The sequence below is a fragment of the Aggregatibacter segnis genome, assembly GCF_003130075.1.
GTDB lineage: Bacteria > Pseudomonadota > Gammaproteobacteria > Enterobacterales > Pasteurellaceae > Aggregatibacter > Aggregatibacter segnis_A.
In genome coordinates this window covers 115,343-302,973 of the sequence record NZ_NRCW01000004.1, presented here as the reverse complement: position 1 = coordinate 302,973, position 187,631 = coordinate 115,343, and the positions used below count along the sequence as shown (strand labels likewise).

The 187,631-nt window shown below is 42.6% G+C and carries 156 protein-coding genes, 6 tRNA genes, 1 other RNA gene and 3 pseudogenes (1 of these 166 cut by a window edge); 79 read left to right on the top strand and 87 right to left on the bottom strand.

The annotated features are described in order from the left end of the window. Positions 1-14: 14 nt before the first annotated feature. Positions 15-1,217 (top strand): annotated as a pseudogene (locus DK415_RS06745) (cytochrome c peroxidase); the annotation flags it as partial. A gap of 83 nt (positions 1,218-1,300) precedes the next feature. Here the strand turns inward: DK415_RS06745 and rnd are convergent. The 5 genes from rnd to DK415_RS06720 all read right to left on the bottom strand — a co-directional run bounded on the left by rnd (position 1,301) and on the right by DK415_RS06720 (position 7,537). Then, on the bottom strand, positions 1,301-2,458 hold the full coding sequence (rnd, locus tag DK415_RS06740) for a ribonuclease D (protein WP_109432977.1): 1,158 nt from the start codon (positions 2,456-2,458) through the stop codon (positions 1,301-1,303). 63 nt (positions 2,459-2,521) lie between these two features. Continuing rightward, positions 2,522-4,213, bottom strand: coding sequence for a long-chain-fatty-acid--CoA ligase FadD (gene fadD / locus DK415_RS06735; protein WP_109432976.1), 1,692 nt, complete (start codon positions 4,211-4,213; stop codon positions 2,522-2,524). A gap of 66 nt (positions 4,214-4,279) precedes the next feature. Then, entirely contained in the window at positions 4,280-4,834 is a 555-nt protein-coding gene (locus DK415_RS06730) for a Slp family lipoprotein (RefSeq protein ID WP_109432975.1), read from the bottom strand. Positions 4,835-4,865: 31 nt separating this feature from the next. Next, on the bottom strand, positions 4,866-5,588 hold the full coding sequence (gene tsaB, locus DK415_RS06725; protein ID WP_109432974.1) for a tRNA (adenosine(37)-N6)-threonylcarbamoyltransferase complex dimerization subunit type 1 TsaB: 723 nt from the start codon (positions 5,586-5,588) through the stop codon (positions 4,866-4,868). A gap of 2 nt (positions 5,589-5,590) precedes the next feature. Beyond that, positions 5,591-7,537 (bottom strand): DNA repair helicase YoaA, encoded by a 1,947-nt coding sequence (locus tag DK415_RS06720; protein WP_109432973.1) that lies wholly within the window; start codon positions 7,535-7,537, stop codon positions 5,591-5,593. Positions 7,538-7,608: 71 nt separating this feature from the next. Between DK415_RS06720 and DK415_RS06715 the strand changes: the two genes are divergently transcribed. Both DK415_RS06715 and DK415_RS06710 read left to right on the top strand, forming a co-directional pair. After that, on the top strand, positions 7,609-8,430 hold the full coding sequence (locus DK415_RS06715) for a D-hexose-6-phosphate mutarotase (RefSeq protein WP_109432972.1): 822 nt from the start codon (positions 7,609-7,611) through the stop codon (positions 8,428-8,430). Between the two features lie 208 nt (positions 8,431-8,638). Then, positions 8,639-9,007 carry a rhodanese-like domain-containing protein gene (locus DK415_RS06710; RefSeq protein ID WP_109432971.1) on the top strand — a complete coding sequence of 123 codons (369 nt, stop codon included), beginning with the start codon at positions 8,639-8,641 and terminating at the stop codon, positions 9,005-9,007. A 196-nt stretch (positions 9,008-9,203) separates the two neighbouring features. Here the strand turns inward: DK415_RS06710 and DK415_RS06705 are convergent, their stop codons facing one another. Beyond that, positions 9,204-10,730, bottom strand: a complete 1,527-nt coding sequence (locus tag DK415_RS06705) for a catalase (protein WP_109432970.1) — start codon at positions 10,728-10,730, stop codon at positions 9,204-9,206. A gap of 405 nt (positions 10,731-11,135) precedes the next feature. Here DK415_RS06705 and DK415_RS06700 point away from each other — a divergent pair, with 405 nt between their 5' ends. From DK415_RS06700 to cydC, 4 genes are all read left to right on the top strand, one after another. Then, complete coding sequence (locus DK415_RS06700; RefSeq protein ID WP_109432969.1) at positions 11,136-11,993, top strand: co-chaperone YbbN; 858 nt, start codon at positions 11,136-11,138, stop codon at positions 11,991-11,993. A 53-nt stretch (positions 11,994-12,046) separates the two neighbouring features. After that, complete coding sequence (gene trxB / locus DK415_RS06695) at positions 12,047-13,003, top strand: thioredoxin-disulfide reductase (RefSeq protein ID WP_109432968.1); 957 nt, start codon at positions 12,047-12,049, stop codon at positions 13,001-13,003. A gap of 95 nt (positions 13,004-13,098) precedes the next feature. Next, positions 13,099-14,862, top strand: a complete 1,764-nt coding sequence (gene cydD / locus DK415_RS06690) for a heme ABC transporter permease/ATP-binding protein CydD (protein WP_109432967.1) — start codon at positions 13,099-13,101, stop codon at positions 14,860-14,862. Next, positions 14,862-16,595: a heme ABC transporter ATP-binding protein/permease CydC gene (gene cydC, locus DK415_RS06685; RefSeq protein ID WP_109432966.1), complete on the top strand. Its 1,734-nt coding sequence runs from the start codon at positions 14,862-14,864 to the stop codon at positions 16,593-16,595. Before cydD ends, cydC begins: the two co-directional genes overlap by 1 nt. Before the next feature lie 23 nt (positions 16,596-16,618). Here cydC and ffs read toward each other — a convergent pair. Continuing rightward, positions 16,619-16,717: signal recognition particle sRNA small type (gene ffs / locus DK415_RS06680), an RNA gene on the bottom strand. Positions 16,718-16,852: 135 nt separating this feature from the next. Here ffs and tesB point away from each other — a divergent pair. Then, positions 16,853-17,719, top strand: a complete 867-nt coding sequence (gene tesB / locus DK415_RS06675) for an acyl-CoA thioesterase II (protein WP_032997833.1) — start codon at positions 16,853-16,855, stop codon at positions 17,717-17,719. A 15-nt stretch (positions 17,720-17,734) separates the two neighbouring features. After that, positions 17,735-18,607 (top strand): ferritin-like domain-containing protein, encoded by an 873-nt coding sequence (locus DK415_RS06670; RefSeq protein WP_109432965.1) that lies wholly within the window; start codon positions 17,735-17,737, stop codon positions 18,605-18,607. 35 nt (positions 18,608-18,642) lie between these two features. Here DK415_RS06670 and DK415_RS09465 read toward each other — a convergent pair whose 3' ends face one another. From DK415_RS09465 to DK415_RS06660, 3 genes are all read right to left on the bottom strand, one after another. Further along, positions 18,643-18,765, bottom strand: coding sequence for a lipoprotein (locus DK415_RS09465; RefSeq protein ID WP_162540478.1), 123 nt, complete (start codon positions 18,763-18,765; stop codon positions 18,643-18,645). After that, positions 18,766-19,503 (bottom strand): phosphotransferase, encoded by a 738-nt coding sequence (locus DK415_RS06665; RefSeq protein ID WP_239305586.1) that lies wholly within the window; start codon positions 19,501-19,503, stop codon positions 18,766-18,768. Positions 19,504-19,569: 66 nt separating this feature from the next. Continuing rightward, positions 19,570-20,214: a hypothetical protein gene (locus tag DK415_RS06660; RefSeq protein WP_109432963.1), complete on the bottom strand. Its 645-nt coding sequence runs from the start codon at positions 20,212-20,214 to the stop codon at positions 19,570-19,572. 83 nt (positions 20,215-20,297) lie between these two features. Here DK415_RS06660 and DK415_RS06655 point away from each other — a divergent pair, with 83 nt between their 5' ends. Continuing rightward, positions 20,298-20,882 (top strand): YceB family lipoprotein, encoded by a 585-nt coding sequence (locus DK415_RS06655; RefSeq protein ID WP_109432962.1) that lies wholly within the window; start codon positions 20,298-20,300, stop codon positions 20,880-20,882. 54 nt (positions 20,883-20,936) lie between these two features. On the opposite strand, the gene nagK is transcribed toward DK415_RS06655, so the two are convergent. After that, positions 20,937-21,851, bottom strand: coding sequence for an N-acetylglucosamine kinase (gene nagK / locus DK415_RS06650; protein WP_109432961.1), 915 nt, complete (start codon positions 21,849-21,851; stop codon positions 20,937-20,939). A gap of 60 nt (positions 21,852-21,911) precedes the next feature. After that, complete coding sequence (locus DK415_RS06645; protein WP_109432960.1) at positions 21,912-22,652, bottom strand: phosphatase PAP2 family protein; 741 nt, start codon at positions 22,650-22,652, stop codon at positions 21,912-21,914. Positions 22,653-22,727: 75 nt separating this feature from the next. Here DK415_RS06645 and ribA point away from each other — a divergent pair, with 75 nt between their 5' ends. Further along, positions 22,728-23,381 (top strand): GTP cyclohydrolase II, encoded by a 654-nt coding sequence (gene ribA, locus DK415_RS06640; RefSeq protein ID WP_109127816.1) that lies wholly within the window; start codon positions 22,728-22,730, stop codon positions 23,379-23,381. 134 nt (positions 23,382-23,515) lie between these two features. Here the strand turns inward: ribA and DK415_RS06635 are convergent, their stop codons facing one another. Then, a complete protein-coding gene (locus DK415_RS06635; RefSeq protein WP_109432959.1) occupies positions 23,516-25,054 on the bottom strand; it encodes a peptide ABC transporter substrate-binding protein in 1,539 nt (512 codons plus the stop codon). Between the two features lie 52 nt (positions 25,055-25,106). Next, positions 25,107-25,472, bottom strand: a complete 366-nt coding sequence (locus DK415_RS06630) for a YbaN family protein (RefSeq protein WP_109432958.1) — start codon at positions 25,470-25,472, stop codon at positions 25,107-25,109. 121 nt (positions 25,473-25,593) lie between these two features. On the opposite strand from DK415_RS06630, the gene prlC reads away from it, so the two are divergent. After that, on the top strand, positions 25,594-27,633 hold the full coding sequence (gene prlC / locus DK415_RS06625; protein ID WP_109432957.1) for an oligopeptidase A: 2,040 nt from the start codon (positions 25,594-25,596) through the stop codon (positions 27,631-27,633). A gap of 124 nt (positions 27,634-27,757) precedes the next feature. On the opposite strand, the gene crr is transcribed toward prlC, so the two are convergent. The 4 genes from crr to rsgA all read right to left on the bottom strand — a co-directional run bounded on the left by crr (position 27,758) and on the right by rsgA (position 31,691). Beyond that, positions 27,758-28,258: a PTS glucose transporter subunit IIA gene (crr, locus tag DK415_RS06620; RefSeq protein WP_048750187.1), complete on the bottom strand. Its 501-nt coding sequence runs from the start codon at positions 28,256-28,258 to the stop codon at positions 27,758-27,760. Between the two features lie 63 nt (positions 28,259-28,321). Beyond that, positions 28,322-30,049, bottom strand: coding sequence for a phosphoenolpyruvate-protein phosphotransferase PtsI (ptsI, locus tag DK415_RS06615; protein ID WP_006717735.1), 1,728 nt, complete (start codon positions 30,047-30,049; stop codon positions 28,322-28,324). A 137-nt stretch (positions 30,050-30,186) separates the two neighbouring features. After that, positions 30,187-30,444: a phosphocarrier protein Hpr gene (gene ptsH, locus DK415_RS06610; RefSeq protein WP_006717733.1), complete on the bottom strand. Its 258-nt coding sequence runs from the start codon at positions 30,442-30,444 to the stop codon at positions 30,187-30,189. A 206-nt stretch (positions 30,445-30,650) separates the two neighbouring features. Beyond that, the gene (gene rsgA, locus DK415_RS06605) at positions 30,651-31,691 is read right to left on the bottom strand and encodes a small ribosomal subunit biogenesis GTPase RsgA (protein ID WP_109432956.1); all 1,041 of its coding nucleotides are present in this window, start codon (positions 31,689-31,691) and stop codon (positions 30,651-30,653) included. A 72-nt stretch (positions 31,692-31,763) separates the two neighbouring features. Here rsgA and orn point away from each other — a divergent pair, with 72 nt between their 5' ends. The 8 genes from orn (at position 31,764) to hflX (ending at position 39,347) form a co-directional block, all read left to right on the top strand. After that, positions 31,764-32,312: an oligoribonuclease gene (orn, locus tag DK415_RS06600; protein ID WP_109432955.1), complete on the top strand. Its 549-nt coding sequence runs from the start codon at positions 31,764-31,766 to the stop codon at positions 32,310-32,312. 98 nt (positions 32,313-32,410) lie between these two features. After that, a tRNA-Gly gene (locus DK415_RS06595) sits at positions 32,411-32,486 on the top strand. Positions 32,487-32,650: 164 nt separating this feature from the next. Then, the gene (gene tsaE / locus DK415_RS06590; RefSeq protein ID WP_109432954.1) at positions 32,651-33,127 is read left to right on the top strand and encodes a tRNA (adenosine(37)-N6)-threonylcarbamoyltransferase complex ATPase subunit type 1 TsaE; all 477 of its coding nucleotides are present in this window, start codon (positions 32,651-32,653) and stop codon (positions 33,125-33,127) included. Positions 33,128-33,139: 12 nt separating this feature from the next. Further along, a complete protein-coding gene (locus DK415_RS06585) occupies positions 33,140-34,729 on the top strand; it encodes an N-acetylmuramoyl-L-alanine amidase (protein WP_109432953.1) in 1,590 nt (529 codons plus the stop codon). Next, positions 34,729-36,576, top strand: a complete 1,848-nt coding sequence (gene mutL / locus DK415_RS06580) for a DNA mismatch repair endonuclease MutL (protein ID WP_109432952.1) — start codon at positions 34,729-34,731, stop codon at positions 36,574-36,576. The genes DK415_RS06585 and mutL overlap by 1 nt, the downstream gene beginning before the upstream one ends. A 2-nt stretch (positions 36,577-36,578) precedes the next feature. Beyond that, the gene (gene miaA / locus DK415_RS06575) at positions 36,579-37,523 is read left to right on the top strand and encodes a tRNA (adenosine(37)-N6)-dimethylallyltransferase MiaA (RefSeq protein ID WP_109432951.1); all 945 of its coding nucleotides are present in this window, start codon (positions 36,579-36,581) and stop codon (positions 37,521-37,523) included. A gap of 115 nt (positions 37,524-37,638) precedes the next feature. Continuing rightward, positions 37,639-37,935, top strand: coding sequence for an RNA chaperone Hfq (hfq, locus tag DK415_RS06570; protein ID WP_006717716.1), 297 nt, complete (start codon positions 37,639-37,641; stop codon positions 37,933-37,935). Between the two features lie 14 nt (positions 37,936-37,949). Next, a complete protein-coding gene (gene hflX, locus DK415_RS06565; protein ID WP_109432950.1) occupies positions 37,950-39,347 on the top strand; it encodes a ribosome rescue GTPase HflX in 1,398 nt (465 codons plus the stop codon). Here the strand turns inward: hflX and DK415_RS06560 are convergent. From DK415_RS06560 to DK415_RS06550, 3 genes are all read right to left on the bottom strand, one after another. Then, a complete protein-coding gene (locus DK415_RS06560) occupies positions 39,344-40,303 on the bottom strand; it encodes a sigma 54-interacting transcriptional regulator (RefSeq protein ID WP_109432949.1) in 960 nt (319 codons plus the stop codon). The genes hflX and DK415_RS06560 overlap by 4 nt on opposite strands. 102 nt (positions 40,304-40,405) lie before the next feature. Next, entirely contained in the window at positions 40,406-41,485 is a 1,080-nt protein-coding gene (locus tag DK415_RS06555; protein ID WP_109432948.1) for a TIGR01620 family protein, read from the bottom strand. Positions 41,486-41,499: 14 nt separating this feature from the next. Beyond that, a complete protein-coding gene (locus tag DK415_RS06550; RefSeq protein WP_109432947.1) occupies positions 41,500-42,906 on the bottom strand; it encodes a YcjX family GTP-binding protein in 1,407 nt (468 codons plus the stop codon). A gap of 221 nt (positions 42,907-43,127) precedes the next feature. Here DK415_RS06550 and DK415_RS06545 point away from each other — a divergent pair, with 221 nt between their 5' ends. The 5 genes from DK415_RS06545 to DK415_RS06525 are packed head-to-tail and all read left to right on the top strand — an operon-like array spanning position 43,128 to position 48,531. After that, positions 43,128-44,819 (top strand): ABC transporter substrate-binding protein, encoded by a 1,692-nt coding sequence (locus DK415_RS06545; protein ID WP_109432990.1) that lies wholly within the window; start codon positions 43,128-43,130, stop codon positions 44,817-44,819. After that, positions 44,819-45,784, top strand: coding sequence for an ABC transporter permease (locus tag DK415_RS06540; protein ID WP_109432946.1), 966 nt, complete (start codon positions 44,819-44,821; stop codon positions 45,782-45,784). The genes DK415_RS06545 and DK415_RS06540 overlap by 1 nt, the downstream gene beginning before the upstream one ends. Continuing rightward, positions 45,774-46,661, top strand: a complete 888-nt coding sequence (locus DK415_RS06535) for an ABC transporter permease subunit (protein WP_109432945.1) — start codon at positions 45,774-45,776, stop codon at positions 46,659-46,661. Before DK415_RS06540 ends, DK415_RS06535 begins: the two co-directional genes overlap by 11 nt. A gap of 6 nt (positions 46,662-46,667) precedes the next feature. Beyond that, positions 46,668-47,717 carry a peptide ABC transporter ATP-binding protein gene (locus DK415_RS06530; RefSeq protein WP_048750579.1) on the top strand — a complete coding sequence of 350 codons (1,050 nt, stop codon included), beginning with the start codon at positions 46,668-46,670 and terminating at the stop codon, positions 47,715-47,717. A 10-nt stretch (positions 47,718-47,727) separates the two neighbouring features. Continuing rightward, complete coding sequence (locus tag DK415_RS06525) at positions 47,728-48,531, top strand: peptide ABC transporter ATP-binding protein (RefSeq protein ID WP_109432944.1); 804 nt, start codon at positions 47,728-47,730, stop codon at positions 48,529-48,531. 104 nt (positions 48,532-48,635) lie between these two features. Here the strand turns inward: DK415_RS06525 and DK415_RS06520 are convergent. From DK415_RS06520 to gloB, 7 genes are all read right to left on the bottom strand, one after another. Then, positions 48,636-48,710, bottom strand: a tRNA-Gln gene (locus DK415_RS06520). A 36-nt stretch (positions 48,711-48,746) separates the two neighbouring features. After that, positions 48,747-48,821: transfer RNA gene (locus DK415_RS06515), tRNA-Gln, on the bottom strand. Between the two features lie 28 nt (positions 48,822-48,849). After that, positions 48,850-48,934, bottom strand: a tRNA-Leu gene (locus tag DK415_RS06510). Between the two features lie 5 nt (positions 48,935-48,939). Further along, positions 48,940-49,016, bottom strand: a tRNA-Met gene (locus tag DK415_RS06505). A 234-nt stretch (positions 49,017-49,250) separates the two neighbouring features. Further along, positions 49,251-50,474, bottom strand: a complete 1,224-nt coding sequence (locus DK415_RS06500; RefSeq protein ID WP_109432943.1) for an ROK family protein — start codon at positions 50,472-50,474, stop codon at positions 49,251-49,253. Between the two features lie 62 nt (positions 50,475-50,536). Further along, positions 50,537-51,841 (bottom strand): glutamyl-tRNA reductase, encoded by a 1,305-nt coding sequence (gene hemA, locus DK415_RS06495; RefSeq protein WP_109432942.1) that lies wholly within the window; start codon positions 51,839-51,841, stop codon positions 50,537-50,539. 187 nt (positions 51,842-52,028) lie between these two features. After that, positions 52,029-52,730, bottom strand: coding sequence for a hydroxyacylglutathione hydrolase (gene gloB, locus DK415_RS06490; RefSeq protein ID WP_109432941.1), 702 nt, complete (start codon positions 52,728-52,730; stop codon positions 52,029-52,031). 20 nt (positions 52,731-52,750) lie between these two features. On the opposite strand from gloB, the gene DK415_RS06485 reads away from it, so the two are divergent. Further along, positions 52,751-53,446: a methyltransferase domain-containing protein gene (locus DK415_RS06485; RefSeq protein ID WP_109432989.1), complete on the top strand. Its 696-nt coding sequence runs from the start codon at positions 52,751-52,753 to the stop codon at positions 53,444-53,446. 71 nt (positions 53,447-53,517) lie between these two features. On the opposite strand, the gene DK415_RS06480 is transcribed toward DK415_RS06485, so the two are convergent. Next, positions 53,518-55,011 (bottom strand): PTS transporter subunit EIIC, encoded by a 1,494-nt coding sequence (locus DK415_RS06480; protein ID WP_109432940.1) that lies wholly within the window; start codon positions 55,009-55,011, stop codon positions 53,518-53,520. Positions 55,012-55,441: 430 nt separating this feature from the next. Here DK415_RS06480 and manA point away from each other — a divergent pair, with 430 nt between their 5' ends. From manA to DK415_RS06460, 4 genes are all read left to right on the top strand, one after another. Continuing rightward, a complete protein-coding gene (gene manA / locus DK415_RS06475) occupies positions 55,442-56,644 on the top strand; it encodes a mannose-6-phosphate isomerase, class I (protein WP_109432939.1) in 1,203 nt (400 codons plus the stop codon). Between the two features lie 98 nt (positions 56,645-56,742). Then, positions 56,743-58,506: a 30S ribosomal protein S12 methylthiotransferase accessory factor YcaO gene (gene ycaO / locus DK415_RS06470; RefSeq protein ID WP_109432938.1), complete on the top strand. Its 1,764-nt coding sequence runs from the start codon at positions 56,743-56,745 to the stop codon at positions 58,504-58,506. A gap of 156 nt (positions 58,507-58,662) precedes the next feature. Then, the gene (locus DK415_RS06465) at positions 58,663-59,070 is read left to right on the top strand and encodes a Z-ring associated ZapG family protein (RefSeq protein WP_109432937.1); all 408 of its coding nucleotides are present in this window, start codon (positions 58,663-58,665) and stop codon (positions 59,068-59,070) included. A gap of 190 nt (positions 59,071-59,260) precedes the next feature. Then, entirely contained in the window at positions 59,261-60,646 is a 1,386-nt protein-coding gene (locus tag DK415_RS06460) for a Do family serine endopeptidase (protein ID WP_109432936.1), read from the top strand. 76 nt (positions 60,647-60,722) lie between these two features. Here the strand turns inward: DK415_RS06460 and uvrB are convergent, their stop codons facing one another. Next, positions 60,723-62,765 (bottom strand): excinuclease ABC subunit UvrB, encoded by a 2,043-nt coding sequence (gene uvrB, locus DK415_RS06450; protein ID WP_109432988.1) that lies wholly within the window; start codon positions 62,763-62,765, stop codon positions 60,723-60,725. A 402-nt stretch (positions 62,766-63,167) separates the two neighbouring features. On the opposite strand from uvrB, the gene DK415_RS06445 reads away from it, so the two are divergent. Then, a tRNA-Asn gene (locus tag DK415_RS06445) sits at positions 63,168-63,243 on the top strand. Positions 63,244-63,373: 130 nt separating this feature from the next. Here DK415_RS06445 and zevB read toward each other — a convergent pair. Together zevB and zevA are read right to left on the bottom strand one after the other, a co-directional pair. Beyond that, entirely contained in the window at positions 63,374-64,408 is a 1,035-nt protein-coding gene (zevB, locus tag DK415_RS06440) for a zinc transporter permease subunit ZevB (protein WP_109432935.1), read from the bottom strand. Positions 64,409-64,422: 14 nt separating this feature from the next. After that, a complete protein-coding gene (zevA, locus tag DK415_RS06435; protein WP_162540477.1) occupies positions 64,423-65,055 on the bottom strand; it encodes a zinc transporter binding subunit ZevA in 633 nt (210 codons plus the stop codon). Between the two features lie 436 nt (positions 65,056-65,491). Here zevA and ettA point away from each other — a divergent pair, with 436 nt between their 5' ends. Both ettA and DK415_RS06425 read left to right on the top strand, forming a co-directional pair. After that, positions 65,492-67,162 carry an energy-dependent translational throttle protein EttA gene (ettA, locus tag DK415_RS06430; RefSeq protein WP_109432933.1) on the top strand — a complete coding sequence of 557 codons (1,671 nt, stop codon included), beginning with the start codon at positions 65,492-65,494 and terminating at the stop codon, positions 67,160-67,162. A 204-nt stretch (positions 67,163-67,366) separates the two neighbouring features. Further along, entirely contained in the window at positions 67,367-67,738 is a 372-nt protein-coding gene (locus DK415_RS06425; RefSeq protein WP_109432932.1) for a DsrE family protein, read from the top strand. An 85-nt stretch (positions 67,739-67,823) separates the two neighbouring features. Here the strand turns inward: DK415_RS06425 and ytfE are convergent, their stop codons facing one another. Then, entirely contained in the window at positions 67,824-68,501 is a 678-nt protein-coding gene (gene ytfE / locus DK415_RS06420) for an iron-sulfur cluster repair protein YtfE (RefSeq protein ID WP_109432931.1), read from the bottom strand. 194 nt (positions 68,502-68,695) lie between these two features. Here ytfE and DK415_RS06415 point away from each other — a divergent pair, with 194 nt between their 5' ends. The 3 genes from DK415_RS06415 to parC all read left to right on the top strand — a co-directional run bounded on the left by DK415_RS06415 (position 68,696) and on the right by parC (position 74,294). Then, positions 68,696-69,859, top strand: a complete 1,164-nt coding sequence (locus DK415_RS06415; protein ID WP_109432987.1) for a cytochrome-c peroxidase — start codon at positions 68,696-68,698, stop codon at positions 69,857-69,859. 124 nt (positions 69,860-69,983) lie between these two features. Next, positions 69,984-71,882 (top strand): DNA topoisomerase IV subunit B, encoded by a 1,899-nt coding sequence (gene parE, locus DK415_RS06410; RefSeq protein ID WP_109432930.1) that lies wholly within the window; start codon positions 69,984-69,986, stop codon positions 71,880-71,882. A 159-nt stretch (positions 71,883-72,041) separates the two neighbouring features. Beyond that, positions 72,042-74,294, top strand: coding sequence for a DNA topoisomerase IV subunit A (gene parC / locus DK415_RS06405; RefSeq protein ID WP_239305575.1), 2,253 nt, complete (start codon positions 72,042-72,044; stop codon positions 74,292-74,294). A gap of 143 nt (positions 74,295-74,437) precedes the next feature. Here the strand turns inward: parC and DK415_RS06400 are convergent, their stop codons facing one another. The 12 genes from DK415_RS06400 to seqA form a co-directional block, all read right to left on the bottom strand. Further along, positions 74,438-75,151, bottom strand: a complete 714-nt coding sequence (locus DK415_RS06400; protein WP_109432986.1) for a tetratricopeptide repeat protein — start codon at positions 75,149-75,151, stop codon at positions 74,438-74,440. Positions 75,152-75,155: 4 nt separating this feature from the next. Then, positions 75,156-75,872: a YwiC-like family protein gene (locus tag DK415_RS06395; protein WP_109432928.1), complete on the bottom strand. Its 717-nt coding sequence runs from the start codon at positions 75,870-75,872 to the stop codon at positions 75,156-75,158. 117 nt (positions 75,873-75,989) lie between these two features. Beyond that, positions 75,990-76,865, bottom strand: coding sequence for an endonuclease/exonuclease/phosphatase family protein (locus tag DK415_RS06390; protein ID WP_420884513.1), 876 nt, complete (start codon positions 76,863-76,865; stop codon positions 75,990-75,992). A gap of 2 nt (positions 76,866-76,867) precedes the next feature. After that, entirely contained in the window at positions 76,868-78,913 is a 2,046-nt protein-coding gene (gene dnaX / locus DK415_RS06385) for a DNA polymerase III subunit gamma/tau (RefSeq protein ID WP_109432926.1), read from the bottom strand. Positions 78,914-78,938: 25 nt separating this feature from the next. Continuing rightward, a complete protein-coding gene (apt, locus tag DK415_RS06380; protein WP_204098401.1) occupies positions 78,939-79,550 on the bottom strand; it encodes an adenine phosphoribosyltransferase in 612 nt (203 codons plus the stop codon). A 21-nt stretch (positions 79,551-79,571) separates the two neighbouring features. Next, on the bottom strand, positions 79,572-80,528 hold the full coding sequence (gene lpxM / locus DK415_RS06375) for a lauroyl-Kdo(2)-lipid IV(A) myristoyltransferase (RefSeq protein WP_109432924.1): 957 nt from the start codon (positions 80,526-80,528) through the stop codon (positions 79,572-79,574). Between the two features lie 37 nt (positions 80,529-80,565). Then, a complete protein-coding gene (locus DK415_RS06370; RefSeq protein WP_109432923.1) occupies positions 80,566-81,333 on the bottom strand; it encodes a TSUP family transporter in 768 nt (255 codons plus the stop codon). 3 nt (positions 81,334-81,336) lie between these two features. Further along, a complete protein-coding gene (gene mepA / locus DK415_RS06365) occupies positions 81,337-82,209 on the bottom strand; it encodes a penicillin-insensitive murein endopeptidase (RefSeq protein ID WP_109432922.1) in 873 nt (290 codons plus the stop codon). Positions 82,210-82,230: 21 nt separating this feature from the next. Then, positions 82,231-83,304: a chorismate synthase gene (aroC, locus tag DK415_RS06360; RefSeq protein ID WP_109432921.1), complete on the bottom strand. Its 1,074-nt coding sequence runs from the start codon at positions 83,302-83,304 to the stop codon at positions 82,231-82,233. Between the two features lie 22 nt (positions 83,305-83,326). Then, positions 83,327-86,653 carry a mechanosensitive channel MscK gene (gene mscK, locus DK415_RS06355; RefSeq protein ID WP_109432920.1) on the bottom strand — a complete coding sequence of 1,109 codons (3,327 nt, stop codon included), beginning with the start codon at positions 86,651-86,653 and terminating at the stop codon, positions 83,327-83,329. A 2-nt stretch (positions 86,654-86,655) separates the two neighbouring features. Continuing rightward, positions 86,656-88,077 (bottom strand): o-succinylbenzoate--CoA ligase, encoded by a 1,422-nt coding sequence (gene menE, locus DK415_RS06350; RefSeq protein WP_109432919.1) that lies wholly within the window; start codon positions 88,075-88,077, stop codon positions 86,656-86,658. Between the two features lie 5 nt (positions 88,078-88,082). After that, positions 88,083-88,700, bottom strand: a complete 618-nt coding sequence (gene seqA, locus DK415_RS06345; RefSeq protein ID WP_109432918.1) for a replication initiation negative regulator SeqA — start codon at positions 88,698-88,700, stop codon at positions 88,083-88,085. An 86-nt stretch (positions 88,701-88,786) separates the two neighbouring features. Here seqA and DK415_RS06340 point away from each other — a divergent pair, with 86 nt between their 5' ends. From DK415_RS06340 to DK415_RS06315, 6 genes are all read left to right on the top strand, one after another. Further along, entirely contained in the window at positions 88,787-89,587 is an 801-nt protein-coding gene (locus tag DK415_RS06340; protein WP_109432917.1) for an alpha/beta fold hydrolase, read from the top strand. 118 nt (positions 89,588-89,705) lie between these two features. Continuing rightward, positions 89,706-89,984: a LexA regulated protein gene (gene ybfE, locus DK415_RS06335; protein WP_109432985.1), complete on the top strand. Its 279-nt coding sequence runs from the start codon at positions 89,706-89,708 to the stop codon at positions 89,982-89,984. An 8-nt stretch (positions 89,985-89,992) separates the two neighbouring features. Beyond that, positions 89,993-90,517 carry a flavodoxin FldA gene (fldA, locus tag DK415_RS06330; protein ID WP_006717621.1) on the top strand — a complete coding sequence of 175 codons (525 nt, stop codon included), beginning with the start codon at positions 89,993-89,995 and terminating at the stop codon, positions 90,515-90,517. Between the two features lie 18 nt (positions 90,518-90,535). Further along, complete coding sequence (gene fur / locus DK415_RS06325) at positions 90,536-90,976, top strand: ferric iron uptake transcriptional regulator (protein ID WP_006717619.1); 441 nt, start codon at positions 90,536-90,538, stop codon at positions 90,974-90,976. A gap of 168 nt (positions 90,977-91,144) precedes the next feature. After that, on the top strand, positions 91,145-93,802 hold the full coding sequence (gene gyrA, locus DK415_RS06320) for a DNA topoisomerase (ATP-hydrolyzing) subunit A (RefSeq protein WP_109432916.1): 2,658 nt from the start codon (positions 91,145-91,147) through the stop codon (positions 93,800-93,802). A gap of 60 nt (positions 93,803-93,862) precedes the next feature. Beyond that, positions 93,863-94,213, top strand: a complete 351-nt coding sequence (locus DK415_RS06315) for a SirB2 family protein (RefSeq protein ID WP_109432915.1) — start codon at positions 93,863-93,865, stop codon at positions 94,211-94,213. A gap of 30 nt (positions 94,214-94,243) precedes the next feature. Here the strand turns inward: DK415_RS06315 and yciH are convergent, their stop codons facing one another. From yciH to DK415_RS06260, 11 genes are all read right to left on the bottom strand, one after another. Continuing rightward, positions 94,244-94,561, bottom strand: a complete 318-nt coding sequence (gene yciH, locus DK415_RS06310; protein ID WP_109432914.1) for a stress response translation initiation inhibitor YciH — start codon at positions 94,559-94,561, stop codon at positions 94,244-94,246. 6 nt (positions 94,562-94,567) lie between these two features. Further along, positions 94,568-95,260 (bottom strand): orotidine-5'-phosphate decarboxylase, encoded by a 693-nt coding sequence (gene pyrF / locus DK415_RS06305; protein WP_109432913.1) that lies wholly within the window; start codon positions 95,258-95,260, stop codon positions 94,568-94,570. 33 nt (positions 95,261-95,293) lie between these two features. After that, a complete protein-coding gene (gene lapB / locus DK415_RS06300; RefSeq protein ID WP_109432912.1) occupies positions 95,294-96,484 on the bottom strand; it encodes a lipopolysaccharide assembly protein LapB in 1,191 nt (396 codons plus the stop codon). After that, on the bottom strand, positions 96,484-96,780 hold the full coding sequence (locus tag DK415_RS06295) for a LapA family protein (protein WP_006717608.1): 297 nt from the start codon (positions 96,778-96,780) through the stop codon (positions 96,484-96,486). Before DK415_RS06295 ends, lapB begins: the two co-directional genes overlap by 1 nt. Positions 96,781-96,877: 97 nt before the next feature. After that, the gene (locus DK415_RS06290) at positions 96,878-97,162 is read right to left on the bottom strand and encodes an integration host factor subunit beta (RefSeq protein ID WP_109103673.1); all 285 of its coding nucleotides are present in this window, start codon (positions 97,160-97,162) and stop codon (positions 96,878-96,880) included. Positions 97,163-97,222: 60 nt separating this feature from the next. Continuing rightward, the gene (gene rpsA, locus DK415_RS06285) at positions 97,223-98,869 is read right to left on the bottom strand and encodes a 30S ribosomal protein S1 (protein WP_109432911.1); all 1,647 of its coding nucleotides are present in this window, start codon (positions 98,867-98,869) and stop codon (positions 97,223-97,225) included. Positions 98,870-98,966: 97 nt separating this feature from the next. Further along, positions 98,967-99,644: a (d)CMP kinase gene (gene cmk, locus DK415_RS06280; RefSeq protein ID WP_109432910.1), complete on the bottom strand. Its 678-nt coding sequence runs from the start codon at positions 99,642-99,644 to the stop codon at positions 98,967-98,969. Continuing rightward, positions 99,637-100,485: a VirK/YbjX family protein gene (locus DK415_RS06275; protein WP_420884512.1), complete on the bottom strand. Its 849-nt coding sequence runs from the start codon at positions 100,483-100,485 to the stop codon at positions 99,637-99,639. Before DK415_RS06275 ends, cmk begins: the two co-directional genes overlap by 8 nt. 198 nt (positions 100,486-100,683) lie before the next feature. After that, complete coding sequence (locus DK415_RS06270) at positions 100,684-101,016, bottom strand: branched-chain amino acid transporter permease (protein WP_109432908.1); 333 nt, start codon at positions 101,014-101,016, stop codon at positions 100,684-100,686. Beyond that, the gene (locus DK415_RS06265) at positions 101,013-101,744 is read right to left on the bottom strand and encodes an AzlC family ABC transporter permease (RefSeq protein ID WP_109432907.1); all 732 of its coding nucleotides are present in this window, start codon (positions 101,742-101,744) and stop codon (positions 101,013-101,015) included. The genes DK415_RS06270 and DK415_RS06265 overlap by 4 nt, the downstream gene beginning before the upstream one ends. 4 nt (positions 101,745-101,748) lie before the next feature. Continuing rightward, the gene (locus tag DK415_RS06260) at positions 101,749-102,681 is read right to left on the bottom strand and encodes a LysR family transcriptional regulator (RefSeq protein ID WP_109432906.1); all 933 of its coding nucleotides are present in this window, start codon (positions 102,679-102,681) and stop codon (positions 101,749-101,751) included. A 262-nt stretch (positions 102,682-102,943) separates the two neighbouring features. Between DK415_RS06260 and metE the strand changes: the two genes are divergently transcribed. Further along, a complete protein-coding gene (gene metE, locus DK415_RS06250) occupies positions 102,944-105,217 on the top strand; it encodes a 5-methyltetrahydropteroyltriglutamate--homocysteine S-methyltransferase (protein ID WP_109432904.1) in 2,274 nt (757 codons plus the stop codon). Positions 105,218-105,338: 121 nt separating this feature from the next. On the opposite strand, the gene DK415_RS06245 is transcribed toward metE, so the two are convergent. Beyond that, positions 105,339-106,052: a UTRA domain-containing protein gene (locus DK415_RS06245; protein ID WP_109432903.1), complete on the bottom strand. Its 714-nt coding sequence runs from the start codon at positions 106,050-106,052 to the stop codon at positions 105,339-105,341. Positions 106,053-106,249: 197 nt separating this feature from the next. Here DK415_RS06245 and malQ point away from each other — a divergent pair, with 197 nt between their 5' ends. The 9 genes from malQ (at position 106,250) to DK415_RS06200 (ending at position 117,537) form a co-directional block, all read left to right on the top strand. After that, on the top strand, positions 106,250-110,023 hold the full coding sequence (malQ, locus tag DK415_RS06240; protein WP_109432902.1) for a 4-alpha-glucanotransferase: 3,774 nt from the start codon (positions 106,250-106,252) through the stop codon (positions 110,021-110,023). A 9-nt stretch (positions 110,024-110,032) separates the two neighbouring features. Further along, positions 110,033-110,824, top strand: a complete 792-nt coding sequence (locus DK415_RS06235; protein ID WP_109432901.1) for an endonuclease/exonuclease/phosphatase family protein — start codon at positions 110,033-110,035, stop codon at positions 110,822-110,824. Positions 110,825-110,834: 10 nt separating this feature from the next. Next, on the top strand, positions 110,835-112,499 hold the full coding sequence (locus DK415_RS06230) for a PTS transporter subunit IIBC (protein WP_109432900.1): 1,665 nt from the start codon (positions 110,835-110,837) through the stop codon (positions 112,497-112,499). Positions 112,500-112,873: 374 nt separating this feature from the next. Continuing rightward, complete coding sequence (locus DK415_RS06225; RefSeq protein WP_006717583.1) at positions 112,874-113,536, top strand: Bax inhibitor-1 family protein; 663 nt, start codon at positions 112,874-112,876, stop codon at positions 113,534-113,536. A 98-nt stretch (positions 113,537-113,634) separates the two neighbouring features. Then, on the top strand, positions 113,635-113,964 hold the full coding sequence (locus tag DK415_RS06220) for a TusE/DsrC/DsvC family sulfur relay protein (RefSeq protein ID WP_109432899.1): 330 nt from the start codon (positions 113,635-113,637) through the stop codon (positions 113,962-113,964). A 99-nt stretch (positions 113,965-114,063) separates the two neighbouring features. Next, a complete protein-coding gene (gene afeA / locus DK415_RS06215; protein ID WP_109127750.1) occupies positions 114,064-114,945 on the top strand; it encodes an iron ABC transporter substrate-binding protein AfeA in 882 nt (293 codons plus the stop codon). Next, positions 114,945-115,835, top strand: coding sequence for an ironABC transporter ATP-binding protein AfeB (gene afeB / locus DK415_RS06210; protein ID WP_109432898.1), 891 nt, complete (start codon positions 114,945-114,947; stop codon positions 115,833-115,835). Before afeA ends, afeB begins: the two co-directional genes overlap by 1 nt. Then, positions 115,835-116,692 (top strand): iron ABC transporter permease subunit AfeC, encoded by an 858-nt coding sequence (afeC, locus tag DK415_RS06205; protein WP_109432897.1) that lies wholly within the window; start codon positions 115,835-115,837, stop codon positions 116,690-116,692. The genes afeB and afeC overlap by 1 nt, the downstream gene beginning before the upstream one ends. Then, positions 116,689-117,537, top strand: a complete 849-nt coding sequence (locus DK415_RS06200) for a metal ABC transporter permease (RefSeq protein WP_109432896.1) — start codon at positions 116,689-116,691, stop codon at positions 117,535-117,537. The genes afeC and DK415_RS06200 overlap by 4 nt, the downstream gene beginning before the upstream one ends. Here the strand turns inward: DK415_RS06200 and DK415_RS06195 are convergent. Beyond that, positions 117,512-117,784 (bottom strand): acylphosphatase, encoded by a 273-nt coding sequence (locus DK415_RS06195; protein WP_109432895.1) that lies wholly within the window; start codon positions 117,782-117,784, stop codon positions 117,512-117,514. The two genes, DK415_RS06200 and DK415_RS06195, sit on opposite strands and share 26 nt — an antisense overlap. 156 nt (positions 117,785-117,940) lie before the next feature. On the opposite strand from DK415_RS06195, the gene DK415_RS06190 reads away from it, so the two are divergent. The 4 genes from DK415_RS06190 (at position 117,941) to yccS (ending at position 121,775) form a co-directional block, all read left to right on the top strand. After that, entirely contained in the window at positions 117,941-118,615 is a 675-nt protein-coding gene (locus DK415_RS06190; protein ID WP_109432894.1) for a curli polymerization inhibitor CsgI-related protein, read from the top strand. A gap of 73 nt (positions 118,616-118,688) precedes the next feature. Then, the gene (gene mgsA / locus DK415_RS06185; protein WP_109432893.1) at positions 118,689-119,147 is read left to right on the top strand and encodes a methylglyoxal synthase; all 459 of its coding nucleotides are present in this window, start codon (positions 118,689-118,691) and stop codon (positions 119,145-119,147) included. Between the two features lie 8 nt (positions 119,148-119,155). Continuing rightward, positions 119,156-119,611, top strand: coding sequence for a YccF domain-containing protein (locus DK415_RS06180; protein ID WP_006717565.1), 456 nt, complete (start codon positions 119,156-119,158; stop codon positions 119,609-119,611). 22 nt (positions 119,612-119,633) lie between these two features. Next, positions 119,634-121,775: a YccS family putative transporter gene (gene yccS / locus DK415_RS06175; protein ID WP_109432892.1), complete on the top strand. Its 2,142-nt coding sequence runs from the start codon at positions 119,634-119,636 to the stop codon at positions 121,773-121,775. On the opposite strand, the gene smrB is transcribed toward yccS, so the two are convergent. After that, on the bottom strand, positions 121,772-122,278 hold the full coding sequence (smrB, locus tag DK415_RS06170; protein ID WP_006717559.1) for an endonuclease SmrB: 507 nt from the start codon (positions 122,276-122,278) through the stop codon (positions 121,772-121,774). The genes yccS and smrB overlap by 4 nt on opposite strands. Before the next feature lie 62 nt (positions 122,279-122,340). Between smrB and prmB the strand changes: the two genes are divergently transcribed. Then, positions 122,341-123,291 (top strand): 50S ribosomal protein L3 N(5)-glutamine methyltransferase, encoded by a 951-nt coding sequence (gene prmB / locus DK415_RS06165; RefSeq protein WP_109432891.1) that lies wholly within the window; start codon positions 122,341-122,343, stop codon positions 123,289-123,291. An 80-nt stretch (positions 123,292-123,371) separates the two neighbouring features. Here the strand turns inward: prmB and sucD are convergent, their stop codons facing one another. The 9 genes from sucD to proQ all read right to left on the bottom strand — a co-directional run bounded on the left by sucD (position 123,372) and on the right by proQ (position 135,475). Beyond that, positions 123,372-124,244: a succinate--CoA ligase subunit alpha gene (gene sucD, locus DK415_RS06160; RefSeq protein ID WP_109432890.1), complete on the bottom strand. Its 873-nt coding sequence runs from the start codon at positions 124,242-124,244 to the stop codon at positions 123,372-123,374. 11 nt (positions 124,245-124,255) lie between these two features. After that, entirely contained in the window at positions 124,256-125,425 is a 1,170-nt protein-coding gene (gene sucC, locus DK415_RS06155) for an ADP-forming succinate--CoA ligase subunit beta (RefSeq protein WP_109432889.1), read from the bottom strand. 86 nt (positions 125,426-125,511) lie between these two features. Next, on the bottom strand, positions 125,512-126,717 hold the full coding sequence (gene odhB / locus DK415_RS06150; protein WP_109432888.1) for a 2-oxoglutarate dehydrogenase complex dihydrolipoyllysine-residue succinyltransferase: 1,206 nt from the start codon (positions 126,715-126,717) through the stop codon (positions 125,512-125,514). A gap of 116 nt (positions 126,718-126,833) precedes the next feature. After that, positions 126,834-129,638 carry a 2-oxoglutarate dehydrogenase E1 component gene (sucA, locus tag DK415_RS06145; protein ID WP_109432887.1) on the bottom strand — a complete coding sequence of 935 codons (2,805 nt, stop codon included), beginning with the start codon at positions 129,636-129,638 and terminating at the stop codon, positions 126,834-126,836. 221 nt (positions 129,639-129,859) lie between these two features. After that, positions 129,860-130,501, bottom strand: a complete 642-nt coding sequence (locus DK415_RS06140; protein WP_109432886.1) for an MBL fold metallo-hydrolase — start codon at positions 130,499-130,501, stop codon at positions 129,860-129,862. 69 nt (positions 130,502-130,570) lie between these two features. After that, entirely contained in the window at positions 130,571-131,131 is a 561-nt protein-coding gene (gene mepK, locus DK415_RS06135; RefSeq protein WP_109432885.1) for a peptidoglycan L,D-endopeptidase MepK, read from the bottom strand. Between the two features lie 67 nt (positions 131,132-131,198). Beyond that, complete coding sequence (locus DK415_RS06130) at positions 131,199-132,662, bottom strand: L,D-transpeptidase family protein (RefSeq protein ID WP_109432884.1); 1,464 nt, start codon at positions 132,660-132,662, stop codon at positions 131,199-131,201. A 74-nt stretch (positions 132,663-132,736) separates the two neighbouring features. Next, the gene (prc, locus tag DK415_RS06125) at positions 132,737-134,794 is read right to left on the bottom strand and encodes a carboxy terminal-processing peptidase (protein ID WP_109432883.1); all 2,058 of its coding nucleotides are present in this window, start codon (positions 134,792-134,794) and stop codon (positions 132,737-132,739) included. A 72-nt stretch (positions 134,795-134,866) separates the two neighbouring features. Continuing rightward, on the bottom strand, positions 134,867-135,475 hold the full coding sequence (gene proQ / locus DK415_RS06120) for an RNA chaperone ProQ (protein ID WP_109432882.1): 609 nt from the start codon (positions 135,473-135,475) through the stop codon (positions 134,867-134,869). Between the two features lie 222 nt (positions 135,476-135,697). On the opposite strand from proQ, the gene DK415_RS06115 reads away from it, so the two are divergent. From DK415_RS06115 to DK415_RS06105, 3 genes are all read left to right on the top strand, one after another. Next, positions 135,698-136,978 (top strand): paraquat-inducible protein A, encoded by a 1,281-nt coding sequence (locus tag DK415_RS06115; RefSeq protein ID WP_109432881.1) that lies wholly within the window; start codon positions 135,698-135,700, stop codon positions 136,976-136,978. Beyond that, positions 136,944-139,586 (top strand): PqiB family protein, encoded by a 2,643-nt coding sequence (locus DK415_RS06110; protein ID WP_109432880.1) that lies wholly within the window; start codon positions 136,944-136,946, stop codon positions 139,584-139,586. The genes DK415_RS06115 and DK415_RS06110 overlap by 35 nt, the downstream gene beginning before the upstream one ends. A gap of 158 nt (positions 139,587-139,744) precedes the next feature. Beyond that, positions 139,745-140,089 (top strand): YgiW/YdeI family stress tolerance OB fold protein, encoded by a 345-nt coding sequence (locus tag DK415_RS06105; RefSeq protein ID WP_109432879.1) that lies wholly within the window; start codon positions 139,745-139,747, stop codon positions 140,087-140,089. Between the two features lie 130 nt (positions 140,090-140,219). Here DK415_RS06105 and DK415_RS06100 read toward each other — a convergent pair whose 3' ends face one another. The 3 genes from DK415_RS06100 to pepT all read right to left on the bottom strand — a co-directional run bounded on the left by DK415_RS06100 (position 140,220) and on the right by pepT (position 146,119). After that, positions 140,220-142,820 (bottom strand): restriction endonuclease, encoded by a 2,601-nt coding sequence (locus DK415_RS06100; protein ID WP_109432878.1) that lies wholly within the window; start codon positions 142,818-142,820, stop codon positions 140,220-140,222. 9 nt (positions 142,821-142,829) lie between these two features. Beyond that, positions 142,830-144,617 carry a site-specific DNA-methyltransferase gene (locus tag DK415_RS06095; RefSeq protein WP_109432984.1) on the bottom strand — a complete coding sequence of 596 codons (1,788 nt, stop codon included), beginning with the start codon at positions 144,615-144,617 and terminating at the stop codon, positions 142,830-142,832. 260 nt (positions 144,618-144,877) lie between these two features. Continuing rightward, positions 144,878-146,119 carry a peptidase T gene (gene pepT, locus DK415_RS06085; RefSeq protein ID WP_109432877.1) on the bottom strand — a complete coding sequence of 414 codons (1,242 nt, stop codon included), beginning with the start codon at positions 146,117-146,119 and terminating at the stop codon, positions 144,878-144,880. A 266-nt stretch (positions 146,120-146,385) separates the two neighbouring features. On the opposite strand from pepT, the gene potA reads away from it, so the two are divergent. From potA to cdd, 5 genes are all read left to right on the top strand, one after another. After that, a complete protein-coding gene (gene potA, locus DK415_RS06080; protein ID WP_006717532.1) occupies positions 146,386-147,504 on the top strand; it encodes a spermidine/putrescine ABC transporter ATP-binding protein PotA in 1,119 nt (372 codons plus the stop codon). Further along, positions 147,488-148,348, top strand: coding sequence for a spermidine/putrescine ABC transporter permease PotB (potB, locus tag DK415_RS06075; RefSeq protein WP_109127731.1), 861 nt, complete (start codon positions 147,488-147,490; stop codon positions 148,346-148,348). The genes potA and potB overlap by 17 nt, the downstream gene beginning before the upstream one ends. Beyond that, the gene (potC, locus tag DK415_RS06070) at positions 148,348-149,121 is read left to right on the top strand and encodes a spermidine/putrescine ABC transporter permease PotC (protein ID WP_048749516.1); all 774 of its coding nucleotides are present in this window, start codon (positions 148,348-148,350) and stop codon (positions 149,119-149,121) included. Before potB ends, potC begins: the two co-directional genes overlap by 1 nt. Positions 149,122-149,251: 130 nt before the next feature. After that, the gene (locus DK415_RS06065; protein ID WP_162540476.1) at positions 149,252-150,349 is read left to right on the top strand and encodes an extracellular solute-binding protein; all 1,098 of its coding nucleotides are present in this window, start codon (positions 149,252-149,254) and stop codon (positions 150,347-150,349) included. Between the two features lie 112 nt (positions 150,350-150,461). Further along, the gene (cdd, locus tag DK415_RS06060; RefSeq protein ID WP_109432876.1) at positions 150,462-151,358 is read left to right on the top strand and encodes a cytidine deaminase; all 897 of its coding nucleotides are present in this window, start codon (positions 150,462-150,464) and stop codon (positions 151,356-151,358) included. A gap of 81 nt (positions 151,359-151,439) precedes the next feature. Here the strand turns inward: cdd and serS are convergent, their stop codons facing one another. Continuing rightward, a complete protein-coding gene (serS, locus tag DK415_RS06055; protein WP_109432875.1) occupies positions 151,440-152,756 on the bottom strand; it encodes a serine--tRNA ligase in 1,317 nt (438 codons plus the stop codon). A gap of 305 nt (positions 152,757-153,061) precedes the next feature. On the opposite strand from serS, the gene DK415_RS06050 reads away from it, so the two are divergent. Beyond that, positions 153,062-154,729, top strand: coding sequence for an anaerobic C4-dicarboxylate transporter (locus tag DK415_RS06050; protein ID WP_109432874.1), 1,668 nt, complete (start codon positions 153,062-153,064; stop codon positions 154,727-154,729). A gap of 130 nt (positions 154,730-154,859) precedes the next feature. Here the strand turns inward: DK415_RS06050 and DK415_RS06045 are convergent, their stop codons facing one another. From DK415_RS06045 to lrp, 4 genes are all read right to left on the bottom strand, one after another. Next, the gene (locus DK415_RS06045) at positions 154,860-156,200 is read right to left on the bottom strand and encodes a replication-associated recombination protein A (protein WP_109432873.1); all 1,341 of its coding nucleotides are present in this window, start codon (positions 156,198-156,200) and stop codon (positions 154,860-154,862) included. Positions 156,201-156,212: 12 nt separating this feature from the next. Then, positions 156,213-156,830: an outer membrane lipoprotein periplasmic chaperone LolA gene (lolA, locus tag DK415_RS06040; protein WP_109432872.1), complete on the bottom strand. Its 618-nt coding sequence runs from the start codon at positions 156,828-156,830 to the stop codon at positions 156,213-156,215. A 104-nt stretch (positions 156,831-156,934) separates the two neighbouring features. After that, positions 156,935-159,646 (bottom strand): DNA translocase FtsK, encoded by a 2,712-nt coding sequence (locus DK415_RS06035; RefSeq protein WP_109432871.1) that lies wholly within the window; start codon positions 159,644-159,646, stop codon positions 156,935-156,937. Positions 159,647-159,663: 17 nt separating this feature from the next. Then, positions 159,664-160,143: a leucine-responsive transcriptional regulator Lrp gene (gene lrp / locus DK415_RS06030; protein ID WP_006717519.1), complete on the bottom strand. Its 480-nt coding sequence runs from the start codon at positions 160,141-160,143 to the stop codon at positions 159,664-159,666. Positions 160,144-160,516: 373 nt separating this feature from the next. Between lrp and cspE the strand changes: the two genes are divergently transcribed. After that, a complete protein-coding gene (gene cspE, locus DK415_RS06025; protein ID WP_006717517.1) occupies positions 160,517-160,726 on the top strand; it encodes a transcription antiterminator/RNA stability regulator CspE in 210 nt (69 codons plus the stop codon). 94 nt (positions 160,727-160,820) lie between these two features. On the opposite strand, the gene radA is transcribed toward cspE, so the two are convergent. Both radA and DK415_RS06015 read right to left on the bottom strand, forming a co-directional pair. Then, positions 160,821-162,194: a DNA repair protein RadA gene (gene radA, locus DK415_RS06020; RefSeq protein WP_109432870.1), complete on the bottom strand. Its 1,374-nt coding sequence runs from the start codon at positions 162,192-162,194 to the stop codon at positions 160,821-160,823. Between the two features lie 3 nt (positions 162,195-162,197). Next, entirely contained in the window at positions 162,198-163,271 is a 1,074-nt protein-coding gene (locus DK415_RS06015; protein WP_109432869.1) for a CYTH domain-containing protein, read from the bottom strand. 158 nt (positions 163,272-163,429) lie between these two features. Here DK415_RS06015 and DK415_RS06010 point away from each other — a divergent pair, with 158 nt between their 5' ends. The 8 genes from DK415_RS06010 to DK415_RS09510 all read left to right on the top strand — a co-directional run bounded on the left by DK415_RS06010 (position 163,430) and on the right by DK415_RS09510 (position 170,296). Next, a complete protein-coding gene (locus DK415_RS06010) occupies positions 163,430-164,110 on the top strand; it encodes a TIGR00153 family protein (RefSeq protein ID WP_006717512.1) in 681 nt (226 codons plus the stop codon). A gap of 25 nt (positions 164,111-164,135) precedes the next feature. Next, the gene (locus tag DK415_RS06005) at positions 164,136-165,401 is read left to right on the top strand and encodes an inorganic phosphate transporter (RefSeq protein ID WP_109432868.1); all 1,266 of its coding nucleotides are present in this window, start codon (positions 164,136-164,138) and stop codon (positions 165,399-165,401) included. Between the two features lie 77 nt (positions 165,402-165,478). Beyond that, a complete protein-coding gene (locus tag DK415_RS06000) occupies positions 165,479-166,090 on the top strand; it encodes a TIGR04211 family SH3 domain-containing protein (protein ID WP_109432867.1) in 612 nt (203 codons plus the stop codon). Beyond that, entirely contained in the window at positions 166,090-167,358 is a 1,269-nt protein-coding gene (locus tag DK415_RS05995; RefSeq protein ID WP_109432866.1) for a multifunctional CCA addition/repair protein, read from the top strand. The genes DK415_RS06000 and DK415_RS05995 overlap by 1 nt, the downstream gene beginning before the upstream one ends. A 73-nt stretch (positions 167,359-167,431) precedes the next feature. Then, positions 167,432-168,058, top strand: a complete 627-nt coding sequence (gene lolB, locus DK415_RS05990; protein ID WP_109432865.1) for a lipoprotein insertase outer membrane protein LolB — start codon at positions 167,432-167,434, stop codon at positions 168,056-168,058. Beyond that, positions 168,055-168,996: a 4-(cytidine 5'-diphospho)-2-C-methyl-D-erythritol kinase gene (gene ispE, locus DK415_RS05985; RefSeq protein ID WP_109432864.1), complete on the top strand. Its 942-nt coding sequence runs from the start codon at positions 168,055-168,057 to the stop codon at positions 168,994-168,996. Before lolB ends, ispE begins: the two co-directional genes overlap by 4 nt. A 20-nt stretch (positions 168,997-169,016) precedes the next feature. Beyond that, positions 169,017-169,967: a ribose-phosphate pyrophosphokinase gene (locus DK415_RS05980; RefSeq protein WP_006717500.1), complete on the top strand. Its 951-nt coding sequence runs from the start codon at positions 169,017-169,019 to the stop codon at positions 169,965-169,967. 182 nt (positions 169,968-170,149) lie between these two features. Continuing rightward, on the top strand, positions 170,150-170,296 hold the full coding sequence (locus DK415_RS09510; protein ID WP_006717498.1) for a putative periplasmic lipoprotein: 147 nt from the start codon (positions 170,150-170,152) through the stop codon (positions 170,294-170,296). A 65-nt stretch (positions 170,297-170,361) separates the two neighbouring features. Here DK415_RS09510 and pbpC read toward each other — a convergent pair whose 3' ends face one another. The 4 genes from pbpC to tldD form a co-directional block, all read right to left on the bottom strand. After that, positions 170,362-172,719, bottom strand: coding sequence for a penicillin-binding protein 1C (gene pbpC / locus DK415_RS05975; RefSeq protein WP_109432863.1), 2,358 nt, complete (start codon positions 172,717-172,719; stop codon positions 170,362-170,364). 111 nt (positions 172,720-172,830) lie between these two features. Continuing rightward, positions 172,831-173,844, bottom strand: coding sequence for a YeiH family putative sulfate export transporter (locus DK415_RS05970; RefSeq protein WP_109432982.1), 1,014 nt, complete (start codon positions 173,842-173,844; stop codon positions 172,831-172,833). A 150-nt stretch (positions 173,845-173,994) separates the two neighbouring features. Continuing rightward, positions 173,995-179,751: an alpha-2-macroglobulin family protein gene (locus DK415_RS05965; protein ID WP_109432862.1), complete on the bottom strand. Its 5,757-nt coding sequence runs from the start codon at positions 179,749-179,751 to the stop codon at positions 173,995-173,997. Positions 179,752-179,800: 49 nt separating this feature from the next. Then, entirely contained in the window at positions 179,801-181,249 is a 1,449-nt protein-coding gene (gene tldD / locus DK415_RS05960; protein ID WP_109432861.1) for a metalloprotease TldD, read from the bottom strand. Between the two features lie 210 nt (positions 181,250-181,459). Here tldD and DK415_RS05955 point away from each other — a divergent pair, with 210 nt between their 5' ends. Continuing rightward, positions 181,460-181,795 (top strand): hypothetical protein, encoded by a 336-nt coding sequence (locus DK415_RS05955; RefSeq protein ID WP_109432860.1) that lies wholly within the window; start codon positions 181,460-181,462, stop codon positions 181,793-181,795. A gap of 67 nt (positions 181,796-181,862) precedes the next feature. Here DK415_RS05955 and modD read toward each other — a convergent pair whose 3' ends face one another. Beyond that, positions 181,863-182,711, bottom strand: coding sequence for a ModD protein (modD, locus tag DK415_RS05950; RefSeq protein WP_109432859.1), 849 nt, complete (start codon positions 182,709-182,711; stop codon positions 181,863-181,865). A gap of 80 nt (positions 182,712-182,791) precedes the next feature. Here modD and DK415_RS05945 point away from each other — a divergent pair, with 80 nt between their 5' ends. Next, positions 182,792-183,784, top strand: coding sequence for a virulence RhuM family protein/type II toxin-antitoxin system death-on-curing family toxin (locus DK415_RS05945; protein WP_109432858.1), 993 nt, complete (start codon positions 182,792-182,794; stop codon positions 183,782-183,784). Between the two features lie 52 nt (positions 183,785-183,836). On the opposite strand, the pseudogene DK415_RS05940 reads toward DK415_RS05945, so the two are convergent. Continuing rightward, positions 183,837-184,013: pseudogene (locus DK415_RS05940) on the bottom strand (NAD-dependent deacylase); the annotation flags it as partial. 80 nt (positions 184,014-184,093) lie between these two features. Between DK415_RS05940 and DK415_RS05935 the strand changes: the two are divergent. Together DK415_RS05935 and glpE are read left to right on the top strand one after the other, a co-directional pair. After that, a pseudogene (locus tag DK415_RS05935) lies at positions 184,094-184,288 on the top strand (EamA family transporter RarD); the annotation flags it as partial. Continuing rightward, on the top strand, positions 184,278-184,595 hold the full coding sequence (glpE, locus tag DK415_RS05930; protein WP_109432857.1) for a thiosulfate sulfurtransferase GlpE: 318 nt from the start codon (positions 184,278-184,280) through the stop codon (positions 184,593-184,595). The pseudogene DK415_RS05935 and the gene glpE, both read left to right, overlap by 11 nt. 53 nt (positions 184,596-184,648) lie before the next feature. On the opposite strand, the gene DK415_RS05925 is transcribed toward glpE, so the two are convergent. The 3 genes from DK415_RS05925 to DK415_RS05915 form a co-directional block, all read right to left on the bottom strand. Then, complete coding sequence (locus DK415_RS05925) at positions 184,649-185,698, bottom strand: LLM class flavin-dependent oxidoreductase (RefSeq protein WP_109432856.1); 1,050 nt, start codon at positions 185,696-185,698, stop codon at positions 184,649-184,651. 325 nt (positions 185,699-186,023) lie between these two features. Beyond that, positions 186,024-186,734, bottom strand: a complete 711-nt coding sequence (locus DK415_RS05920; protein ID WP_109432855.1) for an SIR2 family NAD-dependent protein deacylase — start codon at positions 186,732-186,734, stop codon at positions 186,024-186,026. A 161-nt stretch (positions 186,735-186,895) separates the two neighbouring features. Beyond that, positions 186,896-187,631, bottom strand: partial view of a helix-turn-helix transcriptional regulator gene (locus DK415_RS05915; RefSeq protein ID WP_109432854.1) — the 3' portion only. 218 nt of this gene lie beyond the right edge of the window; 736 of the gene's 954 nt are visible here — the last part of the coding sequence; the start codon falls outside the window, past its right edge; it ends in the stop codon at positions 186,896-186,898.

Genomic DNA, 187,631 nt, shown 5'->3' with positions numbered 1-187,631 from the left:
GTGTAAAAAAATAGGCTAAAGCCTTATTCTATCGTTCTAAGTTTTGCCGATTATGCCACTTATTTGTAACTTTGACAATTGAATCAGGTAAACGCGTCTTTTTATTAAATAAATTACTGGATGGCTTAAAAGATCCAAGTAAATTATCTGAAGTTGATTTAGCAAAACTTGAACGCGTGATTGAAAATAACGAAATGCCGGTAGCGACATTCCGTCATGTTCACTGGGGAAGTCGTCCGGATGAAAACGAAAAAACCACATTATTAAATTGGATTCGCGAACAACGTAAAGCCTTTTTACCGGCAAATACGGAAGGAACAAATCCTCACAGCCTGATCCAACCAATTCCGGATTCCATCATGACGGATCCGGCCAAAGTAGAACTTGGTCGTAAACTCTTTATGGACGATCGTCTCTCTCAAGATGGTACCGTTCAATGCGAAACTTGCCACCAACTCGACAAAGGTGGGGTTGACCGCTTAGATGTCTCTATCGGTATTGAAGGCAAAAAAGGTGGCATCAACGCGCCAACTGTATTTAACTCCGCATTTAACTTCGTCCAATTCTGGGATGGTCGTGCAATCGATCTTGCTGACCAAGCAGGTGGACCACCGGTTAACCCTATCGAGATGGGCGCCCACACATGGGATGACATTGTAGCGAAATTTAAACAGGATGAAGAATTCAAAAAAGAATTCTTAAAAGTTTATCCTGAAGTGAGTCAAGCCACATTAACCCACGCTATCGGTGAATATGAAAAAACCTTAATCACGCCAAACAGCGATTTTGACCGTTACTTGAAAGGCGATAAAACCGCATTAAATGAGCAGCAATTAAAAGGCTACGAATTGTTTAAGAAACATAAATGCGATACCTGCCATACCGGCGTAAATATGGGTGGCCAATCTTACGAATACATGGGTATTTACGGCGATTACTTCAAAGATCGTGGCACACCAATTACCGAAGAGGACCACGGTCGTTTCAAACAAACCAAGGATTCGTATGATATGCATCGCTTTAAAGTGCCGTCATTGCGTAATATCGCATTAACTGCGCCTTATATGCATGATGCTACGGCAAAAGACTTGAAAGAAGCTGTTCGCATTATGTTGCAATATCAAAGCAACGTGAAACCGCAACAACAAGACATTGATGACATTACGTCTTTCTTAGAAAGTCTCACGGGTGAGTTTGAAGGTAAGAAATTACAATAATCACCATCAATAAAAAGTGCGGTCGATTTTTATAACGTTTAAAAACGTATTGAAAAACCACCGCACTTTTTTATTTGAAAGCATTATGCATCGAATGTTTTCAGAGATGCCAATAGGCTTTCACCAAAGGGTTTACGCCAACCACTTAATAATTCCGGCGGTTCATCCTCCGTTTCTTTTCCCCAGTGCCACTTCATCAGACTTTCTAAATGACGCTTACTGGCAATCACCTCTTTCGGTAAATTCGCCGGCGCAATCTGAATTAATTGTTGCTGCAATACCTTCAATACGGCTTTATAGCGCGAATCATCCGCTAGACGTTGAATTGGCTGCGGATAATCATTCTCTGGAATGCGTTTCACCTGATCAATAATTTGTAGCAATTTCTTACCGTGAATACGAACTTCTGCCGTACTCAAACCGAGTTCTAATAAAGCCGATGTGTTCTTCGGATTGTATTTAGCCACTTGCCATAAATTTTCTGCACGTACCACAAAATTTAACGCTAAATCCCGTTTCATGGCTTCTTCCATGCGCCATTTTGCGAGCAATTTTAAACGCATTAATTCTAAGCGATTTAACTTCCACGCATTCGGAATCGTAAAATAAGCCGTATCAGGATTTTTAACAGCATGAGCCCGTTTGTTCAGTAAAAATTCACATTCATTTTTCACCGCACTTTGCCATTCGGTTTGTGCCAGTTGTATCTGCATTTGTGCATATAAAGGCAATAAGTACCATACATCCGCAGCGGCATATCGTAACTGTATCTCTGATAATGGACGCGCTAGCCAATCGGTGCGTGAAGCACCTTTATCAATTTCAATGTGGAAATAATGTTGCACCAACGTAGCAAAACCGGCAGAACCGGTAAAACCAAGAAAATTCGCCATCACCTGTGTATCGCACATAGGCTGTGGTAATTGTTGGAAATAATGTTGAAAAACTTCCAAATCCTCACCACAGGCATGCAATACTTTCAATACGCTTTCATCGGCAAGTAAGGCAATAAAAGGGGAAAAATCCTGAATCGTTGTTGGGTCAATTAACGCCACCTCATCACCGGCATATAATTGAATTAGCCCTAATTTGGGGTGCAGGGTTCTGACTCGAATAAATTCCGTGTCTAATGCCACCGCACTTTGCGCTCTCGCCTGTTCACAAACCTCAAGCAAGGCATGGTCATCGGTAATTAATTTAAAGTTTGGTGGAGTGTTACATTCTTTTATTTGATATGTCATAGAAATAAAGGAGAGAATGTGCTGTAAAGCGACATTCTCTCTCGAATTGATTAATAAAATAACTTAGGCAGTTGTCGCACGTTTCGCAATTTCTTCATCACGTAAAACACGACGTAAAATTTTACCCACGTTGGTTTTCGGCAATTCCTCACGGAACTCAATGTCTTTTGGAATTTTATAGCCGGTTAAATATTTACGGCAATGTTGTCGTAATTCATCGCGGGTTAAACTGTCCTCTTTCTTCACAACGAAGAGTTTGATGGTTTCCCCGGACACGTCATTTGGCACACCGATTGCCGCGACTTCAGCCACTTTATTGTTTAACATCGCTACATCTTCGATTTCATTCGGATACACGTTAAAACCGGACACCAAAATCATGTCTTTTTTGCGATCCACAATGCGCAAACTGTAACTTTCATCCATGATCACAATATCACCGGTTGCCATCCAACCGTCTTTGATCACTTCTGCGGTGGCTTCCGGGCGTTGCCAATAACCTTGCATCACCTGTTCGCCTTTCACCCACAACTCCCCGGCTTCACCGAGAGTCGCTTCAGAACCGTCTTCTTTCACAATTCGAATATCCGTGTTCGGGACCGGCACACCAATACTGCCGTTATGCTTCACCACATTCACAGGGCATGCCGCAATTAGCGGAGAGCATTCTGTCATGCCGTAACCTTCAATAATGTTACAACCGGTCAATTCATGCCAACGAGTTGCAACGGACTGGTGAATCGCCATGCCGCCGCCCACGGAAAGTTTTAAGGCAGAGAAGTTTACGTTCTTCAACTCGTCATTGTTTAACAAGGCGTTAAACAAGGTATTCACACCGGTAATCGCCACAAACGGATATTTTTTCAGTTCTTTTACAAAACCCGGGATATCACGCGGGTTCGTAATTAATACGGCAGTCACCCCCAATTCAATAAACAGCAAGCAGTTCACGGTGAGGGCAAAAACGTGATACAACGGCAAAGCTAGAATAGCCAATCGTTCACGACTACGATCGCCCACAAAAGGATGGGCAATCCACTTGGCTTGGAACACATTCACGATAATATTACCGTGCGACAACATCGCGCCTTTCGCGACGCCCGTCGTACCGCCAGTGTATTGCAAAAAGGCCAAATCATCGCGTTCCATTTGCGGACGCACATATTGACGATATTTACCGACACTCAACACTTCACGGAACGTGACCGCATTTGGCAACTTATATTTTGGTACGAGTTTCTTCACGTATTTCACCACGAAGTTCACTAATGTGCGTTTGCCGAAAGACAACTGATCGCCCATACGGGTCAAAATCACATGTTTCACGGAAGTGTTAAAAACGATTTTTTCTAAGGTAGAAGCAAAGTTAGACACCACCACAATGGCTTTGGCGCCACTGTCTTGCAGCTGGTGTTCCAACTCGCGTGGTGTGTAAAGCGGATTCACATTCACCACCACAAGACCAGCACGTAAAATACCAAACAAGGCGATTGGATATTGCAATAAATTCGGCATCATTAATGCCACACGCTCACCACGCTCCAACTTCAATTCATTTTGCAAATAGGCAGCAAAAGCACGGCTGCGTTCTTCTAATTTACGAAACGTTAAAACTTGTCCCATATTAATATAAGCAGCTCGGTCGGGATGTTCGCGAATCGCTTTATCAAACATATCTAAAATCGAATCATATTCTGAGGTGTCCAACTCATGCTCAGAACCTTCCGGATAATTTTGAAACCAAGGTTTAGTCATGGTGATTCCTTATCTTTTTTCTTTATTTTTATAAAATGAGGCGGAATTCTAACATTCCGCCCAAACTTAATACAAATTATAGCGAAGGCGTGGTTCGGCCCACATAAATCTCGGCGCCCACCAGCCGTATGGATAAAACGGTCCGTAATCATACATATCATCCGGATCGTAATAATATTCTTGCACGAGCTTCCAAAGACGATATTGATGGGCTTGCACCACCGGATAGCTGTAATCCGCTTGATCAATTTTGCCCGGCTCTTTGCCGCTTAATACACCGGCAACAGTAATATATTGATCTTTTAAGTTTTCCGGATCCACAAAGCCGTTTAAGTAGGCAATAAATCGCCCATTGCTGTGGCTATCAATCATCGGTTTTGCAGAGAAATACGCGACCGTTTGATTTAATACTTCCACTTTTGTCTGATTTTTTAAGGCGGTGGCAGAAATCACTTTGCCGCCCAGACGCACTTTGACACAACGGCAGTCATAATCTTGCGGTTGAATGTTGTTTAAATTTAACGCATCAAATTGTTTTGGCTCTAACCCTTGCGGCGCCGGCACACAACCGGTTAAAACAAGAGAAAGTGCGGTCAATATTAACCCTATTTTTTTGCTCATTTTAATGCTCCTCTCAAAAGGTGATTAAAATCTATTCTCGCCCCGGCAATTTCTTCCACGTCACTTCATTACGTAAGTAAATCGGTTCAATCTCCAACGGGCTGATGGTCTCGCCGGCAAACCATTTTGGCAATGCCAAATCCAACATATATAAAGCGGAAGGCAAGGTGATCTCTGTCGCTTTACCAAGACTCGCTTCGTTTAATTCAGGATAAGCCGCCCAGCCGGTTCCTGCTAAAACGGCATTTTCACAATGTTGTTGAACCACCTGCTCAATGGCTTTTGACGGGCTACACACCTGCTCGGCAATCATCGGCTGCCAATCTAAAAACTCGCCGAAATCTGACCGCACTTTTTTCGCCTGCCATTGGGCGAAATACACTTCATTCATACGCGCATCAATCGCCGTCAACACATTTTCTGCCTGATATTGTACATAAGCGGCTTGTGCCATTGAGGCTAAATTGGACACCGGAATCACCGGCAACGCTGCCCCAAATGCTAGGCCTTGGGCAATGCCAGCGCCAATACGCACACCGGTAAAACTGCCTGGGCCTCGACCGAAAACCAGGGCATCCACTTGATGTAGCGTAATGCCTGCTTGAGCCAAAATTTCATCCACCATCGGCAAAATATGTTTGGTGTGTTCACGCTGTGCAAATTGCGCTAAATGTGTTTTTTCACCACCACGTAATAATGCAACAGAACAAGCCTCTGTTGCGGTATCTAAAGCTAATAATGTGACATTTTTCATATTTATATTGATTCGTTGTTATCGTCTGTCTTCAAGTTTGTCAGGAATTGTACCACTTTGTGCAAATCCCGCGTACGTTTAAAATTCGGCAAACTGCGTAAAAAGGTTTCCCCATAAGGTCGCATCACCAAGCGGTTATCGCAAATAATCACAGCACCGCGATCGGTCACATCACGAATTAACCGCCCAACACCTTGCTTCAACGTAATCACCGCTTCGGGAATTTGAATATCGTTAAACGGATCGCCCCCTTGCAAGCGACAATCTTCAATACGGGCTTTCAGTAAAGGCTCATCAGGCGCAGTAAACGGCAGTTTATCGATAATCACCAGTGACAACGCATCGCCCCGCACATCCACGCCTTCCCAAAAACTGGAGGTGGCCACCAGCACGCTGTGCGATTGGGAAATAAATTGTTCCAACAAGGTGGTTTTCGCCGTTTCGCCTTGCAATAAAATCGTCAATTCACTGTTTTCACGAAAATAGTCCGCCAGACTACGCATCATGGCGTAAGACGTGCAAAGCACAAAACAACGGCCTTGGTTGGCTTCGATAATCGGCAGTAACATCTTGCCTAATTGGGTGAACGTGCCGCTGTGATTGGTTGCCGGCAGATAACGCGGTACGCATAGCAAGGATTGCTCTGCATAATTAAAAGGGCTTGGCAGAATTTTCTGCGCAGCCTGTTGAATGCCTAAACGCTGGCAAAAATGGGCAAAAGTGCCTCCCACTTCCAAGGTGGCAGAAGTGAAAATCCAGGCGCATCTTTGTTTCGCCATTTGCTCACCAAATTTATCCGCCACAGTAAGTGGCGTAATGTGTAGCCCAAACTGGCGACCGATACACTCAAACCAATAGCAATAGCCGGTGATTTCCGTTTCCGTCAGGCGTTTAAGTAAATTTTGTAACTGCGCAATGCGCTCAAAAATACTGTCCAGCGTTTGCGAACGCCCCAAGCCCAATTTCACCACCTCAGCGGTGAAATTCAGTTTTTCCAATAAAAAATCAAAGGCTTTTTTGACCGCACTTTGTTGCAGCATTTGCCGCCAGTTACCGCGCAAATTGCCTTCACCCAACATTAAACGAAAATCCTGCACGATTTTTAACAGTTGATCCGCCGCCACACCAAGCTGTTTCATGTCTTTCACTTCAGTGCGGTAGGTAATTTGAATGTCTTTACATAAATCAAAAAGTTGGCGGGATGTCACCGATTGACCGAAATATTGGCTGGCGATATCAGGCAGTTGGTGCGCTTCATCAAACACAATCACTTCTGCATTCGGGATCAATTCGCCGAAGCCATTTTCTTTCACTGCCATGTCGGCAAAAAATAAGTGATGATTGACCACCACCAAATCCGCATTCAACGCTTTTTTACGTGCCAATGCCACAAAACAATCCGCATAATTAGGGCAATCACTCCCCAAACAACTTTCGGCCGTGCTGGTGAGTTGAGGCAAAATCGGGCTGTCTTCGGCAATCTCAATGCATTCGGACAAATCGCCGGTCTTCGTGGTATTGCGCCATTTGCGCACTTTGGATAAATCATGCAGCACACTACGATCACCCAGCACGCCTTGCGCAATCACCTGTTCCAAACGTTCTAAACATAAGTAATTGGCACGCCCTTTGAGCAAAGCAATTTTGCCGCTATACCTGAGGGCTTTTTGAATGGCGGGCAAGTCGCGATTAAACAGCTGATCTTGCAAATTTTTGGAACCGGTGGAAATGATGGTTTTCTTTTTCGCCAATAACGCCGGCGCCAAATACGCAAAGGTTTTGCCCGTCCCCGTACCGGCTTCCACCACTAACGCCCCTTGCTGTTCAATGGCATTGCCCACCGCCGTCGCCATGTCGACCTGTTCTGCGCGGGGACGAAAGCCCTTGATATGGGCGCTCAATGCACCGTCTGGGGAAAACGCCTTGCTAATTTGTTTTGAATACGCCATTATTTTTCACCTGTTAAAAAGTCGGCACAGTATAGCAGATTTCCCCTTCTTTCTGAATCAACAAGGACAAGATGATGAACATTCAATTACAACAACAAATCACGCCGGAATTGAGCTTATATGCTTACAACGACATTCCCGTTTTACATTTACGCCACGCCGTCGGCACCGCCAAAATCGCCTTACAAGGGGCGCATTTATTCAGTTGGCAACCGGCACACAGCAAACAAGACGTATTGTGGTTAAGTGACATTGAGCCGTTTAAAGCCGGTAACGCCATTCGTGGCGGCATTCCTATTTGCTACCCATGGTTTGGTAATGCCGGCATGCCGGCACACGGTTTCGCCCGTACCAGCCTATGGCAACTAAGCGACTACGAGATTAGCAGCGACAAAGTGCGGTTGTTTTTTTCGTTATTTTCCAAACACAACATCATCTTGGCTAAAATTGAAATGCTATTCACCGAACATTGCGATGTACGCTTTACTCACTACGGCGAAACCGGCATGGAAAACGTGCAACTAGCGCTACACAGTTATTTCAACATTGGCAACATCGCCAACACGACGATCGTCAACCTGCCAACAACCTGTTTTAACTCCCTGACCCAATCGCAGGAAACTGTGCCTTCACCACGTGCCATCAATGAAAACGTGGATTGCATTTATGCCGCGCCACAACAGCCAACGAAAATTCACGACCAAGCCAACCAACGCACCCTATTCGTGACACATCAAAATGCCAGCGATGTGGTGTTATGGAACCCATGGCACAAAGCCACAAGCAGCATGTCAGAAAACGGCTATCAAACCATGGTGTGCGTAGAAACCGCGCGAATCCATCGTTATCTTGAGGCTGGCGAAACCGTGGCGGTGAGATTGAGTGTGAAATAGTTCAAAGTGCGGTCAGATTTTTAGATGTTTTTCAAAACTCAACATCTGATCGCTTGAGCTCTGCCTAAATCCCCTAAAATTTCCTATCAAAACGATTCATAAAACATCTCATTTTTGGTCTAATTTGCCATTTATTACTGCCGTGTTTGTGAGTAACATAATGGGCGATTCAAAACACATAACCATCCATATAAAAGGAGATTAAATCATGAAAAAATTGATGACTGCGATCGTTTTCGCTGCTGCGATGACAGCACCCTTAGCTACCTCTGCAGCCTCTATGCCAGAAACAGAAAAAGCGATGGCGCAGCAAGCAAATACAAAAGGCGTTTGGATTGATGTACGTTCAGCTGAGGAATTTAACGCAGGTCATTTACAAGATGCGGTGAACATTCCACACGATCAAATCCTTGAACGCATCCAATCCGTTAGCCCGGATAAAGATGCCCCGGTTAACCTCTACTGCCGTAGCGGCCGCCGCGCAGAATCTGCACTGAATGAGCTGAAAAAAGCCGGCTATACCAACGTCACCAACCATGGTGGTTATGAAGATTTGGTTAAGAAAGGAATGAAATAATCACACCTTATTAAAAACAAAAATCCCCTAAATGCTTAATTTAGGGGATTTTTTATAAGTAATTTTTGACTGAGCTCTATCGAAAAATTGCATATCACGGCTATTAAGATTTCAGGTGATGTTTTTTTTATGATAAAGCCCAATCCGTTTTTCAGGTGTTTTTTGTCGCTCAACCTATATGCATTAAAACCTGAAATTACAACAATCCTGGTTGACCTAAAGCAGGATCTACTTCACGTGCTTTTAAAGCATCTTCAACAGTTAAGCCTAATGCTTTGGCAACACCTTCACCATACGCCGGATCACACCAATGACAGTTGCGAATGTGACGATATTTGATGAAATCAGGTGCATCCCCCATTGCGGCTGCCGTGTTATTGAATAAGGCTTGTTTTTGCTCCGAATTCATTAAATTAAATAATGCACGCGGTTGGCTGAAGTAATCGTTATCATCATTACGGAAATCCCAGTGCGCAGCATCACCATTAATACGAAGTGGTGGTTCGGCAAAATCCGGTTGTTGTTGCCATTGATTAAAACTATTCGGTTCATAGTGCGGTAAGCTACCGTAGTTACCGTCCACACGGCCAAAACCATCACGTTGGTTGCTGTGCACCGGACAACGTGGACGATTTACCGGAATTTGACGGTAGTTCACCCCTAAACGATAACGTTGTGCATCCGCATAGTTGAATAGACGCGCTTGCAACATTTTATCCGGGCTTGCACCGATCCCCGGCACTAAGTTACTCGGTGCAAAGGCAGATTGTTCCACATCAGCAAAGAAGTTTTCCGGATTGCGGTTAAGTTCAAACTCCCCTACTTCAATTAATGGATAGTCTTTTTTCGGCCATACTTTGGTTAAATCGAATGGGTGGTAAGGCACTTTTTCCGCATCGGCTTCAGGCATAATTTGTACGTACATCGTCCATTTCGGAAACTCACCGCGTTCGATGGCTTCGTACAGATCACGCTGGTGACTTTCGCGGTCTTTTCCGATAAGTTTTGCCGCCTCTGCATCAGTCAAGTTTTTAATGCCTTGCTGAGTACGGAAGTGGAATTTCACCCAAAAACGTTCGCCCGCTTCGTTCCAGAAACTGTAAGTATGTGAACCGAAACCGTGCATATGGCGATAGCTTGCCGGAATACCGCGATCACTCATAACAATGGTGACTTGGTGTAGTGCTTCGGGTAGCAGCGTCCAGAAGTCCCAGTTATTGGTGGCGGAGCGCATATTCGTGCGCGGATCGCGTTTGACGACTTTGTTTAAGTCCGGGAATTTGAGCGGGTCGCGCAGGAAGAACACCGGCGTATTGTTACCGACCATATCCCAGTTCCCTTCTTCGGTGTAGAATTTTAAAGCAAAACCACGAATATCACGTTCTGCATCCGCAGCACCACGTTCACCTGCAACGGCGGTGAAACGAGCAAACATTTCCGTTTTTTTGCCGACTTTGCTGAAAATTTTTGCGCGGGTATATTTAGTAATATCGTGTGTTACAGTAAAAGTACCAAACGCACCGGAACCTTTCGCGTGCATACGACGCTCCGGAATGACTTCACGCACGAAATCCGCTAATTTTTCGTTAAGCCATAAATCCTGCGCAAGTAACGGACCGCGTGGGCCCGCAGTTAAACTGTTCTGGTTATCTGCAACGGGCGCACCGTTACCCATCGTTAAAGGCGTACTGGTTAGATGAGAAAAAGGGCATTTAGCACTCATAGAAAACTCCTTATAAAATAAATGTTGGTTTGAAGTAAATATCACCAAACATAATATAAAAAGGTTTTACCAATTAAAATCTATTAAATTAATTCAAAAACCCTATTAAAGGTAATTTTTCATCTTCACGTTTTCATAACGTTTTAAAAAGCGTTTCTAACAAAAATTTTATTAATTCTTTTGGTAACACTTTATTTCCAAACAACATTTTTACGTTTCAAAGTGCGGTCAAATTTTCAGGTGTTTTCGCTTTTTCAAATAACATCCGTCTAACCTTTGAACTGTTTACATGCATCCCCTTTCTTCAAGAAACACGCGATTGCCCAATCCGGAAAAACACTAAAAAATCCTACCGCACTTTGCTATAATGTGCGCCATTCATTTCATTCAAAACAAGAGAAGAACATGACTGATTTTCCTGCAATTCGTGACCTCAACGAGCAAAATCTCAACGAAATTTTACAGCTTTCACAACATCATCCTTTGGTGATCACGTTTTATGCGCCAAGCCATGCGGATTCTGTGGCGTTTGTGAAAACCTTGGAAAATTATGCCAACCAATACCAAGGGCAATTTGTGTTAGCCAAAGTGGATTGTGAGAAAGAACAAATGGTGGCAGCGCAATTTCGCATTCAAGCATTGCCAACCACTTATTTGTTTAGAGATGGGCAAGCGTTGGATGCCTTTCAAGGAGCGTTGGACAACACCACATTGCAACAGCGTTTGAGTGTGATTTTGCCGAAAGAGGAAGAAATTAAATTTAATCAGGCATTGGATTTGCTTGCGGTGGAAAATTATGAGCAGGCATTGCCGTTGCTGAAAGAGGCGTGGGAGTTGTCTGATCAGAAAAATAGCGATATCGCACTGCTCTATGCTGAAACCTATATCGCCATGAAAAAAACTGAGCCTGCACAGCAGATTTTGAACAAAATCCCATTGCAAGATCGCGACAGTCGCTGGCAAGGATTACAAGCGCAAATTGACTTGTTGATTAAAGCCGCTGATACACCGGAAATTCAACAATTACAGGAAGAATTTGCAAAACAGCCAACCCATGATCTTGCGTTGAAATTGGCGTTGCAATTACACCAAGCTAACCGCAACGAAGAAGCCTTGGAGTTGTTATTTACCATTTTACGTCAAGATTTAGGCGCGGAAGACGGTAAAATCAAGCAGGAATTTTTATCCATTTTGGCCGCTATCGGCAACAACGATCCGGTAACCAATAAATACCGCCGATTGCTCTATTCGTTGTTGTACTGATGGGAAATCTTCTATAATAGCGCTCGCAAATATTAAGTTGATAAGGATTGATTATGTCAGATATTAAACACGCGCAATTACTCATTTTAGGTTCCGGCCCTGCCGGTTACACTGCGGCTATTTATGCGGCACGCGCCAATTTAAAACCGGTACTCGTCACCGGATTACAACAAGGCGGACAACTCACTACCACCAGTGAAATTGAAAACTGGCCGGGTGATTTCGGTGAAACGACCGGCCCTGAATTAATGCAAAGAATGTTGCAACACGCAGAAAAATTCGAGACCGAGATCGTCTTCGATCACATTAACAGTGTAGATTTATCTTCTCGCCCATTCAAATTATACGGCGATGCACAAACCTTTAGCTGCGATGCGTTAATCATCGCCACCGGTGCCTCTGCCCGTTATTTAGGCTTGCCTTCCGAAGAAAACTTCAAAGGCCGTGGTGTTTCCGCTTGTGCCACTTGTGATGGTTTCTTCTATCGCAACAAACCGGTTGCCGTCATCGGTGGTGGTAACACCGCTGTGGAAGAAGCACTCTATTTAGCCAACATTGCTTCTGAGGTGCATTTAATCCATCGCCGCGAAAGTTTCCGTGCAGAAAAAATTCTCATCGACCGCTTATACAAAAAAGTGGAAGAAGGCAAAATCGTACTGCATACCAACCGCACTTTAGATGAAGTGTTGGGCGACAACATGGGCGTGACCGGCGTACGTTTGAAAGACGTGCAATCCGCCGCAACGGAAGAGGTCGCATTAGACGGCGTCTTCGTGGCCATCGGTCATGCACCGAATACGGAAATTTTCCAAGACCAGCTGGAATTAAAGGACGGCTATATCGTGGTGAAATCCGGTTTAGACGGCAATGCGACTGCCACGTCTGTGGAAGGCGTTTTTGCCGCAGGCGATGTGATGGATCACAACTATCGTCAAGCCATTACCTCTGCCGGCACCGGCTGCATGGCGGCATTAGATGCTGAGCGTTATTTGGATGCGCAAAAAGCATAACTGTTCGGTCATTGCACCGAGACAACACATTGTGCAATACAGGGTGGGCAATAACGCCCACCTTCCGTTTTTCTGTTTCTGATACAACATAACTTATGGATAAATCTCGTCAAAAATATTTGCAACAATGGCTTCGCACACAGCAAAAGCCGATTAAAAAATATTTGAATCTCAACATTCTGCTCGCTACGTTCTCCTCAGTGATTTTAGTGGGGCAGACTTATCTCTTGGCCTCTTTGCTGCATAAGCTCATTATTCTGGGCGAACCGGCCACCGGTTTAGCGCCTTACTTTATCGGCTTAGTCGTCGGCTTTGCGCTACGTGCGCTGATTTTGTGGATCCGAGAAAAAATCGGCTTCAAGTGCGGTCAATTATTGCGGAATATTATTCGTCAGCAAATTTTGGATAAAATCCATCAAGTTGGCCCTGCAACGATTAACAATAAACCTGCCGGCAGCTGGGCAACCATCATGTTGGAACAGGTGGAAAACCTGCACAATTTCTACGCCCGCTATTTACCGCAACAAGCGCTTTCCGCCATTGTGCCGATGATTATTCTGATTGCCGTGTTCCCGTTAAACTGGGCAGCCGGTTTGATTTTAATGGGCACTGCACCGCTGATTCCTATCTTCATGATTTTGGTGGGCAAAGCGGCAGCAGACAGCAGCCAAAAGAACATGGATACCCTTGCGCGGTTAAGCGGTCAATTCCTCGATCGTCTGCGCGGTTTGGAAACCTTACGTTTATTCGACCGCACTTCCGAGCAAACCCGCCATATTGAAAACAGTACGGAAGATTTCCGTGAAACTACCATGGATGTGCTAAAAATGGCGTTCCTCTCCTCTGCCGTCCTCGAGTTTTTCACTTCGATTTCTATTGCATTAATGGCAGTGTATTTCGGTTTCAGTTATTTAGGACAAGTGGAATTCGGCAGTTACGGCACGCCGATTACACTCTTTATCGGTTTCTTCTGCCTTATTCTTGCACCGGAGTTTTACCAACCATTACGCGACCTCGGCACCTATTATCATGACCGTGCCGCCGGTATCGGTGCGGCAGATGCCATTGTAGATTTCTTGGAAGAAGATTATTTAATCGCCCAAGGCGACAGCAAAGCGGCATTTGAAAGCCAAAGTGCGGTGGAAATTTCAGGTGAAAATGTGGTTGTCTTGTCGCCACAAGGCAAACCGCTGACAGAGGCGCTGAATTTCCATATTCCGGCGCAGAGCCACATCGCGATTGTGGGACAAAGCGGCGCCGGAAAAACCTCGCTGATCAATGCCATTTTGGGCTTTTTACCTTATGAAGGCAGCCTGAAAATCAACGGGCAAGAATTGCGTGATGTCGATTTAGCTCAATGGCGCAAACACATTGCGTGGGTCGGACAAAACCCGTTGTTGTTGCAAGGCACGATTAAAGAGAATTTATTATTGGGTGACATTCAAGCTTCCGCGCAAGAAATTGATCACGCGTTAGCCTTAGCGCAAGCGAAAGAATTTACCGACCGTCTCGGCTTAGAGGCAGAAATTAAAGAAGGTGGCATTGGCGTGTCCGTCGGGCAAGCACAACGTTTGGCCGTTGCACGTGCGCTACTACGCAAAGGCAATTTGTTGTTATTAGATGAACCGACTGCCAGCCTTGATGCGCAATCGGAAAATCAAGTGTTACAAGCCTTACAACACATCAGTCGCCAACAAACAACCGTGATGATCACTCACCGCATTGAAGATCTGAAACAATGCGACACCATTTTAGTGATGCGCCACGGACAAATTATTCAGCTGGGGCATTTTGACCAACTGCAACATCAAGGTTTCTTCGCCGAATTATTGGCACAACGACAACAGGATATTAACTAATGCGTGCTTTATTGCCTTTTATTCGTTTATTTAAATTTGCCAAACTGCCGTTAATTTTCGGTGGTTTATTAATGATTTTAGGACTTGCCTCCAGCATCGGGTTGCTTACCCTTTCCGGCTGGTTCTTGGCGGCGACCGCCATTGCCGGCTTGGGTTCGCTGTTTAACTTTTTCTATCCGTCTGCCAGCGTACGCGGTTTAGCCATCGGGCGTACCGTGGCGCGTTATTTTGAAAAAGTCGTCACCCACGATGCCACTTTCCGCGTGTTAGCCAAATTACGCGTGCAAGTGTTTAGCAAAATTATTCCATTAAGCCCGGGCGTGCTCAATCGCTATCGTAACAGTGATTTATTAAACCGCTTGGTTGCCGATGTGGATACCTTGGACGGACTTTATCTTCGCCTGATTGCACCGTTTATCAGCGCCATTGTGGTGATTACATTTATTACCATTGGATTAAGTTTTGTTCATGTGCCACTTGCGCTGTTCCTTGGCCTCACGTTACTGACGTTATTACTGGTGATCCCAACAATCTTTTACCATCTGGGCAACAAATTCGGCGCTAAATTAACCCAATCCCGCGCCCTGTACCGCACGCAATTTGTGGAATTTATTCAGGCTCAAGCAGAATTATTGTTATTTAACGGGGAAGAAAAACTAAAAGGGAAATTGAGCCAAACCGAACAACAATGGCAAGACTATCAACAACAGGAAGCGAATTTATCGGGATTTTCCACCGCACTTTTGTTGTTCGCCAACGGCTTGGTGTTATGTATTGTGATGTGGTTTGCCGCACAAGTGGATTTGGGCAGCGATGAATACCGTGCTGCATTAATTGGCTTGTTTGCCTTTGCCGCCCTCGCCTCGTTTGAAATTTTAATGCCGATCGGCGCTGCATTTTTGCACATTGGGCAAATGGTGGCATCGGCTGAACGGGTGACGGATATTATCGAACAACAGCCATTGGTAGATTTTTCCGGCACACAACTTGTTAAAAGCCAAACTCAAGCGCCGTTATTGCAAATTAATCACGTTCATTTCACTTATCCGCAACGTGATAACCCGGCATTAGTGGACTTAAATCTCCATATTGAAGCCGGTGAAAAACTTGCCATTTTAGGGAAAACCGGCAGTGGCAAATCGACGCTACTTCAATTATTGGTACGCAATTATGATGCCAACCAAGGAGAAATCTTATTCGCCGGCAATCGCATTCAAGCCTATAGCGAAAGTAGTTTACGCCAACAATTTTGTTTCTTAACGCAACGCGTGCATGTGTTTAGCGATACTCTGCGTAACAACTTGCAACTGGCTACCCATGCGCCATTAAGCGATGAAAAAATGGTTGCCGTGCTACAACAAGTGGGCTTGGAAAAATTAGTGAATCAAGAACAAGGATTAGATTTATGGCTGGGAGACGGCGGCCGTCCGTTGTCGGGCGGTGAACAACGTCGTTTAGGCTTAGCCCGTGTGTTATTAAATGATGCGCCAATCCTACTCTTAGATGAACCGACAGAAGGCTTGGATCGAGAAACCGAACGCAATATTCTGCAAGCGATTTTGGCACACAGTGTCGGCAAGACTTTAATTATGGTGACGCACCGTTTAACCGCTATTGAGCAATTTGATCAACTTGTGGTGATCGATAACAGTCGATTAATTGAACAAGGTTCGTACAGCGAATTGATCAATAAAGAAAATGGCTTTTTCAAGCAACTGACACAACGTATTTAAAAGGAAGGGCTGGAAAGGTGGAAACCTTTCCGGCTTAGTCTCGGCACACGAAAATTCTGACTCTGGCTGCTTTCTTCCGAACCTGACCTGGTAAACCAGACTTCATTGCGAGGGACCGAAAAGGTTTCCATTGAATTAACCGCAAGATTTGATAGCGCGATTAAGGTTTCGCATTATGCAATAAGCCCTATTGAATTGCAAATGTTATCTCCGGATCACATCAGAACAGCCTGAACTTTAAACAAACGAGGAAAATCATGACCGCACTTAACCAACTTATCGAACTGTTAAAACTGGAAAAAATCGACGATTTACTTTTTCGCGGAGCAAGCCAAGATCTCGGGTTTCGCCAAGTGTTCGGTGGTCAAGTCGTGGCTCAGGCGCTTTCTGCTGCGATTCAAGTCGCCCCTCAAGATCGTTTTTTACATTCTTGCCACGCCTATTTTCTCTCGCCGGGCGACAGCCAATATCCGATTATTTATGATGTCGAAATTTTACGCGAGGGCAGAAATTTCACAGCGATGCGGGTAAAAGCCATTCAACATAAATCACCGATTTGCCACATTACCGCCTCTTTCCAAACCCTGGAACAAGGCTTTGAGCATCAAAGCGAGATGCCAAAAGTAGAAGCCCCTGATGCTTTAATGTCAGAAAGCTCGGTCATTCAGCAAATGGCACAAACCATTCCGGAAGCCGTGCGCGATAAATTTACGGCAGAGCGTCCATTTGATATTCGTACCAAATATTTAAATAACCCGTTCCGCGGACATAAACTGCCTCCACAACAATACTCTTGGGTACGCACCAATGGCGAAGCACCGACAGACTATCGCATTCAACAATGTCTGCTTGCCTATTTCTCCGATTTTCATTGCATTTTGACCGCACTTCATCCCCATGAAAAAGGCTTTTTACAAAAAGGCATGAAAGTCGCCACCATTGACCATTCTATTTGGTTCCATCGCCCGTTTGATATGAATGATTGGCTGTTATATGCCATTGAAAGCAACAACGCCTATGCCGCCCGCGGCCTTGCTCGCGGTCAATTCTTCGCAGCAGATGGCAGATTAATTGCGACCACCCAACAAGAAGGGTTAATTCGTTACGTTCCGGAAGAACAATAAAAAACGAGGGAAAAAATGACCGCACTTTATGCCGCTCAAGATTTTTGGCATGCCGTTACCACGGCACTGCAAACCACAGATCCGTTAGAAAAATGCCGCTTAGTAAATCATCTTTATGATGAGCTATTACCGCAGATTAAATTGGCGGAATTATCCGATTTTCCGGAAGTGATACCACAAATGGATCTTGCCGGTATTCCGGAGAAGCCGTTACTCGTTGCACCGAAAGATGTGCCGAAACGTTCTTTCGCCACAGAAGAAGGTTATGCCGCAACGTTGCACGCTATTGCCCATATTGAATTTAATGCCATTAATTTAGGCTTAGATGCTGCTTGGCGGTTTGGCCGAAATGCGCAACAAGAATTAGGCGAAGGCATGGCATTTGTAAAGGATTGGCTGCGTGTCGCACGTGAAGAAAGTACACACTTTTCCTTAGTCAACGCGCATTTGCAGACCCTTGGATATCAATATGGCGATTTTGAAGCCCATGCAGGTTTATGGGAAATGGCACAGGCAACCGCGCATGATATTTGGGAACGAATGGCATTAGTGCCGCGTGTACTGGAAGCGCGAGGGCTGGATGCCACACCTGTGTTACAAGAAAAAATTGCACAACGAAAAGATATGGCTGCCGTCAAGATTTTAGATGTGATTTTAACAGATGAGATCGGGCACGTTTATATCGGCAATCATTGGTATCATGCGCTTTCCGCCAAACGCGGATTAGATGCCATGAAATGCTTTACCGAATTGCTGCATAAATATCGAATTGTAATTTTTAAAGGGGTAATCAACACAGATGCCCGTTTACAGGCCGGGTTCACGCAACATGAATTAGATTGGATTTATGAAGTGGAACAGACATTAAAGTCGTACGTTAAACATTAAAAAATGCCCGATAAGAAATATTATCGGACATTTTTTTAGAATCGAACGCCAGTGCCAACACCAACGCCGACACCATTAGAACCGCCACCAACACCGACACCGACGGAACAGGCGCTGAGAGTCAAAACAATAAATAATGTCATGATGATTTTTTTCATTTAGTCCTCTTTTTTCACTTGTTCAATATTCTGGTATAGCCGATAAATCCCGATAAGATCCCGCTTGGCGATAGATTTAAAGGGCAACAATAAATAGTAAATACAACGATAATGCTCTACGGATGCCAACATATCCAGCCACTCCTGTGGCTCGCAACATTCACGGTATTTTCGCATAACATCGCAAATGATCTCATCGGACAATTCATCTTCACGACATAAATTATAGATAAACAGCAACAAATCACGCGCTTTTTGCTTACTTAAAGCCCGCTTGGTCGCATTCACTTCAAAATCAATAAACAACACTTGACCATCACGCCATAGGATATCGCGAATTGCCGGACGTCCGTGCACCAACCCTTGTTGATGCAAAGTCGCCAATGCCACCGCCGCATCCAATAAAATAGCGCGTTTTTGTTGTTCGGAAAGATGAAGCCCCATCCAATGGGCCACACTGTTCCCGCCGTCTTCCAACACCAAAAAATCCTCACCAAACATTTCAAGGCGCGGCACCGGCGCATCATGTTCCGCAAGATATTGCAAACTTTGAATTTCGTTTTTAAACGCTTGTTTCGGTTTCGGCTTCAAAAAATGCCACACACCGTGTAATTGTTCCGGTTGTTTTAACCAAAACTCTTTATCGTTATAAGTAAAATGATATACGCGCTCACCTTTATGCTCAGCAAGGATTTGCTGAACATATTCCTCAAAGGATAATGCGGATAATTGCGACATATTTTTGTTCTCCACAAACATAAAGTGCGGTCAAAATTAACCGCACTTTTAAGCCAATAGCCCGTGCTATTTTTTAATTAAACTTAATTTAGCCACACGATCACCGGCTAATTGACAATCCATTTTATAAAATTGGTTGCCGTTTAAACGAACATCCGCGGTAAGACGCGAATCACTGTTAGCATGATTCGCTGAACTGCGGAATACCCGTGAGGTTTGTGCAACCTGCTGAATTTTTGCAATGCAAAGGTAATTCAATTTAGCATCATTACCGGTTTTTATGTTGGACGCCCCTTTATCTGCGCTGTTTGTTCCCAACATTTTGTACAATTTAGCCCCTTCGGCAACTAACGCGTTATGCGATTCATTGGCATCATTTACGTTGTAAACTTTACCGTTTTCTTGCACAGCAGACACTTTCCTGGCTTTATAGAAAAATAATTTATTCTCGCCGTCGTGCGTAACTTTAATCAATTCCGGTTGTCCATTAAGATACGCGACATAATGGGTATTGTTATGCGTATATTCAAAGCGTGGCAATGTTTCCGCTTTTTGTACAAAAGCATTAACATCAAATTTTGCTGCGGATGTTGAGCCGGCCTCAATAACCGCGCCCGGTTTGTGAGTATTGCTCGACGGAAATAAAGATCCGCACGCAGAGAGCAATAGAATGGAAGAACATAATGTTGCTTTGACGATATATTGACGCATAAAAACTCCTGAAACCAATAAAAGTGCGGTCTAGTTTAACCGTTTTTTGATTTTTTTTAAACCTTACGCATTGGAGAACATCTATGTTTACATGGTTAAAACAAAAAGGCATGACTTTCATTTGTGCCTGTTTACTGACATTCACATGCTCAACTTCCGCTTTTGCCCTGGCTATCGGCGAAAGTGAAATTAACCAATTACTCAAACAACACAATCATTATAAAAACAGTTATGGCATTCCGGGACTCGCCGGCGTGGACTACAACCTGCATGATTTCAGCGCCAAAATTGGGCAAACGGCAGAAAAACGATTGGAATTAAACGGCATTATCGATGGCTTATTTCAACTCCCTAGCGATAAATTTTCTGCCAAATTGAATCTCACCTTCGACACCGTGCCATATTATGATGCAGAAAAAGGCGCCGTCTATTTGAAAGATATTCGTGTGCTTCGTTGGTCCGGCTCGCCACAACAGTATATGGGGCAAGTGCAAAATCTTATCCCTCTACTTGCTAACAATATTTCTGCTTATTTGAGCAGTACACCGATTTATACGCTGGATGAAAAGAATCCTCGGGATAAAATGATCAAGCAAATCGCCAAAGCCATTCGTGTAGAACAAGGCAGACTGGAAGTGGAAACCGTTGATAATTTGTTAAAACCATAATCTCAAAGAAAAAAGAAAGGCTGAAATATATTCAGCCTTTTTATTTTTTAATCATTAGCGGGATAAAAACAATGCAGCCGCACCACGTACGCCACCGGAATCACCGTATTTGGCTTTTTTAATCACCGGTACTTTAGCGCTACGCATTAAATGTGGCGGTAGCGCTTTTGGTAACGCTTCGTATAAATAATCGAAATTGGATAATCCCCCGCCAAGTACAACAAGATGCGGATCGAAAGCCGTAATAATGTTGCCGATAGAAATCGCAGCAAGCTCCACAAAAACGCCGACAAAATCCACCGCACTTTTATCGCCCGCATAGAAACGTTGAATGATGTCTTTTGCCGGTAACGCTTCGCCTTTCAAATCGCGGTATAACATTTCAAAACCACGACCGGACAAATAAGTATCCAAACACGCTTTGTTTCCGCAACCGCAATCATAAATCGGCGCCTTATCCCAACCGAGCAATTTCAAGGCGTGGTAGTTCAGTTGCAAATGCCCTAGTTCACCCGCCATGCCCGTTTGTCCTGAATGAATTTTGCCATTCAATACAAATCCGCCACCAAAACCGGTCCCTAAAATCAAGCCTAACACCGAAGGATATTGTGCATTTTCAGCATCCCAAGCTTCTGATAATGCAAAACAGTTTGCATCATTCTCGGCGCGAACTTCACGGTCTAACAGCGCAGATAAATCACGCAAAATGGGTTTATTATCTGCCACGCGAATATTGGTAATTTCAGCAATGCCGGTAGCTTGGTTCACAAAGCCAGGGATACCTAACCCCACAGACCCTTTGCAACCAAATTTTTCATCGGCTTTTTTCACTAAATTGACAATGGCATTCAACCAATCTTCATAGCTGTTTTTCGGTGTTTCCACCCGCTCGCTATATTGCTTCTCTAACTGAGAATTAAACACCGCCAATTCAATTTTGGTGCCCCCAATATCAAGCCCGTATAACATACGCTTCTCCTTTTACACGACTTAACAAATACCTGAAAAACCTACCGCACTTTTAGCCACTTATTCCGTTTTTTGGAAATACTGTTTTTTCGCTAAAAATGCAAAAATCACCCAATGTACTAACCACGCAATTAACACGGAAATCAATAAATCAATCGGATAATGCATGCCGAAACGTAAACGGCTGACCAACATCAACACCGACCAACAGCTCATAAATGCAATTAATAATTTTGCACGCCCTTTTCGATTACCGATTAATTGTACGAATCCTACCGTTAACATAAGCCAGCTGGCCGCAAAAATCGTATGTCCGGATGGAAAAGAATAGCCGACTTCGCTCGCGTAATGTCCTTTAATCCATTCCGGTACAGCGTCTTTCATTTGATAGAATTGCTCAACAAATTGCGCCCGTACTTTACGATCTTGCGCATAAAAAGCCTCAGTGCTTGTGCCGGTCTGCTCGACGACATACGTCACGAAAGGTCGTGGTTCGGTAAATGCATTTTTCAATCCGGATTTCAGCCCTTGCGTCACAACCATTGAAAAAGCCATTACAGCAACAGCTAAAATCCATTGTTTTCGCTGAGGAAATAATGGTAAAAAAAGCAACGCAAAAACGCCGCAAGTGATAATGGCGTAAGGCACACTCCCACTTTCTGTCAACCAATATAGAGGATGCTCGTAGTCTTCAAAAATGAGACTGCCACTCCACTGCCAAGAGAACAACCAGACAAAAAGAGGGACAAGACAAAGCAATAGTGTATATAATGACAACCTTTTTAACATATTCATAACCATAGATAAAATTGAGCCATCATTTTATCACCAGAACTCGGCAAAAGAAAAAGAATAAGGACAAAATAAGGACACGTTATGGCAAAAATTGAACTCGTTGCCCAAGCCAATTTACCGACAGAATTCGGGCTATTTAAAATTGTGGGATTTGAATTTCCCGACACGAAAAAAGAACATGTTGCTTTAGTCTTGGGCGACATTAGCCATTCAGAAGAACCCGTCTTAGCACGCATCCATTCCGAATGCCTCACCGGCGATGCCTTGCATAGTTTAAAATGTGACTGCGGTTTCCAGCTTGCCGCCGCATTACGCCAAATTCAACAAGAAGGTCGCGGCGTATTGATTTATCACCGTGAAGAAGGTCGCGGCATTGGCTTAATTAACAAAATCCGCGCTTATTCTTTGCAAGATAAAGGCATGGATACCATCGAGGCTAATTTGGCTTTGGGCTTTGCTGCCGATGAACGCAATTTTAGCGTGTGTGCAGACATTTTCGATTTATTGGGCGTGAAACAAATTCGCTTACTCACCAATAACCCTGAAAAAATTGAAACCATGAAACAATCCGGTATTAATGTGGTAGAACGTGTGCCCCTGAATGTTGGCGAAAACCGCTATAACACGGCTTATTTAGATACCAAAGCCAAAAAAATGGGCCATTTTATCGTGCATAACGGCGAACAACATTTAATGGAATGCCCGTATTGCCAAGAAGAAGTGCCGAAAAAATAACAGCCTCACATTAAATAAAAAAGCACAAACGTTCATTGCGTTTGTGCTTTTTGTTTTTCTAAGGCAGCTATCTCAAATAGCTATCCAAGCATACTTTTAACACTTAAATAAACGTTCCTATTTTCAACCGCACTTTACTCAATCCGTCGGAACAAATCCTTGCTGTAAATAACCTCTGTAGGATTGTCTGAATCATAACCGTTTAAGGTTGGATGAAGATAAACAGGAAGCCGGGACTGATATAGTGGCAACACCACATTTTCTTCCTGCAAAATTTGCTCAATTCGGCTATAAAGTGCGGTACGTTCTGCCGATGGAATTACCTTTAAGCTTTGCTCAAACAAACGATCCACTTCTTCGTTACGATAACCGCTTTTATTATCCGGACTATGGCTATAGAACAAACTTAAAAATGCGGAGGGTTCGTTATAATCAGCACACCAACCGGAACGGGCAATATGGAAATTGCCTTTGGCAATATTTTCTAATAACTGTGATTTCGACATGCCTTCGCCAATAATTCGGATCATATCTGACTGTGACCACATACGAATCACCCCTTGCACTAACTGGTTATGTAGTTCCGATTGATCGTAGCTTAACGTCAATTTTAACGGGGCTTTTTCGCTAATTTGACCTTGGCTCAATAATTGTTCTACCGGTGTTTGTTCCCAGTGACTTTCCGCCGTTTGCATAGACTGCGGTAAGAAATTATCCGTTAAATAGAACCGACTTGGGTTTTCAGGCAGTAAACGACGAGGAGATGTCAGCATCGCCAAAGCTTTACGCACGGAACTTTGTGCCAATTGCGGCATGTTGAAATTAAACGCATAGAAATAAGTACAGAGCTGCGGAAAATATTGTGTCTGTTCAACGTATTGCTGTGGTTGCCACACAATATCTAATGCGCCCACTTCCTGTTGTGAGGTGATTTTTTGATAATCCACGTTTTTGAAGGAAACTTTTTCTTTCGCCCAATAGTGTGGATTCTGTTCGAGATGAATAAGCTCACCTTGCTGACCGCTAACTTGATACGCCCCATTGGTCACGATGCCTTCATGAGGTTGTAAATATTGCGGCAACAAGCTGCTATGAGCCAGCATGTGTGGCAAATATGGCGTTGGTTTATCTAAGGTTAAACGTAAAGTGCGGTCGTTTTCCGCCACGATTCCCAGCGCCTCCGGTGGCAGTTCCTGCTTTAATACTTTCTCCGCATTGAGCAGATTCATGTACGCCAGATAATCTTTTAACGGGCTATTAGATTTCGCCAATGCCTGCCAGCTTGCCACGAATTGCTGAGCCTTCACGGGTTCACCATTGGACCATTTAGCAGTTTCGCGTAACGTAAATTGCCACGTTTTATTGTCTTGAGTTTGCCAATTTTCCGCCACCGCCGGCACGATATTGCCTTTGGTATCGTAAATCACCAATCCTTCAAAAAGATCACGCAGAAAAGCAACTTGATCAATGCTAGACGCTTGTTGTGGATTGAGAAATAAATCGGAATAAACACCGCGAACTAATCGTTGGCGACGGGATTGAGAGAATTCCGGTGTTGCAGATGCATCAACCGTTAGAGAGGTTTCGGCGGGCTTTTGAGCGTTTTCATCACATCCGTTGAGAAAAAAAACACCTAAAAAAAGTACCGCACTTTTAAAGTGGAAAATACGCATTGAAATACATTCATGAAATAAGTTGCGCACATTATACACGAATGTTTGAAGCTTACTCTGCTTCGAGGGTTTTAATCCAGAAAAAGAAAAACCAATATTTAATCAACAACACAGTCATGATGATGCTTTTGCCGATAATGCTTGGTGTGAAATAAAAACCCATTAACAACATCGTAGTGGAAAAGCTCAAAATGTAAATTTTGGCTTTTTTAGTTAAAGCGCGTTGTTCATGAAAATCTTTTAAATGTGCTTGATAAATCTTTGTGCCCACAAACCAGTTGTGTAAACGTTTTGAACCTTTTGCAAAGAAAAACAACGTTAAAAGCAAAAATGGCGTGGTCGGTAAAATAGGCACAACAATACCAATAAGACCTAACGCCAAAAAAACAAAACCTAATCCAATGTAAAAGTATTTCATTGCAAACCTCAAAATAAAAATTATTCGCAATCATAATTGAATTGGTAGATTTTTCAAGCTTGAAATCATAAAATCGAGCCCAATTTTACTCACTACATTTATTTATATTAAGGATAGCTTCATGACAAACCCATTACTGACGCCAACCGCACTTCCTGCATTTTCTAAAATTGAACCGCAATATATTGAATCCGCCATCAAACAACTTATTCAAGAAAACCGCGAAACGGTAGAACGCGTGGTAAATCAACCGCACTTTACTTGGGAAAATTTCATTCTACCGTTAACCGAAGCCGGTGATCGTTTAAGCAAAGTATGGTCGCCAATCTCTCATTTAAACTCGGTGAAAAATAGCCCAGAATTACGCGAAGCCTATCAAGCCTGTTTGCCATTATTAGCCGAATACAGCACGTGGGTCGGTCAACATCAAGGGTTATACGAAGCCTATTTACAATTAAAAAATAGCCCTGAATTTGTCGGTTATACTCAAGCGCAAAAGAAAGCTATTGAAAACAGCTTACGCGATTTCAAATTATCGGGTATTTCCTTGCCGGAAGAAAAACAAAAACGCTATGGCGAGATTGCGGCCCGCTTGTCCGAACTGAATTCACAATTTAGCAATAACGTATTAGACGCCACCATGGGCTGGGAAAAGATCGTTGAAGATGTCAACCTGCTCAAAGGCTTACCGGAATCCGCACTGGAAGCGGCCAAACAATCCGCAGAAAGCAAAGGTGTCACAGGTTATCGCTTCACCTTGGAATACCCAAGCTATATTCCCGTAATGACGTATTGTGAAAACCGTGAATTACGCGAGGAAATGTATCGCGCCTTTGCCACCCGCGCGTCCGATCAAGGGCCAAATGCCGGTAAATGGGATAACTCGGCGATTATGCAAGAGATCCTCACTCTACGCGTGGAATTAGCCAAATTATTAGATTTCAACACCTACACCGAATTATCTCTCGCCACCAAAATGGCAGAAAATCCGCAGCAGGTGTTGGATTTCTTAGAAAATCTCGCCACACGCTCTAAAGCCCAAGGCGAACGTGAATTACAAAAATTAAAAGACTTCTGCAAAACGCACTATAATTTGACCGCACTTGAGCTTTGGGATCTGTCTTTTTACAGCGAAAAACAAAAGCAACATTTATATGCCATCAACGATGAAGAATTGCGTCCGTATTTCCCGGAAGATCGCGTATTGAGCGGTTTATTTGAATTGATTAAACGCATTTTTAATATTCGCGCGGTGGAGCGCCATGGCGTTGAAACCTGGCATAAAGATGTGCGTTTCTTCGATTTACTTGATGAAAAAGATGACGTACGCGGTAGCTTCTATTTAGACTTATACGCTCGTGAACATAAACGCGGTGGCGCTTGGATGGACGATTGTATCGGTCGTCGTAAAACGATTGACGGCAGCCTACAAAAACCGGTGGCGTACTTAACCTGTAACTTCAATCGCCCACTTGGCGACCAACCGGCCTTATTCACGCATGATGAAGTCACGACGCTATTCCATGAATTCGGTCATGGATTGCATCATATGTTGACTCAAATTGATGTCGCCGATGTTGCGGGCATTAACGGTGTGCCTTGGGATGCCGTGGAATTGCCAAGCCAATTTATGGAAAACTGGTGCTGGGAGGAAGAGGCGCTACAGTTCATTTCCGGTCATTATCAAACCGGCGAACCGCTACCAAAAGAGAAACTCAGCCAATTACTTAAAGCCAAAAATTTCCAAGCTGCGATGTTTGTTTTGCGTCAGTTAGAATTTGCGCTGTTTGATTTCCGCTTGCACCACACATTTGATCCGAACAAGCAAAATCAAGTGTTAGCGATGTTACACGAAGTGAAAAGCCAAGTTGCCGTCATCCCTGGCGCAGAATGGGGAAGAATGCCACATAGCTTCAGTCATATTTTTGCCGGTGGCTATGCCGCAGGCTATTACAGCTATTTATGGGCGGAGGTTTTATCGGCAGATGCCTACTCGCGTTTTGAAGAAGAAGGGATTTTCAATGCCCAAACCGGCCAATCCTTCTTGGATGAAATTCTCACCAAAGGCGGCTCTGAAGAACCGATGACCTTGTTCAAAAACTTCCGTGGCCGCGAACCAGAGTTAGATGCGTTGCTGCGTCACAAAGGTATTGCAAACTAAAAATGCTGAAAAAAATGACCGCACTTTTGCGGCAATCAAAGTGCGGTCATTATTCAATGTGTTTTTGAACTTATAAAAAAGGCTTACTCATAACAAGTAAGCCTTTCGCTTCTTTAAAATCTATTTATTTTTTCAACACCAACACAACGGAATCCCCGGCAACTACTTCACCGGATTTTTTCTCCATATTGGTGATTTCATCCATGTTGGAAATCACCACTGGGGTTAACACAGATTTCGCTTTGGCTTCCAATAAGGCTAAATCCAATTCGATAATGGTGTCACCACGTTTAACGCTTTGACCCTCTTGCGCCACGCGAGTAAAACCTTCACCTTTTAATTCAACGGTATCAATACCAAAGTGAACGAATAACTCAACGCCTTCTTTGGATTCCATAGAAAACGCGTGATTGGTTTCAAAGATTTTACCGACAACGCCATCTACCGGTGCAACCAGTTTGTTACCGGTTGGACGAATTGCGATACCATCACCAACAATTTTTTCGGAGAAAACAACATCCGGAACATCTTCAATATTCACGATTTCACCGGAAAGCGGTGCATAGATTTCTACATCAACTGCTTTCTTATCTTTTGAGCCAAATAGTTTGTCAAATAAACCCATTTTTTATCATCTCCTGAAGTTTAAAATCTGGTCGTATTCTAGCCTAAAAAGCGAAAATTGTATCTAATTTAATGCTTTTTCTGCTAAAAAATCAGCAACTAAGCGCTCAATTTCGGCAGCCGTTGGTTGCTGTAACGCTTTTTCAGCCAAGAGTTTTGCATCTTGATAATTGACGTTACGAATTAATTTCTTAATGCGTGGCACAGAAATTGCACTCATACTAAACTCATCCAAGCCCATACCTAATAGTAAGATCGTGGCATTTTCATCACCGGCTAATTCACCGCACATGCCGGTCCATTTTCCTTCCGCATGAGAAGCATCAATGACTTGTTTGATCAAATTCAGCACAGACGGACTCATTGGGTTATACAAATGAGAAATGAGCTCATTGCCACGGTCCACGGCCAACGTATATTGGGTTAAATCGTTCGTACCAATACTGAAGAAATCGACCTCTTTTGCTAAGAATTTGGCATTCACCGCAGCGGATGGCGTTTCCACCATAACACCGATTTGAATATTTTCATCAAAATCTTTGCCTTCATTGCGTAATTCAACTTTTAATTCTTCAATCACAGATTTAAGCTCTCGAATTTCTTCCACAGAAATGATCATCGGGAACATAACGGCTAATCGACCGTAAGCGGATGCGCGTAACACCGCTCTTAATTGCGCATTTAAAATTTCACGACGATCCAAGGCAATACGAATAGCACGCCAACCGAGGAATGGGTTCATTTCTTTCGGCAAATTCAAATACGGCAATTCTTTATCGCCACCAATATCCATGGTACGTAATATCACCAAATTACCATTCATCGCCTCCACCACTTCTTTATAAGCAATAAATTGCTCTTCTTCTGTTGGTAGCTGATCGCGATCCATAAACAAGAATTCAGTACGATATAAACCCACGCCTTCTGCGCCGTTACGCTCGGCACCTTCAACATCGCGAATGGTACCAATATTGGCTACCACATCCACACGGTGTCCATCTAACGTCAATGCCGGCAAATCTTTTAATTTTGCCAATTCGGCTTTTTCTTCCGCTAACTTCGCTTGCAATGTTTTTAGACGTTGGATTTCGTCTTGGGAAGGGTTAACGTAAACCGCATTATTTAAGGCATCAAGAATTAAGAAATCACCGGTGTTCACCAACTCGGTAACATTGTTCGTCCCGACAATTGCCGGTAATTCAAGAGAACGTGCCATAATGGACGTATGTGATGTGCGACCGCCGATATCCGTCACAAAACCTAACACTTTATCTAAATTTAGCTGTGCTGTTTCAGAGGGCGTTAAATCATAGGCAACTAAAATCGCCTCTTCATTGATTTCACCTAAATCAACGATGTGCATACCTAAAATATTTTTAATCAATCGATTGCCGATATCACGAATATCACCGGCACGTTCTTTTAGGTATTCGTCATCAATTTCAGACAACATGGCGACTTGCTGATCAATAATTACATTGGCAGCTACGGCAGCATTCACCTTATTTGAACGAAGATAATCAAGAATTTCTTCCTCTAACTCCTCATCTTCCAGAATCATCAAATGGCCTTCAAAAATCGCCGCTTTTTCTTCCCCTAAAGAAGCATAAGCACGATCTTTTATTGAATTTAATTGTTCAACTGCCGCACTGCGCCCTTCATAAAAACGCGCGATTTCGGCATCAATTTGGCTCTCTTTAATTTTTTGCGTATCCAGAACAATTTTTTCTTCTTTAAGGACAAGCGCTTTACCAAAAACAATGCCGGGAGAGGCTGGAATTCCTGAAATCATAATGACCTTCTCTATTATCTAAATTCATTGATGTAAATTGAACAAAAATCAATCACCGAACAAATAAAACAAAGCCATAACTCACGGCTCTCCATGCTTTTATTAAAAACATAAGAACGCAAATTATGGCGAAAGAATTATTCTAACGTAGGAATTAATGCAACAAGATGTTCAACCGCTTTTTCCGCATCTTCACCTTCAGCAGAAATCGTAATCACCGTCCCTTGAGTTAATGCTAATGTTTGTAATTTAAATAAACTTTTTGCACTCGCACTTTTTCCTGCAGAAGTAACTGTAATATCTGCGGCAAATGCTTTTGCTTCTTTTACAAATTGTGCCGCCGGACGAGTATGCAAGCCGTTAGGTGCTGTGATTTCAACATCTTTTGAGTACATATGATTTTCCTCTGGAAAAAGTGGATGGGATTCGTTAAATATTTATTTAAATAGTTAAAATAAATATGATGCAGTGTCAGACGAACACAATGAATGCGCAAGACGATTTGGCTTAAAATTTGAATTAGATCACAAAAAAAAAGAAAAATCGGTCATTTCATTAACTAAAAGTTAACATATCATACCTAAAAAATGGTAAACCACTTTTATTCAGCAGAAAAATGGCGCTGCGATTTCATTTCCTTTTTGCTGGTTAACAAACGATGATAATTTTCATAGCGAACAGCACTGATTTTTCCCTCTTCTACCGCCTGACGTAAGGCACATCCGGGATCATTTAAATGCTTACAATCACGGAACTTACAGGTGCCTAGCACCGTTTGAAATTCACGATATCCTTTTGTAATCTGTTCATCTTCCAAATGCCACAAACCAAATTCACGGATGCCCGGCGAATCAATTAAACTGCCACCTTGCGGTAAATGATATAAACGAGAGGAAGTTGTGGTATGTTGTCCAAGACCCGAGGTTGAACTAATTTCTCCGACCAACGCGTCCACCTCCGGCAAGACAGCATTAATCAAACTGGATTTTCCCACACCGGATTGTCCTACAAAAATAGACACGCCATCCGATAAAAGTGCGGTCAGTTTTTCCAGATTTTTTTTATTTTGCGCTGAAACCATCAGCGTTTGATAGCCGATATCACGATAAATTTTCAGCTGTGAATCCACGTCTTGCCATTGTTGTTCCGTCAACATATCGGCTTTATTCAATACAATAATGGGTTCAATGTTGGCTTCTTCGCACACCACCAAATAACGATCAATAATATTCAGCGACAAACTCGGCAATACGGAAGAAATAATGATGATGCGATCAATGTTGGCAGCAATAACTTTAATGCCGTCATAATAATCCGGACGAGAAATTTCATTTTTGCGCCCATGAACCCCTTCGATTACCCCACTTACACCTTGCAACTGCTCATTACCTTGTCGCCAGATCACACGATCGCCTACGACAACACTCGCCAATGTGCGACGCAAGTTACAACGAAAAATCTCACCTTGCGCATTTTCCACATCCGCATGACGGGCATAGCGCGTGACAACCAAGCCATCCTGCGAATCGCCTAACATCTCATCCTGCCAATCAATGTCTTTCTTCTGATGGCGATGTAATACCTTATTATTATTGGATTGAATTCGGCGTTTTTGATTTTGCGTTAATTTGGGTTTACTCATACAAAGTGCGGTCGTTTTTTATAGCGTTTTTCGCTAGAATAAGGAAAATTTTCCCATAGGATACCTTATATAATGACATTAGATAAACAAAATCTGATCTGGATTGATCTTGAAATGACTGGCTTAGATCCGGAAAAAGAACGCATTATTGAAATCGCAACCATTGTGACCGATAAAAATTTAAATATTCTTGCCGAAGGGCCTGTTATAGCCGTCCACCAATCTGATGAATTACTCAATAAAATGAGCGACTGGTGCGTGAAAACCCACACCGCAAACGGTTTGGTTGAACGCGTTAAAAACAGCAAATTAACCGAACGCGCGGCAGAATTACAAACCTTAGATTTCCTCAAGAAATACGTGCCGAAAGGGGTATCACCGATTTGTGGCAACAGTGTGGCACAAGACAAACGCTTTCTCTTTAAATATATGCCGGAGCTTGCAGACTACTTCCACTATCGCCACCTTGATGTCAGTACATTAAAAGAATTAGCCGCCCGCTGGAAACCGGAAATTCTGGACGGCTTTAGTAAACAAAACACCCATTTGGCATTAGACGATATTCGTGAATCCATCAAAGAACTCGCTCACTATCGCGAACATTTTTTAAAGATGGACTAAATCGACGAATATATAAACAAGTGCATCATTTTCATGATTTTATACTTGCACTGCCTAAAAATATTCGTATAATGCCGTCTCATTCATTTGATGTGAATGCGGGAATAGCTCAGTTGGTAGAGCACGACCTTGCCAAGGTCGGGGTCGCGAGTTCGAGCCTCGTTTCCCGCTCCAAATTCACAATCCCTCGCGTTTGCGGGGGATTTTTTTATGCTTAACAAGTAACTTTCATGATGACATTTGTGCCATCACTCTTGGCAACGTTACGCAATCATAAAACTACATAATTCCCTCAAAGTGCGGTACAATCGAGCCTTATTTTTCAACCGATGAAGAAGATGACTGAAACATTAATTCAATATATTTCTGATGAAAATGCCATGTGTGATTTTGGCAAAAAACTCATTGATGCCATTTGCCAAGTGCCCAATCATAAAGGCATTACACTCTATCTGAATGGAGAACTCGGCGCAGGGAAAACCACATTAAGTCGTGGCATGATTCAAGCGTTGGGTTACCAAGGCAATGTAAAAAGCCCTACTTATACGCTCGTAGAAGAATATAAAATTTCAGGAAAAAATATTTATCATTTTGACTTATATCGCTTATCTGATCCGGAAGAACTTGAATTTATGGGCATTCGCGATTACTTCGCAGAAAACACAATTTGTTTAATTGAGTGGGCTGAAAAAGGTGCCGGTTTGCTTGCCTCACCGGATTTACTCGTCAATATTCATTACGCTGAACATGCCCGCAATATTGAATTAATTGCTAAATCGGAAACCGGTCGACACATTATTGAAAAACTGAATTAACCCTTTATCACAATGAAACCCAAAATGATGTTTAGATTTCTTTTGATTAACAGCCTTTTCTTTTTTGCGCTCTCAGCGTTTGCAAATAATACTTGGACGATAGCAATCGACCCGGGCCATGGTGGGAAAGACCCTGGCGCAATCGGACTCAATCTCAAAATTTATGAAAAAAATGTCACACTTTCCATCGCCAAAGAATTAAAAGCGTTACTGGATAAAGATCCTCACTTCCGTGCAGTACTCACCCGTAACGGCGATTATTTTATTTCCGTGCCACAGCGTTCAGAAATTGCTCGTAAATACAAAGCCAATTATTTAGTTTCCATCCATGCCGATTCCTCCGAAACCCCGAATTTACGCGGTGCTTCAGTGTGGGTTCTCTCCAATCGCCGCGCCAATGATGAAATGGGGCAATGGCTGGAAGATCATGAAAAACGTTCAGAATTACTCGGCGGCGCCGGCAACGTGCTTGCTTCACACAATGAAAAATATTTAGATCAAACCGTATTGGATTTGCAATTTGGTCATAGCCAACGCGTCGGATATGAATTAGGCAATATCGTTTTACGCCACTTTTCCCAAATTGCCTCTTTAAGCCGTCCAACGCCACGCCATGCCAGCCTTGGCGTGTTGCGCTCACCGGATATTCCCTCCATTTTGGTAGAAACCGGCTTTCTATCTAATCAAGAAGAAGAACTCAAATTAAGTACACCGGCATATCGTAAAAAAATCGCCCAAGTCATTTACAACGGCTTAGTGGAATACCGCCGTAAAAACTATAAAGACGAACCTAAAATTGCCACAGCAAAAACAGATGAAAAATCGACCGCACTTGAGACAAACGATAGCGCCTTACGCCACACCGTAAAAGCCGGTGAAAGTCTAACAAAACTTGCGGCCAAATACGGCGTAAAAGCAGCGGATATTCTTGCTTTGAATAAATTAAAACGCAAAGAATTGCGAATCGGCGAAACCATTAAAATTCCAAGTAACGGCAAAAATAACGTCAAGGAAAGCGTTGAAGAAAAAGAGAGTCAAACACAAGTTTCTCAGGAAAACCCCCAAGAGATTAAATCTGTCGACATTAAAGATAGTGGTATTCGTCATACCGTAAAACGAGGCGAATCCTTAGGTAAATTAGCCTTAAAATATAAAGTTTCCTCTGCTGACATCCTTACGTTCAATAAACTCAAGCGAAAAGAACTCTTGGTGGGTGAAACCCTGAAAATTCCGGGAGACGCCAAAATAGAAGAAGCAAAACCAACTCAGTCGGTAAAAACAGAAAAAACACCAAAAACAAACGCTCCAAACGCTAAGGAAACCAAATCGACAGAAACTAAGGCTACAGAAAAAAATAAAAAACAAGAGAAATCCAATAACAGCCCTACTAAGCCGAAAGAGCAAAGTAAAAATAAGGTGGAAGTCAAAGAAGCAATACCGAAATTCCATACGGTGCAAAAAAATGAAACGCTTTACTCCATAGCACGTGAATATAAAGTTTCACCGAATAAACTGTTGAAATTAAATCCTAAATTAAAAGATGGCAAAGTGTTAAGCGGACAAAAAATCCAACTGCTTGACGATAATCTAGGGAAAAAATAATGACTATACGTATTTTATCGCCACAATTAGCCAACCAAATTGCTGCCGGAGAAGTGGTAGAACGTCCTGCTTCGGTGGTAAAAGAATTGGTGGAAAACAGCCTGGATGCCGGTGCCGATAAAATTCAAATTGATATTGAAAACGGCGGCGCAAGCCTTATTCGGATTCGCGACAACGGCATTGGTATCGCCAAAGAAGAATTGGCTTTAGCGCTTGCTCGTCATGCCACCAGTAAAATTGCCGATCTTGCCGATTTGGAAGCCATTTTAAGTTTGGGATTCCGTGGCGAAGCCCTTGCCAGCATCAGTTCTGTTTCCCGTTTGACTCTCACCTCTCGTACCGCAGAACAAAATGAAGCTTGGCAGGTCTATGCCCAAGGTCGCGACATGGAAACCACCATTCAACCCGCATCCCATCCGGTGGGGACAACGGTTGAAGTGGCAAATTTATTTTTTAACACCCCTGCCCGCCGCAAATTTTTACGTTCCGAGAAAACCGAATTTTCTCATATTGATGAAGTCATTCGCCGTATTGCATTAGCCAAATTTAATATCAGTTTTACCCTTACACATAATGGCAAAGTATTACGCCAATACAAAAGTGCGGTCACGAATGAACAAAAATTAAAGCGTGTTGCGGCGATTTGTGGGGATGATTTTATTCAGAATGCGTTGCAAATTGATTGGAAACACGATGATCTGCATTTGTCCGGTTGGGTTGCATTACCCCACTTTCATCGCCCGCAGAATGACTTAAATTATTGTTATGTAAACGGTCGTATGGTGCGCGATAAAATCATTACCCACGCCATTCGACAAGCCTACGCTGACTATTTAACCAACGATCAATACCCTGCTTTTGTGCTGTTTATTGATCTCAATCCAAATGATGTTGATGTGAACGTACATCCTACCAAACATGAAGTGCGTTTCCAGCAATCTCGTTTGGTACATGATTTCATCACCCAAGGTATCACCAATGCGTTGGCCTCCGAGCCAATGCCGTTGAATACACCGCCAACAGAATGTGGCGTGGAAGAACCTGCCGGTGTGTGGGAAGTTTCAACGCATACGAAACCTAATCGTTCGGCTGCGGGACAAAATATATTTGCACAACCAGCGACTTATTCCGCCAATGTCCATCAAGAAAACCGATATCACGAATCACCAAAACAGCGGCAAAATCCACCGCACTTTTATGGCGAAACGTCTCCGCGTGAATCAATTACACCAAGCGTGTTAAAAGCCCATCAAGCATTGTGGGCAGATTCTTCCACAACCATGCAAACCAGCGTAACGGAAGTTAAAAAACCGCATACCAATTTCTTGCACGCCCTTGCATTAATTCAACATGAAGCCTTGTTGTTACAGCAAGAACAACGTTTTTATTTGCTCTCGCTTGCGCGTTTGCAACAACTCAAACAAACGCTGAATTTAACTTTGGTGCCAACCTCTCAACCATTGTTGATTCCGATTATTTTCCGTTTATCCGATGCACAATGGCAGGCATGGCTTCAACAAAAAGCCTTTTTCGAGCAAATCGGCTTTGTTTTTATGGAAGAGGCGGCGCAACATAAAATTACGTTACAAAAAGTATCGGCACATTTGCGCCAACAAAACTTACAACACATGATTGTTTCGTTATTAAATCAATCTTTCGAAAATTTACCTGAATTTTTGACCGCACTTTTGGCACCTTTAGCCTCAACGCCAATCACCGTGCTTGCCGATGCGGTAAATTTACTGACCGAAACCGAACAGTTACTCGCGAAGCAGCAGCAAATTCGCCTGTTAGATTTACTGGTAGAAATTGACTGGCAGCCTTATTTAACTCAATTAGCCCGCTAACTATGCAGCATTTAGAACACAAACCTTTAGCGATTTTTTTAATGGGGCCTACTGCCTCCGGCAAAACGGATTTGGCGATTCAGTTGCGCCAACAATTACCCGTCGAAGTCATCAGTGTGGATTCTGCCCTGATTTATCGCGGCATGGACATTGGCACGGCGAAACCCTCAAAAGCCGAACTGGCACTGGCACCTCATCGTTTAATTGATATTTGTGATCCGGCAGAAAGTTATTCTGCGGCAAATTTCCGCACAGATGCTTTACGCGAAATGCAAGAGATTAGCGCACAAGGCAAAATCCCCTTATTGGTGGGTGGCACAATGTTGTATTACAAAGCCTTATTGGAAGGTCTGTCGCCCCTTCCCTCCGCAGACGAAAAAGTGCGGTCGGAAATTGAGGCAAAAGCAGCACTTATCGGTTGGGGTGGATTACATCAAGAACTCAGTAAAATCGATCCGATTTCAGCACAACGCATTAACCCGAACGACTCGCAACGGATTAACCGCGCATTAGAAGTCTTTTATTTAACTGGTAAGACCTTAACGGAATTAACGGCACAAAAAGGCGAGGCCTTGCCGTATGACATTCTGCAATTTGCGATTGCACCGGAGCAACGAGAGGTCTTACATCTTCGAATTGAGCAACGTTTTCACAAAATGATTGAACTTGGTTTTCAGCAAGAGGTCGAAAAATTGTATCGTCGTTCTGACTTAAACGAGAACCTGCCGTCTATTCGCTGTGTGGGTTATCGACAAATGTGGGAATATTTACGCGGTGATTATGACCACGATGAGATGGTTTTTCGTGGTATCTGCGCAACCCGCCAATTAGCAAAACGCCAAATCACTTGGCTACGTGGTTGGACATCACCGATTCAATGGTTGGATAGTTTGCAACCAGCTCAAGCCCTTGAAAAAGTATTAACATCGGTTTCAACGAAAGCGTAAAACACAGATTGCGCCTAGTGACTTTCAATATAATTGTTGCTATATTGATTCGCGGAGGCATACAGCTTGCTGTATTGTTTTAATTCATCATTTTTACAAAAAGAAGGAAAGAAAAATGGCAAAAGGACAATCTCTACAAGATCCTTACTTGAATGCATTACGTCGTGAACGCATTCCCGTTTCAATCTATTTAGTAAACGGTATCAAATTACAAGGGCAAATCGAATCGTTTGACCAATTCGTGATTTTGTTGAAGAACACGGTAAATCAAATGGTTTATAAACACGCAATTTCAACTGTTGTTCCGGCACGTTCTGTCGCGCATCACAATGCGAACCAACAGCAACAACACCAAGTGCAACAACAGGAAACTCCTTCTGTAGAAAATAATATTGATGCTCAAGCAGAATAACAAAGCTGAAAATATTGGCTAATTTACTCGATAATTTAACTCAAGAAAGTTTAACTGAAAGTGCGGTGGATTCTGCGGAAATTTCCACCGCACTTTTTGCGTCTGAAAATCCCCAAAAAAATGAACATCACGCATTGAATAATGCCATTATCGTTCACTGTTTTTTTGAGGGGCAGAAAAATGTAGACGATTTAAACGAATTTCAACTCCTCGCCAAATCTGCTCAAGCACATATTCTCACCGTCATCACTGGTAGCCGCAGTTCGCCACAAGCTAAATATTTTGTTGGGCAAGGCAAAGCGGAAGAAATTGCCGATGCGGTCAAACAATACCAAGCCGATTTAATTTTAGTAAATCATACGTTAACGCCTGCACAAGCCCGTAATCTAGAAAGCTTGTGTGATTGTCGCGTAGTCGATCGCAACGGCTTAATTTTAGATATTTTCGCTCAACGCGCCCGCTCTCACGAAGGGAAATTACAAGTGGAACTGGCCCAGTTAAAACACCTCGCCACACGTTTGGTGCGCCGTAAAACCGGGTTAGATCAACAAAAAGGTGCGGTGGGGTTGCGTGGCCCCGGTGAAACTCAACTGGAAACCGACCGCCGTTTAATAAAAGTGCGTATCAACCAGTTACAAAATCGCTTGGAAAAAGTCGCCAAGCAACGTAATCAGAATCGTCAAACGCGCCAAAAAGCAGATATCCCGACTATTTCTTTAGTGGGTTACACTAATGCCGGAAAATCTACCCTATTTAATTTATTGACCTCTGCCAATGTGTATGCGGCGGATCAGTTATTTGCTACGCTCGATCCCACATTGCGTCGACTCAGTTTAAAAGATGTCGGCACAACGATTTTGGCGGACACGGTAGGCTTTCTACGGGATTTGCCCCACGATTTAATTTCCGCCTTCAAATCCACCTTACAGGAAACCACCGAAGCCGCATTATTGCTCCACGTGGTTGATTGCGCCGATCCCCGAAAATTAGAAAATATCGAGGCGGTGAATCACGTTCTTGAAGAAATCGGTGCACAAGATGTGCCACGATTATTGGTGTACAACAAAATCGATCAACTAGAAAACGTAACGCCGCACATCGAATACGATGAAAAACACCAGCCAAGTGCGGTCTATATTTCGGCTAATTCTGCAGATGGCCTTGAACTTTTATTGGAAGCTATTCGTGTTCGTTTAACAGACTATATTCTCCAATTTCCGCTTCAACTTTCACCATCGGAAGGAAAAATTCGTCATGCGCTGTATGAACTCAATTGCGTGGAAAAAGAAGAAATCAGTGAATATGGTGAATTTTTATTAAGTATTCGTCTTGAAAAAACAGAATGGCTGAAACTGGTTAAACGTTTTCCGACACTTGAGACATTCAACCCAATTCAGCCAGAAAAAGACTAGGATTTGCCAATCCCGTATTGGCGTAATTTATTCGCGATTGCCGTGTGGGAAACACCCAAGCGCGCGGCAAGTTTTCGGGAACTCGGGTATTGGGCATAAAATTTGGTCAGCACTGCCGCTTCAAATCGCCCCACTATTTCCTCTAAGGTTGCACCTTCCATCATCAAGCCATTCATCTCTTGCGATGCAGAGACCGATGTTTCCAAACCTAGATCCTCAATATGTAACTGATTGTCTTTTGTTAAGGAAACCGCGCGGTACAAGGCATTATAGAGTTCACGAATGTTGCCGAACCAAGGATATTGTTGAAGATAATATAAAAATTCAGCAGCAAAGTGCGGTGCGGAAATAGCGAGTTTTTCACTGATTTCACGAATAAATTGACGAGCTAGAGGTTCAATATCTTCCACGCGATCTCGCAACCGAGGCAAGTTTAACGTCAGCACATTTAATCGATGAAATAAATCACTGCGCATTTTGCCTTGTTCTACATAATGTTGTAGTGGCTGTTGTGTGGTGCAAATGACGCGAACATTGGCGTAATGTTCCTCTTCCTCGCCCACGCGACGAAAGGTGCCGTCACTCAAAAAACGCAGCAACTTTGCCTGTAAGGTTAAGGGCAACTCCTCCACCCCGTCCAACAACACCGTGCCGCCATCCGCATATTCAAAAAAACCGATAAATTCGCCATCTTTATTGCGTCGCCCGAACATTTCCGTTTCCGCATCTTCTCCCGGAATACCGGCGCAATTCACCGCAAGAAATTCCTTATTCCGACGCGCACTAAAATCATGGCAAGCTTTGGCAATCACATCTTTTCCCGTGCCGGTTTCCCCTTGAATCAATAATGGCGCATCTAATAAAGCAAATTTTTTCGCTTTGGCGATAATGTCCTGCATTTGCGGATTTCGCGTCACGATATGAGAAAAAGCATCAGTATTTTTAGACGTTGCCATAGGAAGCCTCGAGAAGTAAAAAGCACATTCAATAGAAAACGGTTGTCATGATACCGTTACAACAAAAAATCGCCAACCACTTTGGCAAGTTTTATTTACAGTTTACACCTTATCTTTTTGCTTCACGTTCAAGTTATCAAAAATACTCGTGCCAAGATGACTCAATAATTCTTTGTGAATGTGAGATAAACGCGGTTTTTCATTCGCCTCAAATGCCAACGGGCGACAAAATTCCATGGCTTTAATACCCAATCGCGCCGTCAACAATCCAACGCCAATGCCCTGTGCGGCACGGACAGAAAGTTTGGCAGTGAGATCTTGCGAAAGCCAATTCACGCCAAGATCTTGAATCAATTCTGTCGCCCCGGCAAAAGCCATATTTACCAATACCATGCGCAACAACCGAAGGCGGCTAACATAGCCCAATTCAATGCCATAAAGCCGTGCAATTTGGTTGACCAAACGGATGTTGCGCCAAGCAATAAAAAACATATCTGCCAACGCCAACGGACTAATCACCACCAATGCTGCCGACTCCGTCGTTGCTTTGTTAATCAATTTTTTGGCCTGTTTATCAAAAGGGAGCAATACATTTTGGCTGAACAAATGTAATACTTCCGGCACGGAATAAGATTCGTTTATTTGCTGACGCCACTTCGCCAAATCCCCTTGTTGCGCGTCCAGTTTCATTAATTTGCCCATTTGCTCACACAATTCAATCGCTTGTTGATGGGTTGCCGCAGGAAATTCACCGTGAAAAACGACCGCACTTTCCAGCCATTCGCGGCTTTGATGCTGCATTTCACCCCGCTTACGCAACTTCACCAAACGTCGCCATTCTCCGATGATGGCAGAAATACCAAGTAACACCGCCAAACATAACACCAAGGAAAAGGCAAAATAGATCCATTGATTTTGCTGCCAAGTATCCACCAGCCATTGCACGGACTGCGCTACTGTCGCAGTAAAAAATAAAAGTGCGGTTCCAATCAGAGCTCGTTTCCACCAACGTGGTGGCGGTTGAACACTTTGCTCAAATTGCGCTTCTAACAATTCACCTTCCAACGGCACATTGTCTGCATCTGTATCTGGCACAGCTTGGTTTTCATGAAATTCCTGCTTGGCGATGAAAGCATCCTGTTGTTCAACCAGCTCCTGTTGACTAAAAATCATTTTTTCCATTCTGCTTGCTCCTGTTATAACTTATTGCCCAGTAAAAATTGCAACACGGCATCCATTCGTAAGTGCGGTATGTTTTCGCCTTGTTCTAAACGGCGCGGTTCAAACTGATCAAATTCAAATTTTTGATCTTGCCAAAAATCAGCACTCGGCAATTTACTCGGCACACTGCCGGGATAAAGCGTGACTTTTTGCAAATCGCTACTCCGCACGCCTTGAATGGCTTTAAATTGACGACCATGTTGATTTACCACCATCTGTTGCGTTGCCCGAATAGACGCAATGGCGGTGTAATCGGTAGCAATATCGGCAAACTCCACGTAACGCCCGCCTTCCTGTACTAACTGGCGCATGAGGCTGACCAAATTCGGCAACTGATCGGTGGTGATATGATCTGCTTTGGTGGCGATAAACATCAATTTATCGATTTTCGGCAAAAAAAGACGGTTCAAAAAATTACGTTTGCCGTAATGAAAATTGCGAAACAATTGATGTAACGCTAATTGCATGTCCTCAAACGCTTCGCGACTGTGATTCAGCGGCGTTAAGCAATCCGCCAAAATCACTTGCCGATCAAAAGTGGAAAAATACTGTTGATAAAAATCTTTCACAATGTGCCGACGGTAATAATCGTAGCGTTTTTGCAACACTGCAAAATAGCTGTTTTCTTTCGCTTCATTCTTCAATTGTTGCCATTGTGATTCGGTTAGATGCAATAAGGGGAAAAATTGCAAAGCCGGTGCCCCTTCCAGCTCACCGGGCAATACAAATCGTCCCGGCTGAATAAAATGCAAGCCGTGCTGTTTACATTGCCATAAATAATCGGTGTAATCCTTGGCAAGCTGCGCCAAAATATCCTCATCCGCCGGCGCGGTTAAATTCACGTTTTGAGCTTTTTCCAACCAGTTTTGCGCTAATTTCAGATGCGTTGAATTAAGCTGTCGTTGCAATTCTAGCGACCATTGCTGAAAATCCAAATCCAACAACGGCAAATCCAACAACCACTCTCCTGGATAATCAAAAATATCCAGATACAACGTCCCCTTTTCTTTCACATGACGTAACAAACCGCCACTGCGCTGATAACGAATCGCCAGACGTGTTTCACTTACGCCTTTGGTGGACTGTGGCCACTTCGGTGGTTGCTGAGACAATGCGTTAAGATTGCCTTCATAATCAAAACGAGGAACGGACAAATCCAATTGCGGAATACGTTTTGCCGCAATAATGCCATGTCGGCGTGCCGCATCAAACAAGGGAAGATGGCTATTATCGACGCGATTAATGTGTAACAACTGATTAATTAAACTCGTAATAAAAGCGGTTTTCCCACTTCGACTCAACCCCGTCACGGCAATGCGTAATGTACGATCCAAACCGCGATTAACCAGTTCATTTAATTCTTTTTGCAGATGATTTAGCATAGTTTCCGTTCTTTATGATTAAGGCTATATGACATAGATAATGGACGATATTATACCGAAAAAATGAAGATGAGCTTAATTTGCTTGGGATTAAGGAAATAATGGAAGAAAAGTGCGGTCATTTTGGGCGACAAATTTCCAGAAGTGGCAGATTCGCTAGAATATCCACGGAATATATCTTACAATTTGGCATTCATTTTTAGCCTGTTGATCCGTTTATGATGTTGTATAAAAAAATCCTTGCGCCCGTTTGTTTGTTTGCTTTTGCGGTGGATTCTGCAACGGCGGCACCGCGCGTGCCTGAAGAACTCACCGATAACGGATTGATTTATTGCACGCATGCTTCCGGCTTTTCCTTTAATCCACAAACAGCGGATGCGGGAACCAGTATGAACGTGGTGACAGAGCAGATTTACAATAAACTGTTTGAAATTTCGAACATGGCTGCCGAGCCAATCCCTGTATTGGCACAATCTTACTCGCTTTCGCCCGATGGCAAGGTGATTACCATTCATTTGCGCCGCGGGATTAAATTCCATCAGACAGATTGGTTTAAACCGACCCGCGATTTTAATGCGGATGATGTCGTGTTTTCGCTCAATCGGGTGTTAGGTTATGAGACTTATTTACCGACGTTAGAACAAACCTCCGTCAGCTATAAAAATCCGCAATATCGTATTTTCCATGAACAGGCGAAAAAGGTGCGCTTTCCTTATTTTGAAAGCATTAAGCTAAACCAAAAAATTGAATCGGTGAAAGCCATCAATCCGCATACGGTAGAGATTACCTTATTCAAACCTGATGCTTCCATTTTGTCTCACTTAGCAAGTCAATACGCGATTATTTTCTCGCAAGAATATGCCGTACAGCTCAATGCCGATGATAATTTAGTGCAACTGGATACCTTGCCTGTCGGCACCGGCCCGTATAAAGTCAAAAACTATTTCCGCAATCAATATGTGCGTTTAGAAAAAAACGAAGACTATTGGAAAAAAGAAGCTAAAATTCATGACATTCTGATTGATTTATCTGCAGATCGTACTGGGCGTTTGGTGAAATTTTTTAACGGTGAATGCCAAATTTCGTCTTATCCGGAAGTTAGCCAACTAGGATTACTGAAAGAAAATGACGAACGCTATTATATGAAAAGTGTTGAGGGCATGAATTTGGCATATTTGGCGTTTAATTTCCAAAAAGCGGCAATACAAGATCCGGCATTGCGACACGCCATCTCTCAAGCCATTAATCGTAAAAGAATTATTAAAACGATTTATCACAATACGGCAACGGTGGCGAATAATATCATTCCGAATATTTCTTGGGCTTCAAGTGTGAATACGCCGGATTTTGAGCATGACTTCATGCCATTGAAAGCCAAACAAGTGTTACAAGATAAAAAATTAAGCCTGACGATGTGGGTGATTAACGAAGAACAGGTATATAACCCGGCTCCGCTTAAAATGGCGGAATTAATTAAATCAGATCTTGCGAATGCCGGCGTTGACGTGAATATTCGTCCAGTCACCCGGACATTTTTAATTGAGCAATTACATAATAAATCTGAAGACTACGACATGATTTTAACCGGTTGGCTCGGGGGAAATTTAGATCCCGACAGTTTTATGCGCCCGATTTTAAGTTGTAGCACCTCAAACGAAATCACCAATTTATCCAACTGGTGCAACGAACACTTCGATAACATCATGGATAGTGCATTAGATAGTTCCAATCAACAGATTCGCTCCGAAGCTTACAACCAAGCGCAAGAATTAATTTTGTCGGAATTGCCGATCATCCCTATTGCAAACGTCAAACGGGTTTTGGTTGCCAATGGGCGCGTACAAAATATTGAGATGACGCCTTTCGGTACCTTGAACTTCTCGACGCTATCACTACGAAAAGGACACAAGTAATGTTTAATTCTCTGATTCGACAATGTGTTTTTCTCGTTTTAACGTTCCTGATCTTAACATTAATCAGTTACCTGATTTTGATGCAGGATCCGCTTAATGCCGAATTAATGACACCGCACTTTTACAATGGGTATTTTCATTATTTGGTGCGCCTTATCCAAGGTGACTTAGGCATCAGCTATAACGGTGGTGAAGCCCTTAAATCGACAATTTTTACTGTATTACCGCCAACACTAGAACTCTGTTTTTGTGCCATTTTACTGGCAACATTATTTGGTATTCCCCTTGGGCTCATCGGTGCAATTTATCCCGCTAATTTTATCGGAAAAACCATCCGCACTTTGTCTGCTGTTGGCCTCTCCTTGCCGGTATTTTGGATTGCGCCGATTTTACTGTACTTTTCTGCAATTAATGCGTGGGAAATTTCTGCTATCGGGCAATACAATTTACTTTATGAAATCAAGCCGATTAGCGGTTTCCCAATTATTGACGTTTGGTTTGTTGAAGCCCCTTATCGAATTAAAATCATCCAAAACGTTTTGCAACACTTGGCATTACCGACTTTAGTTTTAACCATTTTACCCACCATGGAAATCGTACATTTAGTGCAACAACGAGCTGAATTTATCTTCCAGCAAAACTACGTTAAAGTTGCTTCCACGCGAGGTTGGTCGAAATTTAGCGTGTTACGTAAATACGTTTTACGCAACACCTTGCCTTTGTTAATTCCTCACACCACCCGTTTATTTACGTTGGTGATTACACAATGTATGTTGGTTGAAAACACCTTAGGTTGGCCGGGAATCGGGCGTTGGTTAATTGATGCCGTCACACAGCAAGACTACAACAGTATTTCAGCCGGCATCATTACTATCGGGCTTTGTATTATTGTCATTAAAGTGGCATCTGAAAGCTTAATCTTTATTTTGGATCCGTTAAATAAGAAGGGTTGGCATGCAAGATAGAGAACCTGAAGATTTTCGCGAAAGCGACACATTAAAGCATATTTGGGCACTCTTCCGAGAAGATCGCATTGCACTTTTCAGTTTTTATGCTCTTTTAGTGCTGATTTTGACCGCACTTTTTAGTCCATTCATTGCCCCCTACTCAGCAGAAATGCAATTTATCGGGCAAGAACTTATGCCGCCTTCTTGGGCAAATAACGGTCAAATCGCCTATTTTTTAGGAACGGATGATATTGGTCGGGATGTGCTCAGTCGTATCATTATTGGCACGACCTATACCGTTGGCGCAGCGATTATTGTGGTAATTCTGACCGCCCTTATCGGTGGTGGACTTGGCATTTGGGCAGGCATGTCGCAAGGCATTAAATCTCGTGTACTGGGGCATTTTTTAGATGCGTTCCTCACCATTCCGGTGTTATTAGTGGCAATCATTATTGCCACTTTAATGGAACCAAGTTTAATTAACGCCATGTTGGCAATCACCTTAGCATTGCTACCTTATTTCGTACATGAAATTTATCGCAGCATTCAAGCAGAGCTCAAAAAAGAATATGTATTGATGTTACGCTTAGACGGCATCTCTAACAGCGTGTTACTGAAAGAAACTATCTTACCCAACATTGCACCACAATATATTCAAGAAATCTCCCGTGCATTTACGATTGCTATTTTGGATATTAGTGCCCTCAGTTTTATTTCTCTTGGCGCACAACGCCCAGCACCGGAATGGGGGGCGATGATAAAAGATTCCTTAGAATTAATTTATTTAGCCCCTTGGACGGTTATTCTGCCGGGACTTGCAATTATCATCAGCGTACTAATCGGCTTGGTGTTTACCAATGGGCTATGCCGAGCGATTACCAAATATTATGAGTAGATAACTATGGCACTCTTAGATATTCGCAATCTTCGCATTGATATCCAAACCCCAAACGGGTTAATCCGCATTGTCGATAATGTGAGTTTTACAATCGATGAAGGGGAAATTTGTGGCTTGGTCGGTGAATCCGGTTCGGGCAAAAGCCTCATTGCTAAAGTTATCTGTAATGCCTTTAAAGATTCTTGGATTGTCACCGCTGATCGTTTCCGTTTTAACGATGTTGAATTATTAAAACTCACACCGGCACAACGTCGCAAACTGGTGGGTAAAGAAATTTCGATGGTGTTTCAAGATCCGTTAACCTGTCTTGATCCTAGCCAGAAAATTGGTAAACAACTCATCCAAAGTATCCCGGGATGGACATTTAAAGGTCGTTGGTGGCAGCGTTTATTTAATTGGAAAAAACGTCGCGCCATTGAGTTACTTCATCGCGTCGGAATCAAAGAACACAAAGATATCATGCGCAGTTACCCTCATGAATTAACGGAAGGAGAAGGGCAAAAAGTCATGATTGCCATTGCCGTGGCAAACCAACCTCGATTACTGATTGCCGATGAACCGGCAAATTCGGTGGAATCCATTACAAAAGTGCAAATATTCCGTCTGCTTTCAAGTATGAATCAAAATCAAGGCACATCCATTTTACTTGCCAGTAATGACATTAACACCATCAGCGAATGGTGTGATTCGTTTATTGTGCTGTATTGCGGACAAAATGCAGAATCCGGCCCTAAAGAGAATATTTTAGAAACCCCACATCACCCCTATACTCAAGCCTTGTTGCATTCCATTCCAGATTTCACTCAACCTTTGCCTTTTAAAAGTCAACTTGGCACACTCAAAGGTTCAGTTCCCCTACTGGAACAAATGCCGATTGGCTGTCGTCTTGGCCCGCGTTGTCCATTTGCGCAGAAAAAATGTATCGTAAAACCGACCGCACTTCGTATTAAACAGCATGAATTTTTCTGTCATTTCCCCATCAATTTAAGGGAAAAGAAAATCAAAGAAAAAGAATTGATTCAACCGCTCACTTTAAGTTCCGATCAAGAATAAAGGAAAGAAAATGCCATTATTACAAGTGGAAGATCTCACAAAATCATTTAAAAATACGCTCGGTCTGCTTAACCCCGGTTATTTTCGCGCAGTGGAAGAAATCAGTTTTTCCCTCGAAGCGGGCAAAACATTGGCGATTATCGGACGTAATGGCTCAGGAAAATCTACCTTGGCAAAAATGATCGTAGGCATCACCGAACCCACTTCAGGTAAAATCCTATTCAAAGATAAACCACTCACTTTCGGTGATTACAACTATCGCTCCAAACATATCCGCATGGTGTTTCAGGATCCGAATACGGCATTTAATCCACGCCTCAATGTGGGACAAATTCTTGATACGCCATTGCTATTGGCCACACATCTAAATGAGCAAGAACGCAATCAGAAAATTTTTAACATTTTGAAATTAGTGGGAATGCATCCTGATCATGCCAACATCAAAATTAATACGCTTTCCGTGAGCCAAAAACAGCGTATTGCCCTTGCGCGCGCGTTAATTTTAGATCCACAAATTATCATTATTGATGATGCGGTCGGGTCATTAGATACCACGGTGAAAACCCAACTGACTAATTTAATGCTAGAATTACAAAACAAACTGGGACTTGCCTATATTTATGTTGGTCAGCATCTGGGGATTATTAAGCATATTGCCGATGAAATTTTAGTGATGGAAGACGGCGTGATGATTGAATATGGTGAGACACGTTCAATTTTCACCGATCCACAAACGGATATTACTAAACGACTAATCGAAAGCCATTTTGGTAAAATTTTGGATGACTCTTCTTGGGAGAAATACCAAGACTAAAAAATCCAATTCCTTCAATAATAAAAAGTGCGGTAGATAATTACGATAAAAATTTTCATTAAATTAATTCAAGTCGAATTAGCTGGTAGGAAAGACAAAAAAGGTGGCTGGGGTACTAGGATTCGAACCTAGGGATGCCGAGATCAAAACCCGGTGCCTTACCGCTTGGCGATACCCCAATAGATGTTTATTAAAAGCAGAAATTAAGAATAGTATGGCTGGGGTACTAGGATTCGAACCTAGGGATGCCGAGATCAAAACCCGGTGCCTTACCGCTTGGCGATACCCCAACTACTATATTGATATCAATGAAATAAATGGTGCGGGACGAGGGACTTGAACCCACACACCTCGCGGCGCCGGAACCTAAATCCGGTGCGTCTACCAATTTCGCCAGTCCCGCAAATATGGTGGCTATGACGGGATTCGAACCTGTGACCCCAACATTATGAGTGTTGTGCTCTAACCAACTGAGCTACATAGCCATTTCTTTGCAATCATCTCATTGACTTTGCGGGGCGTATTATGCGGATATTGCCCCTACTCGTCAACCATTTTTTTGGGAAAATAAATAAAATTAGATCATTCGGATAGAGATTAAACAAATCGCGTTAATTTTATTCAACGCTTAGTTTACTCCTCTCTCAACCTAAATAACTTTTAGTCACTCCGGCTCTCAAAAATATTTTTTTTTAGGACCGCACTTTTCTCTTAAAGATTTATTCTTCAATTAAACGGCGCAATAAACTGCCGTCAAACAACGCTCTTTTTACTAAAGCAAAAGCACCTATCACATCTTCATTGCTAAGCTCCGATGCGACTAATGGCGTATTTTGGACAAACGCCGGTAATGCATGACTTTCCAAGGTGCGACGAATTGCGGCAAATAAGACATTTTTGGCTTGGGTTATTTCACCGGAAATCACAATTTTTTCCGGATTAAACATATTGACGCTCATCGCCAACACGCGCCCGATTTGTGTACCAACGTGTTCAATTAACTCTGTGGCTACCGCATCTTGCTTATTGCTGGCTTTGCAAATGGCTTCAATGTCATGAGCTTCCAAAGAAAGCCATTTACTTTGGTAACCGTCTTCCAATAACTCTGACATTTTATTTTCAATCGCTGAATTGCTGACCACCGTTTCCAAACAGCCCACATTGCCACACATACAACGTTTTCCTAACGGATCCACCTGAATATGCCCAATTTCGCCCACATTCTTTTTATAGCCGGAAAAGAGTTCGTGATTAATCACAATTCCCGCACCAACACCGCGATGAATACGCAATAGCAACGAATCGTAACAATCTTTGGTGACACCAAAATAGTGCTCCGCAAGAGCTAAACTACGCACATCATGCCCGATATAGGTAGGTAAATTGAAACGTTCGGCAACGTGATTTGCCAAGTCCCAAGGCGTGCTTAAGTCAAAGTGCGGAACCTGTTCAATCATGTTGCTTTTAACATCCACAAAGCCGGGAACAGTGATACCGATAGCAATAAACTCACTGCTGTGCTTTTGGTTTTCTTGAATAAATTCATCCAAGCGTTGAAATAAAAACTGTTCAAATGCTTGTGGTGTTGGGTAATTCTCAAGCGTAAAGACGGATTTATTCACTAATTTGGCGGACAAATCCATAATGGCTAACGTTAAATGCTCACGTCCAATGCCCACTAAAATAGAACGAAAATGTTTATGCTCTGCCATAATCGAGGTTGCACGACGCCCACCGGTCGATTCTTGTTGCTCTACTTCTTTAATTAAACCGCGAGCAAGTAAATGACGGGTGATTTTAGTCACACTTGCCGGAGCAAGTTGGCTTATTTCAGAGATTTGAATACGGGAAATAGGACCTTGCTGATCGATGAGCTTATACACCACCGCACTATTCATTTGTTTTACTAGATCAACATTCGCGATTTGAGGACTTTCTCGCATTTTTTTCTCCCGTAAAAGTAAATTGACTGATTTTAAACAGCATTTAAATTCATTCGGAACGACTATTCATCGTACATTCCCAAGGCTTTAGAAAAGGTTTGCAGACCCACCGCATTACCATTTTTCACCATGGTTTGCATGGCTTTTGTCGGCGAATGGATCAATTTATTCATTAATTTATAACTTAATTCTTGTAACACTTGTTCCGCCTCTTCGCCTTGTTGTAAGGAAACTATCGCTTTTTCTAGCAAATCCTGACGAGTAAGTTCCGCCTCTTCACGATAACGACGGATCAAATTAGAAAACTGATGGACTTTCAACCACGCAAAGAAATCCGCACATTCCGCCTGAATAATTTCCTTTGCCTGCGCAGAGGCTTGTTCCCGTTGGCTTAAATTATGTTGAATGATATTTTGTAAATCATCCACCGTATAGTGATAAACACTGTCTAATTCCGCCGCACTTTCTTCAATGTCACGCGGCACGGCAATATCCACCAACAACATCGGACGATAGCGGCGCATGATTTGCGCCTTTTCAACCATGTTGCGGTTTATCAAAATATGCTGGCTGCCGGTAGAGCTAATCACAATATCCGCTTGATTTAAGCCCTGCTGTAACTGTTCTAGCGGCAGGATTTGAATATCCACCGTTGTATCTAATTTCTCCACGAGGGCTTCTGCGCGGGCTAAAGTGCGGTTGGAAATCACCATGTTTTTTACACCGTGACGCAATAAATGACGGCAAACCAATTCAATGGTTTCTCCCGCGCCTACTAACAAAATGGTTAATTCGCTCAGCGATTCAAAAATTTGGCGCGCTAAACTGCAAGCAGCGTATGCCACAGATACCGCACTTTCACCTATATTGGTTTCTGTACGCACGCGTTTTGCCGTGGAAAATGTTTTTTGAAATAAACGGGATAATTCGCCGGAAATAGCTTGCTGTTCTTGTTGATAGTGCTGCTCGCTCATTTGATAAGCTTGCTTCACTTGTCCCAAAATTTGGGGCTCGCCTAAAATCAATGAATCCAAGCCACAAGCTACTTCCATTAAATGATTGACTGCCGGTAGGTTTTCATAAGTGTAAAGGCAACGCTGAAGCTCGGCTAAGTCCAGTTGATGAATTTCAGCGAACCATTGTATAGCTTGGCGAATCCAATGTTGCGTTTCTTGTGGTGGGACGGTTTTATTGTGCAGATAAACTTCAGTTCGGTTACAAGTGGATAAAATCACCGCACTTTCGGCTAATTCAATTTGCCGAATATGACGCAAAGCAAAAGCACGTTTTTCATCAGAAAAAGCGACTTTTTCCCGTAAGGCAACAGAGGCGGTTTTGTGATTAATACCAAGAACTAAAATCGTCATAAAAAATACATGAAAAATCACCGCACTTTATTATGTTGACACAACAAATACGGCAACATTTATCCCACTAAAATATAAAAAATAGACATAAAAACGGGCTATATTCTAGCTGAATTGCCCATGTTTGGGCAAATTAGCGCAAGAAAAAAGCCATTAATCTGCAATTTTATTGCGAAGCATCAAATTTCTAAAACGTATCTTTTGCTTGGCGTAATTGGGTAAATTGCGCCAAGGTGGTTGCCGTTAAAAACGGATTAATATGTTTTTCCAAGCCTATCGTGGTGGGTAGACTTGGTTTATTTTCAGCACGTAATTGCGCCACCAAAACACGATGATTTTCCACCGCACTTTTGTTTGCCCAAACGTTTTGCACAAACGCTAAATTACTTAACGTATATTCATGCCCTGGGCAAACAATCGTGTCATCAGGTAACGCTGCAAAACACTGCATGGTGGCAAACATTTGCGCGTAATCACCGGTAAACACTCGCCCGCAACCGGCGGAGAATAAGGCATCACCACAAAACAAATGCCCATCCACCCAATAACTCACATGCTGCGCCGTATGCCCACCACTGGGCAATACTTGAATTCGATAATGTTCGGTGATAAGGTCGCCTTCATTAATCACCTGCGTCAGCCCACAAGCAGCGCACTCTGCCGGACCATAAATCGGCACTTGCGGGAAACGTTGCTTGAACGCCGCAACACCGTCTGTGTGATCCGCATGGTTGTGCGTCAGCAACAACGCATCAACGGAGAGATGTTGTTCTTCCAACAAGTGAAACAGCTTGTCGGTTTCAGGCAAATCAACGATGAGCAACGGTAAATTTTCCCGTGCATAAAGCCAAATATAATTATCGTTTAACGCAGGAATCGGAATTAACATAGAACCTCGGAGTTACCATGATGTGGCGTGCTAAATATGAAAAGTCACTGGCGATGCCCACCGGTTGGCAACAACTGCCAAATGGGCGCGCTTATTGTAACGCATTAAACGCTTATTTTGCCCCTTGGTTTACAAAAATTTGTGGTTATCAGATTCTGAAAATTGGCGGACTTAGTGCAGAAATTCAATGTGATTTGCCCTTGCGCCACCAAATTAGTCTCAGCGAAAAAATAACGGAAAATTTGACCGCACTTTTAGACGATAATCATTCCATTGTACAAACCAAGCTTACCGAACTCCCCTTTATTCAACAGCAGTTGGATGCTTGTGTGTTGGCCAACACGCTGAATTTTGTCCAAGATCCCCATCAAGTGTTGCGCGAAACCCACCGCGTTCTCACCGATGACGGCTACTTGTTCCTCAGTCTGTTTAATCCGCTTAACTGCCTATTTTTTAAATCAAAAACAGGTGACTTCCCTGCGCGTCATTATTGCATTTGGCGGATCATTGATTGGTTAGAATTACTCAACTTTGATATTTTGGAACAGCAGAATTTGGCGCTGTCCCATCAAACCGCCGGTTGGTTTGCCCCGCTGACAGTTATCGTGGCGCAAAAACGCACCTATCCATTAACGCTGAATCCACAAAAAGTGCGGTCAAAAATCCCTGCGTTTTTACAACCGGCAGAAGCGTTAAAACAAGCGGAAGATCTTTAGTCTTTGAAGAAAAAAATAACGGTCAGAAATAAATCCCTTTCTGACCGTTCACATTCATAGCGAAGAAAAAATTAATCTTCTTTACCTAAAATCTGGTTAATCTCGCTTTTATATAATACTGCTTTAGCACCATAAACTGCTTGTACGCCACCACCGACTTCCAACACTTCAACGGCACCTAACGCTTTTAATCGTGTTTTATCCACTAATTTGACGTCTTTCACCGCTACCCGCAAACGAGTAATACAGGCATCCACGTTCTCAATATTTTCTGCGCTACCTAGGGCGTTGATGATCTCGTGGGCGTTTTCCGTTAAAGAAGAGGTTTGTTGTTCCACGCTGTCTTCTTGCTCTTCTGCACGTCCTGGGGTCATCACATTAAATTGGGTAATTAAGAAGCGGAAACTGAAATAATATAACGCCGCCCAACATACGCCGACCCAAATCACATTAAACCAGTTGGTATTTTCATTGCCTTGTAAGATCCCAAATAACAGGAAGTCAATAAATCCGCCGGAGAACGTGTTACCGATGGAAATATTCAAAATGTCGGCAATGTAGAAGGAAACGCCGTCTAAAAAGGCGTGGAAAACATACAACCAAGGTGCAACGAATAAGAACATAAATTCAATAGGCTCGGTGATCCCTGTAATAAAAGAGGTCAACGCTGCACCAAGGAATAACCCGCCAATGGCTTTACGACGCGCTTTCGGCACACAGTGATACATCGCCAAACAGGCTGCCGGCAAGCCGAACATCATGGTGTCAAAACGACCTGCGAAAAAACGTGTACCTTCGGTAAATAAACCTTGGTGATTCGGATCCGCTAATTGGGCAAAGAAGATTTTTTGCGCTCCAATAATGGTTTCACCATTCACGATTTCCGTACCGCCTAATTCGGTGTACCAAAATAACGGATAAATCATGTGGTGCAAGCCTACTGCACCACATAAGCGCATGAGGAAGCCATAAAAGAATGTTCCGATTGCGCCCATGGAAGCAATATGTTCACCGGCAGACAATAACCAATTTTGAAATGTCGGCCAAATTAAAAAGAAGATGGCGCCGACAAAAATCGCCGCAAAAGAGGTAACAATCGGCACAAAACGAGAACCACCGAAGAAACCTAAAATTTGAGGTAATTGAATATTATGATATTTATTGTGCAGTTTGACGGTAATCAAGCCCATCACCAAAGCACCGATCACCCCTGTATCAATTCCTTTGGTTTCCGGTGAGAACAGCGGAATCAATGCCGCAATCGTACCAGTCATGATTAAATAGCCGACCGTTGCCGCCAGTGCTGCAACCCCTTTATCCCGCTTGGCTAAACCAATACCCAAACCGATACAAAGCAATAATGCCAAATTACCGAACACCACCGAACCGGCTGCCGACATGATCTGAAACACACCTTGCAAAACCGAATGATCTAATAATGGATAGGCTTGCACGGTGGCTTTGTTAGATAATGCGCCCCCAATCCCTAGTAACAAACCGGCTGCAGGTAAAATGGCAATTGGCAACATAAATGCCTTACCAACCTGTTGAAGCTGTTTAAACATACGTTTTCTCCTTAATTTACGACATGGTTTATGCCCCAAATACCACACTTGCCAGATCTGGTGTTTTCCCTTCAAAGGCAAAGTGCTTTGTGGAATATTACTTCAATACGTCAGTAAAAAATATGATGAAGATCGCATTTTAAAAAGAAAACCTGTTTTCTGATTAACACACTGATTTTAGATAAAAAAATCGGCACCTCAGTGCCGATAATGTTTATTTATTCTTGCATGTTATGCCGTAATTTCACGAATATCCTCAGTTGAGGCATTATTCATCACGGGAAACGTCTACATTTAATTTGGTTAAAAAAGAAATGTTAGACGCTGCTAAATGTATAAAAAAAGCTTTTCTATAGCAACAGCCAAAGGTGAGAATATGCTAGAATGCGCCCCGATTTTATAGAACAGCAAATCTAACAGAGAGCAAATTATGGCAGGTATTTATCCGCTGAATGGTCGCCTTCAACATTATGTGTGGGGCGGTGAACGTTATATTCCTCATTTATTGCATATTGATAAAACTGAATCTCACTATGCCGAATACTGGCTTGGCGCTCACCCTTCGGCACCGTCACAGATTCTTTACGCACAAGAGGAAATATCGTTAGGCGATTTTTTACACCAAAATCCCACCGCACTTGGACAACAAAGCCGCCAATTATTTGGGGATAATTTGCCTTATTTACTGAAAATTTTAGATGTCGCCAATCCTCTTTCCATTCAGTTACACCCAACCAAAGAACAGGCCGAAATTGGCTTTGCGCAAGAAAATGCCGCAGGCATTCCGTTAAATGATCCGAAGCGCACCTATAAGGACGATAACCATAAGCCGGAAATGATGATTGCTTTGTCCGATTTTTGGCTTTTACATGGTTTTAAAACCAAGGCCCAAATTCTCGATACGTTACGTCAACGCCCGTCACTTGCGGAACTGGCAACAAAATTAGCCTCGCAGAATTTAGCGGATTTTTACGCTGACATTATGTTGGCAACACAAGATCAATTAGCGCAATGGCTCTTGCCGATTATTGATAGCCAACAGAAGGCTTACGAGCAAAATCAGCTTGCTATGCAGAATCCTGATTACTGGGTGCTTTACACATTGCACGCCATGAATATTTCCCGAGACAAACTGGATGCGGGTTTAATGAGTTTCTACCTGTTCAATATTGTGAATTTGCAGGTTGGCGAAGGTATTTTCCAAGCGGCCGGCGTGCCACACGCTTATTTACGCGGACAAAATATTGAACTAATGGCCTGTTCCGACAATGTCATTCGTGGCGGTCTAACGCCAAAACACGTTGATATCGAACAATTGCTAAAAATCATCGATTGTAGTGAAATTGTCCCTCAGATTATCGCGCCGGCGCCTAAAAATCAGGTTTACACCTACCCGATGCCCATTGCCGATTTTGCCTTGAGCAATATGCCTTACGCAAAAAACACCGAGATTTCCGACCGCACTTTAAACGGCACGATTCTCTTAGTGATAGTGGGCGAAATAACCTTGGAAGCCGCACAACAAAAACTCACTTTGAAACAAGGGCAAGCGGCGTTCATTGAAGCAGATACAGACTATCGCGTGCATGGCATACAAGAAGGTTATGCCGTGCTCGCAGGATTACCGATTTAAATTCAATTTATTTTCCCCTCGCCTATTTACGGGAAAGGGGAAAAATTCATATTTTTATTAGTTATTCAAGAAGAAAATACATCAAAAATAGGAACATTATGACCGAACAAACCTTTATCCTCGGCAAAGACGCCGCCCTTGAGGAAAGTATTGAAAAATTTCAACAAAAACTGACCGCACTTGGCTTTCACATTGAAGAAGCCTCGTGGTTAAATCCCGTACCTAATGTGTGGTCGGTCCATATTCGTGACAAAGACTGCCCGCAATGTTTCACCAACGGCAAGGGGGCCAGTAAAAAAGCGGCATTAGCTTCGGCATTAGGCGAATATTTTGAGCGTCTTTCCACCAACTATTTCTGGACGGATTTCTATTTAGGGCAAGATATTGCCAACAGCGATTTTGTGCACTATCCGAACGAAAAATGGTTCCCGATTGAAGACGAGGCATTGTTGCCTCAAGGGATTTTAGACGCTCATTTATTTGAACATTTCGATCCGAATCAGGAGCTGACTCCTGAACTTTTAGTGGACTTGCAATCGGGTAATTATGAGCGAGGTATTGTCGCGCTGCCTTATATACGCCAATCGGATCAACAGACAGTGTATATTCCGCAAAATATTATCTCTAACCTCTATGTTTCCAACGGTATGTCCGCCGGCAACAGCCAATTTGAAGCCCGAGTGCAGGGATTGTCCGAAGTGTTTGAGCGCTATGTGAAGAATAAAATTATCGCAGAAGCGATCAGCCTGCCGTTAATTCCACAAGAAGTGATGGCGCGTTATCCGTCCATTCAAGCCTCTATCGACAAACTGGAACAGGAAGGTTTCCCGATTTTGGCGTATGACGCTTCTCTTGGCGGTCAATACCCGGTGATTTGTGTCATTTTGCTCAACCCAACCAATGGCACGTGTTTTGCCTCTTTCGGGGCACATCCAAACTTCCAAGTGGCATTAGAACGCACCGTCACCGAATTATTACAAGGTCGCAGCCTAAAAGAGTTGGACGTTTTCGCCCCGCCGTCATTCAATAACGATGATGTGGCAGAACACGCCAATTTGGAAACCCACTTTATTGATTCCAGCGGTTTAATTTCTTGGGATTTATTCAAAAACACACCGGATTACGAGTTCGCCGATTGGGATTTCTCCGGCAAAGATACCCATGAAGAATATAATAACCTCATGGCGATTCTCCACGAGGAAAACAAAGAGGTTTACATCATGGACTACAATCACTTAGGTGTTTACGCCTGTCGCATCATCGTGCCGGGCATGTCCGATATTTATCCTGCAGACGACTTAATTTACGCCAACAGCAACATGGGCATGGACTGGCGCGAAATCCTGTTGGACTTACCGCACTTCCACCACGACCAAGAAACCTACCAAGAACTCTTGGATGAACTGGATGAACAAGGCATTGACGATGCCACCCGCGTGCGTGAATTTATCGGCGTCGTGGCACCGAAAGCCAGCGGCTGGACAACCTTGCGCATCGGCGAATTAAAATCCATGCTTTATCTCGCGTTAGGCGACTTGGCAATGGCGTTAGACTGGGCGAACTGGACATATAATATGAACAGCTCCGTGTTTACCGCCGAACGCGCCAACTATTATCGTTGCTTAATCAGCAGCCTTGAATTGTTTATGGATGAACACCGCGATCCGCAACAATATCGTCCGGTGTTCGAGAAAATGTACGGTAAAGACGCGGTGGCGTTTGCGTGGGCCGCGATTCAAGGGGGAAATCCGTTCTATAATTTGCCTGCTAGCGATGAAACCCTTGCCAATTTCGATGAGCATCAAAAATTACTGGCTGCCTACGCCAAATTACAAAAAGCAAAACGCGAAAATTGGTCATAAAGTGCGGTCGTTTTTAAAAACGTTTTTGAAGGGCGAAAAATATTCGCCCTTTTATTTTCCGAAAAATTTTCGTTCTGTGATCTAACACATGGAAATAGAAAGCGGTTCAGGCTATGATTCAACTAATTGTTTCACATAAATTAGAGGAGGTTCTTTATGCAAACTTGGGCAGCTGAAATGTGGCAAGCCGCGTTAATTGGTTTAGTGGTTGGTTTTGTTATTGGTTATTTCTTATTACGACTCACAAAAGAGTCCGCCAAAAAACAAGTGAAAACCGAAGCGGAATTGCGAGTCGCAAAAGAGCAATTGGAAAGCCAAAAACAACAATTGGAAAAACATTTTGCGGAAAGCGCCGATTTGTTGAAATCTCTCGCACAAGATTATCAAAAACTGTACCAACATCTTGCTCGCTCCTCGAATCAACTACTGCCGGAATTGAATGACAGCACCTTGTTTCAACACAGTTTACTGGATGAAAAAGGCAACGTTTCCCCGTCTAAAACAGAAGATCCACCGAAAGACTATTCCGAAGGTTCTTCAGGTTTATTCAAAGCAGAAAGATAATTCAACAAGCGCCCTTCAATTGAAGGGCGTTTTTATTTTTCTTAACATTCATTTTAACAAGTCACCGCACTTTTCTTTTTCCTCATGAATTAAATAAAAAACCAAGAACATTCAACCATTTTACTTGTCATAGTCATCACCGAAACTCATTGAGATTTCGTTTTTTATTTTTTTGATTGGAGAACATTTAATGAAAAAACGTCATTTTGTTTTAACCGGCATTGCTCTCGGATTAAGCATTTTAACAACCCCAATGATGAGCCAAGCGGAAACACCTGTTGCCATCGTAGCAGGACAACAACTCCCAAGCTTGGCTCCGATGTTAGAAAAAGTATTACCTTCCGTGGTGTCTATTTCCGTCGAAGGAAAACAAAAAGGCCGTTCAGCTGAAATGGATGATGATATTCCGGAAGAATTTAAATTCTTCTTTGGCCCGGATATGTTCGATCGCAATCGCGCACCGCGTAATTTCAAAGGCATTGGTTCCGGCGCCATTATCAATGCAGAAAAAGGTTATGTATTAACAAACAACCACGTGATTAAAGATGCTGATAAAATTACCGTGCAATTACACGATGGCCGCGAATTTAAAGCGAAAGTGATCGGTGCTGACGAAATGTCTGATGTGGCATTGATTCAAGTAGAAAATCCGAAAAATTTGACCGCACTTAAACTCGCGGATTCCGATAAATTACGCGTAGGCGATTTCACGGTTGCTATTGGTAATCCGTTCGGTTTAGGACAAACCGTTACCTCCGGTATTGTATCTGCCTTAGGTCGCTCTATGGGTTCTGACAGCGGCACATACGAAAACTATATTCAAACCGATGCGGCAGTAAACCGTGGTAACTCCGGTGGCCCGCTCGTCAATTTAAACGGCGAACTCATCGGCATTAATACCGCCATTATTTCTCCAAGTGGCGGCAACGCGGGTATTGCGTTTGCGATTCCGAGCAACATGGCGAACAATCTCGTACAACAAATTCTTGAATTTGGTGAAGTTCGTCGCGGTATGTTAGGCATTAAGGGAGGAGAATTAAATGCTGATTTAGCCCAAGCCTTTGACATTGAAGCGAAAAAAGGCGCTTTCGTGAGCGAAGTAATGCCAGGCTCTGCCGCCGATAAAGCAGGTTTAAAAGCAGGCGATGTCATCACAGCAATGAACGGACAAGTGGTTTCCAGCTTTGCAGAAATGCGCGCCAAAATTGCCACTTCGGGTGCCGGCAAACAAATTGAATTGACTTATTTACGCGATGGCAAATCCAATACTGCCAAAGTCACGTTACAATCAGACGATCAAACCCAAACCACAGCCAATAGCCTATTACCGGCATTAGATGGCGCAGAATTGAATAACTACGATGAAAAAGGCGTAAAAGGCGTGTCTATTAGTAAAATCAAACCAAACTCCTTAGCGGAACAACGTGGTTTGAAAAATGGCGATGTGATCATTGGCATTAACCGCCAAAAAGTTGAAAACTTAGGTCAATTGCGCAAAGCCTTGGATAGCAAACCATCTGCTATTGCGTTAAATATCATCCGTGGTGACAGTAATTTCTATTTATTAGTGCAATAAAGCATCTTTAAAAAACAAAAAAGGCGAATTGATTTCGCCTTTTTTTATAAAAACACCGAGAAAAATGACCGCACTTTTACTCGCCAGATAACATAAAACTTTCCCGCAATTGCTGTAATTGATCGCGCACCGCAGCGGCTTTTTCAAATTCCAAATCTTGCGCAAATTTATACATTTGCTGTTCCAGTTTCTTGATTTGTTGTTGATATTCTTTCGGTGAGGTTGGCACCGTATAAAGTGCGGTCGGTTCTGCCACCATTTTTCCACGTTGTTTATTGGCTTTCGCTTTTTGATTGGTGCCCTGACCGATATCTAACAATTCACCCACTTTTTTATTTAACGCCTGTGGCACAATGCCGTGTTCTTCATTATATTTCGTTTGTTTTTCACGGCGGCGATTGGTTTCCGTAATGGCTTTTTCCATGGATTTGGTGATGCTGTCTGCATACAAAATCGCTTTACCATTCAAGTTTCGCGCGGCACGTCCGATGGTTTGAATTAAAGAACGTTCAGAACGTAAAAAACCTTCTTTATCCGCATCTAAAATCGCCACGAGTGATACTTCGGGAATATCCAAGCCTTCCCGTAATAAGTTAATCCCGACCAATACATCAAATTCACCTAGGCGCAAATCACGGATAATTTCCACACGCTCCACCGTATCAATATCGGAGTGCAAATAACGCACTCGAATCCCGTGTTCATCCAAATAATCCGTTAAATCTTCCGCCATTTTTTTAGTCAGCGTCGTCACTAAAACGCGCTCGTTTTTATCCGCTCGTTGACGTGCTTCAGAAAGCAGATCATCCACCTGAATGGACACCGGGCGAATTTCAATTTGCGGATCCAGTAAGCCTGTTGGACGCACAACCTGATCGATAATTTCCGCACCGGATTTTTCTAGCTCATAAGGCCCCGGGGTAGCCGAAACATAGATAGTTTGCGGAGCCAAACGTTCAAATTCCTCAAAACGTAACGGGCGGTTATCCAACGCTGAAGGCAAACGGAAACCATATTCCACCAACGTTTCTTTACGGGAACGGTCGCCACGATACATCCCGCCAATTTGCGGCACGGTGACGTGAGATTCATCGATAATTAAAATGGCATCGGACGGCATATAGTCAAATAAGGTTGGCGGTGGTTCGCCTTCATTTCTGCCCGACAGATAACGTGAGTAGTTTTCAATCCCCGAGCAATAGCCCAATTCGTTCATCATTTCAATATCAAACTGAGTACGTTGGCTAATGCGTTGTTCTTCTAACAATTTATTCTCTTTAATGAAATATTCCCGTCGTTGTGCCAGTTCCACTTTGATTTTTTCAATGGCATCTAAAATGCGCTCGCGTGGCGTCACATAATGCGTTTTCGGATACACGGTGAAACGTGGGATAGCACCAAAACTGCTTCCGGTGAGTGGATCAAATAAGCTTAAACGCTCAATTTCATCATCAAATAATTCAATGCGTACTGCGCGCTCATCGGATTCAGCCGGGAAAATATCGATAATTTCCCCACGTACACGAAATGTGCCGCGCTGAAACGCCTGATCGTTGCGCGTATATTGCAATTCTGCCAACTTCGCCAAAATCTGACGCTGATTAATTATCGCCCCTTGTTGCAAATGCAACATCATTTGCAAATAAGAATCCGGGTCGCCCAAACCATAAATAGCGGAAACCGAGGCAACCACGATAGTATCTCGACGTTCCAAAAAAGATTTAGTCGCCGACAAACGCATTTGCTCGATTTGATCGTTAATGGACGCATCTTTTTCAATGAAGGTGTCGCTGCTCGGCACATAGGCTTCCGGCTGATAATAATCATAGTAAGAGACGAAATATTCCACCGCATTTTCAGGAAAGAAGGCTTTCATTTCCGCATAAAGCTGAGCCGCGAGCGTCTTATTTGGGGCAAGCAACATGGCCGGTCGGTTTAACTGCGCAATCACATTGGCAATCGTAAAAGTTTTTCCGGAACCCGTAACGCCTAGTAAGGTTTGATGCGCCAAGCCGTCTTCTAAATTTTCGGCGAGTTTGGCAATGGCTTGTGGCTGATCGCCGGAAGGCTTGAAATCGGAATGAAGGATAAAAGGCTTGGTGTTAATTTTCTCTGACATAAGTGCGGTCATTTTTTACGGTATTTTCTAAATGCTGTGCATTTTAGCATATTTACTACTCCAGATTGAGTGATAAAAAATGAAGTTTTACACAGAGTTAGGATTGTCAAGTGTGTTCCCTCACAAATTTATAAAAAAATTTTAAAAAATTCTCTAGATTTTTATTAACTAGTTGAAAAATAAATAAATGTCATTTTACAATCAATTTTATATCGAATTTCAATAAAGCCTGATTTTATCGGGAATGGGATGCTTTTTAAAATAATAACTCACAAACTTATCCACAGAGTTTGTGGATAGAAATATCACACTAAAAACAGGAAAATATTTTTTATGTTAAGTGTTGACAACCTATAGAGGGATAAGTAAGATACGCGGCCTATCTTTTGATACCAAATTTATTCCTCCTTAGTTCAGTCGGTAGAACGGTGGACTGTTAATCCATATGTCGCTGGTTCGAGTCCAGCAGGAGGAGCCAATTTTTTCTTTTGGATAGTTTTTATTTGTCTCCTTTTATAAAAGCTAAAGCATACCAAAAGAGTTTGAGCCCGTAGCCTCCTTATGGGCTTTTATTTTTTCTGCTGAATCCTTTTTACTCTAGCCTCTTTTTATCTCGCAAATAATGTCGCGCCTCCGCTTACCGGCAAGGTCGTTCCATAAATCAACGCTAACGCAAAGAAAATCAATATGATACCGGCAAAACATTTCGACACGGCCTCTATATCTATGTCTGCAAAAGGTCGGCGATACCATTGCCCGATTTTAATCGCTGTTGAGCGAGCATAGCGCACCAATAACGCAAACGCCGATAACGTGATTCCCGTGCCAAGAGACATCGCTAATGTTGCCGCCATCCCCCAAGCAAATAAATCCAGCATATAGGCAAGGAACAAAACAAAAATCGCACCAGAGCAAGGTCGCATGCCGATACTCAAAATAATCAATACGCTTTCCTTTATATTTACGTTTTGATTCAAAGCATCGGGATCCGGAATATGTTGGTGACCACAACCACAGTTGGCGTAGTGTTCCGTATGTGTTTCTGGAAAAACAGTTGAAATTCCTACCGCACTTTTTGGGGCGATCGCCACGTCAAACCGTATCTCATTTGCGATACGGTGTTCAATTCGGCGAATTTGTGGCTTTTGCTTCGTCTGTCGATGTTGTTTATACAATCTTTTCCCACTTTTCCAACACCAACTTAGCCCAAGCAAAATCACCAGAACATAAGCGGTTCGTTCCAACCATAATTGGCTTAAATTGAAGTAAGCGGAGGAAAGCTGCAAAATCAGCACCACAACAGACACCGCCACAATGGCAACTAATCCTTGCGCTAAAGAAGAGAAGAAAGTGATTTGCATACTACGTGCAAGCTTCGTCTGGTGAGTCGCTAAATAGCCGGCAATAATAAACTTGCCGTGCCCAGGCCCCAAAGCGTGAAACACACCATATAAGAAACTCACTAAAATGAGCAGGCTGCCGGCATAAACGGGCTGTTGTTTAATGGCATGTAAATAAGCAGAGATGAGCTGATTAAATTCCCGTTGCCAGAGTACAACATGGGAAAATAACCATGGGAACAGATAAACGCAGGCAAGCACCAATATGCCGAATAAAAGGAAAGAAAATAAACGAGATTTCATGAATTTCTTAAAAACTATTTGCAAATTAACCGCACTTTTTGTGCAAACTGCGCGCCAAGGGTGTCATCTTCGTTGCGTTGAGACTGATCTAACGAGGAAGCATAGGCTTTGAGCTTTTCATTAACATCAGGCTCCAGCACTTCGCCACGACAATTTTCCGGTAATTGAGAAAAATCGACAGCCGAATGAAAAGGCTGATCGTAATACATAGAAACATAATAAGTCGGATCGTAAGTACTTAATGTAAATTCGTTATCCTGCAAAAGCTGCGGTTTTGACAACATAAAATCAAAATAATACAACACCTGCGCTCCACTGCTCTTCATCCCGTAATTTTGAGGTTTCGCGCTGTATTTTACTTTATTGCCTTGCTTATCAAATAAATAGCTAAAGTAATGCTCATTGACCACATTGCCGATAACCTCATCAATCAATTTCTGCAATGCTTTCTTGTCGCCTTTTGCTTGTTTTACATCATATAACACGGCAGCCGAACTGGGTTCATCTAAAATCCATTGCATCGAAAACCCGACTAATTGTTGTTTGTCCACCAACACCTTCGTTTTCATGTCAATAAACGCATGAGGATGCGCAAAAAGCGTTTGGGCACAAATTAAGGTTATAAAAAATAAGCTTATTTTTTTCACTGGATCACCTTCCCGATAAATTTGACTTCATTATTTTAGCATAAATAAAAATGCACCACAGTGCGCTCAAAAAAGCATCCATCATGAAAAAATCACTCGTTTTTTCTGATTTATATCAAACAAACTTAATTTTGCATTTTGCTTCTCACTGAAAAATCGATAACATTCAACACCATCAAGTGATTGCTTGATATTCATAAAGTTCCTAAATAAAATAATCATAAATAGCTAAACTACTTTCCTACCTCTCTTCGGAGAGGTTTTTTTATGCCTAAAATTTTACTGCGATAAATTGGCACAACGGCAAACATCAAGTAGAATGAGCCGCCTGAATCATGGCAATGATTTTTTATGCTTTATTGTTTCTTTAGGGTCATTCCTCATGTAAAAACATCGACAAAAATGACCGCACTTTTCCCTTAACCAGAGAAAAATTATGTCAACACAATTCGTTTACACGATGCACCGAGTAGGCAAAGTGGTTCCGCCGAAACGTCATATTCTAAAAGATATTTCCCTAAGCTTTTTCCCGGGCGCCAAAATTGGTGTGCTCGGTTTAAACGGCGCAGGTAAATCCACGTTGCTTCGCATTATGGCGGGCATTGATAAAGAAATCGAAGGGGAAGCTCGCCCGCAACCCGGCATTAAAATTGGTTATCTTCCGCAAGAACCAAAACTTGAACCCCAACAAACGGTGCGTGAAGCAATTGAAGAAGCCGTGGGTGACGTTAAACGTGCGTTAACGCGTTTAGATGAAGTTTATGCGTTATATGCCGATCCTGACGCTGATTTCGACAAACTTGCCGCTGAGCAAGCGGAGTTGGAAGCTATCATTCAAGCGCATGACGGGCATAATTTAGATAACCAATTAGAACGCGCCGCTGATGCGTTACGTTTGCCGGACTGGGATGCCAAAATCGAGCATTTATCTGGGGGCGAACGTCGCCGCGTGGCACTTTGCCGTTTATTGCTCGAAAAACCGGATATGTTGTTGTTGGACGAACCGACCAACCACTTGGATGCAGAATCCGTAGCGTGGTTAGAGCGCTTCTTACACGACTACGAAGGCACCGTGGTGGCAATCACCCACGACCGCTACTTCTTAGATAACGTCGCCGGCTGGATCTTAGAGCTTGACCGTGGTGAAGGTATTCCTTGGGAAGGTAACTATTCTTCTTGGTTGGAACAAAAAGAAAAACGCTTGGCGCAAGAACAAGCGCAAGAATCTGCCCGCCAAAAATCCATTGAGAAAGAATTGGAATGGGTACGCCAAAATCCAAAAGGTCGCCAAGCGAAAAGCAAAGCACGTATGGCGCGTTTTGATGAGCTTAATTCCGGCGAATATCAAAAACGTAACGAAACCAACGAACTCTTTATTCCACCTGGTCCACGCTTAGGCGATAAAGTGATTGAAGTGCAACATTTAAGTAAATCTTACGGCGACCGCACTTTAATCGATGATTTGTCTTTCAGCATTCCGAAAGGCGCTATCGTTGGGATTATCGGGGCAAACGGTGCGGGTAAATCGACCTTGTTCCGTATGCTTTCCGGCAAAGAACAACCGGATTCCGGTTCCATCACTTTAGGTGAAACCGTCGTGTTAGCTTCCGTAGATCAATTCCGCGATGCGATGGACGACAAGAAAACCGTGTGGGAAGAAGTTTCTAACGGACAAGATATTTTAACAATCGGTAACTTTGAAATTCCAAGCCGTGCTTATGTAGGACGCTTCAACTTCAAAGGCGTGGATCAGCAAAAACGCGTGGGCGAACTTTCCGGTGGTGAACGCGGCCGTTTGCACTTAGCGAAATTATTGCAAGCCGGTGGTAACGTGTTGTTACTGGACGAACCGACAAACGACCTTGATGTGGAAACGCTGCGTGCGTTGGAAAATGCGATTCTAGAGTTCCCGGGCTGCGCCATGGTTATCTCCCATGACCGCTGGTTCTTGGACCGTATCGCCACTCATATTTTAGACTACGGCGATGAAGGTAAGGTGACGTTCTATGAAGGCAACTTCTCCGATTATGAAGAATGGAAGAAGAAAACCTTCGGTGCTGAAGCCCTTCAACCACATCGCATGAAATATAAACGTATTGCGAAATAAGCAGTTATCGTTTAAACATAAACCCCAGACTTCATTGAATCTGGGGTTATTTTTTATATTCCCTCAGCATATTTACAACCACATTTCACTTATTTCTCATTTTGTGATTTTAATCACAGCCAAATGAAATAAAACCCTTTAAAATCAAAAAATATAAATATATAAATTATTTTATTTAATAACCCCAAACGGAGAGGAAACATCATGAAAAACATTGATTTATTAATTACATTAACTGCCCATGAGCGCGATTCAAATAATGTTACTATTGCTTTTACTATCGGAATAAACGCCCTAGAAAAAGGCAAAGACACTGTCATTTTATTGCTTTCCGATGCCGTTCATCTCGGCGCTAAAGGTTACGGCGATAAAATCGATATTGGCGCACCATTCAAACCGGTTCGTGAACTCATTGATACCTTTATTGCAAAAGGTGGTAGAATTGCCGTGTGTTCTTCCTGTATGCAACATAACGGCGTATCCGAAGAAAGCCTTTATCCTGAAGCAGAAATTGTGACTGCCAGCTTTATTACAGAATCCTTATTTGCTTCACAAAGACAACTTCAACTGAATTAATCTTTTTATATCGTTACAAATAAAAAGCCATTAAACATCGCATTTAATGGCTTTCTTTATACACTTCAAATTGTTAAAACAGGATTTATCTGCTGCCTTCCTCAATCACGCGTGGAAACAGAATATTATTTTCCGTATGAATGTGCATCATTAAATCATCCATAAATTCTTGAATTCCACTATAAAGTGCGCGCCAAGTATTACACGCATCTGCCGGCGGTGTTAAGTTATTGGTCAACGCTTTCAATACATCCAAATGCTCACCGTGTTCAGCATGTTCATGTTCCATGACTTGAATCGGCATTCTTGCCATCGCATAATTTCCCATGTTGATCATCGGGAACAAAATTTGCTCTTCTTTCATCATATGACTGGTTAAATCAGCATAAATATGTTGAATTTCAGCAGCAATGCCAATTGGACAATCATCACGATCGCCGTGAACGGATTCTACGCGCTCAGCCAAGACAAAAAGTTCAGAAAGCTGTTGTTTGTGACGTTCATGATAACGATGAATAATGTGCTCGATGATGTCTGCGTAAGGTGCTGTCAACCAACGTTGCTCATCGTCCTGTTTTTTACTATTTTGCAATTCTGTTAAACGAGCTTCAATTTCCGCTAAATTTAAATTTTTCTCTGCAACAGCTGCACCTAATGTATCGGCGCCACCACAACAAAAATCTAAATCATATTCACGTAAAAGTGCGGTTGATCCTGGAATTGAAATCGCAATTTCACTTAATTTTTTATCGGCAAAAGACATGATAATTTCCCCCATAACTGTGGATAACAAAAAACCGAGTAAAATGGTAAACTATTTTACAGGAAGATAAAGCACTTTTTCAAAAAAAGTGATTTTGTATGATTCAGGTCAAAAGTCATACCTTAAAAGAGTAAGACAGAAAAAAGGGAAAAAACGGTATGCTAAAGAACATCATTTTATTACCAGGACAAACCATGAACCGTTTATTTACAATGCTACTTGTCGCATGGCTGCCGATGTCTGCCTTAGCGCTAGAAAAAGAAGCCCGTGAAATGCCGAAGGGCGGGATTGATAAGGCGTTATTGGGGCAAATTTTATTTTTTGATAACAACCTCTCTCTACATGGCAACCAAAACTGTTCCAGTTGCCACAGCCCGGATACCGCCTTTGTTGATTTACGAGAAAACAGCGCAGACAAAATGGTCTCTCAAGGTGATGATCCGACGCGGTTCGGCACGCGGAATGCGCCAACCATGCTTTATGCAAGCTATGCACCGGAATTTCATTACGATGAAAAAATTCAGGATTATGTGGGTGGTCAATTCTGGGATGGGCGTGCTAAAAACTTAGCAGAACAAGCCGGTGGGCCGCCAATCAATCCTGTGGAAATGGGCATGCCGGACAAACTTTCCGTTGCTAAACGGATCGTCAACACACCGATGTATTTCACGCTTTTTACCCGACATTATGGCAAAGCAACCTGGGACAGTGCAGACAGCGTTTATTCGGCTATGGAAGATGCCCTTGCCGTATTCCAACAAGAAAAACGTTTATTGCATCCTTTTGATGCTAAATACGATAAATCGCTACAAGGCAAATATGCGATGACCGCCCAAGAAGAACGTGGTAAACAATTATTTTTTGATAACACCAAAACCAACTGTAGCAACTGCCATCAAGCGCAACATGCCGAACACAAAGAGGAAACCTTCACCAACTATCGCTACTACAACATGGGCGTGCCTAAAAATCGGCGTTTAATCGCGCATAATCAGCTCGGCGAGGATTTTATCGATAACGGTTTGTTGGATAACCCAATGGTCAAAGGCGATCAACGCCAAAAGAGCAAATTCAAAGTGCCAACCCTACGCAACATTGCCGTCACCGCACCTTATATGCACAACGGCGTGTTTAAACATTTACGCACCGTGTTGGAATATTTCGATCATTTCAACAACCCTGCGCGTAAACTGAATCCTGAAACTCAGCAACCTTGGGAAGCACCGGAATACGCCGCAACGATGAATCTTGAAGAACTCAAAGCGCCACAGTTAAGCGACGAACAACTGGATGACCTTGAAGCCTTTCTGAAAACCTTAACGGACGAACGCTACGAAACGCTACTCAAACAACAGTAAAAACGCTCGCCAAAATGACCGCACTTTTCTCTTCTCTCAGCACGAAAAGTGCGGTTAAAAATCCCGTTGTTTTTTGTTATAATCCCGCGCAATTTTGCTTCCAAGATTTTATTAATGAATAACTATGACAACGAATTATTCCGCCAACGAAATTACCGTTTTAAAAGACCTTGAACCGGTACAACTCCGCCCGGGCATGTATACCGACACCACCCGCCCAAATCACCTCGCACAAGAAGTTATCGACAACAGCGTGGACGAGGCCCTTGCCGGTTTTGCCACGAAAATCGAAGTGATTTTGCATAAAGATCAATCCATTGAAGTGATCGATAACGGGCGTGGTATGCCGGTGGATATGCATCCGGTGGAAAAAGTATCCGGCGTAGAAGTCATCATGAGCAAACTGCACGCCGGCGGTAAATTTTCTAATAAAAATTACACGTTCTCCGGTGGTTTGCATGGGGTGGGAATTTCTGTGGTGAATGCCTTATCCGAGCGAGTTGATGTCACCGTTAAACGTAACGGTGAAGTGTATAAAATCGCCTTTGAAAATGGTCAAAAAGTGGAAGACCTCACCGTTATCGGTACCTGCGGTCGTCGCACGACCGGTACCACCGTGCATTTCAAACCGAATCCGAAATATTTCGACAGCGAAAAATTCTCCGTCAGCCGTTTGCGTCATTTACTCCGCGCCAAAGCCGTGTTGTGCTCAGGACTAGAAATTAAATTTATTGATAAAGTGAATGACACCGAAGATACTTGGCTTTATCAAGACGGCTTGAACGACTATTTAATGGAAGCGGTAAACGGTTTAGTCACCTTACCGGAACAACCGTTCATCGGTGAATTTAAGGGCGAAAAAGAAGCGGTATCTTGGGCGTTATTATGGTTGCCGGAAGGTGGCGAACTCATTGGCGAAAGCTATGTAAACCTGATTCCGACCGCACTTGGCGGCACGCACGTCAACGGTTTGCGTCAAGGCTTATTGGATGCCATGCGTGAATTCTGCGAATTCCGCAATTTATTGCCGCGCGGCGTGAAACTCACCGCTGACGATTTATGGGATCGCTGCGCTTATGTGCTTTCCCTTAAAATGCAGGACCCGCAATTCGCCGGCCAAACCAAAGAACGCCTTTCCTCCCGTCAGAGTGCGGTGTTTATTGGCGGTGTTGTGAAAGATGCCTTCAGTTTGTGGCTAAACCAAAACGTTCAAACCGCCGAATTATTGGCTGATATGGCGATCAGTTCCGCCCAACGCCGTTTGCGTGCAGCGAAAAAAGTGGTGCGTAAAAAACTGGTAAGCGGCCCTGCGTTACCGGGCAAGCTCGCCGACTGTAGCTCACAAGATCTCAATTTAACCGAACTATTCCTCGTAGAAGGGGATTCTGCGGGTGGTTCTGCCAAGCAAGCACGGGAACGTGAATACCAAGCGATTTTGCCGCTGCGCGGTAAGATTTTGAACACCTGGGAAGTGTCACCGGAGCAAGTGTTAGCCTCACAAGAAGTGCATGACATTGCCGTGGCGCTAGGTATTGATCCCGACAACGATGATTTATCCCAATTGCGCTACGGGAAAGTCTGTATTCTCGCCGATGCGGATTCGGATGGCTTACATATTGCCACCCTACTTTGCGCCCTCTTCCTACGCCATTTCCCGAAACTGGTGGAACAAGGCCATGTGTATGTGGCGATGCCACCGCTCTATCGAATCGACTTAGGCAAAGACGTGTTCTATGCCCTCGATGAAGGCGAAAAAGAGGCTATTTTGGATCGTCTGAAAGGGAAAAAAGGCAAGCCGAACGTCCAGCGTTTTAAAGGGTTGGGCGAAATGAACCCAATGCAATTACGCGAAACCACAATGGATCCGAACACCCGTCGTTTAGTGCAACTCACCTTTGAAGCACAAAGCGAAGAAAGCCAAGAAACAATGGAAACCATGGATATGCTACTGGCCAAAAAACGCGCTGAAGACCGTAAAAACTGGTTGCAAGCGAAAGGGGATCAAGTGGATTTGGCTGTGTAAGAAGAAAAGTGCGGTGAAATTTTCAAACACGTCAAAACATGTCAAAAATCAACCGCACTTTAAATCTCCCTAGTTCCTCTTAACAAAAGAGGGAGAATTTGGCGAAAACCAATAAATAAAATGAACATTATCGACATAAATAAAACGCAAAAATAAATCATGACTGACTCCATCAACTACGAAGGCATTGAACAAATGCCACTACGCCACTTCACCGAAAGGGCGTATCTCAACTATTCCATGTACGTCATCATGGATCGCGCCTTGCCGTTTATCGGCGATGGTTTGAAGCCGGTACAGCGACGCATTATTTATGCCATGTCCGAGCTAGGGCTGAATGCAGCGGCAAAATATAAAAAATCTGCCCGTACCGTGGGGGATGTGTTGGGTAAATTCCACCCGCACGGTGATAGCGCTTGCTATGAAGCCATGGTGTTGATGGCGCAGCCCTTCTCTTACCGTTACCCATTGGTTGACGGACAAGGCAACTGGGGCGCGGTGGACGATCCGAAATCTTTCGCGGCGATGCGTTATACGGAATCCCGTTTATCTAAAATTTCAGAAGTGCTATTGGCAGAACTCGGTCAAGGCACCGTGGATTACCAACCAAACTTTGACGGCACCTTAGAAGAACCGCAATATTTGCCGGCACGTTTGCCGCATATTTTGCTCAACGGCACGACAGGGATCGCAGTGGGAATGGCAACGGATATTCCTCCGCACAATATTAATGAAATTGCCGATGCGGCAGTGATGTTACTAGATAATCCGAAAACCACCTTGGATGACTTGTTGACCGTGGTGCAAGGCCCGGATTTCCCAACAGAGGCGGAAATCATTTCGCCGAAAGAAGAAATTCGCAAAATATATCAACAAGGTCGCGGCTCTATCAAAATGCGCGCAGCATGGAAAAAGGAAGACGGGGAAATCATTATCAGCGCCCTCCCGCACCAAGCCTCGCCATCCAAAGTGATTGCGCAAATCGCCGAGCAAATGACCGCGAAAAAGCTGCCGATGGTAGAAGATATTCGTGATGAAGCAGATCATGAAAATCCGGTGCGCATTGTGATCGTGCCGCGTTCGAATCGCGTAGATACCGATGCTATGATGGCGCATTTATTTGCCACCACCGATTTGGAAAAAAGCTATCGTGTCAACATGAACATGATTGGTTTGGATTACAAACCGGCAGTGAAAAATCTGTTGGAAATCCTCACCGAGTGGCTAACTTTCCGTCGCACCACCGTGACCCGACGCTTGCAATATCGCTTAGACAAAGTGCTTGCCCGCTTGCATATCTTACAAGGTTTGATGATTGCCTTTTTGAATATTGATGACGTCATCGAAATCATCCGTCACGAAGATGAACCGAAAGCCGAATTAATGGCTCGTTTCAACTTAAGCGATGCACAAGCGGAAGCCATTTTGAACTTGCGCTTGCGTCATTTGGCGAAACTGGAAGAACATCAGTTGCAAGCGGAACAAGCGGAGTTAGAAAAAGAGCGGTCATCTTTGGAAGAGATTTTAGGCTCCGAACGCCGTTTAAATACGTTGTTGAAAAAAGAAATTCAACAAGATGCCAAAACGTACGCTAGCCCTCGTCGTTCGCCGTTAGTTGAACGAGCGGAAGCCAAAGCCATTGCAGAAAACGAAATGCTGCCGACAGAACCGGTGACGGTGATTTTATCAGAAATGGGTTGGGTGCGTTGCGCGAAAGGGCATGACATTGATCCGCAAGGCTTAAGCTACAAAGCCGGCGACAAGTATTTGGCGCATGCCTACGGCAAAAGTAATCAACTGGCGGTGTTTATCGACAGCACGGGGCGCAGTTACGCACTGGATCCGCTAAGTCTGCCGTCTGCCCGCTCCCAAGGCGAGCCGCTCACCGGTAAACTTACCCTGCCGGCAGGCGCTACCGTTGATCAGCTGCTGATTGAAAATGAAGATCAACCGTTGCTCATGGCATCCGACGCCGGCTATGGCTTTATTTGTAAATTCGCCGATTTAGTCGCTCGTAACAAAGCCGGTAAAGCGCTCATTTCCTTACCGGAAAATGCCAAAGTGTTACCGCCATTAACACTGAAAAATCCGACCGCACTTTTGGTGGCACTCACCTCCGCTGGCAGAATGCTGATTTTCCCGGTGCAAGATTTACCGGAACTCTCTAAAGGCAAAGGCAACAAAATCGTCACTATTCCGTCCGCCAACGCCAAAGCGCGTTCCGAATTACTGGTGCGGTTATTGTTGATTGAGGAAAATTCCAGCCTGATCTTCCATTCCGGGAAACGTAAAGTGACCTTAAAACCGGAAGATTTACAGAAATTCCGCGCTGAACGGGGCCGTAAAGGGACACAGTTACCTCGAGGCTTACACAGCAACGTGGAAATTGAAGTGGTAACTCCAGAGGAATAATTCTAAATTCAGACTCAAAAGGACGCATGATTGGCGTCCTTTTTTATATGAAAAGTGCGGTGGTTTTTCCGGTTGTTTTTTATTGAAATTATCATGGTAATACAAACAAAAAATCCACCTTAAAAAGTGGATTTTTATCTTTGCTAATCATCACTCAATATATTTAATCGCTCTTTTGCTTCCTCTGAAAAACGGCTTTGTTGCGCGATTAAATCTTTATAAATAGAAATGGCCATCGGTCGATTGCGTTTTGTTCCTTCGCCTCGTTCATACATTAACGCTAAGCGGAAAATAGCTTCCTCATTACCTTGTTTTGCGCCTTTTTCCAACCACTTGAAGGCTTTGTTAAAGTCTCTAATTTTAATTTCATTATAGTACAGAGTGCCTAAAACGAGCATCGCCTGTGAATCATTAGCTGATGCGGTTTTCTCCAGCAAAGAAATGCCATGATTAAGATTCTTTTTGACGCCATAACCACCGGCGTAAAGAATCCCTAAATTAGTTACCGCAATTCTGCTTCCTTGTTCTGCGGCCTCGCTGAACCACCAATAGGCTTTTTCATAGTTTTGTTCGACACCTTCTCCACGAAAATAAAGTCGCCCAAGATCCAACTGTGCGCGTCGATCATCTTTCAACGCAAGAAGATACATTACGTTAAACACGGAAGATATATCATTGCGTTGAAAAAAAGCTCGCCCCCAATCTCTTAGCTGATCATTCGTAAGTTCATTACGCAACAGTTTCCCGCTTTCTTCCACGGTTTGAACCATGGGAAAAACCGGCGTTTCCACAGCAAGAGCAGAAAAACTAAATAAGCCAAGGCCAATTGCAAAATGCTTTAAGCGTTTTTTCATCATCTTTTTACAAAGTGGCATAAAGCAAATTAGCAAAAAACAACAGGGAAATACCGATTTCGGTGAATCCCACTTGTTTTACCGACATTTTTTTCTGCGGCAGCCAAATGGCTCGAATGAATGGCGGCACAAACGCCAACGCCATGAGATATTGTTCTACAAAAACAAATCCGAGAATACAAAGCGCGTGAAAACCGATGGATAATTTTAAATACAACGGATTTTTACGCTCGCGCATAACGGATTTCACATATAAGGTCGTACCGATAAAAAATAAGCTCGGATACAGCGCTACCAGCCAAATTTTGTCATCAAAAGTGCGGTCAGGAAAATAATAGGATCCCATGCCGGCAATGGCAAAAATCACGATACCTGCCAAATCATTTAAAAAAGCACGTTCGTCTTTTTGCTTAACATAATAAATACTGATCAACACGAACGGCAACATAGCCGCCACAAATAACGCCGTATGCCAGTTATAAATCAATACCGGAATGGCAAAAATGACACAGGCAAAGAAATAAATCCACGACCATTTAATATACAGTTCCAAATTTCTGCCTTTAAATAAATTCAGAAACGGATAGGTCATTAAGTACAAGGAAAACCATGCCAGCAAAAAGAAAACGTGTTGCCAAATCGGGTTACTGAGCAACATCCCATATAAAAATGGCATGAGCGCCATGACGATGGCACCGTGTTGATTCGAAATCAATAGTTTCATAAATAAGACGAGTGATTGGTTAATAGGTTTACGAATTTTAGAGGTTTTTCATTTAGATGAACATAGCTCTTGCGAATTATTTTTATTACGAAAAACCAACTAACTTGCATTCAATGTTTAATCGGCTAATTCCACATCCAACAACAACGGTGCATGATCAGAGCTTTCCGTTGGCTCAGTTGTAGCATGTAACACCTTCAGCCCACGCACAAAAACATGATCTAGCGGATTACCTAAAAAACGTAATCGATGATCTTGTGCAAAAGGGACTTCAACCAAACCGAATTCCTTTATCAATTCTCGGATGATCCACATGCGATAACTGTTCCAAGAATTAAAATCACCGGATAACACCAGCGGGCCTTGATGTTGTGAAACTAGCTGCATCAGTGTGCGAAGTTGTTCTTCATAAGACGTGGGATTTATTTCAAAATTAATCAAATGCACGTTGACTAATAACAGCGCTTGCCCGTGGGACAGAGGCAAGCTCATCGCCGCCCCCACTTTTGGAATACGAATCCAAGGTTCGGATTTTGAGCCGGCACAGTAAAAGTGCGGTACAAATTGAGAGAGAATTTCAACACCGGATTGTTGTTGTAAATAGGCAAAGGCGCTGGCATAAAGTGCGGTAGGAAATGACGATGAATACTGCGCAGCCAATTCTTGTGTATTTAACACTTCCTGTAATAACAACAGATCACGTCCCTGCGCCAAACGATTCATCGCCTCTTGCCAACCGGCATCTTGTCCTTTATGCAAATTCCAAACCAACAAGCGAAATGTCTTCTGTGTGATTTCGGGGAGAGGCTGTTCTGCTTGATAACAAATTAACTCATCCTGTTTTTTTATCGGATGATAGGTGAGATTTGGCGTCGTGGTAAAGTGAATGTTGACGGGGGAGAAAATCGTTAAGCTATAAAAAAGATAACCGGCAATCGCCGCTATAAGGAAAACGAGAAAGGCGATAAGTTTAAAGGCGTGTTTTCTAAACATCATTACACCGGACGAATGCTTTTCACATCAACGCTACAATCAAATTCGCGTTCTAATAATTGCAATTTTTGATCCTGCAATAAATCCTGTTTCGCCTGCTCCCGTAATTGAGCATAAATTTTGCGGCGATAATCCGTCGGCGTTAAATACTGTTCGTCATCGTTAATTTCAACGGTCAATGCAATGGTTTTCCCTAACACATGTGAAACAGACTGCTGCAGCAATTTGCAATGTTTATCTTGATTCAAATGTGCATGGCTGGAACGTACACCCAATTTAAGCGAATCTTCGCTTTCCGTCCAAATAAAGGTATTTAAGGCAAATTCTTTGGTGAGATTTTCCACGCCACTTTGTTCAATCAACTGTGCCCAGCGATCTTGTTCTTCCGTTAAATGGACAATTTTTTGCTGTAATTCAGGGGTAATGTCTTGCAGAATGGCGGCCTTGATGTCTGAAGGTTTGGGGCCTTGTTCAACGTATGCCAGTTCAGGATTGCTCCATTCCCAACGATAATCTTCGCCTAGCCCATCTGAATCGTTTTCTTCGCTCTCCGATTCATTCGGATTTTCTACCGCACTTTTAGCATCTAGATCTTCCACTGCATGAGAAAGTGCGGTCAGTTTTTTAGAGGAATGTTGTGCTAGGCGCTCAGACTTTTTTTTTTCTTGAGAAGGGCTGCTCGGTATGGCATCCAGTTGGTCTAATCCGTTTAATGCATCAAGTACAGGCGAACTCACCAAGGGTTCTGCCGATTGCGTGGATTGAGGTTGCGCGCTTTTTGCCACGGTTTCATTCGTAGTGGATTTTTTACGATCTTGATAATGGGCTTTTATCGCCTGAGAAACCACGGGCATTTCAATCGCCGCTGAAGCAGTTTGACCAAAAGATTTAACACGATTTTCCACCGCGCTTAATGAAGTTCTTGGTGAACTTTCTTGCGTGGTTGTTTCAATATTTACCGGTTGTCCAATAAATTTCGGATGAAACGCCAACGCACGCAATAACACCATTTCTGCCCCCATGCGCGCGGTTGGTGCCAAACTTAATTCTTTCCGGCCACTCACCACCACTTGATAGAAAAACTGTACGTCCTGTGGTGCGATATGTTTCGCTAAAAAGCTAATGTGATCCGCTTCCGTTAACGAGGCTTGTGGTAATAATTGCTGCATCGCAATCTTGTGCAGATTTTCTGCGACTTCACGCAACAGCTCATCCCAATCACCTGCTTTATTCGCCACCTCACTCACAACTTGCATGAGCTTTTCGCCATTGCCTTGTTGCAATGCATAAATAATCTCAATGGCTTGGGTTTCATCCAATAAACCCAACATTTCATTGACAATATTGAGCGTGACATTGCCGTTACTCATTGCAATGGCTTGATCTGTCAAACTGAGACTGTCGCGGATACTGCCTTGTGCCGCATTAGCGAGTTTGTCCAATGCTAAAGTCTGAAAGGGAATCTGTTCCTGATTTAGAATATATCCCAAATGCTCGGCAATTTGGGATTGCTCCAAGGCTTTCAAATGGAACTGCATGCAACGAGATAAAATCGTCACCGGCAGTTTATGAGGATCGGTAGTCGCCAACAGGAATTTCACATATTCCGGCGGCTCTTCCAAGGTTTTTAAGAGCGCATTGAAAGAATGGCGTGAAAGCATGTGCACTTCATCGATAAGATACACTTTATAACGCCCCAACACCGGCTTGTATTGCACGTTATCCAACAGCTCGCGTGTATCTTCCACTTTGGTACGGGATGCCGCATCGATTTCAATTAAATCGATAAAATTGCCTTCTTCAATGGCTTTACAGTTTTCACATACACCACAAGGCTCGGCAGTCACGCCATTAACACAATTCAGCCCTTTGGCAAATAAACGGGCAATGGAAGTTTTCCCCACGCCGCGCGTGCCGGAAAATAAATAAGCATGATGCAGGCGATTTTCACGCAAGCCGTTAGCAAGTGCGGTCAAAATGTGTTGCTGACCGACAACCTCGGCAAACGTTTTTGGTCGCCACTTTCTTGCTAATACTTGATAACTCATGCTTTATCCCTGTCCATTTGGAAAATTAATGGCCGGCAAAATTAACCAAAGTGTAAGGTTCTACGCCTAAGCCGCGTAAGCGTTGTTCGCCGCCGAGATCCGGTAAATTGATCACGAATGCCGCATGTTTCACTTCACCGCCCAAACGTTGTACTAATTTGACCGTAGCTTCCACCGTGCCGCCTGTTGCCAATAAGTCGTCAATAATCAATACGTTATCACCTTTTTGAATGGAATCCACATGAATTTCCAAGGTGTCTTGTCCATATTCCAATTCATAAGATTGCGCAATGGTTTCACGTGGCAATTTACCCGGTTTACGTACCAACACGAAAGGTACATTTAATGCCAACGCCACCGGTGCACCAAAAATAAAGCCACGGGATTCCGTCCCAATAACTTTATTAATGCCTTTATCTTTGCAATGTTGCACCATCAAATCGATCGCAGCGCGAAATGCCGCCGGTTCTTCTACTAAGCTGGTAATATCACGAAAAATGATTCCCGGTTTCGGATGATCAGGAATGGATTTAATTGAAGAAGCAATAAGTGCAAGTTGTTTTTCCATTTTTTTACCTAAAAGTGCGGTTGTTTTTTCACACAAATTAAAATTATAAATCGGCGCGCATATTATCATAAATCGACAGATTGCCGAACATTAATCATAAAGATCTTCGCCATTTTTTCGGGTGCGCAGAAGCTGCAAAATCCACACGTATTGTTCCGGTGTTTCGATGACAAAACTTTCAATTTCTGCGTTCATGGCGCGAGCAGATTGCTGCGGATCATCACTTAGTGTCATTGCTGGATGAATTTCCATTTGGTATTTACCCAGCTGTGCGTTATAACGCGGAAACATTGGAATCACAACAGCTTTTGCCAACTTCGCCATTTTATTAATGCCCGGTAAAGTCGCTTTGTAAGTCGCAAAGAAATCCACATACACACTTTGTTCTTCACCAAAATCTTCGTCCGGCAAATAATACCCCATCTGCCCTTGTCGAATGTGGCTCAAAAACGGTTTGATACCATTTTGGCGCGCATGCATTTTGCCACCAAAACGTTGGCGTGCCAGCGTCCAAAGCCAATCCACCAGCGGATTGCGATGCGGGTTATACATGGATGTCATCGGAATGCCATGAGTGTGTAAAATAATCCCTGACGCATCAATTGCCCAACCGTGCGGTACCAGCAAAATCACATTTTTACCCTGCTCTTTTGCCTGTTTAATATGTTTAATGCCAATAAATTCACTGCGCTGTTGCAAATGTTTTTTTGAACGCACCGCAATTTCGCCGATCCCTAACATCACTTGCGCCAATACAACAAACATGTCATCAATCACCTGTTCGCGGTGTTGTTCCGACCATTGCGGAAAGCAATATTGCAAATTAATTTGAGCGCGTTTGCGTTGCTTTTTCGCTTTATGTCCAACCAACAGACCAATCTTGGCGGCGAATTTATCGCGCAAACGAAAAGGAATAAACGCCAGTAACAGCAAAACAAAAATACCGAGCCAAATGCCCCAATATTTAGGCTTTAAATAGGACCACGAGAAATGTGGCTCATAGCCGACACGTGCCGTTAAACGAATATTTTGTTGAGAATCTGTCATAAAAAAACGTTGCGGAAATTCACCGCACTTTATCCCGTTAGAAATTAAACCAGCCTTGATCAAAGGCCATTTTTATCGTCATGATAAAAGACATAACCACCACCATTGGGCGAATCAACGTTTTGCCTTTTGTCATCACCATTTTAGCGCCTAAATTGGCACCGATAAATTGTCCCGCCATCATGGCCAAACCGACCGTCCATAAAATTTGCCCGCCAATAAGGAAAAAAATTAATGAAGCTAAGTTGGAGGTAAAATTCATGACTTTGGCATGGGCGGTGGCCTTCGCTAAGTTAAAACCGAGTAATGTCACACATGCCAAGCTCATAATCGAACCGGTGCCCGGCCCGAAAAATCCGTCATAAAAACCCATCCATGTGCCGATACAAAAAGCGAAAACCGGATAAGACAGACGTTGTTTACGATCTTCATCGCCCAATTTAGGAGTCACTAAAAAATAAACACCGATGGCTAAAATTAAAAATGGCAGGATTTTTTTAATGACGGAGGCATCAATCAGCTGAATTAAAATCGTTCCGGCGACAGAGCCAAAGAAAATCATCAGCAAGATTAACCAAACTTCCGAAAAATTGACCGCTCTTTTACGTAAAAAATAAAGACTCGCAGAAAAAGAGCCACCACAGGCCTGTAACTTATTGGTCCCTAGTGCAACCGCAGGCGGGATCCCCGTCATCAGCAACGCCGGAATCGTGATTAATCCGCCACCGCCGGCAATGGCATCAATAAAACCGGCAACAAAAGCGACCACAAATAAAATGGCTAAAATATCAAGACCAAATTCCATCCCTTACTCCAACCATTCACTCCGATTTGGTGAGTTCAAGATTTGTTGACACAAAAAAGGTTCTGGCGGTGTGACTTTGGGCTTACTTGGTGTTGCCCCGGGTTTTGGCGGTTCAAACCAAGAATAAAGCTCGCTATCACAGCCATCCCCGGCAGGTACCGGCGCTTGGTTTTCGCAGTGTTGCGCTCCCATCGGACAAGTGAGGCGCACATGGAAATGCGAGTCATGCCCAAACCACGGACGGATTTTGTGTAACCAAGCACGATCCGAACCTGCGGTTTCACAGAGTTTCAACTTAATCGCCGGATTAACAAAAATACGCGTCACTTTCGGATCTTCCGCCGCCAATTTAATCAGTTTTGCGTGATTTGCTGTCCAAATGCTCTCATCCACTCGTTGTGCTTTGCGGTTCACCACCAACAAACCTTTGCCGTCGGAATTCAGCGCATCCGTGTCAGACATGCTGCCCATGCGCAACCAAATATCAGCATCTAAGCCCATTTGATGGCTGGCGTGTCCCGTCAGAAAACGCCCACCGCCAGGCATGGCAATATCGCCCACTAACATCGTTGGTAAACCTGCCGCTTTGACACGTTGCCCTAGACGTTGCAAATAACGAATCATGTCCGGATGACCATAATAACGGTTCTTATTCATACGAATGACTTGATAGCCTTCGCCTTTATAAGGCAAGGGTTCCGCACCAATAATACAGCCGTTAGAATAGCTACCAATCGCCTCGGCTTTGCCGTTTTCTGCCGGAATCGGTCGTTTGATCTGTTGCCAGTCTTGTGGTGCGGCAAAAGTGGATATCGCAAAAAAAACGCTGCTAAAAATGACCGCACTTTTGATGAGTTGATGAAAAATCTTATTCATTATGGATGTCCATGTTGCAAATTATCGACACTGCGCCTGAAATCGTAACAAATGATCTAATAGCACAATTGCCATCATGGCTTCGGCAATCGGCACGGCACGAATACCCACACAAGGGTCATGACGACCTTTAGTCACCACCTCCACGGGTTCGTTATTAAGATTGACTGAGCGCCCCGGAAGGGTGATGCTGGAGGTGGGTTTTAACGCAATCGTCGCAATAATCGGTTGTCCTGAGCTGATACCGCCCAAAATGCCGCCCGCATGATTGGAAAGAAACCCCTCCGGCGTCATTTCGTCACGATGTTCAGTGCCACGTTGTTCTACGACGGCGAAACCGTCGCCAATTTCCACGCCTTTTACCGCATTAATGCTCATTAAAGCATGTGCTAAATCCGCATCCAATCGGTCAAATACCGGTTCACCTAAGCCCACCGGCACATTTTCGGCAACGACGGTTAATTTTGCGCCAATGGAATCGCCCTGCTTTTTCAAGTCACGAATTAATTCATCGAATTTTTCCACCGCTCTTTTATCCGGGCAGAAGAACGAATTACTATTCACTTCCGTCCAATCAATGTTTGCAAGGGATTGGGGCGAGATTTTTACCTTGCCGATTTGGCTTAAAAAGCCTCGCACTTCAATGCCGAATTGTTCACGTAAATATTTTTTTGCAATCGCGCCTGCCGCTACACGCATGGCGGTTTCACGTGCCGAAGAACGGCCGCCACCGCGATAATCTCGGATACCGTATTTTTGTTGATAAGTGAAATCGGCATGTCCCGGGCGAAAACGATCTTTAATTTCGCTGTAATCTTGCGAACGTTGATCGCTGTTTTTGATGATCATGCCAATGCTGGTACCGGTAGTTTTGCCCTCAAAGACGCCGGATAAAATTTGCACTTCATCATCCTCACGACGTGGTGTTGTGTAACGAGAGGCCCCCGGCTTACGGCGATCTAAATCCGGCTGAATATCTGCTTCCGAAAGCGCCATATTCGGTGGCACACCATCAACAATACAACCTAATGCTATGCCATGAGATTCACCAAAGGTGGTCACGCGAAACAATTGTCCAATCGTATTTCCAGCCATAATTTTCTCTCTTCAATTCGATTTATGATTTCACTTCCACCAAGGGCATAATCGCGCCGGTATCTTGATTTTTGATAAAGACATCAAGCTGATTGAAAGCGATCTCAATGTTATTTTCCGCAAACAATTCGTTAATACGGCGGTTTAACGCATCGATGGTATTGGTGCGCTCGGAGACTTGAGAAACATAAACCCGCAATTCATGATCCAAGGTGCTGGCGCCAAAACTAAGGAATAACGCGCGCGGCTCCGGATCTTTCATAATATTGGCTTGTTCTGCTGCCGCTTGTAACAATAAGCGTCTGACCAATTCTAAATCGGAACCGTATGCCACGCCAATGGAGATCACCACGCGAGTAATCGTGTTAGACAATGCCCAGTTAGTGACCTGTCCGGTCACGAAAGATTTATTTGGTACAATCACTTCTTTACGATCAGGATCGATAATCGTAATGGCACGAATACGAATTTTCGCTACCGTGCCGGTCACATCGTTAATGGTGACGGTATCGCCCACTCGAATCGGACGTTCAAATAAGAGAATAATACCCGACACGAAATTCGCAAAAATTTCCTGCATACCAAAACCGAGACCTACAGAAAGTGCGGCGAATAACCACTGCAATTTTGACCATGACATGCCCAAGGTGGCAAAAGCCCAAGCCCCACCAATGGCAACTAACGTGTACGTCAATAACGTGTTGATAGTATAAGGCGTACCTTGTGATAACTTCACGCGGGAGAAGATCAACACTTCTAAAATCCCCGGCAAGTTGCGCACTAAAATGTAAGTAATACCGATAATCACTAACGCAACAAGTAAGTTAAACAGCGAAATACTTTCGGTCACCACACCGCTTTCCGTTGTGGTCGTTTGTTGCCATAACGTAATATCACGCAAATAACTGGCTACGGTGACTAAATCCGACCATACATAATAGAAAATCGCAAACAATGCCGTCCAAATGAATAAATCGGCAAAGCGTAACAACTGACCACGGACTTGGTTGACAGCCATACCTTCTTCTTGCTCGCTCACCACAACCACATCATCGGAAGGCGAACCATCATTCAACTCAGCCACTTTTTGCTGACGTTTTTCTTGTAATCGACGATAAGCCAAACGCTGAGAAGATACTGTAATCGCACGGTATATCGTATGGCGCGCCAACGACCAAACCACCCAAGCGATGTAGGTGTTAATCATATGATTAATTAAGTTTAGTGCCGTATAGTAATAACCAAGAACCACCAATACAATTAACCCGACCGGCACTAATTGCAACAAGATGCGGACAATTTTTAAAAGCAGTTTATCGCGATGATCGTGGCTTGTTTGACCAAAGGCTTTTGACGCTTTGCTAAAACGTGGTGCAATGATGACGATACAGAAAACTAACGCGATGATGGTATTCACTTCTCCAAGCACATCATTCGCTAAACCACTTTCCATCACATCACTGAACACAGACGTATTTAATAACAACACCACGGTAACAATAATGCGTTTTGTAATGGCTTGCAGTTTTTCAGCCGCATCCTGCGTGAAACCGAAATGATGTACCAACACGCCATTCGGGCGTAACACGGCAAGAACAAAAGTAAAGAACCACCAATAAGCCGCCATACTCAACGACCACTGCCAAAATTCCGTCGGATTTCTAACAAAGAAAAAACCAAACAACTGACAAACGGCCAAGAACCATAAGGTTGACGGTAATGAAATAATGCCGGTAAACAATAACGCCATGGGGGTGTGCCACTGGCTATCGGTTCGAAGACGATTAATTTCACTGTTAATGGAGGCTAATTTTTGCTTAATAAAGGTTTTAAATTTAAAGATAATGCCGCCAATAACCACCAAAATCGCCACATATGTCAGCAAATACGGTAAATTGTCAAAATTATTCGGAAAACCTAATTTTTTACTGATCCCCTCAAGTTGCTCACCAAGCGACATAGGTAAATTCTTAAACCACGCTAAATTGATCGGATTATTACTTTTTACCCAAAAGCTTTGTTGATCCAATTTGGCTTGAATTTGATCACTGATTTGCGTAATTTGTTGTTGTGTCAATTCTAAAGAAATCGCTAAATTCAGCTGATTATTTAAGGACTTAATCACATCTGAAGCAATTTTACGACGCTCTGTCAACAAATTGATGAGCTGTGCTTTTTCCGCCTCAGTAAAGGTTTGATTCTGATCAGCTTGAACCTTCGCCAAATAAGCCTCCAAATCATAAAGCTCATTGCGGCGTTGGGTCATATCAAAAATCTGTACACGCAAATCGGCAATTTGTTTTGATAATCCTTGGATATTCAAGTTTGTCGGTAATTTTTGTTTTTGCTGTTGAATAATCCGTGACAACACCAACGTGCCTTGCAAAGCACTAATTTGTTCATCAATAGTGCGCTGCGTTTGCGTTAAGCTATCCAACACACTACGCATGCGCAATTCATCTTGCGTCAAGGTGTTGGTTTTTTCCGTTTGTTCCAATAAAAATTGGCTCAGTTGCGCATTACGCTCTAATTCTTTCTGAATATAATTATTTTTGACCGCACTTTGCTGTTGCTGCTGAACCAGTTCAACCTGACTTTGCGATTGCGCTAAATTCTGCTGGTTAATGACTTCTTGAATCGCCGTCAACTGTTGTTGTTGAACCTGTGCTTTCTGGTTTAACAAGTCATAACGGCTTTGATACAACACAGTCAATTGATCGCTATTTTTTAGTAAAATTTGGCTATAAATATTTTTTAAGTCGATTAGTTCAAGCTCAAGTTGGTATTGTTGTTTTAATGCACTCGAAATGGAGGCATTTGCCAGTTGCTGATTTAATTCTTGAGTCCGTTTCAGATTATTGGTTAAAGTGGCTTGCGCCCTTTCGGACACTGAACTTTGTCCGGCGAGCAGTCCGTTAGCGACGCTTAATTCCGATTGAGTATCCTGTTGCTGGTTCATTAACTTTGCAACTAATACCTGCAAATCTGCCGGATTGCGTGATTGATAATCCGCGTCTGTGGCGGTATTTAATTGTTTTTTCAACGTTTGTAATTCGGCATTATTCTTCTGAATCTCAGCTTCCGCCCCATTCAATGTAGCTTGTAGTGCCTCATTGGCCTTTTGCTGCGCTTGAATTTGTTGCAATAAATCCAAAGAGGTTTGAATATCTGTGACCAACGTTTGTTTTTCATCGCCATCCGGCATTTTTTGTGCTGCGGCAAGATCTGCCTTGAGACTTTTTTCTGTCGGCAAAGACAGAGTATTTTGATCGGCAAAGGCACTTTGTGACACCGCCATATTTAAAAATAAGGCAGCACAAAGTGCGGTTAAAAACGCGTTTATTTTCATATTTATCCTAATTGTTTCGCTAGCCAGCCTGCTAACATTTTCCGAGAAACTTTGATTACACCGTCGCTTAAATTTAACGGCAATTCATAATAGGCAACAGGTTGTTTAAAACGTTCCAATCGCCCTTGTAAAAATCCGTTCAGATTTTCCACCGCACTTTTTGTCGGCTCCCGCCATTCCACAATGGCTACCGGTCGTTGACCAAACTCCGGATCGGTGACAGGCAACACAAAAACCTGTTTGACTAAATCAGACTGTAAAATCAGTTTTTCAATTTCTTCCGGCTGAATGTTTTCCCCACCGGAAATAAACATATTATCAATTCGCCCTGAAATCACAAGTTCGCCATCGTGCCACACGCCTTTGTCTTTTGTAGCAAACCAACCTTGTTTATTAAGGAGCGGAACGATTCTGCCCTGTTGCCAATAACCTAACGCCAAGCCTGCACCGCGCAACCAAATTTCCTCGTTGTGCAAACAGTATTCGCGTCCGGCTAAGGGCTGCCCTACCCCGTTTTTTTCATCGCTTTGTTTAGCAAACACCGTAGAAGCCATTTCTGTCATGCCATAACCGGAATAACTTTTCACGCCAAGACGCTGCAAAGCTTGCGTCAGTGCTAAAGGAATATGAGCCCCGCCAAGCAATACGGCGCGTGTTTGTCTCGTTGTGGTTTTTTCCTGCAAATACTGTAACCAACGTTGCACTTGCGTCGGCACCAAAGAAACATGACTCACCTGATTGACTGCCGCATAAAAATCCTCACCGGGTAACACCAAGGTTGCCCCTGTTGTCAACCAACGCCACACAATGCCCTGACCGGAAACGTGATATAACGGCAATGAAAGCAACCATGAATCTGCCGCACCAAATTGCATTAAATCACATACGCCTTGTGCATTGGCCAAATGTGCTTGCACATTATGCACAACGGCTTTTGGCAAGCCCGTAGAACCTGATGTGAGCGTCATGGTAGCCGGTTGCGTCAAATTAACGGGAAAATCACCGAAAGAGTCTATTTTTTCTGCCTGCTTTATGGCATCCGAAAAAGTAAAAAAACACCTGAAAATCTCACCGCACTTTTGGGATTCAGCAACACATTCTGCATGATCTGAGGTAAAGAAAAAATCCACATTATAGGCTTGGCAAAGTGCAATACGTTTTTCCAGAGGAAACATGGGGTTGAGCATTAAAACACGGGCACCGATTTGAATTGCGGCTAAATAAAACAGCACCAGTTCTAAGCTGTTTTTCCCACACAATGCGATGCCATTTTGGGGCTTCACACCGAGTTGTTGCAAATGAGTGGAGATTTGCTGTGTTTTTTCGAGAAGTTGTTGCCATGTAAAAGCGTCGCCTTGCAAAACTTGCAAGGCGATTCGCTTGGAAAATAAAGGAGATTGTGCAAATTGACGACCAAGTGCCATAAGATTTAATTTGCCGTAAAAAATGACCGCACTTGATCAATTAAATATTCCGGCAAATGCATGGACTGCATAGCACCTTCCAACATGAGCATTTTACGACCACTGTTGGTGTTCGTGATCACCCAATATGGCGTATCAGGAATTTGTTTCGGTTTGGTGTGATTACCCGCCATCAGCAAAGTCCCTTCATCACGGGCAAAGTAAACGCGGGTGCGCCCTTGTAACGATTCCGTTGCGAGGGCAAAACCTTCCGGATTGGTACGGTATAAAATCGTTAAAATATTTAAGAAACGAATGACCGCTTTATTTTCTTGTTTAAATTCTTCTGAATTGAGCAAAGCCTCCAATCTACTAATGGTTTTTTGCATGACTTCGTCAGATTGCTTTTTAAGTACCGGTTTATTGATTTCTTCTTCAAAAACAGGTTGTTGATCAGTTATCTGCGGTTGCTCATTAGAAGATGCGGTTGCTATTGTCGGTTGACTTTCCGGAAGGCTAAAATAAGCATTACGCGGAGAAAGATTTAATAAACGGCGTAAAATATCCGATGCACTTTCGCCAATAGATTGCGTGTTGCCGGCAATATATTGATAAAGCTCTTCGTCCACTTCGATAATTTTCATTTTCTCTCTCCACTTGCTTGATCTATTTAACCTTTTCGCACATTATAGCGAGCTATTAGCAAATTCTCTAGCCCCAAATTCAGTCGATGAAAAAATTACTCAACTTCCAATTTAATGAATTAAAACAAGCAATTAACAAACCTGTTTTGGTGTTTATTCACGGTTTGTTCGGCGATATGAATAACTTGGGTGTGATCGCACGCGCATTTAGTGATGATTATTCTATTTTACGGGTGGATTTACGTAATCACGGCGCGAGTTTTCACAGCGAAGAAATGAATTACGATTTAATGGCGGAAGATGTATTTCAGGTCATTCAATCTTTGGGTATTCGAGAAGTGATTTTAGTTGGGCATTCCATGGGCGGTAAAACCGCTATGGCTTGTGCAGCAAATTATCCTGAATTAGTAAAACGCTTAGTGGTGATTGATATTGCCCCTATTGCTTATGGCGAACATGGGCACGATGATGTATTCAACGGTTTGTTTGCTGTAAAAAATGCACAACCCCATACCCGTCAAGAAGCCAAACCCATTTTGGCGCAGCATATTCACGATGAAAGCGTGCAACAGTTTATGCTGAAATCCTTTGATACCTCAAGTGACAATTCTTTTCGCTTTAATTTAACCGCACTTAAGCGCAATTACCCTCACTTAATGGGCTGGGAATCTCGCCATATCAAACAACCTTGTTTGTTTATCAAAGGCGGCAATTCATCTTATATATTACCCGAATATACCGATCGAATTTTATCCCAATGTCCACAGGCGACCTCCTTCACCATCAACGGCAGCGGACATTGGGTTCACGCAGAAAAACCGCAATTTGTTATCCGCGCGATCACGCATTTTTTAGATAGAATTAATAGCTCAGATGAATCCAAATAGAATTTCATTTGGTGCGGAATTTATGATATAGTTCGCAACAAATTTCGTTGTGGCTTATCATTATCACTTTCTGAATAATTCTTTATTCGATGTGATGAACACGCCAGTGGTTAACAAAATGGCAAAACAAGATTCTGACTGCATTACCTTAGATTTATTTAGTGAAATTCGTAGAGTTGGGCGTCCGAAAACCAATCCACTGAGTCGGGAGCAACAAATTCGTATTAATAAACGCAATCAATTAAAACGTGATAAATCCTGTGGATTAAAGCGTGTCGAATTGAAATTGCATGCGGATTTGGTTCAACAACTAGAAGATTTAGCAGTAACTCGAAACGTGAATCGTTCCGAGCTAATCGTAGCAATTTTACAAGATTATTTTAACGTTAAGAAATAGGTAACAAGATGGCTGTTGTCGGCTTATTTTATGGTAGTGATACAGGCAATACTGAAAACATTGCCAAAATGATTCAAAAACAATTAGGTAGCGAATTAGTTGATATTCGTGACATTGCAAAAAGCAGCAAAGAAGATATCGAGGCGTATGATTTTCTTCTATTTGGTATCCCAACTTGGTATTACGGTGAAGCGCAATGCGACTGGGATGATTTTTTCCCAACATTAGAACAAATTGATTTTACCGATAAACTTGTTGCGATTTTCGGCTGTGGCGACCAAGAAGATTACGCCGATTATTTCTGTGATGCGATGGGAACAATACGCAATATTGTTGAACCTCACGGTGCAATTATTGTTGGTCACTGGCCAACCGAAGGTTACACATTCGAATCATCACAAGCATTAGTTGACGATAATACCTTTGTCGGATTATGTATTGATGAGGATCGTCAACCGGAATTAACGTCTGAACGTGTCAACAAGTGGGTTAAACAAGTTTATGACGAAATGTGTTTAGCTGAGTTAGCTTAATAGCAAAAAGGAGCTGTTATGTCTGAAGAAAATATTAAATTATTAAAAAAAGCAGGATTAAAAATCACCGAGCCTCGTTTGACGATTCTTGCTTTAATGCAAAAACACAGTGAACAGCATTTTTCTGCGGAAGATGTTTACAAAATGTTATTAGAAAATGGTGCAGATATCGGTTTGGCGACGGTCTATCGTGTTTTAAACCAATTCGATGAAGCAAAAATTTTAATTCGTCACAACTTTGAAGGGAATAAATCCGTCTTTGAATTAGCACCAACACAGCATCACGATCACATTATTTGTACCGATTGTGGAAAAGTGTTTGAATTCAATGATGAATTAATTGAAAGTCGCCAAAAAGAAATCAGTAAACAACATGGTATTGAGCTTTCTAGTCACAGCCTGTACCTTTACGGAAAATGCAGCGATATCCATCAATGTTCAGAAAATAACAAAAAATAATCACAAATAAGGCGGTCTTTGAATCGCCTTATTCATATTAAAAACATATCAAAAACCGACCGCACTTTTCTCGTCTAAAAACAAGATTTTCCTTAGGGGAAAATGCCTTGTTGTGCTATAATTACGCCAATTTTTTCACTATTAAATTTAATGATTAGGAAGTTCTAAATGTCTGATTTCGTCCAAGATATTACGCCGGTCAGTATTGAAGAAGAGCTGAAATCTTCATACCTCGATTACGCCATGTCCGTTATTGTAGGACGTGCCTTGCCTGATGTACGTGACGGCTTAAAACCGGTACACCGCCGCGTGTTATTTGCTATGCACGAAGGGGGCAATGCCTACAATAAACCTTACCGTAAATCTGCCCGTATTGTGGGTGACGTTATCGGTAAATACCACCCACACGGTGATAGCGCGGTATATGATACCTTGGTGCGTATGGCGCAACCTTTCTCCTTGCGTTATATGTTAGTGGACGGTCAAGGTAACTTCGGATCTGTAGATGGCGATGCGCCAGCGGCGATGCGTTATACGGAAGCCCGTATGACCAAAATTGCCCATGAATTACTGGCCGATTTAGACAAAGAAACCGTCAATTTTGTGCCAAACTATGATGGTTCGGAACAAATTCCTGAAGTGTTACCAACCAAAGTCCCAGCCTTATTGGTCAACGGCTCCTCCGGGATTGCTGTGGGGATGGCGACCAATATCCCACCACACAATCTAGGCGAAGTATTAGACGGCTGCTTGGCTTATATCGAAAATAACGACATCACTATTGATGAATTGATGAGTCATATTCCCGGTCCGGATTTCCCCACTGCGGCACTCATTAACGGTCGTAAAGGCATTGAAGAAGCCTATAAGACTGGTCGTGGTAAAATTTATGTCCGTGCCCGTGCGGAAATTGAAACCGATGAAAAAGGCCGTGAAAGCATCATCGTTAACGAAATTCCGTATCAAGTTAATAAAGCCAAATTAATCGAAAAAATTGCGGAATTCGTCAAAGAGAAAAAAATTGAAGGCATCAGTGGCCTGCGTGATGAATCAGATAAAGACGGTATGCGTATCGTTATTGAAATCAAGCGCGATGCAGTGGGTGAAGTGGTATTAAACAACTTGTATGCCCTCACGCAAATGCAGGTCACTTTCGGGATTAATATCGTGGCATTAGACCACGGTCAGCCGAAACTCTTGAATTTAAAACAACTCATTGAAGCGTTTGTGTTACACCGCCGCGAAGTGGTGACCCGCCGTACCATTTTTGAATTGCGCAAAGCACGTGAACGTACGCATATTTTGGAAGGCCTCGCCATTGCGTTGGCAAACGTAGATCCTATTATCGAATTGATTCGTCAAGCGCCAAATCCGGAAAGTGCTAAACGTGAATTGCTTGCCCGTCCATGGCAGCTTGGTCATGTGGCAGAAATGTTGGCAGCAACCGGTGTAGATGCTGCTCGCCCAGAAGATTTAGACGAACAATATGGTATCCGTGACGGTTTATATTATTTGACCGAAGTCCAAGCCCAAGCCATTTTAGATTTACGTTTACAAAAATTGACCAACTTAGGTCATGACGAAATCCTAGACGAATACAAAAAATTACTGGAAGCCATCGGCGAATTACTCTATATCCTACGCAGTCCTGAACGCTTAATGGAAGTGATTCGTGAAGAGCTGGAACAAATCCGCGAACAATTTAACGATCCGCGCAGAACAGAAATTACCGCCGCTTCCGGTGACATTAATTTAGAAGATTTAATCGCCCAAGAAGATGTGGTGGTGACGCTTTCTCACGAAGGCTATGTGAAATATCAGCCAATTAGCGATTACGAAGCACAACGCCGCGGTGGCAAAGGTAAATCGGCAACGAAAATGAAAGAAGAAGATTTCATTGAGAAACTCTTAGTTGCCAATACTCATGACACCATTCTCTGTTTCTCCAGCCGTGGACGCTTATATTGGTTGAAAGTATATCAACTTCCGCAGGCCAGCCGTGGCTCGCGCGGACGACCAATCGTCAATATTTTACCGCTCAATGAAAATGAACGTATTACCGCCATTTTACCGGTGACCGCTTACGAGGAAGATAAATTCGTCGTCATGGCAACCGCCGGCGGTATTGTGAAGAAAATTGCGCTAACCGAATTCAGCCGCCCGCGTTCTAGCGGTATCATCGCGCTGAACTTACGCGATGAAGATGAATTGATTGGCGTAGATATTACCGACGGCAACAATGAAATCATGTTGTTCTCTTCCCAAGGTCGCGTAGTACGTTTCAGCGAATCCGCTGTCCGTGCAATGGGGCGTTTGGCGACAGGGGTACGTGGTATCAAACTCGCCTTAACCAATGATCTGAATGACGATGAAAGTGCGGTTGAAATTGACGATGTTTCTGATGACAACGCAGAAGAAACCTTAGATCTCAACATCGATAAAGTCGTTTCTTTAGTGATTCCGAAAAACGATGGCGAAATTCTGACTGCGACACAAAACGGCTACGGCAAACGGACGAAGTTAGAAGAATATCCGACCAAATCCCGTAATACCAAAGGGGTGATTTCCATTAAGGTAAGTGAACGTAATGGCAAAGTCGTTGCGGCAACCCAAGTCGTTGATACTGACCAAATCATGCTGATCACCGATGCTGGCACCCTTGTTCGTACCCGCGTAAGCGAAGTCAGCATCGTCGGACGTAACACGCAAGGTGTTCGCTTAATCCGCACAAGTGAAAATGAGCATGTTGTGAGCTTGGAGCGTATCTGCGATGTCGATGACGAGGAAGGCGAACAAGAAAGTGCAGTAGAAAATACCGAAGAATAACAAAACAAGATCATTTTAAGGCAGCAGTGTTTTATTGCTGCCTTAAATATTGGGGGATAAATGGATATTTATTTAGTTTATTTGCACATTATTTGTGCCTTTGTCAGCCTCGGATTACTCATTATTCGTGGTGCTATGCAGTTAACAAAGAAAGACTGGCGAGCAGTCAAATCGTTGAAAATTCTACCGCACTTAATAGATACCCTATTGGTTTTAAGCGGTATTATCATGCTATTTATATTTAACTACGGCTTACCGGTGTGGATTATTGCGAAGACGGTATTATTGATCAGCTATGTCATCTTCTCGGCAAAATTCTTCAGTAAAAAACAATTGCAAAATCAACCGCACTTTTTCTTCTTGGCGCTTGTGTTACTGATAAGCACGATCCTAATCGGTTATTTTCACTAAAAATAAAAAGTGGGTATCAAACCCACTTTTTTATCCCCCGGCTAATTTCACCTTGTAGCCTTTCTGCTCCAGTAGCTGTTTCAGTAAATCACGTTTTTCACCCTGAATTTCGATGGTATGATTTTTTACTGAACCACCACATCCACAACGTTTTTTTAGTTCCGCGGCTAAGGTTTTCAATTCGGTTTCGGCTAATCCAAGCCCGGTAATAATGCTCACACCATTACCTTTACGACCACTTTTTTGCAGTTGAATTCGTACGATACCATCACTTTGTGGAATCTCTTCCTGCGGTTTATCGGCTTTAATCCGTCCTACTTCAGTAGAATAAACTAATTGATTTGTCATAATAAATTACGCGATAGAAGCGTTAATCGCTTTCAATACCTCTGCCGGATTTTCAGCCTGCGTAATTGGACGTCCAATGACCAAATAATCAGAACCTGAACGAATCGCAGCAGCTGGTGTCATCACACGACGTTGATCACCAAAATCGGCGCCAATCGGACGAATGCCCGGTGTTACAAGCAAGAAATTTTCACCACAGTTACGACGTAAAATTTCCACTTCCTGCGGAGAACATACCACGCCATCTAAACCTGCACGTTGGGTCAAATGCGCTAGACGAATCACCTGTTCCATTGGAGAGGCATTAATGCCAATTTGCAATAAATCCAAATCTTCCATACTCGTTAACACGGTCACCCCAATTAATAACGGCGCCTCTTTTCCATAAGGCTCAAGAATTTTTTTCGCTTCATCCATCATACGCAAACCACCGCTCGCATGTAAATCCACCATCCAAACACCTAAATCAGCCGCAGAACGTACCGCTCTTGCCACGGTATTCGGAATATCATGAAATTTCAAATCAAGGAAAACATCAAAATTACGCGAATGTAATTGCTTCACAAAATTGGTTCCAAGAGTGGTAAACATTTCTTTCCCGACTTTTAAACGACAATTTTGTGGGTCAAGCTGATCAACTAACGCTAAAGCATCTGCTTCTTTTTCATAATCTAATGCGATGATGACTTTATTTGTCATAGTTTTCTCCTTACAGATAAGCAATGTTAGCGGCTAATCATGTTCAATTGCGCTAACCGGTTTAATCGTTTCCCATCGACGACAAGAGGGACAACACCAAATTAATTTATGGGTTTGATAACCGCAATTACTACAACGATAATCAAAAGTTTGTTTAATGCGCTCTCCCACCATTTTATGTAACAAAATCAAACTATCCTTCCCTCTTCCATTTTCTGCATCATCAATTTGATATTGAATAAAACGGTGAAAAATAGGCGTAGCCGGATTTTGTTGAAGTTGTTGGTAAAGCTTAAGTTGTGCCGCAGCAAGCCCATCTTTTTCTTCAATAAGATCAGCTAACATCAAGGATACTGCACTATTATGATTTTTTTGATTGGCTTTGATGAGAAATAACTCAAAATTATCTAACTGATTTAATTTTTGGTAGCAGAATCTCAAGGTATTCAAAACTTCACCAATATAGTCAGAATTTTGCGTCAAAATATTTTCTAAAATATCGACCGCACTTTTATAGTTTTCTTGTTTAATCGCTAAATCAGCAAGCATTATGGATGCCCTAGCACAATTAGGAGAAACCTTTAAGGCTTGCAATAAAATCTGTTGAGGGTTTTCTTTACTATCTAGAGGTAAATTGCGCACGTATTCACAATAATAGTGTGCCAATTCGATATGATTTTTTTTAGGAGAGATTTTTGCAAGCTTTTCAGCAACGTTAATGGCTTTTTTCCATTCTTTCGTTTTTTGATAAATAATCGCCAGCTGTTGTAATGCCGCCTCGGCAAATTCAGGCTCATCAACCATTAAAATATAAAGATGTTCAGCACGATCAAAAAAACCCACAGCCATAAAATCTTTTGCAAGCTGTTGTTTAGCCAATAATTTTTGTTCAAAGGTATAATGTGGGCTATTATCTAATGCTTGGTGAATTCGCAATGCACGATCCACCTCACCTCTAGAACGAAAAAGATTTCCTAATGTTAATTCGGCCTCAAATTGTGACGAACTATTAATTTCATTCTCGCTTTCTTGTTTTTGGAGCATATCCAAAAATAAATCAACCGCTTTATCTGTTTGATTTGCCAGTAAAAAATTAACCCCAGTTACATAATCACGGGAAAGTTTATTACTTATGTCCTCCTGATCCCTTTTAGCACTACGATGCCCCATATACCACCCATAAGCGGCAGCAATAGGTAAAAGAAGGAAAAGCAATTCAAGCATTATTGAGAAACCTTATCTCTACTGTTTGTTAATTCATTAATTTGTAGGGTTTGTCGTTTGATCTGACGATTTAATGCAATATTTTTAAGTTTTAGTTTGATGTAGAAAAAACCGGTAATGAACCAACCAAGGATAAGTCCTAAGCCGAATAAAATAGCAACCAAGGTAGAAAGTTGGAATTGGCTTTGTGCGACAATATAGTTGAACGTGATCACTTGATCATTATTTGCACCGACGGTGACTGCAACTAGCACAATAGCTAACACGATGATTAATCCGAAAATATATTTAATCATTTTCTTTCTCCTTAAAATAAAGTTGCTTTCATTATGCCAAAAATAAGCATAAAAAACGACACTTAAAAGTGCCGTTATAAAAAGTTAGTCAAATAAATTATGCGTAAACATCAACGCGTTCTCTTAGCTCTTTCCCTGCTTTAAAGTAAGGTACACATTTTGCATCCAATTTTACTTGTTCACCAGTTTTAGGATTACGACCTAAACGAGGTTGGCGACAATGCAAAGAAAAACTACCGAATCCACGTACTTCGATACGTTCACCACTTTCTAATACATATGACATTTGTTCTAAAATCGCTTTTACCGCTTCTTCCACAGATTTAACAGGTACACTGTGATTTTTCTGTACTAAAAGTTCAATCAGCTCTGATTTAGTCATACTATTCTCCTAACTCTTTAAACCGGCATATTGCTATGCCGGTTTTATTAACAAAGCGAATTATTCACCTTTTGCCGCTTTGAAAGCTTCAGCCATTGCATTTGGAATAGCAACATCTTCTTGCTTATTCACGCTTGCAACTGCCGCTGCTTCTTCAGCTTGATCTTTCGCACGAACAGATAAGTGAACGATACGAGCTTTACGATCTACGCCAGTGTATTTTGCTTCAATCACATCGCCTGTAGCAACTTCATTCGTTAAATCTGCTGCGCGAATGTAACCTTCCACACCACCGTCTAATTCAACTTTAGCGCCTTTCGCATCGGCTTCAACAACTTTAGCGTTTAATACAGTGCCTTTTTTGTTGATAGCAACGAAGTTATTGAATGGATCTTCTTCAAGTTGTTTGATACCTAAAGAAATACGCTCTTTCACTGCATCGACTTGTAATACAACTGCGGCAACTTCATCACCTTTTTTGTAATTACGTACAGCTTCTTCACCTTGAACATTCCAAGAAATGTCAGATAAATGAACTAAACCGTCAATACCGCCATCTAAACCGATGAAGATACCAAAGTCAGTAATAGATTTGATTTTACCAACAACTTTGTCGCCTTTGTTGTGAGTTTCAGCGAATTGAGCCCATGGGTTTGCTTTGCATTGTTTTAAGCCTAAAGAAATACGACGACGTTCTTCATCGATTTCTAATACCATCACTTCAACTACATCACCTAAGCTAACCACTTTAGATGGGTGAATATTTTTATTAGTCCAATCCATTTCAGAAACATGAACTAAACCTTCAACACCGTCTAAAATTTCAACGAAACAACCGTAGTCAGTTAAGTTAGTGACTTTACCGGTTAATTTGCTGTTTACTGGGTGATTTTCAGCGATTGCCGCCCAAGGATCTTGACCTAATTGTTTTAAGCCTAAAGATACACGGGTACGATCTTTATCGAATTTCAATACTTTAACAGTGATTTCATCTCCAACATTAACGATTTCGCTTGGGTGTTTAACACGTTTCCAAGCCATATCGGTAATATGTAATAAACCGTCAACACCGCCTAAATCAACGAATGCACCGTAGTCAGTTAAGTTCTTAACGGTACCTTTAACTTCTGCACCTTCAGATAGGTTCGCTAATACTTCTTCACGATCTTGGCTGCTTTCAGATTCGATTACTGCACGACGGGAAACAACAACGTTGTTACGTTTTTGATCAAGTTTGATTACTTTGAATTCTAATTCTTTACCAAGTAAGTGATCTGCATCACGAACTGGGCGGGTATCAACTAATGAACCCGGTAAGAATGCGCGAACACCGTTTAACTCAACTGTGAAGCCGCCTTTAACTTTACCGTTAACTAAACCAAGTACAGTTGCTTGTTCGTCGTAAGCTTTTTCCAATACAATCCAAGCTTCATTGCGTTTTGCATCAGCGCGGGAAGCAACAGTTTCACCGAAACCATCATCCACAGCTTTAAGCACAACATCAACAACATCACCAACTTGAACTTCCAATTCACCTTGTGCATTTAAAAATTCTTCGGAAGGAATTGCAGACTCGGATTTAGAACCGGTATCTACAAGTACGAAGCCTTTTTGGATAGCAACGATGGTACCTTTAACAACTGCACCTTGACGGGTTTCAAGGTCTTTTAATGATTCTTCAAAAAGTTGAGCAAAAGATTCTGTCATAATTAATCTTCAATTTAAGTAAATAACGTCCACTTCTAATCCATAAAAAGTGGGGCTGATAACAAAGTTTATCCATCCTTGAATAAACCGTAAAAATTTAAGCTTTAATATCAATACGTTGTTGAATATAGTTTAACGCCTGACAAATCACTTCATCGATACTCAATGTCGTGCTGTCAAGTAAAAACGCATCATCAGCGGGTTTTAAAGGGGCGACTGCTCGATTTCTATCGCGCAAATCACGCTCTTTTATCTCGGCTAAAATCTGTGCAAAGTTACCACTAATCCCCTTATTTTGCAACTGGTTATAGCGTCTTTTTGCACGTTCTTCCGCACTCGCATCTAAAAATAATTTCACTTGCGCATCCGGAAACACCACCGTTCCCATATCGCGACCATCCGCAATTAAACCGTCATTTTTGGCGAAATCCTGCTGAAGTTGTAATAATGCAGCACGAACTTGCGGGAAAACAGCTACTTTTGATGCGGCATCCGCCACTTCTTGCGTACGAATTAAATGGCTGACATCCATGCCGCCCAATAGCACATTCACTTCACCATTTTTCGGCACAAACTGAATATCTAAATGACGGGCAAGATCAGCCAATTCGGTTTCATTGGTTAAATCGGCATTCCGTTTTAACGCGGCTAATGCTGTCACGCGGTAAATTGCACCGGAATCCAACAACGCAAAGCCAAGTTTTTCTGCCAATGCGTAACATAAAGTGCCTTTACCGGCACCGCTTGGCCCGTCAACCGTAATAATTTTATTCATGATTTTTCTCTGTCAAAAGGGATTGAATCTCAGCCGTCATCTGGTCAAACATGTCATAACGTTTGCGATACATAGAACGTTTTTTACTTTGAATGTCTTCTAAAGGACGACGCTCAAGTGCGGTCGGAATTTGCCAATAATTTTCTGCCAACTTACCCTCATTTTCTTGCCAAAATTCATCATAGTTAAACAATAATTTTGCCGAATCATTCCAACGATATTTGGCCTGACGTTTATGTGGAATACCTTCTAAGCAACAATTCAACGTCTCCGCAAAAACTTTAAACGCATTCACCAACATAAACATCGGGCGCACACCATGTAGCAATTTTGTCGCCTGACGCACTAAATCCTGTGCTTCATCGCCTTTTGGTCCTTGAATGGATGCAATCAACAAACAGTTATCCGTCAAAAACGTAAAGCTAGCAGAATAAATCGTACGTTGATTTGCGTCGGTTAAAGCAATAGCAAAAAAGCCTTCATAAGGATCGATATGGTTGAGTGTTAAATTTAACGCCAATTCATCCGTTAACTGAGCTAACAACACCGGCTGTTGTGAAATTAATGTCTCGCATAACGCTATACCAAAGTGCTTTTCTGCCATACCAAAATTGGTCTTAATAGCGTCTAAACGCTGTGTCGCATTAAAGCGTTTATCACAGTACTGGCTTAATAGCGTATTCACACGATAAGGATACTGAGCAAAAACCGGCTGCCACAATGGATTTTCATGAATAAAAGCGACTAACGCCTCACATTGCACTGCAAAAACCAAACGGCGCGCCCGATAACGTAGCCATTCCCGCAATAATTTTAATTTGCGTTTTTCTACGGGAAACATTTCATGAAATGTTGGAAAATGGAATTTCGTCACCACAAACCTCAAAAAGAATTCAATAAATTAAGTGTAAAATTATAGCAAAAAGACAGTTGCTTTTAAATGCGCCGATAGGCTGTAAAAACGTAGAAAAAAACGACCGCACTTTATAGTTTTTTCACCTTTTCGAAGAGGAAAAGTGCGGTCATTTTCATGGGTATTTTATGCCAAAAACACCTGTTGTACTAAGAACATATATAACATGGTACCGGCAGCGATGGACAAGAACATATTGCGCTTCCACAAATGTAACGCAACGACGATCACACCGGAAAGAAATTCGGGAACACCATGAAAGCCACTAAACACATCCACGTTTTTGTAACAATACACCACTAACATACCAAACATCGCCGCAGGTAAAACTTTACCTAAATAACGGATATATTCGGGAATCGGGCGGTTAGCAGGGAAAACCCAAAACGGCAACCAACGGGTAAATTGCACACCTAATACAGCAATGCCAATGGTGATGATTTGTTCGGTTAATGTCATTCTTCTATCCTCTCCAATCTTGAGGGCAATTTCGGACGACGGAAAGTCAACACTGTCCAAATGCCGATTAACGTTGGCAATAAGAAATATTCACGTCCGAAAACGATGAGGGAAATCGCGGCAATCGCCAAACCCAACAAAGAGCTTTCATGAGATTTTTCCTGCGCCCAGTTTTCGGAAAAAATCACTAAAAATAACGCCGTCATAGCAAATTCAATGCCCTTCAAATCGAAGGGAATAATATTACCGAACAGGTTGCCGAGGCCTGCGCCGATCATCCAGTATATATGCAAATAAAACGAGACAAAAAACATATACCAGCCACGATCAATATGCGACGGAACCTTTGCCATGTAATTCAAAGAAAAAGATTCATCCACCAGGGTGGAAATGAGATACGGGCGTTTTTTGCCTAATGACTTTCCATATTTTTCCAACATGGAAATGCTGTAAAAAAGCTGTCGTCCACTCACCATCAAGGTAATCAACAACGCATTTAACGGCGCAAATGCCAAACTTAATGCGCCGGCAATGATGAATTCCACCGAACCGCCATAAATTAACAACGCCATCAGCACGGGGTACCAAAAACTAAAACCAAGCGCTTTCATGTAAATGCCGTAAGCCACGCCAAGAAACAAAAAGCCGGCGAGCATCGGCGCACTATAGGGCAAGGCAGCTTTCGCCGCCGCCCAAATGGGATGAGAATTTGTCTTTACATCAGACATACAACTAGATCTCTTCTAATATGGATAATTCGGGCAAGGTAGAAAAACTTTGAGCTTTCACGGTTTCATAGAAATCATCCACGAAAGCAATTTGCGAATCCAACTCTCGCGTTGCGGCATAAAGATTACTGTGTAACCCCTGTTCGGTGATTTTACGCGCCACGATGTAGCCCCGATCCAAATAAGGTTTCGCCGCCCAAAACGGCAATGCGGCGACGCCACGTTTACTTGCTACCAGTTGAATAATGGCAATGGTAAGCTCACTGGTTCGTCGGGTCGGATTAATGCCTTTCGGATGCAACACTTTACGCAGCAAATCCAACATATCATCTGGAACCGGATAAGTAATCAGCGTTTGATCGATGAAATCTTCCGCCTGCCAAATGTCTTTTGCTGCTAACGGATGATCTTTCGCACACAGCCCCACCATTTCATAGGAAAACAACGGCTTATACACAATGCCCGGAGTCTCTTCCACTTCTTGCACCACCGCCCAATCGGCACGATGACTTAACAACAAACCAACGGCGTCGGTGTGGAAACCGGACACAATATCTAACTCCACCAACGGCCAATGCTGACGGAATAAATCCATGGCGGGCATAAGCCAATCGAAGCAAGTGTGGCATTCCACCGCAATCCGCAACTCCCCGGCCTCCCCTTGTTTCACCCGCGCCAAATCACGCTCCGCCTCAATCACTTTAGGCAAAATATCATTGGCAAGCTGAATCAAACGCTCACCTGCCGGTGTAAAGTGCAACGGCTGCGTTTTACGCTCAAATAACGGCAAACCGTATTGATCTTCCAACAGTTTAATTTGATGGGAAAGGGCGGATTGTGTGAGATAAACCCGCTTTGCAGCCAAAGAAACACTGCCCGTTTCTTTTAAAGCGAGTAAGGTTTTGAGGTGTCGAAGTTCGAGAAAGATTGGTTTCATGAGAAAGATTCATATTAATAAGAAAAATAATGAAGCCGTATCATACACCAAAACCGACTGCGCTTTAATGTTCTACGGAATAAAAGTGCGGTCGAAAATCAACATGTTTTTATGTTCTGTGCTATTACATCAAAACCAAAATATTAAAATTATTCATGCAAATTTGGAAAATTATTAATTTGCATAATAATCCTAATTCCTTCATTCTACATACGTACAGACGTTTAGCCGTCTAAATCATTTAACATATCGAGGAATTAACATGACAACATTTCATTTATCGGGTTTCCCACGCGTAGGTGCAAAACGTGAACTTAAATTTGCCCAAGAACGTTACTGGCGCGGTGAAATCGCTGAAGCCGATTTATTAGACCTTGCAAAAAAATTACGTGAAATTAACTGGCAACATCAAGCTAATGCGAATGCGGATTTCGTGGCGGTTGCGGACTTTACTTTCTACGATCATATTTTAGATTTGCAAGTGGCAACAGGTGCCATTCCTGCGCGCTTTGGTTTTGATAGCCAAAACTTAACCTTGGATCAATATTTCCAACTGGCGCGTGGCAACAAAACACAATTCGCCATTGAAATGACCAAATGGTTCGACACCAACTACCACTATCTCGTGCCGGAATTCCACAAGGACACCCAATTCAAAGCCAACCCGGCGCACTATGTGCAACAAATCCGTGAAGCCAAGGCTCTTGGTCACAAGGTAAAACCAACTATTGTTGGCCCATTAACCTTCCTTTGGTTAGGGAAAGAAAAAGGTGCCGCATTTAATCGTTTCGATTTGTTAAACAAACTCGTGCCGATTTATGTGGACATCTTAAACGCGTTAACCGCTGAAGGCGTGGAATACATTCAAATTGATGAACCTGCCTTAACCCTTGATTTACCGGCAGAATGGATTGCCGCTTATAAAGAGGTTTATGCCACTTTTGCTGCACAAGTAAACGCCAAACTCTTGCTTGCCACGTATTTCGGTTCCGTGGCAGAACACGCCGATTTATTAAAAGCCTTACCGGTCGCGGGTCTCCACATTGACTTAGTGCGCGCACCGGAACAACTTTCCGCCTTTGCCGATTACGATAAAATCCTTTCTTTGGGCGTAATTGATGGACGTAATATCTGGCGTGCAAACTTAAACCAAGTGTTAGATGTGGTTGAACCATTAAAAGCAAAATTAGGAGAACGTTTATGGATTGCTCCAAGCTGTTCCCTACTTCATACACCTTATGATTTGGCGGTGGAAACCCAACTGCAAGCCAACAAGCCGGAGCTTTATCAATGGTTGGCGTTCACCTTGCAAAAAATTCAAGAATTACGCGTCATTAAAACCGCACTTGAGCAAGGCAGAGCAGCTGTGCAAGCCGATCTTGATGCTAGCCAAACGGCAGCTGACGCGCGTAAAAACTCTCGTGAAATCCACCGCACTTGTGTGGCGGAGCGTTTGGCAAACCTGCCGAAAAATGCCGATCAACGTAAATCGCCATTTGCAGAACGGATTAAGTTACAAAATGCGTGGTTAAATCTACCGTTGCTGCCAACCACCAATATTGGTTCCTTCCCGCAAACTACGGAAATTCGTCATGCCCGTGCCGCCTTCAAAAAAGGCGATCTCAGCTTGGCGGATTACGAAGCGGCAATGAAAAAAGAAATTGAATTCGTGGTGCGCGAGCAAGAAAAATTAGATTTAGATGTATTAGTGCACGGCGAAGCAGAACGCAATGACATGGTGGAATACTTCGGCGAATTGCTCGATGGGTTTGCGTTCACCAAATTCGGTTGGGTGCAAAGTTACGGTTCCCGCTGCGTAAAACCACCGGTTATTTACGGCGATGTGGCCCGCCCGGAACCGATGACCGTGCGTTGGTCGCAATATGCCCAAAGCCTCACCAACAAAGTGATGAAAGGCATGTTAACCGGTCCGGTAACGATTTTACAATGGTCTTTTGTGCGTAACGACATTCCACGTTCAACGGTGTGTAAACAAATTGCCGTGGCGCTTTCCGATGAAGTGTTGGACTTAGAAAAAGCGGGGATCAAAGTCATTCAAATTGACGAACCGGCCATTCGCGAAGGTTTACCGCTCAAACGTGCCGATTGGGACGCTTATTTACAATGGGCTGGCGAAGCTTTCCGTTTAAGTTCAATGGGTTGCAAAGATGATACGCAAATTCACACTCACATGTGTTATTCCGAATTTAACGACATTCTACCAGCCATTGCCGCTCTAGATGCCGACGTAATCACCATCGAAACCTCTCGTTCCGACATGGAATTGCTTACCGCTTTCGGTGATTTCAAATACCCGAACGACATCGGCCCAGGCGTATACGACATCCACAGCCCACGCGTACCGACCGCAGAAGAAATCGAACATCTTCTTCGTAAAGCGTTGCAAGTGGTACCAAAAGAACGCTTATGGGTAAACCCGGACTGCGGCCTAAAAACCCGCGGCTGGCCGGAAACCATCGCCGCATTAAAAGTGATGGTGGATGTCACGAAAAAATTACGTGCGGAATTAGCGTAATTTAACGGAAAAAGAAAAGCTGAATCTAGGGAGAGATTCAGCTTTTTCGTTTTAGGGAAGAGAAAAGTGCGGTTGTTTTTAAAAGAGTTTTATTCAACAAAATATGGAAAAGTGCTCTTTTTTAAACGTGTCGCTTCGCCGTGGAAGCAAAGGTAATTTTATCGGGACGATAACTAATGCTACCGTACTGAAATGGCCGTCCATCAGCTAAATAAGTGGTGCTGGTAACGTTCACAACCATATTATATTCACCGAGATCCATGGTGTTTTTTTCTTCTTCATTAGCATAACGAAACGCAATTTCACGCTGTGAATAACTAATTTTTAGACCTAGTTCACTTTCTAAATAGTGATAAATGGATTGTTCCGCAATCTCACGATTAATAAAAGGAACAATACGACGATCAAAGTAAGAGACTTCGTATTCCACCGCTTCCCCGTCAATTTCACGAACACGACCTATACGATAAAAATCAATTTGATCATTTACGTTAAAGATCTGCATTAATTCCTCTTCCCCTTGCACAATATACAAGCTGGTTAAAGTTGTTTTCACTTGATGGGTTAAAGGGCGATTCAGCTCCCCAACGGTTTTGATTTCGGAAAGCTGTTGAGGCGTTGATAAATTATGTTCGAGAACAATAGAAGTTCGCCCCTGTTGTTTCTGAATGTAACCATCCATTTCAAGCAGAGAAAGGGCTTTACGAATGGTATCTTTAGAAAAGCCATATTCTTGCATAAGCTCACTTTCACTGGGTAATTCTTGCTTTGGCGGTAAAATTCCATCGTTTATTTTGCTTTTTATATCGTTATAAACCGCTTTGTATTTACTCACTTTTCCACTCCATTTTGGACTTTTATTCCTTTCTTTAAACCGCTAATAGAATACCATAAACCCTCATAATTATACTTATAGTTTTGTGATCAAAATCACACTTTTGCGTTAATGTTTAAACTTTTACGTAAAAGTTATTGAGTAAAATAAAATTTAGATTAGAATCTCTACAACTTTTACTTCTGAAGGAAAAAATTATGCTTACTCGGTCAAGTGGTGTTTTAATGCACATCACCTCATTACCCAATGCATTTGGAATTGGTAGCTTTGGGCAATCGGCCTATGATTTTGTGGATTTTTTAGTTGAAACGAAACAAACCTATTGGCAAATCCTTCCATTAACCACCACCAGCTACGGTGATTCCCCCTATCAATCCTTCTCTGCGATTGCAGGTAACACACATTTAATTGATTTTTCTTTACTCACCCAAATGGGTTTATTGCAAGAAACGGATTATGCTTTGGTTAATTTTGGCGATGATCCGACAAAAGTAGATTACGAGCGCATTTTTCATGCACGTCGCCCGATCTTAGAAATTGCCGTCAAACATTTCCTCGCCGATAAAAAACACCAAGCAGACTTCAAAAACTTTGAAAAAAACAACCGCACTTGGTTGGAAGACTATGCGGAATTTATGGCAATCAAAGAGCATTTCGGCAATAAGGCCCTACAAGAATGGGAAGATAAACAGGTTGTTGCCCGTCAACCCAAAGCACTTGGGAAATACCGTACGATGCTGAAAGAGCAAATTCAGTATTTCAAGGTAACGCAATATTTCTTTTTCCAACAATGGTTGGCATTGAAAAATTACGCTAATCAAAGAGGAATTAAAATTATCGGCGATATGCCGATTTATGTGGCGGCAGACAGTGTTGAAGTGTGGACAATGCCGGAACTCTTCCAATTAGATAAAGAACGCAATCCGCTTTTCGTTGCCGGTGTTCCTGCCGATCAATTTAGCGCCACCGGACAGCTTTGGGGCAATCCGCTTTATGACTGGGCTGAACATAAGAAACAAGGCTATGCTTGGTGGATTCATCGTATTGAGGAAAGCTTTAAAATTTACGATGTACTTCGTATCGATCATTTCAAAGGTTTCTCCGATTATTGGCAAGTGGATGGTAAAGCAGATATTGCCAAATATGGTAGTTGGCAACCCGGCCCGGGATATGATTTGTTCAAAGCAGTAAAAGCACAGCTAGGCGATTTGCCGATTATCGCTGAAGATCTCGGCAATATTGATGAAAAAGCGAAGAAATTACTGGTTGATTGCGGTTATCCCGGCATGAAAATTTTGCAATTCGGTTTTGAAGATGTGAGTGGTGAAAGCCTGGATAGCCCGCATTATTGCATTCCACATTGCATTGCCTATACCGGCACACACGATAATGATGTGATTAATGGCTGGTATGCGGATTTATCCACAAAACAACAACAATATATCAACGCTTATACCCATCGTGCTGCCGATGAATCTGTCTGTCAGGCAATGACTCGCCAATTATTTGCTACCGTAAGTAATACGGCGATTGCCACCATGCAAGATATTTTAGATTTGCCGGCAAGTTCAAGAATGAATCTTCCTTCTACTATAGGTGGAAACTGGGAATGGCGAATGCAAGAAAGCGATTTAACAAAAGCCAAAAAAGATTTTTTAACCCAAATAACCACGTTATATGGACGTGCAAATAAGAAAAAAATAATGATTAAATTTAGTGAATTTGTACAGCAAAAAACAAATAAAAAACTTGAAAAATTAAGTGATCATGCGATTTACGTACAGTTATTAAACTATGTTAAAACCCTTGCTGAGAATAAAGGAAAAAATACGGCTAAACGTAAGGTTTACTATATTTCTGCAGAGTTTTTGATTGGCAAATTGCTGTCTAACAATTTAATCAATCTTGGCGTATATCAAGAAATCAAAGATGAATTGGCGCAGGCAGGAAAATCACTAAGCCATATTGAAGATATTGAGCCTGAACCGTCTTTAGGGAACGGCGGATTAGGTCGTTTAGCGTCCTGTTTTATTGATTCCATGTCCACACTCGGGTTAAATGCGGAAGGCGTAGGCTTGAATTACCATTGCGGTTTGTTTAAACAAGTCTTTAAAAACAATGAGCAACATGCTGAACCAAATAACTGGATTGAAAAAGAGTCTTGGTTAATTCCTACAGACATCCGTTATGAGGTGCCATTTAAAGATTTCACCTTAACCTCTAAATTAGATCGCATTGATATTCTAGGTTACAAAAAAGACACCAAAAATTATCTTAACTTATTTGATATTGAATCCATTAATCATAAATTGATTAAAAAAGGCATTACCTTTGATAAAACAAAAATCAAAGAAAATCTGACCTTATTCCTTTATCCGGATGACTCCGATAAAAACGGTGAATTATTACGTATTTATCAGCAATATTTTATGGTCTCCAATGCGGCGCAGTTATTAATTGATGAAGCCATTGAACGAGGCAGTAATTTACATGATTTAGCCGATTATGCCTATGTGCAAATTAATGACACCCACCCATCCATGGTGATTCCGGAATTGATTCGTTTATTAACGGAAAAACATCGTATTAAATTTGCAGAAGCGGTAGAAGTCGTGCGCAATATGGTGGGTTACACAAACCATACGATTCTTGCCGAAGCCTTAGAAAAATGGCCTTTAGCTTATTTAGAAGAAGTGGTTCCTCATTTAGTGAAGATCATCAAAAAACTGAATAAATTAGTGCAGAAAGAATATTCAAATCCTGATGTACAAATTATTGATAAGCAAAAACGCGTCCATATGGCGCATATGGATATTCATTTTTCAAACTCTGTAAACGGTGTCGCGGCATTACACACGGAGATTTTGAAAAATTCCGAACTCAAAGCGTTTTATGAAATTTATCCCGAGAAGTTTAATAATAAAACTAACGGAATCACCTTCCGTCGTTGGTTAGAATTTTCTAACCAAGCGTTATCCGCTTATATTAAACAACTTATCGGCGATGAGTACTTACATGATGCAACTCAATTGGAAAAACTGCTTGCCTTTAAAGATGACAAAAAAGTACATCAAAAATTAGCTGAAATTAAATTCCAGAATAAATTAGCTCTGAAGACTTATCTTAAAGAAAATAAAGGCATTGAATTGGATGAAAATTCCATTATCGATACGCAAATTAAGCGTTTCCACGAATATAAACGCCAACAAATGAATGCACTTTATGTGATTCATAAATACCTTGAAATCAAAGCAGGCAAACTGCCGAAACGTAAAATTACCGTGATTTTTGGTGGGAAAGCCGCACCGGCTTATGTGATTGCACAGGATATTATTCATTTAATTCTTTGCTTGTCTGAGTTAATCAATAACGATCCGGATGTGAATCACTATTTAAACGTGCATTTGGTGGAAAACTACAATGTTAGCGTGGCGGAAAAATTGATTCCGGCGACAGATATTTCAGAGCAAATTTCCCTTGCATCAAAAGAAGCTTCCGGAACGGGCAATATGAAATTTATGCTGAATGGCGCATTAACCTTGGGCACGATGGACGGTGCGAACGTAGAAATTGCCGAATTAGCCGGTGCGAAAAACATTTACACCTTCGGTAAAGATTCGGAAAGCATTATTAAACTGTATGAAACTGCCGGTTATGTTTCAAAAGATTACTATAAAAAGGATAAACACATTAAAAGAGCGGTCGATTTTATCCTTGATTCTACACTGGCGAAACTAGGCAATGAAGAACGTTTAAAACGTCTGCACGATGAATTGCTCAATAAAGACTGGTTTATGACCTTAATTGACTTTGATGCTTATGTCACGGCGAAAGAACAGATTCTGGCGGATTATGAAGATCAAGATAGCTGGAACGAAAAAGTGATTCATAACATCGCCAAAGCCGGTTTCTTCTCATCGGATCGCACCATTGCACAATATAATACCGATATCTGGCATTGTGAGGATTAAGGGGAACGTATGAAACTACTCACCCTCAACGTACACGCTTGGTTAGAAGATAACCAAGCGGAAAAAATCGACATTATTGCCGACACCATTGTTGAAAAGGGCTACGACATCGTTGCCCTACAAGAGGTGAACCAATTAATGTCAGCACCTGCGATTTCACAAGCATTAAAGCAAGACAACTATGGCGTTGTGTTGCTGAATAAAATCAATCAACGGGCGACGCAAAAATATTCGCTATTTTGGAGCAATTCGCATATTGGCTACGATAAATATGACGAAGGCATCGCCTTTTTAACCCGCTTGCCGGTTTATGAAGTGGATGCTTTTTATTGCAGCCAACATCAGCGCCTCGATTCTATCCTCTCGCGCAAAATTCTTGGCTTAACCGTGGAATATCAAGGTCAACTTGTAGATTGTTATTCCTGCCATATCAACTTGCCGAATTGCACGGGTGAAAATCAACTGGACAACATTCGCAATATCGTAGAACGTAGCCAAAGCCGAAATCTTAAAATTTTGATGGGCGATTTCAATACGGATGCAATCAGCGATCCAAACGCTTATCAGAAAATTAAATCTCTCGGTTTACTTGATACTTTTAAGATGGCGGAACAAAAAGATAGCGGGATTACCGTTGAGAAAGCAATTGATGGCTGGAAAGGCCACAGCGAAGAAAAACGATTAGACTATATTTTTTTAAATCAAGCAAAAAGGGTTTTATCGAGTCAGGTGGTTTTTAATGGCAAAAATAAACCGGTAGTTTCCGACCATTTCGGTTTGGAAGTCGAGCTTACATTGTAGGAGAACATACATGAAAAAATTGCTCAGTTTTGAATTTTGGCAAAAATTCGGCAAATGCCTAATGGTGGTGATTGCCGTGATGCCTGCCGCAGGTTTAATGGTAAGTATCGGTAACTCGTTACCGTTAATTAGCGATGCCGAATGGCTGGCGCGCGTGGGTAATATCATCGCGCAAATCGGTTGGGGCATTATTGGTAACCTGCATTTGTTATTTGCTTTAGCCATTGGTGGCAGTTGGGCGAATGAGCGTGCAGGCGGTGCGTTTGCCGCAGGTCTTGCCTTTATTTTAATCAACTTAATTACCGGTCACTTCTTCGGCGTAAAAATTGAAATGCTGACCGATCCGAATGCCCATGTAAGCACCATCTTGGCGGGTGACATTCCGGTGGCTAACTACTTTGTGAATATCCTCGGACAACCTGCATTAAATATGGGGGTATTCGTAGGGATCATCGCCGGGTTTGTAGGGGCAACCACCTTTAATAGCTACTACAATTTCCGCAAACTGCCTGAAGTACTTACCTTCTTTAACGGTAAACGCTTTGTGCCATTTGTGGTGATTTATCGTTCCGTTTTAGTGTCGTTAGTGTTGGCGGTGTTCTGGCCGGTCGTGCAAACCGGAATTAACCATTTCGGTGAATGGATTGCCAACTCGCAAGACTCCGCGCCTATCCTTGCGCCTTTTGTTTACGGCACATTAGAACGTCTTTTACTGCCTTTCGGTTTACACCATATGCTCACCATTCCGATGAACTACACCTCATTGGGCGGTACCTATGAATTCTTAACCGGTATGCAACAAGGCAAACAAGTATTCGGACAAGACCCGTTATGGCTCGCTTGGATCAGTGATTTAATCAACTTGAAAGACGCGGGCAATATGACGCAATATAACGAGCTCCTATCAACGGTGACACCGGCGCGCTTTAAAGTGGGTCAAATGATCGGCTCAAGCGGTATTCTAATGGGAATTACGCTCGCCATGTACGTAAACGTTGATCAGGATAAGAAAACTATCTACAAAGGGATTTTCCTTTCTTCTGCCCTTGCCGTGTTCTTAACCGGCGTAACAGAACCGATCGAATATATGTTTATGTTCGTTGCACTACCGCTTTACCTTGTGTATGCGGTCATCCAAGGTTGTGCATTTGCCATGGCGGATATTGTGAACTTACGCGTTCACTCATTCGGTAACATTGAGTTTTTAACCCGTACGCCAATGGCGATTAAAGCGGGCATCGGCATGGATCTCATCAACTTCATTTGGGTATCCGGTGTGTTTGCGGTCGCGGCCTTCTTAATTGCGAATTTCATGATTAAGAAACTCAACTTAGCCACCGCCGGTCGCAACGGCAACTACGATGCAAAAGGTACTGACGAAGCCCCTGCTGAGGAGAAAAAAGTCACTAATGCCAGTGCACAAGTGGTGCAAATCATCAATCTTCTCGGCGGGCGCAACAATATTGCCGAGGTAGATGCTTGTATGACCCGTTTACGTATCACTGTGCATAATCCTGAATTAGTGGGCGATGCAGCGGCTTGGAAACAAGCAGGCGCAATGGGTTTCATTGTTAAAGGCACAGGCATTCAAGCCATTTACGGACCAAAAGCAGATGTACTGAAATCGGATATTCAAGACCTACTCTCTTCAGGCGTTGAAATTCCGAAAATGTAACAATATGCAAACATAGATAAACCAAAAGAGCGGTTAGAATGATCTGCCCCTAAAACAAAGCTGAATCTCGAAAGAGGTTCAGCTTTTTATTTTTATGAAAAGAAAGTGCGGTGGGTTTTGAGCATATTTTTGAAATGTAAAAACATCAGGAATAAAACTCAATATCTTTGAGATGCCAGATTACCGACAGGTTCAAAATAAACAAATCGGTTTTGCTGAATTGCAAATAAAACAACCGCACTTTTCTGTCTTTCACTTTTAATCATCCATCAGTAAAAAATATTTTCCTTGTAATAATTGACTTTTCTCCCCACTGCCCTTACCTTACAGCAACGTTATAATCGCTTATTTTCTTTAAATTTAAAGGAGTTTTTATGCAATCTCGTATTATTGTTGACAGCAGAGAAGAATCGTTGCTTAGCACGCACAAAGTGTTGCGTAACACCTATTTTTTGTTAGCGTTAACATTAGCCTTTTCCGCTGTGGTGGCTTATGTGTCCATGGCGATGAATTTACCAAGACCGGGGCTTATCATCATGCTTGTAGGCTTCTATGGGCTGCTTTTCTTAACCAATGCCTTAGCAAATAGCGCATTAGGGATTTTATCTGCCTTTGCCTTTACTGGTTTCTTAGGTTACACCGTAGGGCCAATTTTAAATGCCTATGTGAGCGCAGGTTTGGGGGACGCTATCGTGTTAGCGTTAGCCGGTACCGCAGCCACTTTCTTCGCTTGTTCCGCTTATGTCTTAACCACGAAAAAAGACATGTCTTTCTTATCCGGTACGATTCTAGCCTTATTCGTGGTGTTATTACTTGGCATGGTAGCGAGTTTCTTCTTCCAATTCCCTGCACTTTACGTGGGGATTAGCGCGTTATTCGTGATTTTCTCCACCATGGGAATTTTGTATGAAACCAGTAACATTATTCATGGCGGTGAAACCAACTACATTCGTGCAACGGTCAGCTTATTTGTGTCTATCTACAATCTGTTTATCAGTTTGTTAAACTTACTTTCCTTCTTCTCTTCCAGAGATTAATTATTAATTATTAATTATTAATTTGATAGATAAATTCAACGCCCCTTCTTTGGGGCTTTTTTATATAATCCGTCCCCATAAATACTAAGGTTATTATCATGCTTGAAGTCAATAATAAACATATTGAAACCGATGCTTCGGGTTATTTGCTCAATATTGATGATTGGAATATCGAAGTCGCGCAAGCCATTGCAAAATTAGAAAATTTGGAATTAACCGATGCCCACTGGGAAATCATTCATTTTGTGCGGGCGTTTTATCAGGAATACAAGACCTCACCGGCTATTCGTATGTTGGTAAAAGCCACAGCACAAAAACTCGGTGAAGAGAAAGGCAACAGCCGTTATTTACAACGTTTGTTTCCTGACGGTCCGGCAAAACAAGCAACAAAATTAGCCGGGTTACCCAAACCGGCAAAATGCCTATAAGTCATTTGAGAATCATTTGCATTTTAGAAATAAAAGAATATAATTCACCCTGCAACTTATGTTGTTATTTTTTACTAAAACTTTTCAAAGGAGAAAAACATGCGTTTATTCGCGACATTAATCAGTGTGCTTGCATTAAGTTTAGGCAGCAGTTTAGCTTATGCAAAATTTAAAGTCGTTACCACCTTCACCATCATTCAAGATATGGCGCAAAATATCGCCGGTGATGCGGCTACCGTGGAATCAATCACCAAACCGGGTGCAGAAATTCATGATTATGAGCCGACCCCAAAAGACATCGTAAAAGCCCAATCTGCCGACCTCGTATTATGGAACGGTTTAAACCTTGAGCGTTGGTTTGAAAAATTCTTCCAAAACGTGAAAGATAAACCGGCGGTTGTTGTAACTGAGGGTATCGAGCCAATGTCTATTAATGAAGGTCCTTATACCGGCAACCCAAATCCGCACGCCTGGATGTCCCCTTCCAATGCATTGATTTATATTGAGAACATTAAAAATGCGTTGGTAAAATACGATCCACAAAATAAAGAAACATACGAAAAAAACGCCGCACTTTATGCACAAAAAATCAAAGAGTTGGATAAACCGCTTCGCGAAAAATTAGCACAAGTGCCGGAAGCTCAACGTTGGTTAGTTACCAGTGAAGGCGCTTTCAGCTATCTCACTCGTGACTATGGTTTTAAAGAAGCCTATTTATGGCCGATTAACGCCGAACAACAAGGTACGCCACAACAGGTTCGCAAAGTGATTGAAACCGTGAAAGCCAACAACATTCCGGTTGTATTCAGTGAAAGTACTATTTCACCTAAACCGGCAAAACAAGTCGCGAAAGAAACCGGTGCAAAATACGGCGGCGTACTTTATGTGGATTCTCTTTCCAATAAAAAAGGGCCGGTACCAACCTATATCGATTTGTTGAACACGACCGTTTCCACTATCGCAAAAGGATTTGAAAAATAATGTCATCGAATATTGCCTCGATCTGTGTTGAAGATGTCACGGTTCGCTATAACAATGGCCACACCGCTATCCACGATGTCACCTTTCACTTAGAAGGCGGCACCACTTGCGCTCTTGTGGGCGTAAATGGAAGCGGAAAATCAACCTTGTTTAAAAGTCTCATGGGATTGATTCATCCGCAACGAGGCAATATTACGTTGTGTCATTTACCAATTAAACAGGCATTAAAACAAAACCTGGTCTCTTATGTACCTCAATCGGAGGAAGTGGACTGGCAATTCCCGGTGTCTGTTTATGATGTGGTGCTCATGGGACGCTACGGTTATATGAATTTCCTGCGTCGCCCAAGTGAAACCGATAAGCAAAAAGTGCAAGAAGCCATGCAACGGGTGAATATTGAGCACCTTGCCCATCGTCAAATTGGCGAGCTTTCCGGCGGGCAGAAAAAGCGCGTATTTTTGGCTCGTGCGCTTGCTCAACAAAGTAAGATTATTTTACTGGATGAACCTTTTACTGGCGTTGATGTACAAACAGAAAATGCCATTGTCGATTTACTTGGGCAATTACGTAGCGAAGGTCATCTCATTTTGGTTTCTACCCATAACCTTGGTGCAGTACCGGATTTCTGCGATCAGGTGGTGATGATTAATCGCACTGTCATTGCGGCGGGTTCAACAGAAACCACGTTTAACCAACATAACTTGGAACTCGCCTTTGGTGGCGTATTGCGCCACATTAAGTTGCTCGGTTCAGATCTGCATGATGATGAAGATCCACGTGCAGTGACCGTACTTACTGATGATGAACGGGCTGCGGTGTTCTATGGTAAAACCAAAGTCGATCCACCGGCACCGATTGTAAAACACTGTAAATCAGAGGAAAAACCCTAATGTTAGATCTATTACTGGAGCCTTTTTCCTATGATTATATGGTGAAAGCCATTTTGCTCAGTTCTGCCGTTGGTGGTGTCTGTGCTTTTTTGTCTGCTTATTTAATGCTGAAAGGTTGGTCACTCATTGGTGACGCCCTTTCTCATTCCGTTGTTCCCGGTGTTGCCATCGCTTATGCGCTTTCTCTGCCTTATGCTCTCGGCGCTTTCTTTTCCGGTATCTTAGCCGCCGTGTCCATTTTATGGGTCAAATCCATTACCAAACTGCGGGAAGATGCGGTTATCGGCTTCATTTTCACGACATTTTTTGCGCTTGGCTTGTTGATCATTTCCCTCAACCCAACCTCCGTCAACGTGCAAGATATTGTGTTAGGTAACATCCTGGGCATTGCGGATGAAGATATTCTTCAAGTGGCAATCATCATTGGCATTAGTCTGATTTTATTACTCATTTTTTGGAAAGATCTGTTATTAATTTTCTTTGATGAAGTCCATGCCACTTCCGTAGGGCTCACCCCAATTTATTACAAAGTGCTGTTTTTTACGCTACTCAGCGCTTGTGTCGTCGCCGCATTACAAACCGTCGGTGCGATTTTGGTCATCGCCATGGTAATCACACCAGGCGCCACTGCCTATTTACTTACTGATCGCTTTAAAACCCTTGCCATGATTGCTGTTATTCTAGGCATTCTTTCCAGTGCGATTGGCGTGTATATCAGCTATTTTTTGGATGGCGCGACAGGCGGCATTATTGTTTGTATTCAGACCGCACTTTTCCTATTGGCTTTTATTTTTTCGCCAAAATACGGCTTAATTCGCCAGCGTAAACCAATAAAGAAAGAAGAGGTGCAACAATGAACGCTATTTATCAATGGTTCACCGAGCCTTTTGCCTATCCGTTTATGCAAAACGCATTAATCACGGCGTTATTAGTCTCCATTATTTGCGCCATGCTCTCCTGCTATTTAGTGTTGAAAGGTTGGTCGTTGATGGGAGATGCAATTTCTCATGCTGTTCTGCCGGGCATTGTGGTGGCTTTCTGGTTAAGTTTGCCTTTAACCATCGGTGCCTTTGTCGCAGGATTGCTCTGTTCTGTCTGTGTAGGATATTTAAAAGAAAATAGCCGAATCAAAGAAGATACCGCCATGGGGATTGTCTTTTCAGGGATGTTTGCGCTCGGGATTGTCTTGTTTAGCAAAATTGAAACGGATCAACATTTAACCCATATTTTATTTGGTAATTTGCTTGGCGTAAGCAATGCAGAAATGTTGCAAACGCTAGCCATAAGTGCGGTCGTTTTTTTGGTTGTTTTTTTACGTCGAAAAGATTTTTTACTTTATTGTTTTGATGCTACGCAAGCCAAAATCGTTGGCTTATCGCCTCGACTTTTGCATTACAGCTTGCTGATTCTCCTTGCTTTAACCATCGTCAGTGCCATGCAAGTAGTCGGCGTGATCTTAGTCGTTGCGATGCTTATTTCCCCCGGCATTACCGCATTTATTTTAAGCAAGCGCTTTGATCATATGATTGCCATTGCCTTGGCAACATCTATCAGCACCAGTATCTTCGGGACGATTATCAGCTACCACATTGACGGTGCTACAGGGCCTTGTATTATTTTGTTACAAGCGGCGGTATTTTTAACCGCACTTATTTATAGCAAAATCAAACTGCGTTTCAGTGTAGCACTTGAAACGCCGTAAATTCTTTGTCGCCAAGATAATCTTCTACAAATACATCGTCCACGATGGCAGTGCGAGGCCCCTCTTGTAACCAAGCATCTAACGCTTCAATTTGACTTTCCGAACCGACGGCGATCACTTCCACGGTGCCGTCGGCAAGATTACGCACAAAGCCGGTTACGCCGATCTTCAGCGCTTGCTTCCACGTAAAATAACGAAACCCAACGCCTTGCACATAACCGTGAACACAAAAACGTTTTTTGACCATACAATTTCCCCTTAAAATTGAATAAAAACAAAAAACTAGCGCTTAAATACAATTTTCTATTTTCATTTTTCCCAATTTGGAATAGCATACAAACTACGCTTTATTCCATAAAGTGTCATCTAATTTTAATGAATGTCCTTCAAAACAGGAGTAAATATGAAATTTCGTTTTGCTGTCTTAACTGCAACACTTTTAGCCAGTACGGCGAGCTTTGCCGGCATGGTAACCAGCTCATCTAATATTGATTTTTTAGCCATTGACGGTCAAAAAGCAAACAAATCTTTATTGAAAGAAACTAACGCATTTAATATCAACGATACACAAAAACACCAAGTTGTGGTTCGTGTATCCGAAATTACTCAAGTGGGTTCCGATCGCTCCTTATTCGAATCAGATCCGATTGTTGTGACATTCCAAGGTTCAAGTGAAGATATCGTAATTTCAGCCCCACGTTTACAAAATGAACGTGATGTAAGTAACTTCAAACAATCTCCTGTGATTACCGTAAAAACCCAATCCGGTCACAACGTAGAAAATAAACAAGAATACTTAAAACAAGAAGGTTTATTCCCGGGCATGAACCTTATCAAAGACTTAAACGAATATAACGCGTCTGGCGCACCGGCCTCTTTACCTTCTTTAGCAACAATCACCACCTCAGCTGCAACAGCGGTAGTCGTTGGCGGTCCTGCTGCAACCGGTAAAGTAAACAAAGGTAAAGTAACATTACAAGGTGAAAACGTGGCGGAACAAATGTTGCAATATTGGTATCAACAAGCCGACAAAGAAACACAAACACGTTTCATTGATTGGGCGAAAAAACAAAAATAATTCGGTATTCTATGCCAATTCATTTATTTCCAAAAAGTGAGCCTGCCCGCTCACTTTTTATTTAGGAGTCACCATGCAAACAACTTATCGCACTCTACCGACCAATAAACATATCGCTTTAGTCGCACACGATCACTGTAAAGCCGATCTGATAAACTGGTGTAAAACGCACCGCACTTTCTTAGCAAACCACACGCTCTATGGCACCGGCACCACAGGTAGCCTTATTCATCGAGAAACCGGTTTAAGCGTTAATAGTTTGCTCAGCGGCCCAATGGGCGGGGATCAACAACTCGGTGGCTTAATCGCTGAAAACAAAATTGATTTAATGATTTTCTTCTGGGATCCAATGAATGCCGTGCCGCACGACCCTGACGTCAAAGCATTAATGCGTATTGCCACCGTTTGGAATATTCCTGTTGCAATGAACATGGCAAGTGCTGATTTTCTGGTTTCTTCACCACTCTTTAATGAGACCTGCGATATTCGTATTCCTGACTATCAAGGTTATTTAAACGAACGCTTAAAGTAGACCTCGCGATGAATTTAAGCTTAATTCTCAATATTCTCAATTTTGTCCTTGGCGGTTTCGCGACAACCTTAGGTTGGCTATTCGCTACCCTTATGAGTGCCGTGTTGATCGTCACATTGCCTTATACGCGTAGCTGTTGGGAAATTTGTAAAATGTCATTGGTTCCCTTCGGCAACGATTTGATTCATGTGAAGTATTTGGAACCCAAAAGTGCGGTGGGAAATTCCCTCGGATCGTTGCTCAATGTTGTCTGGTTCATTCTTTTCGGTTGGTGGCTGTTTCTTGCCCATGTTTTTTGTGGCATTTCTCAATGTCTAACCATCATCGGCATCCCAACCGGCTTGGCGAATTTCCATATCGCCAGAATTGCGTTATTTCCTGTCGGACAACGGGTCATTCCGAAAGAAATGGCTGACCTGATTCGCCGACAAGCTGCAGAAAAATATCAGCGTTTTTATCAATAATTCACCACGTCAAAGGTCAAGCATGCATAGCTGGTTCAATGCAAAAGTTATCGCCTCCATTCCGATTTTTATCGCTGTCAATTTGGCGGTGATTGCCATTTGGTATTTTGATATTTCCGAACAAAGTATGCCCTTGGTATTAGGCATTATTGCCGGCGGTTTGGTCGATTTAGATAACCGATTAACCGGTCGAATCAAGAACGTGTTTTATACGCTGCTCGCGTTTTCAGTTTCTACCATCAGCGTGCAACTGAGCATCAACCATAATTTCCAGTTTATGTTGTTGATGACGGCGATGACCTTTGTTTTCACGATGATTGGTGCCATCGGACAACGTTATAGCACTATCGCGTTCGGTACATTGGTTGTGGCGCTATACACCACACTGACGTATTTACCGGAAACCGTGTGGTATATGAATCCATTGATGATTCTTTGCGGCACCTTGCTTTACAGTATCACCACATTATGTGTGCATTTATTTTTTCCGAATCGCCCGGTGCAAGAAAGCGTTGCCAAATCCTTTCTGGCTCTTGCCAATTACCTCGATGTTAAATCAACGTTTTTCGATCCCGACGATATTGAGCAAATTGACAATAAACACATTGCTATGGCGATGAAAAACAGCGTGTTGATCAGTGCATTTAATGATTCACGCACCGCACTTTTTTATCGTATTCGGGGGCAGCATCGCCACAGCCGCACAACCAAAATGATTCGCTATTATTTCTCCGCTCAAGATATTCATGAGCGCATCAGCTCTAATCATTTTGATTACCAAACCCTTGCGGAACACCTGAAAAATACCGATTTAATTTTTCGTATTCAACGCTTACTGGAACTCCAAGCCCAAGCTTGCCGTGATATTGCGCTAAGCTTGCAACAAAATAAAACCTACCGTTATGACCTGCGTTTAGAAAAAGCCATTAACGGGCTAAATCAATCTTTCGAGCTTTATAGTAATAGCCATATTGAAGAAACCGAAAACCTCATTAATCTCCAAACATTACTGGATAATTTAAAAAGCGTTGACTACCAATTACGCCATATTGATCAAGAAGTGAACGAGTTGGAACAAACGGATACGGCACAAATTTATACAGAACAAATAACCGGTTTTAAAAATATCCTACTTGCCCTACGTAGCCACTTTAATTTCAATTCACAACTGTTTCGTCATGCGGTGCGTTTGTCGATTGTGGTGCTTATTTGTTGCACCATCGGCGAGTTTTTGCCCTTAGATCGGGCGTATTGGGTTTTATTAACCGCTGTTTTTGTTTGTCAGCCCAACTACACAGCGACTAAACTTCGTCTAAAACAGCGAATTATCGGCACGATTCTCGGTGTGATTATTGCCTCGCTTCTGCCTTATGCGAATCCGACACTGGAATTACAATTAGGCTTAATCGTTCTCACCAGCACCCTGTTTTTCTTTTTCCGTACCAATAATTACAGTTTTTCCACTTTCTTCATTACCTTACAGGTTATTTTCAGCTTTGATGTGATGGGTTTTAATGTGGAACAAGCGCTTTATTCTCGTGTGATTGACACCCTGATTGGCGCGACCATTTCCTGGTTTGCCGTGTCTTACTTATGGCCTGACTGGAAATATTTGCAGTTAGATAAAGTCAGCCGTCAGGCAATCAAAAGCGATGCCCAATATTTGCTGTATATTGTCAGTCAATTACAGTTCGGCAAAGGCGATAACTTGAAATACCGCATTGCCCGTCGTTATGCCCATGAATATGCCTCGGCATTAAGTGCTACCATCTCCAATATGAACCATGAGCCGAAAAAATATCAGGAGCATTTACAGGCGGGATTTGAGCTTTTAAAAATTAACTATTCTCTGCTTAGTTACATTTCTACGCTGGGCGCCTACCGCAGCAAAATGAAGCAAATGCAACAAAGCACCTTCTTTTTAGCGGAATTCTATCCTGCTGCGAAGAAAATCATTCATATCCTAGAAAATATTGAGCAACTGACACCAACACAGTTTGAGACGTTGCACAATAACATTGAAGTGAGTTTGAAACAGGCTCAAAGCCATTTTGAAAAAAATAATAAAGCGGCACAGCTGCAAGCACACATTCCAATGCAGCAACTCAGCATGATCAATCAAATTTTACCGCCGCTTTACCAAGCCATTCAGAAATGTTGCTAGACATCAATCAAGATCAGAATAGCCGCCTCACCGCCCCATTCTTTGGGGGCTTGATGCAATGCCCGTACTTTCGGGTGTTGTACCAACCAACGGGGAATCTGGCGTTTTAACGTATAAGTGCCGTAACCTGTCATCACACTGGCACAATAAAGATGTTCTTTCTCGCAGGTTTGAATTAATGCCGCCAGCTCTAATTTTGCCTGTTCACGCGTTAAGCCATGCAAATCCAAAAAAATCTCCGGTGAAAAATCGCCACGCCGTAATTGTTTCAACAAATGAGAATCTTCATTTTCACGCAAATATTTGACCGCACTTTCCTCATTTAACAACGGCTCATATTCATCAGAAAAATAAAATAACGTATCCTGTTGTTCACGCTGTTCTTTTATCGTTGCCAGTGCTTTCTTTTTATGGGGACGTGCAGCCACAAAAGTATCCTGTTTTAACGGTTTCACGCCTTTCATTTCAGCACGAAACAGGGAAATTGCTTCCTCATCTAACATTTCGTTTCCTATCTCAAATATGGTATAACTACGCGCAATTTTAACATTGATACGAGAAAATCATGAACCAAATTACCTTTAATCAGGAACTTATTGACGATATTTATTCCGCCAACGTGCAAGAAGAACTGCACACGATCAAAGATTTCCTACGTTGGTGCTACAGCACCTTCAATCGTGCCGACATTTACTACGGACACGGCTATGACAATGCTTGGGATGAAACACAACAATTGGTCTTAGCTACCTTGCACCTCCCAGCTGATTTCCCAAGTGAATTGTATGACACCCGTCTCACTACGGCAGAAAAGCTTGAAATCATCCGTTTGGTCATCATCCGCATTGAAAAACGCATTCCTGTTGCTTACTTAATTCACCGTGCTTGGTTCTGCGGCTTAGAGTTTTATGTGGATGAACGCGTGATTGTTCCTCGCTCTCCCATCAGTGCCTTGATTGAACAAGGATTCGCCGGCTTATTAACACGTGAACCGCAACGTATTTTAGATATGTGTACCGGCAGCGGCTGTATTGGGATCGCCTGTGCGGAGCGCTTCCCTGAAGCCGATGTGGATGCCGTTGATCTCTCTTTTGATGCATTAAATGTTGCCGAAATCAACATTGAACGCCACAATTTAACTCACCGCGTCTTCCCGATTCAGTCGGATTTATTCTCCCGTTTATTGGAAGAACAGTATGATCTCATTGTCACTAACCCTCCTTATGTAGATCTAGAAGATCTCTCCGATATGCCGGAGGAATTTCACTACGAACCGGAAATGGCTCTCGGCTCCGGCAATGATGGGTTAACTATCACCAAAGAAATCCTGCGCCTAGCACCAAATTACTTAGCGGATGATGGCGTATTAGTCTGTGAAGTGGGCAACAGCATGGTACATTTAATCGAACAATTCCCACAAGTGCCGTTTAACTGGCTTGAACTCGCCAATGGCGGCGTAGGTGTATTCGCTTTAACTAAAGCCCAATTGCTTGAACATCAACATGTGTTTCAATAAACGGGAACAATAAAAAGAAAAAGTGCGGTCGATTTTAAAAACGTTTTTAAAACCAACCGCACTTTTTTCATTCAAGGCAATTATTTATTCAACATTTCTCTTAACGCTGAACCGATTTCTGCCAAACTTCTCACGGTTTTCACACCGGCAGCTTCCAGTGCCGCAAATTTTTCATCAGCAGTCCCTTTTCCGCCACTGATAATGGCACCGGCATGCCCCATGCGTTTGCCTTTCGGCGCTGTCACGCCGGCAATGTAGCTCACCACCGGTTTGGTCACATGTTCTTTAATGAACGCTGCCGCTTCTTCCTCCGCGGAACCGCCAATTTCGCCGATCATGACAATCGCTTCCGTTTGCGGATCTTCTTGGAATAATTTCAAAATATCCACAAAGTTGGAGCCTGGGATTGGATCGCCGCCGATACCCACGCAAGTCGATTGACCAAAACCTTCGTCCGTGGTTTGTTTCACGGCTTCATACGTCAACGTACCTGAGCGAGAAACAATACCGATTTTCCCTTTTTTATGAATGTTGCCCGGCATGATACCGATTTTGCATTCTTCCGGTGTAATCACGCCCGGACAGTTTGGCCCAATCATGCGCACACCTGTTTGGTTCAAACGTTGTTTCACCACCAGCATATCCAAGGTTGGGATGCCTTCGGTGATACAAATAATCAATTTAATCCCAGCATCAATCGCCTCTAAAATCGCATCTTTACAGCCCGGCGCTGGCACATAAATCACCGTTGCTGTGGCACCGGTTGCCTCGACTGCATCGCGTACGGTGTCAAACACAGGCAATCCTAAATGGGTCGTGCCACCTTTATTTGGTGAAACGCCTCCCACCAGTTTAGTACCATAAGCTAATGCCTGTTCGGAGTGGAATGTACCTTGACCGCCGGTGAAACCTTGGCAAATCACTTTTGTATCTTTATTAATTAAAATTGACATGCTATTGCTCCTTATGCGTTAGCCTTTGCCGCTTTCACCGATTCTACCGCCGCATCAGTCAACGTTTGGGCAGCAATAATATTCAAACCGCTCTTCGCTAAAATTTCACGGCCTAACGGGGCATTATTACCTTCTAAACGCACCACCACAGGCACGTTGACACCCACTTCGTTCACAGCCGCCACAATCCCTTCAGCAATCAGATCGCAGCGTACAATGCCACCGAAAATATTGACGAGTACCGCTTTTACATTTTTATCAGAAAGGATGATTTTAAAGGCTTCCGCAACGCGTTCTTTGGTTGCACCACCGCCCACGTCCAAGAAGTTCGCCGGTTGACCGCCGTGTAACTTCACAATATCCATAGTACCCATGGCAAGCCCTGCGCCGTTCACCATGCAACCGATATTGCCGTCTAATGCCACATAGTTAAGTTGGAAACTTTCCGCTAAGGCTTCGCGCGGGTCTTCTTGGCTTGGATCTTGCATTGCGGCTAAAGCCGGTTGACGATATAGCGCATTGCCATCCACCACGATTTTGGCATCTAAACAAAGGAGGTTCCCCTCTTTTGTAACCACCAGTGGGTTCACTTCTAATAAGGACAAATCTCTTTCGACGAACATTTTTGCCATTTGGGTAAAAATATGGGCAAATTGTTTCACTTGATCGCCTTTTAAACCCAATTTAAACGCCAGCTCACGCCCTTGATATGGCATACCACCGGTAAGCGGATCAATCGCCATTTTGTGTAATAAGTGCGGTGTTTTTACCGCGACTTCTTCGATATTCATCCCACCCTCAGTGGACACCATGAACACCACACGTTGAGAAGCACGATCGAGCACCGCGCCTAGATACAATTCACGTTCAATTTGTGAGCCTTCTTCTACATAAATCGTGTTTACCGGCTGACCATTAGCATCCGTTTGGAAAGTGACCAAACGTTGCCCTAACCATTTACTCGCAAACTCTCTGACTTCCGCTTCGTTGCGTACAAGTTTCACGCCACCCGCTTTACCGCGTCCACCGGCATGCACTTGACATTTCGCCACCCAAGCGTCACCGTCTAACTGTTTAATCGCCTCTGCCGCTTCATCTGCGGTTTTACAGGCAATGCCTTTGCCCACCGGCAATTTGTATTCGGCAAAAACTTGCTTACTTTGATATTCATGTAGATTCATAGAAAATCCTCTGTTAAATGCCCTAATTTTTATTGTCTGTTGAAACAAAGAACCGCCTGCCTTACGCACACGCGGTTCTTCTTTCTTTAGATTTCTAGCAATAATCTTGTTGGGTCTTCCAACAATTCTTTCACGGTGACCAAGAAACCGACAGACTCACGGCCATCAATTAAACGGTGGTCATAACTTAATGCCAAATACATCATTGGACGAATCACCACTTGACCATCCACAGCAACCGGACGCTCTTTAATGGCGTGCATACCCAAAATAGCGCTTTGCGGTGGGTTGATAATTGGAGTGGACATCAAAGAACCAAACACACCACCGTTAGTAATAGTAAAGTTACCGCCGGTTAAATCTTCCACAGTCAACTTACCATCACGTCCTTTTTCCGCTAAGGCTTTAATCGATTTTTCAATGTCTGCCATAGAAAGGTTGTCGCAATCACGCAATACCGGGGTCACCAAACCACGTGGCGTGGAAACCGCAATACTCACGTCAAAATAATTGTGATAAACCACATCGTCACCGTCAATGGAGGCATTCACTTCCGGATAACGTTTTAAGGCTTCTACCACCGCTTTGATGTAGAAAGACATAAAACCTAAACGTACGCCGTGTTGTTTTTCAAATTTTTCGCCGTATTGTTTACGCAAATTCATGATCGGTTGCATATCCACTTCATTGAATGTGGTTAACATCGCTGTATTATTTTTGGCTTCCAACAAACGTTCGGCAATACGTTTACGCAAACGGGTCATCGGAACGCGTTTCTCACTGCGTGCTGAATAAGCCACCGTGCTGACGGTCGTTTCTGCCGGTTTAGGTACAGCTACACGTTTTGCAATAACCGCCTCGACGTCTTCGCGGGTAATACGACCGCCAACGCCAGTGCCTTTCACATCAGATGCTTGAATATCATGTTCCGCTAATAAACGACGAACTCCCGGACTTAACGCATCCGTGGTATGAGGCTCATCCGGCACTTCGGTACGACGATCCGCCGGTGTCGGTTCTGCCATTTTTTCCATGGCTGCTGCAGCGGCTGTTGCGGAAGCTTCCAATTTACCCAACAACTGTTTACTTACGACTGTGGCACCTTCATCTTGCACGATTTCACTGATCACGCCGTCTGCTTGCGCCGGCACTTCAAGCACCACTTTGTCTGTTTCAATTTCCACAATCACTTCATCGCGTTTCACCGCATCACCTGCTTTTTTATGCCAAGTGGCGACTGTTGCATCAGCAACTGATTCAGGCAAATCCGGGACAAGAATTTCAATAGTCATAATTTCATTCCTTTTTTGTATTCATTTAGCTAAGTATCAATGTTGTTAAGCATAAAGTGCGGTCGTTTTTCAAGGTGTTTTTAAAACAAGCGAAAAATACACCGCACTTTAACGAATTAAAGCGTCAATGCATCTTCCACCAATTGTTTTTGCTGTTTGGCATGCAATGACAAATAACCTACCGCCGGTGAAGCAGAAGCCGGGCGGCCGGCATAAGACAATTTGGCATTGTCCGGAATCACTGCCTCAAAGTTATGTTTACTGCAATACCAAGCCCCTTGGTTCAGTGGCTCTTCTTGACACCATACAAAATCCGTTACATGTGAATAAGGCGCTAAAGCGGCTTTCACATCGTCATGCGGGAACGGATAAAGTTGCTCAATACGAATGATAGCCACGTTATCCTGTTCATTTTTACGGCGTTGCTCCAATAAATCGTAATATACTTTACCGGCACACATCACCACACGTTTCACATTTTTCGGATCAAGGTTGTCAATTTCACCAATGACCGTTTGGAATGTGCCGTTAAGCAATTCATCCATACTGGACACCGCTAACGGATGACGTAACAAGGATTTCGGTGAAATACCAATTAACGGACGACGCATTTTACGAATCGCTTGGCGACGTAACATGTGATACACCTGCGCCGGCGTTGAAGGCACACAAACTTGCATATTTTGTTCTGCACAAAGCTGCAAATAACGCTCCAAACGGGCAGATGAGTGTTCCGGGCCTTGTCCTTCGTAACCGTGTGGTAGCAACATCACTAAACCACACATTCTGCCCCATTTTTGTTCGCCGGAGCTGATGAATTGGTCAATCACGATTTGCGCCCCGTTGGCGAAATCACCAAACTGAGCTTCCCAAATGGTTAAGGTTTTCGGATCCGTGGTGGCATAACCATATTCAAAGGCAAGCACCCCTTCTTCGGTTAAAACGGAATCCCATACTTCAAAGCGACCTTGATTGGCGTGTAATTGGGTTAATGGCACATAGCCGGTACCGTCTTTTTGGTTATGTACGACGGCATGACGATGGAAGAACGTACCACGACCGGCATCTTCACCGGATAAACGCACATGAATGCCTTCATCCAATAAAGTGGCGTACGCCATGGTTTCCGCCATCCCCCAGTCTAATAATTTTTCGCCTCGACCCATTTCTTGGCGGTCGGTGTAGATTTTTTCAACACGAGGGTGCGGCTGCACGTAATCCGGATAGTGAGAGACACGTTTTGCTAAGGTTTTAAACCGCTCTTCCGGGAATTTACTTTCATACGGCGCCGTCCAGTCATAGTTGAGATACTGCAACCAGTCCACTTTTGCCATATCCATCGCACGCCATTCCGGCACGACACATTCACCATTATCCAAGGCATCACGGTATAAATTGGCAATTTCAGTGGCATCTTCTTCTGTAATCACACCTTCTTGAATTAAACGATTGGCATACACTTTCGGCGGGGTCGGGTGTTTTTTGATAATGCCATACATCATCGGCTGAGTCGCTAACGGTTCGTCGGCTTCGTTATGACCATGACGACGGTAGGAAATCAAATCAATGAAAATATCCCGTTTAAAGACCGCGCGATATTCCACCGCCATACGGGCAGCAAAAGCAATCGCTTCTGGGTCATCGCCGTTCACGTGAATAATCGGCGCTTGAATCATTTTGGCGATGTCGGTACAAAACTCGGTAGAACGAGTATCGTTCGGGTTAGAGGTGGTAAAACCAATTTGGTTATTGATCACAATACGAATCGTACCGCCCACTTTATAGCCACGCGCATTGGACATGTTTAAGGTTTCTTGCACGATACCTTGACCGGTAACCGCGGAGTCACCGTGCACCGTTACCGCCAACACTTTATTATGTTCGGTGTCTTGTTTACGGGTTTGTCTTGCGCGGACGGAACCAATCACAACCGGGCTCACAATTTCTAAATGAGACGGGTTAAAGGCAAGTGTCAGATGTACTTTTTTATCATCCACAGCAAAATCAGAGGAGAAACCTTGGTGATATTTCACGTCACCGGTGCGATTATCTTCCGCATGTTTACCGGCAAACTCATCAAATAAGTCGCTTGGGCGTTTACCAAACACGTTGACTAACATATTTAAACGGCCACGGTGCGCCATGCCCAAGACCACATCGTCCATCCCATTACGGCTGGCATGACGAATAATCTCTTTCATCATCGGAATAAAGGCATCGCTTCCTTCTAAAGAAAAACGTTTCGCGCCCGGGAATTTCGCGCCTAAGTAACGCTCTAAGCCATCCGCTGCCGTTAATTCTTTCAGCAAATTGATTTTTTCGTCTTTAGTGAAAAGCGGTTGTTGAATCCATTTTTCTTGTTTGCTTTGCAACCAATTACGCTGTTCCATATCATGAATGTGCATAAACTCAAGCCCGATATTGCCACAATAGGTGGCTTTCAAGTCGCGGGCTAAATCACGGAGCTTCATGCTTTCCTTGCCATAAACGGCATAGTCGATATTGAAACTTTCGTCCAGATCAGCGTCGGTTAATCCATGTTGGTGATAGTCTAATTCAGGTACCGAGGAAGTTTTCCAACGGTAATAATTGAGGGGATCGAGAGTGGCTTCAATGTAACCACGGGAACGGTATGCGTTAATGAATTGTAAAACTTTGACTAATTTCGCACTCGCTTCCGGATCAATCACGGTCACGCTCTGTCCATGATTTTCTCGCGCTAAACGGCGGAAATAATCGCGCACCGTTGAATGGGGTTGCTCAAGTGCGGTGGATTTGGGCAGCGTTTTAAAAATTTCCTGCCAACTGGCATCCACACTGTTCGGGTCCTCAAGATAACTTTCATAAAGATCCTCAATATAAGACTGATTTGCCCCACCTAGTGCACTGGAGGAGAGCCATTCATGTAAAGAATGCTGCATACATACCACCTTAAGATTTAAATACGCTAACAAACAACGTAACGGTAAATAAAATACAGAAGAATTTTCTGCGCTTTGAATGCTCGCATTATGCCAAAAGCATTCATTTGATACTGTGATCTAGGTTTGAATTTTTACAAAAAATTAACTTTTGTATAAAAAAAGAGCAGTGAAAATATTTTCATTTCTCACCGCACTTTCTAAAAAATTAAATAGGCAATTTATTCGCTCGCTTTGACATAAGGGTTGGTTCGTTTTTCTTCACCAATAGTGGTATAAGGCCCATGCCCAGGTACCACAATCATATCATCCCCCAAAGGGTATAATTTATTACGAATAGACGCCAAAATTGCCTCATAGTTGCCCCCAGGGAAATCTGTTCGTCCAATGCCATTTTTGAACAACACATCACCGGTAAAAGCAATACGTTTTTGATGTTCTATAAAACCGATATGCCCTGGCGTATGTCCCGGCAAGTGTAAAACCTCAAACGTGAAATCACCGATATTGAGCGTTTCACCATCCTGATCTAACCAACGATCCGGTTCAAAAGCAGACACCTCAAACAGCATGCCAAATTTTTCTGACTGTTGTGGCAAGTTTTTAAACCAATAATCATCTTGCGAATTAGAACCCCAAATTTGGACATTAAAATGCTGTTTTAATTTTTCTGCCGCCCCCACATGGTCTAAATGACCGTGAGTTAATAAAATCACTTGTAAATTCAGCCCAAGTTCTTCAATCCGTTTAATTAGTTTTTCCGCTTCGCCACCCGGATCAATAATTGCCGCTTTTTTTTCATCGTCCCAAATTAAAGAACAATTTTGTTGAAATGCCGTTACGGGGATAATTTCAATGTTCATACGATACTCGTCATATTTTTCGGTAAAAAAACCGCACAAAAGTGCGGTCTAAATTTCAGATGTTTTTTACTAACTACCGCGCCAAGTACGCACCGGACCGGTATCCATGTGCACAAAATTACTGCGCGGATAAAAACCGACACCACCATTTTGTAGCGCATCAACCGCATCGCGTACTTTCGCTAACGGAACACCATCAATGCGAAAATCAATGGCTTGTCCACGAATATGGTAGCTATTACTTGCGACTCCTCGGCTACGACGATGCATTGCCGCATTGCTGGCAGCAGAACGATAGCCACAAATAATTTGAATTTCCGTGTTGCGTAAACCGAGATTTTGTTGCACCTGATAGAATTTGGTAAAAAGATTTGGGTCCATTCGATGAACCTGATTGGTACGCTTATCACGCAGAAGGTGGTCTAATAATCGCAAAGTGGCATTAGTGAAACCACGTCCAAGCGCAAATTCTGCGCTCAGTTTCTCGCCGGTATTAATGTTACGAAAACTTAGTAGGCGGGGTTTGGGCGTTGAAACAGCCGCTAAAACCGTATTCGGCAAAAGCGAAGCGCCTAATACAATTCCCCCTAACGATAACCATTTACGTCGACCATGGTTAATATGACTCATTATGTATTTCCTAAATATGATCGCAATCCGTTTACTTGATTAAAGTTACCAAACTAAATCCCACGGATTAAAGTTGAATATAGTGTTTTAAAATATCCCAATTAATATAACTTAAATCAGGCGTTTTGTCATAACCGTAAATATCCGGCAAAGTATGAACTTGGTCTTTATCCACCCATGCAGTGACATAATACAAAAAGACCGGATTGTCGGATGTAATACCAACAGAAGTTGTTCTCCTACTTTTCAACACATTTTGTTTTCTTTCGTCCGTCCAACCCGCTTCTTGCAATAGAATAGTGGCCAACTGATCTGATTTTTCCACACGGACACAACCAGAACTTAAGGCACGATTTTTATTGCCGAATAAATTACGTTTCGGTGTATCGTGCAAATAAATTGCCTCAGAACTCGGCATATTGAATTTATAGTTCCCTAATGCACTGTTATCACTTGGTGCTTGGCGTAAACGATATGGAAATCTTTTCGCTGACATATTTTCCCAATCTATAGTGTAAGGATCGATGGTATTACCACTGCCATCAATAATCGTATAGCCATGGCGATAAATATAACTCGGATCTTTACGTACTTTTGGAATAATATCTTCGTTAATCAAACGGGTTGGCGCATTCCAAGGCGGGTTCACTACCACATTACTCAAACGACTAGACATCACCGGCGTTTTACGGCTTGATTGTCCAACAATCACACGGGAACTTAAAACCACTTGTCCATCGCGATAATAATTGAGTTCGTAACTTGGAATATTCACGAAAATACCATCTTGGAATGCTGGTAAAATGCGTAAACGTTGAGCATTAATCGCCAAACGATGCAATTCAACCATATTATGCTTATCAACACCCGCTTCAATCACATGAGCAACTCGCTCTGATGTTTGCTTAAAGAGCGCATTTTCACCGGAAAGATTTTTCACAAAAGAGAAACTATCATTATTTTTGACCGCACTTAACCATGCAGACACTTGCTCATAGCTTAACTGACCGGCTTTATAGCTATTGCCTGCATATAACCATTTTTGTGCAGATTTCGCTACATTGGTGGCATAAAACAAATAATCTAAAAATGCATCGGTTAACAGAACATCTTCAATTAACTCATCTTTTCCAGTCGACTCATAGATCGCATTTAAAGCATTTGCTGAGCGTTTTGAAATTCCCCCCGCAATCGCTAAGGCATAATCGTGTAAAAATTGCTGCTTGGCCTGATTATCTGTCCAAATTGGAGAAAAATGATTCTCAACATAAATTTTGGCAATTAAAGGTTTAAATTGAAGAGAAATATCACCAAAACGCTCAGAAAAGCGTTTTTCAGCTTCAAGCGCCAAGCGTTCTTCTTCGGCCTTTTTCTCTGCCGCTAAACGCGCTTCCTCGACCTTATTTTCTAGCTCCAACTGCTGTGTGGCGAGAGTTAAATCACTTTGCTGTAATTCTTCTGCAGCGGCATTCCCCACATAAAGCACGCTTATCATCGCGAGAGTAACTACTTTAAACGTTCGAGTATTCATCAACTTACCTTAATTTTTATAAACTTTCTTAAAAACGACCGCACTTAGAAAAGTGCGATCCAAAAACAAGAGATTTATTGATTTGCAGACTTATCAGCCTGTTTTATTTCAGCCTTTTTCTGCTCAAATTTAACCATATCTGCCGCAATTGCAGCTGCCTCTTTCAAGAAGAAATCCGGCGCTTCATAATCTTTCGGCAAATCATCAATATCTTTCAATGGCTTTTTACCTTCACGTTTGAAACGCTCATTAATGTCTTTCAAACGTTTCTCGTCATCTTTATCATTTTCCGCTTTGCGTTTTTGATAATTTAACGACAAGAACTTACGTTCACGACGTTCATTACGCACTTTTAAATCTTCGTTAAGTGCAATAAATTCCGGATTTTTCGCCATGCGGTCATTATGTTTTTGTACCAATTCGGAGACCGGTTCGCGTGCTTCGCTCACCTCAGAATAATTCACTGACGGAATTTTATCCCATGGCAACGCATTATCTTCTTTTTCTTCACCGTATTCTTTACTATCAATGACATCTGGGAATTGAATATCTGGTGCAACACCTTTCAGCTGTGTGCTACCGCCATTGATACGATAGAATTTTTGAATCGTATATTGCAATAAACCCAGTGGCGTTTGATCCAAGTCGTAAACAAAATTCAAGGAACGGCTTTGTTGAACGGTACCTTTTCCATAAGAATTTTGCCCAATAACGATACCACGATTGTAATCTTGGATTGCCGCAGCAAAAATTTCAGAGGCTGATGCACTAAAACGATTGATCATAACCAATAACGGACCGGTATATTGTTGCGCATTATCCGGATCTTCATGTACACGAATACGTTGATAAGCATCGCGAACCTGAACAACCGGGCCATCGCTAATAAATAAACCGGTTAAACCAACGGCTTCTGTTAAAGCACCGCCGCCATTTTCACGAAGATCAACGATTAATGCAGACGCTTTTTTCGCTTTTATGTCGTTAAGTAATTTTTTGACATCTTCTGTTAATCCCAAGTAAAAACTAGGAATCTTAATCACAGCAACATCAACACCATCCATTTTCTCAATCGTTAATTTTGCTGCTTGGTCTTCAATACGAATTTTGTCACGTACCAAGGTAACAATACGAGACTTGCCACCTTTAGCCGATTCAACTTCCAAACGAACTTTAGACCCTTTTTTACCTTTGATCTTGTCAACAATGTCCTCTAAGCGCCAACCGACTACATCTTCAATTTCACCTTTTTCTTGGCCTACACCAATAATTTTATCGCCAGCTTTAAGTTTTTTGCTGCGTTCTGCCGGCGCGCCAGGCACTAACGATTTAATACTGGTTTCATCGTCTTCAGACTGTAACGTAGCGCCAATACCTTCCAAAGAAAGATTCATACTTTCATTGAAGCTTTTTGCCGTACGAGGCGCTAAATAACTGGTATGTGGATCGATTTCACGGGCAAATGCGTTTAAGTAGGTTTGTACCACATCATCCGCTTTGGTTTGAGTCAATCGACGAATGGCCAAGTTATAGCGTTTAACTAATTTCTCTTTAATTTCAGGCCATTTTTTGTCTTTTAATTTCAAATTGATGATGTCATTTTTGACACGCGCTTCCCACAATTTATCGGCTTCCGCTTCCGTTTTAGGCCATGCGGCTTTTTCACGATCAATTTCAATTTGCGTATCATCATTTAAAGCGGGTTCTTTATCCAACAAAGACAATGCGTAACGATAACGCTCATAACGACGTTTCATCATTAAATCATAGATATTAAACGCAATATCCAAGTTGCCTGCATTCAATTCATCATCAATTTTTTTGCCATATTTTGCGCGTAAATCATCAATATCCGACTGTAAAAAAGTATTACGGTTAAAGTCTAACCCTTTGAGATAACGGTCAAAAATCTTCTCAGAGAATTCGTCATCTAATTGAAATTTACGATAATGAGACTGCGTCAAACGTGTTGTTGCGCGCTTCGTGGCAAACATATTCGCTTCAGAAGGTTGCAGTGCAACAATATCTGAAGGCTTTAACTTAGGTTGCACCGCATCAACAACACCCGCATTAAGAAACAACGTTCCTAATACAAGTGCGGTCAAATAATTTTTCGTTTTAGTCAATTTCATTCAAACTTTCCTAATATATACGGCAAAAACAAAATGAAGTTATCTGCACAGATAACTTCATTAAAAGTTGGTTTAAGCAAATAAACGATCCGCTGTGACGTTTACGACTAAACCGTTATCTAACTCTACGCGGGCGGCCTCGTTGGAGAATTCCAACACTTTGGCATTTTGCGCTCTGTCGCCCACTTTGACCTTCACCTTCTGACCTTCTTGTAACTCTGCCATGTTTACGCTGGTCAGCACTAATTTAGGTTTACGTACCGTTTTTTCACCCTGTTTTGGAGCACGACGCGCCGGGCGTTTTTTCTCAGTTACTGCCTTGGCTGCTTTTTCCGCTGCGCGTTTTTGTGCAACCAATGCTTTAGCTTCAGCTAATTGTTGAGCAGCATGATCCGCATGTTCCTGTTCTAATTCACCAGCCGGATTGCCTTGTAAATCCACACGCACGGCACCTACTTTACAACCATGTAAATAGCGCCAGTTAGACGTATATTGACGCAAAGCATGACGTAATTGTGTTTTACTTACGCGTTCATCATCTTTTAATGCTTCACTTAAATCTTGGAACAAACCGATTTTTAACGGTTTTGCTTCTCCCTCAAGAGAAAAACAGAGCGGAAATTTTTCCGCTAAATAAGCAATTATTTCTTTATTATTAGTTAATTTTTGTACTTCTGTCATGACGAAATCCTGTAGACATCCTATGTAGATTTTGAATAGAAAAAACTTGCCACATTTTAGCCACTTTGGCTAAAAATGACAATGAATAATCAGATTTAGAGTGGAGAAATCATAAACGCCGGCAAAAACGACCGCACTTTTTTATGCCATATTCAGCAAATCCGTGCCAAAAGAAAAGAACCAGTATAAAATACGCGTTTCTTTGATGAGGAATAACGATTCATGACAGGCAAGTTAGAAACCGATTTGACCAAGGCAAATTACTCCCGCATTGCCCGCTGCGGCGATTGTAATGCCGTAATCAAAATTCTGCCCTTACAAAAAGGTCAACGTGCTGCCTGTCCGCGCTGTCATAATGTGTTGTACTCAACCAACCGCTGGAGCCTTAAACGCTGTTCCATTATAGCCCTTTCAATTTTGATACTCATGCCCTTTGCGTTGACTTACCCGTTGTTGAGCATTCACCTGCTCGGTGAGAAAATTAATGCTTCGGTGTGGCAAGGTGTATGGAAAATGGCAACACAAGGCTTCTCTTATACGGCATTTTTAATTTTTATTTGTGCTGTTTTTATGCCCATTGCCTTTGCACTTTTAGTCATTTTGTTGCGCTTAGCGCAAATGGTCAAAGCCAAACCTCGCAACCTTTTAATCTCCTTAGGCTACATTAAACCGTGGGTCATGTTTGATGTGTATTTAGTGGCGCTGGGTGTGACGATGTTCAAAGTAAAAGAATACGCCACGTTAGAATTGGATATTTATTTAATCGCCTTTATTTTTACCGCACTTTTAACCACGTTATTATTTATCAAAATTAACCCGGCAGAAGTGTGGAATGATTTTTACCCACAAAGTAAGGCGGTCAACGATATCACCAAAGCAGAGGATTTGCGCTACTGTCATTCTTGCCAATACAGTTTCCTCAATCCCTTGAGGGATAGCAAAGGTAAAGAAATTTGCCCGCGTTGTTATTCGCAAATTGATATTCCTTCTGCCATAAAATTACAACGGACTTGGGCGTTATTGTTAGCCGGTATTATCATGCTCTTTCCGGCGAACCTGCTGCCCATCTCGGTAATCTATGTCAATGGAGCACCAAGTGCCGATACGCTAATGTCCGGCGTGCTAAGTTTTATTGACATGGGAAGCTATTTCATTGCCTTTGTCGTTTTCACTGCCAGTATTTTCGTGCCCGTCAGTAAGGTATTGATTATTTTATATTTACTGATTTGTGTACATTTTAAGCTGAAACACTCCATCCGCTGGCAAATGCGTTTATTACATGTTGTCCATTTTGTCGGTCGCTGGTCGATGTTGGATTTATTCGTTTTAGCACTCATGATGTCCTTAGTCACCAGAGGGCAAATTATTGATTTTTCTGTAGGCACTGCTGCGCTGTATTTTGGTGCTGCAGTTTTCTTAACAATGATTGCGGCGGAACAATTTGATAGCCGCTTAATTTGGGAAATTTATGACAGACAACACAAAACACACAACACACACTGAAGTCGATGCCAACGTCACTCAAAATAGACGTATTTCGCCTTTTTGGCTTCTTCCTTTCATTGCGCTTTGTATTGGCGCTATCTTGTTCTTCCAAATAATTCAGGAACAAGGCATTAGCGTTCGTATTACTTTTGCAAATGGTGAAGGTTTAGTCGCAGATAAAACTCAAATCCGCTATCAAGGTTTACAGATCGGTGTTGTAAAAAAAGTGAATTTCACCGATGACCTACAAAAAGTCGATGTGGTGGCTAATATTTACCCAGAAGCAAGAAGCGTGCTGCGTGAAAACACCAAATTCTGGTTAGTCAAACCAAGTGCTTCTTTGGCAGGGATTTCAGGGCTAGATGCTTTGGTGTCAGGTAACTACATCACGTTACAACCGGGTGATGGCGATGCCCAAAATCAATTCATTGCGGAAACAGAAGGTCCGATTGCACAATTAAACCCGGGTGATTTATTGATCCATTTAGTTGCTGATGATCTGGGTTCTATCTCCATTGGTGCCTCAATTTATTACAAAAAAATGCCCGTGGGGAAAGTTTATGACTACCATTTCACCGAAGACGGTAAAAAAGTCGAAATTGATATTGTCATCGACAAACCTTATGCAAAATTTGTGAAAAAAGACAGCCACTTTTGGAACATCAGCGGCATTAATGCCAACATCGGTGTTTCCGGTTTAAATGTGAACGTTGATAGTCTGAATGCGGTGGTGCAAGGCGCTGCCTCTTTTGATTCACCACACGACAGCCCGATTGCGGAAATGAATGAAACCTATACGCTTTATTCCAATTTACAAGCGGCAAAACGCGGCATTAATATCAGCGTGAATATTCCGAATGTCGCCGGCTTAGAGGCAGGCAAAACGCAAGTGTATTACCAAAATACGGAAATTGGTGTGCTATCCAAATTAAGTGCGGTGGAAAATAACGATGAAATGTTAAGTGGTACCTTGCTCATTGATCCGAACCTAACCAATTTATTTAAAACTAATACCCACATTGTATTGCGAGCGAAAAAAAGTGGCTTAGGCGATTTAACCGATATTCAGAAACTTTTACGCGGTCAATATTTTGAAGTTCTGCCGGGAAATGGCGATACTCAAACCGCCTTTAACGTAATTAAAGAAAGCGAGTTATTGCTCAAACAACCGAATACTTTAGTACTCAACTTAACCGCGCCGGAAACTTACGGCATTAGCGAAGGACAACCGCTAATCTATAACAATATTCAAATTGGTGAAGTGGTCGCGCAACATGTCGCTTCCGATGGGGTGCAATTTAAAGTTGCCGTTGCCGCTGATTATCGCCATTTGATCCGCAGTGATACGTTATTTGTTGCAGCATCCAATTTTGATGTGAGTATTGGCGTTGATGGCTTACGCTTTGAAGCTGCCACGCCAGAACGATGGTTACAAGGCGGAATTCGAGTCATTGCAGGCAAAGAACAAAGTAAAGCAAAAGAAAATTATGTACTTTATCGCGATTTAGCCAGTGCAGAGGCCGGTATTACTGATAATCGCCCTAATCCGACAATTACCCTGACGACGTCCAATTTACCAAGTATTAACAAAGGCTCATTGGTACTTTATCGCCAATATGAAGTGGGCAAAATTTTAGATATCCGTCCACAACAGCAAAACTTTGCAGTTGATGTATTTATTTATCCGAAATATCAACACTTATTAACTGATAAAAGCCTGTTCTGGGTGGAAAGTGCGGCGCAAATTGACATTACGCCGAAAGGTATCAGCATTCAAGCAACACCGATTACCCGTTCACTAAAAGGCGCAATCAGTTTTGATAACAGTGGTAACAAACATAATCGCACCCTTTATCCGAATGAACTTCGAGCAAAATCTGCCGGACAACAAATTATCCTCACGGCAGAAGATGCGACGAATTTAAGTAAAGGCATGGCGCTACGTTATTTGGGTTTAACGATCGGCGAAATTGACAGCGTTCAATTAGATCAAAAAAATAATAAAATCATCAGCAAAGCGTTGATTCATCCGAATTATATGGCATTAATTGCCAAAGAAGGCTCCCGTTTCAAAGTGATTTCACCGCAAATTTCCGCTGGTGGTATTGAAAATATCGACAGCCTATTACAACCGTATATTGATGTGGAGATTGGTTCTGGCAAAACGAAAACCCAATTTGCCTTAACCCAATCCATCAACAATAACATCAAATACACCAATGGCTTGCCGCTTGTCTTAGAAACGACAGATGCGTTAAACATTACTACCGGTTCGCCGATCATGTATCGTGGTGTAGAAGTAGGTACAATTAAAAATTTAGAGCTAAACTCCCTCGGCGATCGCGTATTAATTCATATTGTCATTGCGTCAAAATACCAACATTTAGTCCGCAAAAACTCTGAATTCTGGATTGCTTCGGGCTACGATTTCAACCTGAGCTTGTCTGGGGCACAATTTAACACCGGCAGCGTACAGCAATTGCTCAAAGGAGGAATTTCTTTCTCTACGCCATCCGGCACAGTCGTTCAGGAACCAGCGAAAGCGAATCAACGTTTCTTATTGCAAATAAAACGTCCGCAAGATAGCCAGAAATGGAATCAGGGTGCATTGCCACCAAGCCATTAAAGTGCGGTCATTTTGCCAAGTGTTTTTTATTTTAAATATTGAATAAAAATATTGAATATTTTAAGAATTTCTTAAGAAACGCCACTTATAATGCGCCACATCCAATACAAACAGCGATGTGGCGTGACTATTCCATCTGATATTATTTAGGAGTCTTTATGAAAAAAATCGTAACCTTAGCAGCATTGTTAGCCATGTCTTCTACCGCATTTGCCGGTTTTCAAGACACTAACGCAAGTAACAATCTAACCACCGTGCAAGCGGCACAAAAAATGGCTGATCACGCACCAGTTACTTTAGAAGGTAACTTTGTTCGTCAAATCGATGACGATGAATTTATTTTCCGTGATAGCACGGGTGAAATCAAAGTGGATGTTGATGATCACGCGTGGAAAGGCGTCAATGTCACGCCAAACGATCGCGTTCGCATTCAAGGTTCCGTTGATAAAGATTTTGGTGAACCAACAAGCATTGAAGTACATCAAATTCAAAAAATTCAATAATTCACTCAAGCACCGCCTTTACGGCGGTGTTTTTATATTTAACAAACACACCAAAAACAAACCGCACTTTGACTTAAAAAAACAAAGTGCGGTCTGTTTTTGAGATAGATTTTAGGAATAATCAATGTGTTTAAACAGCAAGTTCCTCTACTTTTTCTACCACGCGATATTCCAAATCATCGTAATCTCTATGGAGATGTTCAAAATTCTTTCTGGCATAAGCAATTTTCATTTGTTCTGAAGGATCCAACTTGCTTTCATCCACACCACGCTGGATACCCTTACCGGTATTTTTGGTTTCCGCCACAAAGTAAACTTTATTCTGCCCTTTAAATACCACCGCCCAGTCGGGATTATAATTCCCCAATGGCGTTGGAATTTTAAAATTTTTCGGTAACTTAAAATAAAACTCGACATCTTCACTGCTTTCACAATGGCGGGCAAACGTATTTTCCGTGTTGGAATCTAGGGAAATATAGCCCTCATAAATGGTTTTTGATTGATTACTCACAGAAAAACTGTATTGATTAAGATAAAACTCAAAATCCTTAAATAACGTCATTTCATAGGTGCGTTCTGCAATGCGGTGATATTCCACACCATCCGCCATAATTTGACTTAACGCTTCATTAATTTTTTCTGCAACCAAATCAATAAAACGTTGTGGATTATGATAAATCTCAGCCAATCGTTTTGATTTTTGCAAAATATGGCAAATGGTTTGACGGGTTAGCCCGGTTTTCTTCTGTAATTCCCCCAACACATCAGGAATATCCCAGTGAGTTTTTGAGGTTACCTGATTGGAAGAACGATATTCTGTCGTCACGCCTTTTTCATTAATCGCAAAGGCGACCTTTTCATGCCGAATTTTCACCTCATCAATACGTGGCATTTTGACCAAATTTTCGACCGCACTTTCGATCAGATCATCCTGTGAAAAATTGACCCGATAAGTCGTTTGGTGCTTAATACGTTCCCAAATCGCGGCAAATTCCGGGTGTTGGCTAAAATCTTTGCGATAACGCACATATTTTCGATCCAGCTTATTTTTAATTTGTCCTTTATCAAAGGACACACCGCAATCTTCTTCAATTTCCCGTTGTAATTTGGTCGCAAATTCCTCATAGCTTTCATTGGCAATCACTGTCAGGATATTTTTATCTCGCTCATGGCTTCTTAGGCCAAGCTGATTCACCGGCAAGCGCAATCCACGTCCGATTTCTTGTCGTTTTTTAATTTCCGAATGGGTATCGTTTAACGTACAAATTTGGAACACATTCGGATTATCCCACCCCTCACGCAAAGCCGAGTGAGAGAAAATAAAACGTAACGGCTTATCCAACGACAGCAAGGTTTCTTTATCCCGCATAATTAAATGATACGTGTCGTTATCCGCCTGTGTTGTGCCGTTGGTATCTTTCAAAACGCCTTTTTTATCTTTGGAAAAATAACCTTCATGCACACTCGTTGGATCTTCATCAGTTAATTCACGATAAATTTCCTCAAACCATTGATAAAATTTACCGTCGTTGCGGTAATTATCCACTTTATCAATAAAAAATAGCGACAATACTTTAATGCCTAATGGATTTAAGATTTTTTCCTTGCGTAAATGTTCTTCTATTGTGCGACGAATTTGCATTTTTTGAATGTCATCTTTCAAGAGAGAATTATCAACGCCTTTCGTCACTTTTAATCCGCCGGAAAACTCAATCTGTTGTTCCTCAACATTCATTCCTTCCAAAATATAACCACTGCGATAAACTTCATTTTGTTTGGAAAGATCAAATAAGTCCTGATTAGGCTTAACGGTGACGACTTTCTTCTTCATCGACTTATCATTCACCAAGACTTCCACTTTTGCCGACCAACTTTTCGCGCCGGCATTAATTTCTTTTAACGCCACATAAGCGCCATTCACATCATTATCCGCCAACACGCTATCCACTTCGATTTGCTTCACTAAGCCTAATTCGTACGCCTGCACGGGATTGAGGCGAAAAATCGGGTTATAGGCGTTTTTATGGGTCGCTGAATAGCGTAGAGTGAATAAAGGATTGAGACTTGCGATAGCATGACGGCGAATATCCGTTTCCATATTCTGCGGTTCATCAATAATCACAATAGGATTGACGTGTTGAATATAACGAATGGGCGCATCGCCACTTTCATTTTGTGTATTAATCACATTGCTTTCTTTGGCAAAGGCATCAATATTCATCACCAAAATTTCAATATGATTGCCAGTAGCAAAGGCTTTTAAGCGGGAAAGTTGATTGCTCTTATATTCATATTTCGGATTTACGCTCGGGTTATCAAACAGGGTAGCAAAGTGGCTACGCGTTGTTTCCAAGGTGTGCAATACGCCCTCACGAATAGGCACGCTCGGCACCACAATCACAAATTTCTGCCAGCCGTATTGACGATTCAATTCAAAAATCGTACGTAAATACACATAGGTTTTCCCCGTGCCGGTTTCCATTTCTACGGTAAAATTTTTCCCCTGCTCCCCAATTAAAGTGCGGTAAAAATTGAACTTGTTTTGTTGCTTCGCCAAGTTTTGTTGTAGCTGTTCATCATTAATTTGTAACGGCAAATTCGCCACAAAACGCATATCATTCTGCGCTTTCAAACCGAATTCCATTTGTTGATTTGGTTGCCCGATAAACAAATCCACCGCGGCTTGAATGGCGCGCGTTTGGTAATCCAAAGTTTCAAATTGAAGTTCCATTTTGCCTCCTTAAAGCACAAAGAAGGCAATGCCTGCATCATTCATTTGCAACTCGGCATTTTTCTTTAAGGCATCATCGCCATTAAACAACGAATCTAACGTCACGACCTTTTTCGGCTGGGCAAAAATCACCTGATCCAATAAATCCGCACTCAGGGTTTCAAGCAACAAGGCAAACTGTTGCCCGCTTTCATCACTCACCCAAAACACCTGATTTTCCGACCGCACTTTTGCCGTTAATTTCAAGCCCAAGCGCAATAAAATTTCATAAAGCATAGCGTCAGGCGTTGCCTCTTTCCGCACAGGATCCACAAATAACTCGATTTGCTGCGCTAAATTTTCTGCAGAAGGCGATTGCCATTGTTTAAAGTGGCTGTCAGTCAGTTTGAACACTTTAAAACCAATATCCAGTTGTTTATCAGGATAATTTTCGGCAATTTGTTTGCCTGCTCGGCGGATGCGTTCTTTAGAAATTTCAGCAATATTTTTAAAACCCGCTTTAAAGGCTTCGGATTTTTCATCCGTGACTTCCGGGAGTTGTACACAAATAAAACGACGATTGCCGTTATCTTCGGCGTTAAGTTGCATCACGGCGTGGGCGGTTGTGCCTGAACCAGAAAAGAAATCCATAAAGATTTCATTACTATTATCAGACTGAGAAATAATCTTTTTGATCAATTCAACTGGCTTACGATATAAGAAAATTTTTGATCCCATTAAAGATTCTACTTTTTTCTCCGTTGTAGATTGAGGATCAAACCACCCCAAATGAGATTTAATTGGCATATAAGGATTAACAAACTCACTAAAAAATTCTTTTTGTTTAGGTAACCCATCTGGATTTTTAGGAAAAATGATACGTTCTTCCTTAATCATTTTCTCAAGAGAATTTTGAGAAAATGCCCAATAATTCTCAAAACTCCATCCTGTTTTAGGATCCTTAATAATAAATTTATCCTGTGGCTTTTCTAATGTACTTTTTATATTAGATAAACGCCATTCCCCCCTACTATCATTATCAGGATTATGAAATCCTTCTTTGGTTCTTAATTCCCCTAATAATTTCGTCGTATTTTTGGAATAACAAACAATGTATTCGTGAATATTAACCACCATATTTTTTGGAGGAACCCCTTTTGCTGAATTCTTCTTATCCCAAATAAAATCAGCAACAAAATTCTCCTCCCCAAAGACCTCATCACACAACAACTTCAACTGTGCCTGTTCATTGTCATCAATGGAAATAAAAATGACACCGTCGTCTTTCAGCAAATTCTTTGCCAAATGCAAACGGGGGAGCATCATATTTAGCCATTTACTGTGGAAGTGTCCGTTTTCTTTATTGTTTCTTTTAAATGCCAGTTTGAGCTTGCCTTCCTCATCTAATTCGCCGCTTTGTTCCTGATAATCTTTAAGATCCTGTTTGAAATTGTCGTTATAAACAAAATCATTACCAGTGTTATAAGGCGGATCGATATAAATCATTTTGATGCTATTGAAATAGGATTTTTGTAACACTTTCAACACATCCAGATTTTCCCCTTCAATAAAAATATTTTCAGTGGAATCAAAGTTGACACTTTCCGCAGGTTGCGGTGTGAGGGTTTTGCAAGTTTGTGCTTGTAATATGCGATAGGCTTCCGATTTCCCCGCCCAGTTCAACATATAACGCTCGGGCTCGGTGGTGATGTGTTCAGAAAAAAGTTGTTGGAATTTTTGAAAATCAATTTGCTCTTCGCAAAAAATTTCAGGTAGAAGTAATTTAAGTTGCGTTAATTTAATGGATAGGTTATCCAAGTGCTGTGCTGTGCTGTGCTGTGCTGTGCTGTGCTGTGCTGTGCTGTGCTGTGCTGTGCTGTGCTTCAGGCATTGTAATGTTCCTTTTGGGTGGGTCAAATAAAATAAATGGAGTATTTTTGAAATTAATAAATCTGCTGTCAAGGGAATTGGCAATATTTACATTCCCATTACAAAAACGGAACTAAGGGAAAATATCTAATAAAACAAACCGCACTTTGACTTAAAAACTCAAAGTGCGGTCTGTTTTTGAGATGAATTTATTTCTTCGTTGCTAATTCAAGTAACTTCACAATCACGTTCACGGCATCTTTCATGCCTTCCAGCGTAATCAACTCATGCTTACTATGGAAGTTATAACCGCCGGTAAAAACATTTGGGCAAGCCAAACCCTTTTCCGCCAACCACGCGCCGTCCGTACCACCACGAATCAATTTATGATGAGGCGTGATATTACATTGCTTCATAGCAGAATCTGCCAATGCAATGGCTTGAGGAACCTGTTTAACCACCTCATACATATTTTTATAGTTTTCCGTTAAAACCAATTCAACCGGTTTTAACAAGCGTTTTTGTCGGTTAAATTTTTCCACTAAATCACGGATAAATTGTTTACGTTTTTCAAAATGAACGCTGTCAAAATCGCGGATTAAATACTGCAATTCTACTTTTTCAATTGTGCCGTCAAAGTGATGCAAATGGAAAAAACCTTCTCGCTGTTCCGTTTGTTCCGGCACTTCCGTCGCCGGGAACGCATTTTGAAATTCGCAGGCCAAAGCAAGCGCATTAATCATTTTGTGCTTTGCATAACCGGGATGAATGTTGCATCCGTGGAAAGTGATTTTTGCGGAAGCCGCATTGAAATTTTCATATTCCAATTCACCGACTGCGCCACCATCTATCGTATACGCCCAATCACAAGAAAAACGCTCAAACGGGAAAAATTGCATTCCTAAACCAATTTCTTCATCCGGGGTAAACGCCACCCGAATATTGCAGTGAGGTAAATTCTCGGTTTTCAAGCGATAAAGTGCGGTCATAATTTCCGCTATTCCGGCTTTGTTATCTGCCCCCAACAACGTTTTACCGTCTGTGACGATTAAGGTTTTGCCGACCAGCTGGTGTAAGAAAGGATAATACACCGGGCTGATAAACTCTTCCCCGATACCCAAAGCAATATCGCCACCACGATAGTTATCAATCACTTCAGGTTGTACATGTTTGCCGCTGCAATCCGGCGAGGTGTCGAGATGGGCAATTAAACCAATTGTCGGCGCATGAGGATCTACATTGGAGGGTAAAAATGCGGTTAATACAGCGTGTTTAGTAAGTTCAATATCCTGTAAACCGAGCGCCACTAATTCTTGCTGCAAAAGTTTGGCTAAGGCTAATTGACCGGCTGAACTAGGAGAAATTTTAGCACCGGGTTTGGCTTGCGTATCATAACTCACATAATTAAAAAAACGCTCCAATACCGGTTCTCGAGATAATAAATCTTGCATTCTTTTTCTCCCTTATTTTTATCTAATTTAACTTTCCGAAAAAACAATAAAAAACTGCGCTAAGTCTAGCGATAAATAGGGCCAAAATCCTTGATATATCACAACTATTTTAGTTTTTATGAAAAAACCTGATTAATTCCTTTTCATTATCTCCCGTTCACTATATCATTAGCGCTTATTTTATAGTCGCCGCCTACATTTTTGTGGGCATTTGTTTCTAATTTTTACCGAAAAATTTCGGTACATTAGGGAGAAAACCAAAGAAAGTGGAAAACTCGGTTCAAAACAAGCCAATTATTGAGCTTCGTTCAATCAAAAAATCCTACGGTTCCAATACCATTATTAACGATTTTAATTTAACCATTAATAACGGTGAATTTGTCACCATTCTTGGCCCATCCGGTTGTGGTAAAACTACCGTGTTGCGTTTATTGGCCGGATTGGAGGAATTAGATTCAGGCAACATTATTTTGGACGGTGAAGACATTACCAATGTGCCGGCAGAAAAACGTCACATCAACACCGTATTCCAAAGCTATGCTTTGTTCCCGCATATGACGATTTTTGAAAACGTGGCTTTCGGTTTGCGTATGCAAAAAGTGCCGGAAAGCGAGATTAAACCTCGTGTGTTAGAGGCATTGCGTATGGTGCAATTGGAAGAAATGGCGGAACGTAAACCAACCCAGCTTTCAGGCGGACAACAACAGCGTATCGCGATTGCTCGTGCGGTCGTCAATAAACCTAAAGTCTTATTGCTTGACGAGTCTCTTTCTGCGTTGGACTACAAATTGCGTAAAAAAATGCAATACGAGTTAAAGCAATTACAGCGCCAATTAGGCATTACCTTTATTTTCGTTACGCACGACCAAGAAGAAGCAATTACGATGTCTGATCGTATTGTCTTATTGCGTAAAGGTAAAATTGCACAAGACGGCTCTCCACGTGAGATTTATGAAGATCCGGCAAACTTGTTTGTGGCGCGTTTCATCGGCGAAATTAACGTTTTTGATGCGACCGTGATTGAACGCAAATCAGACAACGTGGTACTTGCTAATGTGGAAGGCCGCATTTGCGATATTTACACCGATATTCCAGTCGAAAAAGATCAGCAACTTCAAGTCTTGCTTCGCCCGGAAGATATCGTGATTGAAGAATTAGATGAACACGAACAATCCAAAGCCATTATCGGTCATATTATCGACCGCACTTATAAAGGCATGACATTGGAATCTACCGTGGAATTCGAACATAACGGTAAACGCGTATTGGTCAGCGAATTCTTTAATGAAGATGACCCACATATGGATCACAGTGTCGGTCAACGCGTAGGCATTACATGGCACGAAGGTTGGGAGGTTGTACTCAACGATGAAGATAATCAATAATAAATTCCAAAAAATTACTGTTGCGATTATCTTCAGCTGGCTAATCTTCTTCGTGCTGATCCCAAACTTATTGGTATTAGTCGTAAGTTTTTTAACCCGAGATGGTAGCAACTTTTATGCCTTGCCATTTAACGTTGATAACTACATCAACCTATTTAATCCGCTTTATGCGCAGGTGGTGTGGAACTCATTGTATATGTCGGGCATTGCCACCATTATTTGCTTACTCATTGGCTATCCGTTCGCCTTTATGGTCAGCAAAATTCATCCGAAATATCGACCGCTCTTATTGTTCCTTGTGGTGTTACCCTTCTGGACAAACTCGCTGATTCGTATTTACGGCATGAAAGTGTTCCTCGGTGTGAAAGGTGTGTTGAATACCATGTTGATGGACATGGGCATTTTGAGTGAGCCGATTCGCATTCTAAACACCGAAGTGGCGGTGATCATTGGTTTAGTCTATTTGCTTCTACCGTTTATGATTTTGCCACTCTACTCCGCGATTGAAAAATTAGATGGACGCTTATTAGAAGCGGCAAAAGACTTAGGTGCCAATGCTTTCCAACGTTTCTTCCGTGTAATTCTACCGTTAACCATGCCAGGCATTATTGCCGGTTGTTTATTGGTATTATTGCCGGCAATGGGTATGTTCTATGTAGCCGACTTACTTGGCGGTGCGAAAGTGTTGCTAGTGGGTAACGTGATTAAGAGTGAATTCTTAATTTCCCGCAACTGGCCGTTCGGTTCTGCAATCAGTATCGGATTGACCATTCTGATGGCATTGTTGATTTTCGTGTACTACCGTGCAAATAAATTATTGAATAAGAAAGTGGAGTTAGAATAATGAGTCGTTTACTACGCAATATCTTTATGTTTGTGGTATACGCTTATTTGTATATCCCGATTATTATTTTAGTGACCAACTCCTTCAACGAAGACCGTTACGGTTTAAGTTGGAAAGGCTTTAGCTGGAACTGGTACGAGCGTCTTTTCAATAACGACACGCTTATCCAAGCAGCGATACACTCGGTGACAATTGCCTTCTTTTCGGCAACATTAGCAACAATTATCGGTGGCTTAACGGCTATCGCCCTTTACCGCTACCGTTTCCGTGGTAAACAGGCGGTGAGTGGCATGTTGTTTATCGTGATGATGTCGCCGGATATCGTGATGGCAGTTTCTTTGCTCGCCTTATTCATGGTAGTTGGTATTTCTTTAGGTTTCTGGTCGCTATTGCTCGCCCACGTCACCTTCTGTTTGCCGTATGTCACCGTCACCATTTTCTCTCGCTTAAACGGTTTCGATGCAAGAATGTTAGAAGCCGCGAAAGATTTGGGTGCCAGTGAAGTAACGATTTTACGCAAAATCATCCTGCCGCTTGCATTACCTGCTGTGGTATCCGGTTGGTTGTTAAGCTTTACCATCTCGCTCGATGATGTTGTGGTGTCCTCTTTCGTGAGCGGTGTAAGCTATGAAATCCTACCGTTGCGTATTTTCTCCTTGGTGAAAACCGGTGTGACACCAGAAGTAAACGCCCTTGCAACCATCATGATTGTGCTTTCATTATTACTCGTAGTTGCCAGCCAATTTATCGGCAGAAAACACAAAGACATCTAGCCGTAATAATGTTTCACAAATAATTTAATATCACATACAATACGCCTTGACGCACAATCAAGGCGTTTTTTTATACCTGCATTTTATACAGGTGGTTTTTTTTCACCTCTTTTACGGAGAACAAACAAAAATGAAAAAATTTGCTGGTTTATTCACCGCAAGTATGATCGCTGTTGCCCTTACAGGTTGTAACGAGAAAGACAACAAACAAGCGCAAACCGCGCCGGAAGCCCCTAAAGCTGAAGCGCCTGCAAATGATACCGTGTATCTTTATACATGGACTGAATATGTACCGGATGGTCTTCTCGATGAATTCACCAAAGAAACCGGTATTAAAGTGATTGTTTCCAGTCTCGAATCCAACGAAACCATGTATGCAAAAATCAAAACCCAAGGTGCAGCCGGCGGTTATGATGTTATTGCGCCTTCTAACTACTTCGTGTCCAAAATGGCGCGCGAAGGGATGTTAAAAGAACTTGATCACAGCAAATTACCTGTCATTAAAGAATTAGACCCTGATTGGCTCGACAAACCTTACGACAAAGGCAACAAATATTCCCTTCCGCAATTATTAGGCGCACCAGGTATTGCCTTTAACACCAATACTTACAAAGGCAGCGATTTCACCTCCTGGGGTGATTTATGGAAACCTGAATTTGCCAACAAAGTGCAATTATTAGATGATGCCCGCGAAGTATTCAACATCGCGTTATTGAAAATCGGCCAGGATCCGAACACACAAGATCCGGCGATTATCAAACAGGCTTATGAAGAATTACTAAAATTACGTCCAAACGTGCTTTCTTTCAACTCCGATAACCCGGCAAACTCTTTTATTTCCGGTGAAGTAGAAGTGGGCCAATTATGGAATGGTTCCGTGCGTATCGCGAAAAAAGAACAAGCGCCTCTAAACATGGTGTTCCCAAAAGAAGGTCCTGTACTTTGGGTTGATACTCTAGCGATTCCTAAAACCTCTAAAAACCCAGATGGTGCACACAAGTTAATTAACTACTTGCTAGGTGCAAAAGCGGCAGAAAAATTGACTCTAGCGATCGGTTACCCAACGGCTAACCTTGAAGCGAAAAAAGTGCTTCCAAAAGAAATCACTGAAGATCCGTCAATCTATCCAACTGCTGAAGTATTAAAAAATAGCCACTGGCAAGATGATGTAGGTGATGCGATTCAATACTACGAACAATATTATCAAGAGCTGAAAGCAGCGAAATAATTTGTTCTCATAGCCATCACAAAAGTGCGGTCGAAATTTATATTAATTTTCAACCGCACTTTTTTTATCCGGTGCTAAGATAAGGACATTAAAAACGAAAAAGGAGATGATTATGACAACACCAATTTCAGACAAAATTCACCACGCGTTGTCCCAAATTGATAATCCCCTGTTGGCTCAGGATATTTGGCTTATTTTACAAGAGCAAAAATTTGTGGGATTCCTACCGCACTTTGTCGTACAGCACTTGTGCAACAAACATCAAATCACTCCTCAACAACTCTCCCTTCAACTGCTCCCTATTGCCACTTGTTATGCCACCACGCCTATCTCACATTTTAATGTCGGCGCAATCGCCACAGGGGTGAGCGGTAATTTTTATTTCGGTGCGAATCAAGAATTTTGCCAAACGGATATTCAACAAACTATCCATGCCGAACAAAGTGCGATTAGTCATGCTTGGATGCGCGGAGAAAAACAAATCACCGATATTAGCGTCAACTACACGCCATGTGGCCATTGTCGTCAGTTTATGAATGAATTAAATAGCGCAGAAAAATTACAAATTCATTTACCGCATAGCCAGAATAATCCGTTGCACCAATATTTACCTGATGCTTTCGGGCCAAAAAACTTAAACATTCAGCTACATTTGCTGGATCAACATGACAATCAATTATCCTTAAACACCAACGACCCGGTGATTTCAAAAGCCCTTGCGATGACTAACCAAGCGCATGCGCCTTATTCAAACTCCTTCCATGGCATTGCATTACAAACGCAAGAGCAACACATTTATCACGGCAGTTATGCGGAAAATGCGGCGTTTAACCCAAGCCTGCCGGCTATGCAGGTTGCGCTGAATTATCTTATTTTAAGTGGCGAAACGGTAGAAAATATCACCCGTGCGGTGATGGTCGAAAAATCGCATACCTTAAACTACAAAGCAATGGCGGAAGCCCTACTCGCCAGCGTATGTGAGGTGAAATTAGAATATTTTAAGGTATAAAAGTGCGGTGAATTTTCAGTGCGTTTTTAAGAGAAAAAAATGGGTGCGTATAACCGCACCCATATTTATTTTTTAACTGATTTAGTTTGCAGATTTACCAATCACTTCTAATCCGCCCATGTAAGAACGTAAAACCTCCGGTACGGTAATAGAGCCATCGGCATTTTGATAGTTTTCCAAAACTGCCACTAAGGTGCGCCCCACGGCTAAACCGGAACCATTAAGGGTGTGCACCAAACGAGTTTTCTTGTCGCCTTTTGAACGACAGCGTGCTTGCATACGACGCGCTTGGAAATCCCACATATTCGAGCAAGAAGAAATTTCACGGTATGTATTTTGCGCCGGTACCCAAACTTCTAAGTCGTAAGTTTTGCAAGAACCAAAGCCCATATCACCGGTGCAAAGCAACACTTTACGATATGGCAAACCAAGTAATTGCAAAACTTTTTCCGCATGACCTGTCAGTTCTTCCAGTGCGTCCATGGATTTTTCCGGTTCCACAATTTGAACCAATTCCACTTTATCAAATTGGTGCATTCGAATTAAACCGCGTGTATCACGGCCGTAAGAACCGGCTTCAGAACGGAAACATGGCGTATGTGCGGTCATTTTTAACGGTAAATTTTCCGCTTCTAAAATGTCACCACGCACTAAGTTAGTGACCGGTACTTCCGCTGTCGGGATCAACGCATAAGTGCGTTGCACTTCATTTGGGTCTTGCCCTTCTAACGGTTTTGTGTGGAATAGATCTTCACTGAATTTAGGTAATTGACCTGTGCCATAAAGCGTATCGTGGTTCACTAAATAAGGCACATAAACTTCCGTGTAGCCATGTTGCTCCGTGTGTAAATCCAACATAAATTGCGCGAGAGCACGATGTAATTTAGCAATTTGGCCTTTCATCACCACAAAGCGGGAACCGGTTAATTTCACCGCAGAAGCGAAATCCAAGCCTTGTAAATTTTCGCCTAACGCAACATGATCTTTTACCTCAAAATCAAATTTGCGTGGTTCGCCCCAACGGGATACTTCAAGATTTTCACTGTCATCTTTCCCCAAAGGAACTTCATCAGCAGGAATGTTCGGGATGTTCAAGGCAATGTCATTTAACGCATTTTGTACTTTTTCTAACTCAACTTTACCCTGTTCTAATTCTGCGCCCATGTGATCCACTTCCGCCAACAACGGCGCAATGTCTTCTCCGCGGGCTTTTGCCGCACCGATCGCTTTAGAACGCGCATTACGTTCAGCTTGTAACGTTTCGGTTTTTACCTGTAAGGCTTTGCGTTGTTCTTCTAATTGCGTGATCTTTGCCACATCAAGCGTAAAACCACGTTTAATTTTTAATTTTTCTGCGACTTCTGCCAAATTATTACGAAGTAAATTCGGATCGATCATACTTTTACCTTTCTTCTTCTGTTTATTAATACCGTGTTAAAAATTGCGTTTATTCTATATCGTATTCAACCAATAAACTAGCAAAAACATGGACTAAAGTGCGGTCAGAAATCGCCGTGTTTTTTGCTGATTCGAATCTTTTACTCCAAAAGATTGCATTTTCGTCTCCCATAAGCTTAAAACCGCGCAAATAAATTTTGATTTAACGCAACAATTTTCCTAATTCTACTACTTAATAAGTAGCCTTAATGTTAGACTAGCGCCGATTTTCTCATCACCAAATGAAATTATTTTCTGGAGTATCTATGGAATTTCTAATGAACTTAAGTGAAGGATCGCAATTTGCTATTCAGCTTGCGATCGTCTTAATCTGTTTATTCTACGGCGCCAAAAAAGGCGGTATCGCTCTCGGTTTATTAGGCGGTATCGGTCTTATTGTCTTGGTGTTCGGTTTCGGCATTGAACCGGGTAAACCGGCAATCGATGTCATGTTAACCATCCTTGCGGTGGTAGTAACATCTGCAACATTACAAGCCAGTGGCGGTTTAGATGTGATGTTGCAAATCGCAGAAAAATTATTACGTAAAAACCCGAAATACGTCAGTATCCTCGCCCCATTCGTTACTTGTACCCTCACTATTCTTTGCGGTACCGGCCATGTGGTTTATACCATGTTACCGATTATTTACGATATCGCGATTAAAAATGACATTCGTCCGGAACGCCCAATGGCAGCAAGTTCCATCGCCTCACAAATGGGTATCATCGCTTCCCCGGTTTCCGTTGCAGTAGTCACCTTAACGGCTTTCTTGGTAAATGCACAAAACCATTTAGCCGGCTTTGACGGTTACTTAGATTTATTAAAAATCACTGTGCCATCCACCCTTTGTGGTGTTTTAGCTATCGGTATCTTCAGCTGGTTCCGTGGTAAAGATTTAGATAAAGACCAAGAATTCCAAGAAAAATTAAAAGATCCTGAATTCAAAAAATATGTGTATGGCGACAGCGCTTCCCTACTCGATAAAAAATTACCACAATCCAGCTGGAACGCGATGTGGATTTTCTTCGGTGCCATTTTAGTGGTTGCCTTATTGGGTTATTTCAAAGAATTGCGTCCATCTTTTGAGAAAAGTGCACCGGCACAAGTCGTTGAAGTGCTTTCAGGCGATAAAGCAGTCAAAAGCTTTAACGTGAAAGACGGTAAAATTCTTGCCGTAGCCAAAGACGGTAAAGTTGCTCTTGATGTTAAAGACAACAAAGCTAAAGCAAAAACCGCTTATGACAGCGTTGAGATTTACGACAACGAAGGTACATTAACCCAAACTGTTGCTTTACAAGATAACAATGTGGTCATTACTGCTGGTGATAAAACAGAAACCATTGAAAACGCAACAATCGGCTTAAAAGACACTGCGAAGAAAAAAGTTACTTTAGGCATGGTTCACGTTATCCAAATCTTCATGTTATTGGCCGGTTCATTAATCATCATCTTTACAAAAACCGATGCCGGCAAAATCAGTAAAAATGAAATCTTCCGTTCCGGTATGATTGCATTAGTGGCAGTATTCGGGATTTCTTGGATGGCAGAAACCATGTTTACCGTCCATACACCGATGATGAAAGCGGCCTTAGGTGATGTCGTAAAAGCGCACCCTTGGACTTATGCTGTGATGCTATTATTAATCTCTAAATTCGTTAACTCCCAAGCTGCTGCATTGGTGGCATTCGTACCACTTGCATTAGGTATCGGTGTTGACCCAGCGATTATTCTTGCTTTCGCAGCGGCTTGTTACGGTTACTACATTTTACCAACCTACCCAAGCGACTTGGCAGCGATTCAATTTGACCGTTCAGGTACGACCCACATCGGTAAGTTTGTCATCAACCACAGCTTTATTTTACCAGGCTTAATTGGTGTAATTACCTCCTGTATCTTCGGTTATATTTTCACAACCCTGTTTGGATACTTGTAATTTAGATTAAATTTAATCAGATGAAAAAAAGGCTACTTCTCATGAAGTAGCCTTTTTTATGTGTTCATAAATCAAAAAACAATTCTAAAATCAACCGCACTTTTATCTGGTTCGAATGCAAATAGAAACCCTACTTATAACGTTTCTTCTGGCTTTCCTGATCCAATCCTTTTAACCAGTCCAATTTCTCTTTCATCTTAATTTCCATCCCTCTTGTAGTCGGAAAATAAAATTGCGTGTCTTTAAGTTCTGGCGGGAAGTAATTTTCACCGGCAGCATAGGCGTTGGGTTCATCGTGGGCATAGCGATATTCAGCACCGAAACCGAGGTCTTTCATGAGATTGGTTGGCGCGTTGCGGAGGTGTTCCGGCACATCAAAATCAGCTGATTCCGTCGCCAATTTTTTCGCTGCTTTAAAAGCAAGGTAAACCGCATTGCTTTTCGGTGCAACGGCTAAATACACGATAGCTTGTGCAATGGCGCGTTCGCCTTCAGCAGCACCAACGCGGGTAAAACAATCCCAGGCGGCAAGGGCGACTTGCATTGCACGCGGGTCAGCATTGCCCACATCTTCCGAGGCAATTGCTAATAAACGTCGTGCCACATAAAGGGGATCGCCGCCGGCAGTGATAATGCGGGCATACCAATAGAGGGCCGCATCCGGTGCGGATCCGCGAATGGATTTATGTAGCGCAGAAATGAAATCGTAGAATCGGTCGCCTTGTTTGTCGAAGCGCGCTTGGCGTTCACCTAAGACTTCCGTGAGTAAAGTGCGGTCTAAAATTTTGCCGTTTTTCGATTCGGCCGCCATGTCTACCATCATTTCGAGGCAATTCAACGCAAGGCGTGCATCGCCATTGACGTATTCCGCCAAAAGCGACAACAAATTCGCCTGCAAATCTAACCGCACTTTGCCCAAGCCATTTTCCGGATCATCAATGGCTTGTTGCAACACACGCTCAATTTCCTGCGTGGAAAGCGGTTTGAGAATATAAACCCGTGCGCGGGAAAGCAGTGCGTTATTTAATTCAAAGGAAGGATTTTCGGTGGTGGCACCGATAAAAATAATGGTGCCATCTTCAATATGAGGCAGGAACGCATCTTGCTGGCTTTTATTGAAACGGTGAACTTCATCCACAAACAAAATGGTGCGCAAACCCGCCAATTTATTTTGTTTGGCTTTTTCGATAGCTTCGCGAATTTCTTTAATGCCGCTGGTGACAGCAGAAATTCTTTCGACTTCAGCGTTAATGCGTTGCGCGATAATTTCCGCCAACGTGGTTTTGCCGGTGCCGGGAGGGCCCCAGAAAATCATGGAATGAACATAACCTGCCTCAATCGCTTTGCGCAACGGTTTACCTTCGCCCAACAAATGAGACTGGCCACAATACTGCGCCAAGGTGGTTGGGCGCATTCTGGCCGCTAAAGGGCGAAAATCATTTTCGTTGAAATCAAAGCTAAAGTTAGACATGGTTCAATTCGCTTATTTTTTACGTTGGTCGTCCAATTCTACGCCTTTCGGTACGCTAAATTTAAACAAACCGCTATCTAAATGTTGGTTGGTAATATTGCGCAAGATATATTGATTAGACTGCCCGTCTTTTTCAATGGTACTAAAACCTTTTAATACGCCGTTTTGATCGATACGAATATCAAATTGCTTGATATTGCTGTTTTTGGCTTTCGGTTTTAACACGAAAGTGTCATCTTTTTGTTCCACCGAATATTGCGCCCAATGGCTTTTGTCATTACTGGTCAACAACACGAACGGCGTATTATTTACCGCCTCTTTTACCCAATTGGCCGTCACTTGTTCCACAAAGGGATCATAGAACCAAAGGGTTTGTCCATCGGCAATAATTTGGGTTTCTTGTGGTGATTTGGTGTCCATGCGGAACAAATTCGGACGCTTAATTTGTAACTTTCCGTTGCCTTGTTGCACATTTTTACCATTTGCCGAACTCACCGTTTGTGCAAAATCGGCACTTAACGTATCCACTTTATTTAAGCGATTTTGTAGCTCAATATCCGCATTTGCCCACACAACAGAGGCTATCGACAAAAGAGAAAGTGCGGTGAGTTTTTGAAACGTTTTTTTCATGTTATTCAATTCCTTATTAAGATTGCCTTTCGTCGCCTCATTTATGAATCGATTAAACAGCAAAAAATACAGTAACCCTTTGACCTCAAAAGGTGAGATTTATTCTAATAATCTGCCCCACGCGCCAAAATCTCACGTTTGCCGTTTTGCAATGGCGAGACGATACCCTGCTCTTCCAGTTGATCCATGATATTCGCGGCACGGTTAAAGCCCACACGGAAACGGCGTTGAATCGCAGAAATTGAGGTGGTACCTGTACTAACAACAAACTCGACCACTTCATCAAACAACTCATCGGTCTCGCCCGAGCTATCACCTAACCGTTCTAAGGCGTCTTCATCCTCGTTGCCGTCTAAGATGCCATCAATGTAATTTGGTTTGCCACGCGCTCTCCAATCGTCTGCGACACGGCCGACTTCATCATCAGTCATAAAGGCACCGTGAATACGGATTAATTCGGTAGAGCCTTGCGGTGAATACAACATATCGCCCTTGCCCAGCAAAGATTCCGCACCACTGGCATCGAGAATCGTACGTGAGTCAATTTTCGTTGCCACAGTGAAAGCAATACGGCTCGGCACATTGGCTTTGATTAAACCGGTAATGACATCCACAGAAGGACGTTGCGTTGCCAAAATCAAGTGAATCCCTACTGCGCGGGCTTTTTGCGCCAAACGCGCAATCAGTTCTTCCACCTGCTTGCCGGCAACCATCATTAAATCAGCAAATTCATCCACAACGACTACAATATAACTCAGTTTCTCCAACGGAGGCGGAAGTTGCTCCATAGAATCACTCGGACGCCATAATGGATTTGGAATTGGCATTTTTAACGCATTGTATTCATCAATTTTCTCATTGAAACCTTCAATATTACGCACTCGTAAAGCAGACAATAATTGATAGCGGCGCTCCATTTCATCCACACACCAACGCAACGCATTGGCGGCTTTTTTCATGTCCGTAACGACTTCCGTTAATAAGTGAGGAATGTCATTATAGACGGATAATTCCACCACTTTCGGGTCAATCATGATGAACTTCACTTCTTCCGGTTTTACGCGGTAAAGCAAGCTTAAAATCATCGTATTCACCCCAACGGATTTCCCGGAACCAGTCGTTCCCGCCACTAATAAATGTGGCATTTTTGCGAGATCCACAATCATGGGTTTACCACTAATATCTTTACCTAACGCCATGGAAAGCAGGGCTTTTGCATTGCGGAATTCATCGCTATCGAGCACATCACGAAGCGGCACCATTTGACGATGATCATTCGGCGTTTCAATACCAATATAAGGCTTGCCGGGAATCACTTCTGCCACACGAATCGCACGGAACATCAACGCGCGCGCTAAGTCTGTATCTAACGCAGTGACTTTGGCCGCTTTTACCCCCGGATCTAATTCCAGTTCATAACGAGTCACTACCGGCCCAACCAACACATCTTTCACTTTTGCCTTCACATTGAAATTGCGTAACTGTTGTTCAATACGTTGCGAAGTTTCCACAATTTCTTCTTGAGTAATATTTTGAGCTTTGCTTTGGTGACGTTCCAATAAATCCAAGCTCGGCAATGGTGTGCTCGGTTTTTCAACGTTAGCTTTATTCTGTTGGAATGCCGGATGAACGAGAGAATCGCCATAAGGTTTATATTGTGGCGTGATCTGAGACTCTGTTGCTTCAGCCTCTTCTGTTTCGCTCACTGACAGCGCAACCACAGTTGTTTCATGATGAACTTGAGTCGGTTGTAAAGTTTCTTCAGACACATTCGCCTGTGGCACTGCTAAAGACACCGTCGGCATCATTTCCTGTTCTGAAAAATCATGGGAAAAATCTACCGCACTTTGAAGTTCAGTCGCCGGTTCCACATGTGCTTGTACTGATGATAAAGACGTTTGAGTAAGTGAAGTAGCAGCAAACGCAGACTGAGGCGTCGGTGTGGCAATGGTCACATTCGGTAATACCTCTTGCTGCTCAAAGTCATAAGGAATGAACGTGTCAGAAGTATCACCCTCTTTTTCCGTAGTAATCGTCATACTGTCAGAAGACACTGATGTCGTTTCTTCAGAGAGTCCGGTGATGTGAAGCTGATGATTTGATTCCGTCCCTGTTTCTGCTGAATTTTCTTCAGACACAGCTTTTGCCTGCGTCATTAGGCTTTCTTGGGAGACCAAAATAATTTCTTCTTTTTCTTCAGCGGAAACATTTTCATCCGATTGCGGTTGCGTTTCTTCAGCTGGCGGCGTTTGCATGGTTAACCATTGATAAAAACGAAGCAATAGGCGGATAAACGAAGCACCGGAACACAAAATAAATCCCGCGAGAGCAAAAATCCCTGCAAAGACAAGCAACCCGAATTTTCCGGCCGCCTCATAGAACGTTAAAGTAAGCCAACCGCCTAGCACACCACCGGATAAATAATTTGCCGTGTTGTTAAAGGACAATGTACAAATGACTGTTAACCCGCAAAGCAATAAAATAAAGCCGAATGTCCGCAAACTAAATTTCGTCCATGTCAGCGAAGTCGCCCGTTTAGTACGAATTAAATACGCGGGAATAAAACACAACATGAACGGAATAACATTCCCCACGTAACCGAAAAGTACAAAAAATAAATCCACAAACCATGCACCGAATGCGCCGGCTTTGTTGATGGTATCCGGTGCAAAACTGGAGGTCGCCCAAGAATTATCCAACGGCGTATATCCCGACCAAGCAATGATCAGATAAAACCCGAAAAGTGCGGTCATGCCTAGCAACAAATTTAATAAATAATATTTCGGGGAAAAATGTTCGGTAATACGTTTAATCATGCGTTACGACTTTATCTCTATTTCAACTGTAAAAAATTGGTTTGTTTGACTTCTTCCATTACCACATAAGTGCGAGTGTCATTCACGCCGGGTAACCGTAGCAAAGTGGTCCCCAGCAATTTACGGTACGCTGCCATATCCGCCACTCGGGTTTTCAATAAATAATCGAAATCACCGGAAACCAAATGGCATTCTTGAATTTCATCCAACTGTTGTACTGCTAAATTAAATTCTTCAAAGACATCCGGTTTACCACGGACTAAAGTAATTTCTACGATCACTAACAATGGCGAATCCAATAATTCCGGATTCAGTAAGGCGCGATATCCCATAATCACCCCTTGTTTCTCCAAACGTTTTACACGTTCTAAACAAGGTGTCGGTGATAATCCCACTTTTTTGGACAAATCTATGTTGGAAATTTTGCCGTTGCGTTGTAATTCATTGAGTATTTTTATATCAATAGCATCTAAAGCTTTTGTTAATTTCTTTTCCATGTGTGACGTTCGTATGAATGAGAGAAAATAGTGATTAATTCTAGCCTATTTGGCCCAATATTGCAGTAAGAAAGTAGAAAGCTCTCCAATATTCATTTAATACAAAATTTAATTTGTTTAACTCTATTTTGCATTCAATCAAAGAACAATACAGATCTGAGCAAAAAGAGATTGTTTTCATTTCTTTCGCGTGTTCTAATGAGCACCCGCTAGACAATCACTTCAGTAAGTTAGTTATTTCGGTTCTTCCTCATTCAAGTTTTGAATTTGTGCTTTGAAGATTCAATTTATCCATCTCTATTTAAGTTAAATCGCTAGCAATTCGTGCTGAACATAAGCACACAATTTCATTATTTCAAATAAGGAAGACAACATGTCTAAATTAAACGGCACCGTAAAATGGTTCAATTCAACAAAAGGTTTCGGTTTTATCGCCCCAGAAGATGGTTCTAAAGATGTATTCGTACACTTCTCCGGCATCGTGGGTAATAATTTCCGTACTTTAAACGAAGGCGACCGTGTTGCTTTTAACGTACAAGATTCCCAACGTGGTCCAACAGCCGTTGACGTTGAAGTGATTTAAGAAACATTTCTACATAAAAATAGCCCTTCTCAAAAGGGCTATTTTTTTATCTATCGTTTTTATTCATCCGCATTTTCAAAAGTGCGGTCATTTTTTAAAGCGAATCTAAGATCCCTAGTGCATCAACAAGTTTCTTCACAGTAAACACTTGCATGTTTTCCACCGCATGTTTCGGCTTATTTCCGAAGGGGACAATCGCGCGTTTAAAGCCATGTTTTGCGGCCTCGCTAATGCGTTCCTGCCCACTTGGCACAGGGCGAATTTCACCGGCTAATCCCACCTCGCCAAACACCACAAGATCTTGTGGTAACGGACGGTTACGAAAGCTGGAAATCAGCGCCAAAAGCAACGCCAAATCGGCACTGGTTTCGGTAACTTTAACACCGCCAACGACATTCACAAACACATCTTGATCCGCCATTTGCAATCCCCCGTGGCGATGTAACACAGCCAGTAATAAAGCAAGACGATTTTGCTCCAACCCTACGGCAACACGACGTGGATTAGCGAGCATAGAATGATCCACCAGCGCTTGAATTTCCACCAACAACGGGCGTGTACCTTCCCATAGCACCATCACCGAGCTACCGGGCGTTTGTTCATCACCGCGACTTAAAAAGATTGCCGATGGGTTTTTCACTTCACGCAAACCTTGTTCTGTCATGGCAAATACGCCCAACTCATTCACGGCACCAAAGCGGTTTTTGTGGCTACGCAGGGTGCGGTAGCGGGAATCTGTTTCGCCTTCCAATAATAAGGAACAGTCGATGGCATGCTCTAACACCTTCGGCCCGGCAAGGGTACCGTCTTTGGTGACATGCCCCACCATAATGATTGCCACTTGCCGGGTTTTTGCATAACGCGTTAAAAAAGAAGCACATTCACGCACTTGTGCCACACTGCCCGGTGATGATTGAATATCCGCCAAATGCATTACCTGAATAGAGTCGATCACGATAATTTGCGGTTTTAATTGATCCGCCAAATTACAAATCTGCTCGACGGAAGTTTCCGACAGCATATTCAGTTTTTCCGGTGGTAAACCGAGGCGTTTGGCACGCATGGCGACCTGTTGCAAGGACTCTTCACCGGTCACATAAAGTGCGGTCATTTTTTGCGACAAATGACACATCACCTGCAACAATAATGTACTTTTCCCCGCGCCAGGATGACCTCCAATCAGAATGGCACTGCCCGGTACTACCCCGCCGCCCAGCACGCGATCCAGTTCATAAAAACCACTGCTAAAACGCGGAGTTTCTTGTAGGCTAATTTCACTTAACGTTTGAATTTTGGCGCGAGTCTCACCGGCATAGCCACTAAATCGATCCGCTTTATTATTTGGCGTAGAAACCAACCGCACTTCAGTGATGGTATTCCAAGCTTTACAAGCGCCACACTGCCCTTGCCAACGGGAATATTCCGCGCCGCAATCGTTACAAACATAAGCTGTTTTTGTTTTCGCCATAGGTTATCCGCCGATCGTTAACGTCATCAGGTGAAGCATGCGTTGTGCATATTGCGGCGTTTGAATAAGATCGAGCAATTTATTCATCGCCAACGCATTATCTTTCGTCTCACTGTGCAAACGAATGACCTCATGCAGTTTCACCAAAACATCCGCATTCGCTTCAGTTAAATCGTTCAACGCATTTTCCTGTGCATAATGTTGATTCGCTGCCAGCTGTTCATTCAACGCTGCTTCTAATAAAGATTTATTGTCTTCGTAATAATGATACAGGTTGAAAAAAGCCCCAACGCGCTCTACGGTTTTAATAAAATCCGATACAAAAAAATGAGCCCCTAAAGCGAGCGTTTCTTCCACTAAAGACTGCTCATAAGCTAAAAGTGCGGTCAATTTTTCCGTTGTTTTTTGCATCCGTTTTTCCGAATACAAAAAGCCGCGCCACTGTTCAATCCAATCACCGGCTTTCATCGTTTTATTTTGGGCTAATTGATACCCGCGTTTTGCTTTACTGACGGAATAAAAATGTACCTTGCCCGCATAATGGGTTAAAAAATCAGCGACAAAGGCAAAAAATGGCCTCAATTCACCAGACTTTACTTCAAACTCAATTTCACGAATAGGCTGTTGTTTGTCACCTGCAATAACATTTCCCTGATCAAAAGCCACTTCAATTTGGCAATCGGGCGTATATTGAACCAGCCATGTTTGGCGCATAAAGTCGGTGCTAAAAATCGGCTGTAAGGGCTCATCAACATTTTCTAATACAAGCCCGTGCTGACGGATTAACGCTGCTAAATTAGGTTCTGATGTCGGTAATTCCACATTATATTCCGGACGCACATGCAACCCACCGGATACTTTGCCATCGGTTTTTAAGGTCAAGGTGTAATGGTCATCTTGCTGACGCACACGCAAGCCCATTTTCTGTTGAGTGAAATAGTTATCGGCAGTGTCGTAATAGGTATTGGCTAAAAAGGCTTTTTGCTGATCGATAACGTGAAAATGATGTAGCAGGGTATTGAGCTGTTCCTCATGAATATCACCGACCGCTAATTTCAATTCAATTTCGTTTACCATGATAAAATCCTTTAAGATCATAAAGTTTTGTATTTACTCTGAATTCACGGGTTTTATTATCCAATAAAAGCCTGATTTTTTCGATTAAAATCGTGAATTTTTCATTTACATCAGGTAATATGCGCGTGAATTATTAACCTTAATTAGGAGTCATCTTCATGGCAATGAATAACATCCTTGGATTATTTGCCCACTCCCCTTTAAAGCCGTTACAAAAACACTCCAATAAAGTCACTGAATGCTGTGAATTATTGGTTCCTTTCTTTGAAGCGATCTTCCGTGAAGACTGGAATGCCGCTGAACAATTCCGTTTAGATATTTCCGCTCATGAGCGTCAAGCCGATGCGTTAAAACGTGAAATCCGTTTGAAATTACCACGCGGTTTATTCATGCCGATTGAACGTACCGATTTATTAGAATTGGTCACACAACAAGACAAATTAGCGAATTACGCAAAAGACATCGCCGGCCGTATGGTTGGACGCCAATTCGGTATTCCGCCGGAAATGCACGATGAATTTATGAGTTATGTGAGACGCAGCTTAGACGCCACCGAACAAGCCCATAAAGTGATCGAAGAAATGGATCAATTATTAGAAACCGGTTTCAAAGGTCGCGAATTAAACTTTGTTAATCAAATGATTAACGAGTTGGATATCATTGAAGATGATACCGATCAGATGCAAATCAAATTAAGAAAAATGCTTTATGAGGTTGAAGGTCGTTACAACCCAATCGATGTCATGTTCTTATATAAAATTATTGAATGGGTTGGCGTGCTTGCCGACCAAGCACAACGAGTCGGTTCACGCATTGAATTAATGCTGGCTCGCTCATAATTTCCATTTACTTAGGTATTTTTCAATGGAACTACTTCATCAATACGGCTCATTATTAATTTTCATTACAGCCGTTTTTGGCTTTTTCATGGCCTTTGGCGTAGGAGCCAACGATGTTTCAAATGCAATGGGAACATCCGTTGGCTCAGGAACAATCACAGCAAAACAAGCCATTATTATTGCAATGATTTTTGAAGCGTCAGGTGCTTATCTTGCTGGTGGCGAAGTCACCGAAACCATCAAAAGCGGCATTATCGACACCATGCAATTTGTTGCCGAGCCGGAAGTGCTGGTCTTTGGTATGATGTCGGCCTTATTCGCTTCAGGTACATGGTTATTAATCGCCTCCCGCATGGGCTGGCCGGTATCCACTACTCACTCTATCGTCGGTGCGATCATCGGTTTTGCTTGCGTGACTGCAGGACCGCACTCTGTTGACTGGAGCAATATTAAAAATATTGTAGGTAGCTGGTTTATCACCCCCTTACTTGCCGGTTTACTTGCTTACGCTATTTTTATCAGCACACAAAAACTGATTTTCGATACAGAAAGTCCTTTCAGAAATGCACAAAAATACGGCCCTTACTACATGGGCATCACCATTTTTATTTTGTGTATCGTGACCTTAAACAAAGGGTTAAAACACGTTGGATTGAATTTAAGTAGCATGGAGAATTTACTGATTTCTTTTGCTATCGGTATTATTTCCATTATTTACAGCCACTTTTATTTCCGTAGCATCAAATTTAAATACAAAATGTTGGAAGGCGGCTCCTTCGGCGGGGTAGAAAAAGTCTTCAGTATTCTGATGTTGATGACCGCTTGCGCCATGGCGTTTGCCCATGGATCAAACGATGTAGCCAATGCAATTGGCCCACTTTCTGCGGTTGTTGCCATTATTGAAAGTGGCGGTCAGATTGTTAACAACGTTCCCCTTGCGTGGTGGATTCTACCTTTAGGCGCCGCAGGGATCGTTGTTGGTTTAATTGTTATGGGTTATAAAGTGATGGCAACCATCGGTACCGGCATTACAGATCTGACCCCTAGCCGTGGTTTTGCCGCCCAATTTGCTACCGCGACCACCGTGGTTATCGCGTCCGGCACCGGATTGCCGATTTCCACTACGCAAACCCTTGTTGGTGCGGTATTAGGTATCGGTTTTGCGCGCGGTATCGCGGCCATTAACTTAAACGTTATTCGTAATATTGTTGTTTCTTGGGTGGTTACGCTACCGGCCGGTGCGTTCTTCGCCATTATTATTTATTACCTCTTAACAACTATTTTCCATTAATCCTGTCTGAAAAAGTGCGGTCAATATTTACGTTAAAATTTCACCGCACTTTTCGTTTTTTTATAAAGGATTTCCCTATGCAAAAAGCTTTATCTACACTGCTTGCGCTATTTTGCTTCACTGTTGGCATGTCTGCCGCACAAGGAGAAACAAAATACGTCACAGAAAACCTCTCCACGTTTTTACGCAAAGGCGCCGGTGAACAATTTAAAATTGCCGGTACCATTCAAGCAGGCGAAGCCGTTACCGTATTAGATAAAAAAGATCGTTACACACTGGTTCGCGACAGTAAAAACCGTGAAGCCTGGATTTTAAGCAGTGAACTCAGTACTAACGCCAGTAGCAAAGATGAAAATCCAAGATTAAAAAATCAAATTCAAGAATTGAGTTTAAAACTCAATCGGTTAGACGATGATTGGCAAAAACGCACCGTAGAAATGCAACGCCGAACCAAACAGGCGGAGCAACAAAGTAGCGAATTATTAGAACAAAATTCCCAACTCAAACGGGAGTTGGAAATGACCAAAAATAAAAATCGTGATTTAGAAGCCATGTTAGATGCCGGCAAACGCGAAATTGCCATTCAATGGTTCATCTACGGCGGTTCGGTACTTGGCGTGGGATTAGTTCTCGGCTTAGTATTACCGCTTATTATGCCTAAACGCCGTCGTCGCGATAGTTGGTCATAATGGCGGAAAAATTTCACGTCTATTTAGTCGGAGGCGCAGTTCGCGATCAGCTCCTCAACCTCCCCGTCAAAGATCGGGATTGGGTGATTGTGGGCGCCACGCCACAAGATTTATTGAATCAAGGCTATCAACAAGTCGGTAAAGACTTCCCGGTTTTTCTCCATCCACAAAACAAAGAAGAGTATGCTTTGGCGCGTACTGAACGCAAAGCGGGCAGAGGTTACACCGGCTTTATTTGCGATTTTTCAGCTGACATCACGTTAGAACAAGATTTAGTTCGTCGCGATCTCACCATTAACGCTATTGCGCAAGATTTAGCCGGCAATTTATACGACCCCTATCATGGTGTGGAAGATCTAGAAAAACGTGTTTTGCGTCATGTTTCCCCCGCATTTTCGGAAGATCCTTTACGTGTCTTACGAGTTGCCCGTTTTGCTGCTCGCTATCATTACTTAGGCTTCAACATCGCTGACGAAACTCTACAATTAATGACCGCACTTAGTGCGCAAGGAGAGCTACAGCATCTGACGGCCGAGCGTGTTTGGGCAGAAACTGAAAAAGCCTTAAATGAAAAAAATCCTGAAATTTACTTTGAAACCTTGCGTCAAGTTGGTGCACTCAAAGTACTCTTTCCCGAATTAGATGCCCTTTATGGTGTGCCAAATCCGGCAAAATATCATCCGGAAATCGACAGTTTTGTGCATACAATGATGGTATTACAACAGGCAACACAGCTTTCAGAACAGGTCGATTGTCATAAAAGTGCGGTGCGTTTTGCCGCTATTTGTCATGACTTAGGCAAAGCCTGTACCCCAAAACAAAACTGGCCGCATCACCACGGACATGAAAAACTGGGCGTTGCACCGACAAAAAGCCTGTGTAAACGTTTAAAAGTGCCGACGTATTATCAACAACTGGCAGAACTCACCTGTGAATATCATTCACATGTACACAAAGTGTTTGAGCTACGCCCTGAAACGATCGTAAAACTCTTTAATACCTTTGATGTATGGCGTAAGCCATTGCGTTTTATGGAATTTCTTCTTGTTTGTTTTGCCGATACACGAGGCCGTAAAGGATTTGAACACATTCAATACCCTCAACAGGAATTTGCCATTGCCTTGTATCAAGCCGCATTAAAAGTAGATATTCAATCAATTATCGCTGCCGGTTTTGAAAACAAAGCCATTCGTGATCAACTTAATCGCGGACGTATTTTTGCCGTCAAACAAAAACGCCAAGAAATCTTACCGCACTTTAAACCTTAAATCGGCATCGAATGCTTTACGCGACAATAGGCGAGCCGTAAAATCAGTGTTATTTTTATCAAACAGGTTATGTATGAAAACCGTTAAATTTTCTCTTTTGATTCTCTTCGCCGGACTGTTATTGGGCGGCTGTACCGTCGATCAGCAACGCCCTACCGATGTAAAATACATCGAAAAAACGGATCCCACATGGCAACAGCATTTAAAACAGTTACAACAAATCAAAAGTTACCAAGCTTTAGGCCAACTGGGTTATATCAGCACGAAAGAACGTTTCTCTACCCGTTTTGACTGGCAATATCACCATCCACAAAATTACACGTTGAAACTTTATTCCACACTCAGCAGCGAAACGTTACAAATTCAAATGCACCCACAAGGCATGACGATTTCCGATAATAAAGGACGTCAACGTTCTGCGGCTGATGCCAAAATGCTACTCAGAGAAATTATCGGCATGGATTTCCCATTGGATGAATTTGTCTTTTGGCTAAAAGGTCAACCGAAAGATAACAGCGACTATTTAGTGGCAGAAAATCACTTCCTCGGTTCTTTTACCCATCGCGTTGATGGTAAAACATGGACGGCAGATTATCTGTCCTATCACCTCAATCGCCAGCCACCGATGCCGGAAAATATCTTACTGAAAACCGAGGGACAAACCCTGAAAATTCGCGTGGATGAATGGAACTTAAAATGAAAACATACCAATTTTCCACCGCACTTTTAGTGCCAGAAAGCTTAAATAATGAAGCCGGCCTGCGTTTCCCTTGCCCGGCGAAATTAAATCTTTTCTTGTATATCAACGGAAAACGCTCGGATGGTTATCACGAATTACAAACCCTATTTCAATTTGTGGATTTTGGCGATTGGCTATCGATTAAGGTAAGAAATGACGGCAAAATCAATTTAATTTCGCCAATCGCTGATTTGGCACCTGAAGATAATTTGATTTATCGTGCGGCACATTTATTACAGCAAAAAACCGGTTGCTCACTCGGCGCGGATTTGCAATTAGATAAAATTCTGCCTATCGGTGGTGGCGTGGGTGGAGGCTCCTCTAACGCGGCAACGGCTCTCGTTGCCTTAAATCATTTATGGCAAACCCATTTAGACACCGAGCAACTTGCCGCTCTTGGTTTAAGCTTAGGTGCAGATGTTCCCATTTTCGTGCATGGCAAAGCCGCATTTGCCGAAGGCGTAGGTGAAAAAATCACCTATTGCGAACCACCGGAGAAGTGGTATCTCGTGATCAAGCCGAATGTGTCTATTTCTACTGCCGTGGTTTTTTCCTCCCCTGATTTACCGCGAAATACCCCGAAAAAATCACTACAACAATTATTGTCCGAAGAATACGTAAACGATTGCGAAAAAGTTGTACGAGATCACTATTCAGAGGTTGAAGAAATACTGAACTGGTTGGTAAAATATGCTCCGGCAAGATTAACAGGAACCGGCGCTTGTGTTTTTGCGGAATTTGACGATGAAGAATCTGCTCAATCCGTGCTCAACGACATGCCAAAAGCGTACTTTGGATTTGTCGCTAAAGGATTAAACGTTTCACCGTTACGCACGATGTTGGAACAGCTTAAAAGTGAAAATTCGGTTTCTCCGTTAACCCCTAATTTTATCATCTAACACCTGAGGTCAAACTTACAATGCCAGATATTAAACTCTTCGCCGGTAACGCTACACCGGAACTCGCCAAGCGTATTTCAATATGCTTAAAAACGAAATTAAGCGATGCAACCGTTGGTCGTTTCAGCGATGGTGAAGTACAAGTGCAAATCAATGAAAATGTTCGCGGTAGCGATGTATTTATCATTCAATCAACCTGTGCACCAACAAATGACAACTTGATGGAATTATTGGTTATGGTTGATGCATTACGTCGCGCGTCTGCCGGTCGTATTACTGCCGTAATCCCTTATTTCGGTTATGCCCGCCAAGACCGCCGCGTTCGTTCTGCTCGTGTACCGATTACAGCAAAAGTAGTTGCCGACTTCTTATCCGGCGTTGGCGTTGACCGTGTGTTAACCTGCGATTTACACGCAGAACAAATCCAAGGTTTCTTTGACGTACCGGTAGATAACGTATTCGGTTCTCCGGTATTAATCGATGACATTTTGAAAAAAACCGACTTAGTGAATCCAATCGTTGTATCTCCGGACATCGGTGGTGTGGTACGTGCCCGTGCTGTGGCGAAATTATTAAACGACACCGACATGGCGATTATCGACAAACGCCGTCCACGTGCTAACGTTTCTCAAGTAATGCACATTATTGGTGATGTGGCAGATCGTGACTGTATCTTGGTGGATGACATGATCGACACCGGCGGCACCTTATGCAAAGCGGCTGAAGCCTTAAAAGAACGTGGTGCTAAACGCGTCTTCGCTTACGCTACACATGCGGTATTCTCAGGTTCTGCCGCGAAAAACCTTGCCAGCGATGCGCTAGACGAAGTTGTCGTGACAGACACCATTCCGTTGACTGACGAAATTATCGCATTAGGTAAAGTTCGCTCACTGACATTATCCAAAATGCTTGCAGAAGCAATTCGTCGTATCAGCAACGAAGAATCCATCTCTGCAATGTTTGATGAATAAGCGAAAAATACATATAAAATCAACCGCACTTTAAATGACAAAAGGCTTAGAAAACTAAGCCTTTTGTTTTTAGTTCAAATCCATGTTTCCGTTTTCAATTATTATCCCCTCATTTCCTCGCCTTGAATCCCCTTTCCCTATGTTATAATGACGGCAACATTTTTGACGCATAGAGGTATCACATGAAAAAACTTATTTTAGTCTTCACAGCAATTTTAACCATCACCGCCTGCTCTCAACCAAAAGATATTTATTTCAATGGCTCCGAAGGCTCTCACTCCGGTTTAAAATTCGATAAAAACACCAAAACATTGGGTATCAACAATTAACGCCAAATCCTATCTCAAAGTGCGGTAGAAAATTTACCTATTTTTTCAACCGCACTTTCATTTCCTTAATGGGTGATTTTCACCGTCACATTAATGGTTGTGCGATAGCCAGCCTCATCAACAACCGTTATTTGATAAGTGCCGATGCCTGTCGGTTTCCATAAAAATGTTTCATCTGCTCTGCTTTCACCTAAATACGCGTTATTCACAAACCAATAAAGATGCTGAACTTCGCCTGATGTCGTGGCAATTAACGGAATGTGGTCTTCTACGCTATTCGTATTAATAAAATAAGTCCGATTTTCCAGTGGTGAGGTAATTTTCAGCGGATTATGTGTGATCTGTTGTAAAGATTGGCTTTGCTGTTCATAAGGGCATTCCGCATTGACCATCGGGCTACGTTTCATGATTCCGGCTTGAGCAAACAATTTTTGATAGTCGCTGCTCCAGATCTCATAAATTTTTTGTTCGGTCTCCTCACTCGGATCCGTTGCGCAAGCTAAAACATCTGAGCCTTTACGTACGCGTAACTGCTGATAAATATGGCTCACCTGAATCGGCGATTTACCGGGAATAAAAAGGGTATTGGTGAGTTGTTGGCAATATCTATTCGATAAGTTGCCGTCAGCGGCACATACCGGAACATCTTTTAAAGTTAACTTTTCGCGGCTAAGCGGATCTTGCATCGTCGGAGATTGCGCAATAATCGCATCTGCCAACTGTAAAAATAATGGAGCAGCCAGGCGACGCCCGATAAAGTGCGGGTTGCTTTTATTGTTAAAATTGCCAAACCACACGACCAACGTGTAATTGCCGAAGTAGCCTGCTGTCCAAGCATCACGCAATCCGTTAGATGTGCCGGTTTTCCAATAAATCGGTAACTTGGTTTTAATGGCTTTGTTATAAATATCGGTGCGAATATTCTGCGATAAGATGTCGCCCAACATATAGCTGCTTTCCGGACTTAATAACGAGGCACGTTGTTCTGCAGAAACGTCTTTCAAGGATTGCAATGGTTGCCATTTTCCCCCATTGGCAAGGGCAGCATATAAACCAGCCAGCTGTTGCATGGAAAGCTCTGCACCGCCTAACACCAACGACAAGCCATAATGGGCTTTTTCCTTCGGCAAAACAATTTCCGCTTGTTTCAGCAAATCGTAAAGATCAGGATATTTCAGACGTTGTGCCATCTCGACGGCAGGAATATTGCGACTTTGTAATAATGCCTGCGTAACGCTGACCGGTCCGAGAAAATTACCTTCATAATTCTCCGGTTGATAATCGGCAAAATTCGTCGGCAAATCTTTTAATATCGTTTTAGGATGGGCTAGCCCTTGATCAAAGGCTAAGCCATAAATAAACGGCTTCAAGGTCGAACCATAAGAACGTTTTGCCAGCGTACCGTTAATTTGTCCGCTGATTTGCGGATTAAAATAATCACCGGAACCTACCAAAGCTTTAATTTGCATGGTGCGATTATCCACCAACAATACCGCCAGATTATTCACGCCATAGGTTTTTTGTTGTTGCAAATAGCGTTGGCTGATTCGCTCAACCAAACGCTGTAAGCCGCTGTTTAAACTGGTGACAAGACGTCCATTTTGCGTTTCCTCTTTTTCTGCATATTGTTGCAACACTTGGTCGGTAAAGTGCGGTGCGAAAAACGGAAGTTTTTCAATGGGGCGTAAAGGATAATTTAATTTGAAATGGGATTGCCATTGGCGATCTTGCGGATGAGTTTCCACCCAACGGGCATACAATTTATTACGGGCATTAAACAGTTGCGGATTCAGTTGCTGATTATTCTGTTGAATGTAGCCGTTCGGGTTTTTTGGCAAAATCGCTAAAGTCATAGCCTCCGCTAAATTTAGGTTTTTGTTGGCACGATTAAAATAAATCAGGCTTGCCGTCCCAGCACCTTCAATGTTTCGTCCATAAGGCGCAAAGTTGAAATAGGCTTCTAAAATATCCTGTTTGGAATATTGCAACTCTAATTGAACGGCACGGAAAATTTGCTCGATTTTCCCGAGGATAGTGCGGCTGTCAATATTCCATAAAATTCGTGCCAGTTGCATGGTGATGGTAGACCCACCCTGCGGTGAGCCTCCGAACAAATAGGTTTGTGCTGCTCCACGCAGCAAGCCGTAAGGGTTCACCCCAAAATGATAATAAAACCATTCATCTTCCTGAAAAAGCACGGCATCCACTAATTGTGGCGAAAGTTCTTCTAATGGCGTCCACAGGCGATATTTCTGATCTTTTGCTGTTGTTAGGCGTAATAAATTCTGCTGTTCGTCATACACGGCAACGGAATAGGGAAAGCGTTGCTTCAAGGGTTCATGAGGTAAAAAATGAACCACCGCGGCCGTAAGCAATAAACCGCATAAAACAACATAGAGACATTGACGAAATTTCTGTGACATAACCATCAAACGTGACTAAAAAACAAAAAGTGCGGTAGCTTTTCAATGTGTTTTATCACCAAGACAGTACCGCCCTTTTTACTTAACTTACGAATTAAATTCCTTTTCTGCCTATGACAAAAAGAGACCTGCTTCATAGTTGACTAACAAACCACCGACAATTAACCAAAGGTAAACCAAGGTGCCAAGGATCAGCGGTTTGAAACCCGCCTGTTTAATGGCGCCGATATGTGTTGTTAACCCCAAGGCCGCCATCGCAGAAACAAGTAGAAATGTATCAAGCTCAACCAAACTTTTTATTAACGTTTGCGGCAGCAAATTAAACGAATTGAACACCGCAACAGCAATAAACCAAAGAGCAAACCAGGGAATAGTAATTTTCCGTGCCTCTCCCCCTTGTGCCTCTCTAGTCAACAGCCAAGACAGCCCCAATAAGAAAGGCGCCAACATCATGACCCGAATCATTTTCGTGATCACCGCTGTATCTGCGACGACAGGGCTAATGTTGCCGCCAATGGCATAAACCTGCGCCACTTCATGCACGCTGGAGCCCACATAAATACCGAATTGGTGTGGTGTCATTAATGTGCTGACCCAAGGATAAAAAAGCGGATACAAAAAAATGGACAGCGTGCCGAAGATCACCACCACTGCAATCGCCACCGACACTTTATGCGATTCCGCTTTTGTCACCGGTGCAGCCGCCATCACGGCAGCAGCCCCACAAATACTGCAACCGGAAGCCGTGAGATAAACAAGTTGTTTATCCATTTTGAGATAACGAATACCAATAAAACAGGTCAGCAAGAAAGTGGAAAGTAACATCAGGGCATCGGTCAGAATTGCGTTTATTCCCACACCAGTAATATCTTGCAATGTTAGTCGAAAACCATACAACACGATCCCTGCACGTAAAATCTGTCCTTTAGCAAACAACACGCCTTTTTCAATGTGGCTTTCATAACGTTTATAAACACTATTACCAAAGAGCATCCCCAGCAAAATGGCAATAATAAGAGCGCTTAAATGCGCTTGTTGAGCAAATGGTGTTTGACTTATTTGTTGTGCGATAAATGCTAAAAACGCCACACAAATAAGTCCGAAATAGAATGATCGATTTTTCATTTGGTTTGTCATGAAAGGGAAATGAGGCTTCATTATACGCTGAGAACAGCGAAAAATGCAGTTGATTCTGACCGCACTTTAGGGCTTGTAAACCGTTAGCAATAAAAAACTCTCCGTCAAATGAAGGAGAGTTTTTTATTTTTTAAGCGATTATTGAATCACTTCAATATCCCCTTTCGCAGCAGATTGGGCATTAACCGCACGGTTATACATGTTTTCTGCATAAGCTTGTGGAATTTTGAATTTACCCACGTTCACTGCTTTTAATTGATATTGAATGACGGTGGTGGTCTCACCCACGGAACCGTAGCTCAACATACGGTCTTCACGCAAATCACGGTGTACCCAGTTAAAACGTTGTTGAGTTTCCTCTTGTGCGCTCATATCACCATTCCCCGTTACCACTTCAAATCCAGCCGGATAAAGGTCAGTAATCACCATGTTGTCTTGCTCATTTTGCAATGAACGCACATTAACTTGTACGTTAATGATGTCGCCAAGTTTCACAGAAGTCACCGGTTTGCCGTCTTTATCTAAGTAAGTGCGGTCGATTTCCACGCCGTTTTTAATCGCCTCAGCAGGCGGCTGCTGTACATAGCCGGATTGGCTAATGGCATACCAGGCTCTTTGCGTACTTTGGTTAACAAAGTTAAGCGCAGCTTTGTCTGCATTGATATTGGCTAACACAAAAGCACCTTGTACACTGCCGATATTTTGACCTTCCTGTTGAATATGTAATTTTTCAAGTTGGTCAGGGTATTGCTTACCGTAAGCCTCTAAGGCTAAAAGCACCATTGCGGAAGACAAGCTGTTATAACGATCGTCGTTTAAATCTTGCACAATGCCTTCAAACAATCCGTTAGATAATAGCGCTGCCTGTTTCGGGAAATGACGTGACAACACATACAACACCGAACTTTTCTCAATCAACGGATCTAAATAATCGCGATAGAACCATTCGGTTTTTGCCTGCGAATGAGCAAAGTTTGCCATCAGATTGTTCATCAGCGTGTTTGCATCTTCTTCCTGTTTCACCAATTGATAGGCACCAGCCAACCAAGCAGTTGTTAAATCAGATTGCCATTCTTCCGCTTTGAAATGATGATCCAATAGACTACGAATAGACATTAAACTGTCGCTTGGCACTTGACCTAAACGCGCCAATAAGTACGTCGCATAAGCGCGTTGACGCAGCATGGCTAAGTCATCTTCACTTTCCGGGCGACTTAAACGTTCTAACGCCGCGATAGTTTGATTAAACAAGCCGTTTGGCGCGACCCATGCTGCCGGTAATTGCACGTTGTGCTCTTGCGCTTCAATGAGGAAATGCGCTACATAGGCTGTTAAGAAGGCATCATCTTCATCTAAACCCGACCATACACCAAAGCCTTCATTCTCAGTTTGGCGCGCCGGTAATAAATTAAAGACTCGATTCAAATTATTGTGTAATTGCTGTTTAGTGGCTTCAATAGCTTGCTTGTCGCCCGCTTGTGATAAAACGCCAAGTAAACTTTGGTACTCAGGATTATTCGCCAATAACAGATTAGGCATTGCCGCACTAATAATTTGTTCCGTACAGAAGTTGTCATAGTTGCCTAAATAACTTGTGATGCCTTTCGCTAAGACCAACGGAGCGGAAGAGAGCAGCGCGTATTGCTCACGGCGTTGTGGGAACAACAGATTCGGTAATTCGCCTTGTACCTGTTGATTTGCCGCCACATCCCCCACTTTGATGAATTGCTGTTTCGCCGTCAGTGGACGCACGGAAATACCATATTTGCGTTCAACCTGTGCCGGTTGTTGCTGTTCATCTAAGTAAGCCGCAGTGAAATATAAAATGCCGCTACCAAGCAAATCAGTTGCTTTTAATTTGAAATCCACCACGCCTTCGCTCATCGGGGCTAATACAATGGAGGTTTGCGCATTGCTTAATACTTGGAACTGCGGTGCAACATTGAGCTGAACAAGCACATTTTGTTTACTCTTCGTATTATTCGAAACGGTTAAACTGACTTTACTTTCATCATTCGGTGCCAAGGTTATCGGCGCACTTGGCGATAAAATCATGTCATCACGCACCAAGGTTTCCGCTTGTGCGATATTCATTTGTGAACCGTCATTTGTTACGGCAATCGCCATGACTTTCAAATTACCATTGAAACCGGCTGGAATTTGGTAAGTTACCGTTTTACTTCCGTCTACATCCACAATATTTGACCAGAACACTGCCGGTTTATCGGTTTTACGTTTAAATGGATTGGTATTCGCCGCCAAGGCTTTTTCCAACATTGCCATTTCTTCTGAGTCACCACCGGTTTGTGCAAACTGCAACACTTTACGAAATTCCGGCAAAATCAAATCCAAAATCTGCAAGGTTTCCACTTGGAGGGCATATTTCGGGAAGAAAAACGCCAACGGATCTTCTTGTTTATGACCTGCCACTTGCAAGATGCCTTCATTCACCGCGTAAATTACTGCTTTACTTGGTTTATCCGCAGATAACGTAAACTGAACTTTATCACCGGATTTCACTTGCTGCGGCGCATTTAACGTCACATTCAAACGATAGTTATCCACATTGACGCTAAACGGCGCAACGCCATAACTTAGCGGACTGGTGAAAATATCATCAGATTGCATATCACGAGAGAATTGCACGTTAATATAGCCACTTCCCTCAAAATTCTCAGGAATTCTGATTTTTTGTACAGAACGGTTAGTCGAGGATTTAAACCATTGATGAGCATATACACGATCTCGTTCGATAGTGATTAATCCACTCCCCGCATAAGGTGCGTTAATCGCCACTTCAATTTCTTCACCCGGCATAAATTGTTTTTTGTTCAAATTCAATTTAAGTTCAGTGTTTTTATCCATGGCGACAGAGATGTTGCTGTTGCCAATCACCGTATAAGGAATGCGATTGACGGTTTCACCGTATTGGTTGTTAATGACCAATACAAAATCACCACTACGCTCGGTATTCAAAACAAAATCAGACCCGCTTTGATCGATATTCAACGGTTTTTCATCAATTTGATTTTCCACCAGTTTAGATTCGTACTTATAAGCACCGGAGCGTTGTTCAGTCAGCACGGAAACATATTTACGTTCCATTAAGACCGCACTTAACCCTTGTACGGAAATCTTTTGCAGGCTCGGATTAATTGCGATTAAATTGATTTGGCTGGCAGCGTTTTCTCTCAAATAATTCAAGTCTTGCGCACTGCTGTAGCCCACTAACCAAGGTTGCGCAGAAACCAACACCGATTGCACTTTAGATACGCCACGACCGCTGTTATTTTCATAGCCGTCCGCCGTGAAATACAACATCTGTACGGTATTTTCCGCTTCTTCCGCTAAATTCAAGGCAAAAACGGCATCACCGTTATTATCCGTGGTTTGATCCTGTAATTCAGTTTCCAACAAAATCGCATTTTTATTGCGTTGATTATCATAGAACTGATAGTTCTTATATTCAGGAAAACTCGGGAAGAGAGAATGCAACATGATGTTTGCACTCACTCGGCGTTTTTGCGCCGGCGTACCAAATAAATTCGTTAAATGGATGGTCGCCTTTAAATCCTGTGGCGAAACCCAACCGGCTTGTTGGCTACGATTAAACATCGTATTGATTTTTAACGTATCCGGTTCAAATTCCTGCACTTGGAACGTCATAGAACCAACATCAATTTGTTCTTGTTGTTGAGCAATAGAAATATGTGCCGTCCATTCACCGGTTTCTGCATTTTCCGACAACGGATACGTCAAATCATTAAAACCACTTTCACTCACACGGATCGTTTTTTGCCATTGGGTTTTACCGGACGGTGACGTGATTTCTAAAGTGAGTGGCACATTGGCTAAGGATTTTTTCCAATCCAACGCCTTGCTGATCATGCCGATATACACGGACTCACCCGGACGATAAATACCTCGATCATTAAACAAGAAGGTCTTAATGGCGTTTTGTTCCGGCGAAATTTCTTGGCCACGAATATCAAAACGGGAGAAATCTAAAGTGCGGTCTGATTTATCAATAGGTAAGAAAGACTGATCCTGCCCGCGTGTGACTAAATACATAACCGGCTCAAGTTCTTGCTTGAAGTTTCCTAAAGATGGAAGCTGAGCCACCCCGAGTTTGTTGGTAAATTGACTGGCAATCACTGTGTTATTGCGGGAAATCACTTTCACTAACGCATTCGACACCGGTGCCCCACTGGCAATAGATTGCACGAAAACAGATTGCGTACCATCCGCAGCTTTTTTCGCAATAATGCCCAAATCCGTTAACACGATTAAACGGTAATCACTGGTTTGCGAATTCGGATCGGAATCCCAATAATAGTAGCCATCTTCATCTTTGCTATCTTTTAAATTATCGCCGTCAGATTCACTGCCAGAAGTCACCGCACTTGCTTTTACCCAGAAGATCCCTTGTTTTGGCAAGCCTTTTTGCGATAAATCCACACTGAGATAATCCGATTTACGTGGATTATCGTTAGCAACAGTAAGGGTTTCCGTTTTAAACGTCGCAATATCGTCAAATTTCAAATTACCTAAATCCGGTTTTTGGAAGCTGTTGCTATTTAAATTTGCCACATGACGAAGTTGCTCAGCCTGTACGCGGCCAATATCCAGTTGCACACTGTCAGCATTGCGTACAGCAAGGGTTAATTTGCCGTCGCCATATTGAGACAATAAAGAACCTTTTCCCACAAAGCCGACATAGGTCGGATAATTCGGTGCACATTCTAAGCTGCCAATCGGTTTTTTCAGTTGATAACCGCCCAAGGCAGTGAATTTATTATTCAGTTGCAAATAGAGGCAACGCCCTTCCGGAATATCAAAACGGAAAGATTGTTGCGCTGAGTAAGGATGCTCGCTTGGAATTAATTCCGGCTGGACGCGTTCACCACGTCTCACCGCCGCTTCCGTTAATTTTTCCGATTCCCAACTTTGTCCTTCCGGTAATGCCGGTAATAAGATCGCAATAAGATTCTCAGCAATGTCTTTACCTTTCACACCGTAATTGAAATTAAAGGTTAAAACTTGCTCTGCTTCATTTTGCTGATTGTTAATCACCCTAAAACTATTATCCTCGTTTTGCAGACTATATTTCGTCGGCACCGGCACGAGTTTGGTGATGTCTTTTTCTAAGGTATTCACACCGGTCTTCGCCCGCAACGTTTGGCTAATTTTGGTTTGCACAAATTGATTCGGTTGAGTCGATAAAGACAGGTCATCCGAGCTGATCCATGCTTCCAATTTATTGTCGGAATAACGAATCTTAAATTTCAACGGATTAATCAAATTGAGCGATTGATCCTGATTTTTGCGAACTAAATTTACTTCAACCGCACTTTCTAAAGCTTTCGGATCAACCGGATTAGAAAACACCAAATGCGTTAATGCATGACGAACATGAAAGACATTTGGATCCTGATAAAAGTCCACATCGGAGTCGACAACACTAAAAGGCTGGGTTTTCACAGAATGCGGCATCGTGACCGATTTCGCATAGGTTAACCCTGGGTTTAATACCGTTTTATCTAACGTAATTTTATATTCTTGCCCTGTTGGCCAATCTTGTGCAGGGGTAAAACTCAATAAATTATCACTCGCCCAAACCCATTTCCCCTCAAGGCTAGGTTCCATTTTAATGCCTTGCGTGATTTCAGTTTTCAATTTATCAATCGGTGCGGCTGCTCCGTTAAATTCGATATTCAGCGGATAAATAGTATTTGATGCGCCTTCTTCACCATAATAGGTCGGCTCAATAGGGTTAAATTTCACATGAACCGCATTGCGCTCATTTCCCTTTTGTTGCTGATACCAATAACTACCACCGGCTGCTACGGCTAACGCGAGTGCACCAAGCACTAAAAATTTTATTTTGCCTTGCATTAGATGCTCCCCTGATTAACTTTAAAATTGACGCTGTCGTTTACCATCATTAATTCGTTCCGCCTACTGTAATCTGATCGATTTTCAATGCCGGTTGCCCTACGCCCACCGGCACGCTTTGTCCTTCTTTACCGCAAGTGCCTACACCATGATCCAATTCTACTTCATCGGCAACCATGGACACATTTTGCATCACTTCAATGCCGCTGCCGATTAAGGTCGCGCCTTTCACCGGCTTGGTGATTTTGCCTTTTTCGATCAAATAAGCCTCTGAAGTAGAGAATACGAATTTGCCGGAGGTAATATCCACTTGGCCACCACCAAAGTGCGGCGCAAAAATGCCGTGTTCTACGGACGCCACTAAATCCTCAAATTTATCTTTGCCCGCCAGCATATAAGTATTGGTCATACGAGGCATTGGCAAATGCGCATAGGATTCACGACGTCCGTTGCCTGTCGGTTGCACGCCCATCAAGCGAGCATTCATTTTATCTTGCATGTATTTTTGTAAAATACCGTCTTTAATTAATACGTTATATTGACCGGGTACGCCCTCATCATCCACGGTGACCGAGCCACGGCGATCCATTAAAGTGCCGTCATCCACGATCGTGCATAAAGGCGATGTGACTAATTCACCGATTTTGCCGGTAAATAAGGAGCTTTCTTTACGATTAAAATCGCCTTCCAAGCCATGCCCTACCGCTTCGTGTAATAATACACCCGGCCAACCTGCGCCCAACACCACCGGCATTAATCCTGCCGGTGCCGCTACCGCGCCTAAATTCACTAATGCTTGACGCACCGATTCTTTCGCAAAATAGACCGCTCTTTGCTCGCCTTTATAGTTTTCAAAGAACCATTCCAAGCCAAAACGACCGCCGGCCCCCGCACTACCACGTTCGCGCTTACCGTCTTGCTCCACCAACACGGAAACCGATAAACGAATGAGTGGACGAATATCAGCCGCCAAGGTGCCATCTGTGGCCGCGACTAGCATTTCTTCATACACCATGCTCAATCCGGCATTCACCTGCACCACTCGCGGGTCTTCCGCACGAGCCGTTCTATCCACTAAACGCAATAATTCAATTTTTTGCTCTTGGCTTAAACTGTATAACGGATTAATGGATTGATAACGCAAAGGCGCGTCCACAGGGTTAAATCTCACCGGCAGAATAAAATTACATTGGGAAGGTTGTGCAATGCCACGCACCGCTTGAGCACATTGTTGCAAATTGGCTAGATTAATTTGGTCAGAATAGGCAAAACCGGTTTTCTCACCGCTTACCGCACGCACGCCCACGCCGCGATCAATATGAAATCCGCCTTCTTTAATAATCCCGTCTTCTAATACCCAGTTTTCATCCTGACTCAGCTGAAAATATAAATCGCCATAATCCACGTTGCGTTGCGCTAACGTATCAAATATGTTGGATAAATCGGATAACGCCAAATGACTGCGGGTTAATAAAGACTCGGTGACTTGTTTTAACATGAAATATTTACTTATATCGAAAAATAGATTGATAAAAAATGCACAAATTATAGCGAATTCACGCTCTCGGGGAAAGGCTAATCACTTTTAGATATGATTGGTGTAGATCTGTTTTGTCATCAGCTTTCAGATTACCGTCTTTGTAGTATGGCTCATTTTTTATAGGGGATTATACTGAACCCCTTGTTTTTTCCAATTAAGTAACAGGTTATGCAAAATCCATTTAAAGCCGAATGGACGGCAAAAGGGCATACGCTCTGCTTAGGACATTGGGATATTCGCTATAACGACATTCCACTCGACCTCCCCGCTGAACGCCGTGATAAAGATATGGGCACCAGAAATATCTATAATTTTATTGATCCCGAAGATGAGCTTTATTTAGAAGGCTTGGATGAAAGCGACTGGATTTTAGCCAACATGGATTGGCTGTCAGATTTATTTATTCAATACGACATTCCCTTGGAAGAAAACTACATGCGCGCATTTTATCAAGCGGTGAACCCGGAAGACTGGCGTTGTGGCAGTTGCGGCGGTTGCATTTAACCGCCACAGCGCGAATACCAAATGAGACTTTTAATCGAAAAGTGCGGTTGTTTTTCGCCGTGTTTTTTTAAGGCTGCCGTTCAATCACCACTTTAATATCTTCCGGTGGGGCGTAATAAGGGGCGGAGGTGATAAATAAATGAATGCCCAACTTGGCATAATCAGCAACATTATTTTTATTCACACCACCGGCAACAGACAGGATGATTTTTTTACCGCTTGCCGCCACCAAAGACAGTGCCCGTTTCACGTCATCCACCGACCATTTATCCAGCTGAATAATATCCGGTTCGGCATCGAGCATTTGTTCAAATTGACTGAAATTATCCGCTTCCAGGGTAATTTTATTTTCCGGTGCTTCCCGTCTTAAGCGTTCCACGATTGCCGTCCAATTATCGGGTTCCGCAAGCAAGTTGCGATGATTGGTAAACACCAACAATGTTTCACTAATGCCTTGACGATGAATATGCCCGCCCGCAGCCAACACGGCATTGGTCGCCAGCTTTCGGGTATTCGGAATGCTTTTACGGGTGCAAGCCACTACCGCATGGGGATTGATGGCTTTGGCATTAGCGATCATGTCCGCCGTGTATTGTGCCACGCCACAAGACCACTCCAACACCAACTGAACCACTTTCCATGCCTGATGTAATTTGTCGCCAAAACCCACCGCACTTAACAGCACCGTGCCGGCGTCAACGTTTTCACCTTCCTGCACATAAACCTGCGGTTCAAGATCCAGTTTTCTCAGCAATTTTTCTGCTACGCTAATTCCCGCCACAATACCAGCATTTTTACGTTTAAATAAAATTCTCGCCGGCACATTGCCCAAATCAAGAGCACGCGTTGTCAAATCACCACGATAAATATCCTCCAATAAAAAATCGTCTAATTCTTTATCTGAAAAATAAATCATGTGTTCTCCTTAAATAAATCGTCCTAAATGCAATGGTCCCCAATAACAGGATTTAGAATATTGTCTATATAAATCAAAATATAGCAACGATTAAAAACCAACCTTTTTACGGGAAAACTCACACGACACAAGTGGAAGTTAGATTTGAAAAGGATACGGTTTGGCTTTCTCAGGCGCAGATGGCTATGTTATTTGGTAAAGATGTTCGCACCATCAATGAGCATATTACTAATATCTTTGATGAAGAAGAACTTGAAAAAGAATCAACTATCCGGAAATTCCGGATAGTTCGCCAAGAGGGTAAACGCCAAGTCAATCGTGAAATTGAACATTATGATTTAGATATGATTATCTCTGTTGGTTATCGAGTAAAGTCTAAACAAGGTGTTAATTTCCGTCGTTGGGCAACCGCTCGTTTAAAAGAGTACCTAACTCAAGGCTATACCATTAACCAACAGCGTTTAAAGCAAAACGCACATGAACTGGAACAAGCGCTTGCACTTATTCAAAAAACGGCAAATTCCTCAGCATTAACACTAGAAAGCGGTCGTGGATTAGTGGATATTGTCAGCCGTTATACGCATACGTTTTTATGGCTACAACAATATGATGAAGGTTTACTTGCCGAACCGCAAACCCAGCAAGGCGGTATGTTGCCCACCTATTCCGAAGCCTGTTCTGCACTGGCCGAGTTAAAAGCACAGCTTATGGCAAAAGGTGAAGCAAGCGATCTATTTGGACGTGAACGAGATGATGGCCTATCTTCCATTTTAGGCAATTTAGATCAAAGTGTATTTGGTGAACCTGCCTACCCAAGCATTGAAGCAAAAGCCGCACATTTACTGTATTTCGTCGTCAAAAACCATCCTTTTTCAGACGGTAATAAACGTAGCGGAGCGTTTTTATTTGTGGATTTCTTACATCGAAATGGCCGTTTGTTTGATCATAATGGCTATCCGGTTATCAATGATACCGGGCTTGCTGCACTCACGTTATTAGTTGCCGAATCTGATCCGAAACAAAAAGAAACGCTCATTAGGCTTATTATGCATATGCTTAAGCAAGGGGAATAACCAACAAATAGCGACCAAAGTCGCTATTTGCGTGAAAAGTACGGTCGTTTTTCTATGTGTTTTTCACATTCTCCAATAACTCTGCTACCACATTCGGTACACCTGTCCCCGCTTTTTCTTTTATTGCAATCACTTGCTTGCGTACAAAGCCTGTATTTGGATTCGGATCAATTAAGTAAATCGGCGCTTTGCTTGGGGCTTCATTGACTAAACCATTGGCTGGATACACTCCTTTTGCCTGAGCGTTTGTAAAACAATCGAAAAATCGACCGCTCTTTTGCGCCTTCGGCGTCCATTTACATCAATAAAATGCAATGGATGAATTTACTTGGCCTGCTGGGCTATGTTGAAACCATTTTGATGGTGATTATTTCATTTTTAATTGGAGAGGAAATGGATGCGGACAGCTATCCGTTATTCATTTGCTTAGTATTGACCATGAGTCTGATTATTTTTGATGGTGTGTATAAACAACGGGCTAAAGGAATAAACCATGTCATTTAAAGAAATTAGTCCAGAACAAGCTTGGGAAATGGTACAAAATGGTGCCATGCTTGCAGACATTCGGGATCCACAACGTTTCACCTATTCTCATGCGAAAGGGGCTTTTCATTTAACCAACCAAAGCTTTTTACAATTTGAAGAACAGGTGGACTTTGACTCCCCGATTATCGTTAGTTGTTATCATGGCGTGAGCAGCCGAAATGTGACAACTTTCCTTATTGAGCAAGGCTATGAAAATGTGTTTAGCGTCATTGGTGGCTTTGATGGTTGGGAGAAAGCCGATTTACCAATAGAAACGGCTTATTAGTATTTTTTGATTTAAAGTGCGGTGAAATTCACCGCACTTTTCTTTTTGTCTCGCTATTGCTTGTCCACAATCGCTTTCAACATCGTGTAAGATTGGGTTTGTTTTTGTTCATCAAAAATATAGCTCACTGCCATAATTTCATCAAAATGTACCCGCTCACGTAATTGCTTGAGTTGAAAATCCACGCTTTCAGGACTACCGATAAGCGAACAAGCAGTCATTTGTTCTACTACAGCACGCTCTTGGTTGTAAATTGGGATTTCCTCGAAATTGACAGGGCCAAAGTGCGGTTTCTTTTGGGCGTGCATTTGAGCTTTCCAAACATCTTCTTCTGAAGCCATAGGTGAAGCCATAGGCGGTTGTAAATTTTGTTGTGCGTTAGTCACCACGTTTAAGAAAAATAGTGTTTGTGTTGTCGCTAATTGTTTCGCTTCTTTATCGGTTTCAGCGACAATCGCGTTCACACCTAAGATGACATAAGGTTCAGCAAGATAGGTAGAAGGTTTGAAGTTTTTGCGGTAAATCTCCACCGCCATTTCCATCATGCGTGGCGCAAAGTGTGAAGCAAAGGCGTAAGGCAAGCCAAGCTCTGCCGCAAGATAGGCACTTTCGGTGCTAGATCCCAAAATATAAAACGGTATATTCAAGCCTGCGGAAGGATAAGCTGATACAGGGTTACAGTCTTTAAAATAACCACGAAGTTCTGCAATTTCCGCAGGGAAATCTAGACTGTTTCGTCCACGACGAAGTGCTGCAGCCGTTTGCATATCCGTTCCTGGAGCACGCCCTAAACCGAGTTCAACACGGTTTGGATAAATTGTCTCCAGTGTACCATATTGCTCAGCTACTACATACGGCGAATGATTCGGTAACATCACGCCACCTGACCCCACGCGCAAGGTCTTCGTATTGGCTAGCGTATGCTGAATTAAAAGTGCGGTCGCTGAACTCACCAAATTTTTCATATTATGATGCTCAGCAATCCAATAGCGTTCAATGCCGATATTTTCAGCATGTTTTGCAAGACTTACCATTGACTCAACGGCTTGCAAATAAGTTTGTCCTTCTCGAACAGGGGCGAGATTAAGAATAGAGAGCTTCATTTTATTTCCTCATGATTGATTTGTTGAGCGTCATTATACATGTTTTTTCAGGTAGAAATATCGATAAAATTGGAATAGACTGTTCCGAGAAAAGGAAAAATATTGCAAAATAGGCACAAATTCAGATGTATTCAAAAAAATGATTGTATTTAATAATATTTCCCTAAAGCGCGGGCAAACCGAATTGCTCGAGAATGCCACGGCAACCATCAATCCGAAACCAAAAGAAACGCTCATTAGGCTTATTATGCATATGCTTAAGCAAGGGGAATAACAACAAATAGCGACCAAAGTCGCCATTTGCATGAAAAGTGCGGTCGTTTTTCTATGCGTTTTTAACGTTCTCTAATAACTCAGCTACCACTTTCGGAACGCCCTCACCCGCTTTTTCTTTTATTGCAATCACTTGCTTACGAACAAAGCCTGTATTGGGATTCGGATCAATTAAGTAAATCGGCGTATTGCGTGGGGCTTCATTGACTAAGCCATTAGCCGGATATACTTGCAAAGAAGTGCCAATCACTAATACCACATCCGCTTGTTCAACAATCTCAATGGCTCGTTCTAGCATCGGCACCATTTCACCAAAAAAGACGATATAAGGCCGCATTGGATATCCGTTTGGATCTTTATCGTCTAATTTCTGATCGCCAAAACAATCCACGATATAACTTTCATCAAAGCTACTGCGCGCTTTGTTTAATTCACCGTGTAAATGCAACACATTTGAGCTTCCTGCTCGCTCATGTAAATCATCCACATTTTGCGTGATGATTCTCACATCATAGGCTTTTTCTAGTTCAACTAAGGCGAGATGTGCTGCATTCGGCTTAGCCGCTGCCGCATTTTTACGGCGTTGATTATAGAAATCGAGTACTTTCACACGGTTCTTTTGTAAGGCTTCAGGTGTACAAACTTCTTCGACTTTATGCCCTGCCCACAAACCATCTTCTGCTCTAAAAGTAGGAATGCCACTTTCGGCACTAATTCCAGCTCCCGTTAATACCACGCAAATTGGTTTATTTTTCGCTGTCATGTTTTTCCTCTCCTCTCACTTTCAAAATCTCATCAATCACTCTATCTCTTCCCATCATGCCCCAAAATATTCCTGCTTTATCAGGCAATTGATAAGGATTTATCTTAATGTCCTCTCTGTTGATGGCTTCATCATAAAACACAAAGCGACAATGTGTGTCGTTAAGAAATTTCCTCGAGATATACACGATCAATTTCTTGATAATTTTCGCCAAAATGCGCAATCCACCAATTCAACATTTCACTTTCAATGACCGTGGCGGAAATTTCATATTCACTGCCACAATCTTTCACTGTTTGATCAACCGATAACGGCGTTTCTGTCAAAAATCCACCAATCGCTTTATCTACTCTGAACGTTAATCGAATTTTTCTGCCATAACTAAAGCCGAACTTTTGGCTTTCAACATACGCTTTCAAATTAAAATCCGGGCGCTCAAATTGCATGGTACTCACGGTAACCTCAAGCAAACGATGCAAAGCAAGATGCAAAATATCACTATGTTCATATTGCGCGACTAAATAACTACTCGGGCCTTGTTGCACCAAAGCAAGTGGCTTAACTTGTGCTTTGTGCTCTTTGCCGTGAATACTTCGGTAATGCACCTGTAAAAATCGATTTTGATAAAGTGCAGTGCTAATTTGAGCAAAAATTTCGGGCTCAATTTTGGCGGGCAATAACGGTTGGCTGGTTGGCGCAATCGCCACTTTATTTAGCCATTCGGAACCGGATTTTTTATTGACATCATAGACCAAGTTATATTCTGCCTGCTTAAAAAAGGATTCCATGGAATTGAGGATATTCGCAGGCAAAATGCCTTTTAAATATTGCTTCGCCAACATCAGAACCAAGGATTGTTGCTCATTTAAAATTGGCAAATCGAGCCCTTTAGCATTT

Excerpts from the sequence above, each read along its gene's own strand:
- rnd (WP_109432977.1), bottom strand. The coding sequence starts at position 2,458 with ATGACATATCAAATAAAAGAATGTAACACTCCACCAAACTTTAAATTA.
- fadD (WP_109432976.1), bottom strand. The coding sequence starts at position 4,213 with ATGACTAAACCTTGGTTTCAAAATTATCCGGAAGGTTCTGAGCATGAG.
- DK415_RS06730 (WP_109432975.1), bottom strand. The coding sequence starts at position 4,834 with ATGAGCAAAAAAATAGGGTTAATATTGACCGCACTTTCTCTTGTTTTA.
- tsaB (WP_109432974.1), bottom strand. The coding sequence starts at position 5,588 with ATGAAAAATGTCACATTATTAGCTTTAGATACCGCAACAGAGGCTTGT.
- DK415_RS06720 (WP_109432973.1), bottom strand. The coding sequence starts at position 7,537 with ATGGCGTATTCAAAACAAATTAGCAAGGCGTTTTCCCCAGACGGTGCA.
- DK415_RS06715 (WP_109432972.1), top strand. The coding sequence starts at position 7,609 with ATGATGAACATTCAATTACAACAACAAATCACGCCGGAATTGAGCTTA.
- DK415_RS06710 (WP_109432971.1), top strand. The coding sequence starts at position 8,639 with ATGAAAAAATTGATGACTGCGATCGTTTTCGCTGCTGCGATGACAGCA.
- DK415_RS06705 (WP_109432970.1), bottom strand. The coding sequence starts at position 10,730 with ATGAGTGCTAAATGCCCTTTTTCTCATCTAACCAGTACGCCTTTAACG.
- DK415_RS06700 (WP_109432969.1), top strand. The coding sequence starts at position 11,136 with ATGACTGATTTTCCTGCAATTCGTGACCTCAACGAGCAAAATCTCAAC.
- trxB (WP_109432968.1), top strand. The coding sequence starts at position 12,047 with ATGTCAGATATTAAACACGCGCAATTACTCATTTTAGGTTCCGGCCCT.
- cydD (WP_109432967.1), top strand. The coding sequence starts at position 13,099 with ATGGATAAATCTCGTCAAAAATATTTGCAACAATGGCTTCGCACACAG.
- cydC (WP_109432966.1), top strand. The coding sequence starts at position 14,862 with ATGCGTGCTTTATTGCCTTTTATTCGTTTATTTAAATTTGCCAAACTG.
- tesB (WP_032997833.1), top strand. The coding sequence starts at position 16,853 with ATGACCGCACTTAACCAACTTATCGAACTGTTAAAACTGGAAAAAATC.
- DK415_RS06670 (WP_109432965.1), top strand. The coding sequence starts at position 17,735 with ATGACCGCACTTTATGCCGCTCAAGATTTTTGGCATGCCGTTACCACG.
- DK415_RS09465 (WP_162540478.1), bottom strand. The coding sequence starts at position 18,765 with ATGAAAAAAATCATCATGACATTATTTATTGTTTTGACTCTCAGCGCC.
- DK415_RS06665 (WP_239305586.1), bottom strand. The coding sequence starts at position 19,503 with ATGTCGCAATTATCCGCATTATCCTTTGAGGAATATGTTCAGCAAATC.
- DK415_RS06660 (WP_109432963.1), bottom strand. The coding sequence starts at position 20,214 with ATGCGTCAATATATCGTCAAAGCAACATTATGTTCTTCCATTCTATTG.
- DK415_RS06655 (WP_109432962.1), top strand. The coding sequence starts at position 20,298 with ATGTTTACATGGTTAAAACAAAAAGGCATGACTTTCATTTGTGCCTGT.
- nagK (WP_109432961.1), bottom strand. The coding sequence starts at position 21,851 with ATGTTATACGGGCTTGATATTGGGGGCACCAAAATTGAATTGGCGGTG.
- DK415_RS06645 (WP_109432960.1), bottom strand. The coding sequence starts at position 22,652 with ATGGTTATGAATATGTTAAAAAGGTTGTCATTATATACACTATTGCTT.
- ribA (WP_109127816.1), top strand. The coding sequence starts at position 22,728 with ATGGCAAAAATTGAACTCGTTGCCCAAGCCAATTTACCGACAGAATTC.
- DK415_RS06635 (WP_109432959.1), bottom strand. The coding sequence starts at position 25,054 with ATGCGTATTTTCCACTTTAAAAGTGCGGTACTTTTTTTAGGTGTTTTT.
- DK415_RS06630 (WP_109432958.1), bottom strand. The coding sequence starts at position 25,472 with ATGAAATACTTTTACATTGGATTAGGTTTTGTTTTTTTGGCGTTAGGT.
- prlC (WP_109432957.1), top strand. The coding sequence starts at position 25,594 with ATGACAAACCCATTACTGACGCCAACCGCACTTCCTGCATTTTCTAAA.
- crr (WP_048750187.1), bottom strand. The coding sequence starts at position 28,258 with ATGGGTTTATTTGACAAACTATTTGGCTCAAAAGATAAGAAAGCAGTT.
- ptsI (WP_006717735.1), bottom strand. The coding sequence starts at position 30,049 with ATGATTTCAGGAATTCCAGCCTCTCCCGGCATTGTTTTTGGTAAAGCG.
- ptsH (WP_006717733.1), bottom strand. The coding sequence starts at position 30,444 with ATGTACTCAAAAGATGTTGAAATCACAGCACCTAACGGCTTGCATACT.
- rsgA (WP_109432956.1), bottom strand. The coding sequence starts at position 31,691 with ATGAGTAAACCCAAATTAACGCAAAATCAAAAACGCCGAATTCAATCC.
- orn (WP_109432955.1), top strand. The coding sequence starts at position 31,764 with ATGACATTAGATAAACAAAATCTGATCTGGATTGATCTTGAAATGACT.
- tsaE (WP_109432954.1), top strand. The coding sequence starts at position 32,651 with ATGACTGAAACATTAATTCAATATATTTCTGATGAAAATGCCATGTGT.
- DK415_RS06585 (WP_109432953.1), top strand. The coding sequence starts at position 33,140 with ATGAAACCCAAAATGATGTTTAGATTTCTTTTGATTAACAGCCTTTTC.
- mutL (WP_109432952.1), top strand. The coding sequence starts at position 34,729 with ATGACTATACGTATTTTATCGCCACAATTAGCCAACCAAATTGCTGCC.
- miaA (WP_109432951.1), top strand. The coding sequence starts at position 36,579 with ATGCAGCATTTAGAACACAAACCTTTAGCGATTTTTTTAATGGGGCCT.
- hfq (WP_006717716.1), top strand. The coding sequence starts at position 37,639 with ATGGCAAAAGGACAATCTCTACAAGATCCTTACTTGAATGCATTACGT.
- DK415_RS06560 (WP_109432949.1), bottom strand. The coding sequence starts at position 40,303 with ATGGCAACGTCTAAAAATACTGATGCTTTTTCTCATATCGTGACGCGA.
- DK415_RS06555 (WP_109432948.1), bottom strand. The coding sequence starts at position 41,485 with ATGGAAAAAATGATTTTTAGTCAACAGGAGCTGGTTGAACAACAGGAT.
- DK415_RS06550 (WP_109432947.1), bottom strand. The coding sequence starts at position 42,906 with ATGCTAAATCATCTGCAAAAAGAATTAAATGAACTGGTTAATCGCGGT.
- DK415_RS06545 (WP_109432990.1), top strand. The coding sequence starts at position 43,128 with ATGTTGTATAAAAAAATCCTTGCGCCCGTTTGTTTGTTTGCTTTTGCG.
- DK415_RS06540 (WP_109432946.1), top strand. The coding sequence starts at position 44,819 with ATGTTTAATTCTCTGATTCGACAATGTGTTTTTCTCGTTTTAACGTTC.
- DK415_RS06535 (WP_109432945.1), top strand. The coding sequence starts at position 45,774 with ATGCAAGATAGAGAACCTGAAGATTTTCGCGAAAGCGACACATTAAAG.
- DK415_RS06530 (WP_048750579.1), top strand. The coding sequence starts at position 46,668 with ATGGCACTCTTAGATATTCGCAATCTTCGCATTGATATCCAAACCCCA.
- DK415_RS06525 (WP_109432944.1), top strand. The coding sequence starts at position 47,728 with ATGCCATTATTACAAGTGGAAGATCTCACAAAATCATTTAAAAATACG.
- DK415_RS06500 (WP_109432943.1), bottom strand. The coding sequence starts at position 50,474 with ATGCGAGAAAGTCCTCAAATCGCGAATGTTGATCTAGTAAAACAAATG.
- hemA (WP_109432942.1), bottom strand. The coding sequence starts at position 51,841 with ATGACGATTTTAGTTCTTGGTATTAATCACAAAACCGCCTCTGTTGCC.
- gloB (WP_109432941.1), bottom strand. The coding sequence starts at position 52,730 with ATGTTAATTCCGATTCCTGCGTTAAACGATAATTATATTTGGCTTTAT.
- DK415_RS06485 (WP_109432989.1), top strand. The coding sequence starts at position 52,751 with ATGTGGCGTGCTAAATATGAAAAGTCACTGGCGATGCCCACCGGTTGG.
- DK415_RS06480 (WP_109432940.1), bottom strand. The coding sequence starts at position 55,011 with ATGTTTAAACAGCTTCAACAGGTTGGTAAGGCATTTATGTTGCCAATT.
- manA (WP_109432939.1), top strand. The coding sequence starts at position 55,442 with ATGGCAGGTATTTATCCGCTGAATGGTCGCCTTCAACATTATGTGTGG.
- ycaO (WP_109432938.1), top strand. The coding sequence starts at position 56,743 with ATGACCGAACAAACCTTTATCCTCGGCAAAGACGCCGCCCTTGAGGAA.
- DK415_RS06465 (WP_109432937.1), top strand. The coding sequence starts at position 58,663 with ATGCAAACTTGGGCAGCTGAAATGTGGCAAGCCGCGTTAATTGGTTTA.
- DK415_RS06460 (WP_109432936.1), top strand. The coding sequence starts at position 59,261 with ATGAAAAAACGTCATTTTGTTTTAACCGGCATTGCTCTCGGATTAAGC.
- uvrB (WP_109432988.1), bottom strand. The coding sequence starts at position 62,765 with ATGTCAGAGAAAATTAACACCAAGCCTTTTATCCTTCATTCCGATTTC.
- zevB (WP_109432935.1), bottom strand. The coding sequence starts at position 64,408 with ATGAAATCTCGTTTATTTTCTTTCCTTTTATTCGGCATATTGGTGCTT.
- ettA (WP_109432933.1), top strand. The coding sequence starts at position 65,492 with ATGTCAACACAATTCGTTTACACGATGCACCGAGTAGGCAAAGTGGTT.
- DK415_RS06425 (WP_109432932.1), top strand. The coding sequence starts at position 67,367 with ATGAAAAACATTGATTTATTAATTACATTAACTGCCCATGAGCGCGAT.
- ytfE (WP_109432931.1), bottom strand. The coding sequence starts at position 68,501 with ATGTCTTTTGCCGATAAAAAATTAAGTGAAATTGCGATTTCAATTCCA.
- DK415_RS06415 (WP_109432987.1), top strand. The coding sequence starts at position 68,696 with ATGAACCGTTTATTTACAATGCTACTTGTCGCATGGCTGCCGATGTCT.
- parE (WP_109432930.1), top strand. The coding sequence starts at position 69,984 with ATGACAACGAATTATTCCGCCAACGAAATTACCGTTTTAAAAGACCTT.
- parC (WP_239305575.1), top strand. The coding sequence starts at position 72,042 with ATGACTGACTCCATCAACTACGAAGGCATTGAACAAATGCCACTACGC.
- DK415_RS06400 (WP_109432986.1), bottom strand. The coding sequence starts at position 75,151 with ATGATGAAAAAACGCTTAAAGCATTTTGCAATTGGCCTTGGCTTATTT.
- DK415_RS06395 (WP_109432928.1), bottom strand. The coding sequence starts at position 75,872 with ATGAAACTATTGATTTCGAATCAACACGGTGCCATCGTCATGGCGCTC.
- DK415_RS06390 (WP_420884513.1), bottom strand. The coding sequence starts at position 76,865 with ATGTTTAGAAAACACGCCTTTAAACTTATCGCCTTTCTCGTTTTCCTT.
- dnaX (WP_109432926.1), bottom strand. The coding sequence starts at position 78,913 with ATGAGTTATCAAGTATTAGCAAGAAAGTGGCGACCAAAAACGTTTGCC.
- apt (WP_204098401.1), bottom strand. The coding sequence starts at position 79,550 with ATGATAATATGCGCGCCGATTTATAATTTTAATTTGTGTGAAAAAACA.
- lpxM (WP_109432924.1), bottom strand. The coding sequence starts at position 80,528 with ATGACAGATTCTCAACAAAATATTCGTTTAACGGCACGTGTCGGCTAT.
- DK415_RS06370 (WP_109432923.1), bottom strand. The coding sequence starts at position 81,333 with ATGGAATTTGGTCTTGATATTTTAGCCATTTTATTTGTGGTCGCTTTT.
- mepA (WP_109432922.1), bottom strand. The coding sequence starts at position 82,209 with ATGAATAAGATTTTTCATCAACTCATCAAAAGTGCGGTCATTTTTAGC.
- aroC (WP_109432921.1), bottom strand. The coding sequence starts at position 83,304 with ATGGCTGGAAATACGATTGGACAATTGTTTCGCGTGACCACCTTTGGT.
- mscK (WP_109432920.1), bottom strand. The coding sequence starts at position 86,653 with ATGAAAATAAACGCGTTTTTAACCGCACTTTGTGCTGCCTTATTTTTA.
- menE (WP_109432919.1), bottom strand. The coding sequence starts at position 88,077 with ATGGCACTTGGTCGTCAATTTGCACAATCTCCTTTATTTTCCAAGCGA.
- seqA (WP_109432918.1), bottom strand. The coding sequence starts at position 88,700 with ATGAAAATTATCGAAGTGGACGAAGAGCTTTATCAATATATTGCCGGC.
- DK415_RS06340 (WP_109432917.1), top strand. The coding sequence starts at position 88,787 with ATGAAAAAATTACTCAACTTCCAATTTAATGAATTAAAACAAGCAATT.
- ybfE (WP_109432985.1), top strand. The coding sequence starts at position 89,706 with ATGGCAAAACAAGATTCTGACTGCATTACCTTAGATTTATTTAGTGAA.
- fldA (WP_006717621.1), top strand. The coding sequence starts at position 89,993 with ATGGCTGTTGTCGGCTTATTTTATGGTAGTGATACAGGCAATACTGAA.
- fur (WP_006717619.1), top strand. The coding sequence starts at position 90,536 with ATGTCTGAAGAAAATATTAAATTATTAAAAAAAGCAGGATTAAAAATC.
- gyrA (WP_109432916.1), top strand. The coding sequence starts at position 91,145 with ATGTCTGATTTCGTCCAAGATATTACGCCGGTCAGTATTGAAGAAGAG.
- DK415_RS06315 (WP_109432915.1), top strand. The coding sequence starts at position 93,863 with ATGGATATTTATTTAGTTTATTTGCACATTATTTGTGCCTTTGTCAGC.
- yciH (WP_109432914.1), bottom strand. The coding sequence starts at position 94,561 with ATGACAAATCAATTAGTTTATTCTACTGAAGTAGGACGGATTAAAGCC.
- pyrF (WP_109432913.1), bottom strand. The coding sequence starts at position 95,260 with ATGACAAATAAAGTCATCATCGCATTAGATTATGAAAAAGAAGCAGAT.
- lapB (WP_109432912.1), bottom strand. The coding sequence starts at position 96,484 with ATGCTTGAATTGCTTTTCCTTCTTTTACCTATTGCTGCCGCTTATGGG.
- DK415_RS06295 (WP_006717608.1), bottom strand. The coding sequence starts at position 96,780 with ATGATTAAATATATTTTCGGATTAATCATCGTGTTAGCTATTGTGCTA.
- DK415_RS06290 (WP_109103673.1), bottom strand. The coding sequence starts at position 97,162 with ATGACTAAATCAGAGCTGATTGAACTTTTAGTACAGAAAAATCACAGT.
- rpsA (WP_109432911.1), bottom strand. The coding sequence starts at position 98,869 with ATGACAGAATCTTTTGCTCAACTTTTTGAAGAATCATTAAAAGACCTT.
- cmk (WP_109432910.1), bottom strand. The coding sequence starts at position 99,644 with ATGAATAAAATTATTACGGTTGACGGGCCAAGCGGTGCCGGTAAAGGC.
- DK415_RS06275 (WP_420884512.1), bottom strand. The coding sequence starts at position 100,485 with ATGTTTCCCGTAGAAAAACGCAAATTAAAATTATTGCGGGAATGGCTA.
- DK415_RS06270 (WP_109432908.1), bottom strand. The coding sequence starts at position 101,016 with ATGACATTAACCGAACAAATCATCACCATTGGCATTGCTGTATTAGGT.
- DK415_RS06265 (WP_109432907.1), bottom strand. The coding sequence starts at position 101,744 with ATGTCTGATGTAAAGACAAATTCTCATCCCATTTGGGCGGCGGCGAAA.
- DK415_RS06260 (WP_109432906.1), bottom strand. The coding sequence starts at position 102,681 with ATGAAACCAATCTTTCTCGAACTTCGACACCTCAAAACCTTACTCGCT.
- metE (WP_109432904.1), top strand. The coding sequence starts at position 102,944 with ATGACAACATTTCATTTATCGGGTTTCCCACGCGTAGGTGCAAAACGT.
- malQ (WP_109432902.1), top strand. The coding sequence starts at position 106,250 with ATGCTTACTCGGTCAAGTGGTGTTTTAATGCACATCACCTCATTACCC.
- DK415_RS06235 (WP_109432901.1), top strand. The coding sequence starts at position 110,033 with ATGAAACTACTCACCCTCAACGTACACGCTTGGTTAGAAGATAACCAA.
- DK415_RS06230 (WP_109432900.1), top strand. The coding sequence starts at position 110,835 with ATGAAAAAATTGCTCAGTTTTGAATTTTGGCAAAAATTCGGCAAATGC.
- DK415_RS06225 (WP_006717583.1), top strand. The coding sequence starts at position 112,874 with ATGCAATCTCGTATTATTGTTGACAGCAGAGAAGAATCGTTGCTTAGC.
- DK415_RS06220 (WP_109432899.1), top strand. The coding sequence starts at position 113,635 with ATGCTTGAAGTCAATAATAAACATATTGAAACCGATGCTTCGGGTTAT.
- afeA (WP_109127750.1), top strand. The coding sequence starts at position 114,064 with ATGCGTTTATTCGCGACATTAATCAGTGTGCTTGCATTAAGTTTAGGC.
- afeB (WP_109432898.1), top strand. The coding sequence starts at position 114,945 with ATGTCATCGAATATTGCCTCGATCTGTGTTGAAGATGTCACGGTTCGC.
- afeC (WP_109432897.1), top strand. The coding sequence starts at position 115,835 with ATGTTAGATCTATTACTGGAGCCTTTTTCCTATGATTATATGGTGAAA.
- DK415_RS06200 (WP_109432896.1), top strand. The coding sequence starts at position 116,689 with ATGAACGCTATTTATCAATGGTTCACCGAGCCTTTTGCCTATCCGTTT.
- DK415_RS06195 (WP_109432895.1), bottom strand. The coding sequence starts at position 117,784 with ATGGTCAAAAAACGTTTTTGTGTTCACGGTTATGTGCAAGGCGTTGGG.
- DK415_RS06190 (WP_109432894.1), top strand. The coding sequence starts at position 117,941 with ATGAAATTTCGTTTTGCTGTCTTAACTGCAACACTTTTAGCCAGTACG.
- mgsA (WP_109432893.1), top strand. The coding sequence starts at position 118,689 with ATGCAAACAACTTATCGCACTCTACCGACCAATAAACATATCGCTTTA.
- DK415_RS06180 (WP_006717565.1), top strand. The coding sequence starts at position 119,156 with ATGAATTTAAGCTTAATTCTCAATATTCTCAATTTTGTCCTTGGCGGT.
- yccS (WP_109432892.1), top strand. The coding sequence starts at position 119,634 with ATGCATAGCTGGTTCAATGCAAAAGTTATCGCCTCCATTCCGATTTTT.
- smrB (WP_006717559.1), bottom strand. The coding sequence starts at position 122,278 with ATGTTAGATGAGGAAGCAATTTCCCTGTTTCGTGCTGAAATGAAAGGC.
- prmB (WP_109432891.1), top strand. The coding sequence starts at position 122,341 with ATGAACCAAATTACCTTTAATCAGGAACTTATTGACGATATTTATTCC.
- sucD (WP_109432890.1), bottom strand. The coding sequence starts at position 124,244 with ATGTCAATTTTAATTAATAAAGATACAAAAGTGATTTGCCAAGGTTTC.
- sucC (WP_109432889.1), bottom strand. The coding sequence starts at position 125,425 with ATGAATCTACATGAATATCAAAGTAAGCAAGTTTTTGCCGAATACAAA.
- odhB (WP_109432888.1), bottom strand. The coding sequence starts at position 126,717 with ATGACTATTGAAATTCTTGTCCCGGATTTGCCTGAATCAGTTGCTGAT.
- sucA (WP_109432887.1), bottom strand. The coding sequence starts at position 129,638 with ATGCAGCATTCTTTACATGAATGGCTCTCCTCCAGTGCACTAGGTGGG.
- DK415_RS06140 (WP_109432886.1), bottom strand. The coding sequence starts at position 130,501 with ATGAACATTGAAATTATCCCCGTAACGGCATTTCAACAAAATTGTTCT.
- mepK (WP_109432885.1), bottom strand. The coding sequence starts at position 131,131 with ATGAGTCATATTAACCATGGTCGACGTAAATGGTTATCGTTAGGGGGA.
- DK415_RS06130 (WP_109432884.1), bottom strand. The coding sequence starts at position 132,662 with ATGAATACTCGAACGTTTAAAGTAGTTACTCTCGCGATGATAAGCGTG.
- prc (WP_109432883.1), bottom strand. The coding sequence starts at position 134,794 with ATGAAATTGACTAAAACGAAAAATTATTTGACCGCACTTGTATTAGGA.
- proQ (WP_109432882.1), bottom strand. The coding sequence starts at position 135,475 with ATGACAGAAGTACAAAAATTAACTAATAATAAAGAAATAATTGCTTAT.
- DK415_RS06115 (WP_109432881.1), top strand. The coding sequence starts at position 135,698 with ATGACAGGCAAGTTAGAAACCGATTTGACCAAGGCAAATTACTCCCGC.
- DK415_RS06110 (WP_109432880.1), top strand. The coding sequence starts at position 136,944 with ATGACAGACAACACAAAACACACAACACACACTGAAGTCGATGCCAAC.
- DK415_RS06105 (WP_109432879.1), top strand. The coding sequence starts at position 139,745 with ATGAAAAAAATCGTAACCTTAGCAGCATTGTTAGCCATGTCTTCTACC.
- DK415_RS06100 (WP_109432878.1), bottom strand. The coding sequence starts at position 142,820 with ATGGAACTTCAATTTGAAACTTTGGATTACCAAACGCGCGCCATTCAA.
- pepT (WP_109432877.1), bottom strand. The coding sequence starts at position 146,119 with ATGCAAGATTTATTATCTCGAGAACCGGTATTGGAGCGTTTTTTTAAT.
- potB (WP_109127731.1), top strand. The coding sequence starts at position 147,488 with ATGAAGATAATCAATAATAAATTCCAAAAAATTACTGTTGCGATTATC.
- potC (WP_048749516.1), top strand. The coding sequence starts at position 148,348 with ATGAGTCGTTTACTACGCAATATCTTTATGTTTGTGGTATACGCTTAT.
- DK415_RS06065 (WP_162540476.1), top strand. The coding sequence starts at position 149,252 with ATGAAAAAATTTGCTGGTTTATTCACCGCAAGTATGATCGCTGTTGCC.
- cdd (WP_109432876.1), top strand. The coding sequence starts at position 150,462 with ATGACAACACCAATTTCAGACAAAATTCACCACGCGTTGTCCCAAATT.
- serS (WP_109432875.1), bottom strand. The coding sequence starts at position 152,756 with ATGATCGATCCGAATTTACTTCGTAATAATTTGGCAGAAGTCGCAGAA.
- DK415_RS06050 (WP_109432874.1), top strand. The coding sequence starts at position 153,062 with ATGGAATTTCTAATGAACTTAAGTGAAGGATCGCAATTTGCTATTCAG.
- DK415_RS06045 (WP_109432873.1), bottom strand. The coding sequence starts at position 156,200 with ATGTCTAACTTTAGCTTTGATTTCAACGAAAATGATTTTCGCCCTTTA.
- lolA (WP_109432872.1), bottom strand. The coding sequence starts at position 156,830 with ATGAAAAAAACGTTTCAAAAACTCACCGCACTTTCTCTTTTGTCGATA.
- DK415_RS06035 (WP_109432871.1), bottom strand. The coding sequence starts at position 159,646 with ATGATTAAACGTATTACCGAACATTTTTCCCCGAAATATTATTTATTA.
- lrp (WP_006717519.1), bottom strand. The coding sequence starts at position 160,143 with ATGGAAAAGAAATTAACAAAAGCTTTAGATGCTATTGATATAAAAATA.
- cspE (WP_006717517.1), top strand. The coding sequence starts at position 160,517 with ATGTCTAAATTAAACGGCACCGTAAAATGGTTCAATTCAACAAAAGGT.
- radA (WP_109432870.1), bottom strand. The coding sequence starts at position 162,194 with ATGGCGAAAACAAAAACAGCTTATGTTTGTAACGATTGCGGCGCGGAA.
- DK415_RS06015 (WP_109432869.1), bottom strand. The coding sequence starts at position 163,271 with ATGGTAAACGAAATTGAATTGAAATTAGCGGTCGGTGATATTCATGAG.
- DK415_RS06010 (WP_006717512.1), top strand. The coding sequence starts at position 163,430 with ATGGCAATGAATAACATCCTTGGATTATTTGCCCACTCCCCTTTAAAG.
- DK415_RS06005 (WP_109432868.1), top strand. The coding sequence starts at position 164,136 with ATGGAACTACTTCATCAATACGGCTCATTATTAATTTTCATTACAGCC.
- DK415_RS06000 (WP_109432867.1), top strand. The coding sequence starts at position 165,479 with ATGCAAAAAGCTTTATCTACACTGCTTGCGCTATTTTGCTTCACTGTT.
- DK415_RS05995 (WP_109432866.1), top strand. The coding sequence starts at position 166,090 with ATGGCGGAAAAATTTCACGTCTATTTAGTCGGAGGCGCAGTTCGCGAT.
- lolB (WP_109432865.1), top strand. The coding sequence starts at position 167,432 with ATGAAAACCGTTAAATTTTCTCTTTTGATTCTCTTCGCCGGACTGTTA.
- ispE (WP_109432864.1), top strand. The coding sequence starts at position 168,055 with ATGAAAACATACCAATTTTCCACCGCACTTTTAGTGCCAGAAAGCTTA.
- DK415_RS05980 (WP_006717500.1), top strand. The coding sequence starts at position 169,017 with ATGCCAGATATTAAACTCTTCGCCGGTAACGCTACACCGGAACTCGCC.
- DK415_RS09510 (WP_006717498.1), top strand. The coding sequence starts at position 170,150 with ATGAAAAAACTTATTTTAGTCTTCACAGCAATTTTAACCATCACCGCC.
- pbpC (WP_109432863.1), bottom strand. The coding sequence starts at position 172,719 with ATGTCACAGAAATTTCGTCAATGTCTCTATGTTGTTTTATGCGGTTTA.
- DK415_RS05970 (WP_109432982.1), bottom strand. The coding sequence starts at position 173,844 with ATGAAAAATCGATCATTCTATTTCGGACTTATTTGTGTGGCGTTTTTA.
- DK415_RS05965 (WP_109432862.1), bottom strand. The coding sequence starts at position 179,751 with ATGCAAGGCAAAATAAAATTTTTAGTGCTTGGTGCACTCGCGTTAGCC.
- tldD (WP_109432861.1), bottom strand. The coding sequence starts at position 181,249 with ATGTTAAAACAAGTCACCGAGTCTTTATTAACCCGCAGTCATTTGGCG.
- DK415_RS05955 (WP_109432860.1), top strand. The coding sequence starts at position 181,460 with ATGCAAAATCCATTTAAAGCCGAATGGACGGCAAAAGGGCATACGCTC.
- modD (WP_109432859.1), bottom strand. The coding sequence starts at position 182,711 with ATGATTTATTTTTCAGATAAAGAATTAGACGATTTTTTATTGGAGGAT.
- glpE (WP_109432857.1), top strand. The coding sequence starts at position 184,278 with ATGTCATTTAAAGAAATTAGTCCAGAACAAGCTTGGGAAATGGTACAA.
- DK415_RS05925 (WP_109432856.1), bottom strand. The coding sequence starts at position 185,698 with ATGAAGCTCTCTATTCTTAATCTCGCCCCTGTTCGAGAAGGACAAACT.
- DK415_RS05920 (WP_109432855.1), bottom strand. The coding sequence starts at position 186,734 with ATGACAGCGAAAAATAAACCAATTTGCGTGGTATTAACGGGAGCTGGA.